176 protein-coding genes, 3 tRNA genes and 3 pseudogenes (1 of these 182 cut by a window edge) are annotated in these 175,793 nt (G+C 64.8%); 93 read left to right on the top strand and 89 right to left on the bottom strand.

Annotated elements, in window-relative coordinates; all coding sequences use genetic code 11:
- Both ACFDR6_RS32125 and ACFDR6_RS32120 read right to left on the bottom strand, forming a co-directional pair.
- Positions 1 to 249: pseudogene (locus ACFDR6_RS32125) on the bottom strand (hypothetical protein); the annotation flags it as partial.
- A gap of 86 nt (positions 250 to 335) precedes the next feature.
- Positions 336 to 1,202 carry a LysR family transcriptional regulator gene (locus ACFDR6_RS32120; protein ID WP_375860787.1) on the bottom strand — a complete coding sequence of 289 codons (867 nt, stop codon included), beginning with the start codon at positions 1,200 to 1,202 and terminating at the stop codon, positions 336 to 338.
- 105 nt (positions 1,203 to 1,307) lie between these two features.
- On the opposite strand from ACFDR6_RS32120, the gene ACFDR6_RS32115 reads away from it, so the two are divergent.
- Positions 1,308 to 2,300 carry a zinc-dependent alcohol dehydrogenase family protein gene (locus tag ACFDR6_RS32115; RefSeq protein ID WP_375860786.1) on the top strand — a complete coding sequence of 331 codons (993 nt, stop codon included), beginning with the start codon at positions 1,308 to 1,310 and terminating at the stop codon, positions 2,298 to 2,300.
- A 35-nt stretch (positions 2,301 to 2,335) separates the two neighbouring features.
- Here ACFDR6_RS32115 and ACFDR6_RS32110 read toward each other — a convergent pair whose 3' ends face one another.
- Positions 2,336 to 2,530 (bottom strand): hypothetical protein, encoded by a 195-nt coding sequence (locus ACFDR6_RS32110; RefSeq protein ID WP_025037121.1) that lies wholly within the window; start codon positions 2,528 to 2,530, stop codon positions 2,336 to 2,338.
- A 476-nt stretch (positions 2,531 to 3,006) separates the two neighbouring features.
- Entirely contained in the window at positions 3,007 to 4,080 is a 1,074-nt protein-coding gene (locus tag ACFDR6_RS32105; RefSeq protein ID WP_317243522.1) for an RgsD C-terminal domain-containing protein, read from the bottom strand.
- Between the two features lie 245 nt (positions 4,081 to 4,325).
- Here ACFDR6_RS32105 and ACFDR6_RS32100 point away from each other — a divergent pair, with 245 nt between their 5' ends.
- A complete protein-coding gene (locus ACFDR6_RS32100; protein ID WP_212081377.1) occupies positions 4,326 to 5,372 on the top strand; it encodes a patatin-like phospholipase family protein in 1,047 nt (348 codons plus the stop codon).
- On the opposite strand, the gene ACFDR6_RS32095 is transcribed toward ACFDR6_RS32100, so the two are convergent.
- Together ACFDR6_RS32095 and ACFDR6_RS32090 are read right to left on the bottom strand one after the other, a co-directional pair.
- Complete coding sequence (locus ACFDR6_RS32095; protein WP_212081378.1) at positions 5,373 to 5,801, bottom strand: CBS domain-containing protein; 429 nt, start codon at positions 5,799 to 5,801, stop codon at positions 5,373 to 5,375.
- Between the two features lie 191 nt (positions 5,802 to 5,992).
- Positions 5,993 to 6,826, bottom strand: coding sequence for a rhomboid family intramembrane serine protease (locus tag ACFDR6_RS32090; RefSeq protein ID WP_375860785.1), 834 nt, complete (start codon positions 6,824 to 6,826; stop codon positions 5,993 to 5,995).
- Between the two features lie 452 nt (positions 6,827 to 7,278).
- Between ACFDR6_RS32090 and ACFDR6_RS32085 the strand changes: the two genes are divergently transcribed.
- The gene (locus tag ACFDR6_RS32085; RefSeq protein ID WP_212081380.1) at positions 7,279 to 7,833 is read left to right on the top strand and encodes a PAS domain-containing protein; all 555 of its coding nucleotides are present in this window, start codon (positions 7,279 to 7,281) and stop codon (positions 7,831 to 7,833) included.
- A gap of 161 nt (positions 7,834 to 7,994) precedes the next feature.
- On the top strand, positions 7,995 to 9,128 hold the full coding sequence (locus tag ACFDR6_RS32080) for a DJ-1/PfpI family protein (RefSeq protein WP_375860784.1): 1,134 nt from the start codon (positions 7,995 to 7,997) through the stop codon (positions 9,126 to 9,128).
- Positions 9,129 to 9,141: 13 nt separating this feature from the next.
- Here ACFDR6_RS32080 and ACFDR6_RS32075 read toward each other — a convergent pair whose 3' ends face one another.
- Positions 9,142 to 9,528 (bottom strand): COG4315 family predicted lipoprotein, encoded by a 387-nt coding sequence (locus ACFDR6_RS32075; RefSeq protein ID WP_212081382.1) that lies wholly within the window; start codon positions 9,526 to 9,528, stop codon positions 9,142 to 9,144.
- A 146-nt stretch (positions 9,529 to 9,674) separates the two neighbouring features.
- On the opposite strand from ACFDR6_RS32075, the gene ACFDR6_RS32070 reads away from it, so the two are divergent.
- Complete coding sequence (locus ACFDR6_RS32070; RefSeq protein ID WP_317243515.1) at positions 9,675 to 10,181, top strand: GNAT family N-acetyltransferase; 507 nt, start codon at positions 9,675 to 9,677, stop codon at positions 10,179 to 10,181.
- 26 nt (positions 10,182 to 10,207) lie between these two features.
- Here ACFDR6_RS32070 and ACFDR6_RS32065 read toward each other — a convergent pair whose 3' ends face one another.
- Positions 10,208 to 12,148: a DEAD/DEAH box helicase gene (locus ACFDR6_RS32065; RefSeq protein WP_375860783.1), complete on the bottom strand. Its 1,941-nt coding sequence runs from the start codon at positions 12,146 to 12,148 to the stop codon at positions 10,208 to 10,210.
- Positions 12,149 to 12,462: 314 nt separating this feature from the next.
- On the opposite strand from ACFDR6_RS32065, the gene ACFDR6_RS32060 reads away from it, so the two are divergent.
- Positions 12,463 to 12,990, top strand: coding sequence for a GDSL-type esterase/lipase family protein (locus ACFDR6_RS32060; RefSeq protein WP_375860782.1), 528 nt, complete (start codon positions 12,463 to 12,465; stop codon positions 12,988 to 12,990).
- 127 nt (positions 12,991 to 13,117) lie between these two features.
- Here ACFDR6_RS32060 and ACFDR6_RS32055 read toward each other — a convergent pair whose 3' ends face one another.
- Together ACFDR6_RS32055 and ACFDR6_RS32050 are read right to left on the bottom strand one after the other, a co-directional pair.
- Positions 13,118 to 13,546, bottom strand: a complete 429-nt coding sequence (locus ACFDR6_RS32055; protein ID WP_317243512.1) for a VOC family protein — start codon at positions 13,544 to 13,546, stop codon at positions 13,118 to 13,120.
- Between the two features lie 65 nt (positions 13,547 to 13,611).
- Positions 13,612 to 14,763, bottom strand: coding sequence for a zinc-binding dehydrogenase (locus ACFDR6_RS32050; protein ID WP_317243511.1), 1,152 nt, complete (start codon positions 14,761 to 14,763; stop codon positions 13,612 to 13,614).
- Positions 14,764 to 15,200: 437 nt separating this feature from the next.
- Here ACFDR6_RS32050 and ACFDR6_RS32045 point away from each other — a divergent pair, with 437 nt between their 5' ends.
- The 4 genes from ACFDR6_RS32045 (at position 15,201) to ACFDR6_RS32030 (ending at position 19,312) form a co-directional block, all read left to right on the top strand.
- On the top strand, positions 15,201 to 16,442 hold the full coding sequence (locus tag ACFDR6_RS32045) for an MFS transporter (protein ID WP_283818715.1): 1,242 nt from the start codon (positions 15,201 to 15,203) through the stop codon (positions 16,440 to 16,442).
- A gap of 70 nt (positions 16,443 to 16,512) precedes the next feature.
- Positions 16,513 to 17,667, top strand: a complete 1,155-nt coding sequence (locus ACFDR6_RS32040; protein ID WP_375860781.1) for an MFS transporter — start codon at positions 16,513 to 16,515, stop codon at positions 17,665 to 17,667.
- Between the two features lie 79 nt (positions 17,668 to 17,746).
- The gene (locus ACFDR6_RS32035) at positions 17,747 to 18,358 is read left to right on the top strand and encodes a PilZ domain-containing protein (protein ID WP_008140941.1); all 612 of its coding nucleotides are present in this window, start codon (positions 17,747 to 17,749) and stop codon (positions 18,356 to 18,358) included.
- A gap of 330 nt (positions 18,359 to 18,688) precedes the next feature.
- Complete coding sequence (locus ACFDR6_RS32030) at positions 18,689 to 19,312, top strand: transglutaminase-like cysteine peptidase (RefSeq protein WP_212081388.1); 624 nt, start codon at positions 18,689 to 18,691, stop codon at positions 19,310 to 19,312.
- Between the two features lie 120 nt (positions 19,313 to 19,432).
- Here ACFDR6_RS32030 and ACFDR6_RS32025 read toward each other — a convergent pair whose 3' ends face one another.
- Entirely contained in the window at positions 19,433 to 21,178 is a 1,746-nt protein-coding gene (locus ACFDR6_RS32025) for a CYTH and CHAD domain-containing protein (protein WP_375860780.1), read from the bottom strand.
- A 395-nt stretch (positions 21,179 to 21,573) separates the two neighbouring features.
- The gene (locus tag ACFDR6_RS32020; protein ID WP_375860779.1) at positions 21,574 to 23,100 is read right to left on the bottom strand and encodes a metal-dependent hydrolase family protein; all 1,527 of its coding nucleotides are present in this window, start codon (positions 23,098 to 23,100) and stop codon (positions 21,574 to 21,576) included.
- A 359-nt stretch (positions 23,101 to 23,459) separates the two neighbouring features.
- On the opposite strand from ACFDR6_RS32020, the gene ACFDR6_RS32015 reads away from it, so the two are divergent.
- Positions 23,460 to 23,669: a hypothetical protein gene (locus tag ACFDR6_RS32015; RefSeq protein ID WP_212081389.1), complete on the top strand. Its 210-nt coding sequence runs from the start codon at positions 23,460 to 23,462 to the stop codon at positions 23,667 to 23,669.
- An 18-nt stretch (positions 23,670 to 23,687) separates the two neighbouring features.
- Here ACFDR6_RS32015 and ACFDR6_RS32010 read toward each other — a convergent pair whose 3' ends face one another.
- A complete protein-coding gene (locus ACFDR6_RS32010; protein WP_375860778.1) occupies positions 23,688 to 24,395 on the bottom strand; it encodes a GntR family transcriptional regulator in 708 nt (235 codons plus the stop codon).
- A gap of 263 nt (positions 24,396 to 24,658) precedes the next feature.
- On the opposite strand from ACFDR6_RS32010, the gene ACFDR6_RS32005 reads away from it, so the two are divergent.
- From ACFDR6_RS32005 to ACFDR6_RS31980, 6 genes are all read left to right on the top strand, one after another.
- On the top strand, positions 24,659 to 25,645 hold the full coding sequence (locus tag ACFDR6_RS32005) for an ABC transporter ATP-binding protein (protein WP_317243505.1): 987 nt from the start codon (positions 24,659 to 24,661) through the stop codon (positions 25,643 to 25,645).
- A gap of 42 nt (positions 25,646 to 25,687) precedes the next feature.
- Positions 25,688 to 26,977, top strand: a complete 1,290-nt coding sequence (locus ACFDR6_RS32000; protein ID WP_212081392.1) for an ABC transporter substrate-binding protein — start codon at positions 25,688 to 25,690, stop codon at positions 26,975 to 26,977.
- A 5-nt stretch (positions 26,978 to 26,982) separates the two neighbouring features.
- Positions 26,983 to 27,936 carry an ABC transporter permease gene (locus ACFDR6_RS31995; protein ID WP_212081393.1) on the top strand — a complete coding sequence of 318 codons (954 nt, stop codon included), beginning with the start codon at positions 26,983 to 26,985 and terminating at the stop codon, positions 27,934 to 27,936.
- A 3-nt stretch (positions 27,937 to 27,939) separates the two neighbouring features.
- The gene (locus ACFDR6_RS31990; protein WP_375860777.1) at positions 27,940 to 28,818 is read left to right on the top strand and encodes an ABC transporter permease; all 879 of its coding nucleotides are present in this window, start codon (positions 27,940 to 27,942) and stop codon (positions 28,816 to 28,818) included.
- A 21-nt stretch (positions 28,819 to 28,839) separates the two neighbouring features.
- Complete coding sequence (locus ACFDR6_RS31985; RefSeq protein WP_375860776.1) at positions 28,840 to 29,571, top strand: aspartate/glutamate racemase family protein; 732 nt, start codon at positions 28,840 to 28,842, stop codon at positions 29,569 to 29,571.
- Between the two features lie 178 nt (positions 29,572 to 29,749).
- Positions 29,750 to 30,244 carry a hypothetical protein gene (locus ACFDR6_RS31980; protein ID WP_212081396.1) on the top strand — a complete coding sequence of 165 codons (495 nt, stop codon included), beginning with the start codon at positions 29,750 to 29,752 and terminating at the stop codon, positions 30,242 to 30,244.
- A 187-nt stretch (positions 30,245 to 30,431) separates the two neighbouring features.
- On the opposite strand, the gene ACFDR6_RS31975 is transcribed toward ACFDR6_RS31980, so the two are convergent.
- Both ACFDR6_RS31975 and ACFDR6_RS31970 read right to left on the bottom strand, forming a co-directional pair.
- A complete protein-coding gene (locus ACFDR6_RS31975) occupies positions 30,432 to 30,803 on the bottom strand; it encodes a hypothetical protein (RefSeq protein ID WP_212081397.1) in 372 nt (123 codons plus the stop codon).
- 103 nt (positions 30,804 to 30,906) lie between these two features.
- Positions 30,907 to 31,224: a hypothetical protein gene (locus tag ACFDR6_RS31970; RefSeq protein WP_317243501.1), complete on the bottom strand. Its 318-nt coding sequence runs from the start codon at positions 31,222 to 31,224 to the stop codon at positions 30,907 to 30,909.
- A 93-nt stretch (positions 31,225 to 31,317) separates the two neighbouring features.
- Here ACFDR6_RS31970 and ACFDR6_RS31965 point away from each other — a divergent pair, with 93 nt between their 5' ends.
- The gene (locus ACFDR6_RS31965) at positions 31,318 to 31,482 is read left to right on the top strand and encodes a hypothetical protein (protein WP_212081399.1); all 165 of its coding nucleotides are present in this window, start codon (positions 31,318 to 31,320) and stop codon (positions 31,480 to 31,482) included.
- A gap of 30 nt (positions 31,483 to 31,512) precedes the next feature.
- On the opposite strand, the gene ACFDR6_RS31960 is transcribed toward ACFDR6_RS31965, so the two are convergent.
- From ACFDR6_RS31960 to ACFDR6_RS31950, 3 genes are all read right to left on the bottom strand, one after another.
- A complete protein-coding gene (locus ACFDR6_RS31960; protein WP_375860775.1) occupies positions 31,513 to 33,207 on the bottom strand; it encodes a PAS-domain containing protein in 1,695 nt (564 codons plus the stop codon).
- Positions 33,208 to 33,322: 115 nt separating this feature from the next.
- On the bottom strand, positions 33,323 to 33,853 hold the full coding sequence (locus ACFDR6_RS31955) for a gamma carbonic anhydrase family protein (protein WP_375860774.1): 531 nt from the start codon (positions 33,851 to 33,853) through the stop codon (positions 33,323 to 33,325).
- Between the two features lie 85 nt (positions 33,854 to 33,938).
- The gene (locus tag ACFDR6_RS31950; RefSeq protein WP_375860773.1) at positions 33,939 to 34,268 is read right to left on the bottom strand and encodes a DUF6949 family protein; all 330 of its coding nucleotides are present in this window, start codon (positions 34,266 to 34,268) and stop codon (positions 33,939 to 33,941) included.
- A 215-nt stretch (positions 34,269 to 34,483) separates the two neighbouring features.
- Here ACFDR6_RS31950 and ACFDR6_RS31945 point away from each other — a divergent pair, with 215 nt between their 5' ends.
- Both ACFDR6_RS31945 and ACFDR6_RS31940 read left to right on the top strand, forming a co-directional pair.
- Positions 34,484 to 35,191 carry a hypothetical protein gene (locus tag ACFDR6_RS31945; protein WP_212081403.1) on the top strand — a complete coding sequence of 236 codons (708 nt, stop codon included), beginning with the start codon at positions 34,484 to 34,486 and terminating at the stop codon, positions 35,189 to 35,191.
- A gap of 317 nt (positions 35,192 to 35,508) precedes the next feature.
- The gene (locus ACFDR6_RS31940; RefSeq protein WP_375860772.1) at positions 35,509 to 37,335 is read left to right on the top strand and encodes a caspase family protein; all 1,827 of its coding nucleotides are present in this window, start codon (positions 35,509 to 35,511) and stop codon (positions 37,333 to 37,335) included.
- 233 nt (positions 37,336 to 37,568) lie between these two features.
- Here ACFDR6_RS31940 and ACFDR6_RS31935 read toward each other — a convergent pair whose 3' ends face one another.
- The gene (locus ACFDR6_RS31935) at positions 37,569 to 38,423 is read right to left on the bottom strand and encodes an AraC family transcriptional regulator (RefSeq protein ID WP_375860771.1); all 855 of its coding nucleotides are present in this window, start codon (positions 38,421 to 38,423) and stop codon (positions 37,569 to 37,571) included.
- Positions 38,424 to 38,664: 241 nt separating this feature from the next.
- Between ACFDR6_RS31935 and ACFDR6_RS31930 the strand changes: the two genes are divergently transcribed.
- The 3 genes from ACFDR6_RS31930 to ACFDR6_RS31920 are packed head-to-tail and all read left to right on the top strand — an operon-like array spanning position 38,665 to position 42,469.
- On the top strand, positions 38,665 to 40,836 hold the full coding sequence (locus ACFDR6_RS31930) for a molybdopterin-containing oxidoreductase family protein (protein ID WP_375860770.1): 2,172 nt from the start codon (positions 38,665 to 38,667) through the stop codon (positions 40,834 to 40,836).
- Between the two features lie 2 nt (positions 40,837 to 40,838).
- Positions 40,839 to 41,144 (top strand): ferredoxin family protein, encoded by a 306-nt coding sequence (locus ACFDR6_RS31925; protein ID WP_317243496.1) that lies wholly within the window; start codon positions 40,839 to 40,841, stop codon positions 41,142 to 41,144.
- Positions 41,141 to 42,469, top strand: a complete 1,329-nt coding sequence (locus tag ACFDR6_RS31920) for an FAD-dependent oxidoreductase (protein WP_375860769.1) — start codon at positions 41,141 to 41,143, stop codon at positions 42,467 to 42,469. The genes ACFDR6_RS31925 and ACFDR6_RS31920 overlap by 4 nt, the downstream gene beginning before the upstream one ends.
- Before the next feature lie 38 nt (positions 42,470 to 42,507).
- Here the strand turns inward: ACFDR6_RS31920 and ACFDR6_RS31915 are convergent, their stop codons facing one another.
- Both ACFDR6_RS31915 and cysE read right to left on the bottom strand, forming a co-directional pair.
- Positions 42,508 to 42,726, bottom strand: coding sequence for a DUF3126 family protein (locus ACFDR6_RS31915; RefSeq protein WP_007602550.1), 219 nt, complete (start codon positions 42,724 to 42,726; stop codon positions 42,508 to 42,510).
- Between the two features lie 132 nt (positions 42,727 to 42,858).
- Complete coding sequence (gene cysE / locus ACFDR6_RS31910) at positions 42,859 to 43,683, bottom strand: serine O-acetyltransferase (RefSeq protein ID WP_212081408.1); 825 nt, start codon at positions 43,681 to 43,683, stop codon at positions 42,859 to 42,861.
- Positions 43,684 to 43,959: 276 nt separating this feature from the next.
- Between cysE and ACFDR6_RS31905 the strand changes: the two genes are divergently transcribed.
- Positions 43,960 to 45,336: a hypothetical protein gene (locus ACFDR6_RS31905; RefSeq protein ID WP_375860768.1), complete on the top strand. Its 1,377-nt coding sequence runs from the start codon at positions 43,960 to 43,962 to the stop codon at positions 45,334 to 45,336.
- A gap of 121 nt (positions 45,337 to 45,457) precedes the next feature.
- On the opposite strand, the gene ACFDR6_RS31900 is transcribed toward ACFDR6_RS31905, so the two are convergent.
- Complete coding sequence (locus ACFDR6_RS31900) at positions 45,458 to 45,871, bottom strand: hypothetical protein (RefSeq protein WP_375860767.1); 414 nt, start codon at positions 45,869 to 45,871, stop codon at positions 45,458 to 45,460.
- A 107-nt stretch (positions 45,872 to 45,978) separates the two neighbouring features.
- Between ACFDR6_RS31900 and ACFDR6_RS31895 the strand changes: the two genes are divergently transcribed.
- Entirely contained in the window at positions 45,979 to 46,914 is a 936-nt protein-coding gene (locus ACFDR6_RS31895; protein ID WP_375860766.1) for a LysR family transcriptional regulator, read from the top strand.
- Between the two features lie 92 nt (positions 46,915 to 47,006).
- On the opposite strand, the gene ACFDR6_RS31890 is transcribed toward ACFDR6_RS31895, so the two are convergent.
- Complete coding sequence (locus ACFDR6_RS31890) at positions 47,007 to 47,762, bottom strand: alpha/beta fold hydrolase (protein WP_212081412.1); 756 nt, start codon at positions 47,760 to 47,762, stop codon at positions 47,007 to 47,009.
- Positions 47,763 to 47,887: 125 nt separating this feature from the next.
- Entirely contained in the window at positions 47,888 to 49,024 is a 1,137-nt protein-coding gene (locus tag ACFDR6_RS31885) for a hypothetical protein (RefSeq protein ID WP_375860765.1), read from the bottom strand.
- A gap of 305 nt (positions 49,025 to 49,329) precedes the next feature.
- On the opposite strand from ACFDR6_RS31885, the gene ACFDR6_RS31880 reads away from it, so the two are divergent.
- A complete protein-coding gene (locus ACFDR6_RS31880; RefSeq protein ID WP_007602543.1) occupies positions 49,330 to 49,575 on the top strand; it encodes a zinc-finger domain-containing protein in 246 nt (81 codons plus the stop codon).
- 19 nt (positions 49,576 to 49,594) lie between these two features.
- On the top strand, positions 49,595 to 50,797 hold the full coding sequence (locus ACFDR6_RS31875) for an FAD-dependent monooxygenase (RefSeq protein ID WP_375860764.1): 1,203 nt from the start codon (positions 49,595 to 49,597) through the stop codon (positions 50,795 to 50,797).
- Between the two features lie 17 nt (positions 50,798 to 50,814).
- Here ACFDR6_RS31875 and ACFDR6_RS31870 read toward each other — a convergent pair whose 3' ends face one another.
- Positions 50,815 to 51,237 carry a twin-arginine translocation pathway signal gene (locus tag ACFDR6_RS31870; RefSeq protein ID WP_317243488.1) on the bottom strand — a complete coding sequence of 141 codons (423 nt, stop codon included), beginning with the start codon at positions 51,235 to 51,237 and terminating at the stop codon, positions 50,815 to 50,817.
- A 173-nt stretch (positions 51,238 to 51,410) separates the two neighbouring features.
- Here ACFDR6_RS31870 and ACFDR6_RS31865 point away from each other — a divergent pair.
- Both ACFDR6_RS31865 and ACFDR6_RS31860 read left to right on the top strand, forming a co-directional pair.
- Positions 51,411 to 51,499, top strand: a tRNA-Leu gene (locus ACFDR6_RS31865).
- Between the two features lie 156 nt (positions 51,500 to 51,655).
- Positions 51,656 to 53,161, top strand: a complete 1,506-nt coding sequence (locus ACFDR6_RS31860; RefSeq protein ID WP_375860763.1) for a P-loop NTPase family protein — start codon at positions 51,656 to 51,658, stop codon at positions 53,159 to 53,161.
- 2 nt (positions 53,162 to 53,163) lie between these two features.
- Here the strand turns inward: ACFDR6_RS31860 and ACFDR6_RS31855 are convergent, their stop codons facing one another.
- Positions 53,164 to 54,489, bottom strand: coding sequence for a hypothetical protein (locus tag ACFDR6_RS31855; RefSeq protein WP_375860762.1), 1,326 nt, complete (start codon positions 54,487 to 54,489; stop codon positions 53,164 to 53,166).
- Positions 54,486 to 55,808, bottom strand: coding sequence for a hypothetical protein (locus tag ACFDR6_RS31850; RefSeq protein ID WP_317243485.1), 1,323 nt, complete (start codon positions 55,806 to 55,808; stop codon positions 54,486 to 54,488). The genes ACFDR6_RS31855 and ACFDR6_RS31850 overlap by 4 nt, the downstream gene beginning before the upstream one ends.
- Positions 55,809 to 56,121: 313 nt before the next feature.
- Between ACFDR6_RS31850 and ACFDR6_RS31845 the strand changes: the two genes are divergently transcribed.
- On the top strand, positions 56,122 to 57,372 hold the full coding sequence (locus ACFDR6_RS31845) for a multidrug effflux MFS transporter (RefSeq protein WP_317243484.1): 1,251 nt from the start codon (positions 56,122 to 56,124) through the stop codon (positions 57,370 to 57,372).
- Positions 57,373 to 57,651: 279 nt separating this feature from the next.
- Here ACFDR6_RS31845 and ACFDR6_RS31840 read toward each other — a convergent pair whose 3' ends face one another.
- A complete protein-coding gene (locus ACFDR6_RS31840) occupies positions 57,652 to 59,259 on the bottom strand; it encodes an ABC transporter substrate-binding protein (RefSeq protein WP_212081420.1) in 1,608 nt (535 codons plus the stop codon).
- A gap of 269 nt (positions 59,260 to 59,528) precedes the next feature.
- Between ACFDR6_RS31840 and ACFDR6_RS31835 the strand changes: the two genes are divergently transcribed.
- From ACFDR6_RS31835 to ACFDR6_RS31800, 8 genes are all read left to right on the top strand, one after another.
- Positions 59,529 to 60,659 (top strand): M20/M25/M40 family metallo-hydrolase, encoded by a 1,131-nt coding sequence (locus ACFDR6_RS31835; RefSeq protein WP_317243483.1) that lies wholly within the window; start codon positions 59,529 to 59,531, stop codon positions 60,657 to 60,659.
- 234 nt (positions 60,660 to 60,893) lie between these two features.
- A complete protein-coding gene (locus ACFDR6_RS31830) occupies positions 60,894 to 61,835 on the top strand; it encodes an ABC transporter permease (protein WP_212081422.1) in 942 nt (313 codons plus the stop codon).
- Between the two features lie 19 nt (positions 61,836 to 61,854).
- Positions 61,855 to 62,742, top strand: coding sequence for an ABC transporter permease (locus ACFDR6_RS31825; RefSeq protein ID WP_375860761.1), 888 nt, complete (start codon positions 61,855 to 61,857; stop codon positions 62,740 to 62,742).
- A gap of 151 nt (positions 62,743 to 62,893) precedes the next feature.
- Positions 62,894 to 64,543: an ABC transporter ATP-binding protein gene (locus ACFDR6_RS31820; protein WP_212081424.1), complete on the top strand. Its 1,650-nt coding sequence runs from the start codon at positions 62,894 to 62,896 to the stop codon at positions 64,541 to 64,543.
- A 242-nt stretch (positions 64,544 to 64,785) separates the two neighbouring features.
- Positions 64,786 to 66,291 carry a M81 family metallopeptidase gene (locus tag ACFDR6_RS31815; protein WP_375860760.1) on the top strand — a complete coding sequence of 502 codons (1,506 nt, stop codon included), beginning with the start codon at positions 64,786 to 64,788 and terminating at the stop codon, positions 66,289 to 66,291.
- A 13-nt stretch (positions 66,292 to 66,304) separates the two neighbouring features.
- Positions 66,305 to 67,477 carry a M20 aminoacylase family protein gene (locus ACFDR6_RS31810; protein ID WP_375860759.1) on the top strand — a complete coding sequence of 391 codons (1,173 nt, stop codon included), beginning with the start codon at positions 66,305 to 66,307 and terminating at the stop codon, positions 67,475 to 67,477.
- Complete coding sequence (locus ACFDR6_RS31805) at positions 67,470 to 68,891, top strand: amidase (RefSeq protein ID WP_375860758.1); 1,422 nt, start codon at positions 67,470 to 67,472, stop codon at positions 68,889 to 68,891. Before ACFDR6_RS31810 ends, ACFDR6_RS31805 begins: the two co-directional genes overlap by 8 nt.
- Positions 68,892 to 69,068: 177 nt before the next feature.
- The gene (locus tag ACFDR6_RS31800; RefSeq protein WP_375860757.1) at positions 69,069 to 69,959 is read left to right on the top strand and encodes a crotonase/enoyl-CoA hydratase family protein; all 891 of its coding nucleotides are present in this window, start codon (positions 69,069 to 69,071) and stop codon (positions 69,957 to 69,959) included.
- 134 nt (positions 69,960 to 70,093) lie between these two features.
- Here the strand turns inward: ACFDR6_RS31800 and ACFDR6_RS31795 are convergent, their stop codons facing one another.
- The 3 genes from ACFDR6_RS31795 to ACFDR6_RS31785 form a co-directional block, all read right to left on the bottom strand.
- Positions 70,094 to 71,071: an NADPH:quinone oxidoreductase family protein gene (locus ACFDR6_RS31795; protein ID WP_317243477.1), complete on the bottom strand. Its 978-nt coding sequence runs from the start codon at positions 71,069 to 71,071 to the stop codon at positions 70,094 to 70,096.
- Complete coding sequence (locus ACFDR6_RS31790) at positions 71,071 to 71,679, bottom strand: 2-hydroxychromene-2-carboxylate isomerase (RefSeq protein ID WP_317243476.1); 609 nt, start codon at positions 71,677 to 71,679, stop codon at positions 71,071 to 71,073. The genes ACFDR6_RS31795 and ACFDR6_RS31790 overlap by 1 nt, the downstream gene beginning before the upstream one ends.
- 134 nt (positions 71,680 to 71,813) lie before the next feature.
- Positions 71,814 to 72,515 (bottom strand): glutathione S-transferase N-terminal domain-containing protein, encoded by a 702-nt coding sequence (locus ACFDR6_RS31785; RefSeq protein WP_375860756.1) that lies wholly within the window; start codon positions 72,513 to 72,515, stop codon positions 71,814 to 71,816.
- Positions 72,516 to 72,633: 118 nt separating this feature from the next.
- On the opposite strand from ACFDR6_RS31785, the gene ACFDR6_RS31780 reads away from it, so the two are divergent.
- On the top strand, positions 72,634 to 73,656 hold the full coding sequence (locus ACFDR6_RS31780) for a methionine synthase (RefSeq protein ID WP_317243474.1): 1,023 nt from the start codon (positions 72,634 to 72,636) through the stop codon (positions 73,654 to 73,656).
- Positions 73,657 to 73,667: 11 nt separating this feature from the next.
- On the opposite strand, the gene ACFDR6_RS31775 is transcribed toward ACFDR6_RS31780, so the two are convergent.
- The 3 genes from ACFDR6_RS31775 to ACFDR6_RS31765 form a co-directional block, all read right to left on the bottom strand.
- Positions 73,668 to 74,285, bottom strand: coding sequence for a hypothetical protein (locus ACFDR6_RS31775; RefSeq protein ID WP_375860755.1), 618 nt, complete (start codon positions 74,283 to 74,285; stop codon positions 73,668 to 73,670).
- A gap of 111 nt (positions 74,286 to 74,396) precedes the next feature.
- Positions 74,397 to 74,924 (bottom strand): xanthine phosphoribosyltransferase, encoded by a 528-nt coding sequence (gene gpt, locus ACFDR6_RS31770; RefSeq protein ID WP_212081434.1) that lies wholly within the window; start codon positions 74,922 to 74,924, stop codon positions 74,397 to 74,399.
- A gap of 39 nt (positions 74,925 to 74,963) precedes the next feature.
- Positions 74,964 to 75,701 carry a competence/damage-inducible protein A gene (locus ACFDR6_RS31765; RefSeq protein WP_130369341.1) on the bottom strand — a complete coding sequence of 246 codons (738 nt, stop codon included), beginning with the start codon at positions 75,699 to 75,701 and terminating at the stop codon, positions 74,964 to 74,966.
- A 279-nt stretch (positions 75,702 to 75,980) separates the two neighbouring features.
- Between ACFDR6_RS31765 and ACFDR6_RS31760 the strand changes: the two genes are divergently transcribed.
- The 6 genes from ACFDR6_RS31760 to ACFDR6_RS31735 all read left to right on the top strand — a co-directional run bounded on the left by ACFDR6_RS31760 (position 75,981) and on the right by ACFDR6_RS31735 (position 81,535).
- Positions 75,981 to 77,399 carry a circularly permuted type 2 ATP-grasp protein gene (locus ACFDR6_RS31760; RefSeq protein WP_212081436.1) on the top strand — a complete coding sequence of 473 codons (1,419 nt, stop codon included), beginning with the start codon at positions 75,981 to 75,983 and terminating at the stop codon, positions 77,397 to 77,399.
- A 4-nt stretch (positions 77,400 to 77,403) separates the two neighbouring features.
- Positions 77,404 to 78,348: an alpha-E domain-containing protein gene (locus tag ACFDR6_RS31755; RefSeq protein ID WP_212081437.1), complete on the top strand. Its 945-nt coding sequence runs from the start codon at positions 77,404 to 77,406 to the stop codon at positions 78,346 to 78,348.
- A gap of 140 nt (positions 78,349 to 78,488) precedes the next feature.
- Positions 78,489 to 79,337 (top strand): transglutaminase family protein, encoded by an 849-nt coding sequence (locus ACFDR6_RS31750; RefSeq protein ID WP_375860754.1) that lies wholly within the window; start codon positions 78,489 to 78,491, stop codon positions 79,335 to 79,337.
- Positions 79,338 to 79,400: 63 nt separating this feature from the next.
- On the top strand, positions 79,401 to 79,808 hold the full coding sequence (locus ACFDR6_RS31745) for a carboxymuconolactone decarboxylase family protein (RefSeq protein ID WP_317243470.1): 408 nt from the start codon (positions 79,401 to 79,403) through the stop codon (positions 79,806 to 79,808).
- Positions 79,809 to 79,995: 187 nt separating this feature from the next.
- The gene (locus ACFDR6_RS31740) at positions 79,996 to 80,754 is read left to right on the top strand and encodes a proteasome-type protease (protein WP_212081440.1); all 759 of its coding nucleotides are present in this window, start codon (positions 79,996 to 79,998) and stop codon (positions 80,752 to 80,754) included.
- A 22-nt stretch (positions 80,755 to 80,776) separates the two neighbouring features.
- Positions 80,777 to 81,535 (top strand): SDR family oxidoreductase, encoded by a 759-nt coding sequence (locus ACFDR6_RS31735; protein ID WP_375860753.1) that lies wholly within the window; start codon positions 80,777 to 80,779, stop codon positions 81,533 to 81,535.
- 239 nt (positions 81,536 to 81,774) lie between these two features.
- Here ACFDR6_RS31735 and ACFDR6_RS31730 read toward each other — a convergent pair whose 3' ends face one another.
- Positions 81,775 to 83,013 (bottom strand): MFS transporter, encoded by a 1,239-nt coding sequence (locus tag ACFDR6_RS31730; protein ID WP_375860791.1) that lies wholly within the window; start codon positions 83,011 to 83,013, stop codon positions 81,775 to 81,777.
- A gap of 171 nt (positions 83,014 to 83,184) precedes the next feature.
- Here ACFDR6_RS31730 and ACFDR6_RS31725 point away from each other — a divergent pair, with 171 nt between their 5' ends.
- Positions 83,185 to 84,435 carry a NupC/NupG family nucleoside CNT transporter gene (locus ACFDR6_RS31725; protein ID WP_375860752.1) on the top strand — a complete coding sequence of 417 codons (1,251 nt, stop codon included), beginning with the start codon at positions 83,185 to 83,187 and terminating at the stop codon, positions 84,433 to 84,435.
- A 153-nt stretch (positions 84,436 to 84,588) separates the two neighbouring features.
- On the opposite strand, the gene ACFDR6_RS31720 is transcribed toward ACFDR6_RS31725, so the two are convergent.
- Positions 84,589 to 85,116 carry a cupin domain-containing protein gene (locus ACFDR6_RS31720; RefSeq protein ID WP_375860751.1) on the bottom strand — a complete coding sequence of 176 codons (528 nt, stop codon included), beginning with the start codon at positions 85,114 to 85,116 and terminating at the stop codon, positions 84,589 to 84,591.
- 206 nt (positions 85,117 to 85,322) lie between these two features.
- Between ACFDR6_RS31720 and ACFDR6_RS31715 the strand changes: the two genes are divergently transcribed.
- Entirely contained in the window at positions 85,323 to 87,452 is a 2,130-nt protein-coding gene (locus tag ACFDR6_RS31715) for an O-linked N-acetylglucosamine transferase, SPINDLY family protein (RefSeq protein ID WP_375860750.1), read from the top strand.
- 7 nt (positions 87,453 to 87,459) lie between these two features.
- Here ACFDR6_RS31715 and ACFDR6_RS31710 read toward each other — a convergent pair whose 3' ends face one another.
- Positions 87,460 to 87,747, bottom strand: a complete 288-nt coding sequence (locus ACFDR6_RS31710; protein WP_212081445.1) for an usg protein — start codon at positions 87,745 to 87,747, stop codon at positions 87,460 to 87,462.
- A gap of 377 nt (positions 87,748 to 88,124) precedes the next feature.
- Between ACFDR6_RS31710 and ACFDR6_RS31705 the strand changes: the two genes are divergently transcribed.
- The 3 genes from ACFDR6_RS31705 (at position 88,125) to ACFDR6_RS31695 (ending at position 90,559) form a co-directional block, all read left to right on the top strand.
- Positions 88,125 to 88,439, top strand: a complete 315-nt coding sequence (locus ACFDR6_RS31705) for a co-chaperone GroES (protein ID WP_007611913.1) — start codon at positions 88,125 to 88,127, stop codon at positions 88,437 to 88,439.
- A 44-nt stretch (positions 88,440 to 88,483) separates the two neighbouring features.
- A complete protein-coding gene (gene groL, locus ACFDR6_RS31700; RefSeq protein ID WP_063195265.1) occupies positions 88,484 to 90,124 on the top strand; it encodes a chaperonin GroEL in 1,641 nt (546 codons plus the stop codon).
- A gap of 147 nt (positions 90,125 to 90,271) precedes the next feature.
- On the top strand, positions 90,272 to 90,559 hold the full coding sequence (locus tag ACFDR6_RS31695) for a GIY-YIG nuclease family protein (RefSeq protein WP_375860749.1): 288 nt from the start codon (positions 90,272 to 90,274) through the stop codon (positions 90,557 to 90,559).
- Positions 90,560 to 90,622: 63 nt separating this feature from the next.
- Here ACFDR6_RS31695 and lepB read toward each other — a convergent pair whose 3' ends face one another.
- The 5 genes from lepB to ACFDR6_RS31670 form a co-directional block, all read right to left on the bottom strand.
- Positions 90,623 to 91,369 (bottom strand): signal peptidase I, encoded by a 747-nt coding sequence (gene lepB / locus ACFDR6_RS31690; RefSeq protein WP_212081447.1) that lies wholly within the window; start codon positions 91,367 to 91,369, stop codon positions 90,623 to 90,625.
- Positions 91,370 to 91,529: 160 nt separating this feature from the next.
- Entirely contained in the window at positions 91,530 to 92,693 is a 1,164-nt protein-coding gene (locus tag ACFDR6_RS31685; RefSeq protein WP_375860748.1) for a slipin family protein, read from the bottom strand.
- A 335-nt stretch (positions 92,694 to 93,028) separates the two neighbouring features.
- Positions 93,029 to 93,092, bottom strand: a tRNA-Lys gene (locus ACFDR6_RS31680).
- A 6-nt stretch (positions 93,093 to 93,098) separates the two neighbouring features.
- Positions 93,099 to 93,168, bottom strand: a tRNA-OTHER gene (locus ACFDR6_RS31675).
- Positions 93,169 to 93,356: 188 nt separating this feature from the next.
- Positions 93,357 to 94,193 carry a LysR family transcriptional regulator gene (locus ACFDR6_RS31670; RefSeq protein WP_375860747.1) on the bottom strand — a complete coding sequence of 279 codons (837 nt, stop codon included), beginning with the start codon at positions 94,191 to 94,193 and terminating at the stop codon, positions 93,357 to 93,359.
- A gap of 130 nt (positions 94,194 to 94,323) precedes the next feature.
- Between ACFDR6_RS31670 and ACFDR6_RS31665 the strand changes: the two genes are divergently transcribed.
- The 3 genes and pseudogenes from ACFDR6_RS31665 to ACFDR6_RS31655 all read left to right on the top strand — a co-directional run bounded on the left by ACFDR6_RS31665 (position 94,324) and on the right by ACFDR6_RS31655 (position 96,008).
- The gene (locus tag ACFDR6_RS31665) at positions 94,324 to 94,917 is read left to right on the top strand and encodes a cysteine hydrolase family protein (protein ID WP_375860746.1); all 594 of its coding nucleotides are present in this window, start codon (positions 94,324 to 94,326) and stop codon (positions 94,915 to 94,917) included.
- 11 nt (positions 94,918 to 94,928) lie between these two features.
- Positions 94,929 to 95,555, top strand: a pseudogene (locus ACFDR6_RS31660) (glutathione binding-like protein).
- 111 nt (positions 95,556 to 95,666) lie between these two features.
- Entirely contained in the window at positions 95,667 to 96,008 is a 342-nt protein-coding gene (locus ACFDR6_RS31655) for a hypothetical protein (RefSeq protein WP_212081452.1), read from the top strand.
- A gap of 6 nt (positions 96,009 to 96,014) precedes the next feature.
- Here the strand turns inward: ACFDR6_RS31655 and ACFDR6_RS31650 are convergent, their stop codons facing one another.
- The 7 genes from ACFDR6_RS31650 to ACFDR6_RS31620 form a co-directional block, all read right to left on the bottom strand.
- Positions 96,015 to 97,451: an NAD-dependent succinate-semialdehyde dehydrogenase gene (locus ACFDR6_RS31650; protein WP_375860745.1), complete on the bottom strand. Its 1,437-nt coding sequence runs from the start codon at positions 97,449 to 97,451 to the stop codon at positions 96,015 to 96,017.
- Between the two features lie 12 nt (positions 97,452 to 97,463).
- Positions 97,464 to 98,111: an ATP-binding cassette domain-containing protein gene (locus ACFDR6_RS31645; protein WP_375860744.1), complete on the bottom strand. Its 648-nt coding sequence runs from the start codon at positions 98,109 to 98,111 to the stop codon at positions 97,464 to 97,466.
- Positions 98,112 to 98,813, bottom strand: coding sequence for an ABC transporter ATP-binding protein (locus ACFDR6_RS31640; RefSeq protein WP_375860743.1), 702 nt, complete (start codon positions 98,811 to 98,813; stop codon positions 98,112 to 98,114). It lies immediately after the preceding gene.
- Positions 98,810 to 99,553, bottom strand: a complete 744-nt coding sequence (locus ACFDR6_RS31635) for an ABC transporter ATP-binding protein (protein ID WP_317243460.1) — start codon at positions 99,551 to 99,553, stop codon at positions 98,810 to 98,812. The genes ACFDR6_RS31640 and ACFDR6_RS31635 overlap by 4 nt, the downstream gene beginning before the upstream one ends.
- On the bottom strand, positions 99,550 to 100,593 hold the full coding sequence (locus ACFDR6_RS31630) for a branched-chain amino acid ABC transporter permease (RefSeq protein ID WP_375860742.1): 1,044 nt from the start codon (positions 100,591 to 100,593) through the stop codon (positions 99,550 to 99,552). Before ACFDR6_RS31630 ends, ACFDR6_RS31635 begins: the two co-directional genes overlap by 4 nt.
- A gap of 3 nt (positions 100,594 to 100,596) precedes the next feature.
- The gene (locus tag ACFDR6_RS31625) at positions 100,597 to 101,517 is read right to left on the bottom strand and encodes a branched-chain amino acid ABC transporter permease (protein ID WP_212081458.1); all 921 of its coding nucleotides are present in this window, start codon (positions 101,515 to 101,517) and stop codon (positions 100,597 to 100,599) included.
- Between the two features lie 107 nt (positions 101,518 to 101,624).
- Positions 101,625 to 102,869, bottom strand: coding sequence for an ABC transporter substrate-binding protein (locus tag ACFDR6_RS31620; RefSeq protein ID WP_375860741.1), 1,245 nt, complete (start codon positions 102,867 to 102,869; stop codon positions 101,625 to 101,627).
- 184 nt (positions 102,870 to 103,053) lie between these two features.
- Here ACFDR6_RS31620 and ACFDR6_RS31615 point away from each other — a divergent pair, with 184 nt between their 5' ends.
- Together ACFDR6_RS31615 and ACFDR6_RS31610 are read left to right on the top strand one after the other, a co-directional pair.
- The gene (locus ACFDR6_RS31615) at positions 103,054 to 103,887 is read left to right on the top strand and encodes a MurR/RpiR family transcriptional regulator (RefSeq protein WP_212081460.1); all 834 of its coding nucleotides are present in this window, start codon (positions 103,054 to 103,056) and stop codon (positions 103,885 to 103,887) included.
- Between the two features lie 21 nt (positions 103,888 to 103,908).
- Positions 103,909 to 104,730, top strand: a complete 822-nt coding sequence (locus tag ACFDR6_RS31610) for an SDR family NAD(P)-dependent oxidoreductase (RefSeq protein ID WP_317243456.1) — start codon at positions 103,909 to 103,911, stop codon at positions 104,728 to 104,730.
- 59 nt (positions 104,731 to 104,789) lie between these two features.
- Here ACFDR6_RS31610 and ACFDR6_RS31605 read toward each other — a convergent pair whose 3' ends face one another.
- Positions 104,790 to 105,872 carry a tlde1 domain-containing protein gene (locus ACFDR6_RS31605; RefSeq protein WP_375860740.1) on the bottom strand — a complete coding sequence of 361 codons (1,083 nt, stop codon included), beginning with the start codon at positions 105,870 to 105,872 and terminating at the stop codon, positions 104,790 to 104,792.
- 644 nt (positions 105,873 to 106,516) lie between these two features.
- Here ACFDR6_RS31605 and ACFDR6_RS31600 point away from each other — a divergent pair.
- Positions 106,517 to 107,038 carry a FecR domain-containing protein gene (locus ACFDR6_RS31600; protein WP_375860739.1) on the top strand — a complete coding sequence of 174 codons (522 nt, stop codon included), beginning with the start codon at positions 106,517 to 106,519 and terminating at the stop codon, positions 107,036 to 107,038.
- 38 nt (positions 107,039 to 107,076) lie between these two features.
- Positions 107,077 to 108,963 carry a CHASE2 domain-containing protein gene (locus ACFDR6_RS31595; RefSeq protein ID WP_375860738.1) on the top strand — a complete coding sequence of 629 codons (1,887 nt, stop codon included), beginning with the start codon at positions 107,077 to 107,079 and terminating at the stop codon, positions 108,961 to 108,963.
- 55 nt (positions 108,964 to 109,018) lie between these two features.
- Here the strand turns inward: ACFDR6_RS31595 and ACFDR6_RS31590 are convergent, their stop codons facing one another.
- The 4 genes from ACFDR6_RS31590 to ACFDR6_RS31575 form a co-directional block, all read right to left on the bottom strand.
- Positions 109,019 to 110,521 (bottom strand): glycosyltransferase family 39 protein, encoded by a 1,503-nt coding sequence (locus ACFDR6_RS31590; protein WP_375860737.1) that lies wholly within the window; start codon positions 110,519 to 110,521, stop codon positions 109,019 to 109,021.
- 6 nt (positions 110,522 to 110,527) lie between these two features.
- Complete coding sequence (locus ACFDR6_RS31585) at positions 110,528 to 111,661, bottom strand: glycosyltransferase family 2 protein (protein ID WP_212081466.1); 1,134 nt, start codon at positions 111,659 to 111,661, stop codon at positions 110,528 to 110,530.
- A 256-nt stretch (positions 111,662 to 111,917) separates the two neighbouring features.
- Positions 111,918 to 112,121, bottom strand: a complete 204-nt coding sequence (locus ACFDR6_RS31580) for a hypothetical protein (RefSeq protein WP_212081467.1) — start codon at positions 112,119 to 112,121, stop codon at positions 111,918 to 111,920.
- A gap of 140 nt (positions 112,122 to 112,261) precedes the next feature.
- A complete protein-coding gene (locus tag ACFDR6_RS31575; protein WP_375860736.1) occupies positions 112,262 to 112,642 on the bottom strand; it encodes a hypothetical protein in 381 nt (126 codons plus the stop codon).
- Between the two features lie 103 nt (positions 112,643 to 112,745).
- Here ACFDR6_RS31575 and ACFDR6_RS31570 point away from each other — a divergent pair, with 103 nt between their 5' ends.
- Positions 112,746 to 113,582: a DUF72 domain-containing protein gene (locus ACFDR6_RS31570; RefSeq protein WP_317243451.1), complete on the top strand. Its 837-nt coding sequence runs from the start codon at positions 112,746 to 112,748 to the stop codon at positions 113,580 to 113,582.
- Between the two features lie 8 nt (positions 113,583 to 113,590).
- Entirely contained in the window at positions 113,591 to 114,052 is a 462-nt protein-coding gene (locus ACFDR6_RS31565; RefSeq protein WP_317243450.1) for a DUF488 domain-containing protein, read from the top strand.
- Positions 114,053 to 114,100: 48 nt separating this feature from the next.
- On the opposite strand, the gene ACFDR6_RS31560 is transcribed toward ACFDR6_RS31565, so the two are convergent.
- The 6 genes from ACFDR6_RS31560 to ACFDR6_RS31535 form a co-directional block, all read right to left on the bottom strand.
- A complete protein-coding gene (locus tag ACFDR6_RS31560; RefSeq protein ID WP_375860735.1) occupies positions 114,101 to 115,015 on the bottom strand; it encodes a PhzF family phenazine biosynthesis protein in 915 nt (304 codons plus the stop codon).
- Positions 115,016 to 115,168: 153 nt separating this feature from the next.
- Entirely contained in the window at positions 115,169 to 116,476 is a 1,308-nt protein-coding gene (locus ACFDR6_RS31555; RefSeq protein WP_212081472.1) for an adenylate/guanylate cyclase domain-containing protein, read from the bottom strand.
- 102 nt (positions 116,477 to 116,578) lie between these two features.
- Positions 116,579 to 117,742 (bottom strand): ABC transporter permease, encoded by a 1,164-nt coding sequence (locus ACFDR6_RS31550; protein ID WP_212081473.1) that lies wholly within the window; start codon positions 117,740 to 117,742, stop codon positions 116,579 to 116,581.
- Positions 117,739 to 118,671, bottom strand: a complete 933-nt coding sequence (locus tag ACFDR6_RS31545) for an ABC transporter ATP-binding protein (RefSeq protein WP_375860734.1) — start codon at positions 118,669 to 118,671, stop codon at positions 117,739 to 117,741. The genes ACFDR6_RS31550 and ACFDR6_RS31545 overlap by 4 nt, the downstream gene beginning before the upstream one ends.
- A complete protein-coding gene (locus ACFDR6_RS31540) occupies positions 118,668 to 119,456 on the bottom strand; it encodes an HlyD family secretion protein (RefSeq protein WP_212081475.1) in 789 nt (262 codons plus the stop codon). The genes ACFDR6_RS31545 and ACFDR6_RS31540 overlap by 4 nt, the downstream gene beginning before the upstream one ends.
- A complete protein-coding gene (locus ACFDR6_RS31535; RefSeq protein WP_375860733.1) occupies positions 119,453 to 120,139 on the bottom strand; it encodes a TetR/AcrR family transcriptional regulator in 687 nt (228 codons plus the stop codon). The genes ACFDR6_RS31540 and ACFDR6_RS31535 overlap by 4 nt, the downstream gene beginning before the upstream one ends.
- A 110-nt stretch (positions 120,140 to 120,249) precedes the next feature.
- Here ACFDR6_RS31535 and ACFDR6_RS31530 point away from each other — a divergent pair, with 110 nt between their 5' ends.
- From ACFDR6_RS31530 to ACFDR6_RS31520, 3 genes are read left to right on the top strand one after another with little or no spacing between them, the layout of a single operon-like run.
- Positions 120,250 to 120,585: an ArsR/SmtB family transcription factor gene (locus ACFDR6_RS31530; RefSeq protein WP_375860732.1), complete on the top strand. Its 336-nt coding sequence runs from the start codon at positions 120,250 to 120,252 to the stop codon at positions 120,583 to 120,585.
- Positions 120,582 to 121,046, top strand: coding sequence for an SRPBCC family protein (locus ACFDR6_RS31525; protein WP_317243444.1), 465 nt, complete (start codon positions 120,582 to 120,584; stop codon positions 121,044 to 121,046). Before ACFDR6_RS31530 ends, ACFDR6_RS31525 begins: the two co-directional genes overlap by 4 nt.
- 12 nt (positions 121,047 to 121,058) lie before the next feature.
- Positions 121,059 to 121,472, top strand: coding sequence for a GFA family protein (locus ACFDR6_RS31520; protein WP_375860731.1), 414 nt, complete (start codon positions 121,059 to 121,061; stop codon positions 121,470 to 121,472).
- A 4-nt stretch (positions 121,473 to 121,476) separates the two neighbouring features.
- On the opposite strand, the gene adhP is transcribed toward ACFDR6_RS31520, so the two are convergent.
- The 11 genes from adhP to ACFDR6_RS31465 all read right to left on the bottom strand — a co-directional run bounded on the left by adhP (position 121,477) and on the right by ACFDR6_RS31465 (position 130,626).
- Positions 121,477 to 122,502 carry an alcohol dehydrogenase AdhP gene (adhP, locus tag ACFDR6_RS31515; RefSeq protein WP_212081480.1) on the bottom strand — a complete coding sequence of 342 codons (1,026 nt, stop codon included), beginning with the start codon at positions 122,500 to 122,502 and terminating at the stop codon, positions 121,477 to 121,479.
- Between the two features lie 133 nt (positions 122,503 to 122,635).
- Positions 122,636 to 123,046: a DUF2000 family protein gene (locus ACFDR6_RS31510; RefSeq protein WP_375860730.1), complete on the bottom strand. Its 411-nt coding sequence runs from the start codon at positions 123,044 to 123,046 to the stop codon at positions 122,636 to 122,638.
- A gap of 104 nt (positions 123,047 to 123,150) precedes the next feature.
- Complete coding sequence (locus tag ACFDR6_RS31505) at positions 123,151 to 123,540, bottom strand: DUF4189 domain-containing protein (protein WP_212081482.1); 390 nt, start codon at positions 123,538 to 123,540, stop codon at positions 123,151 to 123,153.
- A 215-nt stretch (positions 123,541 to 123,755) separates the two neighbouring features.
- On the bottom strand, positions 123,756 to 125,360 hold the full coding sequence (locus tag ACFDR6_RS31500) for an NTP transferase domain-containing protein (RefSeq protein ID WP_375860729.1): 1,605 nt from the start codon (positions 125,358 to 125,360) through the stop codon (positions 123,756 to 123,758).
- On the bottom strand, positions 125,357 to 126,058 hold the full coding sequence (locus tag ACFDR6_RS31495; RefSeq protein WP_212081484.1) for an XdhC family protein: 702 nt from the start codon (positions 126,056 to 126,058) through the stop codon (positions 125,357 to 125,359). Before ACFDR6_RS31495 ends, ACFDR6_RS31500 begins: the two co-directional genes overlap by 4 nt.
- 2 nt (positions 126,059 to 126,060) lie before the next feature.
- Complete coding sequence (locus tag ACFDR6_RS31490; protein WP_007602422.1) at positions 126,061 to 126,384, bottom strand: XdhC family protein; 324 nt, start codon at positions 126,382 to 126,384, stop codon at positions 126,061 to 126,063.
- Positions 126,385 to 126,394: 10 nt separating this feature from the next.
- On the bottom strand, positions 126,395 to 127,597 hold the full coding sequence (locus ACFDR6_RS31485; protein ID WP_317243440.1) for a vWA domain-containing protein: 1,203 nt from the start codon (positions 127,595 to 127,597) through the stop codon (positions 126,395 to 126,397).
- 128 nt (positions 127,598 to 127,725) lie between these two features.
- Entirely contained in the window at positions 127,726 to 128,664 is a 939-nt protein-coding gene (locus ACFDR6_RS31480; protein ID WP_212081486.1) for an AAA family ATPase, read from the bottom strand.
- A gap of 60 nt (positions 128,665 to 128,724) precedes the next feature.
- A complete protein-coding gene (locus tag ACFDR6_RS31475) occupies positions 128,725 to 129,531 on the bottom strand; it encodes an FAD binding domain-containing protein (protein WP_212081487.1) in 807 nt (268 codons plus the stop codon).
- Positions 129,532 to 129,558: 27 nt separating this feature from the next.
- Complete coding sequence (locus tag ACFDR6_RS31470; RefSeq protein ID WP_317243439.1) at positions 129,559 to 130,044, bottom strand: (2Fe-2S)-binding protein; 486 nt, start codon at positions 130,042 to 130,044, stop codon at positions 129,559 to 129,561.
- 135 nt (positions 130,045 to 130,179) lie between these two features.
- The gene (locus tag ACFDR6_RS31465; RefSeq protein WP_212081489.1) at positions 130,180 to 130,626 is read right to left on the bottom strand and encodes an SRPBCC family protein; all 447 of its coding nucleotides are present in this window, start codon (positions 130,624 to 130,626) and stop codon (positions 130,180 to 130,182) included.
- A gap of 174 nt (positions 130,627 to 130,800) precedes the next feature.
- Here ACFDR6_RS31465 and ACFDR6_RS31460 point away from each other — a divergent pair, with 174 nt between their 5' ends.
- From ACFDR6_RS31460 to ACFDR6_RS31450, 3 genes are all read left to right on the top strand, one after another.
- Positions 130,801 to 132,156: a 3-carboxy-cis,cis-muconate cycloisomerase gene (locus tag ACFDR6_RS31460; protein ID WP_212081490.1), complete on the top strand. Its 1,356-nt coding sequence runs from the start codon at positions 130,801 to 130,803 to the stop codon at positions 132,154 to 132,156.
- A 28-nt stretch (positions 132,157 to 132,184) separates the two neighbouring features.
- Positions 132,185 to 132,967 carry a 3-oxoadipate enol-lactonase gene (gene pcaD, locus ACFDR6_RS31455; protein WP_375860728.1) on the top strand — a complete coding sequence of 261 codons (783 nt, stop codon included), beginning with the start codon at positions 132,185 to 132,187 and terminating at the stop codon, positions 132,965 to 132,967.
- A gap of 112 nt (positions 132,968 to 133,079) precedes the next feature.
- Positions 133,080 to 133,472 carry a carboxymuconolactone decarboxylase family protein gene (locus ACFDR6_RS31450; RefSeq protein ID WP_018316533.1) on the top strand — a complete coding sequence of 131 codons (393 nt, stop codon included), beginning with the start codon at positions 133,080 to 133,082 and terminating at the stop codon, positions 133,470 to 133,472.
- On the opposite strand, the gene ACFDR6_RS31445 is transcribed toward ACFDR6_RS31450, so the two are convergent.
- Positions 133,434 to 133,958, bottom strand: a complete 525-nt coding sequence (locus tag ACFDR6_RS31445; protein WP_375860727.1) for a hypothetical protein — start codon at positions 133,956 to 133,958, stop codon at positions 133,434 to 133,436. The genes ACFDR6_RS31450 and ACFDR6_RS31445 overlap by 39 nt on opposite strands.
- A gap of 177 nt (positions 133,959 to 134,135) precedes the next feature.
- Entirely contained in the window at positions 134,136 to 134,318 is a 183-nt protein-coding gene (locus ACFDR6_RS31440) for a hypothetical protein (RefSeq protein ID WP_018316535.1), read from the bottom strand.
- Positions 134,319 to 134,595: 277 nt separating this feature from the next.
- On the opposite strand from ACFDR6_RS31440, the gene ACFDR6_RS31435 reads away from it, so the two are divergent.
- From ACFDR6_RS31435 to ACFDR6_RS31415, 5 genes are all read left to right on the top strand, one after another.
- Complete coding sequence (locus tag ACFDR6_RS31435; protein WP_212081493.1) at positions 134,596 to 135,513, top strand: ABC transporter permease subunit; 918 nt, start codon at positions 134,596 to 134,598, stop codon at positions 135,511 to 135,513.
- A gap of 27 nt (positions 135,514 to 135,540) precedes the next feature.
- Complete coding sequence (gene livM, locus ACFDR6_RS31430) at positions 135,541 to 136,836, top strand: high-affinity branched-chain amino acid ABC transporter permease LivM (RefSeq protein ID WP_375860726.1); 1,296 nt, start codon at positions 135,541 to 135,543, stop codon at positions 136,834 to 136,836.
- Entirely contained in the window at positions 136,833 to 137,666 is an 834-nt protein-coding gene (locus ACFDR6_RS31425) for an ABC transporter ATP-binding protein (RefSeq protein WP_375860725.1), read from the top strand. The genes livM and ACFDR6_RS31425 overlap by 4 nt, the downstream gene beginning before the upstream one ends.
- A complete protein-coding gene (locus tag ACFDR6_RS31420) occupies positions 137,663 to 138,397 on the top strand; it encodes an ABC transporter ATP-binding protein (RefSeq protein WP_212081496.1) in 735 nt (244 codons plus the stop codon). The genes ACFDR6_RS31425 and ACFDR6_RS31420 overlap by 4 nt, the downstream gene beginning before the upstream one ends.
- Before the next feature lie 161 nt (positions 138,398 to 138,558).
- Positions 138,559 to 139,677 carry a branched-chain amino acid ABC transporter substrate-binding protein gene (locus tag ACFDR6_RS31415; RefSeq protein WP_212081497.1) on the top strand — a complete coding sequence of 373 codons (1,119 nt, stop codon included), beginning with the start codon at positions 138,559 to 138,561 and terminating at the stop codon, positions 139,675 to 139,677.
- A gap of 82 nt (positions 139,678 to 139,759) precedes the next feature.
- Here the strand turns inward: ACFDR6_RS31415 and ACFDR6_RS31410 are convergent, their stop codons facing one another.
- Positions 139,760 to 140,146, bottom strand: coding sequence for a response regulator (locus ACFDR6_RS31410; RefSeq protein ID WP_212081498.1), 387 nt, complete (start codon positions 140,144 to 140,146; stop codon positions 139,760 to 139,762).
- Between the two features lie 244 nt (positions 140,147 to 140,390).
- Between ACFDR6_RS31410 and ACFDR6_RS31405 the strand changes: the two are divergent.
- The 3 genes and pseudogenes from ACFDR6_RS31405 to ACFDR6_RS31395 all read left to right on the top strand — a co-directional run bounded on the left by ACFDR6_RS31405 (position 140,391) and on the right by ACFDR6_RS31395 (position 144,513).
- Positions 140,391 to 143,197: pseudogene (locus tag ACFDR6_RS31405) on the top strand (PAS domain S-box protein).
- Positions 143,198 to 143,254: 57 nt separating this feature from the next.
- Positions 143,255 to 144,250 (top strand): P1 family peptidase, encoded by a 996-nt coding sequence (locus ACFDR6_RS31400; RefSeq protein WP_375860724.1) that lies wholly within the window; start codon positions 143,255 to 143,257, stop codon positions 144,248 to 144,250.
- A 50-nt stretch (positions 144,251 to 144,300) separates the two neighbouring features.
- Complete coding sequence (locus ACFDR6_RS31395; RefSeq protein ID WP_375860723.1) at positions 144,301 to 144,513, top strand: KTSC domain-containing protein; 213 nt, start codon at positions 144,301 to 144,303, stop codon at positions 144,511 to 144,513.
- Positions 144,514 to 144,526: 13 nt separating this feature from the next.
- Here ACFDR6_RS31395 and ACFDR6_RS31390 read toward each other — a convergent pair whose 3' ends face one another.
- On the bottom strand, positions 144,527 to 145,303 hold the full coding sequence (locus tag ACFDR6_RS31390; protein WP_375860722.1) for an EF-hand domain-containing protein: 777 nt from the start codon (positions 145,301 to 145,303) through the stop codon (positions 144,527 to 144,529).
- A gap of 252 nt (positions 145,304 to 145,555) precedes the next feature.
- On the opposite strand from ACFDR6_RS31390, the gene rpe reads away from it, so the two are divergent.
- From rpe to ACFDR6_RS31365, 5 genes are all read left to right on the top strand, one after another.
- Positions 145,556 to 146,257, top strand: coding sequence for a ribulose-phosphate 3-epimerase (gene rpe / locus ACFDR6_RS31385; protein ID WP_212081503.1), 702 nt, complete (start codon positions 145,556 to 145,558; stop codon positions 146,255 to 146,257).
- A gap of 51 nt (positions 146,258 to 146,308) precedes the next feature.
- Positions 146,309 to 146,905 carry a hypothetical protein gene (locus ACFDR6_RS31380; RefSeq protein WP_317243433.1) on the top strand — a complete coding sequence of 199 codons (597 nt, stop codon included), beginning with the start codon at positions 146,309 to 146,311 and terminating at the stop codon, positions 146,903 to 146,905.
- Between the two features lie 91 nt (positions 146,906 to 146,996).
- Positions 146,997 to 147,137 (top strand): hypothetical protein, encoded by a 141-nt coding sequence (locus ACFDR6_RS31375; protein ID WP_212081505.1) that lies wholly within the window; start codon positions 146,997 to 146,999, stop codon positions 147,135 to 147,137.
- A gap of 5 nt (positions 147,138 to 147,142) precedes the next feature.
- Entirely contained in the window at positions 147,143 to 147,322 is a 180-nt protein-coding gene (locus ACFDR6_RS31370; protein WP_317243431.1) for a hypothetical protein, read from the top strand.
- 22 nt (positions 147,323 to 147,344) lie between these two features.
- Complete coding sequence (locus ACFDR6_RS31365; protein WP_212081507.1) at positions 147,345 to 147,536, top strand: hypothetical protein; 192 nt, start codon at positions 147,345 to 147,347, stop codon at positions 147,534 to 147,536.
- A gap of 27 nt (positions 147,537 to 147,563) precedes the next feature.
- Here the strand turns inward: ACFDR6_RS31365 and ACFDR6_RS31360 are convergent, their stop codons facing one another.
- The 5 genes from ACFDR6_RS31360 to ACFDR6_RS31340 form a co-directional block, all read right to left on the bottom strand.
- Entirely contained in the window at positions 147,564 to 149,003 is a 1,440-nt protein-coding gene (locus ACFDR6_RS31360) for a serine/threonine protein kinase (protein WP_375860721.1), read from the bottom strand.
- 5 nt (positions 149,004 to 149,008) lie between these two features.
- Positions 149,009 to 149,749, bottom strand: coding sequence for a metallophosphoesterase family protein (locus ACFDR6_RS31355; RefSeq protein WP_375860720.1), 741 nt, complete (start codon positions 149,747 to 149,749; stop codon positions 149,009 to 149,011).
- Positions 149,750 to 149,866: 117 nt separating this feature from the next.
- On the bottom strand, positions 149,867 to 150,472 hold the full coding sequence (locus ACFDR6_RS31350; protein WP_212081515.1) for a hypothetical protein: 606 nt from the start codon (positions 150,470 to 150,472) through the stop codon (positions 149,867 to 149,869).
- Positions 150,465 to 151,151, bottom strand: coding sequence for a DUF2135 domain-containing protein (locus ACFDR6_RS31345; protein ID WP_212081517.1), 687 nt, complete (start codon positions 151,149 to 151,151; stop codon positions 150,465 to 150,467). The genes ACFDR6_RS31350 and ACFDR6_RS31345 overlap by 8 nt, the downstream gene beginning before the upstream one ends.
- Entirely contained in the window at positions 151,148 to 151,933 is a 786-nt protein-coding gene (locus ACFDR6_RS31340) for a MotA/TolQ/ExbB proton channel family protein (RefSeq protein ID WP_317243429.1), read from the bottom strand. The genes ACFDR6_RS31345 and ACFDR6_RS31340 overlap by 4 nt, the downstream gene beginning before the upstream one ends.
- Before the next feature lie 185 nt (positions 151,934 to 152,118).
- Between ACFDR6_RS31340 and ACFDR6_RS31335 the strand changes: the two genes are divergently transcribed.
- The 3 genes from ACFDR6_RS31335 (at position 152,119) to ACFDR6_RS31325 (ending at position 154,580) form a co-directional block, all read left to right on the top strand.
- Positions 152,119 to 153,489 carry a sensor histidine kinase gene (locus ACFDR6_RS31335; protein WP_317243428.1) on the top strand — a complete coding sequence of 457 codons (1,371 nt, stop codon included), beginning with the start codon at positions 152,119 to 152,121 and terminating at the stop codon, positions 153,487 to 153,489.
- 7 nt (positions 153,490 to 153,496) lie between these two features.
- A complete protein-coding gene (locus ACFDR6_RS31330) occupies positions 153,497 to 154,147 on the top strand; it encodes a response regulator (RefSeq protein WP_212081523.1) in 651 nt (216 codons plus the stop codon).
- A 112-nt stretch (positions 154,148 to 154,259) separates the two neighbouring features.
- Positions 154,260 to 154,580 (top strand): hypothetical protein, encoded by a 321-nt coding sequence (locus ACFDR6_RS31325; protein ID WP_375860719.1) that lies wholly within the window; start codon positions 154,260 to 154,262, stop codon positions 154,578 to 154,580.
- A 14-nt stretch (positions 154,581 to 154,594) separates the two neighbouring features.
- Here ACFDR6_RS31325 and ACFDR6_RS31320 read toward each other — a convergent pair whose 3' ends face one another.
- Positions 154,595 to 155,182 (bottom strand): TetR/AcrR family transcriptional regulator, encoded by a 588-nt coding sequence (locus tag ACFDR6_RS31320; protein ID WP_212081527.1) that lies wholly within the window; start codon positions 155,180 to 155,182, stop codon positions 154,595 to 154,597.
- 560 nt (positions 155,183 to 155,742) lie between these two features.
- On the opposite strand from ACFDR6_RS31320, the gene purB reads away from it, so the two are divergent.
- Positions 155,743 to 157,050 carry an adenylosuccinate lyase gene (gene purB, locus ACFDR6_RS31315; RefSeq protein WP_375860718.1) on the top strand — a complete coding sequence of 436 codons (1,308 nt, stop codon included), beginning with the start codon at positions 155,743 to 155,745 and terminating at the stop codon, positions 157,048 to 157,050.
- 99 nt (positions 157,051 to 157,149) lie between these two features.
- Positions 157,150 to 158,322: a M20 aminoacylase family protein gene (locus ACFDR6_RS31310; protein WP_247968072.1), complete on the top strand. Its 1,173-nt coding sequence runs from the start codon at positions 157,150 to 157,152 to the stop codon at positions 158,320 to 158,322.
- 105 nt (positions 158,323 to 158,427) lie between these two features.
- Here the strand turns inward: ACFDR6_RS31310 and ACFDR6_RS31305 are convergent, their stop codons facing one another.
- Positions 158,428 to 160,332, bottom strand: a complete 1,905-nt coding sequence (locus ACFDR6_RS31305) for an acyl-CoA synthetase (protein WP_375860717.1) — start codon at positions 160,330 to 160,332, stop codon at positions 158,428 to 158,430.
- A 229-nt stretch (positions 160,333 to 160,561) separates the two neighbouring features.
- Here ACFDR6_RS31305 and ACFDR6_RS31300 point away from each other — a divergent pair, with 229 nt between their 5' ends.
- Positions 160,562 to 161,638, top strand: a complete 1,077-nt coding sequence (locus ACFDR6_RS31300; protein WP_375860716.1) for a SecDF P1 head subdomain-containing protein — start codon at positions 160,562 to 160,564, stop codon at positions 161,636 to 161,638.
- Positions 161,639 to 161,889: 251 nt separating this feature from the next.
- On the top strand, positions 161,890 to 162,696 hold the full coding sequence (locus ACFDR6_RS31295) for a Crp/Fnr family transcriptional regulator (RefSeq protein ID WP_212081538.1): 807 nt from the start codon (positions 161,890 to 161,892) through the stop codon (positions 162,694 to 162,696).
- Positions 162,697 to 162,703: 7 nt separating this feature from the next.
- Here ACFDR6_RS31295 and ACFDR6_RS31290 read toward each other — a convergent pair whose 3' ends face one another.
- Positions 162,704 to 163,345 (bottom strand): glutathione S-transferase family protein, encoded by a 642-nt coding sequence (locus ACFDR6_RS31290; RefSeq protein WP_375860715.1) that lies wholly within the window; start codon positions 163,343 to 163,345, stop codon positions 162,704 to 162,706.
- 186 nt (positions 163,346 to 163,531) lie between these two features.
- On the opposite strand from ACFDR6_RS31290, the gene murI reads away from it, so the two are divergent.
- The 6 genes from murI to ACFDR6_RS31260 all read left to right on the top strand — a co-directional run bounded on the left by murI (position 163,532) and on the right by ACFDR6_RS31260 (position 168,663).
- Positions 163,532 to 164,329: a glutamate racemase gene (gene murI / locus ACFDR6_RS31285; protein WP_212081542.1), complete on the top strand. Its 798-nt coding sequence runs from the start codon at positions 163,532 to 163,534 to the stop codon at positions 164,327 to 164,329.
- 62 nt (positions 164,330 to 164,391) lie between these two features.
- On the top strand, positions 164,392 to 165,165 hold the full coding sequence (locus tag ACFDR6_RS31280) for an HpcH/HpaI aldolase family protein (protein ID WP_375860714.1): 774 nt from the start codon (positions 164,392 to 164,394) through the stop codon (positions 165,163 to 165,165).
- 66 nt (positions 165,166 to 165,231) lie between these two features.
- The gene (locus ACFDR6_RS31275; RefSeq protein ID WP_212081546.1) at positions 165,232 to 165,615 is read left to right on the top strand and encodes a cupin domain-containing protein; all 384 of its coding nucleotides are present in this window, start codon (positions 165,232 to 165,234) and stop codon (positions 165,613 to 165,615) included.
- 105 nt (positions 165,616 to 165,720) lie between these two features.
- Positions 165,721 to 166,488: an acyltransferase gene (locus ACFDR6_RS31270; protein WP_212081548.1), complete on the top strand. Its 768-nt coding sequence runs from the start codon at positions 165,721 to 165,723 to the stop codon at positions 166,486 to 166,488.
- A 199-nt stretch (positions 166,489 to 166,687) separates the two neighbouring features.
- Positions 166,688 to 167,305 (top strand): 30S ribosomal protein S4, encoded by a 618-nt coding sequence (gene rpsD, locus ACFDR6_RS31265; protein ID WP_094895629.1) that lies wholly within the window; start codon positions 166,688 to 166,690, stop codon positions 167,303 to 167,305.
- 290 nt (positions 167,306 to 167,595) lie between these two features.
- Positions 167,596 to 168,663 (top strand): threonine aldolase family protein, encoded by a 1,068-nt coding sequence (locus tag ACFDR6_RS31260; RefSeq protein WP_375860790.1) that lies wholly within the window; start codon positions 167,596 to 167,598, stop codon positions 168,661 to 168,663.
- 15 nt (positions 168,664 to 168,678) lie between these two features.
- Here the strand turns inward: ACFDR6_RS31260 and ACFDR6_RS31255 are convergent, their stop codons facing one another.
- From ACFDR6_RS31255 to grxD, 4 genes are read right to left on the bottom strand one after another with little or no spacing between them, the layout of a single operon-like run.
- A complete protein-coding gene (locus tag ACFDR6_RS31255) occupies positions 168,679 to 169,938 on the bottom strand; it encodes a serine hydrolase domain-containing protein (protein ID WP_375860713.1) in 1,260 nt (419 codons plus the stop codon).
- Between the two features lies 1 nt (position 169,939).
- Positions 169,940 to 171,226 carry a serine hydrolase domain-containing protein gene (locus ACFDR6_RS31250; RefSeq protein WP_317243422.1) on the bottom strand — a complete coding sequence of 429 codons (1,287 nt, stop codon included), beginning with the start codon at positions 171,224 to 171,226 and terminating at the stop codon, positions 169,940 to 169,942.
- A gap of 43 nt (positions 171,227 to 171,269) precedes the next feature.
- A complete protein-coding gene (locus ACFDR6_RS31245) occupies positions 171,270 to 171,824 on the bottom strand; it encodes an O-acetyl-ADP-ribose deacetylase (protein ID WP_317243421.1) in 555 nt (184 codons plus the stop codon).
- Positions 171,825 to 171,827: 3 nt separating this feature from the next.
- On the bottom strand, positions 171,828 to 172,154 hold the full coding sequence (grxD, locus tag ACFDR6_RS31240; protein WP_212081556.1) for a Grx4 family monothiol glutaredoxin: 327 nt from the start codon (positions 172,152 to 172,154) through the stop codon (positions 171,828 to 171,830).
- A 234-nt stretch (positions 172,155 to 172,388) separates the two neighbouring features.
- Here grxD and egtB point away from each other — a divergent pair, with 234 nt between their 5' ends.
- Positions 172,389 to 173,684 (top strand): ergothioneine biosynthesis protein EgtB, encoded by a 1,296-nt coding sequence (gene egtB / locus ACFDR6_RS31235; RefSeq protein ID WP_317243420.1) that lies wholly within the window; start codon positions 172,389 to 172,391, stop codon positions 173,682 to 173,684.
- A gap of 52 nt (positions 173,685 to 173,736) precedes the next feature.
- Positions 173,737 to 174,708 (top strand): L-histidine N(alpha)-methyltransferase, encoded by a 972-nt coding sequence (gene egtD / locus ACFDR6_RS31230; protein WP_317243419.1) that lies wholly within the window; start codon positions 173,737 to 173,739, stop codon positions 174,706 to 174,708.
- Positions 174,709 to 174,759: 51 nt separating this feature from the next.
- Here the strand turns inward: egtD and ACFDR6_RS31225 are convergent, their stop codons facing one another.
- Positions 174,760 to 175,137 carry a hypothetical protein gene (locus ACFDR6_RS31225; protein ID WP_375860712.1) on the bottom strand — a complete coding sequence of 126 codons (378 nt, stop codon included), beginning with the start codon at positions 175,135 to 175,137 and terminating at the stop codon, positions 174,760 to 174,762.
- Between the two features lie 7 nt (positions 175,138 to 175,144).
- Positions 175,145 to 175,793 carry the 3' portion of a low temperature requirement protein A gene (locus tag ACFDR6_RS31220; protein WP_375860711.1) on the bottom strand. 533 nt of this gene lie beyond the right edge of the window, so only the last 649 of its 1,182 coding nucleotides appear in the window; its start codon lies off the right edge, out of view; it ends in the stop codon at positions 175,145 to 175,147.

The following is a 175,793-nucleotide window of genomic DNA, read 5'->3' as shown; positions in this document are numbered from 1 at the left end:
ATGCGCGACGCTCTCGCTCACGGTTGCCCGCCCTGCGAAGCTCTTCGCGCCGATGCAATCAGCGTCCACCGCCGTCCGGCCCGCGTTCGTGACGATCGCGATACGCCCCTCTTCCTTGGGCCGGGTTGCCGCGACACATACGCCGTTTCCGAATTTCGGTAAAGTGGAATATTTTTGATAATGCGGGTTGACCCCGATGTTGGGTGTTTTGCCCGTCAGGGAATACAAGGTCTCGTAGCGACGCAACATCTTGTGTCCCGGATGAGGGAAGCGACATTCGAGCCTCCAGGCACGAGTGGTCCCGGGTGTCGCTTCGCTCACCCGGGCTAATGGCACTATGATCGCGGTTCCGCCAGCTGCTCGATCACGAGATCGAGCAGCGCGCGGAGACGAGCGAGGCGCCTCATATCGCGATGGTAGCCCACATAGGTGTCACGGCCGGGTGGCGTCGTTCCGATGTCGAGCGCGACCAGACGGCGGTCGCGGTCCCCGAGCGGACGTGGCAGCACGGCCAATCCGGCGCCGCTCGCGCACAGCTCGGCCTGCACCTGTCTGTTGTTACTACGCGAGGCGACCTCCGCATTGGGCAGCGCGCGCTTCAGCCAGACCGCGTCGGGCATGTCGGCGTACTCGGCATTCATCGTCACGACGCGGACAGCGTTGGCCTTGCCGTCGCCGGGGCGCGGCGGCTTGCTGCCCTTCTTGCCATAGAGCGCGTAGGGAATATGCAGCAGCTTTCTGGAGACCACCTCGGGCTCGCTGAACGGCTTGATGCGGAAGACGAGATCGGCTTCCCGCCGCGGCAGGCTGTAGAGCCGCGCATCGGTCAGAAGCTCCACAATCACCTTGGGGTGACGCTTGCCGAACGCGGCGATCACCGGCGACAGCATCACCGTCCCGAACCAGTCCGACGAGGACAGGCGCAACAGGCCGTCGAGCTGCGTCTTCGCACCAGACACCTGCCGCTCCAGCGCGAGCGCCTCGTCCTCAATCCGCTCGGCGTGACGGAGCACGGCCGTGCCCTCGTCGGTGAGCACGAAGCCATCCGCGGTGCGCTGGAACAGTGTCTGCCCCAGCGACATCTCCAGCGCGCGAAGCCGCCGGCCCATGGTCGGTTGGGTCTGGCCGATCTTCCGTGCGGCGGCACCGAGCGTGCCTTCACGGGCGATCGCCAGGAAGATGCGCAGGTCGCTCCAATCCATCAGAATTCCCCGCCATACAGAACTGTATGATGATCGTACATGCTTGTTCCTTCCCATGCAAAATTTCATGACCATATTGGAGGCCGACAAGGGAGCAAGACGGTCATGACGACACAATCGACGATGCGCGCTGGCGTCCTGGAGGCTCACAACGCCCCGTTACGCCTCTCGACGATTTCCAGGCCCGAGATCGGGCCGCGCGAGGTGCTCGTGCGGGTGCGAGCCAGCGGCATCAATCCGCTCGACACCAAGATCCATGCGGGTACGGCCGCGCATGCGCGCCATCCGCTGCCGGCGATTCCCGGCATCGATCTTGCCGGCGTGGTCGAACGCACTGGGCGCGAGGTGACCCGGTTCAAGCCGGGCGACGAGGTCTACGGGATGACCGGTGGCGTCGGCGGTGTGCCGGGATCGCTCGCTGAATTCGCGGCGGTCGATGCCGACCTCCTGGCATTGAAGCCCGCCAATCTCAGCATGCGGGAGGCTGCCGCCCTTCCCCTGATCGTCATCACGGCCTGGGAAGGCCTGATCGACCGCGCAGCGTTGAAGGCGGGCCAGAAGGTGTTGATCCATGGCGGTGCGGGCGGCGTCGGTCATGTCGCGATCCAGATCGCGCGCGCCTTCGGAGCGGAGGTGTTCGCAACCGGCTCTGCGTCGCAGCGTGCCATCATCGAGGGTTTCGGCGCTGTATTCATTGATCGCGACAGTTCGGTCGAGGCCTATGTGACGCAGCATACAGGCGGCCAGGGCTTCGACATCGTCTACGACACCGTCGGCGGCAAGGTGCTCGACGCCTCCTTTGAAGCGGTACGCCGCTTCGGCCATGTGGTGAGTGCACTCGGCTGGGGGGCGCACGCGCTTGCGCCGCTGTCGTTCCGCGCAGCGACCTATTCAGGCGTCTTCACGCTGCTCCCGCTGCTGTCGGGCGAAGGGCGCGCCCATCACGGAGAGATCATGGCGGAGGCAACGCGCCTGGTCGAGGCCGGCAGGCTCGTGCCGCTACTCGACCCCAGGCGTTTTACGCTGGAGAGCGTCGGCGAGGCCTATGCGCGGATCCGAGATCACGCCGCCAAAGGCAAGCTGGTCGTCGAGATCTGAGTGAGCTTGTAGCCGGCGTGGCGCTGTGCCCGCCGCTAATCCTCGCTGGACGCCGCGGAGCGGTTGCGCAAATACGCTTGCGATAGCAGGAAGAACAACGCGCGCTCGCCCTGGTATTTGGCGGACGGCCGCGTGCGCTCGAAGCCATCGGCAAAGATCTTGCCGGACTGGTCGCACACCTGCCATCGCCAACCAAACCGCTTGCGCCTGGTGAGGATCACTTCGAACATGCCGACGCGCTTGGTCCCCTGCCCCTTGCCGGTCTCGCAGACGCACAGCCTGCTCCGGACTCCTCCGTTGGAGACCCGACATATAGCGCAGCGGAATAGAAAGAGAATGAAATTGATGATCGGAAATGCGCATCTTGCACCGTTGTGATGAACGCGCGACGTCCTCCGGAATAAGCGGGCGTTGCCGGTGTTCTTGCCGGCTCTTCGACGCGAGCTGTTAACGCTGGCAGGTATTCAAATCAGGATGAGGGCGCGGAGGTCCGGTAAGCAAATGCTCACTGGACTTCCATGGCGGGCGTCAGCGGCCTACGCGTCTGATTGGCTTTTCGTGCGCTGGATGAGAACCGCGGTACGATGTTGCGGAAATCGCTCGCATCGAACGCCGTGCTTTCGGTGATCGCGCCGGTCTCGTGCAGCGTTGCAACGCTTCTTCAGCGGGGCTTCACTTCATGCTGCACCGCGTCCGGGACACGCGATCAGCGCGCGACGACTTCGACCTCGCCGTCGACGCCGTTCACGACGTTGAAGCCGCGCTCGTAGACCTTGCCCTCGTTCTTGGCGATGGCGCGGTACTCGCCTTCGGAAAGCACCACGCGCGGGAAGGCGCCGATCGATTCCTTGATGACGTCGCCGCCCGGGGTCAGCACCGACCAGGCGGTGTTGGCGAGCGCCTCGCCGCCTCTGTCGCTGACCAGCTTGAGTGTGATCACGGCGGCGCGGTGGGTGATGGTGACGTCGGTGAGCTTGCCGACCTGCACGCGGATGTCGGAGCGCACCACCGAATTGGCATCGCCATAGTTGGAGACGATGTAATAGGTGCCCTCGGGGATCAGCACGACGTCGCCGGCGGCGACGTTCGGCACCAGCGAGGCGCGCTCGCCGGATTCGAACTGGCTGCCCTTGTAGATCGCGAACGAGATCTGGTTCTGCGGAATGCGGCTGGTGCCGACCCGGCCCTCGATGCGCAGGCCGCCGGCCGGCAGCACGAAGGATTCCCGGTCGGTCTCGGCTTTCAGGCTGACGGTGCGTACCGCGCTGACGAGGCCGAAAGCGACGTGCACGACGTAATTGCCCGGCGGCAGCACGATGTTGGGCGTGGCGTTACGGTCCTCACGGATCAGCTTGAAGGTGCCGTTCTCGTCGGGACGGTCGGCAAACACGCGCCAGACCAGGCCACTGGTAATGGGCGCCGAGTCCTTGCCGTATTTCGCGGTCAGGGACAGCACGCCCTGTCCGGGCGCGGCGGCGTTGAGGGGGGCGGCCGACGGCACGGTCGTGACGGCGGGCGGCGGCATGCTCGGGGTCACCGGCTGCATCAAGGTCGGCGGCAGGCTCGGAGGACCGGCACCCAGGCCGGAAGGAGGCGCCAGGTTGATGGCCCCGCCGGGGTCGGGCACCGAAGCCGGCGGCACCGGCGGCGGCCGATCGGAGAAAAGCTGCGCCTGCGCAGCGTTTTGGCCTGAGGTAAGGACGCACGCGGCAAGGATCAGCGCCGGCAGCAGCCTGCCGCTGCGCCGCCATCCGATGATGCCGTCACCCCCGCGTGTCATGCTTCCTGCTTTTCACCGAAAACGCGGCAAATTCAAGCCTCTGAAACCCCAGGAAATACGGTCCCGGCACGGTTCTTTGGAACCCGGTTGACGCCTGCGTGATTGGGCCGACGACGGCCAGCCGTCGCCACACTGCTGCCCCCTGTGTCCCGAACGGTATAAACCATGCTTCACCCTCGTTATGGCGGAGCAGGAATACGGCGCCTACTCTGGTGTGAGGGCTGGCCCGGGTGGGAGAGTTTTCGGTGCTGGATATTTTGAAGGGTCGGGGCGCGAACGGCTCCAATGGCGAAAAAGCCGGTGAAAAAGTCGGCTTGGGCAGCATCCGCCGGCCGGTGATCGGCCTTGCCCTTGGGGGCGGCGCGGCGCGCGGCTTTGCCCATATCGGGATTCTCAGGACGCTGCTTGCCAACGGGATCGTGCCCGACGTCGTGGTCGGCACCTCCATCGGAGCCGTCGTCGGCGGCCTCCACGCGGCCGGCCGGCTCGACACGTTCGAAGAGTGGGGGCGCAGCCTGCAAGGCATGCGCAACATCCTCGGCTATCTCGACATCCGCCTCAACGGCTCCGGCCTGCTCGGCGGCGAGAAGCTTGCAACCCGGCTCGAGGAGGCGGTCGGGCAGACGCTGATCGAGGATCTCCCCGTCAAGTTCGCAAGCGTGGCGACCGAGGTCCGCACCGGTCACGAGATCTGGCTGACACGCGGCCGCCTGGTCGATGCGATGCGCGCGTCCTACACGCTGCCCGGCATCTTCGCGCCGATGCTGATCGGCGACCGCTGGCTGGTCGATGGCGCGCTGGTCAATCCCGTGCCGGTCTCGGCCGCCCGCGCGCTAGGTGCTGAAATCGTCATCGCCGCAAATCTTTCCAGCGACATCTTCACGCATTCCACGACGATTCATTCGCACGGTGCAGTGCCCAGTCCGGTCGTGCCGGAGCCAGCGGAGCCGGCTGCCAAGCGGCGCTTCCCGCGCCTGTTCTCGCCGGAGAAGACGATGAAGCGAGAGTTCTTTGGCGGCAACGGCCGGCCCGGCATCTCCTCGGTGATGGTCGATGCCTTCAACATCATGCAGGACCGCATCACTCGCGCGCGCCTCGCCGGCGATCCGCCCGACCTTCTGATCACGCCGCGGGTCGGCCAGTTCGGCTGGTTCGACTTCCACCGTTCCGAGGACCTGATCGCCCACGGCACGCGCGCCGCCGAGCGCGCGCTGGAGTCGATCCAGGAGGCGATCGAGGTGCTCGCGCCGGCGCCGGCAGGCAGCGCGCCCAAAGCGGACGAGCAGGCCTGATCAGGCCGTCTTGATGTAGTCGCGCAAGGCTTCCTGCTCGGTTTCGTATTCCTGGACCCGGCGCTTGACGATGTCGCCGATCGAGATGAGGCCGACCACCGTGCCGTTGTCGATCACGGGCAGATGGCGGAACTTGCCCGATGTCATCATCTCCATGATCTCGGCGACCGTGTCGGTCTCCTTGCAGGTCACCACCTTGCGGGTCATGACCTGAGCGACCGGCTCCTCCAGCACGCCGGCGCCGCGCTCGCCGAGCACGCGGACGATGTCGCGCTCCGACAGGATGCCTTCGAGCCGGCTCTGGTCCATCACCAGCACCGCGCCGATCTTCTTGTCAGCGAGCAGCTTGACCGCGGCAGCCAGCTTTGCGTCGGGCCCGACGCTCATGATCTGGTGACCCTTGGTGTTCAGAATGGAACGTACCGTCATTGTTGCCTCCCTGAATCGGACCCGTCCCGCCACAGGGCGGTCCGGACTTGTTCTTCGAGTCTTCAACTAACAGTTTCAGCGCCGGTTTCACGCTCGTGCGCTTGTCGAAGCGTTGCCGCTATCGGCCTGTCGCTTCGGAACATTCTTCACGCGAATGATGAATGAATTCGGGCCGCGCCGCAAGCGCCGCTTCAAATACGGTCTGAAACGTCCTGTGACGACGCATCCGCAGCATCGCTTCGCATGCGCGGCACCGGATCGAACAGGGTGAACAGCAACAGGCCGGCAAAGAAGCCGCCGATATGCGCCTGCCAGGCGACGCTCGTGGTTTCGGAATCGATGCCGATCGCACCGACGCCGAAGATGATGTTGACGCCGAACCACACCGCCAGGAAGCCGACCACCCGCCCGTCGCGCAGCGCGCGCCACAGCGGCAATGCCGGAACCCTCGCCGCGGTATCGGCGTCCAAACGGTTGAACGACAGGAAGCTGCCACGGACGAAGGCAAAGCGGATCGCCGCTGCCATTGCGCCCGACACCGAGGCCGAGGCGCCGATCATCGGCGCCACCGCGTGCTCATGGGTAACGAGATGGGCGAGCGCACCGGCCGCCGCCGTCACCGCCAGAAACAGGAAGAACCTGACCGCCCCAAAACGCCGCGCCAGCGCGCTGCCGAACGGCAACAGCCACAGCACGTTGAAGCCGAGATGGGTCAGATTGGCGTGCAGCAGCGAATAGGTGACGAAGGTCCAGATCTTCGCACCCGTCCCGCCGGGAATCTCCAGATTGAGCAGCGAGGAATCATAGCGCTTCGGGATGAAGCCGAAGACGTCGATGGTCCAGTTCTCGATCTCGGGCGGCAGCAGCACCCGCAGATGGATCACCGCCAGCAGGACGATATAGGCGGTCAGCGCCGTGGGCAGCGTCAGGACCGGCTCGCGCGGAGCCTCTTCGATGACCGCCGGCCCCTCCGCTTGAGGATTTTGCCGAGGGCCTTGCGGCGGAGAATCTTGAGAGGAATCCAAGGCAGCTTCGCTTTCAGCGCGACCGGGGCAACACGCTTGCAGATAGTCGCCTTTGCCAGCCTTGCGCAAGTGCACAAAAGGAAAAGGCAGGGCCCTGGGAAGCCCTGCCTGTCCGTGTCGGCCTTTCCGGCACCCGGGGAATGAAGTGTATCCCCACCCCTCCCCGGCCCGCGGCCAAACTGTTTGACGCCCTGTGTACAGACCCCGCCGACAACCTGGAGAAAAGCGGCGGGGCTTGCGACTGCGGCCACCATAGCAGCGGGGCGCGAGGTGCAAAGCGCATAGTTAATTTAACGTTAACAACGCAAAGCCGGCCTTAAGGAGTGCGAAAACGCCGCTCCGGCATGGACGCTGCAAATCCCCTCCTGCACAACAACACAAGGGATCGTGGGTGCACTGAAGCGGGACAGGTCTGTCCCGTCGAGGTTACACCCCGGGGTAAGCGTTCAATCATGAAACATCCGTCGAGCCGCGCGTTCTTCGCGTATTGGGACAAGAAGCGCGGCGCTGCACGGGCCCCCGACAGGGCCGACATCGATCCGGCCGCGGTCCGCGGCCTGCTCGGCGACATCTTCGTGCTGTCCTGCGAGCCGAACCTCGGCTTCCCGTTCCGCGTCGCCGGCACGCGGGTCTGCGCGCTGGCAGGATCCGACCTCAAGGACCAGAGCTTTGCCGCGCTGTTCGACGATGCGAGCCGCAGCGAGATCGAGGAGATCACGACCGTCGTCGCCGACGAGACGTTAGGCGCGATCGCCGGCGTCACGGCCGCGCACGAGGACGGCAGCAAGGCCCATCTCGAGCTGTTGCTGCTGCCCTTCAACGCCCGCCCGCACACACCCGTGAGCGTGACGGGCGTGCTCGCGCCGTTCGACGACGCGTGCGGCGCGCTGTCAGCCTTCACCCTCACGTCCTGGCGCTATCTGCACCAGCCCGAGAAGCTCTTGCCGCGCGCGATCCGCAAATTGCAGATCGCACGCGGACTGATGGTGTATGAGGGCCTGAGATAATCGCCGCCCAACGCGCGGGTATCGCGCGAAGCGGGAACCCGTAGCGCGACATCAACGCGGATGCGGATGGCCGTTTTTGCCGGATCTGCGTCATTCCTGATGTCGTTGCCAGGCGTTAGCTTCCGCCTCGCGCGAAGCAACGAGGATCGGGTGACATCATCATGACGTGGCGCATTCTGGCGTTGAGCGGCGTCGGTTGCCTGGCATTGCTGGCCGCGATCGGCGGAACCTGGCTGTTCCTGCTGCCGGGCTCGCCGGCTAGGGGAAGCGCGCCCGCGATATCCAAGGACGAGACCGAGGCGACGCTTGCCGCGCTGAAGCCGCCCAAACGCAAACGTCCCCTGATCGCCATCGTCGGCATCAACGACATGACCGAGACGACGGACTATCTGATGCCATACGGCATCCTCGCACGCGCCGATGTCGCCGACGTCCAGACATTGGCGACGCAGCCTGGTCCCGTCGCGCTCTATCCCGCGCTCAAAGTGCAGCCGCACGCGACCATCGCCGAGTTCGACGCCGCGCATCCGGACGGCGCCGATTACGTCATCGTGCCCGCGATGAGCCCCGAAGACGATGCCACGGCCTTGCAGTGGATCAGAAGCCAGGCCGGCAAGGGCGCGACCGTCATCGGTGTCTGCGTCGGCGCCAAGGTCGTCGCCAACACCGGGCTGCTCGACGGCCGGCGGGCCACCACACACTGGTACTCGTTGCGCGATCTGCAGAAGCATTCCGCGATCCGCTATGTCCCGGACCGCAGGCTGGTGATCGACCGCGGCGTTGCGACGACGACCGGCATCACCGCGTCCATGCCGATGGCGCTGACCCTGGTCGAGGCCATCGCCGGCCGCGCCAAGGCGGAGGCGGTCGCCCAAGAGATCGGTCTTTCGCAGTGGGATGCGCGCCACCGCAGCGAGGCGTTCCAGTTCACACGCCCCTTCGCGCTGACGGCGATCGCGGGCACGCTCGCATTCTGGAATCGCGAGCAACTCGGAATCGCGCTGACATCAGGCATCGACGAGGTGTCGCTTGCGTTGGTCACCGATGCGTGGTCGCGCACTTATCGCTCGCGTGCCCTCACCTTCGCGGCCACGGCAGAGGCGCGGGCGAGCCGCGGCGGTCTTCGTATCGTGCCGGACAAGGTCGCAAGCGATTGGCCGGCGAAGCAGACGCTGCCGGCAGCGGTCGATCTGCCGCCGGCGCGTGCGCTGGACCAGACGCTGCATGCCATCGATGCGCGCTACGGATCGCGCACGGCCGACTTCGTCGCGATGCAGCTCGAGTATCCGAGATGAAGCGGGAACGGCGTTACGGCATCGCCAGATGCCAGGCGCCGTTCAAGAAGCCGTCACCGGTGACGTCGCCGGGCTTCTGGTCCTTGGCGAAGGTGTAGAGCGGCTTGCCCTTGTAGGCCCATTGCTTCGAGCCATCGTCGCGCGTGATGATGGTGTAGCCGTCGCCGGCCGCATCGCTCGCCTCGGCCTTCAGTACCGGCCAGTTCGTCGCACATGGACCGTTGCAGGCCGACTTGCCGTCGGCATCCTTGTCGAAGGTGTAGAGCGTCATGCCCTTGGCGTCGGTGAGCACGTTGCCCTTGTCGGTCTTGCCCGTCTTGGTCGGCGGCGCAGCGAAGGCGGCGGGAACGATCGCGAGGGACATGGCCAGGGCGAGCGCGAGGCGGATCGAGGACGTCATGATATCTCCTGTCATGCAATTGGCTTGCATGGATAGGACGCCGCGCACGGCCCGGTATTCCCAAGATGACGGCGAGGATATTTTTCGCTGCGCGCGCCGGTCCAGGGGAATAAACTGGATGGACCGAGACGGACCGACAAAGAGACATGAGCAAGCCGCATTGGCGTCCCGCACACGCATCCGACCTGCCCGCGATCAGCGCCATCGCGGCGCGGGTACATCCCGACCTTCCCGAAAGGCCCGAGGTATTCGCCGAGAAGATGCGGCTCTATCCCGGTGGATGCCGCGTGCTGATCGCCGGCGACGAGATTGCCGGCTACGGGCTTGCGCATCCCTGGAAGCAGCACCGGATTCCGCCGCTCGACGGGTTGCTCGCACGATTGCCCGACGATGCGGATTGCCTCTATGTCCACGACGTCGCCGTCTTGCCGGATTCTCGCGGCGGCGTTCTGCGCGTCTATATCGCCGAGATCGAGGAGCTGGCGCGTGCCTCAGGCATCGCAACGCTCGCATTGGTCTCGGTCTACGCGACGCGGCCGCTGTGGGAGCGCCTCGGCTTTCGACCCGTCACGGCGGAGGCGGAGCTGCGGGCAAAGCTCGCATCCTATGGCGAAAGCGCGACGTACATGCTGCGCGACCTCGCCGGGCCGTAACCTCGCCCACGCGGCGTGCGGGGCATTCAACCGCGATGCTTCTTCTTCGCCTTCTTTCCCGGCGCGCCCTTCACGGGCCATGGCGTGACCGATGACGGCTCTGCGTGGCCCGGCCGATGCTTCTTTTTCTTTGCGAAGGAAGGCGCCTCCTCGAATTTCGGCGCGCGTTCGCCGTGGGACTTGCCGCGCGGCTTGAACCCACTCGCCTCGCGCGGACGTTCATCGCGCCGTTCGCGATGCTCGCCCGCCTCGCGCCGCGGCGCATGGGACCGCTCTTCCGAACGTTCCTGACGCTGCGGCGCCTCCGCCATCAGCTCGATCCGGATGCTGTCTTCCTTGTCCGGACGCTTGACCTTTGCAGCGAACGACTCCGCCACCCGCTCGGAAATCTCGAACTCGGTCGTCGTATCCATGATCCTGATGGCGCCGATGTCGCGCTTGTCGATGCCGCCGCGGCGGCAGATCATCGGCAGCAGCCAGCGCGCCTCCGCATTCTTGCGTCGTCCGATCGCGGCCCGGAACCAGACGCTGGTCTCCGACATGCCGTGCTTCGACGGCGCCTTGCCGGATTTCGATCGAGGCCGCGCGCTACGATCGTCGCCGCCTTCGCCTTGAAGTCTGTCGCGGCCGCGATCCTCGCGCGGCTTGCCGCTGCGCTCGCCGGGATCGATGATGTCCTCGGGCGACGGCAGCCGCGCACGGTAAAGCCGCGCCAGTGCCGCGGCGATATCCTCGGCCGATCGCTCGGCCAGCAGCGCCTGGGCCAGCGCCAGATCGTCGGCCGTCGTCTCCTCGGTGAACAACACGTCCTTCATGCGATCGTGATCGAGCTTGCGGATTTCGTCCGCCTGCGGCGCCGTGCCCCAGACCGCGTCAACCCCTGCGAGATTGAGCAGCAGCTCCGCACGCCGCCGGCGGGCGGGCGGCACCAGCAGGACGCTCGTTCCCTTTCGCCCCGCGCGCCCGGTGCGGCCCGAGCGATGCTGCATCACCTCGGCGTCGTTGGGCAGGTCGGCATGAATGACGAGATCGAGGCTCGGCAGGTCGATGCCGCGGGCGGCGACGTCGGTCGCCACGCACACGCGCGCGCGTCCGTCACGCAGAGACTGCAGCGCCATGGTACGCTCGTTCTGCGTCAATTCGCCCGAGAGAGCGACGACGGAAAAGCCGCGCTCCAGCAGTGCCGCCTGCAAATGCCTGACGTGATCGCGCGTGCTGCAGAACACCAGCGCGCTCGGCGCCTCGTAGAAGCGCAGCACGTTGACGACGGCATGCTCGGCATCGGCGGGCGCGATGCGGATCGCGCGGTATTCGATGTCGGCGTGACCGCCCTCGTCGCCGGCGACCTCGATCCGGAAGGCCTGCCGCTGATATTGCTTGGCGAGCGCGACGATGCCGCGCGGGAATGTCGCCGAGAACATCAGGGTGCGGCGCGTCTCCGGCGTGGTCTCGAGGATGAATTCCATGTCCTCGCGAAAGCCGAGATTGAGCATCTCGTCGGCCTCGTCGAGGACGACCGCTTTCAATTCCGAGATATCGAGGCGGCCGCGCCGCAAATGGTCGCAGAGCCGGCCGGGCGTGCCGACCACGATGTGGGCGCCGGCTGCCAGCTCGCGCTGCTCGCGGCGCGGATCCATGCCGCCGACGCACGAGACCACGCGCCCGCCCGCATGCCCGTAGAGCCAGGCGAGTTCGCGGTGGACCTGCATCGCGAGCTCGCGGGTCGGTGCCACGATGAGGGCGAGCGGGGCGGCAGCCTGCGCGAACTGCTCGGTCTCGCCGAGCAGATCCTTGGCCATGGCAAGGCCATAAGCGAGGGTCTTGCCGGAGCCGGTCTGCGCCGAAACCAGGAGGTCGCGATCGGCCGCCTCGTCCGCAAGCACGGCGAGCTGAACGGGGGTCGGTGAATCATAGTTCCGCTCGGCCAAAGCTTGGGCGAGCGGCGGGGTCAGGGCCGGAAAAGACACGGGATGGAAAACCTTGGTTAATTCAGGCGCGCAAACGGTGAACCGGCGGGCCTGAGCTCGCGTGGGGAGGCAATCGGCCCGGCCGCACGCTGGATTTGATCTGGGCGCTCTTTACGCCAAGCGCTCGGAAATCACCATGCCTATGATGCATGGCTCAGCGAGAACTGTGACTGAATGGTGCAGAAGCCCCTGTGGCCGCCTCGCAGCTTCCAGGTCGGGAAAGACCGTCAAGGCCCCGAAATCATGACCCAAGGAGTCATGCGCCGTGCGTCCGAATCTCATTATGATCTGCCGGTTCCACGACACCGAAGATTTTGAGCACTGATTTCTTAAGTGAGGAATGCAGGATGAATGCAATATCCAAATGGCTGCTTTCATTTGTGGCAGCGGCGGCTCTTCAGCTCGGAGCGGCGCAGGCGGCGACCGTCGTTGCCCTGGGCGCCAGCAATACCGCAGGTAAGGGCGTCTCGTCCGAGCAGGCCTATCCGGCCCAGCTCGAGGCTTTGCTGCGCGGGCGCGGCCTCGACGTTCGCGTCGTCAATGCCGGCGTCAACGGTGACACGACGGGCGGGATGATGGCTCGGCTTGAAGGTGCAGTCCCGAAGGGGACCAAGGTCGTCATTCTCCAGCCTGGCGGCAACGATGCGAGGAAAGGCGGGGCCGACCATACCGGCGAGATCAAGGCCCGGCTGGCGCACATGGGGGTCAAGGTGATCATGCTGCCCAACGGCATGTTCCGGGGCAAACCGCACCAGCCTGACGGGATTCACCTCACGCCTGAAGGTTATCGGATGCTCGCACAACAATTGGAGGGCCCTGTCGCCGGTGCATTGGGACGGTAGCACGCAAGCGTCAGATGCTCCGGCAGCGAGCGGTGCTCGCGCTTCGAGACGGCGCGCCGGAGCGGATAGACGATGCGTCGTGATCTTTCGCGGCGCGGACGGCGCGCAGGCTTCGGCCTGCTCCCGCTCATATCTCCGCGTAGATCTCCAGCAGATTGCCGTCGGGGTCGCGGAAGAACAGCGTGCGGTGGCCGAAGGACTGGTTCGTCGGCGGCGACAGCAGCGCCACGCCTTGCCGCGTCAGCTCGTCGGCGCATTGGTCGACGTCGGCGGCCGAAACTTTGAACGCCAGCTGCAGGGAGGCACTCCCCGCCGGCATCGGCGCATCAGCAGCAGTACGGCTCGGCCGTGCCAACGCCAGCGTGTTGGGGCCGAGGCCGTACTCGATCCAGTTCGGGGAGAGCTCGCGCAGCAGGGACAAGGCGAGGACGTCCTCGTAGAAGCGGCGCATCGCGGCCATGTCGCGCACGAAGATGACGGTGTAGTCGATCGCGCGAATGGCGTGGAAGGGCGAACGAGGGCGTCGGGTTGTTTCGGGTGTGTGTTCTTTTGTCATCGTGGCCTTTATTCCAAACTCCGGCTCGTAGCCCGCATGAGCGAGTGGGGGATCGACGGCGTCTTCTATCCCACCAGTTCCGGCCAAGGCACGATGGTCGACTTCACCGTCTTCATCGCCATCGCGTCCTTCACCGCCTGCGCGACGCCTTCCTCCGTGAACGGATAGATCGTCTGCATCTTCAGCCAGGGATATTTGTCGCGGGTACGATAAAGCATGTCGACGCCGAGCGGCAGGTCGTTGCCGGTAAAGCCCCAGGAGCCGAGCACGTTGAGGTCCTTGGTGCAGATGCGGTGCCAGGAAGTGTCGATCGAGCCGGCGTCGGTGAACTGGCCCATCTCGACATAGGTGCCGCCGTCGCGCAGCATCTCGATGCCTTCGGGGCCCGCCGTCGGGTGGCCCGAGCAGTCCATCACGAGATCGGCGCCGAAGCCGCCGACGATATCGCGGACGCGCGCGATGCGCTCCTGCGGCGACTTCAGTTCCTCGATGTTGACGGTCGCCTCGGCGCCGAACTCGCGGGCCAGCTTGAGCCGCGGCTCCTCCGGCGCGCCGACGCAGATCACGCGCCCTGCTCCCATCTCCTTGGCGGCAGCAACCGCCAGAATGCCGATCGGGCCCGAGCCCTGGATCACCACCGTGTCGCCCCAGGAAAAGCCGCCGGCGCGGCTGGCGCGGTTGAAGGCGCGGATGCAGGAGGTCAGCGGCTCCGACAGCGCGCCAAGCCGCAGCGACATGTCGTCGGGCAGCTTGTAGATCTTGGTGCCCGGCAGCATGTCGAGATCGACATAGACGTATTCGGCCCAGCCGCCCCACATGTGCGGCGCCTTGTCGAAGCCGAGATAGCGGCCGTAATAGACCGGCGTCAGGCACTTGTTGGCGGTCTGGGGATAGTGGATGCAGTAATAGCAATGGCCGCAGGGCATCAGCGGAGGAATCATCACCTTCGAGCCGACGGTCAGCGGCTTGCTCATGAAGTCCTCGGTGAACTCCTCGCCGCACTCGACGATGATGCCGCCAAGTTCATGCCCCAGCGTGAACGGCCAAGGCAGCGGCTTCGGCCAGTGGCCTTTCAGGATGTGCAGATCGGTGCCGCAGACCCCGCAGGCGCCGACCTTGATCAGCGCAGCCTTCCGCCCGACCTTCGGCCACGGCACGGTGCGGATGACGGGCTCCGAGCCGGGACCAGCGTGAGTGCAGACGCGAATCTGTTGCATGGCTGTTTCCCCAATGCCCGTCTGTTATGATCGATTGGTGCGGGCTGAGACAAAGCGTATGTGAGATGCGCGATCATGCCAAGCGGGCAGTCTCGTAGCCCGCATGAGCGCCGCGATATGCGGGGAGATGTCCCGGATGTCGCTTCGCTCATCCGGGCTACAAAGCTGCGCTCCATCCGGGCTACAGCCGCCTGCTACAAATGCAGACGTCACCCTGAGGTGCGAACCTTGCGATGCATCAGCATCGCGAGGGGAGCCTCGAAGGATGGGCTACAGGCGCTTGCGGCACGTCCTTCGAGGCGCGCAAGAGCGCGCACCTCAGGATGACGGCGGTGGTTGTAGTGGCAGCGCATGGCAGATGCCCGCGCACACCCAAGTGTCTTGAGCGTTTAGCGCTGAACGTGTAAGGCCGCAAATAGTCCTGCCCAGGTGATCGCTTGAACCCCCTGCCCCAAAATCCCGTTGCCGCGTCCGGTTCGTTCGCGGCGATGAAGTCGGTGCCGTACCGGCTCCAGTTCATCGCCTACGTGCTGGCGATGATGGCCGACAACATCGAGCATGTGATCAGCTATTGGGTGGTGTTCCAGAAGTTCCATTCACCGGCGCTGGCGGGCTTTGCGGTGCTGTCGCACTGGCTGCCGTTTCTGCTGTTCTCGGTCGCGGTCGGCGGGCTCGCGGACCGCGTCGATCCGCGCCGCATCATCCAGTGCGGCATGCTGCTGTTCATCGTGGCCTCCGCCGGCTGGGGCTTCTTCTTCCTCACCGACACCATCGAGATGTGGCATGCGATGCTGCTGCTGGTGATCCACGGCTGCGCCGGCGTGTTGTGGCAGACGCCGAACCAGCTGCTGCTCTACGACCTCGTCGGCCCCGCCGACCTTCCGAGCGCAGTGCGGCTGAACGCGATGGCGCGCTATCTCGGCATCCTGGTCGGGCCTGCCGTCGGCGGAATCATCATGCTGACGCTGGGCACCTCGCACGGCATCATCTTCAACACGCTGTTCTACCTGCCGATGCTGCTGTGGCTGTTCTGGGCGCCTGTGCGCGACAACAGCGTGGCGGTGCGGCGCTTTGCCGTGCGCGGCCTTGCCGACATTGTGCTGACCATCCGCGCCATCGGCACCCAGCCGGTGCTGACGGCGATGACATGGCTCGCCGGCCTCACCTCCTTCCTGATCGGCAATGCCTATCACGCCCAGATGCCGGGCTATGCCGGCGATCTCGGCCATGGCGATCCCGGCGTCTCCTACAGCGTGCTGCTCGCGGCCGACGCCGCCGGCGCGGTGCTCGCCGCTCTCGCGCTCGAATCCTGGGGACGCCTCAAAGGCACGCCGCGCACCGCGATCATGCTCGCGATGCTCTGGAGCGTGGCGCTGCTCGGCTTCGCCGCGGTGCCGATCTATCCGGTCGCGATCGCGCTGTTGTTCTGTGCGGGGTTCTTCGAGCTGTCGTTCAACACCATGGCGCAGGCCCTGGTTCAGCTGAATGCGCCGCACGACATCCGCGGCCGCGTCGTCGGACTCTATAATATGGCGGGCTTGGGGATGCGGGCCTTCAGCGGCATCACGGTTGGGCTATCAGGCGCGGCGATCGGCATTCACTGGTCGCTCGGCCTGTCGGCTGCCGTGCTGCTCGCGCTGCTGCTTCTGCTGCAACTGCGCGCTGCGAAGCCGACGTAGCGAAGCAAGCCCGGTTGACTCCCTCCTGTCTCCGCCGCACGCTCGCAGCGGCGGCCGGGGAGACGACACGTTGCGCAATCGCTGGGGCATTCTAGCAATCCTGTTCGTCGTGCGCCTCACCATCGCATTTCAATTTCAGAGCGTGGCCGCGGTCGCGCCGCTGCTGCAAGAGAGCTTTGGCGTCGGGATTGCCGATATCGGGATCCTGATCGGGCTCTATTTCACGCCTGGCATCGTGCTGGCACTGCCAGGCGGCGCGATCGGCCGGGCTCTCGGCGACAAGCCGACGACGATCCTGGCGCTCTTGCTGATGACGGCCGGCGGCTTGGTCATGGCCACAACCGGCATCTGGGGCTGGCAGATGGCCGGCCGCCTGGCCTCAGGCGCCGGCGGCGTGCTGCTGACGGTGCAACTCACCAAGATGGCCACCGACTGGTTTGCCGGCAGGGAGATCGCGACCGCGATGGCGATCTTCGTCAATTCCTGGCCAGTCGGCGTTGGAATCTCGCTTCTGGTGCTGCCGGCCATCGGCACCGCTTACGGCGCAGGCGCCGTGTTCCTCGCAGCGGGTGTGCTGACCGCGATCGGAATTGCGCTGATCATGTTCTACCAGCCGTCTCCGGCGGTAACGGTCGGCGCTGTCGCCTCCGGCTGGCCGGATGCTCCCGCCCTGCTGGCGGTGATCGTCGCTGGCATGATCTGGGGCCTCTATAATATCGCCTTTGCCATGATCTTCTCGTTCGGGCCGACGCTGCTGACCGAGCGCGGCTGGAGCATCGCGGCGGCGGGATCGGCGATCAGCGTCGTGATGTGGCTGTCGGTGATCTCGGTGCCGACGGGTGGCTACCTCGCCGATCGCGGCAAGCCCTTTGTTCTGACGATCGCGGCCAGCCTCGTCGTGGCCGCCCTGCTGGCCTGGCTGAGCCGATCCGACGCCGTGATCATCATCCTGATCCTGATCGGCATAATCGGCGGGCTTCCGGCCGGCCCGATGATGAGCCTCGCCACCCGCGTCCTCGCGCCGGAGACGCGCGCGCTCGGGATGGGCGTGTTCTACACGCTCTTTTATGCCGCGATGATGTTGGGGCCGGCTCTAGCGGGCCGGCTCGCCAAGTCGGCCGGCACGGCCGCAGTTGCGTTCGACCTCGGCGCACTGACGGTGCTGGCCTGCCCGCCCCTGATGTTGCTTTTCGAACGCATCGTGTCCCTCCGTTACCGCCGCTAACCGATCCTAACGCGGCATTAACCCTATGCACCTTAGGGTCGTCCCGGACTCCGCCCGGGCGGGGGGTCGGGTGTTGGAAATGGCGTTGGCGAACAAAAAATTTCTTCCGGCCGCCGAGGAGCGACGGCGCTTCCAGCGGGTGAAAGTGCACCTGCTCGGCCGCTACATGCTGCCCGACCGCCGGGAATTCCCCTGCCAGGTGATCAACATGTCGCCCGGCGGGCTCGCCCTGCTCGCTCCCGGCATCGGCAATGTCGGTGACCGCGTGGTCGCCTATCTCGACCATATCGGCCGGGTCGAGGGCAAGATCACCCGCATCATCGACAACGGCTTCGCCATGACGATCGGTGCGACGCCCCGAAAGCGCGACAAGCTCGCGGCACAGCTGACCTGGCTCGCCAACCGCGACATCCTCAACCTGCCCGAGGACCGCCGCCACGACCGTATCGTGCCGCGCAACCCGATCGCGGTGCTGACGCTCGAGGACGGCACCAAGATGACCTGCCGCATCATCGACCTTTCCCTGTCGGGCGCGGCCATCGCCGCCGAGAACCGCCCGCCGCTGAAATCGACGGTTCTGCTCGGCCGGGTGCAGGGCCGCGTGGTCCGAAACCTCGAAGACGGCTTCGCCCTGGAGTTCGTCCACGCGCAGCCGATCGAGACACTCGAAGAGAGCGTTACCGCGCGGTAAAGCGCAACGACGCCAAAACCACTGCATTTCCAGCCCTGGAGGCGGCCTCCGCGATGCGGACGCCGCCTTTTTCGTGCCCGGCGACGGCTCTTGCGCGGGTTAACGCGCGGCCCGTTTGCGCATGGAAACGGCGTTCCGCCAGTGTCTGCGCGTTAACAGATAAAATTTGAATCAATTGCAGTTGTTTCAAATTTTATAAGAATTCGATTCAAGTATAGATCGAATTCGCCGCGCCTTTTACTTGTATTCGTCTCGACTTGACTTGGCTGACTTAGCGGCAACTCAAAAGCTCCGTGCGAAATGTGGTCCCAACAAGAAACGGGGGCCGCAATGTTTGATTTCAGGGGACAGGGGAAGAGACTGGCGCTGGCTGCCATGCTCTTCGGGATCGGCGCGACGGCGCAGGCCGGCGAAGGCCGTCTGCTCTACGCGAGCCTCGGTGACACCACGCGTGCCCCGATCGGCTGGGTCGAGTTCTGTGCGGACAATACCGCCCAGTGCCAGGGCGCACCGGCGCAGCCGCGCGACATCGTGATGTCGCAGGCCGCATGGCGCGACCTCGTCAAGGTCAATCGCTGGGTCAACGAGACCGTCAAGCCTTTGACCGACCAGGAGCACTGGGGCGTGATCGAGAAATGGTCGCTGCCGTCGGACGGCTACGGCGACTGTGAAGACTACGTGCTGTTGAAGCGCAAGATGCTGATCGATGCCGGATGGCCGCGTCAGGCCCTGCTCATCACCGTCGTGCGCGACAAGAAGGGCGAAGGACATGCGGTGCTGACGGTGAAGACCGACAAGGGCGAGTTCGTTCTCGACAATCAGAACGAGAACGTCGTTGCCTGGACGGAGACCGGCTACCGCTTCGTCAAGCGCCAGTCGCAGAGCGATCCCAACGTCTGGGTCTCGCTCGGCGATACCAAGCCGGCGGTCTCCACCGCCAGCGCAAGAGATTAACAGGAACTAGACAAGGAGTTACGCGGCCCGGTCACATCCCCACCCCTCCCCGTCCCAGACCGGTTCGCGCGCGGCCAGCCATCCCCCAATGGCTGGCCGCAACTTTTTTGGAATGCAGCATCAGCCCTGAGACGCCCACGGCACACGCGCACCGGTGAAATCGCGCCAGGTGCTTCGCAAGACGGGCTGAACGCCGACGGATGCGCGCGCCTGCCAGCCGGCAATCGCCGCCGCGGCAATGGCGCTGTCGGGCTCGGTATCGAGCCCCTCGAGCAGCGAGGCCGTGACCGCCATGTCGTTGAAGGCGCCGAGTTCCTCCTGCAGACCGGCGAGCCGGCGCGAGAAGCGCCGCGTGGACTTGCGGTCCTCATACAACGGCAGCAGGAATTCGCCGAGATAGCGCAGCCGCTTGGTCGCGAGCCGAACCCTGTGCAACTGCAGGGTCGTGAGCGATTTGAAGCGGCGGCCGCGCCTCAGCACCTTGGCGTGCTGCTCCAACAGGATGCGCTGCGCGAAATTGACGGCGGGCTCGGCGAGCTGGCCGAGATCTTCGGCGGCAACATCGTTGCGCCATCCCCGCGTCTCGATCCAGTGACCGAGGCCGATGAGGAACAGAGCGCAGCGGCGATCGTCGAGCGCGTGCTGTGCCTTGCGATAGGCCTCGGACCGGCGCTCGGCCGCGGCCCGATCGAGCGCATCGAAGCCGGCGACCGAAGGACAGGCCCTTGCGATCGTCGGCAGGGTCTCGAGGCGGAAGACATCCCAGTCGCGCGCAGCCGACAATTCCTGCGCCAGCCATTTTGCTTCCGAGCGCAGTGCATCGAGATCATTGAGCGCGCCGACCGATCGCATCAGATCGAGCGCCGACCTCAGCCGGCGCAGCGAGACGCGGAGCTGGTGCACGCCTTCCGGATTGCGGCCGTCCTCGGCCGCCGGCCGCGACTGCAGCAGATGAAGGAAGCAGGAGCGCAGGATCGTCGCGAAGGCTTCGTCAAGCGTGACCGACGGATCGAGGCGAAGTTTTCGCGGACGACGCGCCGCCGGCGCAAGCTCGGCCGCAAGGTCGAAGCCGCGCGCCGACTTGCTGCGGATCGACGGCTTCACCGCTCCCTGCTCCGCCAGGAGCAAGGCGACCTCGTAGATGGTGCTCGCGCTGCCGCTCTTGAGTTCGAGCTCGATCTCGCTCACCGGCATCGAGCGGTCACCGGCCGTCAGCACGCCCTGGTCGAACGCGACTTCGACCGTGCCGGTCGGCAGGTCGATCATCCGCGCATGGCGATGGATGTCGGCGGTGAAGACGGCTTCGAGCGGATGCGCTTCGAGAGAGCCGCGAAGCTTCTCCGGAATGAAGGGCATCGCCAGCGCGAGATCGGGCGCGAACGACGCCACGTTCGCCTCCCACTCGCCACGGCGCAGCGGATCGTCGGCAATTTCGGTCTTCACGGTCTGCACGAAGCGCGCACCGCTCTGGCGCACGCGCAGGCTGAGGCCGTTGCGCCGGAGTGCGCGTTCGGGCGTGTCGTAATAGATCGACTTGAGATGCTTTCGCGAGCCCTTGTTGCGCGCGTGCGCCGCGATGACAGGCGCGGCGTTGAAATGCGCCATACGACCGGCATCGACGATCAGCTTGAGCTCGATTTCATCGGCGGGCCGTGCGGCGGCGGCCGACTGGGCTGGCGCGGGTGTCGCGTCTTGCGATGGCGTCTGATCACTCACAGCGCCCTCGACGTTCGCGGGTTCCGCGCCGTCCTCAACTTGCCTCAGGAAGCCGGCGGCGACTTGCGTTCTCTTGTCATCCTTTGGAGCACGATTCCCATCCGGCGCGCCCGGGAGCTTGCGGGCCGGTGTTCCATCTGACTTCAGCATTTTCGGTAACATGACAGTTCAATGACAGAGCGACAGCATATAGCTGGAGCTGCGTGTAAAGGACAGTCGTAGGTCGGATGCGTGATCGACGCACCCAGCCCTGACGAGGGTTTGTCACAATCCAGCGCCACGACGGATCAAATTGCATTTGGTCCGGCAGGCGGTCGAATTGATTGCGAATCGCGCAACTCCCGAAACCCGGATGACCGCGAGCTTCGTCGAAACATTCTTCTAGAGGCTTGGAAGTCACCTCCGGCGACAGGGCGGAGTTTGTGACAGGGGGAATGCAGCCCCGCCATCCCGGAGATCGCAACGGAAGCGTCGCAAACGCCGGTTCCCAACAAATCGGACCGGAGGCGCTTGCCTTTCGCAGGACCGGAGCGCGCGATCGCGCATCAGGGCGCCAGCGTGTTCTTGTAGATCCGGCCGTTCTTCATGATCACCACAAAATTCTTCGCGGGATCTTCGATGATCTTGATGGTGTCGAGCGGATTGCCGTCGATCAGCAGGAGATCGGCGAGCGCGCCCTCCTCCACCACGCCGAGCCGGCCGGGGTAGGGATTTCGCGCGCCCGAGAGGCTCAGCAGTTCCGCATTGGCCGACGTTGCCATGGCCAACGCTTCGGCCGGCGTGTACCAGCGCGTCAAAGCGGCAAGCATCGCACCCTGATTGTCCGCCAGCGCCTTCGAGAACAGGACGTCGGTTCCGAACGCGGTCTTGATGCCGTACTTCTTCGCCAAGGCATAGACGCGGTCGGTGCCGGTAACCACCTGCCGCATCTTGTCCTGTTCGGCGGGGCCGAGCGCCGCCGCAGCGGAGAGATCGAGAAACGGCTGCGTGCTCAGCCAGATTCCTTTTTCGGCCATCAGCCGCGCGCTCGCCTCGTCCATGAGATGACCGTGCTCGACGCATCTGACGCCGGCTGCGATCGAGCGCTGGATCGCAACCGGCGTGTAGGCGTGGGTCGCGACATAAGTGCCCCAATTGTCGGCAGCTTCGACGGCGGAGCGCAGCTCGGGCTCGGTGAAGGTGGAGACATCGAGCGGACTGAACGGCGAAGCGACGCCGCCGCCCGCCGTCAGCTTGACCTGCGAAGCGCCCTGCATGAGCTGCTCGCGCGCGCGCACCCGGACCTCGTCGGGACTGTCGGCGACCATGCTGCCGCCGATCTGCTCCATGCGGCTGAGCATCCCGCCGATCGTGCGCGGCAGGTCGGAGAGCTGGCGGAAGTCGCCATGGCCGCTGGTGACGGTGATGATCGCGCCGGATGGATAGATGCGGGGACCGGCGACGAGATCCTCGTCGATGGCCTGCTTGAGGCCGAAGCTCGGCCCACCCATGTCGCGCACGGTGGTGAAGCCGCGCATCAACGTCGCGGTCGCTTCGCTGGCCGCGAGCAGATTGTTGTAACCGATATCCCCCGCAAGCGCGGCCATCGGGCTGGGCCGCACCAGCATCGCATGCCAATGCGCATCGATCAGGCCCGGCATCAGCACGCGGCCGCCGCCGTCGATCATTTGAGCGGAGGCGGTGATGTCGCCGGTCGAGATCTTTTCGATGATCCTGTTCCGGACCAGGACGTTGGACGGCGCGGAGAGCGAGCTACCCTTGCCATCGAAGATCCGGACGTTGCGGAACAGGACGGCGGAATCCTGCTGTGCCGAGGACGGTGACGGCACGCCCAGGATCACGCAGGCAAGGCCAAGCACTGTCACGGCCCGCAAGAGCGCGCGTTGCGCCACGCGGTGCAAGGAGCAGCTCGCTCCAAGCGCGGCGGGCGCGTAACGGACCTGCGAGTTGTTTTCGCCGCGCTGTGACTGGAAGCGTCGCTGCGCCTCATTGACCCCCACGGTTTCCGGGCCGGGTCGACGGCCGGTCGCGACGCGGGCCGTCTCTTGTTCGCCAGCTAGAGCACGCGCCATGGCACCACTCCGCAGAACGGATTCAACTGATGTCGGCTCCGTTCTAGAACTCGACGCTCTGGGGCGAGTTGATTCCGCAAACTCGAGAAAGTCAATTTGCAACCTCAAGGAGATTTTGCAATTCTGCCATACACTCCATGAGAGATGCAGCGGGTGCGCAATGCAGCAGGGAATTTTCGGCAGATGCGTAAGTCTCACTGTCGCGCATGAATCGAACTCGATTCAAAATTGGACAACGATGGAGACGATATCAACGCCAGATTGCAATGCGTGTGCGCTGGAGTACGATCGTGCAGGAGCTGGAAGGATCATGGGGCGGAGGAGAGAAGAACAGCTCCATATAAGGAATGAGGCGTAACATGGTGGCACAAGCAAGTGACGGACATGTCTTCCTGATCAAGAAGCTCGGCGGGCTCTTCGCAATCATCTTGGGATGCCTGCTGACCGCCGTCGGCGTGACCTTCGAATCCGGCGGCACGACCTTCTTTGGTGTTCTCTTCCTGGTGCTTGGCGTCGGTTTACTGGTGCTGAAGATCTTCAGACGAAACGAAGGATCTTCGTCGCCATAAGCCGCCAATGCGGCTCGCTCACGCCCCCAGCACGTCGGCGAGCGGCAGCTCGTCGGCGACCGGATCCTTCAGGAACAGCTCGGCCTCGATCTCGTCCAGATGCGACAGCATCTGCGCGCGCGCGGTCTCTCTGTCGCGTTTGCGGATGGCGGCGACGATACCGGCGTGGTGGTCGGTGCCGCAGGCCGGCGTGTCGTGACGACGGTAGAGCAGGATGATCAGCGAGGAACGCGCGATCAGCTCCTTCAGGAATCCGAGATAGATGCTGTGGCCGCTCATCTCGGCAATGAGCCTGTGAAACTCGCCGGAGAGCCGAACCGAGGCGCGCGCGTCGCCGCGCAGCTCGGCCTCGCGCTCCTCGGCAAGATGCGCCTGGAGGCGATCGAGCCAGGCTGGCGAGACCGCTTCACAGGCATGGTCGACGATGGCGGGCTCGATCAGGCGCCGCGCCTCGAACACCTCGCGGGCGTCCGCAGGCGTGGGGCGAGCGACGAAAGCCCCACGGTTCTTCTCGATGTTGACGATGCCCTCATGCGCGAGTTGCTGGAGCGCAGCGCGAACCAGCGTGCGGCTCGCGCCGTAGATCTCGCCGATCTCATCCTCGCCGAGCTTCGTGCCCGGCAGGAGGCGATGCTCGAGGATCGCCGCGGTCACACCCTCCCGGATGCGGCTGACGCGATCGCTCGCGTCTGGCGCGTCGGATTTGGGGCGGGGCTTGGCGGCCATGAGTTCGACGGTTGGGTCTGGAGGCGCGATCGACGTTCGCTTTTGAATTTAGTCGACGAGTTGTATCCAATCACAGGCGAAACTTTATACAATCGTCGCCCGTTTTGTGTGCATTTGACCACGAACGGGGCGGGCCGAACGGAGGCGCCGGATTTGGCCTAACGATCTGACTCCGCTGCACAGTTTCGGAATTTGGCCCGCAAACAGGTGATTGGCACGGACCTTGCGGAGAGAGCGACAGCATCGCCCTCCCTGGACACGCCATGGCCACTCCCGCCGCTCTCGAACTGGTCGCCGTCACCAAGCGCTATGACACGACGCTGGCGGTCGACACCGTCAATTTGAAGATCCCGGCCGGCACCTATTGCTGTCTCCTCGGTCCGTCCGGCTGCGGCAAGACCTCGACCCTGCGGATGATCGCCGGCCACGAGGCGGTCAGCGAGGGCGACATCATCCTGGGCAGCCAGAACGTCACCGACCTGCCGCCGGCCGAGCGCGGCACGGCCATGATGTTCCAGTCCTACGCGCTGTTTCCGCATCTGAGCGTGATCGACAACGTCGCCTTCGCCTTGAAGATGCGTGGCATCGACAAGCCGACGCGCCACAAGCGCGCCGGCGAGTTGCTCGAGCTGGTGGCGATGAGCCCCTATGCGGGCCGACTGCCGGCGCAGCTCTCCGGCGGCCAGCAGCAGCGCGTCGCCCTCGCCCGCGCGCTGATCACCGAGCCGCAGATCCTGCTGCTCGACGAGCCGCTCTCCGCGCTCGATCCGTTCCTGCGGGTGAAGATGCGCGGCGAGCTGAAGCGGCTCCAGCGCGAGCTCGGCATCAGCTTCATCCAGGTCACCCACGGGCAGGAGGAGGCAATGGCGCTCGCCGACCACATCGTGGTGATGAACCACGGCCGGATCGAGCAGCAGGGTACGGCCCGCGACATTTTCCACCATCCCCGCACCGAATTCGTGGCGCGCTTCATCGGCGGCCACAACGTGCTCAGCGAAGCCGGCAAACTGATCGCCGTGCGTGCCGACCAGCTCGGCATCGTGCCATTCGCCGAAGGCGCGTTCGGCGCGCCGGCGCTGCTGACCCAGACCGAGTATCAGGGCTCCTACATCGCCATCTCGCTCACGCTCGACGACGGCACCGCCCTGTTCTCCCACCTTCCCGAGGCCGCCTTCGACGTTCACCCGTTCCGTCCGGGCGATCGCGTGCTGGCCACCTGGGATCCCGCCAAGGCGCAACGTCTGCAATAGCGCCGATCGATCACTGGAATGCGCAACAGAGGAGTGAGCGAAATGACCGAGACGACCAGGAAGACCGGCGTCAGCCGCCGCACGCTATTGAAGGGCACCGCAGGTCTCGCCGGACTTGCCGCCGGCTCGGGCGCCATCACCGGCTTTCCCTATGTGAAGTCGGCCGATGCCAAGGTGCTGCGCTATCTCGGCACCGCCGTGAACGAGGGCGACGACATCGCCAAGCAGTGCATGAAGGACACCGGCATCAAGATCGAATACATCACCGCGACGACCGACGACGTCACCAAGCGCGTGATGACCCAGCCGAACTCCTTCGACGTGCTGGACACCGAATATTTCTCGCTGAAGAAGATCGTGCCGTCGGGCAACATCCTTGCGCTCGATGCCAGGAAGATCAAGCAGTTCGACAACATCACGCCCGTCTTCACCAAGGGCGAGACGCCCGGCGGCAAGAAGATCGGCGGCCAGGGCACCGCGCCCTGGAAGGTGCTCTATCTCGAAGGCAAGGACTCCAAGAAGTTCGCGACCTCGGCGACCGAATTCGTCACGCTGATCCCGACCGTCTACAACGCCGATACGCTCGGCATCCGCCCCGACATCATCAAGCGGCCGATCAGCTCGTGGTCCGAGCTGCTCAACCCCGAGTTCAAGGGCAAGGCCTCGATCCTCAACATCCCCTCAATCGGCATCATGGACGCCGCGATGGTCGTGGAAGCCTCCGGCAAGTACAAATATGCCGACAAGGGCAACATGACCAAGGAAGAGATCGATCTCACCATGAAGGTCATGACGGAGGCCAAGAAGGCCGGCCAGTTCCGCGCGTTCTGGAAGGACTTCAACGAGAGCGTCAACCTGATGGCCTCGGGCGAGACCGTGATCCAGTCGATGTGGTCGCCGGCAGTGACGAAGGTGCGCTCGATGGGGATCGCCTGCACCTTCCAGCCGCTGAAGGAAGGCTATCGCTCCTGGGCCTCCGGCTTCTGCGTCTCCAAGGGCGTGTCGGGTGCGAAGCTCGAATGGGCCTATGAATTCGTCAACTGGTTTCTGTCCGGCTATGCCGGCGCCTATCTCAACCGCCAGGGCTATTACTCCGCCGTGCTCTCGACCGCGAAGGCGCACATGGAGCCCTACGAATGGGCCTATTGGATGGAAGGCAAGCCGGCCGAGAAGGACATCAAGGCGCCCGACGGCTCGCTGCTCGAGAAGGCCGGCGCGGTGCGCGACGGCGGCTCCTACGAGGACCGCATGGGCGGCGTCGCCTGCTGGAACGCGGTGATGGACGAAAACGACTACATGGTCCGCAAGTGGAACGAGTTCATCGCGGCGTAACCGATATGTCGGAAGAAGTCCTGCAACAGGCGTCCCCGGGTTTGATCCCGGGGTCGGGCACGGCGCGCGCCGCAAAACCGACGCGCCTGTCGCCGTCCTTCATCTCCTGGCTCCAGGCCGGGCCGATGATGCTGGTGTTTCTTGCCTTCTTCCTCATTCCGCTGGTGTTCGTGGTCATCGTCTCGTTCTGGGACTACAACGAATACCAGTTGCTGCCGGCCTTCTCCGGCCGCGGCTACACCGACACGTTCGAGGGCTGCATCGCGCAGCTCCCCGAGCTCTGCACCATCGGCAAGACCTATCTGAAGACGCTAAAGCTCTGCTTCATGGTCTGGGCCATCACGCTCTTCATCGGCTTCTGGGTCGCCTATTTCCTCGCCTTCCACGTCAAGTCCAAGACCTGGCAAATGGGCTTGTCGCTGCTCTGCACGATCCCGTTCTGGACCTCCAACGTCATCCGCATGATCGCGTGGATCCCGCTGCTCGGGCGCAACGGGCTGGTGAATTCCGGCCTCGTCAAGACAGGGCTCATCAACCACCCGATCGAATGGCTGCTATTCTCCGAATTCTCCGTTGTTCTGGCACTGGTGCACCTCTTCACCTTCTTCATGGTGGTGCCGATCTTCAATTCGATGGTGCGCATCGACAAATCGCTGATCGAGGCCGCCTATGACGCCGGTGCCACCGGCTTCCAGACCCTGGTCAACGTCATCATACCGCTTTCCAAGCCGGGCATCGTCATCGGCTCGATCTTCGTCATCACCATCGTGATGGGCGACTTCATCACCATCGGCGTGATGGGCGGCCAGCAGATCGCCGCCGCCGGCAAGATCATCGAGACGCGCGTGAACGCATTGCAGTTCCCGGCGGCGGCAGCCAACGCCGTGATCCTGCTCGCCATCACCTTCCTCATCATCTCCATGATGTCGCGCATCGTCGACATCAAGAAGGAGCTCTAGAGCATGAAGGAAGGACGCCCGCGCTCGTTCTACGTGCTCGCGATCTTCTTCGCGGCCTATGTGCTGTTTCTCTACGGTCCGATGATCGCAATCTACGTGCTGTCGTTCCAGGGGCCGCAGGGCGGCCTCACCTTCCCGATGAACGGGGTGTCGACCTTCTGGATCGCAAAACTGTTCCAGGGCACCGGCATCGTCGATCTCGGCGCGGCCTTCCGCCGCTCGCTGCTGCTCGGCATCATCGTGATGATTGTCACCGTCGTGCTGTCGGTTGCCGCCGGCATGGCGTTCCGCCGCAAGTTCACGGCGCAGAGCATCCTGTTCTACTCGGCGATCGCGAGCCTGATCGTGCCTTCGATCATCACCTCGCTCGGGATCTCGCTCGAGTTCCGTATCATCGACGACCTGATCAAGGCGCATTGGAACGAGAATTTCGAGACCTCGATGGGCTTGCTCACCTCCGGGCTCGGCGCACACCTGACCTGGACGCTGCCGTTCGGCCTCCTCATCATGTTCGCGATCTTCAACCGCTTCGACCCGAGGCTCGAGGAAGCCGCGCGCGATCTCGGTGCGACGCCTTGGCAGACCTTCCGTCATGTCGTGCTGCCGATCATCCTGCCCTCGGTGATCGGCATCGGCCTGTTCGGCTTCACGCTGTCCTGGGACGAGCTCGCCCGCTCCAGCCAGGCGATCGGAGCAGTGAACACTTTGCCGCTGGATCTGCAGGGCCTCACCACCACCGTCACGAACCCCGACATCTATGCGCTCGGCACCGTGATCTCGGCGGTCTCGTTCACGGTGATCACGCTTGCGCTCGGCACCATCCACATGCTCAACAAGCGGCAGGCGGCCAAGGGCTCGGACGCCGGCAAAGGGCTTGTCTGACAAGGGCCTCGTCTGATCGAGATGCGACTGCACATCGTCAATCCCAACACCACTGCGTCCATGACGGCGAAGATCGCCGCTGCGGCGCGCGCGATCGCGCTGGCGGACACGGTGATCGATGCGCGGCAGCCGACGATGGGTCCGGTCTCGATCGAGGGATTTTACGACGAAGCCTTCGCCGTCCCCGGCATGCTCGGCTGTATCCGCGAGGCCGACCGCGACGGCGCGGAAGCCCACATCATCGCCTGCTTCGACGACACCGGCTTGGATGCTGCGCGCGCGGTCGCGAAGGCGCCGGTGATCGGCATCGGCGAAGCCGGCTTCCATATGGCGAGCCTGGTCGCCGCCCGCTTTGCCGTGGTGACGACGCTCGGTGTCTCCATCGTGCCGATCGAGCATAACCTGCGAAAATACGGCCTCGCCGAACGCTGCGCCCGCGTCCGCGCCGCCGAAGTCCCGGTGCTGGCGCTCGAGGAGCGCAACGCTGACGCTGTCAGCAAGATCTCGGCGGAGATCACGGCCGCGATCCGTGACGACCGCGCCGAAGCCATCGTGCTCGGCTGCGCCGGCATGGCCGATCTCGCCAGCGAACTCGCCGCCGCGCACGGCCTGCCCGTGATCGACGGTGTCGTTGCGGCGGTGACGCTGGCGGAATCTCTGGTGCGGCTGGGGCTGACGACCTCCCGGCTCGGGCCCTACGCCGCGCCGCGCTCGAAGAGCTATTCCGGGCCGTTTTCGCAATTTCAGCCCTGAACCATGCGCCTGTCGGGGCATTCGGAGGCCGCAAAGCCCGCTGAACACTGGTTTTTTCGCCCTTAGCCTCTTTTTGGTCCCATTCCTTGCGGAAACGTAAGGCTTTCGGGACGCCCCGGCGGCCTCAGGGCTGCCGGTATTCGCCACTCACCAAGTTTCAATTTGGGTTTTGTCAGCGATGATCGATCTCGCACAGGACACACCGTCCACGCCCCTTCTCCGTCTCGGCGCCCAGCCCATCGCGCTGACCGCCGCCGCGCTCCTGCTCCTGATCGCGGGGGTGACCTCGATCGCGATCTGGCGGGCTTACACCGGCGCAGCACCCGAGGCCGACCGGGTGGTGGCATCGCGGCAGCTGCAGGCGCGGACCGCCCAGGCGTCCGAGCAGCTCGTCGAGAAGACCAAGGGACTGGAGGCGACCCAGCAGGAATCGATCGACCAGCTCCAGGTGGTGCAGGACCAGCTCCAGACCATGAAGCGGCTGATGGCGGCGCAGCAGGCCGACACCAAGCGTCTGTCCGAGCAGGTCGCATCGCTGAACGAGTCGATCGACGGCCTGCGGCAATCGTTTGCCAGCGCGCGAGCGACCGAAGTCGAAGCGCCCGCGGTTACCCGCAGGAAACCGGCGCGGCACCGGGTCCACGCCAGCGCGCGCAAGCGCTCGCCCGGCTAAGCGTCCGCCACAGGCGAGTTTATTTTCGCCACTTGTGAACTGGATCACATTCGCCCGCATGATTCCGCGCAATGCTCGCCGTTACCGGATGGCGTGAGCCGATTTCAATGTCCGGGGCTGGCAAGGTCGTTGACGGTATATTGCGTCAACGGCCTTGTTTTTTAGCGGTCCTGTCGATCTTCCCGTCTCACTCGCAGACGTCGACGCTGCGGTATCGCCACCCGGCTGGCGTCATGACGCGCTTCCGAGCGACGTAGCAGCCGCCATAACCATCATTGTAGCCGGTACCATAATAGGTGGGACCGCCGTAATAGGGGTAGCCGTAGCCATAGCCGTAATAGCCGCCGTAGAAGCCGGCGCCGGCAATGCCTGCCCCGATTGCGACGCCCGGCCAGAAGCCGCCGCCACGCCAATGGCCGCCATGGCCCCAACCGCCGCCGTGCCAACCGCCACCGTGGCCCCAGCCACCATGGCCGAAGCCCCGCGCTTGAGCCGATTGCGGCACCGATAGTCCAACGGCCGCCACCGCCAGCGCCGTCATGATCATCTTCCGTAACATTACTCGATCCTCCGCGTGGACGCGTTCCACGCTTCAACGCAAGACCAAGCTAACGTCAGTTGGGCGATCGTGACAGCCACGCTGTCTCACTTCCGCGCGAGCGTCAGCAGCCGCGGCAGATGCTCTTCATTTTCTTGTCGAGCTGCTTGTTCTCGGCGTTGACGGTGGCATCAGCCGCCCCGCCGGCGCCGGTGCCCGTGGTGACGCCGGCGCCTGCTCCGGATGATTGAGCCGTCCCCAGGCTGTTGGTCCCGGGGGGCGGAGCCGGCGCATTGGCAACGCCTCCGCTCGATCCCGCAGGGCCTCCCGTCGATCCACCAACGCCGCCGGTCGCTTGCGCGAACGATACGGCCGGCATCGCCGCGAGTGCGAGGATTACGATCATGCTCTTGATTGAACCGGTTGCGGATGATCGGGCCATCGGAATTCTCCTTTGCGGGTCAACCGCTGCGGCGAAAACCGGTTCCGGAACAAATGCCGTCGCATCAGCTTGACAGCGAGGAGGCCAAACACGATGACCGATCGCGATCCCTTTGCAGAGGGCGAGCGCGCTGCGCGCAAGAACATCCCCGCCGAGGCCAATCCTTATTCGAACGGCAGCGACGAGCACGCGCTCTGGGCCGCCGGCCACGAGAAGGTGGCAGGAGCGATCGAAGCGCGCGAATCCGAGGGAAGCTGACGCGGCCTCTCCGAACGCGCGCGCCGGTCGCTAGGCGGCCGCCACCATCTTCTCGGTGCGATCCTCCACCATGGTCACGAACACGTGGGACTCTTCGCCGGCCCCGCCGATCTGCACCCTTCGGGCCGAGATGACGCGGCGGCCGCGCGCGGGATTGTCGATAGTGTCGACGATCGGTTCGAGCTGCTGTTTTTGCGCGAGGAGCTGCTGATCGCGCCGCTCGATCAATGCGGCCGCCTCCGCGGAGAACAATTCCCGCGCGGTCTTGCCGATGATCTCGCCGCGCGACATGCCGATCATCTTCTCGGCGGCCTTGTTGACGAAGACGTAGCGCAGGTTGCGCGCATCCTTGGCGATGATGCCCTCGGCCACGTTCTCGATGATGGTGGCGAGGAAGCGCTCCATCCGCTCCAGAATGCGCTCACGCTGACGCTGTTCGGTGACGTCCTCCTGCACCGACACCCAGCCGCCACCGTCCATCGGACGCTCGTAGATCTTGATGATGCGGCCGTCGTTCAACGCGAGTTCATGGGCTGCCGGCTCGCGCCGGGCGATCCGGTCGAGAACCGCGGCGACATATTTCGGGACATCGCCGCTGAACAGCCCGCTCTCTGCCCTGTGCTTGAGGATCTCCTCGAGCGTCGATCCCGCCTGGATCGTCTCGGGCAGATTGTAGATCTTCCGATAGTTGGAATTCATCGCAACCACGTTGGCCTTGCCGTCCAGCATGATCAGACCCTGCGGCATGCTGTTGATCGCGGCCGAAAGCTGCCACTTCTTGGCCTGGTACTTGTCGTTGAAGGTGTCACGCTCGGTCATCGCCGCGTCACGCGCCTGCGCGGTGCCGAGCTCGAGCTCCTCGAGTTCGAAGATGCGCGCCACGGCGTCGCGGAAATTCTGCACGGCGCGCGCAAGACGTCCGATCTCGTCGTGACGGCGCAAATGCGGCACCTCGCTCTTGACGTCGCCTCGCGCGATTCGGTCGGTCGCCTGCGTGATATCGGACAGCGCGCCGACGACGGAGTTCCGCATGACCACGACGTTCAGGCCCGCGAAGACCAATGCAGCGAGCCCGAGCGCGAACAGATAGGCAGCCGCATAGCGGTGGTCATCGGCGAGTTCGTCCGCCTCGCGGGCACGCTGCTCGTAGATGCGCTCGAGCGCCTCGATATCGCTATTGAGCTTGCTGCGCACCGTCCGATTGGCGCTGTTGTCGCCCCATTCGCGTGCCGCCGCCGAGCTGATCTCCACACCGCGGCGGACCAGCTCCTGGCGGAATTCGATGAACTGCGTTATGCGCTGGCGGAATGCGGCGAACTGCTCGGCATCGTCTCTGCTGACGGTCAGCTCCATGTTCTTCACGGCCTCGGCAAGCTCGCGGTTACGCCGCAGGAGCCCGTCCGCGAACGGCATCATCGCACGACGATCGGTGGACATGTAGATGCCGCGGGATTCCATCACGACGGCGTAAATCAGCGCATTGATGCGTCCGACGTTGATTGCCGCAGCGGCGGAGGACGCATGCATGTGACGATAGGTCGTCTGCAACCGCACCGACTGAACCGACATCACCATGAGGAAGGTGGTGACGATCGCGAGGAAGGCGGCAATGCTGTAGACTTTCTCCGCAACGGTCAGCGTGTCGGCGCCGCGCGCCAAGCGAACGAACTTCTTTAGCAAATTGGTTCCGGCGGCAAGGCCGGATGCCGGTGCCGCCGCGTCCATGGCGCCGTTTCCCCTTGGTTCAAAGCATCCAAGGTACCGCTGCGGCGCTAGCGGAGGCTTAAACTTTCAACCGGTATTTTTACGGCGTGGAACCGCAAGGGCGCACGCCGAGGCGTCAACCGATCCGCTTCAGGCCCTTCTTGAAGCGCGGACCGTTGGCCACGTAGAACCTCGCCGCGCTTCCCATCTTCTGGACCTGGGCGTCGTCGAGCGTCCGGATCACGCGCGCCGGCGAGCCGATGATCAGGGACTGTTCGGGAAACTCCTTGCCCTCGGTGATGACGGAACCGGCGCCGACGATGCTGTTGCGGCCAATCCTGGCGCCGTTCATCACGATCGAGCCCATGCCGATGAGAGCGCCCTCTTCGATGGTGCAGCCATGCAGGATGACATTGTGGCCCACCGTGCAGTTCCGGCCGATGACGAGCGGAAAGCCGAGATCGGTATGGCAGGTCGAGCCGTCCTGCACATTGGCGCCTTCGCCGATCTCTATCCACTCGTTGTCGCCGCGCAGCACGGCGCCGAACCAGACGCTCGCACCCGGCTTCAGGCGCACGCGGCCGATCACGGTGGCGGTCTCGGCGATGAAGTAATTGCCGTCGGCGGGAAGGTCGGGCGCCTGCCCGTCGAGCTCGTAGATCGCCATGGAGGTCTCCTGTCACGTCGACCTCAGCCATAGCGAACCCGCGGCGAAGAGGCAAAGGCCGCCCGCCGGGCAATCCCGGCGGTCGTCAGCCCAGGACGCCGGCCGCGCGTAGTGTCATCAGGAAGAAGGTGCCGCTCATCATGCTCCAGAAGCCGGCAATGACGGTCGCCATCATCACGAACTCGGCACGGCGGCTTTCCACCCGCACGCCGCGGAGCGTATTGCGCATGATGATGAAGGGCGCGGCGAACACCAGGAACGGCACCGCGGCGAAGGTCCTCGGCGCCACGCCGTCCTGCAACAGGCCGAAGCCGGCGGGCCGCTGCGCCAGCGCCTGGTATCCGTTCACGAGCGCACCCGCGAGCGCGAAACCAATGCAGATCGAGAAGAAGGTATTGAGAGCTTCAGGTGTCATCGGAACGGTCCGCCCTTACGCAACGCCACCGCCTTCCTGTGACAAATAGTGCCGGTTAACGCTACATTATCCTTAAGGGAAGGTTAACAGCGCTGTCCCTCCCGCGCAGGGCCGTCCCCGCTCCCCGCAGCCGGGAACGCTCCGCGAAATCGCCGCCGCATGGCATATTCGCCGCTGATTCGTCGGCCACCGGCCGACGTCCGGCGCGACTAGTCATGACGGTGTTTTCGGCAGCTCCTCTCAGGTCCCCCCGTACGCGCACCCGGGCGCATGTCGTCCCGATCGTGCTCGGCGGCATTGCCGCGGCATGCGCGGTCGCGCTCGTCGCCTATCTGCTGTGGCCGACCTGGGGCACCCGCGGCGCCAACGCCCCGGACAAGCTGCCGGTGAGCGTCGGCGGCACGCTGTTCAACCTGCCGAGGTCGGCGATCCGCATGAAGATCCAGCGGCACTCCGGACCGCAGGAGCGCATCGATCTCGACTTCCTCTACCCCTCGCTGGAGCCGCCGGGCGCGCCGAAGCACGTCACCGTCGAGACGGTGGAGGCGGCGGTGCAATCGATCGACCGCATCTTCCTGTCGATCGCGGCGCATCACGATGCGCTGGCGCCCGAGCAGCGGACAGCCACGATCTATCCGCGCTACCTCGACCAGGCCGCGACCATGCCCGTGGATGGCCTGACGATGCGGATGTTCCGCACCGACACCCCTTACGGCAGCGAGGACCTCTATTCCGCTGCAAGCCCGGCACTGACCGCGCGCTGCACCCGCGATGGGGCAACGCCCGGCATGTGCCTCTCGGAGCGCCGCGTCGGCGGCGCCGACCTCACCTTCCGCTTTCCACGCAGCTGGCTGTCGCAATGGCGTGACGTGGCGGATGCGATGGACAAGCTGACGGCGCAGCTGCGCGGGCCGAAGGGCTGAGCACGGCATCCCTGCCCTGCCGCGCGACAGGCCAGAGGCTACCTAAAACAAAAACTGCGAAAACAACCCCATGCACAGTAGCCAAGCATCGGCAGCATCGAGCATTTTCGTATTTTTCGAAGAGCTGTTGACCCGTCGGGCAAAACAGGAACACAATGGCATCATGGGAAGATCAAATTGAACGATGCGACTGCGCGTCTTCGAGCCGGACCGGGGTTGCCCGGATCGCCGGACCGGTGTGTGACTGATATCACTGATCATAGATTGCGTTTGGCCATCTTGCGAATATTCTGACGCTATTGCATTCGGGGGCTGGAATGCGGCTTCGGCTGTTTGTTTTATTGATTGTTGCGAGCTGGTTCTGGACTGGCGCCGCGCTGGCCGAGAAGCGCGTCGCGCTCGTCATGGGCAACTCGGCCTACAAGAACGTGGCGAGGCTTGCGAACCCCGCGAACGATGCCGCGCTGGTCGGCGGCATGTTCAGGAACGCGGGCTTCGACGCCGTCGACGTCAAGCTCGACCTGAACGTGGTCGACATGCGGAAGGCGCTGCGCGAATTCGGTGCCAAGGCTCGCGACGCCCATGTCGCGGTCATCTACTACGCCGGGCATGGCATCGAGCTTGACGGCACCAACTATCTGATCCCCACCGATGCCGCCCTTGAGACCGATACCGATGTTCTCGACGAGGCCTTCCCGCTCGACAGGGTGTTGTTCGCCATCGAGCCGGCCAAGCAACTTCGCCTCGTCATCCTGGACGCCTGCCGCGACAATCCATTCGCCAAGACGATGAAGCGCACGGTCGCCTCGCGAGCGATTGGCCGCGGCCTCGCCAAGGTCGAGCCGACCAGCCCCAACACCATGATCGCCTTCGCGGCGAAGGCCGGCTCGACCGCCTCGGACGGCGATGCCAGGAACAGCCCGTTTGCCACCGCTCTGGTCGAACGCCTGCCGATGCCGGGCCTCGATCTGCGCAAGGCGTTCGGCTTCGTCCGCGACGACGTGCTCAAGACCACCGGCTACAAGCAGGAGCCCTATGTGTACGGCTCGCTCGGCGGCGATGACGTGCCGCTGGTGGCAGCAAAGCCCGTCGTCGCGGGACCGCAGGCCAACCCGGACGCCGAAATCCGGCGCGATTACGAACTGGCGCTTCAGTTGGGTACGCGTGACGGGTGGACGGCCTTCCTCAACCGCTTTCCCAGCGGTTTCTATACCGATCTTGCGAAAGGCCAGCTGAACAAGATCGCCGCCGAGGAAACCCGCGCCGCCGCTGCGGAGAAGGCCAGGCAGGCCGAGCAGGAGAAGGCCCGACTGGCATCCGACCGCGCCAAGAAGGCCGAGCAGGAGAAAGCTGCAGCAGCCGCGAAGGCGGCTGAGGACGCCAAGGCAGCCGCTGAGAAAGCCAAGCAGATCGAGGAAGCCAAGGCGGCGGCCGCCGAGCAGCGCAGGAAGGACGTGGAAGCCGCAGCAGCGAAGGCACTGGTCGACAAGCAGGCTGCTGAAAAGGCGCGCGCCGACAAGATCGCGAACGACAAGGCGGCCGCCGAGCTGGCTGCAAAGCAGGTGACCGACAAGGCGCAGGGCGAGCAGAAGGTCGCGGCGGTTACCCCAACTCAATCGTCTCCCAGCCGCTCGCCGCAGGAGACCGTAAAGCTGGTGCAATCGGAGCTCCGTCGCGTCGGCTGTCTGCCCGCCACGGCCGATGGCGACTGGAATGCGTCATCGCAACGCTCGCTGACGCTGTTCAACCAATATGCGGGGACGAAGCTCGATGCCAAGCAGGCGAGCGTAGAGGCGCTCGATGCCATTAAGGCCAAGCCGGGCCGGGTCTGCCCGCTGGTGTGCGATCACGGCTTCAAGGCCGATGGCGACGCTTGCGTAAAGATCGCCTGCCGAGCCGGCTATCGCCTCAATGACGACAACGAGTGTGAGAAGGTACGTGACACGAAATCAGTCACAACGCGGGATGACAGGACCAAACGGGACGCGGAGCGCAAGAATACCGAGGCGGCACCATCGAGACCGCAATCGAATGGACAGATCACCTGCAATACGATGGGCTGTCGCCCAGTCAAACCCGGGTGCAGATTGGTGAAGTTGGGTGTTCCTGGGGAGCCCGGGAACGGATCGGAAGTCTGCAACTGAGAACGAGCTCAGGGCGCGCGTGACCTGAGGAAAGGTTAGTTCAATCGAGCGCAGGCGGCCGTCCGGTTCGGCGGCGATGTACTGGCAGAACCGGCCCGCCATTTCATATTTCTTGAATCTGGCCTTAACCCGTCGGGCAAAGCACGGGCATGACCATCATGAGGGCGCCGACGTAGCCCGCCTTCGCAGCCTTATCGACGCGAGATGCTCGTGACCGCCAGATCCCTGCGCCGTCAGTCGCGGACCTTGTTCGCCCGGTAAAGGCTCGGCGTCGTCCCGACCGACTTCCGGAACGCGCGATTGAAATTGGCCTGCGACGAAAATCCGGTGGCATAGGCGATATCGACCAGCGGACGATCGCTGCCGGACAGGAGCTGCTTGGCGAGATCGAGACGCTGACGGCTGACATATTCATGCGGCGCCACTCCGGTCGCCGCCTTGAAGCTGCGCGAGAAATGCGCCGGGCTCATGCACGCCACCGATGCCAGATCCTTCACCGTGAAATCACGCTCGACGGAGCCGTCGATGAACTCGATCACGCGCGACAGCCGTTTGGCGTCGAGCGGCCTTTGACCGGCATTGAGCTGCCGGAGCGTGACGGCAGTGGCCGAGTAGCTGTGCACCAGATGGGCTGACAACGCCCGCCCCAGGCTTTCGATCAGCAGCCGGCCGGTGGAGGTCTCCTGCTCGAGTTCGGCCAGGATCCGGTCCGCAACGTGCTCGATGAACATGTCCTGATCGATGGTCTCATAGCGGATCGAGATGCCCGACGGGTCGATGTCGAGATCCCTGAGCATGGTGTCGTCGAACGGCTTGCCGGGAAGGAAGAGATGCAGGCATTCCTGCATCTGGCTCTCGACCCGGATGAAGTCCTCACGGATGCCGGCCGGGCAAAGCCACACGGTGCCCCTTCTGCCGAAGGTACGCTGCCGCATGCCGCCGCCTTCGCGGTCGACCACGGAGCTGCCACGGAGCAGGATGGCGATCTCGGTGTCGCGCGGCAATTGCGGTGGCAGGTCGCCGGGCTCGTGGCTCCACCGCTCGGCGAGCAGGTGCGACCACCGCCGGTCATTGGACGTCTGAAGCATTCTGCCGGTCACGTATTTATCGACAGAGTTGCCGAGCATACCCATCGTAGAATCTCCGCCAGATAGCGCGACGTGGGGGCAACGGTATTGCTAGGTCCAGCAATAAGCATGCCAGAGATCCGACCAGCCGTCCACGGGCCGAGAGCAGTCCCGGACAACAACACCGCACGTTTGGAAAAGCCAGGTCGTGCCCGGGCACCGCATGCTCGGCGCCGTCTTGAATCAGGAGGCGGAGAGATCCATGGCCCGAACCACGGTAATAGGCGCGTGCCCCCACGATTGCCCGGACACCTGCTCCATCCTGACCACGGTCGAGGATGGCAAGGCGATTGCCGTGCGCGGCAACCCCGATCATCCGTTCACGCGCGGACGGCTCTGCGTCAAGGTCAACAACTACGAGGAGCGCGTCTACAGCGACAAGCGCGTCCTCCATCCGCTGAAACGGGTCGGCCCGAAGGGCGCCGGACAGTTCCAGCGGATCTCCTGGGACGAGGCCATCGAAACCATCGCATCGCGATGGACGTCCACCATCGCCGAGCACGGCGCGCAGGCGATCCTGCCCTACAGCTATCTGGGCACCCAGGGCATCATCAACGGGCTGAACGTCGGAGATCCCCTCTTCAACAAACTCGGCGCAACGGTGCTCGAACGCACGTTCTGCGATTCCGCTTCATGCACCGCCTACATGATGACGATCGGGCATACCCCCGGCGTCGACCCCGAGAGCTTCGTGCACTCGAAATACATCATCCTGTGGGCCTGCAATACGCTGAGCACGAACTCGCATCACTGGCCGTTCATAGAGCAGGCAAAGAAGGCCGGTGCCAAGCTCGTGGTGATCGATCCCGTCCGCACCCGCACCGCGCGCCTCGCCGACTGGCACATTCCGATCCGTCCCGGCACCGACGCAGCGCTCGCGCTCGCCATGATCCACGTCATCATCAAGGAGAACCTGGTCGACCGCGATTACGTCGACAAGCACACCGTCGGGTATGACGAGCTGGCCGAGCGGGCGTCGATCTACACACCCGAATTTGCCTCCGAGGAAACCGGCATTCCCGTCGACGATATCGTCAGGCTGGCGCGGGAATATGCCACGACACCTCCGGCCGTCGTGCGCATCGGCGTCGCGGTCGAGCGGCATGCCGGCGGAGGCCAGACCGTGCGCGCGATCGCCTGTCTTCCCGGCCTGATCGGCGCATGGAAGCATGTCGGCGGCGGCCTGCTCCAGCTTCCGATCTGGGCATTCCCCGTCAAATGGGACGTGCTGATGCGTCCAGATCTCCAGCCGGAAAAAATGCGTGTGCTCAACTCCTGGCGCCTCGGCGCGGCACTGACGGGCGAGCTCGGCTTCGATCCGCCGATCAAGGCGCTGTTCGTCTACAACGCCAATCCGATGGCGATGGTGACCGAACAGGGCAAGCTCGAAAAGGGCCTGGAACGCGAGGATCTCTTCACGGTCGTCAGCGAGCACTTCCTGACCGACACCGCCAGATATGCCGACATCGTTCTGCCAGCGACCACGCAGCTCGAGCAGAAGGACATCCTGTTTTCGTGGGGACACCTCTACCTCTCCTACAACAACCAGGCGATCGAGCCGCTCGGCGAAGCCGTGCCGAACACGGAGCTGTTCCGCCGCCTCGCGCGCGCGATGGGCATCACGGACCCAACCTTCTTCAGGTCCGACGAGGAGATCATCGCCGCATCGCTCGACTGGAGCAGCCCGGTGCTCGATGGCATCTCGCTCGAGGACGTCAAGGCCAAGGGCTATGTGCGCCTCAACATGCCCGCACCGGCGGACTGGGCACCGCACCGCGAGGGCAACTTTCCGACCGCCTCCGGCAAGTGCGAGTTCAAGTCGACGATCGCCGCCGGAGGCAACTTCGTGGTGCCGCTGTTCCGCCAGGGCTACAATGGCGACCAGGACGGCGCGCCGGTCGATCCCCTGCCTCACTACATCCGGCCGAACGAGAACCCGCGCTCGGCGCCCGCGCTGGCAACCCACTATCCGCTCAGCCTGATTTCGCCGAAGAGCCACGCCTTCCTGAATTCGAACTACGGCAACCTGCCCGCGCAAACCGCACAGGCCGGCGAGGAACAGGCGGTGCTCCTCAACCCCGACGATGCGGCACAACGCGGCATCATCGCAGGCGCCCCCATCCGCGTGTTCAACGATCGCGGCTCGTTCGAGGCATTCGCGACCGTCTCCCCCGACATCATGCCGGGCGTCGTGGTGGCGCCGTCCGGCTACTGGCAACGATCGAACCGCAAGGGAGCGACCGTCCACGCGCTGACGCCACCGGCCTTCGCCGACCTCGGTCGCGCGCCGACCTTCTCCGACATCCTCGTCCAGGTCGCTGGCACCCAGCTCAGTAGCGTCCAGGTCAGTGGCGCCCAAGCCAGCGGAGCCTGACGATGACTTACGTGGTCACCGACAATTGCCGCGGCTGCCGATACACGGAATGCGTCACCGTCTGCCCGGTGGAGTGTTTCCACGTCGACGACGCCATGACCTATATCGACCCGGAAAACTGCATCGACTGCGGTGGCTGCGCGCCGGCCTGCCCTGTCGGCGCGATCGAGCCCGACTATCGTCTGGCTGCGGACAAGAAATTCTGGATCGACGTCAATCGCAAACGCGCGGCCGAAACTCCCGTGTTGAGCGCACGTCTGGCGCCCCTGCCGGGCGCAGACGAGCGCAGATTGGCGCTGGGCCGATGACGGACCTGGCGTCGGAGGTCGATGCCGGCATGTTCCGCGTCGCTGTCGTCGGCAGCGGGCCGAGCGGCTTCTACGCCGCCGAAGCGCTGCTGCGCTCCGGGGCGCCTGTGGCCGTCGACATGTTCGAGCGGCTGCCGGTGCCCTACGGGCTGGTGCGGTTCGGCGTAGCTCCCGACCATCCAAAGCTCAAGCAGGTCACGATCGCCTTCGACAGGATCGCGAGGACGCCTGGTTTTCGTTTCGTCGGCGGCGTCACGATTGGAGACGACGTCACGGTCGACGAGCTCCGCGAGGCCTATGACGCAGTCGTGCTCGCGACCGGCGCAGATCTCAGCCGGCCTCTGGACATTCCCGGCGAGACGCTGCCAGGGAGCCACAGCGCCGGCGATTTCGTCGCGTGGTACAACGGCCACCCCGACTTCGCCGATCTCAAATTCGATCTCGATCACGAGGCGGCGGTGGTCATCGGCCATGGCAACGTGGCTCTCGACGTCGCACGCATTCTCGCCAAATCCGCCGACGAGTTGAGCCAGACCGATATCGCGCGCCATGCGCTCGAAGTTCTGGCGGAGAGCCGGATTCGCCAGATCGTCATCATCGGCCGCGGCGGGCCGGCGCAGGCGAAATTCACCGCCAAGGAATTGCGCGATTTCCTCGAATTGAGCGCATGCGACACGCTGGTCGACAACCGCGGGATCGGTCCGAACGAATTCGAGCCGCAGATTTCCGGAGATCCGGAGCTCGCTGAGAAACTGTCGTTGCTGCGCGCGTTCTCGCGGCAGACTGCAACGAGGCCACGGCGCTGTCTGTTTCGATTTGGCCTCTCACCCGTCGCAATCGAGGGACGCGGCCGGGTCGAGACGGTCGCGCTCAGGAACCGGTCGGGCGTTGTCGAGGAGATCGCGTGCGGCCTCTCGTTCGGCAGCGTTGGCCGCAGGACGACGCCACTCGCGGGCGTTCCCTATGACGCACAGCGCGGCGTCCATGCGAACATCGATGGGCGCGTTACGAAGGGTCTTTCGGTGATCGAGGGGCTCTATGTCTGCGGGTGGAGCAAGCGCGGGCCGAACGGCACGATTGGTACCAATCGCGGCTGCGGGATGGCGACGGCCGAGGCCGTCCTGACCGACTTCGCCCATCGGCGGACGCGTTCGGATACGCCCGACGCACTGCTTGCACGAATCGCCGGCCGGGTGGCACGCGTCGTGAGCTACCCTGACTGGATGGCGATCGATACGGCCGAGAAACGCAGGGGAGCCGCGCTCGGCAAGCCACGGGAGAAGTTCGTCACGGTTCCCGACATGATCGCGGCGGTGGGCGCGTGACCCGATGGGGGCCACGACGCCGCAGCGGCGCTTCGCGTCTATTCCTGATCGACGAGATCGTCCTCGAGGATCGCCATCTGGAACTGGAACGAGCGATCGTCGTCCTCGTCGTCGACGAACAGCACGCCGATGAACTCCTCGCCGATATAGACCTCGGCGGAATCGTCCTTCTTCGGCCGCGGCACGACGCGGATCTTGGGATTGCCGAATACGCGCTTCAGATATGCGTCGAGCTTTCTGACTTCTTTGACGTCCACGGCAAGTCTCCGATCGAAAAATGGTCGGCGGGTTTTAGGACGAGACGCGACGAACCGCCAGCATGAATTGCCAAAGAATTTTGGGATCGAAAGGGCCGGAGAATCCGGCCCTTCTTCAACGTCAAAGCCGCCTCAGAGTCCCATGGCGTTGATCATCTGGTCCATGGTGCGCGAGGGCTCGGCGCAGCCGGCCTCGCCGACGATCTTGGCGGGCACGCCCGCGACCGTGACGTTGTGCGGCACGGGCTTGACCACGACCGAGCCGGCCGCGATGCGCGCGCAATGACCGATCTCGATGTTGCCGAGGATCTTTGCGCCGGCGCCGATCAGGACGCCGTGGCGGATCTTCGGATGGCGGTCCTCGTTCTCCTTGCCGGTGCCACCGAGCGTGACGCCATGCAGGATCGAGACATCGTCCTCGATGATGGCGGTCTCGCCGCAGACGAAGCCGGTGGCGTGGTCGAGGAAGATGCCGCGGCCGATGCGCGCGGCGGGATTGATGTCGGTCTGGAACACCGCGGAGGCGCGGCTCTGGAGATAATACGCGAAATCCTTGCGGCCCTTCAGATAGAGCCAGTGCGCCAGGCGATGGGTCTGGATGGCGTGAAAGCCCTTGAAGTAGAGCAAGGGATCGATGAAGCGCGAGGTCGCGGGATCGCGGTCGTAGACGGCGACGAGATCGGCGCGGAAGGCGTTGCCGAGATCGGGATCGTCGCGCAGCGCCTCGTCATAGGTCTGGCGCACCAGGTCGCCCGACATTGCGGAATGATCGAGCCGGTCGGCGACACGGTGGACCACCGCGTCTTCCAGGCGGCTGTGATGCAGCACCGTCGAATAGATGAAGGTCGCAAGCTCGGGCTCGCGATGGACGATGTCCTCCGCTTCGCCGCGGATCCGGTCCCAGATCGGATCGAGCGATGCGAGCTTTGCTCCCGGATTGACCTGATGCACTGCCATGGAATTGCTCTTTCGAATGGGCACGTTTTATCGACTCTATAGCACAGTCTAGGCGACAAAGTCCTGACCGGCTTGCCTGAGAGTGAACAGCACCTTGCCTCACGAAAGCACGCCAAGGCTTTGAAAAACAAAGATTTCTTCTGAGCCCCCGAAGCGGCAAGTCGGCTCAAAATGGTCAGAGTCTTGCCAAATTCAAGCGGGGCGGCGTCAAACTATTGGTGAATTCTCTGCCGACCGTTATTGCGGGCAGGGTCGGACGTGAGGACGAGAGCGGATTTGAGCATCACCACCGATCAATTGCGCGCGCGCGCCGCGGGTACGTTTTGGCTGCGTCTGGCGGCAATCGCCCTGCCCCTGCTGATGATCGCGCCGGCTTTCTGGAACGGCTATCCGCTGTTGCAATGGGATACCGGCGGCTATCTGGCGCGCTGGTACGAGGGCTATCTCGTCCCCAGCCGCTCCACGGTCTTCGGCCTCTATCTGCACTATGGCGAGAGCTTTGGTTTCTGGATCAACCTCGCCCTCCAATCGCTGGCGACGCTGTGGCTGCTGCAGCTCGCCTTGCGCGTGCTGGGATTGATGCAGACCTCCCGCTTCGTCGCAATCAGCCTCTGCCTGGTCCTGACGACCGCGCTGCCCTGGCTCGCCAGCATGCTGCTCACCGACATCTTCGCCGGGCTCTCGATCCTGTCGCTGTTCCTGCTGGTCATCGGCGGGCGACGGACATCGACGCTCGAAAAGATCGCGCTGTTCGTCTTCACCGCCTTTGCCGCGGCGACGCATAGCGCCACGCTCGGCGTGCTGCTCGGTCTTTGCGCAGCGGGCTGGATGGCGCGGCCGTTTCTGAAGGAGCGCCTTCCGCTGGCGGGATTGGCGCAGGCGAGCCTCACCATCGCCGTGGGCGGGGTGATGCTGGTGTCGGCGAATTATGCGTTGTCCGGCAAGCTGGCCTGGACCCCCGGCGGTTACGGCGTCGCCTTCGGCCGCATGATGCAGGACGGCATCGTCGCACAATATCTCAACGACCGTTGCCCGCGCGAACGCTACAAGCTCTGCCCCTATCGCAACGAGCTGCCGGCGAGCGCCGACGAATTTTTGTGGGGCAAGAGCATGTTCAACACGCTCGGCCGTTTCGAAGGCATGAACGAGGAGATGGGCTACATCGTCGTGCAGTCGCTCAAGGACTATCCTGCCTGGCAGGCCGGCGCGGCGCTGCGGGCGATGGGCCAGCAATTGCTGCACGTCGCGACCGGCGAAGGCACCAATGGCTGGATCCCGCACACCCGTGGCATCATCGAGCGCTACATCCCCGCGCAGGCCGCGCCGATGCGCGCGGCGCGGCAGCAGAATTGGCAGCTCGACTTCACCGCGATCAACTGGGTGCACGTGCCGGTGGCGCTGGCCTCGATGCTGGCGCTGGTCGTGCTGCTCGGCAACGCTCTCGCGAGGCGCCGGCTGGACGACCTGACATTGCTGGCGGCGACCGTGACGCTGGCCCTGCTCGGCAACGCCTTCATCTGCGCCGTGATCTCCGGTCCGCACGACCGCTACGGCGCGCGGATGGTGTGGGTCGCGACGTTCGTGGTGCTGATGGCGCTGGGGCGCTCGATCGGCGACGACCACCCCGCGCACGAGACCTCAGCCCCGTCGTGAAGGAAAATCCAGCACGCCGGCGGAGCGGGTCTGAAATGACGGTGAAAGTGCAACAATCCCCACATCTGACAGCTCTGGCCAGGACAGGCATTCTGCACCGTCACCGCAATTTCGCAATTCTTCACGCCGCCTTGGCGAGCGCGATCAGCCGGAAATCTTCGAGCGCCGCGTGCCGATGCGGGGCGACTTCGCGCTGGTAAGTCTCGGAGTCGACGATGGAACGGAAGGTGGCGAAATCGCCGTATTCATTGATCGCCGCTTCGTCCCAGCGCTCGCCTGGCGAGCCGACGAGGCTCGCAAGGACCGGGACGGAAAACATCCGCACGAGCGGCTTGCCCACCGCAAGACGGCGGAATGCCGGCCTGTAGCGTTCATTAAAGGCTTCGCGGCCCGAGCAAGGCGCGGCGTCGAATCCTTCCTCGTAATGCGCCTGCGCGCGATAGCGCAGCAGATTGAGCATGTAGATCGGCTGTCCGGGTGGGATAGCCCGCTCGGCGGCGTCGAGGGCTTGCAGGGTGATTTCGATGAGATTCATGGGACTTCCCGCGTTTCCAGCGCCGCAGAATGCGCGCTGACGCTCCCGATTTAGCTGTCCGGAAACGGCCCTTGTAGTGACGGCGTAGCCATGACTATGTGGACTGCATGTCCACAACAGCCTTGCCTCCCGATCTCTCCCGTCTCCTCGCCTTCGTCCGCGTCGTCGAGGCGGGCTCCTTCGCCGAAGCCGCGCGTCGGGCGGGGACGACCACTTCGGCGATGTCCAAAGCGGTCGCCCGTTTCGAAAAGGCTCATGGGTTGCGGCTGTTGCATCGCTCCACGCATTCGTTGGCGCTGACCGACGAAGGCGACAGGCTGATGACGGCGGGGCGCGCGTTGGTCGAAAGTCTCGCCCGTGTCCAATCCGCGCTCGGCGACGTCGCGCGCGGCGACGGCGGACGGGTGCGCGTGACCGCCCCCGCCTCGTTCGCGCGCGCCTGCATCCTGCCGCGACTGCCCGCGTTCCTGCGGGAACGCCCGGAGATCGAGATCGAGGTCAAATTCCGCAACGAGATTCTCGATCTCGCGGCGGAAGGCGTCGACGTCGCGATCCGCTCAGGGCCGCTCGACCGCGCGCCGGGCCATCAGGCGCGGCGGCTTTGCACGTTCTCCTGGATCGCCTGCGCCTCGCCTGCCTATCTGAAAGCGCGCGGCGCGCCGGCGACTCCCTACGAGCTGTCCGCGCACGACCATGTCGGCTTCCGCAATCCCGCGAACGGGCAAATCCTGACCTGGCGCTTCGCCGACCCGCGCGGCAAAGCACCCATTCGCGTCACGCCCAAGCCCAAGCACATTTGCGACGACGCGCACGCTTCGCTCGCTTTGATCACGAACGGGTTCGGAATCGGCTGGGGCCCGGCGTGGGTCGTCAACGAAGACCTTCGCAGCGGCCGGCTGGTCGAGGTGCTGGCGCCCTGGCGCGCGCCTGGGGAACCCCTGTGGATGCTGCGCGCCTCCGGCCGCCGCCCGCCCCTGCGCACACAGCGCGTCATGTCGTTCCTCACCACGCTTCCCGCCGCGTTCAGCGACAAGGCGGGGTGAGGCATTGGCTGTCACCGAAATCTGGGCGACAGAACCCGAGCTCCGGGTCCTAAGAATTAGCAGGCGAAGACCCCTCTTGACTCTTTGCCAACTCAGCCGCGGCGGGAGAGGAAGTCGAGCACGCCGGTCTTGTAGACCTTGTCGCCGACGGCCCGCATGTGGTCGCGGTTCGGAATGTCGAGCACTTCCGAACCTGGAATGATCGCGCCGAGCGCGCTCGCGGAGCCCGCGACGTCGTCAGTGGTGCCGACCGCGATCAGCACCGGCACCTCGATGCGCGCAGCCTGCTGTCTCGTCATGACGTCGCGCGTGCCGCGCAGGCAGGCGGCGAGTGCGCGATGGTCGGAGCGGGTCTGGTCCGCAAAAGCGCGAAAGGTGCGGCCCATGGGATCGGTGACGTCGTCCAGCGAAGGAGCCTCCAGCGCCTTCGCCACGTTCTCACCGGGCCCGGTGCCCTCGATCAGGCCGCCGATGCCGATGCCGCCGAGGATCGCCGAGCGCAGGCGGTGCGGCTCGTTCAGCGCGAGCCACGCCGTCATCCGCCCTCCCATCGAATAGCCCATGATGTCGGCCTGCGGGATGGCGAGGTGATCCATCAGCGCGAGCACGTCGCCGGCCATGGTCGGAATCGAATATTGCGCGGGATCGTAGAGCTTTGCGCTTTCGCCGTGGCCGCGATTGTCGAGCGCGATGACGCGGCGGCCGTTCTTGCGCAGCTCCGAGACCCAGGTCGGATAGACCCAGTTCACGTTCTTGCTCGAGGCAAAGCCGTGCACCAGGATAATCGGATCGCCCTCGCCTTCATCGAGATAGGCAATTTCAACGGCGCCGTTGTGAAAGCTCGGCATCATCAGTTCCGTGAGGTCTTGAGGGGGATAGGTCGATCTTAGAGCACGATCCGCAAAACAGTGCAGCGGTTTTTCGGCAAGATCATGCCCAAACAATAGCCCTGATGCGCGGTCACGATCGGGCTTCAGGCCCTGACGGCGGTATCCGCGAGAGCGGATTCGGCGGCCATCTGCGCCCGGCGAAGCCGCCGCGCGCGCCTGCGATCGCACCAGGCCTGGGTCAGGCGCTCGGTGGTCGCCTTGATCGAGGACAACAGGCCGAACAGCGTCAGCGCTGCGCCGAACAGCCAGAGCGTCAGATTGAATGCGCCGGTCGCAAGCAGCAGCGCGCCGCGGCCGAGCAGCTTCATGATCGCACGCGTCTTGCTGCCATGCACGTCCGCAAGCCGCACCGCGCGCGCGACGTCCTTCGGACCTTCGGCGATGCGCAACGTATCCATCGCGCCGCGCGTGCCGGTCTTCCCGGCGACGCGCGTGACGTCCTTGCCGAGCCGGACCAGCGCGCCGGCCTTCTCGGCGCGGAACGCAGCCTTGATCGCGCTCACGGTCTCTCCGGGACGGAACACCGAACCCTTGGCCAACGCATTCTGAAGCATCGGCGTGTCCACGACCTCGCGCGCGGAGCGGCCGGCCCACGCGGCGAGTCCTTCGCCGAGCCGTCCCACCTTGCGCGCGTCCTTCACGAGCGTCAGCCCGGCGCGCACCGGCGCAGCGCCGCCGACGGACACATAGGTTGCCGCGGTCACCGCAAGGCCGGCTGTGGCGAGGCCCAGCACCAGGCGGTCGACGTCCTCGCCCATGGCGAGGTGCTTGCCCTCGCGGACGACGTCCCTGATGTCGCCGAACACGAAGAGATCGCCGGCCACCGTCCCGGACAGGCTCGCGACATCGTCGGCATTTCCGGTGACGAGGCCGGTGGCAAAACGCTTAGCGAATTGCGAGGTGGAATTCTGTTCCTTGACCGCATCGCTCACGCGGCTCAGGAGGTCATCCGGCAACGCGATGTTGCGGTCACGCGCGAGCGCGACAAAACTGTCGGCGAGATCGGCATCGCCAGCGGCGAGCGCGGCCTCGATGCTGTCCTGAACCAGCTGTTCGTTCTGCCGCAGCAATGCGTCGAGCTTCAGCTCGGAGAGCACGGCCGGATCATCCTGGGCGGCGAGGATCGCGCCGGCTTCACGGGCGTGCGGCGCTACCTGTGCGAGCATGAAGCTGCATGCCGCGACGCCGGCCAACGCTGTGCTGATTCGCAGCCATTTCATGCGGAAAACCTGGAGAGTCCTGAAATCGTTGACCTGACGATTCGTCTTTCGTCGCAAATGCGCTCATCCGAAGACATAGTATGCCAAAATTGCGACACAACGTCCCCGACGAAAGAAGGGCTTCTCTCAGGCCCCAAGATTGTGTCGAATTTGCATGAGCAATTGAGCATGGGGCAATTGCGGAGCTTTCGGTTCCGCTGGACTAGCAATCATCTGCACCCGCCAGTATGGTCCGCGGCGCCTTAAAGATGCCGCGTCAGTTCGTGATTGTGTCTGCCGCCATTGCCACTCCAGGATGAGTTACGATGTCCGACCATGTCGTCCCGCACTTCCACAACGATGCCGGTGTCCCCGTCATCGAGATCGGCTCGCAAGAGTTCATGTGCGTGGGCGCCAATCCTCCGTTCGACCATCCGCACGTCTTCCTCGACCTCGGCAACGACAACGAGATCATCTGCCCCTATTGCTCGACGCTGTACCGTTTCGCGGCCGACCTGAAGGCGGGCGAAGCCCGTCCGCCGGAATGCGTGCTGAAGGACAAGGTGGCCTGACCGCATCCATCGGTCAGGGGTGGCGCTCTCCCGAACGATTGTCATCGCCGGTGCCGGCATCGGTGGACTGACGGCTGCGCTTGCGCTCGCGGCCCGCGGCTTCCGCATCGTCGTGCTGGAAAAGGCCGAGCGGCTCGAGGAAGTCGGTGCCGGCCTGCAGCTCTCCCCCAATGCCAGCCGCGTGCTGGTCGAGCTCGGCCTCGCCGAGCGCCTCAAGGGGCGGGCCGTCACTCCGGAGGCTGTCTCGATCATGAGCGCGCGGGCCGGCGGCGAGCTGCTTCGCATGCCGCTCGGTGCAGCGGCATCGGCGCGCGCCGGCGCGCCCTATTGGGTGGTGCACCGTGCCGACCTGCAATCCGCGCTGGCCGGCGCCGTTTCCGACCATCCCGACATCGACCTGAAGCTCGGCGCGACCTTCGAGGACGTCGCGCCTCATGCCAAGGGACTGACGGTGGTCCATCGCAGCGGCACGATCCGCCGCAGCGATCTCGCCAGTGCGCTGATCGGCGCCGACGGCATCTGGTCGACGGTGCGCCAACATCTGTTTCCCGAGGTGCAGCCGCGTTTCTCCGGACTGATCGCCTGGCGCGGCACGCTGGACGCCACGCAGCTGCCAAAGGACTACACCGCGCGCCGGGTGCAGCTCTGGATGGGGCCGAACGCCCATCTCGTCGCCTATCCGATCGCCGGCGGACGCCAGATCAACGTGGTCGCGGTGCTGCCGGGCACCTGGAACACGCCGGGCTGGAGCACGCCCGGCGACCCCCGCGAGGTGATGGACGCCTTCGCCGGCCCGCGCTGGCCGCCATCGGCGCGCATGATGCTCGCCACGGTCGACAACTGGCGGAAATGGGCGCTGTTCGGCGTGCCCGACGGCTGCCCCTGGAGCAAGGGCCCGATCGGGCTGCTCGGCGATGCCGTGCACGCTATGCTGCCGTTCGCAGCACAAGGCGCCGGCATGGCCATCGAGGATGCCGCGGTGCTCGCCCGGCATTTGAGCCTCGAGACCGCCGAGAGCACCGCGGGCATCAGTGCGGCGCTGAAGCAATACGGACGCGCGCGCCAGGCGCGGGTGCGGCGGGTGCAGCGGACCGCGCGGCAGCAGGGCCGCATCTATCATCTCGGCGGGCCGCTTGCGGCCGCACGCGATCTTGCGATCCGCACGCTCGGACCGGACCGGATGCTGGCGCGGCAGGACTGGATCTACGGCTGGCGGCCCTGATCGAAGCGCAGCCGGATTCAGCGGGCCGCTTTCCCGGATTTCGATGCGGATTTGGCAGGGGCCGCGGGCGATGCCTCAGGGGGCGTCAGCTCAGGCGGCGTTTCACGGCACTTGTTGCGGCGCCAGGCGTCCTCGACCAATTGGGCCTGTCCGCGCACCGCGATATAGTCGTTGCGATAGGCGAGCTCGGACACGACGGCGCCGCCCGCCCCGGTCTCGGCCTTCTCCATCAGCCCCCGCAGATCGTCAGTGCGCTTGGCGAGCGCCTTGCGCTCACCCTCCAGCTGCTTGCAGTCGTACAGTTCGTACTTGGCGGGGTCGGCAAAGGCCGGCGCGACCGTCTCGCTCATGCTGGCGCAGCCGGACAGCGCGCCGCCGGCTGCAAGCAGCGCCAGGACCGCGCCAAAGCCGCGCGGCGAAGAGGAAAACGAAGCAACCATGCCGGATGAATAGCCCCCGTGAATTGAGAATGCCTAAAGCAACAACAGATGTCCGGATTGAGGCTTTGCCTTGTGGACCCGGCTCGCTTAAGGAAGAACCGTCCCTCCGAACACGCAAAGCGCCAATCCAGACGGCCGGAGAGGGACTTAAGTGTTTGATCTCGTTGGATCAAGCGGGCATGGCGGAATTGGTAGACGCAAGGGACTTAAAATCCCTCGGTGCGCAAGCGCTGTGCCGGTTCGACCCCGGCTGCCCGCACCACGAGATTTGACGGCGGCGAGACCGGTTGAAAGCCCGGCGCGGGCCTTTACTCGGCTTTAGTCCGTCTTCCCCTAAATCGAACCATGTCTGCCCCGTCGATGCAGACCCAGGGACATGCAGGGCCTGGAGCTATTGGCTTCGATGGTGAGAGCTCCAATGGACGCGCGCGAGGATTGGTCCCGGTCCGGGATTGACGGAAGGCAAGCAGCGCCCGGACGTCACCTGCACGGGGCCGCGGTCTACATCTTCCTGATCGCCTTCCTCTGCGTGTTCTACCTGTCGAACGGACCGCTTCTGCTCGGCCATTATGATCTCGGCTGGCACCTCGCCGCCGGAGACCTGATCAGGCAGCGGGGCGAAGTCCCCTTCCAGGATCCGTGGGCATTCACCCTCGGCGACAAGCGATGGTACAATCTGTCCTGGCTGTGGGACGTGATGGCCAGCGCGCTGTATCAGCACGCCGGCTTTGCCGGGATCGTCCTCATGGTGGTCGCCTGCGGCGCGGTCATCGCAGGATACCTCGCCTTCTGCGGCCTGAGCAGCGGCGCATCGCCCCTGGCGGTTTGCATCGCGGTGTTCGCCGCGTGCCTGCTCTACCCCTGCTACGAAGCCTCGCCCAACATGTATCTGGCGGCATCGCCGAACATCGCGACCATGCTCTTCGCGGTGGTGTTCTACGGGGAATGCCTGCAGCGGCGGGGATGGTTCCTGTTGCCCCCGATGATGATCCTCTGGGTCAATCTGCATGGCGGCTTCATGCTCGCCTTCCCGATTCTCGGCGTCTTCGGTGGGTTCGCTTTGCTGCGGCGGGACTGGGCGAACTTTCGGAACTACTGCCTTGCGGGCGTCGGGTGCCTGATCGCGATCTTCGTCAATCCGCTGGGATGGCACGTCTATGACGGCGTGAGGGCGACGCTGGGTCATTTCGTCCAGGCCGATATCAGCGAATGGCGATCGTACTTTCACAACATCGAGCTGCCGGGCAGCATTCCCGGCATCGCCTATGCGCTGACCCTCGCTGCGCTGGAGCTGCGATACCGAAACTCCACGCGCGTGTCGCCCGAGGCGCGCGTGCTTGCGTGGCTATTTCTGGTTCTGGGTCTCTATCAGTTCAGATACGCCGCGTTCTTCTTCATCTTCTCGAGCGTCCCGATGGCGCTTCACATCGACCGGCTGCTGCCGAAACGGCTGTCGGGCTCCGAGGTCCAGCGCGCGATGCTGGCGGCCGGAATCGTCGGCATCCTGTTGCTGCCTTTCACGTTCGTGCAGGTGAGACCGGCCCTGACATTGCCCGACATGCTCTCGGAGGAGGATGCCCGTTACCTCGTGGCGCACAGCTCGCAGGCGCGCCTGCTGAACCACTGGAACATCGGCGGGCTCCTGATCTTCAGGACAAAAGGGTCAGTGCCCGTCTTCGTCGACGGCCGGGCGGCGACCGCCTACCCGGACGAGCTGCTGCGCGACTATCTCAAGTTGATCCAGTGGGACATCGATGAGGCCACCTGGGACGGGGTGATCAGCAAGTATGGGATCGATGCCGTGCTCTGGATCAGAGCACATGACCCGCTGCGGCACTTCCTGGTCAGCGAGAGAGGCTGGAAAGAGGAATATACCGGCGCGTATGTCAGCCTCTACACCCGGCAAAAGGCCCCGCCCCGGTAAGATCAGGTCTGCCGGGGCCCGCTCCATGATACCGCGCCGCCTGAACGTTCACGCGGCAGCAGAAGCCAGAAACAGATCAGCGCGATCGTGAGCTGACTGAACCCGTCCATGAACACGCCCGAGACCGACGCCAGGGTCGGGATGGCGATCGCGACCGTCAGCACGGCCGCCATCAGCGCCGCAGGCAGATCGACGACGAGAATGGCGGCGAACAGCGCCACCTCGAAGAAGGCGTACTCCTTCAGTCTGGGCGCGCAGAGATAGAGCGCGTACATCGCGAGCACGGTGATGCGCATCGCGGCCTGGGGATGTTCGATCAGCCAGTCGTCGAGCATCTGAAGCAGCGAAGCCTTGCGAGCCGGGCGCGTTGCGCGGACCGTCCGCCACACCGAGATCGCGAGCGGCGCGAGCACGAGTGCGATCGCGATCAGACCATAGAGCACCGCAACGACCGGCTTGCTGCCGGCGAGCCCCACGCGGTCCGCAACCGTCTGCGCCAGGAAGAGCAGCGACGGATTGACCTCGTTCCCCGGCGAATGCTGTCCGGGGATCTGGCCGAAGATCGCGCTCAGCCAGCTTCTGGACAGGTCCGGATAGATCAGCAGCGAAGCCAGGATCGGCAGCACGAACATGCCGGCTGCGACGGCGATCAGCAGAAGCTTGCGACCTCTTGGCTGCGGCAGGAAATAGAGCGCGGCAAGAACCGGGAAGAACACGAGCTTGAACGAGGTGACAAGTCCGAGCAGGGCCGCACCGGAGAGCTGCGCGGCGAGACTCGTGCCGCCGCCCCCGGACTGCGCAGGGCGCAGCAGCAAGGCAAGCGATGCGGCTGTCAGCAGGCCGCTCAGGATCGCAAAATTCCCGGTCGCGATGATCCATTCGAAGCCGAGAAAACCACCAAACGCGAACAGGCTCCGCAGCGCGACGTCCCTCAAGCCCGGCCGGGCCTTGCCGAGACGGGGCAGCAGCAGCGCACAGATCAACGCGAGGACGAGATAGACCGGCTTGTAGTGCGCGACGAGGAAACCGCCGGCGCAGACCGGCCGGAAGGCATCGAGGGTCACCGGAAGATAGGGATAGGACAGCTTGGTGTCCTTCAGGTTCTTGACGAAATAGGGATCGAGCCCCCCGATATGCGCTTCGACGGCTGCGCAGTTCACCCGCGCATCCCAGCCGAACGTTTCGTCCATGCCCATATCGATCACGACGAGCGTGGCGACCAGCAGCGCCAAGGCCAGGATGAAGCGGGTCATCCAGTTGCTGCCCCGCTCATCAGCGGCAACGGCCCCTCGTTCTCCGCCTGCTGCGGACGCGGCGACGTCGGTCATGGTTGCGCACCCTTCATCTCCAGGCGTTTCGGCTCCGCGCGAAAATCCTGCAGCAGGATCCAGAAACACATCAGCGCGACGAGGAGGAGGATGAAAGTGCCTTCGAACGCGGTCCCTGCAAGCGAGATCAGCGCGGGAACGAGAAGACCGACGGCGAGAACGGCGGCAAGCGCGCGGGCCGGCAGGTCGACGACCAGAATCGCGGCATAGAGCGCGAGCTCGAAGAAGGCATATTCCTTGAGGCGCGGCGAGGACAGATAGAGCGCGAACATGGCAAGCACGGTGATGCGCATGGCCGCGCGTGGATGATCCATCAGCCAGCGATCGAGCTGCAGCAGACGCGGTCCCGCTTCCCGCACGGGCCGGCCCGCAGCCACGTGCAGAACGGACAAGGCGAACGGCCCAAGCACGAGTGCGAGCGCTGCGAGCGCGTAGGCCGCGAACACGGCCGGCCTGCCATCAATGCCGGCATGGTCCATCAGGCTCTGCGCGAGCAGCAGCAGCGACGGATTGACCTCCACGAGATTCACCGAGTGCTGGTTGGGAATCTGTCCCGCAATCGCAAGCAGCCAGCTCGCGAACAGATCGGGATACAACATCCGCGATATCAGGATCGGCACGGCGAAGCTGAACGCCGCCGCCGCGATCAGCACCAGCTTGCGACCACGCGGCAGCGGCAGCAAATAGAGCGCGGCCAGCACGGGGAAGAACACCAGCTTGAACGACGTCACGAGGCCAAGCAGCGCGGCGCCGGCGACGCGCAAGGCAAAGCTCAGGTCCTCCGACGCACCGCCGGACGGCGCACGCAGCAGGAGCATCAACGCGATCGTGGTCAGCACGCCGCTCAGGATCGCGAAGTTCCCGGACACGTGCACCCATTCGAAACCGACGAATGCGCCGAGCACGCACAGAACCCTGAGAACGACATCGCGCGCGCGCGTTCGGCCGAGACCGGGCAAGAGCAGCCCGCAGAGCACGGCGAGGACGAAATAGACGCTCATGTAGTGACCGGCGAGAAAGCCACCCGTGCAGAACGGGCGGAAGACATCCAGCGTCACGGGCAAATAGGGATAGGAGAGCGTAGTGACCTTCAGGTTCTTGACGAAATAAGGATCGAGCCCGGCGGCGTGGGCACCGACCGCCGCGCAATTGACGTGAAGGTCCCAGCCATAGTTCAGATCGAGCCGGGCATAGTTCGCGATATTGCCGAGCACGAACAGCGCCGTCAGCGCGATCAGGCCGGCAAGCCAGGCCCTTCGCCCCGCAGCCGGCTCGGCCGAGGCTCCCAGCCATCGTGCTGCATCGGTCACGTCGGACACAAACGGATACCTTTGGCCTGTTTCTTCCCGGCGCCAATACGGCGCCTCATCGATCAGCCGCCACAGTGGACATGATGCGTTTCCGTTTCATCCCCGCGGGATCGAAGCACCTCGTCCGGCGCCGACCTTTAGGCAGGAATGGTGAATCAGCGGTTTCCGGCCCGTCGCAAGACCTGCGTTCAGGCCGTCCGGTTGGCTGGTTCCTCACGAGTTCTTGTCCGGCCCTGCTCTGCCTGCCAGCCATCCCGAAACATGGGTTGTGCAACGCAGCATGGGCGATGGATAAAGCCGAGTAATTTCAGAGGTGAGCTTCTTGTCCGACGTCAACGCCGATTCCTGGGTGTCCACGGGACACCGGCCCATGGGTTTTCCAGAATTCGTCATCGTGATCGCCTCCATCATGGCGCTGAATCCGCTCGCGATGGATATGATGCTGCCGGCGCTGCCCAACATCGGCACCGCCTTCAAGATTCCGGTCGCCAACCACCTCCAGCTGGTGCTTTCGATCTTCCTGATCGGCTTCGGCGCCGGCCAGTTCGTCATGGGTCCCCTGTCGGACCGCTTCGGCCGCCGGCCGGTGCTGCTCGGCGGCATGGCGGTCTATGCGGTGGCGAGCGTGCTGGCGGTCGCGGCGCCCTCGTTCGAGACGCTCTTGCTGGCGCGCGCGCTTCAGGGGCTCGGCACCGCGGCGACGCGCGTGATCGCGACCTCGATCGTGCGCGACTGCTATGCCGGCCGGCGCATGGCGAGCGTGATGTCGCTCGCCATGATGGTGTTCATCGCGGTGCCCGTGATCGCGCCCTCGTTCGGCCAGGCGGTGCTGCTGGTGACGGCATGGCGCGGCATCTTCGTGGTGCTGATGCTCTACGGCCTGCTCGCGCTCGCATGGTGCGTGCTGCGGCTGCCCGAGACCCTTCCCGAGTCAGGGCGCCGGTCGCTGGCGCCCGCCGACGTGCTCTCGGCGTTCCAGCAGACCGTGACCAACCGCCAGACCATCGGCTATGCCACCGCCGCCGGCAGCGTCATCGGCGCTCTCTTCGCCTATGTCTTCTGCGCCCAGCAGGTCTTCACCGGCATCTATCACCTCGGCCATTACTTCCCGCTCGCTTTCGCCGCGATTGCGGCCGGCACGGCCATCGCCGGCTTCCTCAATGCGCGGCTGGTCGGACGGCTCGGCATGCGCGTGATCTCGCACGGGGCGCTGACGCTCTACACGGCCGTTGCCGCCGTGATGCTGCTGACGGAGTGCCTCGGCGCGCTGCCGCTGTCCTTGTTCATGGTGCTATCCGCCCTGATGATGTTCTCGTTCGGCATGATGGTCGCGAACTTCACTGCGCTCGCCATGGAGCCGCAGGGCCACATCGCCGGCACCGCCTCCTCGCTCTACGGCTCGATCACGACGCTGATCGGAATCGTGGTCGGCATGGCGATCGGACAGAGCTTCGACGGCACGCTGCTGCCGTTCTCGATCGGCTTCTTCCTGTCCACCCTCGCCGCGCTCGCGATCGTGCTGGTGGTCGAGAAGGGACGACTGTTCAGGCCGCAGCATCGTCCCGTCGCCTGAGGAACTTCCCTCTCCTCTCGATGTTGTACTGCAGCAATCGAGAGGATGCCGAGATGGAACAAGAGAGCACACTGGATCAGCCCGCGAGGGAACTCGAGCAGCCGACTTTGCAGCAGGCCGAAGAGCGGCCGGACAGAAGGCTGCCATTCGCAAGCGAAGGGCTTGAGCAGGTGCGCGACAGCCATTGCTAAGGCAAATTCGCGTCAGGGATCATTCAAACGAAACGGCGCCGCAGGAACCTGCGGCGCCGTTCGCTTTGCTGGAACTAGGTGTCCCGGCTTACTCTGTCTTGTCGACGTTCCAGAACACCGGCGTCGCGGGACCGTCGAGCACGCCGTTCAGCGACTTGCGCCAACCGCTCGCGATGAGATACTGCCCCAGCGGAATGTAGATCACCTGCTCATAGGCTTGCTTCTGGATGTCGGCCGCGATCTTCTTCTGCTCGTCGGGCGAGGACGCGCGGACGAAGGTGTCCTTGAGCTGCTCGATCTTGGCGTCCTCCGCCCAGCCGAACCAGCCTTTCTTGCCCTGGCCGCCAATCGAGAGATTGGCGATCGGGTTGGCCACGTCGGCCGCGACCCAGTTGGTGAAGAACATGTTCCAGCCGCCTTCCTTCGGCGGCTTCTGGCTGGCACGGCGGCTCACGACCGTCTGCCAGTCGGTCGCCTGCAGGTCGACCTTGAAGCCGGCTTCGCGCAGCAGCTGGGCCGCGACGATCGGCTGCGCCTTCAGCGTCGTGACATCGCCGGGGGCCATGATCACGATCGGCGTGCCGTCATAGCCGGACTCGGCCAGCGCCTTCTTGGCTTCCGCCATGCCGCCGCCCTTGACGAGAGTCTCGGCGCCAATCTCGGTCGCCAGCGGCGTGTCGCACACGAAGAAGGCGCCGCAGATCTTCTGGTACTTCGCATTGCCGACCAGCGCGTCGAGCACGTCCTTCTGGTTGATCGCCAGCAAGGCAGCGCGCCGCACCTTCACGTTGTCGAACGGCGGATGAAGGAAGTTCATCCGGCCGAGCGTCTGAAAGCCGAACTTGTTCAGGACCTCGATCTTGAGCTCCTTGTTCGCTTCCAGCACCGGCAGCATGTCGAAGGGCAGGTTCTCCATGAAGTCGATGTCGCCCGACTGCAGTGCGTTCACCGCAGTCTGCGAGTCCGGCATGGTGAGCCACTCGACGCGGTCGACCTTCACCACCTTGCCGCCGGAGGTCCAGCTGGCCGGCTCCTTGCGCGGAACGTAATCGGTGTTCTTGACGTAGACCGCCTTCACGCCGGGCTGGAATTCGCCCTGCACGAACTTGAAGGGACCGGAGCCGATCTGCTCGGGAATCTGCTTGTCCGCCGGCGTCTCCGCGAGGCGCTTCGGCATCATGAAGGCGACGCGCGAGGACGGCTTGCCGATGGAATCGAGGACGAGGCCGTAGGGCTCCTTCAGCTTCAGCGTGATGGTCTTGGCGTCGGTCGCCTCGATGCTCGCGGTGAAGTCCATGAGCTTCTGGCCCATGCCGTCGACCGCGGCCCAGCGCTTCAGCGATGCGACGCAGTCTTCCGCCGTCACGGGCGCACCATCATGCCACTTCAGACCGTCACGCAGCGTGAAGGTATAGGTGAGCTTGTCGTCGGAGATCTTCCAGTCCGCCATCTGCGGCTGGACCTTGAAGCTCGAATCGGTGGCCACCAGCGTGTCGTAGACCATGTAGCCGTGGTCACGCGTGATGTAGGCCGTGGTGAAAATCGGGTCGATGATGCGCAAATCCGAATGCATCACCGCGGTGAGGGTCTTGCCGGCGGCAAATACCGGCGAGGCCATCGCCGTGGACAGCGCGACTGCCGACAGCGCGAGTTTGGAGGCGAACGCGCGAGGCCCCCGGCGCAAGAAGTTGAGCATGGAAAGTTTCTCCTGACGTGAAACTGTTCAAAGGCAGATTATTGGTTGAGCATCCGGTTCGTTCTTTGGGCGAACTAACCTCATGCAATGCCTTTATCTTTTCGAGACTTGCAGACAGTGCCGAGCGCGTCAATCCGGTTTCGCTGCAAGCCCTCGCGGCGTGCGCACGGGCTCCACAAGGATCGGTTTAGCTCTACAACTCTGTCCGCTCGTCCCGCCCGCGCCGATGCAATGCGCGTTCCATCTTTCGAAGCTTGAGAGACATTGAGATGAATCCAGCCAATCTTCCCTTCGATTCCGAGGCGATGCTACAGGGCCTGCGGAGCTGGGTGGAATGCGAGAGCCCGACCTGGGATGCAGATGCCGTGAACCGCATGCTCGATATCGCAGCGCGGGATATGGCCATCATGGGTGCGACGATCGAGCGCATCGCCGGCCGGCAAGGCTTCGGCGGCGTGATCCGCGCGCGCTTTCCGCATCCGAAACAGGGCGAACCCGGAATCCTGATCGCCGGCCACATGGATACCGTCCATCCCGTGGGCACCATCGAGAAGCTGAAATGGCGGCGCGAGGGCAACAAATGCTACGGCCCCGGCATCTACGACATGAAGGGCGGCAACTATCTCTCGCTGGAAGCCATCCGGCAGCTGGCGCGCGCCTCCTTCACCACGCCTTTGCCGATCACCGTGCTGTTCACGCCGGACGAGGAAGTCGGCACGCCCTCGACACGCGACATCATCGAGGCGGAGGCTGCGCGCAACAAATACGTGCTGGTGCCCGAGCCCGGCCGTGCCGACAACGGCGTCACCACCGGACGTTACGCCATCGCACGATTCAATCTCGAGGCGACGGGACGGCCGAGCCACGCCGGCGCAACGTTGTCGGCGGGACGCTCCGCGATCCGCGAGATGGCGCGGCAGATTCTCGCGATCGACGCGATGACCACGGAGGATTGCACCTTCTCGGTCGGCGTCGTGCACGGCGGGCAATGGGTCAATTGCGTCGCCACGACCGCCACCGGGGAAGCGCTCTCCATGGCCAAGCGGCAAGCCGACCTCGACCGCGGCGTCGAGCGGATGCTGGCGCTGTCGGGCACGACCAACGACGTCACCTTCAAGGTGACACGCGGCGTGACGCGTCCGGTATGGGAGCCGGATGCCGGAACGATGGCGCTCTATGAAAAGGCGCGCGGCATCGCCAAATCGCTCGGCACTGAGCTGCCGCATGCGAGCTCCGGCGGCGGCTCCGACGGCAACTTCACCGGTGCGATGGGCATCCCGACGCTCGACGGTCTGGGCGTGCGTGGCGGCAACGGCCACACGCTCGAGGAGTTCATCGAAATCGAGAGTCTCGTTGAGCGCGGCCGGTTGATGGCCGGACTGCTGGCGACGCTGGAGTGACGGGCAGCTATTCCGTAGCTGTTCCGCGGGTGGGCAAAGGCGCCCTTGCGCCGTGCCCACCATTCGCCAAAAGGAGGAACGGCGGGCACGCTTTCCGGTTTGCCTGCCCCATCTGATTAGCCGCACTGCAAAATCTGTGGCCCGGATGGCACGGGAATTGCTGAAATGTTAGGCTGGTGGCAGAACGGACCCTGATCACTGCCGCAATTTGACTCTAATCTGACGGAATCCAACTTGCTCGGATATCTCCTACGCCGAATCTTCGCCGCCGTGCCCGTGATGGGCGTCGTCGCGCTGTTCGTTTTCCTTCTGCTCCGCCTCACCCCCGGCGACCCGGCCGCGATTCTGGCCGGCGACAACGCCACGCCCGAACGGCTGGAGCGCATCCGCGCCTCGCTCGGCCTCAACGAGCCATTGATCGTGCAGTTCGTCACCTGGGTGAACAAGCTGCTGCACGGCGACCTCGGGACCTCGCTGATCTCCAACCTGCCCGTCATGAAGATGATCGCCCAGCGCGTCGAGCCGTCGATCTCGCTCGCGCTGTGCACCATCGTCCTCGCCGTGATCGTCGCGGTACCGTTGGGCGTGATCGCGGCCTGGAAACACGGCACCTGGATCGATCGCTTCGTCATGGGCTTGTCGGTGCTCGGTTTCTCGGTGCCGGTGTTCGTGATCGGCTATCTGCTGATCCAGATATTCGCCATCGAGCTGCGCTGGGTGCCGGTGCAGGGCTTCCGCAGCATCTTCAACGGTTTCGGGCCGTTCTTCGAGCGTATCGTCCTGCCGACCTGCGCACTCTCCTTCATCTATGTTGCGCTGATCGCACGCATGACGCGTGCGGCGATGCTCGACGTGCTCGGCGAAGATTACGTCCGCACGGCGCGGGCGAAGGGCATCAACGAGGTCGCAGTCATGATGCGTCATGCGCTGCGCAACGCCGCCGTGCCCGTCATCACCGTGATCGGCACCGGCTTTGCGCTGTTGATCTCCGGCGTCGTCGTCACCGAGAGCGTGTTCAACATTCCCGGCATCGGCCGCCTCACCGTCGATGCGGTGCTGGCGCGCGACTATCCGGTGATCCAGGCAATGATCCTGCTGACATCGCTGATCTACGTCGTCGTCAATCTCCTGATCGACGTCGCCTATACGCTGCTTGATCCCCGGATCCGGTACTGAGGCAAGGGTAACAACAAGAATGTCTGTCGATAGCCTTCCCCAGTCGTCCATTCCGATCACATCGCCGCTGCGGCCGCGTTTCGGATTCCTCACCTCGACGCCGATCATCGCGACGGCCACGGTCTGCCTCGGGCTGGTCGTGCTGATCTCGATCCTGGCACCGCTGATCGCGCCGTATGATCCGATCCAGCTCGCGCCATCGCAGCGGCTGAAGCCATCCTCGGCGCAGTACCTGCTCGGGACCGACGCCTACGGCCGCGACGTGTTGTCGCGCGTGATCTATGGCGGCCGTATCTCACTGCTGATCGGGATCGGCGCCGCGATCCTGTCGATCGCCATCGGGCTCGCGATCGGTCTCGTCTCCGGCTTCTTCAAGCTGGTCGATGCTGTGCTGATGCGCGTCATGGACGGTCTGATGGCGATGCCGAGCATCCTGCTCGCGATCGCCGTGGTCTCGCTGTCCGGTGCCAGCCTCTGGACCGTGCTGATCGCGATCACCATTCCGGAAATCCCGCGCGTGGCGCGCCTGGTGCGCTCGGTGGTGCTGTCGGCGCGGGAGGAGCCTTATGTCGAAGCCGCGATCTCGGTCGGTTCCAGCCTGCCGAAGATCATGTGGCGGCACCTGATGCCGAATACGGTCGCGCCGCTGATCGTCCAGGGCACCTACATCTGCGCCTCCGCGATCCTGACCGAGGCCATCCTGTCCTTCCTCGGCGCCGGCATCTCGCCGGAAACGCCGACCTGGGGCAACATCATGGCCGAGGGCCGCCAGTACTTCCAGATCAAGCCCTCGCTGATCTTCTACCCGGGCCTGCTGCTCTCGATCGCCATTCTCAGCATCAATCTGATCGGCGATGCCGCCCGCGACGCACTCGATCCCCGCATGAAGCAGCGGGAGGGAAAGTGATGCGATCAGCACTGTCATTCCGGGGCGCGCCCCTTGGCGCGAGCCCGGAATCCATTCCACCGCATGGACTGACGCCCGATGGATTCTCAGGTGCGCAATTGCGCACCGTAGTTCGCGCTAACGCGCGCCCCGGGATGACGAGAGAGTTTGCATGACCAACACCATCCTCGACATCAACAACCTCGTCGTCTCCGTCGGCAAGAAGCCGGGCGGAACCAAGATCATCGACGGCATCTCGATCCAGGTCCGCGAGCGCGAGACGCTGTGCCTCGTCGGCGAGAGCGGCTCGGGCAAGTCGGTGACCTCGCTCACCACGATGGGCCTCCTGCCGAAGGGAACGCTGGTTCCCATGGCCGGCAGCGTCAAGCTGGTCGGCGAAGAGCTGCTCACCGCGACCGACCGCCGCCTCCGGCAGCTCCGGGCGACGCAGATGGCGATGATCTTCCAGGAGCCGATGACCGCACTCAATCCGGTGGTGCCGGTGGGCCGGCAGATCGACGAGGTGCTGCGCGCCCATACCGATCTCGACGCCAAGGCGCGCAAGAAACGCATCCTCGACATGATGGAGCATGTCCGCCTGCCGCAGGTCGAGCGCATCTTCGCCTCCTATCCGCACCGCCTCTCCGGCGGCCAGCGCCAGCGCATCATGATCGCGATGGCGCTCGTGCTGGAGCCGAAGCTCCTCATCGCCGACGAGCCGACTACCGCGCTCGACGTCACCACGCAGAAGCAGATCCTGACCCTGATCCGCGATCTCCAGCGCGACCACGGCACCGCCGTGCTGTTCATCACCCACGACATGGGCGTGGTCGCCGAGATCGCCGACCGCGTCGCAGTGATGCGGCAGGGCCGCCTGGTCGAGACCGGCCCGCTCGACGCCGTGCTGCGCAATCCGACCATGGAGTACACCCGCAACCTGCTGTCGGCGGTGCCGAGCCTGGTGCCGCGGGCCCCGCGCGAGGAGAGCCGCGAGCCCGTCGTGCTCGAAGCCAACGAGCTCAGCAAGGTCTACAAGGAGCGCTCCTTCTTCGGCAAAGGCCGCGAGGTGCTCGCCGCCGACAAGGTGACGCTGACGCTGCGCAAGGGCCGCACGCTCGGCATCGTCGGCGAGAGTGGTTCGGGCAAGTCGACGGTGGCACGCTGCATCGTCCGCCTGATCGATCCGACCTCCGGCGGCGTGCGCCTCGCCGGCCGCGAGATCGCTGACATCTCCCGCCGCCTGCTCCAGCCGCACCGGCAGAAGATCCAGATCGTGTTCCAGGATCCCTACCGCTCGCTCAACCCGCGCGTCACCGTCGGCGAGAGCATCGCGGAAGGTCCGATCAATTACGGCGCGGCGCACGCCGACGCGATGAAGCGGGCGCGCGAGCTGCTCGAGCTGGTCGGCTTGCCGCCCGACGCGGTGTCGCGCTATCCGCACCAGTTCTCCGGCGGCCAGCGCCAGCGCATCGCCATTGCGCGTGCGCTCGCGCTTGATCCCGACGTGCTGGTCGCCGATGAGGCGGTCTCCGCGCTCGACGTCTCGGTGCAGGCGCAGGTGCTGGAACTGCTCGACGAGATCCAGAAGCGGCTCGGCATTGCCATCCTGTTCATCACCCATGATTTGCGCGTCGCGGCGCAAATCTGTGACGAGGTCGTGGTGATGCAGCACGGCCGTGTCGTCGAGCAAGGCCCCGCCGCGGAGGTGCTGACGCATCCGAAAGAGGCTTACACCAAGGCCCTGCTCGATGCGGCTCCGGGCCGCGACTGGGACTTTGCGAACTTCCGGCCGGTGTCGGAAGGCGTGGCGGCGAGCGCGTAGGTCATCTCTCTCCGCCGTCATTCCGGGGCGCGCGTCGCGCGAGCCCGGAATCCATCGTTCGCCAGACGCTGCGGTCCAATGGATTCCGGGCTCATCGCTTCGCGATGCCCCGGAATGACGAGGAGAGAGCGCAGCATTCCCAAAACAACTTGACCCTATGCACGGCGCGATTGCCTCTCGCCTTGCTCTCCCCGCAAGCACAAGGCTAACGTCGCGCGCTCTCCAACGTTGGACTTGAATTGATGACACGTATTGCCGTCGGCGGCTTCCTGCACGAGACCAACACCTTCGCCCCGACGAAGGCGACATATGCGGACTTCCAGCATGGCGGCGGCTGGCCGGCGTTGACGGAAGGCGCCGACGTGCTGAAGGTGATGCGGCGCATCAATGTCGGCCTCGCCGGCTTCGTCGACAGCGCTGACGCCAATGGCTGGGAACTCGTTCCGACGATCGCCTGCGGGGCGAGCCCCTCGGCGCACGTCACCAGGGATGCCTTCGAGCGCATCGTGAAGGCGATTGTCGACGGCATCGCAGCCGCCGGTCCGCTCGATGCCGTCTATCTCGACCTGCACGGTGCGATGGTAACCGAGCATCTCGACGACGGCGAAGGCGAGATTCTCGCCCGCGTGCGCCGCGTCATCGGCAACGACGTTCCGCTGGTGGCGAGTCTCGATCTCCACGCCAACGTCACGCCGGAGATGATCGCGCATGCCGACGCGCTGATCGCCTACCGCACCTATCCGCATGTCGACATGGCCGAGACCGGCCGCGCCTGCGCGACACATCTGGCGCTGCTGCTGAAGACGAAGCAGCGCTTCGCAAAATCGTTCCGGCAATTGCCGTTCCTGATCCCGATCAGCTGGCAATGCACCAACGATCAGCCCACCAAAGGCATCTACGAAAAGCTCGCTGCGCTGGAAAACGACGCCGTTCCGACGCTGTCCTTTGCGCCGGGCTTTCCGGCCGCCGATTTCCGCGATTGCGGTCCGAGCGTGTTCGCCTACGGCAAGACGCAAGCGGATGCCGATCGCGCGGCGGATACGATCGTCAAGCTGATCGAAAGCCACGAGGATGATTTCGACGGCAAGATCTGGTCGCCCGACGACGGCGTGCGTCACGCCATGGAGCTCGCCAAGGCCGCGCGCAAGCCGATCATCATCGCCGACACCCAGGACAATCCCGGCGCCGGTGGCGATTCCGACACGACGGGCATGCTGCGCGCGCTGGTGCGCAACAAGGCGAGCGCCGCGACCGGTGCCATCTACGATCCTGCGTCCGCCAAGGCCGCGCACGAGGCCGGCGTCGGCGCCACCGTCAGGTTGTCTCTCGGCGGCAAATCCGGCATTCCAGGCGACGAGCCCTATACCGAGACGTTCGTGGTCGAAAAGCTGTCCGACGGCCGCTTTGTCGCGCCAGGCCCTTACTATGGCGGCCGCGAGATGGAGATGGGCCCCTCGGCAGCCTTGCGCATCGGCGACGTCCGCGTCGTCGTCTCCTCGCACAAGGCCCAGCTCGCCGACCAGGCGATGTACCGCTATGTCGGCATCGAGCCGACGCAGGAGAAGATTCTGGTCAACAAGAGCTCTGTGCATTTCCGTGCCGATTTCGAGCCGATCGCGGAAAAACTCCTGATCTGCGCCGCGCCCGGCGCGATGCCCGCCGACACGGCCTCCCTGCCCTGGACGCGCCTGCGCCCGGGCATTCGCATCAAGCCGAACGGCCCCGTTTTCAATCCTCCTTCACCCTAACCGGACAAGACACATGCCCACGATCGACCGCATCGACGGCTACGCCGACGAACTCACCGCCATCCGCCGCGACCTTCACGCCCATCCCGAGATCGGCTTCGAGGAAGTGCGCACCTCCGGCATCGTCGCCGACAAGCTGAAGAGCTGGGGCATCGAGGTGCATCGCGGCCTCGGCGGCACCGGCGTGATCGGCGTCATCAAGGGCAAGGGTTCGAGCAACAAGCGCATCGGCCTTCGCGCCGACATGGACGCGCTGCCGATGGAAGAGAACACCAATCTGAAGTGGAGCTCGAAAATTCCCGGCCGTTTCCACGGCTGCGGCCATGACGGTCACACCACCATGCTGCTCGGCACCGCGCGCTACCTCGCCGAGACCAGGAACTTCGACGGCACCGTGCATTTGATCTTCCAGCCGGCCGAGGAAGGCCTCGGCGGCGCCCGCGCGATGATCAAGGACGGCCTGTTCGAGAAGTTTCCGTGCGACGAGCTCTACGGCCTGCACAACGCGCCCGACCTCAACCACGGCGAGATCGCGATCCTGCCCGGCCCGGCAATGGCCAGCGCCGACTTCTTCGACCTCCGCATCACCGGCTATGGCGCACATGGCGCGATGCCCGAACGCTCCAAGGACGCGGTGATCATCGCGACCACGCTGGCGCAGGCGATCCAGACCATCGTCAGCCGCAACGTCGAGCCGCTGCAGGCCGCCGTCATCTCGATCACGCAGATCCACGCCGGTTCCGCCTACAACGTCATCCCCGGCGACGCGCATCTGTGCGGCACCATCCGCACATTCTCGAAAGAAGTCCGCACCCTGATCAGCGAACGCATCCGCACCATCTGCGCCGGCATCGCGAGCGCTTATGAATGCGTGATCGACGTCGACATCCGCGATACGTTCGACGTACTGGTCAACCAGGTCGAGCAGTCCAAGGTGGTCGAGGAGGTCGCGCGCACCATCGTCGATCCCGCCAACGTGATCACCCGCGCCCAGCCGAAGATGGGCAGCGAGGATTTCGCCGACATGCTGCAGACCATCCCCGGCGCCTATTTCTGGGTCGGACATGACGGCTCGGTGCCCGTGCACAATCCCGGCTTCGTGCTCGACGACAAGATCCTGCCGATCGGCGCCAGCATGTTTGCGCGCATCATCGAGACGCGCATGCCGGTCGGTGCCAATGCATAAAAAGAACGTCGAAGAAGCGGTCACCCCGCTGCACGATCTGTCCGCGGTCGACCTGATCGCGGGTTATCGGGCCAAGCAATTCTCGCCGAGCGAGGTGCTGGAGGACGTGCTCGCGCACGTCGCTGCGTGGGAGCCGAATCTGAAGGCGCTCTATGCATTCGATCCCGACGGCGCGCGCGAGGCCGCCAAGGCCTCGACCGCGCGCTGGACCGGCGGCGAACCATGCGGCGCGCTCGACGGCGTGCCGGCGACGGTGAAGGACAACATCGCGACCAAGGGCGTGCCGGTGCCGCTGGGCGCCGCCAGCGTCAAGCTCGTGCCGGCAGAGAAGGACGCCCCGCCCGCCGCACGGCTGCGCGAGGCCGGCGCGATCATCTTTGCGAAAACCACCATGCCTGATTACGGCATGCTGTCGTCCGGACTCTCCAGCTTCCACGCGCTCGCGCGCAATCCGTGGGACCTCACCAAGAACCCCGGCGGCTCCAGCGCGGGCGCAGGCGCGGCAGCGGCGGGCGGCTATGGTCCCCTGCATCTCGGCACCGATATCGGCGGCTCGGTGCGCCTGCCCGCGGGCTGGTGCGGCCTCGTCGGCCTGAAGCCGAGCTTCGGCCGCGTGCCGATCGATCCCACCTATGTCGGCCGTGTTGCCGGTCCGATGACACGCACGGTCGACGATTGCGCGCTGATGATGAGTACGATCGCAAAGCCCGACCGACGCGACGGCATGAGCCTGCCCGCCGAGCCGCTCAACTGGAAGGGGCTGGAGAAATCTCCGCGCAAACTGCGCATCGGGCTGATGCTCGATGCCGGTGTCGGCCTGCCCGCGGAAAGGTCCGTTCGCGAGGTTACGGTGAAGGCTGCGAAGGCCTTTGAATCTGCTGGCGCCGTCGTCACCGAGGTCGACGGCATTTTGACCCGTGAGATGCTCGACGGCCTCGACAATTTCTGGCGGGCGCGGATGTGGGACGATCTGTCAAAATTGGCGCCAGCCGAACAGGCAAAGGTGCTGCCCTACATCTTCGAATGGGGCGCATCCGGCGCAAAGCTCTCGGGCGTTGATGTCATCCGCGGCTTCAACCAGACCATGGCGATCCGCAGCGCCGCGTCCAAGCTGTTCTGCGAGCTCGACTATGTGATCTCGCCGACCGCGCCGAACGTGAACTATCCGGCGGAATGGGCCTCGCCCACCAACGATCCGATGAGACCGTTCGAACACATCTGCTATACCGTGCCGTGGAATATGTCGGAGAACCCCGCGATTTCCATCAACGGCGGCTTCGACGCCAAGGGTTTTCCCATCGGTGTGCAGATCGTCGGCCGCCGCTTCGACGACATTGGCGTGCTCGGCATGGCCAAGGCGTTTGAAGGTTTGCGGGGGCCGCAGCGGCCCTGGCCCAAGCCGCCGGAGAAGTAGCCGCACCCTGTCGTTCCGGGTTGCGCCCACTTGGCGCAAGCCCGGAATCCATTCATCGGCACTACTGGCGCCGATTGATGGATTCTCAGGTGCGCAATTGCGCACCGTAGCCCGCGCTTCGCGCGCCGCGGAATGACGTGCTAGAGAGACCGATAAAGAAACCGGGAAGGAAACCACATGGCGTATGAGACGATCAAATACGAGGTCGCCGAGCAGATCCTCACCATCACCCTGAACCGGCCCGACAAGCTCAACGCCTTCAACGCGCAGATGCAAGGAGAGCTGATCGACGCGTTCGACGCGGCCGACAAGGACGACAATGTCCGCGCCATCATCGTCACCGGCGCCGGCCGCGGCTTTTGCGCGGGCGCCGACCTCTCCTCCGGCGCCGACACGTTCGATCGCGACGCCCGCCGTGGTCCCGTGAAGCGCTTCGCCGACGGCAAGGTCGACTACAGCGATCCGCAGGTGCGGGACGGCGGCGGCCAGGTGACGCTGCGCATCTTCAAATGCCTGAAGCCCGTGATCGCCGCCGTCAACGGCCCTGCCGTCGGCATCGGCGTCACCATACAGCTTGCGATGGACATCCGCATTGCCTCGGACGCGGCGCGGTTCGGCTTCGTGTTCTCCCAGCGCGGCATCGTCCCGGAGGCGGCGTCGAGCTGGTTCCTGCCGCGCATCGTCGGCATCTCGCAGGCGCTGGAATGGTGCTATTCGGGTCGCGTCTTCCCGGCCCAGGAGGCGCTCGCCGGTCGGCTCGTCAGCAAGGTCGTAGCCCTCGACGATCTGCTGCCGACCGCCCGCGCGCTCGCCAAGGAATTTGCCGCGAAGACCGCGCCGGTGTCGGTTGCGCTGATCCGCCAGATGATGTGGCGCATGATGGGCGCCGACGATCCCATGGAAGCCCACAAGGTCGACAGCCGCGGCATCTACGCGCGCGGCCGCTCCGACGATGTCAAGGAAGGCGTGGTGTCGTTCCTGGAGAAGCGTCCGGCGCAGTTCAAGAACAAGGTGTCCAGCGATATGCCGGACTATTTCCCGTGGTGGACGGAGCGGGAGTACAAGTAGCGCTCTCGCAGATTGGGCAGCGACTTGTCCGCCGTAGTTCGAAGAGCGAAGGCGGAAGCGTGCCCACGCACTTTTCGCGATCGAGAGACATGGTGGGCACGGCGCGATGCGCCTTTGCCCACCCTGCGGCACCGTCACTCCATCACCAGCGCGACCCGCCCGATCGCCTTGCGCTCGAGCAACAGCCTCATGGCCTTCGCATAATCTTCCAGCGGCAGGCGGTGCGACACGTTCGGGCGCAGCTTGCCCTCCTCCGCCCATTGCAGCAGCGCCTTCAGGCGGACCTCGCCGAGCGCCGGATTCTTCCGCACGGCCTCGCCGGCACGCACCCCGAGCACGCTGGCGCCCTTGATCAGCAGGAGATTGGTTCTCGCCGAACCGATGCCGCCGGTGAAGCCGATCACCAGCAGCCGCGCGCCCCAGGCGATGCAACGCATCGAGTCTTCAAAAATCTGGCCGCCGACGGGATCGAATACGACGTCGGCACCGCGGCCGTCGGTGATGCGCTTGACGGCATCGCGAAACGGCTCGCGGTCGTAGCGGACGAGATGATCGGCGCCCCGCGCCTTGGCGATGGCGAGCTTTTCGTCGCTGGAAGCGGTCGCGATCACAATCGCGCCCAGCATCTTGCCGATCTCCACGGCAGCAAGGCCGACACCGCCGCCGGCGCCATGCACCAGCAGCACCTCGCCAGGCGCAATTCGGCCGCGGTCGATCAACGCATGATAGGCGGTGCCATGACCGGCGAGATAAGTCGCGGCCTCGGCGTAATCGAATGTCGACGGCTTGGGGGTGAGCTGCGACGGCGTGACCACGGCTTCTTCGGTGAATGCGCCGTGGCGCATCTTGACGATGACCTTGTCTCCGACGACAACACCGCTCGCCTCCGCGCCCACCTCGGTCACGTCCCCAGCGGCTTCCATGCCCGGTGTGAACGGCAGTTCCGGCTTGAGCTGATATTCGCCGGCGGCCATCAGCACGTCAGGGAAATTCAGCCCGGCAGCGCGGATCGCCACGCGCACCTCGCCCGGCTTCAGCGCGCGCGACGGAAACTGCTCCAACCGCAATTTTTCGGGCTCGCCGAGCGAGCGGCAGACGACGGCGCGCACCATCAGGCCGCGCTCGCCTTGCTGCGCAGCAGCGCCTCGCGGATCAGCGGCAGACGGTCGTTGCCGAAATACATGTCGGTCTTGTTCACGAAGATCGTCGGTGAGCCGAAGCCGCCGCGAGCGACGACCTCTTCCGTGTTCGCCTTGAGCTGATCCTTGATGCCCTGCTGCGAAATGCCCGCGAAGAACTTTTGCTGGTCGACGCCGACTTTGCTGCAGATCTCAGCCAGCACCGCATCCTGCGAGATGTCCTTGTCCGCGCCCCAATAGGCCTCGAACACCGCCGTTGCGAACGGCACCATGTCCGCACCCAGCCAGATGCTGCCACGCATCGCCTTGACGCTGTTCACGGGAAACACCGTCGGCGGCATCTTGATCGCGAGGCCTGCCGAGCGTGCCCAGTCGGCGAGGTCCTTCTTCATGTAGCGCGCCTTCAGCGGCACCGGCGTCTCGCGCTGGGCGTAGACGCTCGGATTGACCGTATTGAAGATGCCGCCGACCAGGATCGGCCGCCAGACGATTTCCGCACCGAGCTCCTTCGCGAGCGGCTGGATGTTGTGGAAGGCGAGATAGGTCCAGGGGCTTGAACAGTCGAAGAAGAATTCGATCATGGTGGTTCCTTTACTGACGGACCTCATCCTGAGGAGGCCGCGGAGCGGCCGTCTCGAAGGATGGCCACGGGTGACAGTCGGGCCTTCATGGTTCGAGACGCGCCTGCGGCGCTCCTCACCATGAGGAGCGGGCACTAACGCTTCCCCAACACTTCCTTAGCCCTCTGCCCGAACATGATCTTGCGTGATTCCTCGTCGAACGGCTCTTTCACGAATTTGCCGATCGCAAGCCCCGCCTGCACCTGCGGCCGGGCGCGGACCTCGGCATACCAGCGCTTGACATTCGGATAATCGTCCAGTGTAAAGCCCTGCGCCTTGTGCGTCATGGTCCAGGGGAAGCAGGCGATGTCGGCGATGGAATAATCGCCGGCGACATAGGCACCGGTGTTCTCCAACTGCCTGTCGAGCACCCCGTACAGCCGGGCCGCCTCGTCGCGGTAGCGCTGGATCGCATAGGGAATCTTCTCCGCCGCATAGAGCGCGAAATGGCCATGCTGGCCGAGCATCGGTCCGAGGCCGGCCATCTGCCACATCACCCACTGGATGGTGGTGGAACGGCCGCGCAAGTCGGCGGGCAACAATCGGCCGGTCTTCTCCGCCAGATAAATCAGGATCGCGCCGGTTTCGAAGGCGGAGAACGGTTCACCGCCGTCGGCGGGAGCGTGATCGACGATCGCGGGGATGCGATTGTTCGGGGAGACCGCCAGAAATTCGGGGCTGAACTGCTGGCCGGTGCGGATGTTGACGGGCTTCACGGTGTAGGGGAGCCCGAGCTCCTCCAGCATGATCGAGATTTTCCAGCCGTTCGGCGTCGGCGCGTAATAGAGGTCGATCATGACCTTTCCCTTGGCATTTCCTGTCGCCGCCGAAATAGAGAGCGACTTTCGTTGTTCTGTACCTCGACGTTAGGACATGGCAGGAAGAGGCGCAACACAACCTGCCGGGAGGGCCGCCATGCTGTTTCCAACCACGATCGCCGGCTCCCTGCCGAAGCCGGAATGGCTGGCCGAGCCCAACATGCTCTGGGCGCCCTGGAAGTCGCAAGGCGAGGAACTTCTCCGCGCCAAGCGCGACGCGACGCTGATCTGGGTCAAGATCCAGGAGGACGCCGGCATCGACATCCTCACCGAGGGCGAGCAGGCCCGGCAGCATTTCGTCCACGGCTTCCTGGAGAAGATCGACGGCATCGACTTCGCCCACAAGGTCGAGATGGGTATCCGCAAGGATCGCTACAAGGCGATGGTGCCGCAGGTGGTCGCGCCGCTCCGACTCAAGGAACGCGTCCACGCCTTCGAGGCGCGCGTGGCGCGCACGCACACCAGGAAGAAGCTGAAGTTCACGCTGCCCGGCCCGATGACCATCATCGACACCATTGCCGACCGCTACTATGGCGACCGCGTGAAGATGGCGTTTGCCTTCGCCGAGCTGCTCAACGAGGAGGCCAAGGCCTTGCAGGCCGATGGCGTCGATCTCATTCAGTTCGACGAGCCGGCCTTCAACGTCTACATGGACGAGGTCAACGATTGGGGCATCAAGGCGCTGGAGCGCGCCGCGCTGGGCCTGACCTGCGCCACCGCCGTGCATATCTGCTACGGCTACGGCATCAAGGCCAACACCGACTGGAAGGAGACGCTCGGCCCGCAGTGGCGACAGTATGAGCAGATCTTTCCGGCGATCGACGCCAGCCCAATCCAGCAGGTGGCGATCGAATGCCGTAACTCGAAAGTGCCGCTCGATCTGCTCGCGCTCCTGAAGAACAAGATCGTGCAGGCCGGCGTGATCGACGTCGCCAGCGACATTGTGGAAACCGCCGAGGACGTCGTTCAGGTCATCGACGCGGTGTCGAAATTCGTGCCCAAGAGCAACATCATTGCCACCACCAATTGCGGCATGGCGCCGATGCGGCGCGAGATCGCCGAAGCCAAGCTGATGGCGCTCGGCGCGGGGGCGGCGCTCGCGCGCGAGAAACTGGGGTAGCGGCAGGCGTGCTAAGGCAGCGCCGTTGGATGCAGCACGGGGGTGTAGCCGGCGGTTAATGCGTGCAAAATTGAGGGCGGCGTCAGCAACGCCGCTTCGCCAAGCTGACGTTCGACCCCGCTATAACCCGCCGGTGACCACAACAGCGCCCTGCCCTGCAGTACCAGAAAGCTGTCTTCGCCCTGCTGCACCATTGCGCCGTCGGGGAGGTCTGCGAGCGGCACCGGCAATGGGTGCAAGCGCTTGCGACCGCGATCGAGACGCTCCCGATGCAGCACGGCATCCATCGCCTTCGCGCTGATGCCGCTTGCACCATTCCCCGCTTCCCACGCGGCTCGGAATCGCTTGGCGTCCTCTCGCCGGCAGAAGAAGCAGGGCCGGTGTCCCGCGGCAAAGGCAGTGGCCTCGTCGAGGAAGAACAGCTCGGTCCAGCTCCGCCGCGCCATCACCGGCCGTCGCCAGCCGCGAAATTCACACAGGCATGTAATCCACGCCGGCGACGACCAGCGCTTCCTCATCAGCGTCTTCGTCGCGGGATCGTGGATGATGCCGCGATTGCCGGTGAACAGGCCGCGATGCGGTGTGGCGATGATGTCGCCGGTGGGAGTGACGCGGTTTTGCAGGGGCATGAGCTGCGCCGTGCTAAACTGACGTCATTCCGAGGCGGTCCGCAGGACCGAACCCGGAATCTCGAGATTCCGGGTTCGATGCTTCGCATCGTCCCGGAATGACTCCAGCCCTCACGCCGCGCCGTCGCGCAGCGGCGGGTGATAGGACAGCGCGGTGTCCCAGGGGAAGAATATCCAGGTGTCCTGCGACACTTCGGTGATGAAGGTGTCGACCAGTGGACGGCCCATCGGCTTGGCGTAGACGGTGGCGAAATGCGCATCGGGCAGCATCTCGCGCACCAGCTTGCCGGTCTTGCCGGTGTCGACGAGGTCGTCGACGATCAACAGCCCCTTGCCGGTGCCGCCGCCGAGCTTCATCGCCGCCTCGGAAATGCCCTTGAGGACCTGGAGCTCGCCCTGCTTGTTGTGGTCGTAGCTGGCGATGCAGACCGTATCGATCACGCGCACGCCGAGCTCGCGCGCCACGATCGCCGCCGGCACGAGGCCACCGCGGGTGATCGCGATCACTGCGTGGAACGGACCGACCTCGTTGAGGCGCCAGGTCAGCGCCCGGCAATCCCTGTGGAATTGGTCCCAGGAGACCGGAAAGGCCCTGCCCGCCCGCTCCTGTGCGCTCAGTTCCGGTGCTTCACCAGCCATTGTCGTCTCCTGCCATTGGTCGCCGGGCAGTTTTCTCTGCTAGCGGGTGATGTTCAATCCCGCCAGCATTTCCTTCACCGCCGCCATGGCGGCTGCCAGCTTGTCGGCATCGCGCGAGCGCACCACGAGATTGGTATTGGGCTTCTGCTCTTCGTCCATGAAGGGATAGCTGCCGATGATGGTGTCGGGATGGGCGGCGGCGATCGCCCGCAAGGGGCTGCCGATGTCGCCCTCCCGCGCATTGGCACGGACCGATTCGGAGAGCATGCGCACACCCGACTTCAGCTTCGGCGAGACGATGTCCATCATCGCCTGCATGATCGAGGGCACGCCCGCCATCACGATGACATTGCCGATCTTGAAGCCGGGCGCGAGGATGGTCGCGCTCTGGATCAGCTCGGCGCCGTCGGGAATGCGGGCCATGCGCAGGCGGGCCTCGTTGAGGTCCTGCTCGCTCCAGCGCTCGCGGAAGCGGGCGACGACCTCCGGGTGATGGTCGATGCCGACGCCGAACGCCTTGGCCACGCTGTCGGCGGTGATGTCGTCATGGGTCGGCCCGATGCCGCCGGTGGTGAAGACGTAGGTGTAGCGATGCCGCAGTGCATCCAGGGCCGCGATGATGTCGGCCTCGTCATCGGAGACGACCCGGACCTCCTTCAGGTCGATGCCGATATTGGTCAGGTATTCGGCGATGAAGCCGATATTCTTGTCCTTGGTCCGGCCGGACAGGATTTCGTCGCCAATGACCAGAATACCCGCCGTGACGATCTCGCTCATAACTTAAGTCCCTCACCTGTGGCGCCAACTTTGCCGAGGTAACGCGTTGAAGTCACGCGGTTTTGCTGTCGAAATAAGCAGTCCTCAGCCATTTTTTCAGGCAAGCCGCCGGCCATCCCCGGCAAATGCTGCCAGTCCATGCTTATCCCGCTGGCCCGGCCCTTGCTACCACATGAAAGTCATGCACTCTTGCCGCATGGCCACGGGACGTTGCGGTCTTCACGGAGGCCTGGCGGCCTGTCCAATGGCGCAACGCCTTGCGGAGACAAGTCGGGATCTATGGCAGTCGCGTTTGATGAAATGAATATTCCCGGCGGGGATCTTCGCCCCGCCTACCAGGAGCTGGCGCGCTGGCTCAAGGAGACGCCGCCCGAGGCGCTCGAATATCGCCGCCAGGAGGCCGAGCTCCTGTTCCGCCGCATCGGCATCACCTTCGCCGTTTATGGCGAGGCCGAATCCACCGAACGCCTGATCCCCTTCGACGTCATCCCGCGGATCATGTCCGGCAAGGAATGGACCCTGCTGGAGAAGGGCCTGAAGCAGCGCGTGCGCGCGCTCAACATGTTCCTGCGCGACATCTATCACGGCCGCGACATCCTGCGCGCCGAGATCGTGCCCGACGATCTGATCTTCCAGAATCCCGTCTTCCGGCCCGAGATGAACGGCCAGCAGGTGCCGCACGACGTCTACGTGCACATCGCCGGCATCGACATCGTCCGGGTCGACGCCGAGGACTTCATCGTGCTGGAGGACAATGCGCGGACGCCGTCCGGCGTGTCCTACATGCTGGAAAACCGCGAGATCATGATGCGGCTGTTTCCGGATCTGTTCGCCCGCCACAGGGTGGCGCCGGTCGAGCGCTATCCGGACGAGCTGCTTTCGGCGCTCCGCTCCGTCGCGCCCCAAAGCGCATCGGGCGAGCCGACGGTGGCCCTGCTCACGCCCGGCGTCTACAACTCGGCCTATTACGAGCACTCCTTCCTTGCCGACAAGCTCGGTATCGAGCTGGTCGAGGGCCGCGATCTCATCGTCAAGAACAACGAAGTGTTCATGCGGACGACGGAAGGGCTGAAGCGGGTCGACGTCATCTATCGCCGCGTCGACGACGACTTCCTCGACCCCCTCACCTTCCGCCCGGATTCCGTGCTCGGCGTGCCCGGGCTGATGTCGGCATATGCGGCCGGCAACATCACGCTCGCCAATGCGGTCGGCACAGGAATCGCCGACGACAAGGCGATCTACTCCTACATGCCCGACATCGTGAAATTCTATCTCGGCGAGGAGCCGATCCTGAAGAACGTGCAAACCTGGCGCTGCCGCGAGCCGAAGGATCTCGCCTACGTGCTGGACAACCTAGGCGAGCTCGTCGTCAAGGAGGTTCACGGCTCCGGCGGCTACGGCATGCTGATCGGCCCCGCCGCGACCAAAGCGACGATCGAAGCGTTTCGCGAGAAGCTCAAGCGCGAGCCCGAAGGTTTCATCGCGCAGCCGACGCTGGCGCTGTCGACCTGCCCGACCTGCACGGCGTCGGGCCTTGCGCCACGCCATGTCGATTTGCGGCCCTTCGTGCTCACCGGCAGCAAGAGCACCACCATCGTGCCGGGCGGACTGACACGCGTCGCGCTGAAGGAAGGCTCCCTGGTGGTCAATTCCAGCCAGGGCGGCGGCACCAAAGACACCTGGATCCTGGACGAGTAGACAGATGCTGTCGCGTACCGCCGAAAACCTCTATTGGCTCGCCCGCTACGTCGAACGGGCCGAATATCTCGCGCGCACCATCGATGCGACCCTGCGCGTCACCGCGCTTCCCGCCGCCTATGTCGGCAAGACCAACGAATGGGACTCGGCGCTTCTCACCGCCGGCGTCGCCGCCAGCTTCTATCAGACCTACGACGAAGCCAACGAGCACAACGTCGTGGACTACCTCTCGTTCTCGGCGAACAATCCCTCCTCGATCAGGAACTGCATCGAGGCGGCACGGCTGAACTCGCGCTCGGTGCGCACGGCGCTGACCAGCGAGATGTGGGACACCATCAACTCGGCCTGGATCGAGCTGCAGGCAGTCTGGAGCAAAGGCACCTCGACGCGTGAGGACCTCGCCAAATTTCTCCGCTTCGTGCAGGAGACATCGCTGCGCTTCGACGGCTCGGCCTACCGGACCATGCTGCGCAACGACGCCTACTGGTTCTCGCGGATGGGCGTGCATCTGGAGCGCGCCGACAACACCGCCCGCATTCTCGACGTGAAGTATCACGTGCTGCTGCCCGAGGAGGAGCATGTCGGTGGCCCCCTCGACTTCTATCAGTGGAGCTCGATCCTCCGGTCGGTCTCGGCGCTGACGGCCTATCACTGGGTCTACCGCGAGACGCTGAAGCCCTGGCTGATCGCGGACCTGCTCATCCTCAACGACACGCTGCCGCGCTCGCTGGCCAGCTGCTACGGCAATCTCGTGCGCAACCTGGATCAGATTGGCGTCGCCTATGGCCGCCAGGGTCCCGCCCAGCGCCACGCCCGCGGCATCCGCAACCGGCTGGAACACAGCAACATGAACGACATTTTCCAGCATGGCGTGCATGAATTCATTCAGGAATTCATCACGGACAATTCCAGGCTGGGCGAAATCATCACGAAGCAGTATTTGATCTAGTCAGGACCGACCCACTCACCCTTCGTCATTCCGGGGCGATGCGAAGCATCGAACCCGGAATCTCGAGATTCTCAGGTGCGCAATTGCGCCCCGGAGTTCGGCTCTTCGAGCCGCCCCGGAATGACCGAGCTAGAACCCCCATGCGCCTGCGAATCCTGCACACCACGACCTATCGTTACGAGCCGCCGGCCACGAGCGTGATCCAGATCCTGCGCATGACGCCCGGCAGCCATGACGGGCAATATGTGGCGGAATGGCAGATCGACGTCTCCACGGACACCAAACTCGACACCCATGAGGACGCGTTCGGCAACGTCACCCACGTGCTGTCCTGCGGACCGGTCGACGACATCAAGATCATCGCCGAAGGACTGATCGAGACCCACGACACCGGCGGCGTGCTGCGCGGCACCGACGAGCGCTTTCCAGCCGGCATGTTCCTGCGCTCCACCGACCTCACCACCGTCAATCCGGCGATGATGGCGGTTGCGCGCCAGTTGCGCAGCGCGGCCGAGAGCGACACGCTTGGCTTCCTGCACACGTTGATGGCCGAGATCGGTGATCACATGACCTTCGACGAGGACCCGACCAACAGCGGCACTTCGGCAGCCGAGGCCTTCGCGCTCAAGCGCGGCGTGTGCCAGGACTATGCGCATATCTTCATCGCCTGCGCCCGTAGCGGCGGCGTGCCAGCGCGTTTCGTCTCCGGCCACTTCCTGCGCTCGGATGGAACGGTGCACCAGGATGCAGGCCACGCCTGGGCCGAGGCCTACGTGCCTGATCTCGGCTGGGTCGGCTTCGATCCCGCCAACAGCATCTGCGCCACCGACGCCCATGTCCGCGTCGCGATCGGGCTCGACTATCTCGGCGCCGCCCCCGTGCGCGGCACCCGTTATGGCGGCGGCCCGGAGACGCTGACAGTGACGGTCAAGGTCGAGCAGGCCGGCCGCGGCGGACAGTCGCAATCGCAGTCACAGTGGCAAAGCTAGACGCAACCGTCCAAATGCCGGGACGTGCTACACTCGCCCAAACTGTCCTGTGCGAGGTATCCCATGGCAACCGTCAAGCTGCTTTCGGACGATGAGCTCTCCACTGAGGCGCGCGCCGTCTTCGACGATATCCGCAGAGTGCGGAACTCGGATTTCGTCAACAATTTCTGGCGCGCTCTGGCACATGATCCTAAGACGCTGCGACGGACCTGGGAGAGCATCAAGGAGGTGATGGCTCCGGGTGCGCTCGATCCCAAGGTCAAGGAGATGCTCTATGTCGCGGTTTCGATCGCGCATGGCTGCAGCTACTGCATCCATTCGCATACCGCCGCCGCGCGGGCCAAGGGCATGAGCGAGGCCGAATATGGCGAGCTGCTTGCCATCGTCGGCATGGCAGCGGAGACGAACCGGCTGGTCACGGCGCTCGGCGTGCCGGTTGATGAGGCGTTTCTGGTCGATGCCGGCGAATAGGCTGCCATCTCACGTCGTCATTCCGGGGTGCGCGTAGCGCGAGCCCGGAATCCATCAGGCGGCAAGGTTCGTGGATGAATGGATTCCGGGCTCGCGACTTCGTCGCGCCCCGGAATGACAGCTCGGGGGTTTCATGCCTCCCCGAAATTGGCTAGTAATTCCGCGCAAACGCGTTCGGGGACTGGAAATGACCTATTGTTGCGGAATCCTGGTTCGGGACGGTCTGGTGATGATCGCCGATACCCGCACCAATGCGGGTCTCGACAACGTCTCGACCTTCCGCAAGCTTCACATCTTCTCCAAGCCCGGCGAGCGCATCATGGCGATCGCCAGCGCGGGCAACCTCGCCATCAGCCAGTCGGTGCTGTCGACGCTGACCGAAGGCCTGGAAGACCCTGACACGGGCGAGCTGGAGACGCTGATGAACGCGCCGACCATGTTCCAGGCCGCCCAGCGCATCGGCCGGGCGATCCGGGCGGTGCACGCGACCGAAGGGCCGGCGCTGAAATCCGAGGATGTGTCCTTCGACGTCTCGTTCCTGTTCGGCGGCCAGATCAAGGGCTCCCGGATGCGCCTGTTCATGGTCTACACCGCCGGCAATTTCATCGAGTGCACCACCGACACGCCCTATTTGCAGATCGGCGAGCACAAATACGGCAAGCCGGTGCTCGACCGCGCCATGCACTACGACGTCGAGCTCTACGAGGCACTGAAGACGGGCCTGATCTCGATGGACTCGACCATGCGCTCGAATCTCGGCGTCGGCCTGCCGATCGATGTGCTGGTGGTACGCAGCGACGCCTGCGAGGCCGATCTCAACCACCGCATCGAGGCGGGCGAGCCCTATTTCCACGATCTGCGCTCGCGCTGGTCTGCGGCCCTCCGGGCGGCGCATCAGAACATTCCGCGACCGCCCTACAAGAACGAAAAAGAACCGAAAACCTGACAGCGAGAAGAGGCAGGCAACGATGAGTGAAGCAAAGAAGATCGCAGTGGTGACGGGCGCCGGCACCGGCGTCGGACGCGCAGCGTCGCTGGCATTGATGAACACCGGCTTCACCGTGGTGCTGGTCGGACGCCGGATGGAGATGCTCGAGGAGACCGCAAAGCTCGGCCCCGCGGGCAAGAGCCTGTGCGTCACCGCCGACATGACCAAGCCGGATTCGATCGCCGCGCTGTTCGACAAGGTGAAGGCGACCTACGGCCGGCTCGACGTGCTCTTCAACAATGCCGGCATGGGCGCGCCCGCCGTGAACTTCGAGGACCTCGGCCTCGAGCAGTGGCAGGCGGTGGTGAACACCAACCTGACCGGTCCGTTCCTGTGCACCCAGCACGCCTTCCGCATCATGAAGGACCAGACCCCGCGCGGCGGCCGCATCATCAACAACGGCTCGATCTCGGCGCATGCGCCGCGGCCGTTCTCGGCGGCCTACACCTCGACCAAGCACGCCATCACCGGCCTGACCAAGGCGAGCAATCTCGACGGCCGCATGTACGACATCGCGGTCGGCCAGGTCGACATCGGCAATGCCGCGACCCCGATGACCGATCGCATGGTCAACGGCCCCGGCGTGCTGCAGCCCGACGGCACCACCAAGCACGAGCCGCGCATGGACGCCAAGGCGGTCGGCGATGCCGTCGCCTACATGGCCGGCCTGCCGCTCGATGCCAATGTGCTGACCATGACGGTGATGGCGACGAAGATGCCGTTCGTCGGACGGGGCTGAGGCAAAAGTGCGAAAACAACCCCATGCACAGTAGGCGTCAAGAGGCGCCTGCTGCTGCTCGGCGGCGGGGGTGACGCGAGTTAAGTCCCCGTACTATCTCAACAATCGTCATTGCGAGCGCAGCGAAGCAATCCAGACTGCCTCCGCGGTGAGATTCTGGATTGCTTCGTCGCATCAGCGCAAAATTGCTTCGCAATTTTGTCGCGAACTCCTCGCAATGACGGGGAGAGAGCGGAGGCTTACTCCAAGCTCTCCACCTTCCGCAGGCTGGGAAACAGCTTCATCCAGAGCAGCGCCACCGCGACGGTGGCAACGCCGCCGAATACGGCGGCGGGCATGGCGCCGAGCAGCGCGGCGGCCACGCCGCTCTCGAACTGGCCGAGCTGGTTCGAGGCGTTGATGAACAGGAAATTGACCGCGCCGACCCGGCCGCGCATCTCGTCGGGCGTTGCGAGCTGCACCAGCGAGAAGCGGATCACCACGCTGACCGTGTCGGCCGCGCCGAGCACGGCGAGCGCGAGCACCGACAGCCACATCCAGGACGACAGCGCGAACACGATCGTGGCGAGGCCGAACACGATCACGGCCTGGAACATGCGCAGGCCCACATGCCTGGAGATGGCGTAACGCGCCAGCACCATGGTCATCAAGAGCGCGCCGACCGCGGGCGCCGCGCGCAGCACGCCAAGCCCGACCGGGCCGGTCTGGAGGATATCGCGGGCATAGATCGGCAACAGCGCAGTGACGCCGCCGAACAGCACCGCGAACAGGTCGAGCGAGATGGTGCCGAGGATCGCGGGATTGCTGCGGATGAAGCGGACGCCGGCGAAGATGTTGTCCGAGTCCATCCCCTCCTTCGCGATCGCCTGCGGGCGCGGCCGGATGAAGCCGGTCAGGATCATCCCAAGAATCCAGAACAGCAGCATCACGGCATAGGCGAGATGCGGGGCGATTGCGTAAGCAAGTCCGCCGAGCGCCGGGCCGGTGATGGTCGCGACCTGCGCCGCGCCGCTGGAGACGGCAGTGGCGCGCTGGAGCGAGCCCTGCGGCGCGATCGCCGGCAGCAGCGCCGCCGTGGTCGGGCTCTCGAACGCGCCGGCAATGCCGAGCACGAAAGTCGCGATGAAGATCTGCACCTCGCTGGCCGCGCCGAGATAGGTGATGGTTGCGAGATAGAGCGCGGTCGCGGCTTCCACGAGCTGGCAGAGCTGAACGACGCGCTTGCGCTCGTAGCGGTCGGCGGCATGGCCGGCGACGAACACCAGCAGCGCGGTAGGAAGGAACTGGACCAGACCGACCATGCCGAGATCGAAAGCCGAGCCGGTGAGATCATATATCTGCCAGCCGATCGCGACCGCCGCGATCTGGCTGGAAAAGCGCGACAGGCTGCGCGAAAGCAGGAAGAACAGGAAGGCGCGGTGGGCGAGCAGCGCGCGGACGCTGACCGGCGGATGGCCGGATGATGGCTGCTCCGGCACCGTCTCCTGGATCGCCTTTTGGGTCACCCTCGGACCGCTCGCCCCCTGATATCGACGGCCCCCGCGTGACTGAGGCAGACCCGCTTGTCAACAGTCCGGCGCCTCCCGCATCTCCCGGCATTGCCTTTGCAGCGCAGGCGCGGCCATAATCATTGAGGGTTTGGGGACATCATGCTGCGCTTGCATTCGGCACTCGGCATTTTCGCATTGCTGTTGATCGCCTTCGCGCTCGCAGAGAATCGCCGCGCCGTGTCGCTGCGACAGGCGGCGATCGGGCTTGTCGCCACCTTCGTCACCGCGATCGTGCTCCTGAAGCTGCCGGTCGTCGCGCGCGCCTTCGGTGCCATCAACGACGCCGTCGGTGCAATTTCGGCGGCCTCGCGCGCCGGCTCCGCCTTCGTGTTCGGCTATGTCGGCGGCGGCCCCTTGCCCTTCGATGTCAAAGTGCCGGGCGCCGATTTCATCCTGGCGTTCCAGGCGCTGCCGATCGTGCTGGTCATGAGCGTGCTGACGACGCTGCTGTTCTACTGGCGCGTGCTGCCGCCGATCGTGCGCGGCATGGCCTGGCTGCTGGAGCGGACGCTGGGTGTCGGCGGCGCCGTGGGCCTGTCGACGGCCGCCAACATCTTTCTCGGCATGGTGGAGGCGCCGCTGTTCGTGCGGCCGTATCTTGCCCAGATGACCCGCAGCGAGCTGTTCCTGGTGATGACCGGCGGCATGGCCGGGATCGCGGGCACCGTGCTCGTGCTCTATGCGACGTTCCTTGCCCCCCTCATCCCGGATGCCGCCGCGCATTTCGTCATCGCTTCCGTGCTGGGCGCACCGGCCGCGATCCTCATCAGCCTGATCATGGTCCCTGAAACCTTCGACAAGCGCACCGGCGGAGCGTTGGAGGACCCCGAGACGGAGGTGTCCGGCACGATGGATGCGATCGTGAAGGGCACCAGCGCAGGCATCGAGCTGCTAATCAACATCGTCGCGATGCTGCTGGTGCTGGTGGCGCTGGTCTATCTCGTCAACGCCATGCTCGGCCTCTTGCCGCACATCGGCGGTGCCGCGATCTCGTTGCAGCGCCTGCTTGGGCTCGTGATGGCGCCGGTGTGCTGGCTGATGGGATTGCCGTGGGATCAGGCGGTGACGGCCGGCAGCCTGATGGGCACCAAGACCGTGCTCAACGAATTGATCGCCTATGTCGACTTCTCGAAGCTGCCGCCCGACGCGCTCGATCCGCGCTCGCGCCTGATCATGCTCTATGCGATGTGCGGCTTCGCCAATTTCGCCAGCCTCGGCATCATGATCGGCGGCCTGGGCGTGATGGCGCCGGAGCGGCGCGCGGAGATCAACGCGCTCGGACTGAAGTCGATCGTGTCGGGGACGCTGACGACGTGCTTGATGGGAGCGGTGGTGGGGGTGCTGGCGTAATCTCCCTCGTCATTCCGGGGCGCGCATAGCGCGAACCCGGAATCCATTTACCCGCGCGTACTGTCGCCCGATGGATTCCGGGCTCGATGCTGCGCATCGCCCCGGAATGACGGCGGAGAAAATGCGCGACAGCTCAGACGGCGGGTCGAGCACCTACGCCTTCAACTCCACCGTCCTGAACTCCGCCGGCAGGATCACCTCCAGCAGCTCGACGTCGTCGGAGTAGTCGAGGATCATGTGCTTGATCTTCGGCGGCTGGGTCCAGGCGCTGCCTTCCTTCATCAGCGTCTCGCCCTGCCCGTCCATGTAGGTCTTCACCCAGCCCTTGAGCACATAGACCATCTGGAATTCGACGTCGTGGAAGTGCAGCTTGGAGACCTCGGCCGGATTGCAGGGGCCTTGCAGACGGATCACATGCGCTTGCGCGAGACCATGGGACGCTGCGGCGATGCCGAGGTCGCGGTATTTGGCGTAGGTGCGCAGACCGTCGGCCTTGAAGTCTTCCTCGCGGTGATGGCTGATTGCGATGCGTTGCCTGGGGCGCGCGGGCTTTTTCGGCACCACAACACGTGCCTTCGCCTTCACCGCTTTGCGCGCCGACGATCGCGCCACCGCCTTTGCTCCGCTGCGCTTCTTCTCCGCAGTCTTCGTTGCGGGCTTTGATGCCTTTTGCTTGGCCATGGTCTGCCTCCCTGATCTGAGCCGCGACCGCCAGACGGGCGCGACCCGGAGGCAGACTATCCAGTCTTGAACGAGGCAGCAATTGCGGGCTGGCCAATCGAAGACCCAATCGTAGCTTGTCCCAGGCTGTCGTGGCGGGCCGCCGTCGTCTCGTATTCATTCTCACGCTGAATTAATCTCACCACCAGATCCTGGGGAATTGATTCATGGGCAACAGCGTTGGTCAGCGTGCATTTCAAAATGCCCGGCTTCAGAAACGACAGAAGGCCGAAGTGCTGCCATTGCTTGGGCATGCACTCCAGTTGCACAAGATGGGGCTTCTTCCCGAGGCTCAGGCGGCCTATCGCCAGGTCCTGCAGCTCGCACCCAACCAATTCATCGCGCTGCATATGCTCGGCGCGTTGGAGTGCGATGCCAAGAACTATCAGCAAGCCGAAATTCTGCTGAGCCGAGCGGTTGCCGGGGATCCACGATCTGCCGATGCTCATATGAGTCTCGGCGTTGCGCTCAACGGACTCCGGCGTCACGGCGAGGCATGCGCGAGCTATCGCAAGGCCCTCGCCTTGCGGCCCAACCACGCCGTAACCCTCTCCAACCTCGGTAACGCGAGCGTGGCCCTCGACCTTCACGAGGAGGCGCTCCACAGCTACGACAAGGCGCTCGCATGCGACGCTAACCTTGCTGAAGCCAATAACGGCCGGGGCTGGGCGCTCAGCCGACTGCGCAACTATGACGGGGCGCTCGCGAGCCTCGACCGCGCGCTGTCGATCAAGCCCGACTACGCCGCGGCGCTGGCGAACCGTGCCGTTGCATTGCGGGAACTTCAGCGATTTGACGAAGCCCTGGCAGATGGCAATCGGGCGATCGCGCTGGCACCCGACGACGCAAACGGGTGGCTCGCGCGGGCCAGCATCCTGCTCCAGATCCAGCAAATTGCGAAGGCATCGCACGATTGCGAGCGAGCCCTCGCGATCGCTCCCGATTCCATTCAAGCTCACCTGGTGCTGGGCCTTTGTCTCGCCGGGCTTGGCCAGGTCGACGAAGCCATCGCCAGTTTCGACAGAGCTCTCGACATCCAGCCCGACCTTCAGAGCGCGATCTCAAACAAGATATTCACGCTCGATTTTGTGGGAGACGCCACCGTCGAACGACATCAGCAGGCACGGCAGGTATGGTGGGAGCGTGTCGGCGCGAAGATCGCCGCGGAGGCGTCAGAACCGCATGACAACAGCCGCGATCCGGATCGCCGCCTGGTGCTCGGCTATGTCTCGTCGGACTTCAACGCGCATTCGGCCGCGTTCATTTTCAAGCCGGTCCTGCAACACCACGACCGTGCTCAGTTCGAGATCGTGTGCTACTCCTGTTCGTCCAAACTGGACACGACGACCAGGGAATTCCAGGGGATTGCCGATCGCTGGCGCGATGCCTCACAATGGACCGACGAGCGTCTCGCCGCCGAGATCCGCGCCGATGGCGTCGATATCCTGATCGACCTGTCCGGCCATACCAGGGGCAACCGTCTCGGCGTGTTTGCGCGCAAGCCGGCACCCATTCAGGCCCATGGCTGGGGCCACGGCACAGGCACCGGACTGCCGACGATCGATTACCTGTTCTCGGACCCCGTCGCGATTCCACTCTCGGTCCGGCATCTGTTTGCGGAGACCGTTGTCGATCTGCCGTGCTTCGTGACGCTGACGCCACTGCCGGCCGGGATCGAGCGGGCGCCGGCGCCGGCGATCGCGAACGGCTTCGTCACCTTCGGTGTCTTCAACCGCATCAGCAAGATTTCGGACGAGGCAGCAAAGGTCTGGTCCAGAATTCTCGAGCGGGTGCCGGGTTCGCGACTGCTGATCAAGGATGTCGCGCTGGACGATCAACTGGTCCGTGACAATCTGCTGGCGCGGTTTGCGGCCTGCGGAGTGCCGGCCGAACGTATCGATCTGCTCGGAGCCACCTTGCGGGGCGAACACCTGGCATCGTTCAATCGCGTCGATATCGCCCTCGACCCCTTCCCGCAGAATGGCGGCGTCAGCACGTGGGAAGCCCTGCAGATGGGCGTGCCGCTGGTGGCGAAGCTCGGCAACAGCCTGCCCAGCCGTGCGGCCGGCTCCATCCTCACCGCGCTCGGCCTGCCGGACTGGGTCACGGACAGCGATGAGGGGTATATCGACATCGCTGTTGGCCATGCCGCCGACATCGGCGAACTCGATCGCTTGCGCCGCGACCTGCATGGACAGATCGCCGCCGCGGCCGCCGGCAATCCAGTCTCATATGCGCGCGCGGTGGACGGGGCCTATCGCGCGATGTGGAAGCGCTACTGCAACGGCGGCGCCTGATCCTGTCTCAATGCAGCCGGAACACGCCATCCACGGCGCGCAGTTCGGCCGGCTTGATCAGCTTGGAATGCGCCACGGTGACCGAATGGAGGGGGCCATCGAGCTTCTCCTGCCAGAACGCCAGGAAATCCTTCAGCGCCGGGAATTTCGGAAACATGTCGTAGTTCTGCCAGACGTAGGTCTGTAGCAGCGAGGGGTGATCCGGCATCCGATAGAGAATTTGTGCCGTCGTCAGCCCGTAACCCAGCATCTGTTTCCGGAAGTCCTCGGAAACGCCCCCACTCCGCACGTCCATGCCAACCTCCTTTGCAGGAGCGCATTCAAGGGGCGGCCTGGTCGGTGTGCGCCTTACGAGCCACCCGGTACTGATGCGCTCACATGAGAGAAATGTGACGCAAACTGACAATTCATCTCAAGCCCAAAAGTTTAACAAGCTGTTGAAATTCAATGCGTTAGCAGCAGATACAGCCCCGTGCTAATACGGGCCCGGCCTCGGTTAACGATGGGAATGAGATTCTGGCAGACGACGCTATCGAGTGCTTATTTTTCTGCTACAAGCCCTTGCTCCCGCAAAAATCCTGCCTTATCTCAGCAGTGCCCGCCTGGCACTCGCTGGCGGCGACTGCTAACAATCTGAAATCATCAACCCGAGCAATTGCTTAGGAGGACTGCATGAACTTCCGTCCGCTTCACGACCGCGTCGTGGTCAAGCGCATCGACGCAGAAGAGAAGACCGCTGGCGGCATCATCATTCCCGACACTGCCAAGGAAAAGCCCTCCCAGGGCGAAATCGTCGCCGTCGGCCCGGGTGGCCGCGACGAAGCCGGCAAGCTGATCCCGATCGACCTGAAGGTCGGCGACCGCGTGCTGTTCGGCAAGTGGTCCGGCACCGAGGTCAAGATCGACAACGTCGACCTGCTGATCATGAAGGAAAGCGACATCATGGGCGTCCTCGACGTCCCCGCTTCCAAGAAGAAGGCGGCCTAAGAGCCCCTCTCTCCCTCCAGTCCAACACCTAAGGAAAAATCCACATGGCAGCCAAAGAAGTCAAATTCTCGGTTGAAGCGCGCGACAAGATGCTGCGCGGCGTCGACATTCTCGCCAACGCGGTGAAGGTCACGCTCGGTCCCAAGGGCCGCAACGTTGTCCTCGACAAGTCGTTCGGCGCTCCCCGCATCACCAAGGACGGCGTCACCGTCGCCAAGGAGATCGAGCTCGAGGACAAGTTCGAGAACATGGGCGCCCAGATGGTGCGCGAAGTCGCCTCCAAGTCCGCTGACGCGGCCGGCGACGGCACCACCACCGCCACCGTGCTGGCCCAGGCGATCGTGCGCGAAGGCGCCAAGTCGGTTGCCGCCGGCATGAACCCGATGGACCTCAAGCGCGGTATCGACCTCGCGGTCGAAGCCGTCGTTGCGGATCTCGTCAAGAACTCCAAGAAGGTCACCTCGAACGACGAGATCGCCCAGGTCGGCACCATCTCGGCGAACGGCGATGCCGAAATCGGCAAGTTCCTCTCCGACGCCATGAAGAAGGTCGGCAACGAGGGTGTCATCACCGTCGAGGAAGCGAAGTCGCTCGAGACCGAGCTCGACGTCGTCGAGGGCATGCAGTTCGACCGCGGCTACATCTCGCCCTACTTCGTCACCAACGCCGACAAGATGCGCGTTGAGATGGACGACGCCTACATCCTCATCAACGAGAAGAAGCTCTCCTCGCTGAACGAGCTGCTGCCGCTGCTCGAGGCCGTGGTGCAGACCGGCAAGCCGCTGGTCATCGTCGCCGAAGACGTCGAAGGTGAAGCTCTTGCGACCCTGGTCGTGAACCGCCTCCGTGGCGGCCTGAAGGTCGCGGCCGTCAAGGCTCCGGGCTTCGGCGATCGCCGCAAGGCCATGCTGCAGGACATCGCGATCCTGACCGGCGGCCAGGCGATCTCGGAAGATCTCGGCATCAAGCTCGAGAACGTCACGCTCAACATGCTCGGTCGCGCCAAGAAGGTGATGATCGACAAGGAGAACACCACGATCGTCAACGGCGCCGGCAAGAAGGCCGACATTGAGGCGCGCGTGGCGCAGATCAAGGCGCAGATCGAGGAAACCACCTCGGACTACGACCGTGAGAAGCTCCAGGAGCGTCTGGCCAAGCTCGCCGGCGGCGTCGCGGTGATCCGCGTCGGCGGCGCGACCGAGGTCGAGGTCAAGGAGCGCAAGGATCGCGTTGATGACGCGATGCATGCGACCCGCGCGGCCGTGGAAGAAGGCATCGTCCCGGGCGGCGGCGTCGCCCTGCTCCGTGCTTCCGAGCAGCTCAAGGGCCTGCGCACCAAGAACGACGACCAGAAGACCGGCGTCGAGATCGTGCGCAAGGCGCTGTCGGCTCCCGCTCGCCAGATCGCGATCAACGCCGGTGAAGACGGCTCGGTGATCGTCGGCAAGGTGCTGGAGAACAAGTCGTACGCTTTCGGCTTCGACTCCCAAACCGGCGAATACGGCGACCTCGTCAAGAAGGGCATCATCGACCCGACCAAGGTGGTCCGTACCGCGATCCAGAACGCAGCCTCGGTGGCCGCGCTCCTGATCACCACGGAAGCCATGGTCGCCGAGCTGCCCAAGAAGGGCGGCGCAGGTCCCGCGATGCCCCCGGGCGGCGGCATGGGCGGCATGGACTTCTGATCCAGCCGTTCAGGCAAACGACGAAATGCGAAACCCCGGCAGCGATGCCGGGGTTTTTGTTTTGCGTGCCACACGCAAAAGTAGCAAGATCGGTCATTCCGGGGCGCGACGAAGTCGCGAGCCCGGAATCCATTTCACCGCTTGCTCATGGCCTATTACGTCTATCTCCTCGCCAGCAAGAAATACGGCACGCTTTACATCGGCGTGACGAATGACATCATCCGCCGCATCCACGAACATAAGAACAAAGTCGCTGCTGGCTTCAGCAAGCGGTATTGCGTCGACAGACTGGTTTGGTTCGAGATCTACGACGATCCCGTCAATGCCATCACGCGAGAGAAGGAATTGAAGAAGTGGCGACGGGAATGGAAGGTGAGGCTTATCGAAGAGAAGAATCCTCAATGGATCGACCTGTATCCACAGATTGCGAGCTGAGCTCGCGGACCGATGGATTCCGGGCTCGGCGCTACGCGCCGCCCCGGAATGACTGAGCAACCCTCACTCCACCTTCCCCAGCCGTTCGAAATGCGGCTCGCCGTCTTCGTCGAGCGACCAGACGATCCGCGTCACCTTGCCGACCAGATTGTCCATCGGGATGAATCCGATCGACGGCATACGGCTGTCGGTGGAATTGTCGCGGTTGTCGCCGAGCACGAAGAAGTGGCCCTGCGGCACCGTGAAGACGCTGGTGTTGTCGAGGAAGCCGTTGTCGACGCAGTCGTTGGTGACGTAGGACGTGCCGCTCGGCAGCGTCTCGCGCCAGCGCTTGACCTTGACGCCGCCATCCACACCGCAGGCGTTGTCGGCGAGCCCGTATTCGAGCGCGACCCGTGTCACCGGCCGGTCGTTGAGGACAAGCCGGCCCTGCCGCATCTGGATGCGGTCGCCAGGCAGCCCGACCACACGCTTGACGTAGTCGACCGACGTGTCCTTTGGCGTCCGGAATACGACGATGTCCCCATATTCCGGCTCGGCGGCGAGGATACGGCCCGAGCCCCACGACGGCGCGAACGGCAGGGAATAGCGGCCGTAGCCATAGGCATATTTCGCGGCGAAGACGTAGTCGCCGACCATCAGCGTCGGCGCCATCGAAGTCGAGGGGATGCTGAACGGCTGGTACAGGACGAAGCGAAACAGGACCAGCGGCGACCACAGCACCGGGACCAGCAGGATCAGGACGAGGATGGCCTTCCATTCGCGCGATTGCGCCCTCGACGGCTGAACCGTTTCCGAAAGACTGGTCATGCACTTGCCCTGGTCAAGAAATCTCACCGCGAGATTACGCAACCCTCGCGCGCGTGCAATCCCGGCTTCGTGATTTTGGTCGCACGGGCGCCGTGACGCGTTCATGGCAAAGCGACGACAACGGACATGTGAAGGGCCGCCCATGGGCGGCCCTTCGGTTTTATGCGCTCTCGGGCGCCTTTAGGCGCACGAGCCGGGTCAGGAGGGCATCGAGGCCCTCGCCGCTAGAGGCATGGAGGTCGATGCGGCCGACCTTCTCGACCAGCCGCTCCAGCGACTCCAGCTCCTTGAGCCGCAGCAGCAGGGGGTTCTCCTCCATCAGGCGGGCGGTGTTCAGGAGCGACCGCGTCGCCGCGGTCTCCTCCTGCCGGCGGATCAGGTTCGCCTTCGCGACCCGCTCCGCCTCGACCACCTTGTTCACCAGCTCCCGGATCTCGCCGGGCAGGATCACATCCTTGACGCCGAGCTCGGTCACCTCCACGCCGGACTCGCCCACGCGTGCCCGCACATAGTCGCGCAGCTCCGCATCCAGCGCCGCCTTCGCGGACAGCACCTCGTCCAGCGTCCGGCCCGCGACCGCCTCGCGGATGGCGAACTGCACCAGGCGGTACAGCCACGCATCCACGTCGGGCACGGTCGCAACCGTCCGCTCGGGATCGATCACCCGACGGAACGCCGTCAGCGTCACCCGCAGGGCGATGCGATCCTTGGTCAGCATCTCCTGCGCAGTGATCTCGACCGCCTGGGGCCGCAGGTCGAGGCGCTTCACCTCGATCTTGCGGCCGACGGTCCAGAAGGCGTGCCGGCCGGGCGCGAGCCGCTCGGTGAGCCGGCCCTCGACATAGAGCAGGCCCGCCTCGTGGTTCTCGACCACCGTTTCCGACGTCACGGCCGAGCGGTTGCGCTCGATCATGGCCAGATGCCGCGCGTCGACCTTGGGATCGCCGGACACATCGATGCGCTCGACATCGATGCGGGTCGCGACCTTCCAGTAGACGCGCGCCTGCCAGGGCGTCATCAGATGCACGGGCCGGCCGTCGAGGCTGACGATGGCGACCTCGTCCGCCCCAGTCTCGACCGCCTCGAACAGCTCGGCGGCCAGATCAGGCCGCGCGGCCTTCAGCACCGCGTAGCGATCGGCGGAGAACTCCGCACGGACGACGTCGAACAGCTCGGCCTTCAGCTCGTGCAGAGGATCGAACAGCCGGTGCCGACCGGGCGCGAGCACGCGCACGAGCTGCCCGTTGCGCGTGAGCAGCGCACGCTCGCCATCCCTGACGGTCACGTTCAGCATCAGCAAATGCCAGCTCTTGTTCGAAGTCATGGCACGCCTCCTTCGTTTGCGTCCGGCCGGATGCCGGACGACAGGTTTCATCTGCAAAGGACGTGAGGACGCGGACGACGCTTCCCGGGAGATCGACGGGCCGGGGCTTGAGCCTGCATGACGACGGGCGCACGCGCGCGATCGCGCGACGTGTGTCGCGCGGTCATGCGGAGCCACCCGGCATCGACGCAAGCGGTATCTACCCGCGGCGCAAAGCCGGTCTCACAGTGTCGTTGTTCGGACGGAAAGCCTTTCGGCAAAACGGCCGGACCGCAACTGAAGCGCGCGTCCGGTCCTCGTCAGAGGAATCAGCTTCTCAGGCTGAATCGGAGCGCTGGAGCGGGATTCGAACCCGCGTCACGATGATTAAAAGTCATCTGCTCTACCACTGAGCTATCCCTTGGTTGGTACATGAGACCGGAATCGAACCGATGCCTTCGGGTCACCCCGACGCTCTCCATGAGCTACATCCTGCATCTTCATTCGGCGGAACACGAAACCGGAGACCGGCCCGCGCCAGTCGGGATCTCAGAGAGCCCGAACCCATGGCCTAGCGAAGGAGCGGGCTAATAGACGAAGCACGTTCGGGGTGCAAGAGGGTTCTCGAAGATTTGTTGCCGCGCATCGCGCAGTGTGACGCGATGATCACAACGCGCCGCGGCGTCAAAGACGCGGCGTGACCTGGAAGCAGGCCCGCACCCAGTCGATCGTCACGCGTGTCGCGGCGTCGCGCTTGAGGTGATTTTGCACGAGCAGCCAGACGTCGCGCCGTTTCGGCAGGAGTGTGGCGCGCAGGCTGCGGTCGGCGAGCAAGCCTTCGCAGCTGTGCTCGGGCAGCACGCCGACGGCCTGATGCGACTGGATCATCGTCCTGATGATGCGGACATTGTCGGTGATGCAGCGCACGTTCTTCAGCCGCTTCGCCCGCAGGAACTGCGCTTCGGGAATGGTATCGAGCTCGTCCGGATAGACGCAGGCGACCGGGTCGCTGGAGCGATCTGCGGGCTCGAAGAAATACAGCCTGACATCGCCGAGCTTGGAGATCGTGAAGTCGCCCTTCTCCGGCTTGCGCAGGCGAATGGCGAGGTCGGCCTGCCAGCGCGAGAACTTGACGTTGCCGCTGGAGGTGAGGAATTGCAGGGTGAGGCCCGGATGATCGCGCAGGAAGCTGCCTGCCCGCGGCGCCAGCAATTCCTCGGCGACCGCGTTGGTCGAGGCGATGCGCAGGCGGCCGACCGGGCCCACCTCGCTCTCCTTGATGCGGTCGATCGCCGCGACATGGGCAGCCATCGCGCCGACATGCTCGAGCACGACTTCGCAATGGCGTGTCGGCCGCCGCAGCCCGTCCACCGCGTCGAACAGCGGCACGCCGAGATCGCGCTGGATGCGCGCCAGCCGGCGGCCGACGGTGGTCTCGTCGATGCGCAGCCGCGCGCTGGCACCGGCATAAGTCCCCTCGTCCCTCACCGCGGCAATGATGCGCAGATCGTCCCAGTTCATGCCGGCGAGCCTAGCAGGCGATGCACCGTCCTGCAAATTTGCAGCCGTAAGCTGCAATAGTCCTGCACGATGGCAGGCGGCTCCCGCGCTAGTCTCGCGCCATCCGTTATCCCTGGAAGGCCCCACCTGCATGACCGCTCCCAAGACCCTGCTCGAACTCGCCGGCGCCGATCTCACTCCGCCGAAGCTCGATGAAGCCTGCCTCGTGCTGATCGACATCCAGAACGAATATTGCGCCGGCCCGCTGGCGCTGCCCGATGCGCAGCCCGCGATCATTGCGGCGGCGCGCCTGCTGGCGCGGGCACGGGAGAGCGGCACTGTGATCATTCATGTCGCGCACAAAGGTCGCGCCGGCGGCCTGTTCGACCGCGAGGCTGCGCGCGGCGCGATCGTTGAACGCCTGACGCCGCTCGCGAGCGAGCCCGTGATCGAGAAAGCGCTGCCGAACGCTTTTGCCGGCACCGATCTGCAAGCCCGGCTCGCCGCGACCGGACGCAAGAACATCGTGCTCGCCGGCTTCATGACCCACATGTGCGTCTCCTCGACCGCCCGCGCCGCGCTCGATCTCGGCCTGCGCACGACGATCGCGGCGGATGCCTGCGCCACCCGCGACCTGCCGGACGGCCGCGGCGGCACGCTGGACGCCCGGACGATTCACGAGGTCGCGCTGGCCGAGCTCTCGGACCGTTTCGCGATCATCGCGCAGAGCGATGCGCTGGTTTGACGGAGCACACGATGCTGCAACTCTATTTCTTTCCGATGGCCTGCTCGCTCTCGAGTCGCATCGCATTGATGGAGGCCGGGATCGAGGCGCGTTATCACCTCGCTCATATCTGGACCAAGCAGGTTGTGGACGACGGGAGCGATTTCCACGGCGTGTCGCCGAAGGGCGCGGTGCCGGTTCTGGTGCTGGAGAACGGCGAACGGCTGACCGAGAGCGCGGCGGTGTTGCAATACATCGCGGATGTGAGGCCGAAGGCAGGTCTTGCGCCGGAATTCGGCGATCCCGATCGCTATCGCCTCCAGGAATGGCTGAGCTTCGTCGGCGCCGAGATCCACAAGGCGTTCCTGTTTCCGACCTTCTGGTACAAGGACGACGGCTCACTCGCCAAGCCGCGCGCCAGGATTTCTCACATATTGTCGGTGCCGGCGGCGCATCTGGCTGCGCGCGAATTCCTCGTCGGTGACAGGTTCACCGTGGCGGACGCACACCTCATCTGGGCCTTGCTGCTGCTCCGACCTGCGGGCGTCGACATCGCACAATGGCCGTCCTAGTCGGCCTATCTCGAGCGCATGCAGGCGCGACCGGCCGTACGGGAAGCGATTGTGACCGAAATGGCCCTGCGCAAAGCGATGGTGTGACCGGACGTCACGGTCGCGAAATCCAAGCGTTTTCCCGGCGAGGGCATTTGAGTCGACGCGGTATGCGCTGATCTGGAAGGACATTCTCGATATTTCCCCCGAGGCCATTCGATGTTCGATGGCAAGTGGGACGTCACCGTGAACTGCGCCAGCTCCGGCAAGGCGCTGGGCTATACCCGAACCCTGTCAGCCACCACCGCCGGGGGCGCATTTCATGCGGAGGATCGGGACCCGCGTACAAACAGCACGCTCGCAATCGACGGACAAGTATCGGCTGACGGGAAGACCACGCTCAGTGCACGGGGCCTCACGGGTCCGAGCGCCTACACGGTCAACAATAGCGCTCCCGGCTCGCCGTATGGGTACACGATCGACGCGCAATTCGAGCGCAGCCGCGGCAGCGGCAAACGCAACGAACTGCGTCCGTGCAGCTTCACCTTCGTCAAACGCTAGCCGCAATCATACGCCGGCCTGGCTGATGAACTTGGTGTTGAAATAGCCCTCCATGGCCTCGGTGCCGCCTTCCGAACCGTAGCCGGAATCCTTGATGCCGCCGAACGGCACTTCAGGCAGCGCGAGACCAAAGCTGTTGATCGACATCATGCCGGCCTCGATGGAAGCGCCGATCGCGGCCGCGGTCTTGGCCGAACTGGTGAAGGCGTAGGACGCCAGCCCAAAGGGCAGCCGGTTGGCCTCCTCGACCGCGTCGTCGAATGACGAGAAGCGCGAGATCAGGGCGAGCGGGCCGAACGGCTCTTCGTTCATGGCGCGCGCATCCTTCGGCACGTCGCTCACGACGGTCGGTTCGAAGAAATGTCCCTTGTTGCCGACGCGCTTGCCCCCGGTCTCGAGCTTCGCACCCTTGCCGACGGCATCCTGCACCATGCCCTCGATGGCGGTGACGCGGCGCGGATTGGCGAGCGAGCCCATCTTCGACTCGGGGTCGAGGCCGTTGCCGACCTTGAACGTCCTGGCGCTCTCGACGAACTGATCGACGAATTGCCGGAACACGCCGTCCTGCACCAGCATGCGCGTCGGCGAGATGCAGACCTGGCCGGCGTTGCGATATTTTGCTGCCGCCAGGATCTTCGCGGCCGACGTGACGTCGGCATCCCCGAAGACGATCGCCGGCGCATGGCCGCCGAGCTCCATGGTGGCACGCTTCATGTGCTGGCCCGCGAGCGCATTGAGCTGCTTGCCGACATGCGTCGACCCCGTGAATGAGATCTTCCGGATCACCGGATGCGGGATCAGATATTCGGAGATCTCTGAAGGCACGCCATAGACGAGGTTGATGACCCCCTCTGGCACGCCGGCGTCGGCAAAGGCGCGGATCAGCTGCGCGGGCGACGTCGGCGTCTCCTCGGGCGCCTTGACAATGATCGAGCAGCCGGCGGCGAGCGCCGCGGAGAGCTTGCGCACGACCTGATTGATCGGAAAGTTCCACGGTGTGAACGCCGCGACCGGCCCGACCGGCTCCTTCATCGCGATCTGGTAAATGCCGGGGGCGCGCGCCGGGATCAGCCGGCCATAGGCGCGCTTGGCCTCCTCGGCGAACCATTCGATCACGTCGGCGGCGGCCATCGCCTCCATCCTGGCTTCGCCGAGCGTCTTGCCCTGCTCCATCGTCAGCAGCGGCGCAATCTCGTCATTGCGCTCAGCCATGATCGCAGCCGCCTTCCGCATGATCCGGCATCGCTCGAACGGCGCGATATTCCGCCAGACCTTGAAGCCGGCGGCCGCAGCCGCCAGCGCCTCGTCGAGATCGGACTTTCCGGCGTGGGCGACGGTGCCGATCACCTCCTCGGTCGCGGGATTGCGGACTTCGATGACCTCGCAAGAATGGGCCGGTCGCCATGTGCCGCCGATGAAGAGCTGGGTGTTCGAGTAAGCCAACGGAGTCTCCTTTTACGTCGATCTGTGACAGATAGCATCCGCGGCGCGCGTCATCTCAGGTCCGAGATAGGCGCGGAAGCGCGGTTCGGCGGTGAGGCTGCGGAAGTCGGCCATCCGCGTTACCCCGCCGCCGGCCACGAACAGGAACTGCCCGGCGATCTCGGCAAGGATGTCGAGGTGCCAGCTCGCCGTCGGATGCATGCAAAGGACGACCAGCCTGCCCTCGTCTCGCAGCTTGCGGAAGAAGTCGAGCATGAAGCCGATATAACCGTCCTGCAGGTTGAACTGCGGTTCGTCGAACAGATGGACCAGCGGCGTCCGGGTCGGCGACGGCGCCAGCAAGGCGGACGGAACGCGCTTGCGGAAGCGCCTGACCTGATAGGACTGGTGATAGTGAATCGCGAGCCGGTCGCGCTCGCGATACTTGACCCCATGGATATCGGTGCCCGCGACCAGCACGCGCCCCGAGGTCGGCGCATTGGAGCCGGTCATCATCTCAAACAGGGTGGTCTTGCCGGCACCGTTCGGCCCGACGACACCGACGATGCCGGGCTCGTCCAGCGACAGGTTTGCCTGAAGCGTGAACGTCGGATGGCGGATGATGCGGCCCCTCGTATAGACCTTGCGGATATCATCGAGCACGAGCAGCGGTGCAGCCACTTATTGTACTCCCAGCAGGCGCTGCCGAAGGGAAGGATCATCGCGCAGGACAGCGGCTTCGCCGGTCCAGACGATCCGGCCGCGGTCGATCACCGCGGCGTGGTCTGCGACCGACAGCGCGATCTCGGCATTCTGCTCCACGACAAGCGAGGCGATGCCCTCGCCCTTCATGCGCAAGATGGTGGCAAGCACGTCGCCGACGATCTTTGGTGCCAGGCCCTGGCTCGGCTCATCGAACAGCACCAGCCCGGGCGATCCGACCAGCGCTCGCGCAATGGCGACCATCTGCATCTCGCCGCCCGACAGGTTCTCGCAATCGCGCTCCATGAGATATTCGAGCGGCGAGAAGATCGCAGCAGTCTCCTTGACGCTCCAGTTGCGAAAGCGCGTACGCTTCTGCGCAATCGCGAGATTGCGCGCCACCGACAAGGTCGGACACAGCCGCCGATCGTCCGGCACCCAGCCGATACCGGCGCGCGCGATCTCATGGGTCGGATCGTGCGTCACGTCGCGCCCGTCGAAGCGGACGGCGCCGCGGCGCGGCCGGGTCAATCCGAGGATCGAGCGCAGCATGGTGGTCTTGCCGGCGCCGTTGGGTCCGAGCAGCGCAAACACCTTGGCTTGCGCGATGGCGAGTGAGGCCCCGAACAGCGCCTGGGTTTCGCCGTAGAAGGTATCGACCCCGTCCACTTCGAGGATCATGCGAACTTCCCGAGATTGGAGCGGCGGACCCATTCGTTCTGTTGCAACTCGTGCGGGGTGCCGCGCGCGACCACCTGGCCCCAATGGATGACCGAGATGCGGTCGGCGAGCGAGAACAGAAACTCCATGTCATGCTCGATCGCGACGATGGTGAGCTTGCCCTTCAAGCGCGCGACCAGTGTGGCGAGGCGCTGCACGCCGTCGGAGCCGAGGCCGGAGGTCGGCTCGTCCAGGCACAGCACGCGGGGCGCCTGCGCCAGGGCCACCGCGATCTCCAGCGCGCGACGGTCGCCATAGGAGAGGTCCTTGGCGCGGACGTCCCCCCTATCGACAAGCCCCACTGCGGCGAGCGCTTCGGACGCCTGCGCTGCAAACCGGCTATCGCCGGCTGCGGAACGGGCGATATCGTGGCCACGGGCGCGAAACTCGGGCAGGCCCAGCATGACGTTGTCGCGGGCGGAGAATTCATCGAACAGCGTCATGATCTGGAACGAGCGGGCGATGCCCTTGGCGGCAATGCGGTGCGGGCTCAATCCCGTGACATCCTCGCCGCCGAGCAGCACTCTGCCGCGACTCGGCTTCACCCTGCCTGTGAGCACGTTGAAGAAGGTGGTCTTGCCCGCCCCGTTCGGACCCATCACACCGTGAAACTCGCCCTCGGCAACCGCCAGATCGACGCTTTCCAACACGACGCGATCACCGAATCGGACGTGCACGCCTGCAGCCTCGATCATGCTCATCGCCCGCCTCCGGCCAACAGCCGCATCGCCGAGGTGCCGCGGCGCCGCAGCGCGTTGAACGAATGCCGGTGCACGGCGGCCGAGAGCGCGCCGGCAATTCCTTCGGGACGGAACAGGACGATCGCGATGAACAGCAGACCGAAATAGAGCATCCAGGCATTGGTCAATGCACCGATCACGTCGCGGGCGGTGAGGAAGACAAACACGCCAATCACCGGGCCCCAGAAGCTGACGAGCCCGCCGCCGACCAGCGTCATCATCACGACATAGCCGGATTGATGCAGGCTCATGACATCAGGGAAGGCGGCGAGCTGCGCCATCGCGAACAATCCACCGGCAAAGCCCGACACGGCGGCCGACAGCGCGAAGATTGATGCCTTGTAAAGCCACACATTGTAGCCGAGATGGGCGGCGCGAACCTCGCTCTGCTTGATCGCTGCGACGACGCGGCCATAGGGCGAGTGCACAAGCCGCCACAATGCGGTCGTTCCAACCGCGAAGACGGCGAGCACGAAATAGTAGAAGGCGACGTTATCGCTGAGGTCGAACGACACGAAGCCGAAATCGGCCGGCAGCCGCTTGATCTTGAGAAGTCCGTCCTCGCCGCCAGTGATCCGGTGCGACTTGATCGCCAGCGTCCAGAAGATCTGGCCGAAGGCGATTGTCATGAAGGCATAGTAGATGCCGCGCCGGTGCGAGATGAACAGAGCCACCAGCACTCCGGCAAGCCCGGCCACCGCAGCCGCGGCGGCAAGACAGACCCAGAGGTTGGCGGCGATATCGAACTGGCAGAGCCCGAATGCATAGGCCCCGATGCCGAAATAGGCGCCATGTCCGAACGACGGAAGCCCGGCCGTGCCCAGCACCACGTTGAACGCCAGCGCATAGAGCGACCAGATCAGGATTTCGATTCCCAGATAAGGATAGAGCCCGATCCGCGTGATCCAGAGCGGTACCGTTGCCAGCACCAGCCAGAGCACCAGCATCGTCGGCGTGACGAGACGCGCGGCATCGGATGACGATCTTGATCCCACAATCATTCCTCAGGCCTCAAGCACGCTTTTCTTGCCCCACATGCCCCGCGCACGGAAGGTCACGACGGCAACGAGCAGGATGTACATCGACAACAGCGACCATTCGGACGCGTAGGCGCCGGCAAGCCCGACACAGAGCCCGACCAGCAATCCGGCCACGACCGCGCCCCAGAAACTGCCGACACCGCCGAGCACGATCACCAGGAATGCGGGGATGACGGCATCGACGCCCATGTGCGGGCGGATGCCCCAGATCGGCGCGACGATGATGCCGGCGACCGCGGCCAGCATCGTGCCGAACACGAAGACCAGCAGCCGCAATCGCGACAGGTTGATGCCGAGCGCGCGGACGATCTCGCTGTCATGCGCGCCGGCCTTGACGGTGGCGCCGAACGAGGTCTTTTCGATCAGCAGCCAGACCAGGCCGATGATCCCGGCGGCGATGCCAGCGGCGTAGAAGCGATAGGTCGACCAGATCAGATCGCCGAACAGAAAGCCGCCATTGATGGCGGACGGCACCTGCAGCACATAGTCGCGCGTGCCCCAGACCAGACGGATCAGCTCCTCGATCACCATCGCCGCGCCGAAGGTCAGCAGCAGTCCGTAAAGCGGGTCCTTGCCGTAGGTGCGACGCATGCAGAGCTCGATCAGGATGCCGACCAGGCTCACGATCGCGGGCGCGATGACCAGCGTGGCTGCGTAGCGCCAGCCGAGCGGGAGCGCGAGCCACACCTTGGCAAGATCGGCCGGTAATGGCGGCCGCGGTCCCGTCAACTGCATGGCGACATAGGCGCCGAGCGCGAACAGAGAACCGTGGGCGAGGTTGATCTGCTCCATCAGCCCGACGATGAGCATGAATCCGAGCGCGATCAGCGCGAACAACAGGCCGAGCGTCAAGCCGTTGAGGAGATGCGGAAGAAGGTCGAACAAGGTCTGGGTCTCGCAACTGACATTTGCTCACGCCCGGGACACAGATGGTCCGGGCACGCGGCGCGCGAGGCTGCGCGCCGTCCGTTCTGCGGCGTAACGTGCCGCCTCTAGGAGTCGACGGTCGGCACCTGCTCGTAGGGCGTGAGCTTGCACTTGCCGGGTGCGGCATCGTCGGCGGCCGTTTTCGGCTCGGTCCAGCGGATGATCTCGTACAGATCGGTATTGTCGACCGGCTTCGCGTTGCGTCGCGCCAGATAGATCGTCTGCTGCATCTGGTGCGTCATCGGATCCATGTAGGCATCGAAATGCTGCATGCGATCGGTCGCCGAGACCTTGAGATTCTCGAGCTCCTTGATGATCTTGACGTTGTTGGTCGACCCCGCCCGCTCGATCGCACGGAGCAATTCGCGCGTCGACATGTAGCCGTTATAGGAGACGTTGCCCGGCACCGGGATCGGGCCGTCTTTGTTGGCCGCCTGCCATTTCTTGACGAAATCGGCGACGCCGGGCAGCTGTAGCTTGTGATACCAGGTGGTGCCGAACACGCCGAACAGACTGTCGGGCGCGCCCCAGACATCGGGCCAGTCCTGCTGGTTGTTGATCCAGGCCGGCTTGCCGTCGAGCTTGAGCTGCGCCACCTGTTCGCGCAATGCCTTGATGTCGTCGCCGCCGATCGCGGTCGCAACCACGTCGGGTTTTGCTTGCTGGATCTTCAACAGATAAGCGGTGAAGTCACGCGTGTTCTGCGGCACCAGGAGATTGTCGATGATCTTCCCGCCCGCCGCTTCGACCTGCGCCCTGGTCGCGGCAGACGTGGTGTGGCCCCACACGTAGTCGTTGGTCAGCAGCATCCAGTTCTTGCCGATGGAGTCGACCGCGTTCTTAACCGACGCCTTGGAGAAATTGGTGCCGTTGCCGTCCCAGACGAATTTTACGCGCGAGCAATTCTCGCCCGCCTCGCTCGGTGCAGAGGAATTGGTGTTCATGTAGATCACGCCGTATTTGCTGGCGACCTGCGTGATGGCGTTGGCGACGCCGGAATGCAGCGCGCCGATCAGGATGGTGCAGTCCTCACGCGTGATGAAGCGCTCGGCGACGCGGCTGCCGGTGGCCGGCGTCGTCTCGGTATCCGCGGTGATGTAGGTGATCTGGCGGCCGAGCACACCGCCTTTGGCGTTGAACTCGTCGATCGCCATCTTGATGCCGCGGAAATCGTCCTGGCCGCTGTTGCCGTATTGACCGCTGGCATCGCAGGTCAGGCCGAGCTTGATCGGCTTTGCGCCTTGCGCCCACGCGTGATTCTCTTTCCACGGACCAAAGAAGCTGCCGGTGCCGCCGATGACGCTCGCCATCAAGCTGCCCTTCAAGACGCTTCGCCGTGAGATCTGACGCCCTCTCATCGTTTCCTCCCGTTTTCAAAGTCTTTTGCTTTTTTCTGGGATTAGAATATTCATTCCATTTGTTATGTAAAGTGGAATATTTGGTCCAAACGGCGAAATGCCGCTAAACAGGCGTCCGATCTGGAGACCCGAGGCGATGAACAAGTCACAAGGCGCAATGAGCTACGACGAGCTGCGCGGCGCCATTGCGCAGCGGCACCGGGCGCTTTCCGGCCGGTTGCAGCAGATCGCGGAGTTTGTGCTCGATCACCCGACGGACGTCGCGCTCGGCACGGTGGCGGAGGTCGCGCAGCGTTCGGGCGTGCCGCCCTCCGCGATCGTTCGCTTCGCCCACGCGCTCGGATTCGGTGGCTTCACCGAGATGCAGCAGGTGTTCCGCACGCGCCTCGTTGCCGGCGTTGCGCCGAGCTACAAGGCGCGGCTCGCCCGTATGAAGAGCGAGGAGAAATCGGTGCTCGGCCGCCAGCCGGCCGCGGTCTTGTCGCGCTTCGTCTCGGAGGCGCAATCGTCGCTGGTCACGCTGAGCCAGTCCGTCCATGCCCGCGAGCTCGACGCCGCAACCGCGATCTTATCGAAAGCGCGCGACATCTATCTGCTCGGCCTCGGGGGATCGTTTCCCGTTGCGACCCACCTCGCCTACGTGCTGCGCAAGCTCGGACGACGCGTCGTCCTGCTCGATGGCACCGGTGGCAGCATCCACGAGCAGTCGCATGCCGCAACCGTGGAGGACGCACTGGTCGCCATCAGCTTCCGGAATTACTATCCGGACACGGCGCGGCTGTTTCCCGAACTGGTCGCGCGCGGCGTCCCCTCCATCTCCATCACAGACAGCCTCTTGAGCCCGATCGTCGAAGGCGCGCATGTGGTGTTCGAGATCCAGGACATGCCCGAGCCGGCGCTGCGCACGCTGGTCGCGCCGATGTGTCTCGTGCAGGCGATGGCGATCGGCCTCGACCTCGCGGCCGACTAGGTTTCAGAACAGGAGAAGATCATGGCAGCACATGACGGGAAAATATTGGCGGGCCAGGTGGCGCTGCTGACCGGCGCTGGCCGCGGGCTCGGCCGCGCCTTCGCGGAGAAGCTCGCCGCGCTCGGCGCCGACGTCGCCATCCACGGCATGCGCGAGAACGGGCCGGCGGAATATGGCGAGGGCACGACGCTGACCGCCGTCGCCGCCGAGATCGGAAACCAATTCGGCGTCCGCAGCCGGCGCGTGCTCGGCGATCTCACCAAGGGCGAGGACATCGCGCGCGTGTTGGCCGAGACGGAAGCCGCGCTGGGCCCGATCGACATCCTCGTGCACAATGCCGGCGGCGACATCGCGGCCGCAGGCGGCAAACCCGATCCGAACGACGCCGTTCACATCAAGGAGGCCGATGTGCGCGCGGTGCTGGAGCGCAACCTGCTCTCGACCATCCTGACCTGCCAGGCGGTCGCAAAGGGAATGATGGAACGCCGGCGCGGCCGCATCGTCACGCTTGGGTCGGTCGCCGCCTTCAAAGGACGCACCAACGGCGCGATCTATGCAGTCTCGAAGGCCGGGGTGACGCATTACACGCGATGCCTGGCCGACCAGCTGCGCCCCTACGATATCGCCGTCAATTGCATCGCGCCCGGCGATACCCGCACCGGCCGCTTCCTCGGCACGCGCGCGGTGGACCCCGACAGGATGGTCGAGACCGGCACGCTCGACCGCATCGCGACCGTCGACGAGGTCGCACGCGTCGTCGAGTTCTTCGCAGGTCCCATGGGCGCCTTCGTCTCCGGCCAGGTGCTGCGGATCGACGGCGGCGGCCAGTGCTGGCCGGGCTGAGACACAAGAAAAAGGGCCGCTGCAAGCGACCCTTTTGCATCATCGCGACCGAGCCGACGTCACTCCACCCGCGCCAGCACGGCGAGCTTGCGAATGCCCTTGTTGCGGTAGGCGTCGAGGAACGCGTAATAGTCCTTGAACGACACGCAGCCGTTCGAATCGCCGTTTGGCCCGAGCATGAAGGTGTGGGCGAGCAGGCCGTCGCGGCCGTAGATCGCGCTCTCGCCGCCGATCGGGGTCAGGCGCAGCGCGGGCACGCCGTGGAACAGCGCCTCGCGCGGCTTCAACGTATAGATGTGCGGCGGAGTCACGCCGCGCATGCGCAGACGGCGGGAATCCGGATCGTCGCGGTTGGCGCCGAGGCCCGAATGCGCCTCGAGCCTGGTCCCGTCGGGGAGATACACCATCTTGGCCGTGATGTCGTAGACCGCGGTGTCACGATCATAAGGCGCCGAGCCGCCAAGCATCGGGTTCTGCTCCTTCGGCGCGATGGAGGCGGTGATGCTGGCATCGGCCGAGGCGTAGGCCAGAAGCCCACCGGACGGCTCACGCTTGCCCCAGAGTTTTTCCACCATCGACTGCCGCGGCGCGGTGATCGACATCACCGCTGCCTTGGCGCGATCTGCAATCGACTTCGGCTTCGCCTCGGGTGCCGGCACGATCTGGGCCGGATCGGCCGAGGCGAGCTGCATCTGGGCATCCGGAGCACGCTTCGCCTTGTCGGCGGCCTTGTCAGCGGTTTTGGCCGGAGCCGCCGGCTTCAGCGCTTCCGCGACCTTCGCGATCACGCTCTGCTTCGGCGCGTCCTTGGCCACAGCAACCTCGGTCGCTGGCGCGGCGCTGGCAGCGTTCGATTGCACGCCCTGCGTCGCAGCCGCGGCAAAGCGTTCGTTGAACATCTCGCGCGAGATCGGCGCGGCCACCTGCAACCGGTCCGGCAAGACCGCAAAGGCCTCCCTGACGGCCTCGCCCGCCTCGCGCAGGGCGACCCTGGGCGCGCGCTTGATCACCGGCTCGTCGTAGCCGGTGCTGCCGACGGTCGGATAGACGCTGGCGCCGAACACGTTGCTGTAGATGGTCCAGCCGGCGCCCATCACGACGCAGCCGATCGCCGCGGCGCCGAGCCAATTGGTCGTGGTCATTTTCCGGGAAGATTTCCGAAGAGAATTCTTGGACTTCCGTGCCGCGTTACTCTGCGCAGCGATACTCTTACTCATTCGCCTTGCGTCCAGGACGGTGTCACTCGGTCCCCCCTCAAAGTGCCGCTGGTCACGATCCGGGAACAGCATCTCGCAGAGGGTCGGAGCGTCATTAAGGCGACTTTTAGTTAAATGCGGATTAAGTTCGGGCAGATGTGGGGCGGTCCGTCAACGCTGTCTCATTTTGAGAAAAAAGCCCGCAGAACTACGGGCTTAGGGGCGTCTGTTAACCATAATTCTCGGCCGGGGCGGCGCATTCAGCAGACGTCTTCGGCCGCGTTCTCTAGACCCACCAACCAAGTCCTTTTCGTGGTCTTCAATGCCCGCACGATAACGGAGGAGCGTTGAGCGAGGCTGGTGTGCAAATGCCGCTTTCGCATCTCATGGGCGCCTCCGGTCGGCCGCTCATGCACATCGCGCGTGCCGCACGGCACTCGCCCCTGACCGAAAGTTGATCGCGCCGGACTGGAAAAGGCCGTGCTGAGGCGATAGCTGCGTGAGCGGCACTTTTCAGCAGCCTCTGCGAGTGATACGGTACCGTATCAACATCGCCTTGAACTGTGCCGGGCATGCAAACGGAGGCTGGCATGAGAAGGTTCGCGCGCGCCGGATGTTTCGCCCTGGCCTGGCCGGTTTTGTTGATGGGATATGCGGCGGCGCAGCCTGCCAATGCCGGCTGCACAGCGTCGGTTTCAGCCGCGAGCACGCAGACCTGGCGCTGCGACAACGGCATCACCATCGTTGCAGAAAACGGCGCCAGATTTGAACTTAAGGACGCCAACCGCGACGGACATATAGACTCCGTGGAGTTGAGCAGCAAAGCCCTGCTGATCGAGGTGCCCAAAAAACCCCGCGGCAATCCTTTCAAGGTGCTGACCCCGCAGGCGATTGCCGCGGTGCGCGGCACGAAGTGGGCCGTCGACGCCGCTGAGGCCAAGACCTCCGTCTTCGTCGCCGACGGCCGTGTCGGCGTCAGCCGCAGGGCTCGTGGGCGCGGCGTCGTTCTGGGCCCCGGCGAAGGCGTCGATGTGGAAGCCACCGGCGCGTTGACCGTCAAGACATGGGGGCAGCCGCGCGTCGATGCGCTGATGGCAAGGCTTGGTCAATAGGACTACCGGACTCAGAGCAAAGAAGATTGCAGCACGTAGTGACTAGACGCGTTCAGATCCTGGCGGCACTCATCCTCACCGCGCTGTGGGGCGCAGGCATCTATGCCGCGCACGCCCACGGTCATCTGCGCTTTCTCGACCGCCTCGAAGCGACGCTGACGGATTGGCGGACCCAGATCCGCGGCGTGCAGCGTCCGCCCGATCTCGTCACCATCGTCGCGATCGACGATACCGTGGTGAAGCGCGGCGGCAGCTATCCGCTGCCGCGCGCCGATCTCGCCCGTGTCGTCGACACCATCGTGCAGTTCAAGCCGAAGGTCGTCGCGATCGACCTGCTGCTGGTCGACCGCAGCGCCGCGATCGGAGATGCGACGCTGGCGAACACGCTCGCCACCGGTCCCATGGTGCTCGCCGCCGCGGCCATCTTTCCCAGCGCCAGCGAGACCGTCGAGGCCAGCAGCCAGGGCCCCCTCGCCGTGCTGCCGCAGGCCGAACGCTTCCTGCTGCCGCTGCCCGCGTTCGCCGACCACGCCGAGGTCGGCGTCGTCAACGTCGCGACAGGGCAGTCGGGCTCACCTCTTTCGGTGCCGATGCTGTTCCGGACCCGCGACAAGGTCGAGCTGTCGTTCCCGTTGCGCGTCGCGGCGCGCGCGCTCGACAAGTCGCTGACGATTGCACCGGATCGCCTCATGCTCGGTGACCGCGCCGTGCCGACCGATACCGATTTCGCACTGCCCATCACCTATTACGGTCCGAGACGCACCATCCGCACCGTCAGCGCACAGGCCATCTTCGACGGCACGCTCAAACGCGACGCGATCGAGAACCGGATCGTCGTGATCGGCGCCTCGGTCGCCGGCGGCGGCGACTTCTATCCCACACCCTTCGATTCCCTGATGCCCGGCGTCGAAGTGGTCTCGACTGCGATCACGCATCTCGTTGCCGGCGACGGCATCGTGCGCGATTACAGGGTTCGTATCGCCGACGCTTTTGCTGCGATCCTGCTGCCGATCTTGCTGGTCGGCTCGCTGGCCTGGCGGCGCAGCGCGCTCGGCATCATGGCGGCGGCTGCGGTGATGATCGCCTGGGCCGGGCTCAATACGTTCGCGTTTACGCATGGCGTCTGGCTGAATGCAGCAACCACGCTTGCCGCCGCCGTGCCCCCGTTTGCGATCTTTGCCGGCGTACAGCTGTGGGCCGGAGGCCGCCGCACGCAATATCTCGCTGCCAAGAGCAGGTCGCTAGCCCGGTTCCAGGCGCCCGCAGTGCAGGAATGGTTGGCGCGCGATCCGGATTTTCTGTCAAGACCCGTACGGCAGAACGCAGCCGTGGTCTTCATCGATCTTTCCGGCTTCACAGGCCTGAGCGAGCAGACCGACCCGGATGCGATCCAGGAGGTCCTGAAGGCATTTCATGCGCTGATCGACAAGACTGCCGTCGATTGTGGCGGCACAATCACCGGCTTTCTCGGCGACGGCGCCATGATCCTGTTCGGCCTGCCGCGAGCGATGCCCGATGACGCGGCAAGCGCGCTGAAATGTTCGATCGACCTGCATCGCGGCGTCGAACGCTGGATTGCTTCGTTGCCGCCAGCCATCGGCGATCGGCTCGGCTTCAAGATCGGCGCGCATTTCGGCGAGATCGTCGCCTCCCGCCTCGGCGGGAGTCACCAGCACATCACTGCGACGGGCGACACCGTGAACGTCGCGAGCCGACTGATGGAGGTCGCCGCCCAGAACGGCGCACGGCTCGCGTTGAGCGATACGCTGCTCGATGCGGCCGACTTCCACGGGGCGCCTGACGGCGTTCTGTCAGGCCCCCTGCTCGCCCGCGTCCGCGGCCGTTCGGGCGTCGTGACGGTGTGGTTCTGGCGGGATCGGGGCGGGCCGGACCAGGATGCTGCAAAGGCCGAGATGATCGGCTGAAGGCCACCGCCGTACACCCCCGCACTCGCTGTCGCCCCCCGCGAGGACGACAAGACTACCTTGCTTCCGGCGGCGGCGAGCGGTCCAGCACGTCGCCTTTGGCGCCTTCCAGCAGATCGATGCCGTAGGTTTCGACCACGAGCGGCCCGCGCTTGCGCTGCAATTGCGCAACCTGCGTGACCTGCGCAAAGAGGTGGTGGAGAACGGGATGCCCTTCCGGGCGCAGTTCGTCGACATACAGCAGCTTGCCAGCGAGCAGCTTTGGATCCGGCTCGACCATGTTGACCCAGCGGATGCGCTGGGTCCGCTGCACCACGCAGGTGCCGCGCGGCAGGTAGAAGGCGAGCCAGCCGGTGGTGCCGTAGTCCTGCGCGAGCACACAGGTGGCGCCATGACGCGCGCGCACCGTTTCGATCTCGGCGGCGAGCTCGCGCCAGCCGACGCCGACGCTGCGCACGGTGGCATCGCGGCGATATCCGGAGAGCCAGCCGGTATTGGCCTGCACGATCAGCGCGGCAAACATCACGATGCCGACGGGCGCGGCCCAGCGCAGGCAGAAATCCGCTAGGCGCCGCGCACGCGGCTTCCACTGCACGAGGTTGACGGCGGCCGCCGCGGCAATAACGAAGGGCGGATAGACCGGCGCGAACCAGTTGGCCTCGACGCGGGCATGCAGCGAATGCCAGACGAAATAGGCGACGATGGTCCAGAACATCGTCTCGATCAGCACGCGCGAGGCCAGCGCGCCGGCCCTGTGCCAGGTCAACGCGTGCAGGCCCATCGCGCCGAGGATGAAGACGAGCGGGGTCGCAAACGCGATCTGGGTCGGGATCAGCTCGGCGACGAAGACCGGACGAAAGTCTTCGATCTTCGCGCGCCCAAGCTGCTTTGCGAACGAGACCCATTGATGGTCCGCATTCCAGAGGATCACCGGCGAGAACAGCGCCAGCGCAACGAGGCCCCCGAGATAGGGCCAGGGCGAGAGAAACCAGCGCCGCAGTTTCGGCACGCAAGCCAGCCAGATCAGGATCGCCAACCCGAAGAACATCGCGGTGTATTTCGACAGCAGCGCCGCGCCGACGGCTGCGCCGACCGCGAGCCACCAGGCACCCCGGCCGGTCTCCAGCACCTTGGCGAGGAAGAACAGCACGAAGCTGGAGGCGACCAGCAGCGGCGCATCGGGCGTCACGATCAGCGTGCCGATCGAGGCCATCATCGTCACGTTGAGCAGGATGGCGCTGGTCGCGGCGACACGCGCGCCGCCGAACAGGATCGCGGCGGAGCGATAGACCGCATAGCTCATCGGCAGCGCCAGCAGGATCGAGACCAGGCGGACGCCGAGCTCGGTATCGCCGGCGATCATGGTGCCGGCGCGGATCACATAGGCAACCATCGGCGGGTGGTCATAATAACCGCCCGCCAGATTCTTCGACCACATCCAGTAATAGGCTTCGTCGAAGGTAATAGGTGTGAACGCGGCCGCGACGAGCCGCAAACCGACCAGCGCGAGAATCAGCAGCGCGGTGTTGCGGACGATCCGCGCGTCAGCTCCGCCCATATTGCGCTATTTCTTGCGCCAGACGAACAGGCCTGACATCGCGTAGTTCCACACCACGCCCATCAGCGCACCGGCCATGCCGGCCAGCCACCAGATCGGCTCCTGGTCGTACACCGAGAAGGCGACGCCGACATTGGCGAGCAGGCCGACGCTGCACACGATGTAGAAAGCGATCAGGCCGCGCAGCAGCGCAAAGCCCCTCAGCCGCTGGTCGCGATAGGTGAGGAAATTGTTGAGGATGAAATTGCTGGTCATGGCGACGATGGCACCGGCAGCCTGCGCCTCCGGGAACGGCACCTTGAACAGCTGGAGTCCGATGAACAGCGTGGTGAGGTGCACCACGAGGCCGATGCCGCCGACCATCGCGAACAGGATGAAGCGCAGCGAGACGACATCGTTGCTCAGCTTGGCGAGGACGAGACCGAGGAAGTCGAGCGCGACCATGGAGTCGAGCTTGCTCTCGCCATGCTGACGCGCGCCGAACGTGTAGGGAATCTCGACGGCCCGCAAGGTGCCGCTCGCAGTCGCGACGATGTCGAGCAGGATCTTGAAGCCGTGCACGGACAGCTTTGGCGCGAGCTCCTCGAAGCGATCGCGGCGCATCATGAAGAACCCGCTCATGGGATCGGCGATCTCGACCCGCAGCATCTTCCTCGCGAACTCGGTCGCCAGCGCGCTGGCGCCGGCGCGCTGCTTGTTGAAGCCCTCGCTCTTGTAGCCCTCGATGTAGCGGCTTCCGACGACGAGGTCGGCCTCATCACTTGCGAGCAGCAACAGCATCTTCGGCAGCTGCGCCTCGTCGTGCTGGAGATCGGCGTCGATCACGGCGACAAACGGCGCACTCGAGGCAAGGATGCCCTCGATACAGGCGCCCGACAGGCCGCGGCGGCCGATGCGGCGGACGCAGCGGACGCGGCTGTCCTGCTGCGCCAGCGCGCGCACGACGTCCCAGGTGCCGTCGGGCGAATTGTCGTCGACGAACACGACCTCCCAGGCGACGTTGGTGAGGGTCGCCTCCAGCCGCCGGTACAATACCGTGACATTGTCGCGCTCGTTGAAGGTCGGGACGATGACCGACAGTTCCGGGCCCTCTTGAGCCTGCGGCGGATGGTCGGAGCCCGGTCTGATCGCTTCGTTCATGACGGCAGCGTATATCCGCCGCGTCCTACGCTGCCAAGTTCTTGCGCTGCCAAGCCGGGGGGTCTGTGGGAAATGACCCAAAAGGGGTCCCAAAATGCCAACGACCCCGGAACGGCGGGCCGCGCGTACATCCGGCGCAAGCCCAAGCTATTCCAAGGTCGTCCCAGCGCCGGAGTTTTCCGCTCAACGTCGCCGTTAGAAGCTAGATAGGAACGACCCGACCGTTTCGCAAGGGGCGAAAACCACCATTTTGAGCCTATTGGTTGGGCACTTCCCGGATGATCGGGCCGCGCGGCGCGGGCGCGGCGGGGGCTGCCGGGGCCGCAGCCGGGGCGGGCTCGGCTTTCGCCGGTTTGGGCGGCTTGCCATATTGGCCGATCGGCCCGAACACGACGGCGACCGCCAGCACGATCGCTGCGACGATCGCGCCCAAAATGCCCCCCATCGACTCAGACGACATGAAACCCATCCCTGTTCCAGATGCGCCCGGTGATACCATGGATGGGCGCACGGCCGAAGGGGCGAATAGCGAACGGGGAGTAGCGAATAGGGAGGCTGGCCTTCCTGCCCTATTCGCTACTCCCCATTCGCTTTCGGCTCCTACTTCGCCGGCAGCCTGTGCTTGACGAAGGCCGTCACGATGTCCTTTTGCGCAAACTCCACTGCCCTGTTCGCGGTCGCGAGATGTGCGCCGGAATCAATGTTCGGATATTGGGTCGTGAGATAGTCGAGCAGCACCACCCGGTAGTATTGCCGCTCCGACGGACAGGCGCCCGCGACCGAGCGGACAAAATCCTGTTCCGTCATTCCCTGATTGCTGTCACGCGAATATTCCCGCGCCAGGCAATGCCAATAATCGTCGCGGCCCCGCTGGGCGAGCGTCTGCGCGCCCTTGGCATCGTCATCATCCGCCATGACCGGAGATATCATGGCGGCAGATGTCATCATGCCGAGCGCCGCTCCCACCATCAGCATCCGCATCTTGATCTCCTTTTTCGCCGATCGCGACGCCGAGCTTAGACTCGACGCGAGAACTGGCCAATCACATCTCGTTTGACTAGGATAAGCCCCTCCCTCCCCGTCGATGCGAGATCCTCCCGTGGCCAAAGCAAAAACCGCGTCAAAAAAGTCCGGCAACATCTTCATCGGCATCGGCGGCTGGACCTTCGAGCCCTGGCGCGGCGTGTTCTATCCGGAGAAACTCACGCAGGCGAAGGAGCTGTCTTACGCAGCCTCGAAGCTGACCTCGATCGAGATCAACGGCACCTATTACGGCTCGCAGAAGCCGGAGAGCTTTCGCAAATGGGCAAGCGAGGTGCCCGACGGCTTCGTGTTCTCGGTAAAGGGACCGCGCTTCGCAACCAATCGCCGCGTGCTCGCCGAGGCCGGCGACTCCATCAAGCGATTCTATGATTCCGGCGTGCTGGAGCTCGGCGACCATCTCGGGCCGGTGCTCTGGCAGTTTGCCCCGACGAAAAAGTTCGACGGCGCCGATTTCGGCAAGTTCCTCGAACTGTTGCCCCGCAAGCTCGAGGGCCGCGCGCTCCGCCATGTCGTTGAGGTCCGCCACGACAGTTTCTGCACGCCCGACTTCGTTGCGCTGATCCGCGAATTCGAGACGCCCGTGGTGTTCGCCGAGCACGGCAAATATCCTGCCATCGCCGACGTCGCCGGCGATTTCGTCTATGCCCGGCTTCAGAAGGGCAATGACGAGATCAAGACCTGCTACCCGCCGAAACAACTCGACGCCTGGGCCGAGCGCTTCCAGGCCTGGGCTTCGGGCGGTGAACCGGATGATCTGCCGAAAGTCGACAAGGCCAAGCCGAAGAAGGAGCCACGCGACGTGTTCGCTTACGTCATCCACGAAGGCAAGGTGCGCGCACCTCACGGCGCCATGGAACTGATCGCGCGGATAAGCTGAGCTGTCCCATGGCAAAGGCAAGAAAGCTCTTCACCATCGGCTATGAGCAGACGCCGCCCAAGGCCGTGCTGGACGAGTTGGAAGAGGCCGGCGTCAAGCTCGTGGTCGACGTGCGCGCCGTGACGTCGTCGCGGCGCCCGGGCTTTTCCAAGAAGCAGCTGTCCGCCGGACTCGACGAGCGCGGCATCGCCTATGTTCACCTCGCCGCGCTCGGCACGCCGAAGGAAGGCCGCTTGGCGGCGCGCAGCGGGCAGTACGACGTGCTGGAGAAGATTTTTTCGAAGCACCTGAAGGCGCCCGAGGCCAGGGAAGCAATGGACGAGCTCTCGGCCCTGGTGAAGAAGGCCGGCCCCGTGTGCCTGCTGTGCTACGAGCGGGACCACACTCATTGCCACCGCCAGATGATCGCGGAGATCATCGAGGAGCGGGATGGCGTGGCGGTGAAGAATTTGGCCGGGCGGCAGACGTAGCTGCCGCCGTCATTCCGCGGCGCCCTTGGCGCGAACCCGGAATGGCGGCTAGCCCTCTCCCGCAAGCTGGAACGACCCCTCCATCATCTGCACGCAGCTGCCGCCGACGTGGGCGGAGACGATCTTGCCGTGCTGCTTGCGCACGCGCGTCAGCAGGATGCTCGGCCGGCCCATGTCAAACCCCTGGCCGACGGTAAGCGTGAGCTCGCCGTCAGGCGCGGGATCGAGATCGGCGAACAGTGCGGCTGCAGCAACTGTGGCGCTGCCGGTGGCGGGGTCTTCGATCAGGCCGCTGGCCCCGGGGAAGAACATTCGCGCCTGGCGCTCGCATGGCGCCTCCGCAGCCGGCACATCGCGCGTGTAGAAATAGACCGAGAAAGCGCCGTCGCGCGGCAGCATCCGGCCGAATGCCGCGGCATCCGGCTTGGCCCGCCGCACCGCCTCGCGCGATCGCACCTCCGCGACCACGAACGGCGTCCCGACACCGACGACCTGTGGCGCGTGGCGATCGGTCCTGATGTCATCGGCGCTCAGAGAGATGCAGGACGCCACGTCCGCGGCGGAAACTTCCGCCAGCCGCGACAGCGGCTGCGGCGCGGTCAGCTCGGTGCTGACCACCTTTCCCTGCTCTCTACGAATCTCGACCGGCACGAGCCCAGCCTTCTCTTCGAACAGCAGGCGCGGCTTCGGCTCCCTGGCGAGGCTCGCCAGCACGAAGGCAGTGCCGACATTGGGATGACCCGCGAAGGGAAGCTCCCGAACCGGTGTGAAGATGCGGACCTCCGCGTCGTGCCCGGGATTGCGCGGCGGCAGCACGAAAGTCGTCTCGGAATAGTTGAACTCGGTCGCGATCGCCTGCATCTGCGTGCTCGACAGCCCGCCCGCGTCGAGCACAACGGCGAGCTGATTGCCGCCGAAGGCGCGGTCGGTGAACACGTCGACGGTGGCGTAACGGCGCTGCATCCTCGATCCCTCATGCAAGTCGCGGCCGCGACCGGCCGCTTCGCCGGCAGTCTACAAGCCGGCGATATCGCTCGTCATGCCCCAAAATTCGGAGCAATCGGAGCAATCGATTCATGAAGTGGAAGAGCGAGCGCCAGCGATATGGGACGCGCGCTAGCCCAATTGAAACACCGCCACCGGCCGCTCGTAGCCGCGCACCTCGACCTCGCCGAGCGCGACGGCATCGCTGCCGGCCTCGCCCAGCGCCTCGCGCACGGTCGCCGAGATCAGGAACTGCGAGCCGAACTCCTTGTTCAGCGCTTCCAGCCGCGAGGCGAAGTTCACGGTGTCGCCGATGACGGTGTACTCCTTGCGCCGTGGCGAGCCGATGTTTCCGGCGACGACCTCGCCGAAATGAATCCCGATGCCGATGCGCAGCGGCCAGCTCGTCTGGGCATTGATGCGGTCCATCGCGCTGAGCATCTCGCGGCCCGCGGCGACCGCACGCGGCGCGGCGTCGGAGGCCTCCAGAGGTGCGCCGAACAGCGCGAGGAAGCCATCGCCGAGAAACTTGTTCACGATGCCGCCGTGCTTGTCGAGGATGTCGACCAGCACCGCGAAGGCGCCGTCGAGCCGGTCGACCACTTCCTGCGGCGTGCGCGACTGCGCGCCGGCCGTGAAGCCGCGGAAATCGACGAACATCACCGCGACGCGGCGAATATCGCCGCTTGCGCTCGTTCCCTGCGCCATAAGCCGCTCCACCACTTGTGGGGAGACGTGCTGGCCGAACAGGTTCGTCACCCGGTCGCGCGCGGTCGCCGCCGCGATGCTCGCGGCAAACTGGCGGCGGAGCTGCGCGCCGACGGCACCCGCCAGCGCGCCGCAAATCAGGATGACGACGCTGCGCACAGCGTGCAAATAGATCAGGGGATCGCCGGCCTCGTCTGCCGAATTGTAGTACAACGCAACCGACAGAAGCCCGGCTGCAGCCACGAAGCCGGTGAATGCAGAGAGCCAGAAGTCGAGCCGCAGGGTCGAGAGGATGACGAAGATGAAATACATCAGCGGCACGGCGAAACCGAGCGCCTGGCTTGCGCCCATGGTGCGGGTCTGCAGGATCAGGATCACGGTCGGCAGCGACGTCTCGATCAGCGTGCCGACATAGCGGCGGATCACCGGCACATCGCGATCGAGCCGCAGGTTCTTTCTGATCTGGGTGTGGACCCAGACCTCGAACAGAATGAAGCCGGCGAGCAGAGCATAGACCGCGATAATCCCGTCCGTTCCGCGCCACACCCGGTTCACCACGCCGGGGTCGATCAAATAGATCGAGGTGAGCAACAGCATCATGATGCAGCCCGTCAGGATCAGTGTCCGCACCCGCAACAACTCGGTGCGCAACACCTCCCGCGTCAGCTCGCGCTCGAAATCCTCCGACAGCACGGCCTGGTGCCGTGTCTTCCTGCTCGCAAATCTGACCATTCCGCCCCCTTGTCATTCCGGGGCGATGCAACAGCATCGAACCCGGAATCCCGGGTTCACGCTTCGCGCGCCCCCGGAATGACTTCCAAGGGTCATTGTGCCTCAATCCAGCGTGCGGCGGAAGCGCGTCACGGCGATGGTCATGGCGAGCAGCATCAGGGCTACCAGCGCCAGCGTGTCGAAGCGCAAATTCTCCATGGTCGCGCCCTTGAGCATGATGGCGCGGACGATGCGCAGATAATGCGTCAGCGGCAGGGCTTCGCCGAGATATTGCGCCCAGGCCGGCATGCCCGCGAACGGGAACATGAAGCCGGAGAGCAGAATGCTCGGCAGAAAGAACATCATCGACATCTGCATGGCCTGGAGCTGGTTCTGCACCAGGGTCGAGATGGTGTAGCCGATCGCCAGATTGGTGGTGATGAACAGTGTCGAGAGCAGCGCCAGCAGAAACAGATTGCCGATCAGTGGCACGCCGAACAGGCCGACGCCGATGCTGATGATGAGGAACGCCTGCACGAAGCCGACCAGGACGTAAGGCACGATCTTGCCGAACATCACCTCGACCGGCTTGATCGGCATCGACAAGAGGCTTTCCATGGTGCCGCGCTCGACCTCGCGCGTGACCGACAGCGCGGTGAAGATCAGCATGGTCATGGTCAGGATGGTGCCGACGAGACCGGGCACGATGTTCAGGCTGGAGCTAGCTGCCGGATTGTAGCGGGCGTGCGCGCGGATCTCGAACGGCATCTCCGGGGGATCGCCGATATAGAGATCGTGCTTGAGCGCGGTCTGCACCACCATACCGAGCGAACCGATCGCCGCGCTCGCCGCAACGGGATCCGTGGCGTCGGCCGCGACCAGCAATGCCGGTCTGTCGCCGCGCCGCACCGCGCGCTCGAAGCCACGCGGGATCTCGATGCCGAACAGCACCTTGCCGGATTTCAGGAGGTTGTCGAAATCGTCGACGTCGTGCACCTCATAGAGGAAGCGGAAATAAGCGGTGTTCTCCAGCGCCTTCAAAATCGAGCGGGCGAGATCGGAGTCCTCCTGGAGCAGCACCGCGCTCGGCAGATGGCGCGGCGTGGTGTTGATGGCATAGCCGAACAGCATGAGCTGCATCACGGGCAGCATCACGATCATCGCGAAGGACACGCGATCCCGCCTGAGCTGGATGAACTCCTTGACCAGCATTGCATAAGAGCGCCGCAGGAAGCCGAAGCGTTCCCGGATTTCGTGGCGCGGTGCGGGAGGATCGACGGCGCTCATTGGAAATTGTCCTTGGAGCGACCCATCAGCTCGATGAACACGTCTTCCAGCGACGGCGACGATTTCTGCCAGTGCAGGCCGCTCTTCTCACGCCACGACCCGATGCTGGCTTCGAGCGCCGCGACGTCGCGGCCGGACACGTGCAGCGAGGTGCCGAACGGCGCCACCATGTCGATCCCCGGCTTGCCGGTCAGCTCGGCCGTGAGGCGGTTGAGGTCCTCGCCCGTCACTGTGTAGGTCGTCAGCGCGGATTTCGCGATCACCTCCTCCACTGTGCCATGCGTCAGCAGATGGCCGTAGGCGATGTAGGCGATCTCATGGCAGCGCTCGGCTTCGTCCATGTAATGGGTAGAGACCAGGACCGTGAGGCCCTCGGCGGCGAGCGCATGGATCTCGTTCCAGAAGTCGCGCCGCGCCTTGGGATCGACGCCCGCGGTGGGCTCGTCGAGCAGCAGGAGTTGCGGATTGGGCAGCGTGCATGCCCCGAGCGCGAGTCGCTGCTTCCAGCCGCCGGAGAGCTCGCCCGCAAGCTGCTCCTCGCGACCCGAGAGCCCGAGCCGCCTGATCATGTCGCGCGCGGCACCTCGCGCGTCGGTGACGCCATAGAGCCGCGCCACGAATTCGAGATTCTCGCGTACCGAGAGATCCTGGTACAGGCTGAAGCGCTGGGTCATGTAGCCGACCTGGCGCTTGATCTTTTCGGCATCGCGCCGGATGTCGTAGCCGAGGCAGGTGCCCTCACCGCTGTCGGGCGTGAGCAGCCCACAGAGGATGCGGATGGTGGTTGTCTTGCCCGAGCCGTTGGGCCCGAGGAAGCCATAGATCGAGCCGCGCTTCACCTGCATCGACAGATCGTGCACGACCTCGCGGCCCCCGAACGACTTGGTCAGGCCCTTGACGTCGATCGCGATGCCGTTTCCCTCGCTCATCGCTTGTCCGCCACCGGAGTCTTCGGATTGAGATAGACGTCGATCGGCTGTCCCACGCGCAGGGCATCAGGCCGCGAGGGCCGCGCCTGGACCAGATAGACCAGCTTGTTGCGCTCATCGAGACTGTAGATGACAGGCGGGGTGTATTCGGCCGAGGTCGCAATGAAATAGATCTTTGCGGTGAGGTCGGCCGCGCAATTGTCGCAAGAGATTCGTACCGTGTCGCCGATCGCGACCTTCGGCAGCGCGGTCTCCGGCACGAAGAAGCGCAGCTTCATGTTACCGGGCGGCATGATCGACAGCACCGGCCGCTGCGCCCCCACCATCTCACCCTCGCGGAAATAGATCTGCTGGATGGTGCCGGCAACAGGCGCAAAGCCCTTGCGCCGCGCCATCCGCGTCTCCGACGTCGCCACCCGCGCCTCCGCGACGCGCAACGATGACACCGCGGAATCGAGATTGGCTTGCGTGCCGGAGCCGGTCTTGTTCAGCGAGGCTGCCCGATCATAAGTTTGCTGTGCGTTGGCGAGCGTCGCCTTGTTCTGGTTGAGATCGGCAAGCTGGAGATCATCGTCGACGGAATAGAGGTGATCGCCGACCTTGACCTCGTCGCCCTCGCGGACATTGAGCTTGGTTACGCGGCCGGCTTCGTCCGGGCTGACGAAGATCATGTCGGCCTCGACCCAGCCCTGGAAGCCGGGATCGCGCTTCTCCTTGCACCCGGCAAGGCCGGTCGCGAGCGTAACGACCAATGCCAATCCAAGGATCGCTTGCGACGACTTCATGTCGTCCTCCGTTCGCCAAAAATCAAATCGAGATGGACGCGCAGCATCTCCTGCGCGTCGAGCGGCGCATGCCGCGCAAACAGGCTTTGCCAGATCACTGCGATCATCGCCGGAGCAACCATGATCTGTGGATAGCGCGCGAGGTCCTTCTGACGGATCTCGCCGCGAGCGATGCCGAGCTCGATCAGCCCGCGCATGGCAGCAATCCCGCGCGAGACGACCTCGCGGTAGTAGAAGTCGGCGACGGCCGGAAAGCGCGGCCCCTCCGCCACGATCAGGCGCACCAGATCGCCGCGCCTGGTGCCGATGACCTCTTTCAGGAAGTTGCTGGCGAAGGCCTCGACGAGGTCGCGCACCGAGCCCGCCGGCGGCGGTAGCGCGGTCAGCCGCGCCACGACTGGCACGATCACGATGCGCACCAGCTCCTCGAACATCGATTCCTTGTCCTTGAAGTGCAGGTAGATCGTGCCCTTGGCGACACCGGCGCGTTTGGCGATGTCGTCAAGGCGCGTCGCGGCAAAGCCGCGGGCGATGAATTCCTCCATTGCCGCCTCCACGATCGCCGCGCGCCGCTCCTGCGCACGCGCAGTGCGGTTCGACACAGGCAGCGCGCCTTGGGTTGCGGACGTGTGCGCCCCGCTCTCTGCAGAGGGCTTGGCGAGCTTGGTCGATCTCTTTGTCATTTTTCTATTTTGACTGACTAGTCAGTCATCGTCAAGCCACCCCTAGCGACAGATCAGAATTCCAACGAATTAGTATTGACTAATGAATTAGCGTTGACTAATAGAATGACATGATCAACGCCGCCCCAAATCCCATCACCACCGTGATGCGCGCCCTCGCCGACCCGACCCGGCGCGCCGTGTTCGAGCGTGTCTTCGAGAGCAAGGAGATCAGCGTCGCCGAGCTCACCCGCGGCAGCGGCGTGACCCAAGGCGCGATCTCGCAGCACCTGAAGTCTCTCAAGCAGGCCGGCCTCGTGGCCGAGCGCGCCGAGGGCCGCAACGTCTATTACCGCGCCGCGCCGCGAGGGCTCGAGCCCCTCGTCACCTGGATGGACCATTACGGCGTGTTCTGGCGCGAACGCTTCCAGAACCTGCGTGACCTCTTGAAGGAGATCGATCCGTGAGTGCAGTTGCTTCCAAAGTCCAAACCCAGAACATCGTCATCGATGAAGTCTTCCCTCACGCCGTCGCGACGATCTGGAAGGCGCTGACCAGTGCCCAGTTGATTGCGCGCTGGCTGATGCCGCCGACCGGTTTCGAGGCCGTCGAGGGAAACAATTTCACGTTCAAGACCAATCCGGCCGGCGCGTGGGATGGCACGATCCATTGCCGCGTTCTGGAGGTCGTGCCGAACCAGCGCTTTGCTTACGCCTGGAAGGGCGGAGACGAGAGCAACACCGGTTACGGCTCGGCGCTTGATACGGTCGTCACCTGGTCGCTCACACCGGTCGAAGCAGGGACGCGCGTGCGCGTGGTGCATTCCGGCTTCGTGACGCCAAAGAACGATACTGCTTATCGCAACATGAGCGACGGCTGGGTCAAGGTGCTGCAGCGCCTCGATGCCGTCTCCGGCGAAGACAAGTAAGGGAATATCGTGATGAACAAGCCCTATACCGGCGGCTGCGCCTGCGGTGAGATCCGCTATTCGATCGTCGGCGAGCCCCTGTTCAGCAATCATTGCCAGTGCCGCGACTGCCAACGCGAAAGCGGCAGTGCACATGGCTCGTACGCGACGTTCGCGCGGGCCGGCGTCACGCTGACCGGCGATGCCAAGCACTGGGACATGGTCGCCGACAGCGGCAACGTGAAGACGCGCGGCTTTTGCACGCAATGCGGCGTGCCGGTGTACATGACCTTCGCAGCGCAGCCCGACGTCTTCACCGTCCGCGCTGCGAGCCTCGACGAGCCCGCCCGCTACAAGCCGCAGGCGATCACGTTCGCCGCGCGCGGCCATGATTGGGATCGGATCGACCCCAGCCTGACGAAGTTCGAGGGCATGCCGGCCGGATGATGCGCTAGCCGAAATCCAGCACCATGCGGCCGTCGATCTTGCCGGCCTTCATCCGGTCGAACACCTCGTTGATTTGCGCGAGCGGCACCTTCGTCACTTCGGCCTTGACCTTGCCGTCGGCAGCGAAGGCGACGGCCTCGTCGAGATCGCGCCTCGTGCCGACGATCGAGCCGCGCACCGTGATGCGCTTGAGCACGACATCGAAGATCGGCGTCGGAAATTCGCCCGGCGGCAGGCCGACGAGGCTGACGGTGCCCTTCCGGCGCACCATCTTCAGCGCCTGGGCGAAAGCAGCGGTCGAGACCGCCGTCACCAGCACGCCGTGGGCCCCGCCGCCGGTCGCCGCAAGAACCTTGTCGACCGCGCCGGCTACGAGGGCGTTGACCGCGAGATCGGCGCCGGTTTCGCGCGCCAGCTCCAGCTTGTCGTCGGCGATGTCGACGGCCGCGACCTTGAGCCCCATCGCCTTGGCATATTGAATCGCGACATGGCCGAGCCCGCCAACGCCTGAGATCACCACCCACTCGCCGGGCCGAGCCTCGGTCTCCTTCAGACCCTTGTAGGTTGTGACGCCGGCGCACAGGATCGGCGCGATGGCGGCGAAATCGACCGTCGCCGGCAGCTTTGCGGCAAAGGCGGCCGAAGCGATGACATATTCGGCGAAGCCGCCGTTGACGCTGTAGCCGGTGTTGTGCTGGTGCTCGCACAGCGTTTCCCAGCCGGTCTCGCAATATTCGCAAGCCATGCAGGCGTCATGCAGCCAGGCGACGCCGACGGCATCTCCCACTTTCAGATTCTTCACGCCAACTCCGAGCGCGGCGACTGTCCCGGCGACCTCATGGCCGGGAATGAAAGGCGGAACCGGCTTCACCGGCCAATCGCCGGACGCTGCGTGCAGATCGGTGTGGCAGACGCCGCACGCCTTGACCTTGACCAGAACCTCACCGGGACCGGGCTGCGGCACCGGCACGTCCTCGATCACCAGCGGCTTGCCGAATTGCTTGACGATCGCGGCTTTCATGGTCGGCATCTGCCTGCTCCTCTGCGTGTTTTGAAGCAGAATAGCGACGCCGCCCCCCGCCCCTTTGACGGAGGTCAAACAGCACAAAGTTTGCGCAAGGCCTGCCCCATCATGACACGATGATGACGCCGCGCGGAATGTGTCAGCTATGGAACTTGAGGCCGTCGATGACCTTGTCGATCACCTTGCGTTCGGCGCGCATGGCGATGCCGACGAGATTGAGATCGTTGCGCGCCACTGCCCTCACCGCCTCGCGATTGGCGGCATCGTGCGTGGTGCTGAACATGTCCTCGGTATAGACCGCCGGCTTGACGTTGCGCGCCAGCGCACGTTCCAGCGCGCGCGACAACGCCGGGCCGTCGGCGCCATAGATCAGGATCGGCTGGCCGATCAGCGCATGATATTCCGTGCCCGAAGCGTCCTCATAGGCTTCGCCGATGCATTCGGGAAAAGCCGCGGCGATGCCGCTGGTGAGAAAGGACGCGACGTTGAGCTTCTGCCAGGCCTGAAGATCGGTGCGGATCACGACTGCGATCTTGGTATCGAACTGCATGTGGTTCCCTCGATGGTCATTCCGGGGCGATGCGCAGCATCGAACCAGGAATCTCGAGATTCCGGGTTCGCGCTACCGCGCGCCCCGGAATGACAATACAGAAATCAACCCTTCGCGTCGCAGGCCCAGGCACGAATCACGCATTCCTTGCCGCCGTATTTGTAGCATTCGCGCGTGGCGGCGTTGAGCGAGGCGGAGATCTTCGGCTTGACCGCATAGCCATAAGCGCCGCAGGGGTTGGCGAGATCGACCGACATCGCCGCGCAGGCGCGCTTCATCGTCACCGTCGTGCAATCACCCTTGCATTGCTTCTGCGCCGCGGCGCGCGCTTCAGTCTCGGCGCCGTAATCAAAGGCCTGGCCATAGGCGCCGCACTTGCCGACCGCAATGGCGCCTGCGGCGTGGGCGTCGGTCATGTAGCGGGCGCCCGTGACGGCAACTGACAAGACAAAGCAAAACATCGCGCAACGCCGCGCGACGACATTCGAAGCCATGGAAAAACCCCTCCCCCCAAGGCAGGCGGTGAGGACTCTAAGCGGCGGTCGTTTCCAGATGGTGAACGGGTGCTTGAAATAGAGCAGAATGGGGAGGCGCCGTAGGGTGGGCAAAGCGTAGCGTGCCCACGATTTGTATCCGCAATAGAAAGAAGATGGTGGGCACGGCGCTCCGCTCCTTTGCCCACCCTACGGCACCGTCGTTTGCCGCACCGTCATCCCCGTCTTGCCGCTTCCAGCGCCTGCGGCGTGTCGATGTCGAGGAAGGCGCTCTCGCCGTCCACGGGCACTTCGGCCACTGCCTCCGTGTGCTTGGCGATCAAATGCCGCGCGCCGATATCGCCGTCGAGCGTCATCAACTCCTTGAAGAAGCGGCGCGACCACAGCACGGGGTTGCCACGGCGGCCTTCGCTGACGGGCACGACGATGAGGTTGCCGCGGTCCGGCGCAAAGCCATCGATGAGGCGGTCGATCAGGCCGGCATCGATCAGCGGCATGTCGCCGAGGCACACCACGGCGCCGTCGCAAGTTTCAGGGACGGCAGCGATGCCCGATTTGACCGAGCTCGCGATCCCGCCGGCGAAGTCCGGATTCTTGACAAACCGCACCTTCAGGCCTTGCAGGGCCTGCTCGACCAGCTCGGTCTGATGGCCGGTGACCACGATCACCTCGGATGCTTTCGACGCCAGTGCCTGCTCGGTCGCGATCCGCACCAGCTTCTTGCCATCGAGCTCGGCGAGCAGCTTGTTCGGGCCGCCCATGCGCGTGGAGCGGCCGGCCGCGAGCACGATGGCGGCGACCTGGCGATTACCTTCGATCTCCGGCGTGGCGCGCGGCTGCGGCCGCGTGACGATCTCCATCAGGAGGCCACCGACGCCCATGCCCATCAGCTCGGAGCGCGTCACCTTGATGCCGGCGAGAAGCCGCATCAAGACCCAGTCAAAGCCGTTCTCGACCGGCGAGCGCGCACAGCCCGGCGCGCCCAGCACCGGCACATTGCCGGCGCGGGCGACCAGCAGCAGATTGCCGGGATCGACCGGCATGCCGAAATGCTCGATCTCGCCGCCGATGCCGGTGACGGCTGCCGGGATGACGTCGCGGCGATCGGCAATCGCAGATGCTCCGAACACGATGACGAGCTCGGCCCCTAACGCGAGCAATTCCTTGATCGCGGCCGACAGCGCCTGCTCCTCGTGAGGAACGCGCCGCTCGGCGATGATGCTGGCGCCGGCCGGCGCGAGCCGCTCGGCGGTGACACGGAGCGTCTTGTCGATCACCTTGGAGGACAGGCCCGGCAGCAGGGTCGAGACCACGCCGACGCGCTGGATCACGTAAGGCGCGATTCTGAGCACGTCCTTGCCCGCGGCCTTCACCGCGGCGTCGCGCAAACTGCCTTCGACGCCGAACGGGATGATCTTGACGGTGCCGACCATCTCGCCTTCGACCACCGGCTTGTAGGCGGAGAGCGTAGCGAAGGTGATGGCCTCATCGATATTGTTGATGCGGTCGACCGCGGCGCGGTCGATCACCAGCACGCCCGGGCGCGCGGCGAACAGATTGGCGCGGCCGGTGAAGGCGCGTTCGACATGGATGCCCTCGCCGCCGACGGCGAGCGCGATGCCGGCGGCCGCAACGTCCTCGGGGACGTCACCGGCCTCCATGCGCACCACGACGATGTCCTTGATGCCTGCACGCTCGAGCGCCTCGACCTCGGCGGGGCCGATCGTCGTGCCCTTCTTCAGCACCAGCGGTCCCTGACGCAGGGTGTGGACGGTCACCCCGCCGATCGCATCCCTGGGGCTCGCCGGTCCGAACTTCATGCGGCTACTTCTTTTTCCTTGGGAGGCAGCCGGAGCACCGCCGTGATCTCGGCCATGATCGACACCGCGATCTCGGACGGAGAGACCGCGCCGATCGCAAGTCCGATGGGCGCGTGGATGCGGGCGATGTCGCTCTCCTTCGCACCCTGCGCGCGCAACCGGTCGCCGCGCTTGGCGTGCGTTTTTCGGGACCCGAGCGCGCCGATGTAGAAGCAATTGCGCTCGAAGGCGTGCAGCAGCGCCGGATCGTCGATCTTGGGATCGTGCGTGACTGCGACGAAGGCCGTGTAGGCATCCACATCGAGCGGCGGCAGCGCGGTGTCCGGCCATTCGGCCACCAGCGGAATATCGGGGAAGCGCTCGGGGCTCGCAAATGCCGTGCGCGGATCGACGACGGTGACGTCGTAGCCGAGCGAGCGCGCCAGCGGCGCCAGGGCCTGACTGATATGGACCGCGCCGACGATGACGAGCTTCGCGGTCGGTGCATAGACGTTGAGGAACAGCTTTTTGCCGCCGGCCTCGACACTGGCGCTCTTGCCCATGCGGAGCTGCTTGTCCAGCTCCGCCCGCAGCGGATCCTTGGCGAAATCGGCGGCCTTCACCAGGCGCTGCTCGCCGCTCTCGGTGTCCGTCACCAGGATCGCCGGCCGGCGTGCGGCCCGCTCGGCATTGAGTTCGTGCAGGATCTCGAGCTTCACGGCTAACCGACCTTCTCGACGAAGACGCGGATGGTGCCGCCGCAGGACAGCCCGACATTCCAGGCGGTCTCGTCGGCGACGCCGAACTCCAGCATCCGCGGCTTGCCGCTCTGGATCACGTCCATGGCCTCGGTGACCACGGCGCCCTCGACGCAGCCACCGGAGACGGAGCCCAGGAAGGTGCCCTCGTCGTTGATGACGAGGCTCGAGCCCGCCGGGCGCGGCGCGGAGCCCCAGGTCTCGACGACCGTCGCCAGCGCGACGCCACGGCCGGCCTTCTGCCAGTCCTCCGCCGCCTTCAGGATATCCTCGTCGCGATCGAGCATGGGGTGCCTCTCAAGCTGCGGAGCGGATCAGGCTGCGGTGATGCGGCGGCAGCGGCCGGGAGAGCGTCGTGATCAGCTCCTGGATCGAACTCAAATTATGTACCGGGCGGAATTCGTCAACGTGCGGGAGCATCATTTTGATGCCCTGCGCCTTGGCCTCGAAGCCGCCGAACCGCAAGAGCGGGTTGAGCCAGATCAGCCGCCGGCACGACCGATGCAGCCGGTCCATCTCGAAGGCAAGCCTGGAATCGGCCTCCCGCTCCAGCCCGTCGGAGATAAGCAGCACGATGGCGCCCTGGCTCAGCACGCGACGCGCCCACAGTTTGTTGAAGTTGTGCAGCGAGGCCGAGATCCGCGTGCCGCCGGCCCAGTCCTCGACCGAGGCCGAGCAACTCGCCAGCGCCTCATCGGGATCGCGCTGGCGCAGCGCGCGGGTGACATTGGTGAGACGGGTGCCGAACAGGAACACCGAGACACGCTTGCGCGCATCGCCGATGGCATGGAGGAAATGCAGGAACAGGCGGGTGTACTCGCTCATCGAGCCCGAGATGTCGAGCAGCGCCACGATCGGCGCCGGCTTCTCGATCCGCCCCAGGTGATGGAGGTCGATGATGTCGCCGCCGGTGCGCAAGGATGCACGCAGCGTGCGACGCAAATCGAGACGAAGCCCGCGCGGATCAGGCCGGTGCCGGCGCGTCAGGAGCTCGGCCTGCGGCAGCCGCATCCGCTCGACGGCACGCAGCGCCTCGGCGATCTCGGCCGCGCTCATCTGCGCAAAATCCTTCTTCTGCAGGATCTCCTTGTCGGAGACCGACAGGCGCAGATCCTGCTCCTGATGCTGCGGCGTCTCGGTCATGCGCGGACGCGACATCGCCTCCTGCACGCGGCGCGAGCCCGCCTGCGGCTTCTTCTTGGCCTCGTCCGGCAGCGGCACCGAATCCAGCATGTGCTTCCATTCCTCCGAGGCGCGGAAGAACAGGTTGAAAGCCTGCTTGAAAATCAGCGCGTGCTCGTGGCGCTTGACGAAGATCGCCTCCAGCGTGGTGAAGACGTCGGCACGGTTGCCGATGTCGATCACCTGCAGCGCGCTCATGGCGTCGATGACGGCGCCTGGCCCGACCGGCATGCCCGCGGCACGCAGCGCGCGGGCAAAGCCGACGATGTTGTCGGCGAACTGCTCGGTCTGCTCGGGGGCAAGGTGGTTGATGGCCATGGTTCAACACTCTCAGCCGTCATTCCGGGACGCGCCCCTTGGCGCGAACCCAGAATCCATCCATCCACCAACTCTGCGGCCCAATGGATTCCGGGTTCGCGCTATGCGCGCCCCGGAATGACGGAAAATCAATTCTCGCTCGTCGCTTCCTTCAGCACCTTCTGCAAGGTGTCGCCCTGCATCCGGGTGATGTCGTCCTGGTACTTGAGCAGCGCGCCCAGCGTGTCGCCGACCACTTGCGGGGTCAGCGAACGGGCGTCGAGCTCGGACAGCGCGGTGGCCCAATCGATGGTCTCGGCGACGCCCGGCGACTTGTAGAAATCCTGGTTGCGCAGCGCCTGGACGAAGCGCACGACCTGCTGCGACAGCTTCGCGGAAATGCCCGGCACGCGCGACTTGACGATGGCGAGCTCGCGCTCGGCCGCGGGATAATCGACCCAGTGATACAGACAGCGCCGCTTCAGCGCGTCGTGAATCTCGCGGGTGCGGTTGGAGGTGATGATGACGATCGGCGGACTCGGCGCCTTCACGGTGCCGAATTCGGGAATTGTCACCTGGAAGTCGCTGAGGATTTCGAGCAAGTACGCCTCGAACGCCTCGTCGGCGCGATCGAGCTCGTCGATCAGCAGCACCGGCGGGCCCGCAACGTCGGGCTCCAGCGCCTGCAGCAGCGGCCGCTTGATCATGTAGCGGTCGGCGAAAATGTCGCTCGAGAGCTGGTCGCGATCGGTGTCGCCGGCGGCTTCCGCCATCCGGATCGCGATCATCTGCGCGGCGCTGTTCCACTCATAGACCGCCGAGGACACATCGAGGCCTTCGTAGCACTGCAGGCGAATCAGCTTCCGCCCCAACGCGGCCGACAAGACCTTGGCGATCTCGGTCTTGCCGACGCCGGCTTCGCCTTCCAGAAACAGCGGCCGTCCCATGCGCAGCGACAGATAAGTCACCGTCGCCAACGACCGCTCGGCGAGATAGCCGCGCGACGTCAGGAGTTCGAGCATCGCATCGACCGATGCCGGCAATCCAACTGAAGTATTGGCCCCGGAGGTGTTGGCCGCTGAAGTCATGAAAAAGCCAGTCTCGCTACGCCCTCACCGGGACAAGTTTGGCCGAGGCGTGAGGTTCACTCACTCCTTGGCGTTGGCGGCATCGAGCGCGCGCCGCGTCAGCACACCGATGAGATGCGCGCGGTATTCGGCACTGCCGTGGATGTCGCTGTTGAGCCCCTCGGCCGGCACCTCGATGCCTTCGATCGCCTTCGACGCGAAGCGCTTCTTCAAAGCTTCCTCAAACGCCTCGACGCGGAACACGCCTTCGGAGCCGGCGCCGGTCACGGCAACCCGCACATCGGAGGGACGCCGTGCCACGAACACGCCGACCAGTGCATAGCGCGAGGCCTGGTTGCGGAATTTGATGTAGGCCGCCTTTTTCGGCAGCGGAAACATCACCTTGGTGATGATCTCGTCGGCTTCGAGCGCGGTCGTGAACAAGCCCTGGAAGAACTCTTCGGCCTTGAGACGACGCTTGTTGGTGACGATGGTCGCGCCCAGCGCGAGCACGGCGGCCGGATAGTCGGCGGTCGGGTCGTTATTGGCGAGCGAGCCGCCGATGGTGCCCTTGTGGCGCACGGCGGGATCGCCGATCTGGCTTGCGAGATTCGCCAGCGCCGGGATCGCCTCGCCGACGATCGCGGAGGTAGCGACCTCGGCGTGCCTGGCGGTGGCGCCGATCACCAGCGAGCGGCCCTTCATCTCGATCGTGTTGAGCCCCTCGATGTGGGAGAGGTCGACCAAATGCGGGGGGCTGGCGAGGCGCTGCTTCATGACGGGAATCAGCGTGTGGCCGCCGGCGATCACCTTGGCGTCTTCGTTCTTCACCAGGAGGTTGGCGGCCTGCCGGACAGTCCCGGGGCGATGATATTTGAATTCGTACATCTGAATGTCCTGATCGCGGGATGCGCGTTACGCGAGATCGGATTTCGCCATCGCCTTGGCGCCGGCAGAGATCGAGGCGACGATGTTCTGGTAGCCGGTGCAGCGACAGAGATTGCCTTCCAGCTCTTCCCGGATCGTATGGTCGTCGAGCTCGTTGCCCTTGCGGTGCACGATGTCGATCGCGGTCATGATCATGCCCGGCGTGCAGAAGCCGCACTGCAGTCCATGGTGCTCGCGGAAGGCCTCCTGCATCGGATGCAGCGGCGCGCCGTCGGCGGCCAGCCCCTCGATCGTCTTGACCTCGTGGCCATCGGCCATCACCGCCAGCGTGGTGCAGGACTTCACGGCCTTGCCGTCGAGATGCACGACACAGGCGCCGCACTGCGAGGTATCGCAGCCGACATGGGTGCCGGTCAGGTGCAGATTCTCGCGCAGGAACTGCACCAGCAGGATGCGGGGATCGACGTTGGCCGTGACTGGATTGCCGTTCACGATGAGGGAGATTTTTGCCATAAGCACTCTCTATCAGCGCCCCGACGGGTCCCATCGAAGCGGTTCTTATAATTATTCCAGCCCATCATATGGGCCATTATGCCCGGGGGCAACATCACCCCGGACGCAAGGCGCCATGCCGAAAGGCGATAGCCTTCAGCCCTGTACCGCCTTGGCGAAGTTCGCGAAAAACTCGTCGGCGAGTTTCTTGGCGGCGCCGTTGATGAGGCGTTGGCCGAGCTGCGCCAACTTGCCGCCGATCTGCGCCTCGACCTCGTAGGAGAGCAGCGTGCCGCCGTCCTTCTCCGCCAGCTTGACCACCGCGCCCCCCTTGGCGAAGCCGGCGACCCCGCCCTCGCCCTCACCCGAGATCCTGTAGCCGTTCGGCGGGTCGAGATCGGAAAGCGTAACCTTGCCCTTGAAGCGTGCCGACACCGGCCCGACCTTCATTTTCGCCGTTGCGCGAAAGCCGCCGTCATCGGTCCTCTCGAGCTCCTCGCAGCCGGGGATGCAGGCCTTCAGCACCTCGGGATCGTTGAGCTTGTCCCACACGGCCTCGCGCGGCGCCGCAAGTTGGACTTCGCCGTTCATCGTCATGGCCATGGGTGCCTCCCGGATCGTGCGACTATAGTGCTGATCGATCAAGTAACGCAGGGACGCGGCAAAGGAAAGGGCGGTGCCCGGTCAAGTGCAATGCATATTCGCAACTGCAAAAGGACCCCTGCAGGCGGTTGGGGATTGGCACAGAAGGGCCATGATGATTAGGTCGCGCGCACCATGAGCACATCCCTCTCCCCCCTGCTCGCGCCGATGCTGTCGAGCGCCGCCATGCGCGCCGTCTGCGACGACCGGTCCACCCTGCAGAACATGCTTGATTTCGAGGCAGCTCTGGCACGCGCCGAGGCCGCCACGGATGTGATTCCGGCATCAGCGGTGGGCCCGATCGAGGCCGCATGCAAGGCCGACCGCTTCGACATGGCCGCGCTGGCGGAGGCCGCGATGCGATCGGGCAATCTGGCGATTCCCCTGGTCAAGACGCTGACCGCCAATGTCGGCAAGGCCGACGCCGAGGCCGCGCGCTACGTGCATTGGGGCGCTACCAGCCAGGACGTCATCGACACCGCGACCATGCTCACGCTGCGTGCCGGCATCGCTGTCCTGGACGCCGATCTCAGCCGCGCCATCAAGGGCTTTGCCGCACTGGCGCGCCACCATCGCAACACCGCGATGGTGGCACGGACCTGGCTCCAGCACGCGCTGCCGATGCCATTCGGCCTGAAAGCCGCCGAATACGCGTCAAGCCTCGCCCGCGCCCGCTGTCGCCTCAGGCGACTCTCCCGCGAGGGCCTCGCGCTGCAATTCGGAGGCGCCGCCGGCACGCTTGCCGCGCTCGGAGACAAGGGGCTCGCGGTCGCCGAGCGGCTGGCGCAGGAATTGAACCTGCCGCTGCCCGAAGCGCCCTGGCACACCCATCGCGACCGGATCGCGGAGGCCGCATCAGCCTTCGCGATCCTCGCTGGCAGCTGCGGCAAGGTCGCGCGCGACGTCTCGCTGATGATGCAGACTGACGTCGCCGAAGCGTTCGAGCCGGCCGGCGAAGGCCGCGGCGGCTCCTCGACCATGCCGCACAAGCGTAACCCGGTCGCCGCTGCAAGCGCGCTGGGCGCCGCCACAATGGCTCCGCAGCTTGCCGCGACGATATTCGCAGCTCAGGTGCAGGACCACGAACGCAGCGCCGGCCCCTGGCATGCGGAATGGCCGACGCTGCCGCAATTGATGCTGGTCACTTCGGGGGCGCTTGCTGCCATCGTCGACATCGCCGAAGGCCTCGACGTCGATGCTGCGCGCATGCGCGATAATCTCGACGCGACCAAGGGGCTCATCATGGCCGAGGCGGTGACCTTCGCGCTGGCCGAGACGATGGGCAAGAGCGATGCGCATCATCTGATCGAGGCCGCCAGCAAGCGCGCGATTGCCGAGAAGAAGCATCTGCGCGAGCTGCTGTCGGCCGATCCGCAGGTCACTGCGCACCTTTCTCCGGAAAAAATTGCGGCATTGTTCGAGCCGATGGCCTATCAAGGGGCTTCCCAAGCCCTGATCGACCGGCTGCTCGACAGCCTCGACCGCGAATAAGAACCGCAAGATACGACGGAGACGCCGCATGCCCATGATCGATGCCGACGGATGCCTGCTCAACGTCTCCGTCGAGGGCCGGGACGGTGGGCCGACCTTGATGCTCTCCAATTCGCTCGGCTGCACGCTTCAGATGTGGGAGCCGCAGATGAAGGCGCTGACGCAGCTGTTCCGCGTCATCCGCTACGACCGCCGCGGCCACGGCAAGTCGAACGTCCCGCCCGGTCCCTACACGATGGAGCGCTTCGGCCGCGACGTGCTCGCGATCCTCGACGACCTCAACATCGAGAAGGTGCATTGGTGCGGCCTGTCGATGGGCGGCATGGTCGGGCAGTGGCTCGGCGCGAACGCGCCGGAACGCTTCGGCAAGCTCATCCTCGCCAACACCTCCTGCTACTATCCCGATCCAACAAACTGGCACAACCGCATCAAGGCGGTAAAGGAGGGCGGCATCGCCGCCGTCGCCGATGCCGTGATCGCAGGCTGGTTGACGCAGGACTTCCGCGAGCGCGAGCCTGACATCACCGCGAAGATGAAGTCGATGCTGCTGGCTTCCCCGGTCGAAGGCTATCTTGCCTGCTGCGAGGCGCTGTCGACGCTCGACCAGCGCGACCTGCTTGCCAAGATCAAGAGTCCGACGCTGGTGATCGCCGGCCGCCACGACATGGCGACGCCGATCTCGGCAGGCGAATTGATCCGCTCGAAAATTCCCGGCGCCAGCATGACCATCATCGACGCCGCGCACATTTCCAACGTCGAGCAGCCACATGTGTTCACGGATGCGGTGGTAGGATTTCTGACGCAGCGCTGATCTCACAACACCGTCATTGCGAGGAGCGTAGCGACGAAGCAATCCAGAAATCCATCCGCGGAGAGACTCTGGATTGCTTCGCTGCGCTCGCAATGACAGAGAGGAGAATGGAATGGACGACCAGAAGCGCCGCGATGCCGGCATGAACGTTCGCCGCAAGGTGCTGGGCAACGCCTGGGTCGACAAGTCGATCGCGAACCGCAACGCCTTCAACACCGACTTCCAGGATATGATCACCCGTTACGCCTGGGGTGAGATCTGGACGCGTCCGCATTTCGACGAACGCACGCGCCGCGTGCTGGTGATCGGCACCATGGTCGCGCTCGGGCAATGGGACGAATTCCGCCTGCACGTGCGCGCGGCACTCGCCGAGGGCGGCTTCACGCCCGACGACATCAAGGAAATCCTGCTTCAGCAGGCGATCTATTGCGGCGTGCCGGCCGCGAACCACGCCGTGAAGGAAGCCTCAGCGATTGTGCAGGAGCTCGGCCTGCTCGAGAGCTAGCGGCGCGACGTTCTCGACGATCGTCGGCGCAGCCTCGGGCCGTTCGATCACCACCACGATGGCTGCGCCGAGCAGGAGAAGCAGCTCGGTCGCATGCAGCCGGAGCGCGGCCATCTCGCCGACCTTCGAAGCCATCACCATGCTGGCAAACGAGAGCAGGCTGCCGATCGCCAGCGCAATGCCGAGCGCCTCGTCGCTGCCGCCGCCCTTGCGGACGCGGGGGATGCACAGAAGCACGAGGTAGATCGCAAAGAACGCCACCACGGTCATCCGGCCCAGCGCCAACAGCCAGGCGGCCCGCACCGTCTCCATCCCCGCCATCTGGAGATGATCGCTCAGGTACAGCGCAACCGCCACGCTCGGCCGTTCGTAGAGACCGTGCACCGGCGCGACGACGATATTGAAGGCAACGAGGGCCCAGACCGGAATGAAATAGGCCGCCAGCAGCGCGCCGTTGACCGAGCCGATCCGCCAATTTCTCAACATGCCGCTACCCGCCTGCCGTTCGCCCTCGATGGAAGGCTTTGCCGGGGAGCTAACTCGCATCAGACTGTGGCGGCAATTTAAACCCTTTGTTTACCTTAATTGCCCGGGTGACCCCCAAAAAAGGGCCCCGCCTCTCGGCGGGACCCTCTTCATCCTCTTTACGCGTGGGCTCCCAGGTTACTTGTCCTGCTGACCACCCTGCTGCTGGCCGGGCCGGTCACCCTGGCGCATCGGATCGTTCTGCTGCTGCTGTCCGGGCTTCTGACCGCCGCCCTGCTGCTGACCCGGCTGTTGGCCTGGGCGCTGCTGGCCGGGGTTCTGACTCTGCTGGCCCGGATTCTGGTTCTGCTGCTTCGTCATTCAGGGAACTCCCTTGTTGAACGTTCAGAAGCGAGATAACGGCCGGCATCCACTTTGGTTGCCCCCGGAACCCGGTTCCTCGCAGTTGCGGAACCCCACCGCCAAAGACCTCTGTACAAGACCGCCTGCCGTAGCGTGACCTGTTGCAGCCGCCAGTTCCCTCCTGTTACAAAACGGAAAGAATGCTTAGGGGCTGCCGGGGCCCAAGAAAACCACACTCCAACCCACTCTCCTCAGAGCTCCCTTTGAGCCCGCGTCAGGTTTGGTACGGCAGCCCATGGACTACTTCACCCAGCAGCTCATCAACGGTCTCGTCCTGGGCTCGATCTACGGCCTGATCGCCATCGGTTACACGATGGTCTACGGCATCGTCGGCATGATCAACTTCGCCCATGGCGATGTCTTCATGATCGGCGGCTTCATCGCCCTGATCACTTTCCTGATCCTGATCTCGCTCGGGCTGACCGCGATCCCGCTGATCCTGCTCGTCGTGCTGCTGGTCTCGATGGCGATTACCGCGCTTTATGGCTGGACCATCGAGCGCATCGCCTACCGGCCGCTTCGCCACTCCTTCCGCCTCGCCCCGATGCTGTCGGCGATCGGCATGTCCTTCGTGCTGACCAACTATTCGCAGGTCGCGCAGGGCGCGCGCGTCAAGCCGATCCCGCCCGTCATTACCGGCGGCTATACCTTGCATGAGAGCGCGGACGGCTTCGTGATCCAGCTCTCCAACATCCAGATCATCGTGGTCATCACCACCATCGTGCTGCTGGCGCTCTTCACCTGGCTGGTGTCGAGCACTCGGCTTGGACGCGACATGCGGGCCTGCGAGCAGGACCAGACCATGGCGGCGCTGCTCGGCGTCGATGTCGACCGAACCATCTCCATGACCTTCGTGATCGGCGCCGCCCTCGCCGCGGTCGCGGGCCTGATGTACCTGCTCTATTACGGCCTCGTCGATTTCTTCATGGGCTTCGTCGCCGGCATCAAGGCGTTCACCGCCGCCGTGCTCGGCGGCATCGGCTCGCTGCCCGGCGCCATGCTCGGCGGCCTCGCGATCGGCCTGATCGAGACGTTCTGGTCGGCCTATTTCTCGGTCGAATACAAGGACGTCGCGGCGTTCTCGATCCTGATCGTCGTGCTGATCTTCATGCCGACCGGCCTGCTCGGCCGTCCCGAAGTCGAAAAAGTCTGACGGTCGCGCGTGGCAGCTTCCTCACCCATGAAGGCCAAACCGGGCATCCACTCCATCCTGAAGACGGCTTTCGTCAACGCGCTGGTCGCGCTGGTGCTGTTCTCGTTGATGGTCGGCATCCGCACCGAGGCGGGCGCCTCGGGCCAGCTCACCTATTGGACGCGTTTCGGCGAACTTGCCTCCCTCGTCGCGGCTGTATTCGGCGGCTCGATCGTGATCGAGCTGCTGCGGCAATGGATCGGCCCGACCGGCGCCGAGAAACTGGTGCCGCCGGCGGTGAAGAGCGGCATGTCGTTTATCAGCCGCTACCTTGCGCCGGCACTTCTGATCTTCACGCTGCTGGTGCCGGTGATCTTCTATGACCAGCGCTACATCCTCGACCTCGCGATCCTCGTGCTCACCTATGTCATGCTGGGCTGGGGACTGAACGTCGTGGTCGGGCTCGCCGGCCTGCTCGATCTCGGCTATGTCGCCTTCTATGCGGTCGGCGCCTATTCCTACGCGCTGCTCGCGACCAATTTCGGCTGGTCGTTCTGGATCTGCCTGCCGCTCGCCGGCATCCTCGCAGCGTTCTGGGGCGTGCTGCTCGGCTTCCCGGTGCTCCGCCTGCGCGGCGACTATCTCGCCATCGTGACGCTGGCCTTCGGCGAGATCATCCGCCTCGTCATCATCAACTGGCAGGATCTCACCGGCGGGCCCAACGGCGTCTCGGGCATTCCCCGCCCCTCCTTCTTCGGCATCCCGCTCGACAGGAGCGACGAGGGGCTCGCCGCCAAGCTCGGCATCGAATATTCGCCTACCCACCGCATCGTCTTCCTGTTCTATCTGATCCTGGCGCTCGCGCTGCTTACCAACTGGGCGACGATCCGCCTGCGCCGGCTGCCGATCGGCCGGGCCTGGGAAGCCTTGCGCGAGGACGAGGTCGCCTGCCGCGCCCTCGGCATCAACACCACGACCACCAAGCTGACGGCGTTCGCGACCGGGGCGATGTTCGGCGGCTTTGCCGGCGCGTTCTTCGCAACCCGCCAGGGCTTCATCAGCCCGGAATCCTTCACCTTCCAGGAATCGGCGCTGGTCCTCGCCATCGTCGTGCTCGGCGGCATGGGCTCGCAGCTCGGCGTCGCGCTCGCGGCTCTCGCCATGATCGGCGGCTTCGAGCTGTTCCGCGGCCTCGAGAACTACCGAATGCTGGTGTTCGGCATGTCGATGGTGCTGATCATGATCTGGCGGCCGCGCGGCCTGATCGGCCATCGTGCCCCCACCGTGTATCTGACCAAGGCGAAAGCGATCTCCTCCGACCTCGTCAAGGAAGGGCACGGATGAGCGGCGACAAGATTCTCAGCGTCGACCGGCTCGCCATGCGCTTCGGCGGCATCGTTGCCGTGCAGGACCTTTCTTTCGCCGCCGAGCGGAAGAAGATCACTGCGCTGATCGGGCCGAACGGCGCCGGCAAGACCACCGTATTCAATTGCATTACCGGCTTCTACAAACCGAGCGGCGGCACCATTCGCCTCGCCCATGACGACGGCAGGACGATCGCGCTAGAGCGGCTCAACGATTTCCGCATCGCCAAAGAGGCCAGGGTCGCGCGCACGTTCCAGAACATCCGCCTGTTTCCCGGCATGACCGCGCTGGAAAACCTGATGGTGGCGCAGCACAACGCCTTGATGCGCGCCTCCGGCTATACCCTCCTCGGTCTCCTCGGCGTGCCCTCCTATCGCGGCGCCGAAAAGCGCGCCATCGATCTCGCCACCGACTGGCTCAGGCGGGTCAATCTGCTCGACCGCGCAGACGATGCCGCCGGCAATTTCGCCTATGGCGACCAGCGCCGCCTGGAAATCGCGCGCGCCATGTGCACCGAGCCCGCGCTGCTGTGCCTGGACGAACCTGCCGCCGGTCTCAATGCGCGCGAGAGCGCGGCCTTGAGCGAGCTGTTGCTGTCGATCCGCGACGAGCTCGGCACGTCGATCCTGCTGATCGAGCACGACATGTCGGTTGTCATGGAAATTTCCGACCACATCGTGGTGATGGATCACGGCGTCAAGATCGCGGAAGGCACGCCGCGCGAGGTTCGCGACGATCCCAAGGTGATCGCCGCCTATCTCGGTGCCGACGAGGAAGAGGCGGCAGCTGTGATGGAGGGCGGCTCGTGACGTCCCCCCTGCTCGCGATCCGCGGCCTTCGCGCCGCCTATGGCAAGATCGAGGCGTTGAAGGGCGTCGATGTCCAGATCAATGCCGGCGAGATCGTCGCGCTGATCGGCGCCAACGGCGCCGGCAAGTCGACGCTGATGATGACGATCTTCGGCAAGCCGCGCGCCCGCGCCGGCCAGATCCTGTACGAAGGCCGCGACATCACCGACGTCCCCACCCACGAGATCGCGCATTTGCGCATCGCGCAATCGCCCGAGGGCCGACGCATCTTCCCGCGCATGAGCGTGGCGGAAAACCTCCAGATGGGGGCGGATGCCACCGAATGCACCGAGACCGAACGCGAGGCGACGCTCCAGCGCGTCTTCACGCTGTTTCCGCGGCTGAAGGAACGCTATGCCCAGCGCGGCGGGACCCTGTCCGGCGGCGAGCAGCAGATGCTGGCGATCGGCCGCGCCTTGATGAGCCGCCCCCGCCTGCTCCTGCTCGACGAGCCCTCGCTCGGCCTCGCGCCGCTGATCGCGCGCCAGATCTTCGATGCGATCCGCACCCTGAACCGCCAGGACGGCCTGACCGTCCTGATCGTCGAGCAGAACGCCAACCATGCCCTCAAGCTCGCCCATCGCGGCTATGTCATGGTCAATGGCCTGATCACGCTGGCCGGCACCGGCGCCGAATTGTTGCAGCGCCCCGAGATTCGCGCCGCCTATCTGGAGGGCGGCCGGCACGGCTGACCGAACCACAGGCCAGCCGGCGTGCGGCCGAATGCGGCGAGATATCTACGCCAATGCCCGTATTTTGCCGGTGACTTCTCCTGAGATTCATTCAAGAATGGCGCCGGTTTGAACCGGGCATGCCCGGCAACGTCCACAGGCGACCACCCGCGAGGTATCTCATGAAATCACTGAAGCTCATCGGTCTGGCATTCGGCGTATCGATCGCGCTGTCGAGCGCGGCATTCGCGCAGGATGTCACCGTCGCAGTCGCAGGCCCGATGACCGGCGGCGAGTCCGCCTTCGGCCGCCAGATGAAGAACGGCGCCGAAATGGCCGTGGCCGATATCAATGCCGCCGGCGGCGTCAACGGCAAGAAGCTCGCGCTTTCGGTCGAGGACGACGCCTGCGACCCGAAACAGGCGCGTTCGATCGCCGAAAAGATCGCCGGCGCGAAGATCCCGTTCGTGGCCGGGCACTATTGCTCGTCGTCGTCGATCCCGGCTTCGGAAGCCTATGCCGACGGCAACGTGCTCCAGATCACGCCGGCCTCGACCAACCCGCTGTTCACCGAGCGCAAGCTCTGGAACGTGGCGCGCGTCTGCGGCCGTGACGATCAGCAGGGCCTGATCGCGGCGCAGTACATCGCCAAGAACTACAAGGGCAAGAACATCGCGATTCTCAACGACAAGACCACCTACGGCAAGGGTCTCGCCGACGAAACCAAGAAGGCGCTCAACAAGGCCGGCGTCACCGAGAAGATGTACGAGTCCTACAACAAGGGCGACAAGGACTTCAACGCGATCGTCTCGCGCCTGAAGCGCGACAACATCGACCTCGTCTATGTCGGCGGTTACCATCAGGAGAGCGGCCTGATCCTGCGTCAGATGCGCGATCAGGGTCTCAAGACCGTGCTGATGGCCGGCGACGCGCTCGCCGACAAGGAATACGCCTCCATCACCGGCCCGGCCGGCGAAGGCACGCTGTTCACCTTCGGTCCCGATCCGCGCAACAAGCCGACCGCAAAGAAGATCGTCGAGGCTTTCAAGGCCAAGAACATCGACCCAGAGGGCTACACCCTCTACACCTATGCGGCGATGCAGGTGTGGTCGCAGGCAGCCAAGAAGGCCGGCACCACCGACGCCAAGAAGGTCATGGAAGCGGTGAAGGCCGGCAAGTGGGACACCGTGATCGGCCCGATCGAATATGACGCCAAGGGCGACATCAAGCAGATCGACTACGTCGTCTACAAATGGGACGCCAAGGGCGGCTACGCCGAGATCAAGGGCAACGGCACCTGAGCGCGCGCTTCTTGCCGGGCTCAGGCCTGCGATACGATCACCACGCCCCGGCTAGCGCCGGGGCGTTTTTCTCGTGGCAGGATCAGGCGGGTGCGGCCATCTCGCCGCCGGCGGCGGCCTGGGCTTTCCGAAGCGCTTGCAGGAGATCGTTCGGCCGAAACGGCTTTTGCAGGCAAATCACGTTGGCAAGGTGAGACGACTGCTCCATGAAATCCAGCGTCGTCATTCCGGACACCGCAATGATGGGGAGCCCCGGTGTACGCTCGCGCAGGGACGCAATGACGTCGACGCCGCTGACATCGCCAAGGAAGATGTCGACGATCGCCGCGTCAAATGCGCGTTCCGCGAAGGTTTTCAGCCCAGCCGCACCGCTGTCGGCCTCGGCAACCTCGTAATGGTTGACCCGAAGCACCATTGCGATCATCGCGCGCACATCCTTTTGATCGTCGACGATGAGAATGCGAGGCAAGGGAACAACTCCCGCAGATTGATCAAATCGTATGATTCAAACCTGGAACCAGCCGCGGCGGAAGGGCATTATGACACCGCCCAGTAAAGCGCATCTTACCGGATCCCTATTCCGCGCTCCCCCCCAAATTAAGTAAGCTGTAACCTTCGGTTGAGTCGTCACTGCAACAGTTCACGACACGCGCCCGGATCGGGCTACCGTGGAGGTCGGAAGGTCAAGACTGCTGGATCTTGGAATTGCGGAGATGCTCAAAACGGGTCTGAGACCATGAACGCGCCTGCGATCGACCGAAGCACATTTCTTTCAACACTGCCGGCCACATCGGGCGACCGGACCTCGGCACTTTGGATCGTCGGCGTTTCCTCGATCCTGTTCGCTTTGGCCGTTCCGTTCGCAGGTATCCCGCTGCCGCAGGTCCCGGCCTTCGTCGCGAGCTATCAGTCCGCCCTGGCCGTAAGCGACATCGTCACGGCAGTGCTGCTTCTGTCGCAGTTTTCGGTGCTGCGGACCCGCGCGCTGCTGTGGCTGTCGACCGGCTACCTGTTCACCGCCGCTGCAGCGCTGGTCCATGCCCTCACCTTCCCCGGCCTGTTCGCACCGACCGGGCTGCTTGGGGCCGGCAGCCAGACCACGGTCTGGCTCTACATGATCTGGCACGCCGGCTTCCCGCTGTTCGTGCTGGGCTACGCCTGGCTGAAGGAAAAGGACGGCGGCCCCAGGATCCGGGGCGCGACAAGCAGCCCGATCTACGCCACCGTGCTCGGTGCAGTCGCGGCCATGGCTGTCTTCACCTGGATCGTCACCGCCCAGCACGATCTCTTGCCGATCCTGCTCCGCGACGGCCACTACACATCGACCATGATCGGGGTCGTGTCCTTTGTGTGGTCGCTGAGCTTCGCCGCGCTCGTCTCGCTGTGGTTCCGCCGCCCGCATTCGGTGATCGACATCTGGCTCATGGTCGTGATGTGCGCATGGCTGTTCGACATCGCGCTGTCTGCAATCGTCAACGTCGCGCGCTTCGATCTCGGTTTCTATGCCGGCCGTCTCTATGGCCTCTGCGCATCGAGCTTCGTGCTCGCGGTACTGCTGATCGAGAACGTCCGCCTTCAGGCCCGGACGGTGGGCCTCGTCGGCAAGCTGCGCGAGCAATCGGCGTCGGATCGCGACTTCTACGGCAAGCGCCTCGCACTGTATGGCGCGGTTGTCGAATCCTCCAACGACGCCATCATCACGAAGACGCTCGACGGCGTCATCACCGGCTGGAACAAGGCCGCCGAGCACCTGTTCGGCTATTCTGCCGCGGAGGCCGTCGGCAGGTCGATCGACATCATCGTGCCGTCGGAGCGAAAGGGCGAAGTCCGGAGTATCCTCAATCGGATCGCCGGCAACGAGTCGGTCGCCCAGCACGAGACGGTGCGGATTCGCAAGGACGGCCGCGCGCTCGACGTCATCCTGAATGTTTCTCCATTGAGGTCGGACAATGGAGAGATCATCGGGGCCTCCAAGATCGCCCATGACATCACCGAGGAGAAGCAGGCACAGGAGAAGCTTCGCCGCGAGATCGAGGAGCGTCAGCGCATCTTCGAGACCTCGCAGGACCTGATCCTGGTCACCGACGGTTTCGGCAATTTCATTCAGGTCAGCCCGAGCGTGAAGGACATCCTCGGCTTCAGCCCGGAAGACCTGATCGGACACAGCGCGACCGAGTTCATCCACCCTGACGACCTCGACAAGACGCGGGAGGAGATGCGGGCCGCGCGGCGCGGTGCGGTCAAGCGCAGCTTCGAGGCGCGCTACTATCACTACGACGGTCACGAAGTCACGCTGAACTGGATGGGCACCTGGTCCGAGCCGGTGAAGCGCCATTTCTTCATCGGCCGGGATCTGACGGAGAAGCAGGCCGCCGAAGCCCAGTTCCGGCAGGTCCAGAAGATGGACTCCATCGGCCAGTTGACCGGCGGCGTCGCCCACGACTTCAACAACGTGCTGACAGTCATCACGGGCACGATCGGCATTCTCAGCGACGCCGTCGCCGACCGGCCCGAGCTTGCCGCCATCACCAAGCTGATCGACGACGCCGCCGAACGCGGCGCGCAGCTGACCAAGCATCTGCTCGCCTTCGCACGCAAGCAGCCGCTCCAGCCGCGCGAGATCGACGTCAACGCCCTGGCGCTCGAAGCCGCCAAGCTGCTGCACCCGACCCTGGGCGAGCAGATCACGATCATGCCGCAACTTACCGAGGACGCCTGGCCGACCCTGGTCGACCCCGGCCAGCTCTCCACCGCGATCCTCAATCTCGCACTGAACGCGCGCGACGCCATGCCGGACGGCGGGACCCTGGTGCTGGAGACCCGCAACATCTTCCTCGACGACGGCTATGCCAGCATGAATCCCGACGTCGTCGCCGGCAATTACGTGATGATTGCCGTCAGCGACACCGGCAGTGGAATTCCGCCGGACCTGATCGATCGGGTCTTCGACCCGTTCTTCACCACCAAGGAGGTCGGCAAGGGTACCGGCCTCGGCCTCAGCATGGTGTTCGGTTTCGTCAAGCAGTCGGGCGGCCACATCAAGATCTACAGCGAGGTCGGCCACGGCACGAGCGTGAAGATCTACCTGCCGCGCTCGACCGGGGTGCAGGAGACCGAGTTCGAGGTGCTCCAGAACGTGCCCATCACCGGCGGCAACGAGAGAATCCTGATCGTCGAGGATGACGCACTGGTGCGGCAATATGTTGTGACGCAGGTCAAGAGCCTCGGCTACACCGCGCTCGAGGCCGCCAACGGCGCGGAGGCCCTCACCATCATCGACAGCGACAAGGCCATCGACCTGCTTTTCACGGACATCATCATGCCGGGCAACATGAACGGCCGCCAGCTTGCCGACGAAGCGGCCCGGCGCCGCCCCGACCTCAAGACGCTGTTCACCTCGGGCTACACCGAAAATGCCATCGTCCATCATGGCCGGCTCGATTCCGGCGTGTTGCTGTTGGCGAAGCCCTACCGCAAGTCCGAGCTCGCCAAGATGCTGAGGACGGCACTGGCAAGTTGAGCCTGCGGCATCCCTGCGCTATCGCAAGGTGAACTTCTTTCAGCGCGCGAGGCCACCTTGAAGAATCTGCTCACCGATATCGCCGGCGTCCGCGTCGGCCATGCCGAGGATGCCAAAGTCGCCAGCGGCGCGACCGCGATCATCTTCGATTCCCCCGCAGTCGCGGCCATCGACGTGCGCGGCGGCGGCCCGGGCACGCGCGAGGATGCCCTGCTCGATCTTGCCAATACCGTCGAGCGCGTCGACGCGATCGCGCTGTCCGGCGGCTCCGCCTTCGGCCTCGACGCCGGCGGCGGCGTCCAGGCCTGGCTCGCCGAGCAGGGACGCGGCCACCGGATTCGCGAAGCCCTGATTCCCATCGTGCCGGGAGCGATCCTGTTCGACCTGCTCAACGGCGGCGACAAGGCCTGGGGACGCTTCTCGCCCTATCGTGACCTCGGCTATGCCGCGGCGGCTGCCGCCGGCACCGACTTCCCGCTCGGCAGCGTCGGCGCAGGCCTAGGGGCCACCACCGCGACGTTCAAGGGCGGGCTCGGATCGGCCTCGGCGGCGACACCTGACGGCGTAAAGGTCGCGGCGATCGTCGCCGTCAACGCCGTGGGCAGCGTTACCATCGGCGACGGGCCGTGGTTCTGGGCGGCACCGTTCGAAGTCGGCGGCGAGTTCGGCGGGCGCGGCCAGCCCGACAAGTTCACCGACGACATGCTCCGCATGCGCATCAAGGGCGGTCCCGCGGCGAGCGCGCGCGAAAACACGACCATCGGCGCCGTCGTCACCGACGCGGTGCTGACCAAACCCCAGGCCAAGCGTCTGGCGATGATCGCGCACACCGGCTTCGCCCGCGCCATCTACCCGGTGCACGCACCGACCGATGGCGACGTGCTGTTTGCGGCGGCGACCGGCGAGAAGCCGATCGAGCCGCTGGTCGGCCTCACCGAACTCGGCACCGTCGCCGCCAACGTGGTCGCGCGCGCAATCGGCCGCGCGGTGTACGGCGCCACCGCGCTGCCGTTTCCGGGGGCACAGCCGGCGTGGAAGGACAAATTCGGTTAGAAACGAAACGGCGGGTACTGCATTACCCTGGCAGGCCAGGGTCCACCGCCATGCCGTCTTCCGTAATCCGCTTCTTCCGCTATGCGCCCGATACGCGCGAGCTGAAGGTGACCTTTGTCAGCGGACGCCTCTATGTCTACGAGGACGTTCCGCCCGAGGTCGCCGCCGCGTTCGGGGATTCGCGTTCAAAGGGGACGTTCTTCAATCAGGAAATCCGGGACCGCTACGTCTGTCGTGACATCACGCACGAGCATGCCGGCTGACCTCGAATGCCGCTCACACGCTCATCGACATCGATGAAGCGGTGGTGGCGGATGCGGCCTGCGCCTGGCGCTGCATCATCTGCCCGAACCAGTCATAAGGCGAATTGCCGCCGCCATTCGCATTCGAAGAGCTGGAGGCGCCCGGCACCGTCGTCGACATCTTGAAGCCGTCGGCATAGGTGACGGTCGTCGTGGTCGAGCCGTCGGCAGCGACCGTCGTGGTCGAGGTCGATCCGCCCTTGGGCTTCGACGAGGAATCCGATCCGTCGCCCGCGCCTTGCGCATGGTCGCCATGACGACCGCTGGTCAGCGCCTTCGTCATTTCGCCGAGGTTGATGCTGTCGTCCGCATTCGCGTCCATCTTCGAGAACACGTCGTCGGCCTGCGCCAGATTGGTGCCTCCGGCTCCAAGGGCGTTCTCGAACTCGGACCTGGTGATCTTGCCGTCGCCGTCCGCATCGATCTGCGAGAACATATCTTTCAGCGCGGCCTGCCGGTCCTTCGAGGCCGAGGACACCGAATTCGAAGATGTCGAGTTGACCGCGCTGCTCGCGCCGTCGGCCAATTGGCCCTGCATGGCGATCAACGCACTCATGGTCTGCGGCGAAATCTGCGGAGGAGTGCTTGAGCCGACCAATGAGGTCGTCATGGTGCCCGCGCTGTCGATCGCGAACGGGTTGGTCGCACCTTGCGAGGATCCCGTCTTCTGGGTCGACGAGGACGACTTCGAGTTCGTCAGCGACTGGATCGCGTCGAAGGCACTCGAGACCGCACCAAGGGCTAACAACATTGCACAACTCCAACCGACGCGGCATGCCGCGGCCAATGTTCTGTCGGACAACGACAGCAAGCGGCATGCCAGCGCAAAAAGTTCAATGAAATCCGCTGCCGCCGCGCCCTGAACGGCCGGGGAACATCGGCAATTCATGCCGGTCGCGGCAGAAATTTCCACCCACAGGAAGCACGCCTCCCCTGCATTGCCCGCTACGGAGGCCCATGTTAGGCGAGGCCATCTTTCACGGCCGCCACGGGAAATCGAGCCATGACCCAAGCCTTCGCCCCTCGCCCCCTGGCAATCGCGCCCTCGATCCTGGCTTCGGATTTTTCTAGGCTCGGCGAGGAGGTGCGCAGCGTCGACGCCGCCGGCGCCGACTGGATTCATCTCGACGTGATGGACGGTCACTTCGTTCCCAACATTTCCTACGGTCCCGACGTCATCAAGGCGATGCGTCCGCACACGAAGAAGGTGTTCGACGCGCACCTGATGATCTCGCCCTGTGACCCCTATCTCGAGGCCTTTGCGAAAGCCGGTTGCGACCACATCACCGTGCATGCGGAGGCCGGCCCCCATTTGCACCGCTCGCTCCAGGCGATCCGCGCGCTGGGCAAGAAGGCCGGCGTCTCGCTCAATCCCGGCACGCCAATCAGCACGCTCGAATATGTCCTCGACCTCGTCGACCTCGTTCTGGTGATGTCGGTCAATCCCGGCTTTGGCGGCCAGGCCTTTATCCCCTCAGCGATCGGCAAGATCCGCGACATCCGCGCGATGATTGCGGGACGCCCGATCGACATCGAGGTCGACGGCGGCGTCGGCCCCGAGGTCGCCGGCGCGCTTGCGGCAGCCGGCGCCAACGCCTTCGTCGCCGGCACGTCCGTATTCAGGGGCGGCACGCAGGAGGCCTACAAGACCAACATCGCCGCGATCCGCAACGCGGCGCTGGGCGCGCGGGGCGAAGCCATCTGAGGACCATTCGCGGCTTCCGAACCGGCGCCACGACCGCCGCGACAAAAGGCAATGAAGGATCTCCGCGCCACCCCGTTTTCCGCAGGCTTGCAGCGCCTGCGCGCCGAAGCCCTGCAGGGCGGAGAGCGGGTGATCTGGCAGGGCCAGCCCGACGGCGTCGCCCACATGATGATGTGGCGCTATCTTTGGTGGATCGGATTTCCCTGGCTGTTGCTGACCGTCATCGCCATCGGATTCGATTGGATCGGCGGGGCGGCCCAACCTCTCGTGATGCTCGGATTTGCGATGGTTGCGGCCCCGCTGGTCATGCTGCTGCAAGACCTGCAGACGCTCTATTTGATCACCGATCGCCGCGCGCTCATCCTGCGAACGGCCTGGGGCAGGCGGACGGTCAATCAAACGCCGTTCCAGGAAATGGACGCGGACTTCGAAATCCTCGACATCGGCGGTGGCGCCGGTCACCTCAACTTCGCGTCGGGGCGATCGACCCGCTCGCCCGATACCGACCACACCGGGCGTTACGGATTTCGCTGTCTTCGAAATGCACCGCGCATACGAGAGATCCTCGAAGGCGCGCGCGCGGGCAAGGTGCAGCCGCACCGGAAAAAAGCCGCGGCCCTTACGGGTGTTGCAACGCGCAATGCCTAAAATTGCAGTCTTGATCCGTACTCATCCGGACTTCACTGATTCGCGCAAATCACCACAAGTGACTCCTGCCTGCATTTGACGGGAGCACATCATGACGGCGACCCTGGTTTGGACTGGCGTAGCGTTGTGGTTCGTATTCAACGCGGCGATCGCGGCCCGCAGCCTCTACGTGGCCCGACCGGTGAAGGCCAAGGCTTCCGCCCGCGTCATCCACATTCATCGTCGGGGCTGAGCGCCATGCAGATCGCACTCGTGAAGCGTCAGCCGAAGCGCAGGTGCCGGATCCCGCGCCGCCCGCATCCCGGCCTCGATTATTTCTTCGGCCGCCTCGAACGCGCCGACGGCACGCCGGACGACGACGCCGGGCTCGACACGACGGACCTCGACCATTCGTTTTCCTCGCAGCGCCGACACTGATATTCCTTTCCGGATCAATTCCATGAAACCGCACTGCCCGAACTGCCTGAAGGAAATGACCAAGGCATCCGCGTCGCGCAACCTGTTCAATTGCGAGCCCTGCCGCGAGATCATCCAGTATTTCGGCGGCAGCGCGGATCACGGCGATCCCGGCCCGCAATTCTCCTGGCCGATCCGCCGCAAGCGCACTGTTCACTCCGCCCACGCGGCCTGATTCCATTCCTCAGAGTCGCCGGACGGCCTATCCCGGCACCGCGCCGATATCGGACTCGCCCGCATCCCCAGCCATCCGCGGCGGCCGCACCACCGTGACCGTGCAGGCCGCTTCCGCGGCCACCTTGGCCGAGACGCTGCCGAGCAGCGTGCGCCGGAACGAGCCCTGCCGCGCGCCGATGATGACATGGTCGACCTGGTTGACCTCGGCAAACTCCAGGATCGCGGCGGCGGGATCGACTGCCTCCAGCACATGAGCCGTCAGCCGGCTCTCGTCCAGTTTGAGTGGCGTCGCCCAATGCCTGAGCGCCACGAGACGGTCGATATGCTTGTTGGACCCCTGCTCGTCCAGCGTCCGGTCGATCGCGATCCGGTTCAGCTTGAGCACGTTGACGCAGGCAAGCCGCGCCGACGGCAAGGTGGCGAGGATGCGCTCGGTGGTCACGCGTAGCGCCTCGTTCAGCTCCGGTGCGCCTTCGACCGTGTCGAGCGCGACGGCGAGGATCGGGCTCGACGCGATTTGGGCGGCGACATCCGATTTCACCTGCGGCGCCATCACGCCCTGGTTGAAGCGGCGGCGCCATGCGACGCCGAGGGAGTCGCGTTTGATCCGCTCCGAGCGCGTGGTGAGCTTGACCTGGTCCGGATGGGCGAGATCGAAGGCGAGCTGGGACGCCGTCGGATAGCGCCACACCGGCTCGATCTCGAGACAGCGTAACACCACCTCCTGAAGCCAGGGCGGATAATCGGCACGCAAGCTTCGCGGCGGATACGGATCGCGCCAGAGCCGGCGTCGCATCGCGCGCAGCGTCTCGCCCTCGCCGAACGGCCGCTCGCCGGTGGTGAAGAAATACAGCAGCACGCCGAGCGAAAACAGGTCGCTGCGCGGATCGTCGCGCACTCCAGACAGCCGCTCGGGTGCCATGTAGGGCGCGGTGCCGTAGGGCAGACGGAATTCCTCCTGCAACAGATCCGGCAGGTGGTTGTGATGCGACAGACCGTAGTCGATCAGCACCGCCTCGCCGCTCTCACGGAACATGATGCTGCTCGGCTTGATGTCGTGGTGAATCACGTTCTGCCGGTGGAGATCGGCAAGCGCGGTTGCGATCCTGGCAACGAGCTGCCGCGCCTCGTCATACGGCAGCGGCAGGTCGGGCAACCGCTTGTACAGCGTCGTGCCGCCGATGCGCTCGATCACGACATAGGCCTGACGCGCGAAATCGCCGGTGCCGAAACACGCCGGCACGTGCGGACCCGCGAGCCGCGGCAGGATCATCATCTCCATCTCGAAGGAGACGATCGCGGCGGGGTCCTCCCCCTCCGACACCCGCGGGATCTTCATCAGCAAGGGCACATCAATGCCGGGATGGGTGACCGTCCACAGCGTCGCCATGCCGCCGGCATGAACGCATTCACCGATGGTGTAACCGTCGATCTCCGCGCCGGATTTGACCAGTGATTTCGGCATGGCCGTCAGCGCCCCTGCGACAGGCGGTCGGCAAGCCAGTGCGGCAGGCCGTTGTCGCGGATCCTGCCCGCCGCAGTCTCGACGTCATAAGGCGCGCGGCAATAGGTGATCTGGCACGATTCGGTGTCGAACAAGACGAAGGCTGCCGACGGATCGCCGTCGCGGGGCTGGCCGACCGAGCCGAGCACGGCGAGCCATTGCCGTCCGCGCAGGAGCTGCACCGGGACGTCGGCCTTCGGCACGAAGCTCGTCATCTTCGCCGTCACCGACATCGAATAGAGCGCAGGACGATGGACATGGCCGCAGAACGTGACATGAGCGGGCGTCGCGATCAGGCTCTTGGCGGCATCGACCGTGGAGCGGACGTAGTGCCAGCGCTGCGGGTGGGAGGCTTCCGCATGCACGAAGAGACGATCGCCGTCCTCTACCAGCATCGGCAATTCGGTCAGGAACCGACGCTGCGCGGTGTCAAGCCGCCCGCGGGTCCACTCGATCGCGACCTGCGCCTCGGCGTTCATGGTCTCCGCCGAGGAATTGACCGCCTGGTCGTGATTGCCGCGCACGGCCACGGCACCCTGGGCCACCAGCTCGATCGTGGTGTCCACCACCCATTCGGGATCGGCGCCATAGCCGACGAAATCGCCGAGCAGGACGAACCGCTCCGCGCCCTTCGCACGGGCAACCTTCAGGCAGGCCTCGAAGGCCTGCCTGTTGCCGTGAATATCGGAAAGAACAGCTAGGAGCACGCACCCTCCACCCCTCAATTCATATTGAAGGCCGATAAGGCCCAATTGAGGGAGGTCAAGAAGATGCGCCAGCGCCGCGCGGTTTACCAGCGCGCCGCCGTCACGATGGTGAAGAGCCTATTGCTCGTCCTTCGGAGGCATCCGGGGCGGTGGCAGCGGGGTGAATACCGCGCCTTGTGCCCCGGCCGGCGGGGCCATGAACTCACCGGTCGAGGAATCGCCGCCGGTCGTCTCCAGGATCGTCTTGGGCGTCACATATTCGCGGACCAAATCGATGAGGCTGCCATCGCCCCCGCCGAAATCCGCGGCACGGCCGCCTTGCGGATTTCCCAGAGCGATCTCGTTCTCCGCCGCATGGGTCTTGTCGGCGAGCCTGTCGTTGTAGGGCACGCGGAAGGCCCGCGGGATGCCGCTCGGGCGATTGTCCTCATCGAGCTGCTCGACCCACAGATAGATCGAGCCGGGATCGCCCTGAAGCGAATGCGGCTCGACGATGCGGGCCTTCAGCAGCTTGAAGGTCGTCGGCAGCCGGTCGGAGCTGGCCCAGCCGAGCAGCCCGCGCATCTCGCCGAAGCTGACGACGTAGAAGGCGCTGGTCACGACCACCGCGACCGCCTTCAGAGACCAGTGCAGCCGCGCATAAACCAGCACGACCAGCAGTAGCGCGCCGATGACGGCGTAGGCGACCGACAACGTCAGGATGACCGTCTGCAAGCTAGTCACGGCGTATCCTCACGGGGTTCCTGCTCACACCGGTCCTCGGGTCGAGATCGGCGCCGTTGCGCCAGCCGCTGCGGAACGTCTCGAGCAGCGATTTCGGCCGCTGGTCCACGTTGGTCACCTTGCCCTCGTCATCGATGCGAAACCGCACTGCGGTCTTCTCGTCGCCGGTGTGGTTGAGCGTGAACTTGTTGTCGAATACCACCTGCGCCTTGGGATTGAGCTTCTGCACCTTCACATTGGCCGTGACCGGTTCGCCCGTGGTCGCCACAAAATGCGAGACATTGACCGTGTATTCGCCGGCGAGAATGCCGCGCACGGTGACGATCTCCTCGCGGATGGGCGAGGCGATCTTCTTGCCGGCGACGATGATGAAGTCGTTGGCCCCGCCCCGATCGTCGCGATCGAGCGTCAGAAAGCCGGCCTCGCGGTGACGATACCAGGCGATGTTGCCGGCAGGATCCTGCACGAACAGGTCGAGATCGTCGGGGTGGTTGTCCGGCCAGTCGAGCGTGATCATGAACTCGGCCTTGGAGTCGATCTTCCCGTCCTTGGCGTCCGGGGAGACCGCGAGCAGTGCCAGGAAGAAGAGAAACGCGATCACCTGAAGCGCCTTGAACAGCATCACGCCCAGCGGATCGAACGGCTCCTCGCGTGGATAGAGTCCGAAATCATCCATCATGACGCGGTTCCGGCGCCTTTTAGTCCAGCCCCCTGACGCTCGAGCACCGGCGTCACATAGGTCTCGGTCAGCACCACCGCATCCGAGAACACCCGCTGGGTCGCGGCGTCCAGCATGTAGTACTGGATACGGACCAGGATCGAGCCGACGAGACCGGCGAGCGTCGTGTACATCGCGACCGCCATGCCGTCGCTCATCAGGCCCATCGAGGAGCGCATCGCGACCTTGTCGGCGGCGTCCAGCCCGGCGATCGGCGCCAGCATGATGATGAAGCCGATGATGGTGCCGAGCAGGCCGAGCTTCATCAGCGTGTCCGAGACGAAGGCACCGAAGCCGTTGGAGCCGCGCAGCCGGTCGGCGAGCGTCCGCAGCAGCAGGGTCTGGTCGACCGACCGGTAGTCCTGCGCGGCGGCCTTGGTCACCAGGCTCTCGATGTGATCGCGTACGAGGCCGCGCGGCAGCGCGGTCGCCCCCGCCTCCAGTGCCTTGCTGCCACCGGTAGCCGACAGCATCGCCCGACAGCGCCGGGCCGCGGCCCCTTCTCGGGCAATCGCCCGCGTGCGCAGGAAACAGTGGCCGCAGGTGACGACATAAAGCAACGCGATGACGCTCGAAATGTACGTTCGATCCGACGTCAACATCAGGTGGATCAGGCCGAAGCGCCACAGCAGCACGACAGCGAAGATCGAAAGGCCGGTGAAGATCATCCAGAACAGCAGCGCGCTGCGCTCGGATGGGTCGGTCGCAGACGGCGCGATCGGTCCAATCGTCATCGAACTCATGCCGCACTGCTCCTGACTTGCAACTATTCCCTACCCATTAGATCAAAGCCGCCGCGTCCGGTCCAAAGACCCATGCCCAATCCGGCTTGGGAAATTTGCCCGAGCTGCAATCCTGCCACACCCTGCGATTGGCAAGGCGCGGCGGCGTTGTTAGGCTGAGCCTACCAAACGTTGGGGGTGATCGCATGCGCCTTGTGCTTCAGCTCGTCGCCCGTCTGCTGCTCATCGTGGCACTGTGCCTTGGCGCGGCAACCATATGGGCCACGTTCGACGCCTATCGCAGCGTCGACCGGGCGACCGCGGCCTCGGCGCAGCGGGTGGCGCAGGCGCTTCAGGCGCTGTATTGGCGCGAGCTCTTGTTGCGCAGCAGCAGAGCGCGCGAGCATCTCCTGCCGGTTCCGGACTGGCGCACCCTGGAGACGATGAAGCTGATCTCGCCCGGCGTCTGCGTCGAGTTCCAGCCCGCCGCGGCATTCGAGAAGCCGCTCTGCGGCCAAAGCGAGGGGTTAGGCAAGACGCCGCCGCGCTGGTTCGCCGCTATTGTGCCGACCTTCCTCGGCAGCCACGCCGAGGCGGTGCGGCCAGTCAGCCCGCGCGCGGCTTCCGCCGGCACCGTGGTCGCGACGCCGGATGCGGCCGCCGCCATCTCGCTCGCCTGGGAGTACATCCTCAACGTGATCGACGTCGCGCTTCTGATGGCGGCAGCGATCGCATTGCTGGCTTCGCTGGCGATCGCGCATGCGCTGGCACCGGCGCGCACGATCGTGACCGCCTTGCAGCGCATGTCGCGCGGTCAGTATCGCACCAAACTGCCGCGCTTCCGCTCCATGGAGCTGGCGATGATCGGCAGCGCCGTCGATGCGCTCGGCGGCCGGCTGGAGGAAGCCACCGAACAGCGCGCCGCACTGACACGGCGCCTGCTCGAGATCCGCGACGACGAGCGCCGCGCGCTCGCCCGCGAACTCCACGACGAGTTCGGGCAGAACCTCTCCGCCATCCTCGCCTTCGCCAACACGATCGAAACGGCGAGCGCGAGGGCAAACAGGGACAACGGGATCGCACAGGATGCGCGCATGATCTCGCAGGCCACCCATCATCTGATGGCCTCGCTCCGCGATGCGCTGAGGCGTCTGCGTAATCCCCTGCCCGAAGAGCTCGGTCTCGAGGCAAGCCTCGTCAATCTCGTCGACAGCTGGCGCTCGCAGAGCGCAGCGCGGCCGACGATCCAGCTCGATCTCAGGGGCGACCTCAGTGACATCAAGGGTCCGGCCGCCACCACGGCCTATCGTGTGGCACAGGAATGCCTGACCAACGCGCTGCGCCACGGCTCGGCCCGGGAGATCTCGTTGCGGATCGAGCGCCGCGCCGGCGAGGACGACGCGCTGCTGATCCGGGTCGAGGACGACGGGGGCGGCGACGCGGCCCGTGTCGCGCAGTCGGCCGGTTTCGGTCTGACCGGCATCCGCGAGCGCGTTGCGGCCACCGGCGGATCGCTGTCCATCCTGCCTGCCCGCGGCGGCCTCAGTGTCGCCGCGACCATTCCGCTCGCCGCGTGAGGTTGGAATGAGCGAGGTTGCAGCAACAGGCATCTCCGTGCTGCTCGTCGACGATCATCCGATCGTCCGGCAAGGCTATCGGCGCGTGCTGGAAAGCCAGGGCGATCTGCATGTCGTGGCCGAGGCCGACAACGCCGCGGACGCCTACGGCGCCTTCAAGGCGCATGATCCTGATGTCGTGGTGCTCGACATCTCGATGCCGGGCGCGAGCGGACTGGAGGCGATCCGCAACATCCGCGCGCGCAGCCCGCGAGCGCGGATCCTCGTCTTCACCATGCACAACGAGGCCGTGCTGGTGAAAGCCGCCTTCAGCGCCGGAGCGAGCGGCTTCGTCACCAAGAGCAGCGAGCCGTCCGCGGTGGTAGGTGCCATCCGCAGCGTCGCCCGCGGCGAACGCGCCATGAGCGACGACATCGCGCATATCCTCGCCGAGGACAGCCTGTCGACCGGCTCAGTGCTGGATCAACTGGGCGAACGCGAGATCGAGATTTTGCGCCAGTTTGCCGGCGGCGCGACCACCGAGCAGATCGCGGCGCATCTCAATCTCAGTGTGAAGACGGTGCAGAACTATCACTACCTCATCAAGACCAAGACCGGCGCGCGCACCGATGCGCAGCTGGTGCGCCTCGCCGCCACATGCGGGCTGACGAGGATCTAGCAGCAAAGCTGCCGCAGTATCCTGGTCTTCTGGAGCTTCTCAATCTAGCGAGCAAGATTGGAACTGAGACCGTCCGGCTCCGGTTAACACGGCAGTGAAGGAGTCAAAGATCATGAGTAAGGGTCATCACAACGCCGTAGATCATCCCCCGATCATCACGGTAGGCGAGCTCATCGACGAGCTCTGTCGTCTGCCGGACACCGCTGTCGTTCACTTCCGCTGCCCCATGCTCGAGCAAGAGCTGACCTTTTACCGCCTGCGCAAGCGGTCAAAGGACGCTGTCGAAATCGCGGTCAATGCATATCCGGACAGTCCCCCGGTCGTGCCATCGCCCGAGGCGAACGTCCCCGCGCGGCGACGCGCGACGTCCTCGTCGCAGGCTCACAATGGCGCGCATCTTCAGAAGGCGCGGGTTTTGACGGGTACGCGCTGAGCAGACGCGGCGGGCTATCCCGCCTTCAGCCCGCGCAGCAGCAGCGCCAGTGTCGCGTCCACGCGCGCGGAGAGATCGGCGTCCCTCCACTCGTCGGCATGAGCCGGATGGTGGAAACGGACGGTAGCATCGAAGATGGCACGCGCGGTGGTCTTGACGTCGTCCACGGCGAACACGCCCTGCTTCACGCCATCGACCAGGATGGACCCGATCTGGTCGATCATGGTGTCCTTGTGACATTTGACGGCGGCGCAGGCCTCGCGCGCCAGCGTCAGATAGGTGTCGAACATCTCGGGATCGTCGAGGACACGCGAACGCTTGGCAGCGAACAGCGTGCGCAGCCAGCGATCAAGCCTGGCCGGCGCCGGCCCCTGCTCCTCGACGATCGCGCGCAACGGCGCGTCGATGCGGTCGAGCCAGCGTTTGGCAACGGCCTCGCGCAGCGAGGCCTTGCTGGGAAAATGGCGGTAGACGCTGCCGTGGCTCACATCGAGCGCACGGGCAACGTCGACCACGGTGGCCTTGGCAAGTCCAAAGCGCCTCAGCACGTCCTCAGTGACTTCGAGGATCCGCTCCGGCGTCAAGACAACAGCTTCATTCATGCCAGCACCATGTTCCCGTTCAGGGCTCAGTTACCCCGGCACCAGGGCTGCTTCCGAAGCGCCCTTGCCGGTCGTTTCGGAAAGCCTATGCGTTAATGAGGCAGTTTTGCAGCCTGCGCCGCGATCTGGCGCGCGACCAGCACATTGAGCCAATGCCCAATCACGCCAGTCAAATTGAAGATTTCGGTCGTCATTGTCTAAGTCTCCATTCGTCCGCGGTCCCGTTCTTCAATTTGCCCTCCGATCCGCTTTGGATGTCGGGCTTCCCGGGGCTGTCGCGGGACGCCCAATCGGAGCGTCCGGGGACGGATATACACGTCACGCTGACAGATTTCAATATCTGTCAGTCAATGATCCGTGATTGACAGCAGATTTTTGACCACCGGCCGGCCGGCTCGGCCCCCAGCGGTGGATTAGCCCTCCCCAAACCCCGTTCCGGGGGTCGGATCGTTTGTTTCGCCCTCCCTGCTCTGTTAAATCACGGCGTAAAAAACATTCCGGCCGGACCTGCCCCTCGGACCATTCCTTGGGCCGCCCGCCCACCTTCCTGGAGCCGCCCCATGATCCCCCGCTATACCCGTCCCGAAATGGCCTCGATCTGGGAGCCGCAGACCCGGTTCAAGATCTGGTTCGAGATCGAGGCGCATGCGGCGGACGCCCTTGCCGAGCTCGGAACCATCCCCAAGGAGGCTGCCAGGACGGTTTGGGCCAAGGCCAAGAACGCCACCTTCGACGTCGCCCGCATCGACGAGATCGAACGCGAAACCAAGCACGACGTCATCGCCTTTCTCACCCACCTCGCCGAGATCGTCGGCCCCGAGGCGCGTTTCGTGCACCAGGGCATGACCTCCTCCGACGTGCTCGACACCTGCCTCAACGTCCAGCTTACCCGCGCCGCCGACCTGCTGCTCGCCGACCTCGACAAGGTCTTGGCCGCGCTCAAGAAGCGCGCCTTCGAGCACAAGATGACGCCGACCATCGGCCGCAGCCATGGCATCCATGCCGAGCCGGTGACCTTCGGCCTCAAGCTCGCTTATGCCTATGCCGAATTCACGCGCGCCAAGGAGCGCCTGATCGCGGCGCGGAAGGAGGTCGCGACCTGCGCCATCTCCGGCGCCGTCGGCACCTTCGCCCAGATTGATCCGCGCGTCGAAGAGCATGTCGCGAAAGCGATGGGCCTCGTCCCCGAGCCGATCTCGACCCAGGTGATCCCGCGCGACCGCCACGCGATGTACTTCTCGACCCTCGGCGTGATCGCCGCCTCGGTCGAGCGCATCGCGGTGGAGATCCGCCACATGCAACGCACCGAGGTACTGGAAGCCGAGGAGTTCTTCTCCGAGGGGCAGAAAGGCTCCTCCGCGATGCCGCACAAGCGCAACCCGGTGCTGTCGGAGAACCTCACGGGCCTGTCCCGCATAGTGCGCGCCTATGTGACGCCGGCGCTGGAGAACGTCGTGCTCTGGCACGAGCGCGACATTTCGCACTCCTCTGCCGAGCGCATGATGGGTCCGGATGCGACGGTGACGCTCGATTTCGCGCTGGTGCGCCTTGCCGGCCTGATCGACAAGCTGCTGGTGTACCCTGCCAACATGCAGAAGAACCTCGACCGCCTCGGCGGCCTCGTGCATTCGCAACGCGTGCTCTTGGCGCTGACGCAGAAGGGCGCAAGCCGCGAGGATTCCTACAAGCTGGTGCAGCGCAACGCCATGCCGGTCTGGCGCGGCGAAGGCGACTTCTTGCAACTCCTGAAGCAGGACGCCGAGGTGAAGAAATATCTCAGCGACGCCGAGATCGAGGAGCAGTTCGACCTCGGCTATCATCTCAAGCACGTCGACACGATCTTCAAGCGCGTGTTCGGGGAAAGCTGACATTCACAGTCATTCCGGGGCACGCGAAGCGTGAATCCGGCATCTCGCGCTACAATCTCCAGAGTCCGATAAAAACCCGCAAGAAACGGATCCCACCTCATGCCCATCGTCAACCGCGTTGCCGCCCTCTCCGACGAAATGGCCGCCTGGCGCCATGACTTCCACGAGAATCCCGAGCTGCAATACGACGTCCACCGCACGGCCGGCATCGTCGCCGATCGCTTGCGCGAGTTCGGCTGCGACGAGGTGGTGACGGGCATCGGCCGCACCGGGGTCGTTGGCGTGATCCGCGGTCGCAAGTCCGCGTCCGGCAAGACCATTGGCCTCCGCGCCGACATGGACGCGCTGCCGATCATGGAGACCTCGGGCGTACCTTATGCATCGAAGGTGCCCGGCAAGATGCACGCCTGCGGCCATGACGGCCACACCGCGATGCTGCTCGGCGCGGCCAAATATCTCGCCGAGACGCGGAATTTCGACGGCACCGCGATCATGATCTTTCAGCCCGCCGAGGAAGGCGGCGGTGGTGGCAAGGCCATGGTCGAGGACGGGCTGATGACGCGCTGGAACATCCAGGAGGTCTACGGCATGCACAACATGCCGAACCTGCCCGAAGGCCATTTCGCAACCACGCCCGGCGCGATGCTCGCTTCCTCCGACAACATCCAGATCACGGTCCACGGCAAGGGCGGTCACGCCGGCGCGGGCCCGCACAAATCCGTCGACAGCGTGCTGATCGGCTCGCAGATCGTCAACGCGCTGCAATCGATCGTGGCGCGCAACGTGGATCCGCTGAAATCAGCGGTCATCTCGATCACGCAATTCCATTCCGGCACGGCCTTCAACATCATCCCGGAGATCGCCGAGCTCGCCGGCACCGTGCGCACGCTCGACCCTGAGGTGCGTGATCTCGTCGAGCGCCGCATCGGCGAAGTCGCCGACAGCATCGCGCGTGCCTATGGCGGCTCGGCCGAGACGAAATACACGCGGATGTACCCGGTGACGATGAACCATGCCCGCGAGGCCGGCCTTGCCGCCGACGTCGCCCGCGACATCGTCGGCGCCGACCGCGTCAACGACAAGTTCATCCCGATGATGGGCGCGGAGGACTTCTCCTTTATGCTGGAAGCCCGTCCCGGCGCGATGGTGCTGGTCGGCATGGGCGATGGCAACGAGTGCCACCATCCGTCCTACGTCTTCAACGACAACATTCTGGGCCACGGCGCCTCGTTCTGGGCACGCCTGGTCGAGACGCGGATGCCGGCTGGGTAGAGCCGCACGCGTGCTGCTGTAGCCCGGGTGAGCAAAGCGACACCCGGGACAGCTGGCTTCCCGGATATCGCTTCGTTCATCCGGGCTACACTCCAACGCAAGCACTTATGCCTGCACCACCTCGTGGCGCATCACGAACGGTGCAAGCAGCGCATGTACCTCGCCTGCAACCGACTCGCGCTGATCCGACGGCAGGCCCGTGAGCGTCACGGTCGCGATCGAGCCGTGGCTGCCATGGGCGCCGACCTTCACCTTGCAGTCGATGCCCCGCTCGACCAGCGGAGCCAGCACCCTGGTGAACACGCGTTCCGCCGCGTCCCAGCGCAGTTGCGGCTTGAACACCTTGCCGACGCCCGTCACCGGCATCGGATCGATCGGAATGACCTGCACCGGGACGGCGGCGCGTTCCGGTGTGCGCTCGCGCACCCACGTCTCCAACTCGCCCGGCTCGACCTTGGCGCCCGGTTTGAGCTGCACGTAACCCACCGGCAGCTCGCCGGCATAGGCGTCGGGCTGGCCGACCACAGCAGCGAAGCCGACGGCAGGATGGCGGAACATGATCTCTTCGATCGGCGCCGGATCGATGTTGTGGCCGCCGCGGATCACGAGGTCCTTGGCGCGGCCGGTGATCCAGAGATAGCCGTCGGCGTCGAGCCGGCCGAGATCGCCGGAATTGACCCACACCTCGTCGACGAACGCGCCCTTGTTGTGCTCGTCGTTGAGATAGCCGCCGAACACGCCTGGCCCGGCCATGATGACGACGCCGATTTCGTCCGGCTTGCAGTCGCGGATCAGGCGGCCATCGGCATCGAGCTGCACGATGCGCACGCGCGAATAAGGCATGGGCAGGCCGACCGACCCGAGCCGGATCGGTCGCGACGGGTAGGCCAGCGTATGCACGCTCGAGGTCTCGGTCATGCCGTAGACCTCGACCACAGGCAGCTTCAGCTTGTCCTGGATCGCCGAGCCGACGGCGACGGGAATCGCCGAGCCGCCGCCGGCGGCATATTTCAGGCTGGAAATGTCGGCGTTGCCCGGCGGCACCGCGAGCGTGGCGGCCAGCACCGTCGGCACGCTTGACAGGGCCTCGGGCTTGAAGCGTTCGACGAGCTGCCAGATGTTCTTCACCGCATTTGGATTGCGCCAACCGCTCGGCGACAGCACGACCAGCGAGCCGCCGGCCGACAGCGTCAGCAGCACCTGCGTCAGCGAACCGCCGACGTGAAACAGCGGCATGCCGAACAGTAAATTGGAGCCCGGTTTCGCCTTCAGCAGCAGATTGAGCGCCCAGGCCTGATAGACTTGATTGGTATGGGTGTGCCGCACCAGCTTCGGCGTGCCGGTGGTGCCGCCGGTGTGGAAATAGGCGGCGATGTCGCTGCCCGAAATCTTGCGCCCACTGACGAGCCTGTCGGAAGGCTGCTGCTTGATCAGGTCGCCGAAGGCAAAGATACCCTTGGCGGGATCGCCGCCGCCGAACACCTGCACGATTGCCTTGAGATTCTTCAGTTGCGGGCGGATCTGCTCGACCTTCTGCCAGATATCGGTGCCCGGCATCGGACCGAGCGCCACCAGGATTTTCGTGTTTGCGGCGTCCAGGATTTCCGCGATCTGATGCGCCTCGAGCAGCGGATTGACCGGATTGGCGATGCCCGCGGCCTCGGCGCCGAACAGCGTCACGAACGCATCCGGCACCAGCGGCAGCATGAAACTGATGACGTCGCCCTTCTCCGCACCGAGCGCATGAAACATGTTGGCGGCCTGCGTGACGCGCGCGATGAAATCGCGGTACGTGACCACGACCGGAGTGTCGGCAGGGTCGGCGTTTTGCAGGAACTGGATCGCTGCGCCGTCTGGGTTGCGCGCAGCACCGAGCCTGATCGCCTCATAGGTGCTCTCGGCCGCGACGCGATCGGCGTAGGGAACCTGCTCGAAGGCCCGGACTTCCGCGTCCGTCGCCAGGTCCGGATAGTCGTTGCCGATAGACCGATCGAGCGCGTGGATACCCATGGAATTCCGTCCTCCCTCAGATGCATGTCCCCGCCGCCCTGTCTTTTTGACATTTTGGCTCGGCGAGGCATCGGCCGATGGCCGGCCGAGCGCGGACAGAATGATGGATGATTTGCCGTTCGTCCATTGCCTACCGGCCGCTTCACTTGAACCTCTGGGACCGGTCGAGGGACCAAGAACTGGCACTGAATTCGCGTATCAGCGCCCTGCCGCAAGACTTGAGGTCATCATGCCCACGCACCTGCGAAATCGCATCACGAGACTGCTCGTCGTTCTCGCGGTGGCATCGACGATCTCGCTGCCGCGCGTGGCGCTCGCCGACCCGCAGCTCGACAAGATGCGCGCGAAGGTCGCGGCATTCATCAACGACAAGATGGAGAAACTGGGCGGATCGCGCATCATCTACAAGGTGGACAACGACGCCTTGCGGGAGGCGGTCACCACGGATCTGCGCGACGACGTCTACAAGATCCTGCGCGAGGGCCGGATCGCCTTCTCCGGCCTTGCGATCCGTGACGGCGGCGTCGACGTGAAGATCGCAGACGACAAGGGCCGTGAGCTGCTCACGCGCAAGCTCGCGTCGGCGGCAGAGGGATTGCCCACGCACGCACTCACCGTGACCGGCGCCGGAGACGGGCTGGTCAGGCTCGCGCCGACCGACGCTGCATCCGCCGCACGGCTACGCGATCTCGTCGAAGATTCCATCGGCATGATCGAGCAGCGACTCAAGGACGCCGGCGTCACATTGGCCAGCGTTCAGCCCGAGGGAACGGACCGCATCCGCATCTTCCTGCCCGGCATGATGGAGCCCGACCGTATCACCGCGATATTCGCCCAGAAGGTCAAGGTCAGCTTCCGCCTGATCGATGTCACGATGTCGGCGGAGCAGGCGCAATCCGGCACGCCTCCGGCGGGCTCGGAACTCATGTTCGGCTTCAAGGACAAGCTCCCCTATCTCGTCAAGGCGAGCGCGCTCGACGGGAATCACATCAGCTATGCAGGCCCGGGATTTGCGAGCGGGACGAAGGAGCCGATCGCCTCGTTCCGCTTCAACGGCCGCGGTACCCGGCGCTTCGCCCACATCACGGCAGAGAACGTCGGAATGCCCTTCGCGATCGCGCTCGACGACAAGGTGGTCTCCGCCCCCGTGATCCGCGAGCCCATCACCGGCGGCTCCGGCCAGATTTCCGGCAACTTCACCCTGGAAGAGGCCAACAGCGTCGCCATGCTGCTGCGCGCCGGCTCTCTGCCCGGACGTCTTGGCCTTGTCGAGCAACAGGTCGTCCAGCCCGCCGCCAAGCCGTAAGGCGAAGATCGTCCGACGCCCCCGCCTCGGGCGTCCAGCCCCCTTGCGACGTCGAAGCCCACCCCGAATCACGGCCCTGTTGCAGCCAGAGGCGCAACCAACGGGCAATTGCCGAAACGCCCGATCAGGCTAAAATTTGCCTCTTGCGGCGTGGCGGCCGAAGGCCTCATTTCAGGCAGCCGTCATCCGATTTCGGCTACACGTGTCGAGCATACCGACCAGGACTGAAGGCCTTACGCGGGGTTAGTACCATGCCGTCCGGCAGCGCAGACATTTCCTCGATCCTCGACCGCATTCTCGATGCGGCAACGGATAACCTCAGGATCGCGAAGATCCTGGTCCAGATGGGCCTCGATCCCAACAACGTCACCTATGACGCGATCTTCAATCGGTTGCTGGAGATCTTTGTCCATAACATCACGTTCGCCAATCTGTTCGCCGCGGTCGGCGCCGGCTTCTTCGTCGCCACTCTCTTGATGCGAACGATGGTGCCCCTGCGTGTCGCCAACATGATCGGCTGCGCCTTCTTCGCCGTGTTCGGCGCGCTCACCGCCAACGTCGCGACGTTCCTGCTCTATCTGCTGCTGCTTCCGATCAACGCCCTGCGCCTGCGGCAGATGCTCAAGCTGGTCAAGAAGGCACGCCACGCCGCCGAAGGCGACATGTCGATCGAATGGCTCAAGCCGTTCATGACCGAGCGCAAATATCGCCGGGGCGATACGCTCTTCAAGCTCGGCGATCCTGCCAAGGAGATGCTGCTCGCCGTCACCGGCAAGTTCCGGGTGAAGGAGATCAACGTCGAGATCGGGCCGGGCGCACTGATGGGCGAGCTTGGCTTCCTGACGCCCGACAACCGCCGCACCGGAACGATCGAATGCATCGAAGACGGCCAAGTGCTGACGATTACCTATGACCGGCTGCTCGAGATCTACTTCCAGGATCCGCAGTTCGGCTATTATTTCCTGGTCCTGACCAGCCAGCGCCTGCTGCAGAACATCGATCGCCTGCAGAAGCAGCTCGCCAGCGAACGGGCAGCGACCACGAACCGCATCGCGTGACAGCCTCTCAGCTGAGCAGCAGCTCCATGCCCGGATCGCCCTTCTCCATCGCGCGCCGGTAGGCCGGACGGCCGCCGATGCGGCCGAGATATCTGACCACGTTCGGACAGCGCTGGAGATCATAGGGCTGGAAGTAGCGCATGGTGGTGAGCGAGAACACCGTCATGATATCGGCGGTGGTGAAGGCGCTGCCCGCCAGGTATTCGGCCTCGCGAAGCCTGGCGTCCAGAAGGTCGTAGGCGCGATCGAGCCGCCCCTTCATCGCGCGCAGGGTCGGATTGTCCTTGGCGAGATCGAGCCGGCTCAGGATCATCATCCGTCCCATGCCAGGCTGCAAGGTGCCGTTGGCGAAATGAAGCCAGTACAGGAACTGCGCAAAGGCTGGATCGTCGGGCCCGAGCACGAGACGGCCGTTGCCGCATTTTGCAACGATGTAGTCGACGACCGCGCCGGATTCCGCGAGCACCAGCTCGCCGTCGGTGATGACCGGTGCCGTGCCGGCCGGATGCAGCGCCTTGTACTCGGCCGGTGCCAGCATGGTCGCGGCATCACGCGTGTAGCGCTTCAGCTCATATGGGATTCCCAGCTCCTCGCACAGCCAGACGATGCGCTCGGACTGCGACTTACCGAGATGATGGACGGTGAGCATGAGGTCTCCTGCGAACGCAAATGGAAGCACTGTGACGCCGCATCATACCTCGTGATTGCTGGCTTCCCGGAATTTTGCGGATATGTCCGGGCACATTCAAGCCTTCCAAATCGGCCCCCAAGCCGGTCCCCGCCGCAAAACCGCCCTAAAAACCGAATGGTAACCATGGCGGGCTAGGGTAATTCCGTGACCAATTCTTCGACCATCCTGGTGTTCGATTCCGGCCTTGGCGGGCTCACGGTGCTCCGCGAGGTCGTGGCCGCGCGCCCCGACGCACACTTTGTCTACGTCGCCGACGACGCCTTCTTCCCCTATGGCCACCACGGCGAGGACGAGATCATCGCCCGCGTGGTGCCGCTGATGGGTGAACTGATCGGCACGCATGATCCTGATATCGTCGTCATCGCCTGCAACACGGCGTCCACCCTGGTCCTGTCGCACTTGCGCGCGGCTTATTCCGTGCCCTTCGTCGGCACGGTCCCGGCGATCAAGCCGGCCTGCGCGCAGTCCAGAACCCGCCGCGTCTCTGTGCTCGGCACCAAGGGCACGGTGAAGCGCGAATACACCAAGGCTTTGATCCGTGATTTCGCGCAAGGATGCGAGGTGACGCTGGTCGGCTCTCCCGAACTCGCGTCGCTGGCGGAAGCCGAGCTCAGCGGGACGCCGATCAGCGACGAGGCCATCCGCGCCGAACTCGCTCCCTGCTTCGTCGGTGAGGCCGGCGATGCCACATCGCGCACCGACACGGTGGTGCTCGCCTGCACCCACTATCCGCTGCTGCTCGACCGGCTAAGGCGGCTGGCACCCTGGCCTGTCGACTGGATCGATCCGGCGCCCGCCATTGCGCGCCGCGTTTCGGACCTGCTCGGCCCACGGGTCGGCGGCATCGCGCAGGACCGCGCCGAGATGATCTTCACCTCGAACCGCGTGCATCGCCTTTCGACCATGCTGACGCCGTTCTTCGGCGGCCGCGCACTGGCCTGACTTTGCGCGGCGACGGCGCGCTGCTAGGTTTTGCCGTCTTCACCTAGCAGCAGGCCTTTTCCATGTCGGTCCCGACCACGCCGCTCAACCGTCTCCGCCAGCTCTGGCGCGAAGGCCGTCCCGCCTTCGGCGCGATCGCGACCATCCCGAGCGTGCAGACCGTGCAGATCATGGCACGCTCGCTCGACTGGATCATCGTCGATCTCGAGCATGGACCGATCGGGCTCACCGAAGCTCACGCGATGATCGCCGCGACGACGGGCACGCCGTGTACGCCCCTTGTACGGATCGCGGCGAACGAGCCGTGGCTTGCAAAGGCGCCGATGGACATCGGGGCCTTCGGTATCAATTTTCCGATGATCACCAACCGCACTGATGCCGAGAAAGCGGTGCGTAGCGTGCGCTATCCGCCCCGCGGCGATCGTCTCTGGGGTCCCTTCCACGCGCCGTTCCGCTGGGGCCAGTCGATACCGGACTACATGGCATCAGCCGACGACGAAATGATCTGCATGATCACCATCGAGCATGTCGATGCCGTCAACCGCATCGACGAGATCATGGCAACGCCCGGCATCGACGTTGCGGTGATCGGCCCCGGCGACCTCGCGACGTCCATCAACAAACGCGGCCAGATGGACGACCCGGAATTGCTGGAGCTGGTGGCGCGCGCCGAGGCCGGCATCCTCAGAAGCGGCGTGCCGATCGGCGGCGTGGCCCGCACCGCCGACCAGGCCAATGCCCTGATCGACCGCGGCTACCGCGCGATCGCGCTCGGCTTCGACTGGTCTCTATTCCAGCGCGGCATCATGACGGCATTCGAGGGGATCAAGCGCTGAACAGGCCGCTGGCCACCTTGCCGGGAATTGCCGCGCTGCTAGGGTCGTTCCAGGGAGGAAAAACCAATGCTCAAAAAGACTTTGCTCGCTCTGTCCTTTGCAGGCCTTGCCTTCGCGGCCTTCGCCCAACAGCCCGGCATCAAACGTACACCGCTTCAGAAGGTCGAGTTCCCGGATGGCTACAACACCATCACCGCCATCGCGGAAGTCCCGGCAGGCGGCGCGGCCGGACGCCATACCCATCCGGGAATCGAGACCGGCTATGTGCTTGAAGGCGAGCTGAATCTCCTCATCGACGGGCAGCCGGAGAAGACCCTGAAAGCCGGTGATTCCTACCAGATTCCGGCCGGCGTCGTGCACGACGCCAAGGCTCATGGCGACAAGGCCATGAAAGTGCTTGGGATTTACGTCGTCGACAAGACCAAGCCGCTGGCCTCGCCGGCGCCCTGATGCGGCGAACCGACTGGCCCCAAGCGGGTTGGTTCATGCTAGAGCGAGCGGGCGGGCCCCGCTCGCTGCACATATTTTAATCCTTTGATCTGGAACCGGAGACCAATGCGCGGGACGCCCAAGACCATCTCGCTGCGGCGCCGTTTGATTTGCGACCTCATGCATGCCTCGATGGGCGTGCCTTTCGTTTCGCTATCCCGCTCGCTCAACATCCGCCCCGTGCTGGAGGCCCGCGCAGGCGCAACCGCACCTGCCGGCTGGGCCGCGATGTTCGTCAAGGCCTTTGCCCTGGTGGCCAGGGACGAGCCGATTCTGCGCACCGTCTATGCCAAATGGCCGTGGCCGACCCTCTATGAGCTGCCCAAAAGCGTGGCGACAGTCGCGATCGCGCGGGTCGAGGATGGCGAGGAATGCGTCCTTCCGCAGCGGATCGCAGGTCCCGAGGACCTTTCGCTGGCTGCCGTCGATGCGGAAATCCGACGCGGCAAGACGGCTCCGATCGAGGACGTCCCGATGTTCCGCAAGATCATGCGGGCGACGCGCTTGCCGCTGCCGTTGCGGCGCCTGTCCTGGGCTTTCGGCCTGAATTTCGGCCGTCAGCGCGGCAACTGGTTCGGCAGCTTCGGAGTGAGCTCGGTGGCCGCCTATGGCGGCGGCGAGCTCCACCCGATCACGCCGGGCCCCTTTGTCCTGAGCTATGGGCTGGTCGAGCCGGATCAGACCATTCATGTCGTGATCCGCTGGGACCACCGCGTCACCGACGCGGCCCCCATCGCCCGGGTCCTGACCCGCCTGGAACAGGTCCTGAACACTGAAATCGCTGCCGAATTGCGGGCGGCCGGGTCAAAGCCCATCCGAGCGGTCGGGACCTGATTTCGCGGCCATTCGCATTGACAGAATGGGCCAAACTCACCTAAAAGCCGCCTGCTCGCGGGCCGATTTCGGCCCGCGAAGCGTTTCGCGACCCGTGGTCCTGCCTCCTATGCTTTGGGGATTGGACCTGTCGGTGCCGGGCTTGCCCGTCACACAGGAGGGCGCGTTTCCTCAAACCGTGAAACCCCAAGAGGACGCGATGACTAAGCGCAGTGAAGCCAAGTACAAACTCGACCGCCGTATGGGCCAGAACATCTGGGGCCGCCCGAAGAGCCCCGTCAACCGCCGCGAATACGGCCCCGGCCAGCACGGCCAGCGCCGCAAGGGCAAGCTCTCCGACTTCGGCGTGCAGCTGCGCGCCAAGCAGAAGCTGAAGGGCTACTACGCCAACATCTCTGAGCGCCAGTTCCACAGCATCTATGTCGAGGCCAGCCGCCTCAAGGGTGACACCGGCGAGAACCTGATCGGCCTCCTGGAGCGCCGTCTCGACGCGGTCGTGTACCGCGCCAAGTTCGTCTCGACGATCTTCGCCGCGCGCCAGTTCATCAACCATGGCCACGTCAAGGTGAACGGCCGCAAGGTCAACATCTCGAGCTATCAGGTCAAGATCGGCGATGTGATCGAGGTCAAGGAAGCTTCCAAGCAGCTCGCCCACGTCCTCGAAGCCAGCCAGCTCCCCGAGCGCGACACTCCCGACTATCTCGAAGTCGACCACGGCAAGATGACGGCGAAATACGTGCGCATCCCTCATCTCTCCGACGTGCCGTTCCCGGTGCAGATGGAGCCCCATCTGGTCGTCGAATTCTATTCGCGCTGATAGGCACGGCAGAACGACATTCAAAGGCCCCGGTTTCCGGGGCCTTTTTGTTTGGTAGCATGCCATGGATGTCTCGCATGGCCGACCGGCTCGCCAATTCTCTGCCTCAGCAGCGCCCGCTGAAGTGGCGCTTCGAGCGTGGGAAACCCTCTCCTGCGATGAGCAGATCTGCCGATATCGGGGGCTGTTCGCTCAGCCTGATTGCAATATCTTCACAGCCGACACGCCAGACGAAGTCCTCCTTGCCGCGCGAGACGTCGCAACTGTTCGACCAGATGACGAGACAGGCCATGCTCTACACCCCTCCCCCGATCGATCCCAAGGCGCCGCCGGTGCGCATCAATCTGCTCTCGGACACGCAGACCAAGCCGACGGCTGCGATGCGCGAGGCGATGGCGCGGGCGGAGGTCGGCGACGAGCAGGTCGGCGACGATCCGACGGTGAATGCGCTGTGCGAGCGCGTAGCCGATCTGCTCGGCAAGGAAGCCGCGGTCTACATGCCGTCCGGCACGATGTGCAACGTCACCGCGACGCTGGTGCATTGCCGTCCGGGCGACGAGATCCTCGCGCATGAGACCGCGCACATCATAGCCCGCGAAGGCGGCGCGCATGCCGCGATCGGCGGCTTCCAGGTCACCCAGCTCAAGGGTCCCGACGGCCAGTTCACGCCGGAGACGTTCCGGAAAGCTCTGCATCCGCGCACGCGCTACCAGCCGCCGCAGACCGTCGTCAGCGTCGAGCAGACCGCCAATATCGGCGGCGGCACGATCTGGAAGAAGGCTGATCTCGACGAGATCGTCGCGATCGCCAAGCAGCACGGCCTCGTCACTCACATGGACGGCGCGCGCCTGCTCAACGCCACCGTGGCGAGCGGCATCTCCCCGCGCGACATGACCGCAGGCTGGGACTCGGCCTGGATCGACTTTTCCAAGGGCCTGGGCGCGCCGATCGGCGGTGTGCTGGCGGGTTCGCGCGCCTTCATCGACGCGGTGTGGCAGTGGAAGCAGCGCCTCGGCGGCTCGATGCGACAGGCCGGCATCTGTGCCGCCGCCTGCATCTACGCGCTCGATCATCACGTCGAGCGCCTCGCCGACGATCACGCCAATGCGCGCGCGCTTGCCCGCGGGCTGTCGCAGATCGCGGGCATCGAGGTGCAGGAGCCCGAGACCAATCTCGTGTTCTTCAAGCCCGACGGCGCCGGCATTGCCGGCAACGAGATGGTCGCGGCACTACGCCAGCGCGGCGTGACGCTTGCGATGATGGACGGCCGCATCCGCGCCTGCACCCATCTCGACGTCGATGCCAGCCAGATCGAGGAGACGATCGGATACGTCCGCGACATCGTGCGCGGGGCGTAAGTCCCGTACGACAGCTCACCGCCCCATCGCCTGATAGATCAGCGTCTTCAGTGCCAACTGGATCCGGCCGCGCTGCGACGGCGTCTGCACCATGAAGATCCCGAACAGATCATCTTCGGGATCGATGAAGAAGAACGTGCCGCCGACGCCGTCCCAGCGATACTCTCCAAGTGGCCATGACGTGCCTGGCGGCACCGAGGTGCGGACCGCGAAGCCGAGGCCGAAGCCGGAATTGGGGCCCGGATGATAACTTTGGTCGCGCGCGATCTTCGTCTCGGGCCCGACGTGATCTGAAGCCATCAGCGCCACGGTCTCGGGCTTGAGATAGCGCCGCCCCTCATACGTGCCGCCATTCAGCAGCATCTGCACGAAACGGGCGTAATCGCCGATCGTGCCGACCATGCCGCCGCCGCCCGATTCCCATTTCAGCGGTCGCCTGACGTCGCGCATCGGTGTCGTCGGGTTGATGTTGCGATCCTCCGGCATCGGCTCGGCGATGCGCGGAAACTTGGCGGGATCGGCCACGTAGAATGCCGTCTCGGTCATGCCGAGCGGACCCAGCAGCCGCTCCTTCTCGAATTGCAGCAGAGTCTTTCCCGAAGCCACTTCGACGACGCGGCCAAGCACGTCGGTGGAAAAGCCGTAGTCCCACGCAGTGCCCGGCTGCTCGGCCAACGGCAGCGCGGCGATCTTCGCGACGAAGTCGGCATTGCCAAGATTGCTTTGGAAGAGATTGGCATCGGCGTAGAGCTCATGCAGCATACTGCCACCACGGTAGCCGTAAGGCAGCCCTGAAGTATGGCGCAGCAGGTCCTTGACGGTGACAGGGCGCGCGAGCGGCTTCCGCGCCAGCGTTACCGTGCCGTCTTCGGCCTTTCTCTCGACACCGACCTTCATGTGGGCGAAGGCCGGAATGAATTTCGAGACTGGATCGTCGAGCGAGAGCTTGCCGTCCTCGACCAGCATCATCGCCATGACTGACGTGATGGGCTTCGACATCGAGTAGAGGCGAAAGATCGTGTCCGCGCTCATCGAAAGCTGGGTCGCGACGTCGCGGACGCCGAAATTCTCATAATAGACCGGCTTGCCGTGCTGCTGGAGCAGCAGGATGGCGCCGGGGATCTTTCCGGTGGCAACCTCGTTCCGGATGTAGTCGGAAACCTTTGCGAGGCCGTCGGGCGACAATTTGTGCGCAGCGTGCTCGGAGCCCGCACGCGCATCGACGAGGCCGACCAAAAGAACGAGCGCCGCGATCAGCGCGCGGCACGACCTCATGTCATTTCTCCATGGCTTCATAGACGAGCTGCTTCAAGGTCCGCTGCACGCGCTGGCGCTCGGTCGGGGTCTGCTCCAAGAGGACAAAGAACATGTCCTGCTTGGGATCGATGACGAAATAGCAGCCGGAGGCACCGTCCCACTTCAATTCGCCGAGATTGCCGGGCGGCGGCGGCTTGGCATTGCCGGGATCGGTACGGATCGCCAATCCGAGACCGAAGCCGAACCCGTCGCCGGGGAAATAGAAATAGTCGCGCTCGACGCCGGAGCCCGGTCCCACCTGATCGGTCGTCATCAGCTTGTAGGTCGCCGGCTTGAGGATGGTCTTGCCGTCGAGGCTGCCGCCGTTGAGCAGCATCTGCGCGAAGCGCTCATAGTCGGCCATGGTCGTGACCATGCCGCCGCTGGCAAACTGGATCTTCTTCACCACGGTCGGATCGTTAATCCGGCCGACCCGGAAGTCGGCATCGTTCGGCACCGGCTGTGCCACGAGCTTCTGCTTCTCCGGGGCGGTGACGAAGAAGCCGGTATCGACCATGCCGAGCGGATCGAGCAGCTTTTCGCGCATGATATCGATCAGCGGCTTGCCGGCCGCAACCTCCATCACGCGCGCCAGCACGTCGGTGGAATGGCCATATTGCCAGAGAGCGCCCGGCTGGTTGTGCAGTGGGAGCTTTGCGATCCGCTCAGCGAACTCGGCGAGATCGAAATCGCCGGCATAGATATTGGCTTCGCGATAGGCCTTGCGCACCAGGCTGTCGCCATAGAAGCCATAGGTGATGCCCGAGCTATGCCGCATCAGGTCGAGCACGGTCATCGGCCGGATGGGCGGCACCAGTTCGAGCGACTTGGTGCCGTCCTCGGCCTTCTTCTCGACGCCGACTTTCACATTGGCGAAAGACGGGATGTATTTCGAGACGGGATCATCGAGCTTGATCTTGCCGTCCTCGATCAATTGCATCGCCACGACCGAGGTGATCGCCTTGGTCATCGAGAACAGGCGGAAGATGGTCTTGTCGGTGATCGGCGCCTTGCTGACCACGTCCTGCACGCCGAAGGCCTCGTGATAGACCGGCTTGCCGTGCTGCTTGATCAGCACGGTGGCGCCGGCGATCTTGCCGGTCGCGACCTCGTTCTTGAAGAACTCGCTGATCTTCGCGAGCTTCTCTTGATTGAAACGCGCACCGGCCGGAATCTCGTAGGTGCCTTCCGCCCGCGCGAAGGAGGCCGTGGCAAGCGACACCAGCGCGCCGCAGACCAGCGCACGCAGTCCAGACTGTAAAATCATATCCCCTCCCCGGAACATGGTCCGCCGGAGTGTACCGGGCGCATCATGAGGCACAAGGGCTGCCGTAGCGCGCGAGCGCCTCGGCATGAAGCTTGGCGCTCGGCTCGGAGAAACAGCAGAACACCACGCGAGCGACGGATGAAGCCGCAGAAAGCTCTTCGATCACCGTAGGCACGGCAATATCGGCCGCCCGGTCGGCGGGAAAGCGATAAATGCCAGTCGAAATCGCAGGGAATGCCACCGAGGTCAGCTTGTGCTTCCCGCACAGCTTCATCGAGCTGCGATAGCAGGAGGCGAGCAGATCGTCTTCGCCCAGCGTCCCGCCATTCCAGACCGGCCCGACGGTGTGAATCACATGGTCGGCCTTGAGCCGGTAACCACCAGTGATTTTGGCATCGCCCGTCTTGCAGCCGTGAAGCGTGCGGCATTCGGCCAGCAGGTCGGGGCCAGCCGCCCGATGGATCGCCCCATCCACGCCGCCCCCGCCAAGGAGCGACGTGTTGGCCGCGTTGACGATGGCGTCAACGCTCAGAGTGGTGATGTCGGCGACAATGACGTCGAGCTCGGCATTGCCGATCCGGCGCGTCAGCCGGGTCACGCATCAAGCCGCGACGGCGACGCCCTTCTCGGAGAAGAGCTGCTGCAATTCGCCGGCCTGGAACATCTCGCGGATAATGTCGCAGCCGCCGACGAACTCGCCCTTCACATAGAGCTGCGGGATGGTCGGCCAGTTGGAGAAGGTCTTGATGCCGTTCCGCAGTTCTGCAGATTCGAGGACGTTGAGGCCCTTATAGCCGACGCCAATATGGTCGAGGATCTGGACGACCTGGCCGGAGAAACCGCACTGCGGAAATTGCGGCGTGCCTTTCATGAACAGAACCACGTCGTTCGACTTCACTTCGTTGGCGATGAATTCCTCGATGCTCATATCCATGTCCTTCTGGGGCCTCAACAATCACTTCGGGCCGGCTCAGCCGATTTAACCCGATGTCTGCTCATATATGTAGCCCAAACCGTTGTGCATCCAAAGTAAAATGGCGGCGAACGGCCTCAGGGAGCGGGGCCTTTGGCGGCGGCGCCCCATTGCATGATGACGCGAATATCATGGCCCAGGAGGACTTTTATACCCTCACGGAGCCCCTATCTAGGACGAACCCCGGTTTTGGAACCGGGCAACGCCAACAACGTTCTCTTGTCCTGTCTGGAGAAAAACGTGACGAAACCAGCCTCCGCTACGGCCACCGTCCCGCTTTCGTCACCGTCCGGTCAGGGCGGCCTCGCCCGGAGGCTGGAAGACGCGTTCGTTGCCGTGCGCAACGAGACCGAACGCCGGGCCGCGCCGCTCTCGCCGGAGGACCAGCAGATCCAGTCGATGCCGGATGCGAGCCCGACGAAATGGCACCGGGCGCACACCACCTGGTTCTGGGAGCAATTCCTGCTCGGCGAACACGCTGCGGGCTATCGGCCCTTCCATCCCGATTTCGCGTTCCTGTTCAATTCCTATTATGTCAGCGCCGGTCCGCGCCATGCGCGCAATCATCGCGGCGACATCACCCGGCCCAGCGCCGATCAGGTCGGCGCCTATCGCAAATATGTCGATGCAGCCGTCGTCAAATTCTTCCGCGAGGCCGGCGCCGACAAGATTCGCGAGATCGCGCCGCTGGTCGAGGTCGGGCTGAACCATGAGCAGCAGCATCAGGAATTGATGTTCACCGACATCCTGCACGCCTTTGCGCAGAACCCGGTCTACCCCGCCTACGACCCGGAGTGGCGCTTCCCCGCCGCGACACGCTCAGGCGAGGATTGGCTGGCGCTGAACGAGGGCATCCACACCGTCGGTCATGTCGACGACGGCTTTCATTTCGACAACGAGAAGCCGGCGCACCGCGCCCTGGTCGGCCCGGTCAAGGTCGCGCGCAATCTCGTCACCAACGGCGAGTGGCTCGCTTTCATGCGTGACGGCGGCTACCGGAGCGCAACGCTGTGGCTGATGGACGGCTTTGCCGCAGCCAGCAAGGAAGACTGGCAGGCCCCAGGCCATTGGCGCGAAGTTGATGGCGCCTGGCAAGTGATGACGCTCGCTGGCCTCGAGCCGGTCGATCCCGACGCGCCGGTCTGCCACGTCAGTTATTACGAAGCGGACGCCTTCGCCCGCTGGGCCGGAAAGCACCTGCCGACCGAAATGGAATGGGAGGTCGCGGCCCGCGCCGGCCAGCTCAACGACGCCTTCGGTATCGTCTGGCAGTGGACGCGCAGCGCGTATTCACCCTACCCCGGTTACCGCGCCATCGAAGGCGCGCTCGGCGAGTACAACGGCAAGTTCATGGTCAACCAGCTGGTGCTGCGCGGCTCCTCGCTTGCAACTCCGGAAGGCCACAGCCGTATCACCTATCGGAACTTCTTCTATCCGCACCACCGCTGGCAATTCACGGGACTGCGGCTCGCCGACTACGAGTAAAACTCTTATCCGACGATAAATGCGCGCCGGACAGCGCGTTCAGGAGAGTATCATGAATGTGCACGCCAGCGCTTTGGCCGAAGCCCATCTTCCCGACGAGCAGACGACTGCCTTCGCCCGCGAGGCCATCGAGGACCTCTCGCAGCAGCCGAAAAAACTGTCGCCGAAATATTTCTACGACGCGACCGGATCGGAGCTGTTCGAGGCGATCACGAAGCTGCCGGAATATTACCCGACTCGCACCGAGCTATCGATCCTGAAGGAACGCGGCCGCGACATTGCGAAGATCATCCCGGAGCACGCGGCGCTGGTCGAGTTCGGCGCTGGCGCGACCACGAAAGTCCGCCTGCTGCTGGATCATTGCAAGTTCGCGGCCTATGTCCCCGTCGACATCTCCGGCGACTTCCTGAAGGCACAGGCGAACGGTCTGAAGCGGGATTTTCCCGCGCTTGGCATTTATCCCGTCGCCGCCGACTTCACGACGCCGTTCGAGCTGCCCAGACAGGTCGCCTCCATGCCCAAGGTCGGCTTCTTCCCGGGCTCGACCATCGGCAATTTCGAGCCGCATGAAGCGCAGGCCTTCCTGAAGAGCGCGCGCGAGATCCTAGGCCGGGGCGCGCAGATGATCATCGGCGCCGACCTCGAAAAGGAAGAGCGCGTGCTGCACGACGCCTATAACGACGCCGCCGGCGTCACCGCGCGCTTCAACCTCAATGTTCTCGTGCGCATCAACCGCGAGCTCGGCGGCAATTTCGACCTCTCCGCCTTCACCCATCGTGCGATCTACAATCGCGAGCGGCATCGCATCGAGATGCACCTGATCAGCAGGAAGAGCCAGACCGTGCGCCTGCTCGGCACCAGCTTCTCGTTCCGCCCGGGCGAGAGCATCCACACCGAGAACAGCTACAAGTACAGCATCGAGCGTTTTGCCGCGCTGGCGCAAGGCGCCGGCTGGCGCGTGCGCGAGAGCTGGACGGATGCGGCGAAGATGTTCTCGGTGCATGCGCTGGAGGTTGCAGAGTAAGCTCCTCCGCCTCTCCTCGTGGACCGTCAGCTCCCGGCCTTCGGCGCGGACTTAATCAGGCTTGCACGGTTCAATTGCCACCAGCCTTTCATCCCGGATCACGGCGCGGAAGCTGTCAGCGTGCGCCTTCCCGCACGACCAGGAGAGATACTCGCCTTCGCGCTGGAGCGGCTCGCCGAGCCAGAAAACCACCTTTGAGATCGGGTCGCCTGGCTTGACGCGATCGAGCCACTGCGGCGGATACGCCCAATGTCCGCAACCGCCCAGCCAGTAACATGCGGGCATGATGCAGCGTCCAGCGGCTGAAGCAGGTTTTCCTCCCATGGCACGGCAAGCCGACGGGCTTTGGCCGAGCACCCAGCCGTGCGTGGCTTCCTCGATGACAAGTGCGGCGACCACGGCAGCGCCAAACATGATGAGGCGCCTCATGCCCTGCCTACTCCTCGGTTGTCGCCCCCAGCGACACCGACTCCCAGACCGCCACCAGGATCATGATCCCGGTCGTCGCAACCGATAGCCAGAGCGGCGACAGGTCCGACGCGAACCAGCTCAGCGCGAGCAGCAGGACAATGCCGATGCCGTGCGAGAGCTGGAGGAAGCCGCGGATGGCGTGCTTGAACAAGATGGTGCCGATCAGAAAGATCAACGGACCGCCGATGGTGCTCACGATCGTGCGCATGTCGGAATGTCCGGCCGGATGCTTCAGCACCAATTCATCCGAGACTGCGGTGAGGATGATGCCGGCGACGATCGGCGTGTGCAGATAAGTGTAGGCGAGCCGTGCCAGGCGGCCGGACTCGGCGGACTTCGAGATGCGCTCGGAGCCGGCCTCGGCGCCCTTGTGAAAATAGATCCACCACATCGCGATGGCGCCGACCAGCGCCGAGACGAAGGCGAGGATATTGCTCGCGTTCCATTCCAGTTCAGCGAATGTTGCGCCATTGACGATGATAGCTTCGCCGAGCGCGATGATGACGAAGAGGGAGCAGCGCTCGGCCATGTGCGCGCCTTCGACGGCCCAGGCCTCGACTGACGAGAATCCCAGCTTCGGCACCCAAAACCGTGCGGCCGGCGCGATGTACTCC

Origin of the sequence: Bradyrhizobium tunisiense, assembly GCF_042263385.1 — a bacterium.
Lineage (GTDB): Bacteria > Pseudomonadota > Alphaproteobacteria > Rhizobiales > Xanthobacteraceae > Bradyrhizobium > Bradyrhizobium tunisiense.
This window is presented reverse-complemented; position numbering and strand designations above follow the sequence as displayed.

Excerpts from the sequence above, each read along its gene's own strand:
- ACFDR6_RS32120 (WP_375860787.1), bottom strand. The coding sequence starts at position 1,202 with ATGGATTGGAGCGACCTGCGCATCTTCCTGGCGATCGCCCGTGAAGGC.
- ACFDR6_RS32115 (WP_375860786.1), top strand. The coding sequence starts at position 1,308 with ATGACGACACAATCGACGATGCGCGCTGGCGTCCTGGAGGCTCACAAC.
- ACFDR6_RS32110 (WP_025037121.1), bottom strand. The coding sequence starts at position 2,530 with ATGTTCGAAGTGATCCTCACCAGGCGCAAGCGGTTTGGTTGGCGATGG.
- ACFDR6_RS32105 (WP_317243522.1), bottom strand. The coding sequence starts at position 4,080 with ATGACACGCGGGGGTGACGGCATCATCGGATGGCGGCGCAGCGGCAGG.
- ACFDR6_RS32095 (WP_212081378.1), bottom strand. The coding sequence starts at position 5,801 with ATGACGGTACGTTCCATTCTGAACACCAAGGGTCACCAGATCATGAGC.
- ACFDR6_RS32085 (WP_212081380.1), top strand. The coding sequence starts at position 7,279 with ATGAAACATCCGTCGAGCCGCGCGTTCTTCGCGTATTGGGACAAGAAG.
- ACFDR6_RS32080 (WP_375860784.1), top strand. The coding sequence starts at position 7,995 with ATGACGTGGCGCATTCTGGCGTTGAGCGGCGTCGGTTGCCTGGCATTG.
- ACFDR6_RS32075 (WP_212081382.1), bottom strand. The coding sequence starts at position 9,528 with ATGACGTCCTCGATCCGCCTCGCGCTCGCCCTGGCCATGTCCCTCGCG.
- ACFDR6_RS32070 (WP_317243515.1), top strand. The coding sequence starts at position 9,675 with ATGAGCAAGCCGCATTGGCGTCCCGCACACGCATCCGACCTGCCCGCG.
- ACFDR6_RS32055 (WP_317243512.1), bottom strand. The coding sequence starts at position 13,546 with ATGACAAAAGAACACACACCCGAAACAACCCGACGCCCTCGTTCGCCC.
- ACFDR6_RS32050 (WP_317243511.1), bottom strand. The coding sequence starts at position 14,763 with ATGCAACAGATTCGCGTCTGCACTCACGCTGGTCCCGGCTCGGAGCCC.
- ACFDR6_RS32035 (WP_008140941.1), top strand. The coding sequence starts at position 17,747 with ATGGCGTTGGCGAACAAAAAATTTCTTCCGGCCGCCGAGGAGCGACGG.
- ACFDR6_RS32030 (WP_212081388.1), top strand. The coding sequence starts at position 18,689 with ATGTTTGATTTCAGGGGACAGGGGAAGAGACTGGCGCTGGCTGCCATG.
- ACFDR6_RS32025 (WP_375860780.1), bottom strand. The coding sequence starts at position 21,178 with ATGCTGAAGTCAGATGGAACACCGGCCCGCAAGCTCCCGGGCGCGCCG.
- ACFDR6_RS32020 (WP_375860779.1), bottom strand. The coding sequence starts at position 23,100 with ATGGCGCGTGCTCTAGCTGGCGAACAAGAGACGGCCCGCGTCGCGACC.
- ACFDR6_RS32015 (WP_212081389.1), top strand. The coding sequence starts at position 23,460 with ATGGTGGCACAAGCAAGTGACGGACATGTCTTCCTGATCAAGAAGCTC.
- ACFDR6_RS32010 (WP_375860778.1), bottom strand. The coding sequence starts at position 24,395 with ATGGCCGCCAAGCCCCGCCCCAAATCCGACGCGCCAGACGCGAGCGAT.
- ACFDR6_RS32005 (WP_317243505.1), top strand. The coding sequence starts at position 24,659 with ATGGCCACTCCCGCCGCTCTCGAACTGGTCGCCGTCACCAAGCGCTAT.
- ACFDR6_RS32000 (WP_212081392.1), top strand. The coding sequence starts at position 25,688 with ATGACCGAGACGACCAGGAAGACCGGCGTCAGCCGCCGCACGCTATTG.
- ACFDR6_RS31995 (WP_212081393.1), top strand. The coding sequence starts at position 26,983 with ATGTCGGAAGAAGTCCTGCAACAGGCGTCCCCGGGTTTGATCCCGGGG.
- ACFDR6_RS31990 (WP_375860777.1), top strand. The coding sequence starts at position 27,940 with ATGAAGGAAGGACGCCCGCGCTCGTTCTACGTGCTCGCGATCTTCTTC.
- ACFDR6_RS31985 (WP_375860776.1), top strand. The coding sequence starts at position 28,840 with ATGCGACTGCACATCGTCAATCCCAACACCACTGCGTCCATGACGGCG.
- ACFDR6_RS31980 (WP_212081396.1), top strand. The coding sequence starts at position 29,750 with ATGATCGATCTCGCACAGGACACACCGTCCACGCCCCTTCTCCGTCTC.
- ACFDR6_RS31975 (WP_212081397.1), bottom strand. The coding sequence starts at position 30,803 with ATGTTACGGAAGATGATCATGACGGCGCTGGCGGTGGCGGCCGTTGGA.
- ACFDR6_RS31970 (WP_317243501.1), bottom strand. The coding sequence starts at position 31,224 with ATGGCCCGATCATCCGCAACCGGTTCAATCAAGAGCATGATCGTAATC.
- ACFDR6_RS31965 (WP_212081399.1), top strand. The coding sequence starts at position 31,318 with ATGACCGATCGCGATCCCTTTGCAGAGGGCGAGCGCGCTGCGCGCAAG.
- ACFDR6_RS31960 (WP_375860775.1), bottom strand. The coding sequence starts at position 33,207 with ATGGACGCGGCGGCACCGGCATCCGGCCTTGCCGCCGGAACCAATTTG.
- ACFDR6_RS31955 (WP_375860774.1), bottom strand. The coding sequence starts at position 33,853 with ATGGCGATCTACGAGCTCGACGGGCAGGCGCCCGACCTTCCCGCCGAC.
- ACFDR6_RS31950 (WP_375860773.1), bottom strand. The coding sequence starts at position 34,268 with ATGACACCTGAAGCTCTCAATACCTTCTTCTCGATCTGCATTGGTTTC.
- ACFDR6_RS31945 (WP_212081403.1), top strand. The coding sequence starts at position 34,484 with ATGACGGTGTTTTCGGCAGCTCCTCTCAGGTCCCCCCGTACGCGCACC.
- ACFDR6_RS31940 (WP_375860772.1), top strand. The coding sequence starts at position 35,509 with ATGCGGCTTCGGCTGTTTGTTTTATTGATTGTTGCGAGCTGGTTCTGG.
- ACFDR6_RS31935 (WP_375860771.1), bottom strand. The coding sequence starts at position 38,423 with ATGCTTCAGACGTCCAATGACCGGCGGTGGTCGCACCTGCTCGCCGAG.
- ACFDR6_RS31930 (WP_375860770.1), top strand. The coding sequence starts at position 38,665 with ATGGCCCGAACCACGGTAATAGGCGCGTGCCCCCACGATTGCCCGGAC.
- ACFDR6_RS31925 (WP_317243496.1), top strand. The coding sequence starts at position 40,839 with ATGACTTACGTGGTCACCGACAATTGCCGCGGCTGCCGATACACGGAA.
- ACFDR6_RS31920 (WP_375860769.1), top strand. The coding sequence starts at position 41,141 with ATGACGGACCTGGCGTCGGAGGTCGATGCCGGCATGTTCCGCGTCGCT.
- cysE (WP_212081408.1), bottom strand. The coding sequence starts at position 43,683 with ATGGCAGTGCATCAGGTCAATCCGGGAGCAAAGCTCGCATCGCTCGAT.
- ACFDR6_RS31900 (WP_375860767.1), bottom strand. The coding sequence starts at position 45,871 with ATGAATCTCATCGAAATCACCCTGCAAGCCCTCGACGCCGCCGAGCGG.
- ACFDR6_RS31895 (WP_375860766.1), top strand. The coding sequence starts at position 45,979 with ATGTCCACAACAGCCTTGCCTCCCGATCTCTCCCGTCTCCTCGCCTTC.
- ACFDR6_RS31890 (WP_212081412.1), bottom strand. The coding sequence starts at position 47,762 with ATGCCGAGCTTTCACAACGGCGCCGTTGAAATTGCCTATCTCGATGAA.
- ACFDR6_RS31885 (WP_375860765.1), bottom strand. The coding sequence starts at position 49,024 with ATGAAATGGCTGCGAATCAGCACAGCGTTGGCCGGCGTCGCGGCATGC.
- ACFDR6_RS31880 (WP_007602543.1), top strand. The coding sequence starts at position 49,330 with ATGTCCGACCATGTCGTCCCGCACTTCCACAACGATGCCGGTGTCCCC.
- ACFDR6_RS31870 (WP_317243488.1), bottom strand. The coding sequence starts at position 51,237 with ATGGTTGCTTCGTTTTCCTCTTCGCCGCGCGGCTTTGGCGCGGTCCTG.
- ACFDR6_RS31860 (WP_375860763.1), top strand. The coding sequence starts at position 51,656 with ATGGACGCGCGCGAGGATTGGTCCCGGTCCGGGATTGACGGAAGGCAA.
- ACFDR6_RS31855 (WP_375860762.1), bottom strand. The coding sequence starts at position 54,489 with ATGACCGACGTCGCCGCGTCCGCAGCAGGCGGAGAACGAGGGGCCGTT.
- ACFDR6_RS31840 (WP_212081420.1), bottom strand. The coding sequence starts at position 59,259 with ATGCTCAACTTCTTGCGCCGGGGGCCTCGCGCGTTCGCCTCCAAACTC.
- ACFDR6_RS31835 (WP_317243483.1), top strand. The coding sequence starts at position 59,529 with ATGAATCCAGCCAATCTTCCCTTCGATTCCGAGGCGATGCTACAGGGC.
- ACFDR6_RS31825 (WP_375860761.1), top strand. The coding sequence starts at position 61,855 with ATGTCTGTCGATAGCCTTCCCCAGTCGTCCATTCCGATCACATCGCCG.
- ACFDR6_RS31820 (WP_212081424.1), top strand. The coding sequence starts at position 62,894 with ATGACCAACACCATCCTCGACATCAACAACCTCGTCGTCTCCGTCGGC.
- ACFDR6_RS31815 (WP_375860760.1), top strand. The coding sequence starts at position 64,786 with ATGACACGTATTGCCGTCGGCGGCTTCCTGCACGAGACCAACACCTTC.
- ACFDR6_RS31810 (WP_375860759.1), top strand. The coding sequence starts at position 66,305 with ATGCCCACGATCGACCGCATCGACGGCTACGCCGACGAACTCACCGCC.
- ACFDR6_RS31805 (WP_375860758.1), top strand. The coding sequence starts at position 67,470 with ATGCATAAAAAGAACGTCGAAGAAGCGGTCACCCCGCTGCACGATCTG.
- ACFDR6_RS31800 (WP_375860757.1), top strand. The coding sequence starts at position 69,069 with ATGGCGTATGAGACGATCAAATACGAGGTCGCCGAGCAGATCCTCACC.
- ACFDR6_RS31795 (WP_317243477.1), bottom strand. The coding sequence starts at position 71,071 with ATGGTGCGCGCCGTCGTCTGCCGCTCGCTCGGCGAGCCCGAAAAATTG.
- ACFDR6_RS31790 (WP_317243476.1), bottom strand. The coding sequence starts at position 71,679 with ATGATCGAATTCTTCTTCGACTGTTCAAGCCCCTGGACCTATCTCGCC.
- ACFDR6_RS31785 (WP_375860756.1), bottom strand. The coding sequence starts at position 72,515 with ATGATCGACCTCTATTACGCGCCGACGCCGAACGGCTGGAAAATCTCG.
- ACFDR6_RS31780 (WP_317243474.1), top strand. The coding sequence starts at position 72,634 with ATGCTGTTTCCAACCACGATCGCCGGCTCCCTGCCGAAGCCGGAATGG.
- ACFDR6_RS31775 (WP_375860755.1), bottom strand. The coding sequence starts at position 74,285 with ATGCCCCTGCAAAACCGCGTCACTCCCACCGGCGACATCATCGCCACA.
- gpt (WP_212081434.1), bottom strand. The coding sequence starts at position 74,924 with ATGGCTGGTGAAGCACCGGAACTGAGCGCACAGGAGCGGGCGGGCAGG.
- ACFDR6_RS31765 (WP_130369341.1), bottom strand. The coding sequence starts at position 75,701 with ATGAGCGAGATCGTCACGGCGGGTATTCTGGTCATTGGCGACGAAATC.
- ACFDR6_RS31760 (WP_212081436.1), top strand. The coding sequence starts at position 75,981 with ATGGCAGTCGCGTTTGATGAAATGAATATTCCCGGCGGGGATCTTCGC.
- ACFDR6_RS31755 (WP_212081437.1), top strand. The coding sequence starts at position 77,404 with ATGCTGTCGCGTACCGCCGAAAACCTCTATTGGCTCGCCCGCTACGTC.
- ACFDR6_RS31750 (WP_375860754.1), top strand. The coding sequence starts at position 78,489 with ATGCGCCTGCGAATCCTGCACACCACGACCTATCGTTACGAGCCGCCG.
- ACFDR6_RS31745 (WP_317243470.1), top strand. The coding sequence starts at position 79,401 with ATGGCAACCGTCAAGCTGCTTTCGGACGATGAGCTCTCCACTGAGGCG.
- ACFDR6_RS31740 (WP_212081440.1), top strand. The coding sequence starts at position 79,996 with ATGACCTATTGTTGCGGAATCCTGGTTCGGGACGGTCTGGTGATGATC.
- ACFDR6_RS31735 (WP_375860753.1), top strand. The coding sequence starts at position 80,777 with ATGAGTGAAGCAAAGAAGATCGCAGTGGTGACGGGCGCCGGCACCGGC.
- ACFDR6_RS31725 (WP_375860752.1), top strand. The coding sequence starts at position 83,185 with ATGCTGCGCTTGCATTCGGCACTCGGCATTTTCGCATTGCTGTTGATC.
- ACFDR6_RS31720 (WP_375860751.1), bottom strand. The coding sequence starts at position 85,116 with ATGGCCAAGCAAAAGGCATCAAAGCCCGCAACGAAGACTGCGGAGAAG.
- ACFDR6_RS31715 (WP_375860750.1), top strand. The coding sequence starts at position 85,323 with ATGGGCAACAGCGTTGGTCAGCGTGCATTTCAAAATGCCCGGCTTCAG.
- ACFDR6_RS31710 (WP_212081445.1), bottom strand. The coding sequence starts at position 87,747 with ATGGACGTGCGGAGTGGGGGCGTTTCCGAGGACTTCCGGAAACAGATG.
- ACFDR6_RS31705 (WP_007611913.1), top strand. The coding sequence starts at position 88,125 with ATGAACTTCCGTCCGCTTCACGACCGCGTCGTGGTCAAGCGCATCGAC.
- groL (WP_063195265.1), top strand. The coding sequence starts at position 88,484 with ATGGCAGCCAAAGAAGTCAAATTCTCGGTTGAAGCGCGCGACAAGATG.
- ACFDR6_RS31695 (WP_375860749.1), top strand. The coding sequence starts at position 90,272 with ATGGCCTATTACGTCTATCTCCTCGCCAGCAAGAAATACGGCACGCTT.
- lepB (WP_212081447.1), bottom strand. The coding sequence starts at position 91,369 with ATGACCAGTCTTTCGGAAACGGTTCAGCCGTCGAGGGCGCAATCGCGC.
- ACFDR6_RS31685 (WP_375860748.1), bottom strand. The coding sequence starts at position 92,693 with ATGACTTCGAACAAGAGCTGGCATTTGCTGATGCTGAACGTGACCGTC.
- ACFDR6_RS31670 (WP_375860747.1), bottom strand. The coding sequence starts at position 94,193 with ATGAACTGGGACGATCTGCGCATCATTGCCGCGGTGAGGGACGAGGGG.
- ACFDR6_RS31665 (WP_375860746.1), top strand. The coding sequence starts at position 94,324 with ATGACCGCTCCCAAGACCCTGCTCGAACTCGCCGGCGCCGATCTCACT.
- ACFDR6_RS31655 (WP_212081452.1), top strand. The coding sequence starts at position 95,667 with ATGTTCGATGGCAAGTGGGACGTCACCGTGAACTGCGCCAGCTCCGGC.
- ACFDR6_RS31640 (WP_375860743.1), bottom strand. The coding sequence starts at position 98,813 with ATGATCCTCGAAGTGGACGGGGTCGATACCTTCTACGGCGAAACCCAG.
- ACFDR6_RS31635 (WP_317243460.1), bottom strand. The coding sequence starts at position 99,553 with ATGAGCATGATCGAGGCTGCAGGCGTGCACGTCCGATTCGGTGATCGC.
- ACFDR6_RS31630 (WP_375860742.1), bottom strand. The coding sequence starts at position 100,593 with ATGATTGTGGGATCAAGATCGTCATCCGATGCCGCGCGTCTCGTCACG.
- ACFDR6_RS31620 (WP_375860741.1), bottom strand. The coding sequence starts at position 102,869 with ATGGCGAGCGTCATCGGCGGCACCGGCAGCTTCTTTGGTCCGTGGAAA.
- ACFDR6_RS31615 (WP_212081460.1), top strand. The coding sequence starts at position 103,054 with ATGAACAAGTCACAAGGCGCAATGAGCTACGACGAGCTGCGCGGCGCC.
- ACFDR6_RS31610 (WP_317243456.1), top strand. The coding sequence starts at position 103,909 with ATGGCAGCACATGACGGGAAAATATTGGCGGGCCAGGTGGCGCTGCTG.
- ACFDR6_RS31605 (WP_375860740.1), bottom strand. The coding sequence starts at position 105,872 with ATGACCACGACCAATTGGCTCGGCGCCGCGGCGATCGGCTGCGTCGTG.
- ACFDR6_RS31600 (WP_375860739.1), top strand. The coding sequence starts at position 106,517 with ATGAGAAGGTTCGCGCGCGCCGGATGTTTCGCCCTGGCCTGGCCGGTT.
- ACFDR6_RS31590 (WP_375860737.1), bottom strand. The coding sequence starts at position 110,521 with ATGGGCGGAGCTGACGCGCGGATCGTCCGCAACACCGCGCTGCTGATT.
- ACFDR6_RS31585 (WP_212081466.1), bottom strand. The coding sequence starts at position 111,661 with ATGAACGAAGCGATCAGACCGGGCTCCGACCATCCGCCGCAGGCTCAA.
- ACFDR6_RS31580 (WP_212081467.1), bottom strand. The coding sequence starts at position 112,121 with ATGTCGTCTGAGTCGATGGGGGGCATTTTGGGCGCGATCGTCGCAGCG.
- ACFDR6_RS31575 (WP_375860736.1), bottom strand. The coding sequence starts at position 112,642 with ATGCGGATGCTGATGGTGGGAGCGGCGCTCGGCATGATGACATCTGCC.
- ACFDR6_RS31570 (WP_317243451.1), top strand. The coding sequence starts at position 112,746 with ATGCGAGATCCTCCCGTGGCCAAAGCAAAAACCGCGTCAAAAAAGTCC.
- ACFDR6_RS31565 (WP_317243450.1), top strand. The coding sequence starts at position 113,591 with ATGGCAAAGGCAAGAAAGCTCTTCACCATCGGCTATGAGCAGACGCCG.
- ACFDR6_RS31560 (WP_375860735.1), bottom strand. The coding sequence starts at position 115,015 with ATGCAGCGCCGTTACGCCACCGTCGACGTGTTCACCGACCGCGCCTTC.
- ACFDR6_RS31555 (WP_212081472.1), bottom strand. The coding sequence starts at position 116,476 with ATGGTCAGATTTGCGAGCAGGAAGACACGGCACCAGGCCGTGCTGTCG.
- ACFDR6_RS31550 (WP_212081473.1), bottom strand. The coding sequence starts at position 117,742 with ATGAGCGCCGTCGATCCTCCCGCACCGCGCCACGAAATCCGGGAACGC.
- ACFDR6_RS31545 (WP_375860734.1), bottom strand. The coding sequence starts at position 118,671 with ATGAGCGAGGGAAACGGCATCGCGATCGACGTCAAGGGCCTGACCAAG.
- ACFDR6_RS31540 (WP_212081475.1), bottom strand. The coding sequence starts at position 119,456 with ATGAAGTCGTCGCAAGCGATCCTTGGATTGGCATTGGTCGTTACGCTC.
- ACFDR6_RS31535 (WP_375860733.1), bottom strand. The coding sequence starts at position 120,139 with ATGACAAAGAGATCGACCAAGCTCGCCAAGCCCTCTGCAGAGAGCGGG.
- ACFDR6_RS31530 (WP_375860732.1), top strand. The coding sequence starts at position 120,250 with ATGATCAACGCCGCCCCAAATCCCATCACCACCGTGATGCGCGCCCTC.
- ACFDR6_RS31520 (WP_375860731.1), top strand. The coding sequence starts at position 121,059 with ATGAACAAGCCCTATACCGGCGGCTGCGCCTGCGGTGAGATCCGCTAT.
- adhP (WP_212081480.1), bottom strand. The coding sequence starts at position 122,502 with ATGCCGACCATGAAAGCCGCGATCGTCAAGCAATTCGGCAAGCCGCTG.
- ACFDR6_RS31510 (WP_375860730.1), bottom strand. The coding sequence starts at position 123,046 with ATGCAGTTCGATACCAAGATCGCAGTCGTGATCCGCACCGATCTTCAG.
- ACFDR6_RS31505 (WP_212081482.1), bottom strand. The coding sequence starts at position 123,540 with ATGGCTTCGAATGTCGTCGCGCGGCGTTGCGCGATGTTTTGCTTTGTC.
- ACFDR6_RS31500 (WP_375860729.1), bottom strand. The coding sequence starts at position 125,360 with ATGAAGTTCGGACCGGCGAGCCCCAGGGATGCGATCGGCGGGGTGACC.
- ACFDR6_RS31490 (WP_007602422.1), bottom strand. The coding sequence starts at position 126,384 with ATGCTCGATCGCGACGAGGATATCCTGAAGGCGGCGGAGGACTGGCAG.
- ACFDR6_RS31485 (WP_317243440.1), bottom strand. The coding sequence starts at position 127,597 with ATGGCCATCAACCACCTTGCCCCCGAGCAGACCGAGCAGTTCGCCGAC.
- ACFDR6_RS31480 (WP_212081486.1), bottom strand. The coding sequence starts at position 128,664 with ATGACTTCAGCGGCCAACACCTCCGGGGCCAATACTTCAGTTGGATTG.
- ACFDR6_RS31475 (WP_212081487.1), bottom strand. The coding sequence starts at position 129,531 with ATGTACGAATTCAAATATCATCGCCCCGGGACTGTCCGGCAGGCCGCC.
- ACFDR6_RS31470 (WP_317243439.1), bottom strand. The coding sequence starts at position 130,044 with ATGGCAAAAATCTCCCTCATCGTGAACGGCAATCCAGTCACGGCCAAC.
- ACFDR6_RS31465 (WP_212081489.1), bottom strand. The coding sequence starts at position 130,626 with ATGGCCATGACGATGAACGGCGAAGTCCAACTTGCGGCGCCGCGCGAG.
- ACFDR6_RS31460 (WP_212081490.1), top strand. The coding sequence starts at position 130,801 with ATGAGCACATCCCTCTCCCCCCTGCTCGCGCCGATGCTGTCGAGCGCC.
- pcaD (WP_375860728.1), top strand. The coding sequence starts at position 132,185 with ATGCCCATGATCGATGCCGACGGATGCCTGCTCAACGTCTCCGTCGAG.
- ACFDR6_RS31450 (WP_018316533.1), top strand. The coding sequence starts at position 133,080 with ATGGACGACCAGAAGCGCCGCGATGCCGGCATGAACGTTCGCCGCAAG.
- ACFDR6_RS31445 (WP_375860727.1), bottom strand. The coding sequence starts at position 133,958 with ATGTTGAGAAATTGGCGGATCGGCTCGGTCAACGGCGCGCTGCTGGCG.
- ACFDR6_RS31440 (WP_018316535.1), bottom strand. The coding sequence starts at position 134,318 with ATGACGAAGCAGCAGAACCAGAATCCGGGCCAGCAGAGTCAGAACCCC.
- ACFDR6_RS31435 (WP_212081493.1), top strand. The coding sequence starts at position 134,596 with ATGGACTACTTCACCCAGCAGCTCATCAACGGTCTCGTCCTGGGCTCG.
- livM (WP_375860726.1), top strand. The coding sequence starts at position 135,541 with ATGAAGGCCAAACCGGGCATCCACTCCATCCTGAAGACGGCTTTCGTC.
- ACFDR6_RS31425 (WP_375860725.1), top strand. The coding sequence starts at position 136,833 with ATGAGCGGCGACAAGATTCTCAGCGTCGACCGGCTCGCCATGCGCTTC.
- ACFDR6_RS31415 (WP_212081497.1), top strand. The coding sequence starts at position 138,559 with ATGAAATCACTGAAGCTCATCGGTCTGGCATTCGGCGTATCGATCGCG.
- ACFDR6_RS31395 (WP_375860723.1), top strand. The coding sequence starts at position 144,301 with ATGCCGTCTTCCGTAATCCGCTTCTTCCGCTATGCGCCCGATACGCGC.
- ACFDR6_RS31390 (WP_375860722.1), bottom strand. The coding sequence starts at position 145,303 with ATGTTGTTAGCCCTTGGTGCGGTCTCGAGTGCCTTCGACGCGATCCAG.
- rpe (WP_212081503.1), top strand. The coding sequence starts at position 145,556 with ATGACCCAAGCCTTCGCCCCTCGCCCCCTGGCAATCGCGCCCTCGATC.
- ACFDR6_RS31380 (WP_317243433.1), top strand. The coding sequence starts at position 146,309 with ATGAAGGATCTCCGCGCCACCCCGTTTTCCGCAGGCTTGCAGCGCCTG.
- ACFDR6_RS31375 (WP_212081505.1), top strand. The coding sequence starts at position 146,997 with ATGACGGCGACCCTGGTTTGGACTGGCGTAGCGTTGTGGTTCGTATTC.
- ACFDR6_RS31370 (WP_317243431.1), top strand. The coding sequence starts at position 147,143 with ATGCAGATCGCACTCGTGAAGCGTCAGCCGAAGCGCAGGTGCCGGATC.
- ACFDR6_RS31365 (WP_212081507.1), top strand. The coding sequence starts at position 147,345 with ATGAAACCGCACTGCCCGAACTGCCTGAAGGAAATGACCAAGGCATCC.
- ACFDR6_RS31360 (WP_375860721.1), bottom strand. The coding sequence starts at position 149,003 with ATGCCGAAATCACTGGTCAAATCCGGCGCGGAGATCGACGGTTACACC.
- ACFDR6_RS31345 (WP_212081517.1), bottom strand. The coding sequence starts at position 151,151 with ATGATGGATGATTTCGGACTCTATCCACGCGAGGAGCCGTTCGATCCG.
- ACFDR6_RS31340 (WP_317243429.1), bottom strand. The coding sequence starts at position 151,933 with ATGAGTTCGATGACGATTGGACCGATCGCGCCGTCTGCGACCGACCCA.
- ACFDR6_RS31335 (WP_317243428.1), top strand. The coding sequence starts at position 152,119 with ATGCGCCTTGTGCTTCAGCTCGTCGCCCGTCTGCTGCTCATCGTGGCA.
- ACFDR6_RS31330 (WP_212081523.1), top strand. The coding sequence starts at position 153,497 with ATGAGCGAGGTTGCAGCAACAGGCATCTCCGTGCTGCTCGTCGACGAT.
- ACFDR6_RS31325 (WP_375860719.1), top strand. The coding sequence starts at position 154,260 with ATGAGTAAGGGTCATCACAACGCCGTAGATCATCCCCCGATCATCACG.
- ACFDR6_RS31320 (WP_212081527.1), bottom strand. The coding sequence starts at position 155,182 with ATGAATGAAGCTGTTGTCTTGACGCCGGAGCGGATCCTCGAAGTCACT.
- purB (WP_375860718.1), top strand. The coding sequence starts at position 155,743 with ATGATCCCCCGCTATACCCGTCCCGAAATGGCCTCGATCTGGGAGCCG.
- ACFDR6_RS31310 (WP_247968072.1), top strand. The coding sequence starts at position 157,150 with ATGCCCATCGTCAACCGCGTTGCCGCCCTCTCCGACGAAATGGCCGCC.
- ACFDR6_RS31305 (WP_375860717.1), bottom strand. The coding sequence starts at position 160,332 with ATGGGTATCCACGCGCTCGATCGGTCTATCGGCAACGACTATCCGGAC.
- ACFDR6_RS31300 (WP_375860716.1), top strand. The coding sequence starts at position 160,562 with ATGCCCACGCACCTGCGAAATCGCATCACGAGACTGCTCGTCGTTCTC.
- ACFDR6_RS31295 (WP_212081538.1), top strand. The coding sequence starts at position 161,890 with ATGCCGTCCGGCAGCGCAGACATTTCCTCGATCCTCGACCGCATTCTC.
- ACFDR6_RS31290 (WP_375860715.1), bottom strand. The coding sequence starts at position 163,345 with ATGCTCACCGTCCATCATCTCGGTAAGTCGCAGTCCGAGCGCATCGTC.
- ACFDR6_RS31280 (WP_375860714.1), top strand. The coding sequence starts at position 164,392 with ATGTCGGTCCCGACCACGCCGCTCAACCGTCTCCGCCAGCTCTGGCGC.
- ACFDR6_RS31275 (WP_212081546.1), top strand. The coding sequence starts at position 165,232 with ATGCTCAAAAAGACTTTGCTCGCTCTGTCCTTTGCAGGCCTTGCCTTC.
- ACFDR6_RS31270 (WP_212081548.1), top strand. The coding sequence starts at position 165,721 with ATGCGCGGGACGCCCAAGACCATCTCGCTGCGGCGCCGTTTGATTTGC.
- rpsD (WP_094895629.1), top strand. The coding sequence starts at position 166,688 with ATGACTAAGCGCAGTGAAGCCAAGTACAAACTCGACCGCCGTATGGGC.
- ACFDR6_RS31260 (WP_375860790.1), top strand. The coding sequence starts at position 167,596 with ATGCTCTACACCCCTCCCCCGATCGATCCCAAGGCGCCGCCGGTGCGC.
- ACFDR6_RS31255 (WP_375860713.1), bottom strand. The coding sequence starts at position 169,938 with ATGAGGTCGTGCCGCGCGCTGATCGCGGCGCTCGTTCTTTTGGTCGGC.
- ACFDR6_RS31250 (WP_317243422.1), bottom strand. The coding sequence starts at position 171,226 with ATGATTTTACAGTCTGGACTGCGTGCGCTGGTCTGCGGCGCGCTGGTG.
- grxD (WP_212081556.1), bottom strand. The coding sequence starts at position 172,154 with ATGAGCATCGAGGAATTCATCGCCAACGAAGTGAAGTCGAACGACGTG.
- egtD (WP_317243419.1), top strand. The coding sequence starts at position 173,737 with ATGAATGTGCACGCCAGCGCTTTGGCCGAAGCCCATCTTCCCGACGAG.
- ACFDR6_RS31225 (WP_375860712.1), bottom strand. The coding sequence starts at position 175,137 with ATGAGGCGCCTCATCATGTTTGGCGCTGCCGTGGTCGCCGCACTTGTC.